The organism is Streptomyces sp. NBC_00996 (assembly GCF_045162675.1).
In the GTDB taxonomy this organism is placed as follows: domain Bacteria; phylum Actinomycetota; class Actinomycetes; order Streptomycetales; family Streptomycetaceae; genus Streptomyces.
Genome location: NZ_CP108723.1, coordinates 2922703 through 3151490, shown reverse-complemented (window position 1 = coordinate 3151490; position 228788 = coordinate 2922703). Strand labels below are relative to the sequence as shown.

The 228788-nt window shown below is 70.4% G+C and carries 203 protein-coding genes, 9 pseudogenes and 2 riboswitches (2 of these 214 only partly in view); of the genes and pseudogenes, 109 read left to right on the top strand and 103 right to left on the bottom strand.

Annotation, left to right across the window (positions count from 1 at the left end; all coding sequences use genetic code 11):
* From OG390_RS14840 to OG390_RS14815, 6 genes are all read right to left on the bottom strand, one after another.
* Positions 1–795, bottom strand: the 5' portion of a protein-coding gene (locus tag OG390_RS14840) for an MCE family protein (protein ID WP_406168158.1). Its footprint begins 450 nt before the window's first position; only the first 795 of its 1245 coding nucleotides appear in the window; it begins with the start codon at positions 793–795; its stop codon lies beyond the left edge, outside the window.
* 5 nt (positions 796–800) lie between these two features.
* Complete coding sequence (locus OG390_RS14835; protein WP_399078646.1) at positions 801–1604, bottom strand: MlaE family ABC transporter permease; 804 nt, start codon at positions 1602–1604, stop codon at positions 801–803.
* A 6-nt stretch (positions 1605–1610) separates the two neighbouring features.
* Positions 1611–2381: an MlaE family ABC transporter permease gene (locus tag OG390_RS14830; protein WP_406168157.1), complete on the bottom strand. Its 771-nt coding sequence runs from the start codon at positions 2379–2381 to the stop codon at positions 1611–1613.
* On the bottom strand, positions 2378–3322 hold the full coding sequence (locus tag OG390_RS14825) for an ABC transporter ATP-binding protein (protein ID WP_406168155.1): 945 nt from the start codon (positions 3320–3322) through the stop codon (positions 2378–2380). Before OG390_RS14825 ends, OG390_RS14830 begins: the two co-directional genes overlap by 4 nt.
* A 106-nt stretch (positions 3323–3428) precedes the next feature.
* Entirely contained in the window at positions 3429–4454 is a 1026-nt protein-coding gene (locus OG390_RS14820; RefSeq protein WP_406168153.1) for a sigma-70 family RNA polymerase sigma factor, read from the bottom strand.
* Between the two features lie 54 nt (positions 4455–4508).
* Positions 4509–5537 (bottom strand): lytic transglycosylase domain-containing protein, encoded by a 1029-nt coding sequence (locus tag OG390_RS14815; protein WP_406177669.1) that lies wholly within the window; start codon positions 5535–5537, stop codon positions 4509–4511.
* 304 nt (positions 5538–5841) lie between these two features.
* On the opposite strand from OG390_RS14815, the gene OG390_RS14810 reads away from it, so the two are divergent.
* Positions 5842–6543 carry an SDR family oxidoreductase gene (locus OG390_RS14810; protein ID WP_406168151.1) on the top strand — a complete coding sequence of 234 codons (702 nt, stop codon included), beginning with the start codon at positions 5842–5844 and terminating at the stop codon, positions 6541–6543.
* Between the two features lie 194 nt (positions 6544–6737).
* Here OG390_RS14810 and OG390_RS14805 read toward each other — a convergent pair whose 3' ends face one another.
* Together OG390_RS14805 and OG390_RS14800 are read right to left on the bottom strand one after the other, a co-directional pair.
* The gene (locus OG390_RS14805) at positions 6738–8132 is read right to left on the bottom strand and encodes a vWA domain-containing protein (protein WP_406177668.1); all 1395 of its coding nucleotides are present in this window, start codon (positions 8130–8132) and stop codon (positions 6738–6740) included.
* Positions 8133–8263: 131 nt separating this feature from the next.
* Positions 8264–9121: an AAA family ATPase gene (locus OG390_RS14800; RefSeq protein WP_399078703.1), complete on the bottom strand. Its 858-nt coding sequence runs from the start codon at positions 9119–9121 to the stop codon at positions 8264–8266.
* 249 nt (positions 9122–9370) lie between these two features.
* On the opposite strand from OG390_RS14800, the gene OG390_RS14795 reads away from it, so the two are divergent.
* A complete protein-coding gene (locus OG390_RS14795) occupies positions 9371–9940 on the top strand; it encodes a TetR/AcrR family transcriptional regulator (RefSeq protein ID WP_406168150.1) in 570 nt (189 codons plus the stop codon).
* Between the two features lie 31 nt (positions 9941–9971).
* Here the strand turns inward: OG390_RS14795 and OG390_RS14790 are convergent, their stop codons facing one another.
* The 3 genes from OG390_RS14790 to OG390_RS14780 all read right to left on the bottom strand — a co-directional run bounded on the left by OG390_RS14790 (position 9972) and on the right by OG390_RS14780 (position 12695).
* Complete coding sequence (locus OG390_RS14790) at positions 9972–11288, bottom strand: hypothetical protein (RefSeq protein ID WP_406177666.1); 1317 nt, start codon at positions 11286–11288, stop codon at positions 9972–9974.
* Between the two features lie 206 nt (positions 11289–11494).
* Positions 11495–11842: a MazG-like family protein gene (locus OG390_RS14785; RefSeq protein WP_406168148.1), complete on the bottom strand. Its 348-nt coding sequence runs from the start codon at positions 11840–11842 to the stop codon at positions 11495–11497.
* A 289-nt stretch (positions 11843–12131) separates the two neighbouring features.
* A complete protein-coding gene (locus OG390_RS14780) occupies positions 12132–12695 on the bottom strand; it encodes a DoxX family protein (RefSeq protein ID WP_406168146.1) in 564 nt (187 codons plus the stop codon).
* Positions 12696–12829: 134 nt separating this feature from the next.
* Here OG390_RS14780 and OG390_RS14775 point away from each other — a divergent pair, with 134 nt between their 5' ends.
* Together OG390_RS14775 and OG390_RS14770 are read left to right on the top strand one after the other, a co-directional pair.
* Complete coding sequence (locus OG390_RS14775) at positions 12830–13156, top strand: nuclear transport factor 2 family protein (protein ID WP_406168144.1); 327 nt, start codon at positions 12830–12832, stop codon at positions 13154–13156.
* A gap of 186 nt (positions 13157–13342) precedes the next feature.
* Positions 13343–14377: an aldo/keto reductase gene (locus OG390_RS14770; protein ID WP_406168143.1), complete on the top strand. Its 1035-nt coding sequence runs from the start codon at positions 13343–13345 to the stop codon at positions 14375–14377.
* A gap of 85 nt (positions 14378–14462) precedes the next feature.
* Here the strand turns inward: OG390_RS14770 and OG390_RS14765 are convergent, their stop codons facing one another.
* Together OG390_RS14765 and OG390_RS14760 are read right to left on the bottom strand one after the other, a co-directional pair.
* Positions 14463–15233, bottom strand: a complete 771-nt coding sequence (locus OG390_RS14765; RefSeq protein ID WP_406168141.1) for an ABC transporter ATP-binding protein — start codon at positions 15231–15233, stop codon at positions 14463–14465.
* A gap of 92 nt (positions 15234–15325) precedes the next feature.
* Entirely contained in the window at positions 15326–16801 is a 1476-nt protein-coding gene (locus tag OG390_RS14760; protein ID WP_406168139.1) for an ABC transporter permease, read from the bottom strand.
* Between the two features lie 338 nt (positions 16802–17139).
* Here OG390_RS14760 and OG390_RS14755 point away from each other — a divergent pair, with 338 nt between their 5' ends.
* Positions 17140–18315, top strand: coding sequence for a D-alanyl-D-alanine carboxypeptidase family protein (locus OG390_RS14755; RefSeq protein WP_406168137.1), 1176 nt, complete (start codon positions 17140–17142; stop codon positions 18313–18315).
* A gap of 316 nt (positions 18316–18631) precedes the next feature.
* Here OG390_RS14755 and OG390_RS14750 read toward each other — a convergent pair whose 3' ends face one another.
* Both OG390_RS14750 and OG390_RS14745 read right to left on the bottom strand, forming a co-directional pair.
* Positions 18632–19408, bottom strand: a complete 777-nt coding sequence (locus tag OG390_RS14750) for an SDR family oxidoreductase (protein WP_406168135.1) — start codon at positions 19406–19408, stop codon at positions 18632–18634.
* A gap of 58 nt (positions 19409–19466) precedes the next feature.
* Positions 19467–20492: a Gfo/Idh/MocA family protein gene (locus OG390_RS14745; protein WP_406168134.1), complete on the bottom strand. Its 1026-nt coding sequence runs from the start codon at positions 20490–20492 to the stop codon at positions 19467–19469.
* A 109-nt stretch (positions 20493–20601) separates the two neighbouring features.
* Here OG390_RS14745 and OG390_RS14740 point away from each other — a divergent pair, with 109 nt between their 5' ends.
* The 3 genes from OG390_RS14740 (at position 20602) to ddaH (ending at position 24234) form a co-directional block, all read left to right on the top strand.
* The gene (locus OG390_RS14740; RefSeq protein ID WP_406168132.1) at positions 20602–21960 is read left to right on the top strand and encodes a multidrug effflux MFS transporter; all 1359 of its coding nucleotides are present in this window, start codon (positions 20602–20604) and stop codon (positions 21958–21960) included.
* Positions 21915–23087 (top strand): serine hydrolase domain-containing protein, encoded by a 1173-nt coding sequence (locus tag OG390_RS14735; protein ID WP_406177664.1) that lies wholly within the window; start codon positions 21915–21917, stop codon positions 23085–23087. Before OG390_RS14740 ends, OG390_RS14735 begins: the two co-directional genes overlap by 46 nt.
* A gap of 325 nt (positions 23088–23412) precedes the next feature.
* Positions 23413–24234, top strand: coding sequence for a dimethylargininase (ddaH, locus tag OG390_RS14730; protein WP_406168131.1), 822 nt, complete (start codon positions 23413–23415; stop codon positions 24232–24234).
* Here ddaH and OG390_RS14725 read toward each other — a convergent pair.
* On the bottom strand, positions 24231–25223 hold the full coding sequence (locus OG390_RS14725; RefSeq protein ID WP_406168129.1) for a small ribosomal subunit Rsm22 family protein: 993 nt from the start codon (positions 25221–25223) through the stop codon (positions 24231–24233). The genes ddaH and OG390_RS14725 overlap by 4 nt on opposite strands.
* Before the next feature lie 254 nt (positions 25224–25477).
* Between OG390_RS14725 and OG390_RS14720 the strand changes: the two genes are divergently transcribed.
* Positions 25478–26104, top strand: coding sequence for a TetR/AcrR family transcriptional regulator (locus OG390_RS14720; RefSeq protein WP_406168127.1), 627 nt, complete (start codon positions 25478–25480; stop codon positions 26102–26104).
* On the opposite strand, the gene OG390_RS14715 is transcribed toward OG390_RS14720, so the two are convergent.
* The gene (locus OG390_RS14715; protein ID WP_406168125.1) at positions 26074–26934 is read right to left on the bottom strand and encodes a glycerophosphodiester phosphodiesterase; all 861 of its coding nucleotides are present in this window, start codon (positions 26932–26934) and stop codon (positions 26074–26076) included. The two genes, OG390_RS14720 and OG390_RS14715, sit on opposite strands and share 31 nt — an antisense overlap.
* 226 nt (positions 26935–27160) lie before the next feature.
* Between OG390_RS14715 and OG390_RS14710 the strand changes: the two genes are divergently transcribed.
* Positions 27161–27895: a bifunctional DNA primase/polymerase gene (locus tag OG390_RS14710; protein ID WP_406168124.1), complete on the top strand. Its 735-nt coding sequence runs from the start codon at positions 27161–27163 to the stop codon at positions 27893–27895.
* A gap of 119 nt (positions 27896–28014) precedes the next feature.
* Here OG390_RS14710 and OG390_RS14705 read toward each other — a convergent pair whose 3' ends face one another.
* From OG390_RS14705 to OG390_RS14685, 5 genes and pseudogenes are all read right to left on the bottom strand, one after another.
* Entirely contained in the window at positions 28015–29037 is a 1023-nt protein-coding gene (locus OG390_RS14705) for a hypothetical protein (RefSeq protein WP_406168122.1), read from the bottom strand.
* Positions 28994–29869: an iron uptake transporter permease EfeU gene (gene efeU, locus OG390_RS14700; protein ID WP_406168120.1), complete on the bottom strand. Its 876-nt coding sequence runs from the start codon at positions 29867–29869 to the stop codon at positions 28994–28996. Before efeU ends, OG390_RS14705 begins: the two co-directional genes overlap by 44 nt.
* A gap of 3 nt (positions 29870–29872) precedes the next feature.
* Positions 29873–31153, bottom strand: coding sequence for an iron uptake transporter deferrochelatase/peroxidase subunit (efeB, locus tag OG390_RS14695; RefSeq protein WP_406168118.1), 1281 nt, complete (start codon positions 31151–31153; stop codon positions 29873–29875).
* An 11-nt stretch (positions 31154–31164) separates the two neighbouring features.
* Positions 31165–32313 (bottom strand): iron uptake system protein EfeO, encoded by a 1149-nt coding sequence (gene efeO, locus OG390_RS14690; RefSeq protein WP_406168116.1) that lies wholly within the window; start codon positions 32311–32313, stop codon positions 31165–31167.
* Between the two features lie 192 nt (positions 32314–32505).
* Positions 32506–32963, bottom strand: a pseudogene (locus OG390_RS14685) (ATP-binding cassette domain-containing protein).
* A gap of 44 nt (positions 32964–33007) precedes the next feature.
* On the opposite strand from OG390_RS14685, the gene OG390_RS14680 reads away from it, so the two are divergent.
* Both OG390_RS14680 and OG390_RS14675 read left to right on the top strand, forming a co-directional pair.
* Positions 33008–33313 (top strand): hypothetical protein, encoded by a 306-nt coding sequence (locus OG390_RS14680; RefSeq protein WP_406168114.1) that lies wholly within the window; start codon positions 33008–33010, stop codon positions 33311–33313.
* The gene (locus OG390_RS14675; RefSeq protein WP_406168113.1) at positions 33306–33950 is read left to right on the top strand and encodes a PhzF family phenazine biosynthesis protein; all 645 of its coding nucleotides are present in this window, start codon (positions 33306–33308) and stop codon (positions 33948–33950) included. Before OG390_RS14680 ends, OG390_RS14675 begins: the two co-directional genes overlap by 8 nt.
* A gap of 107 nt (positions 33951–34057) precedes the next feature.
* On the opposite strand, the gene OG390_RS14670 is transcribed toward OG390_RS14675, so the two are convergent.
* Positions 34058–34744, bottom strand: a complete 687-nt coding sequence (locus OG390_RS14670; RefSeq protein WP_406168111.1) for a heme oxygenase (biliverdin-producing) — start codon at positions 34742–34744, stop codon at positions 34058–34060.
* A 187-nt stretch (positions 34745–34931) separates the two neighbouring features.
* Positions 34932–35789 (bottom strand): type I methionyl aminopeptidase, encoded by an 858-nt coding sequence (map, locus tag OG390_RS14665; RefSeq protein WP_406168109.1) that lies wholly within the window; start codon positions 35787–35789, stop codon positions 34932–34934.
* A gap of 58 nt (positions 35790–35847) precedes the next feature.
* Between map and OG390_RS14660 the strand changes: the two genes are divergently transcribed.
* Positions 35848–36084, top strand: a complete 237-nt coding sequence (locus tag OG390_RS14660; protein WP_399078585.1) for a hypothetical protein — start codon at positions 35848–35850, stop codon at positions 36082–36084.
* Between the two features lie 90 nt (positions 36085–36174).
* On the opposite strand, the pseudogene OG390_RS14655 reads toward OG390_RS14660, so the two are convergent.
* Together OG390_RS14655 and OG390_RS14650 are read right to left on the bottom strand one after the other, a co-directional pair.
* Positions 36175–36454, bottom strand: a pseudogene (locus OG390_RS14655) (MFS transporter); the annotation flags it as partial.
* A 662-nt stretch (positions 36455–37116) separates the two neighbouring features.
* Positions 37117–37731 carry a hypothetical protein gene (locus OG390_RS14650; protein ID WP_399078580.1) on the bottom strand — a complete coding sequence of 205 codons (615 nt, stop codon included), beginning with the start codon at positions 37729–37731 and terminating at the stop codon, positions 37117–37119.
* 105 nt (positions 37732–37836) lie between these two features.
* Between OG390_RS14650 and OG390_RS14645 the strand changes: the two genes are divergently transcribed.
* Genes OG390_RS14645 through OG390_RS14635 form a run of 3 tightly spaced genes read left to right on the top strand, consistent with a single transcriptional unit; the run spans position 37837 to position 39910 of the window.
* Positions 37837–38910, top strand: a complete 1074-nt coding sequence (locus tag OG390_RS14645) for an exo-alpha-sialidase (RefSeq protein ID WP_406168106.1) — start codon at positions 37837–37839, stop codon at positions 38908–38910.
* Positions 38911–38947: 37 nt separating this feature from the next.
* Entirely contained in the window at positions 38948–39652 is a 705-nt protein-coding gene (npdG, locus tag OG390_RS14640; protein ID WP_399078575.1) for an NADPH-dependent F420 reductase, read from the top strand.
* Between the two features lie 12 nt (positions 39653–39664).
* Positions 39665–39910 carry a hypothetical protein gene (locus OG390_RS14635; protein WP_406168104.1) on the top strand — a complete coding sequence of 82 codons (246 nt, stop codon included), beginning with the start codon at positions 39665–39667 and terminating at the stop codon, positions 39908–39910.
* Here OG390_RS14635 and OG390_RS14630 read toward each other — a convergent pair.
* On the bottom strand, positions 39900–40700 hold the full coding sequence (locus tag OG390_RS14630) for a site-2 protease family protein (RefSeq protein ID WP_406168102.1): 801 nt from the start codon (positions 40698–40700) through the stop codon (positions 39900–39902). The two genes, OG390_RS14635 and OG390_RS14630, sit on opposite strands and share 11 nt — an antisense overlap.
* A gap of 104 nt (positions 40701–40804) precedes the next feature.
* Between OG390_RS14630 and OG390_RS14625 the strand changes: the two genes are divergently transcribed.
* Together OG390_RS14625 and OG390_RS14620 are read left to right on the top strand one after the other, a co-directional pair.
* Complete coding sequence (locus OG390_RS14625) at positions 40805–41326, top strand: DUF6578 domain-containing protein (RefSeq protein WP_406168100.1); 522 nt, start codon at positions 40805–40807, stop codon at positions 41324–41326.
* A 19-nt stretch (positions 41327–41345) separates the two neighbouring features.
* Positions 41346–44864: an AfsR/SARP family transcriptional regulator gene (locus tag OG390_RS14620; RefSeq protein WP_406168098.1), complete on the top strand. Its 3519-nt coding sequence runs from the start codon at positions 41346–41348 to the stop codon at positions 44862–44864.
* Positions 44865–44908: 44 nt separating this feature from the next.
* Here OG390_RS14620 and OG390_RS14615 read toward each other — a convergent pair whose 3' ends face one another.
* The 3 genes from OG390_RS14615 to panB all read right to left on the bottom strand — a co-directional run bounded on the left by OG390_RS14615 (position 44909) and on the right by panB (position 48089).
* Complete coding sequence (locus OG390_RS14615) at positions 44909–45733, bottom strand: ABC transporter permease (RefSeq protein WP_406168096.1); 825 nt, start codon at positions 45731–45733, stop codon at positions 44909–44911.
* The gene (locus tag OG390_RS14610; protein WP_406168094.1) at positions 45730–46767 is read right to left on the bottom strand and encodes an ATP-binding cassette domain-containing protein; all 1038 of its coding nucleotides are present in this window, start codon (positions 46765–46767) and stop codon (positions 45730–45732) included. Before OG390_RS14610 ends, OG390_RS14615 begins: the two co-directional genes overlap by 4 nt.
* A 434-nt stretch (positions 46768–47201) precedes the next feature.
* Positions 47202–48089: a 3-methyl-2-oxobutanoate hydroxymethyltransferase gene (panB, locus tag OG390_RS14605; protein ID WP_406168092.1), complete on the bottom strand. Its 888-nt coding sequence runs from the start codon at positions 48087–48089 to the stop codon at positions 47202–47204.
* Between the two features lie 204 nt (positions 48090–48293).
* On the opposite strand from panB, the gene OG390_RS14600 reads away from it, so the two are divergent.
* The 7 genes from OG390_RS14600 (at position 48294) to OG390_RS14570 (ending at position 57612) form a co-directional block, all read left to right on the top strand.
* Positions 48294–49889 (top strand): MFS transporter, encoded by a 1596-nt coding sequence (locus OG390_RS14600; protein WP_406168090.1) that lies wholly within the window; start codon positions 48294–48296, stop codon positions 49887–49889.
* A gap of 94 nt (positions 49890–49983) precedes the next feature.
* Positions 49984–50604, top strand: a complete 621-nt coding sequence (locus OG390_RS14595) for a TetR/AcrR family transcriptional regulator (RefSeq protein ID WP_406168089.1) — start codon at positions 49984–49986, stop codon at positions 50602–50604.
* Between the two features lie 242 nt (positions 50605–50846).
* Positions 50847–51884 carry an endonuclease/exonuclease/phosphatase family protein gene (locus tag OG390_RS14590; protein WP_406168087.1) on the top strand — a complete coding sequence of 346 codons (1038 nt, stop codon included), beginning with the start codon at positions 50847–50849 and terminating at the stop codon, positions 51882–51884.
* A 204-nt stretch (positions 51885–52088) separates the two neighbouring features.
* The gene (locus tag OG390_RS14585; RefSeq protein WP_406168086.1) at positions 52089–53324 is read left to right on the top strand and encodes an MFS transporter; all 1236 of its coding nucleotides are present in this window, start codon (positions 52089–52091) and stop codon (positions 53322–53324) included.
* A 232-nt stretch (positions 53325–53556) separates the two neighbouring features.
* Positions 53557–54012 carry a hypothetical protein gene (locus OG390_RS14580; RefSeq protein WP_406168084.1) on the top strand — a complete coding sequence of 152 codons (456 nt, stop codon included), beginning with the start codon at positions 53557–53559 and terminating at the stop codon, positions 54010–54012.
* A gap of 144 nt (positions 54013–54156) precedes the next feature.
* Positions 54157–55749: a multicopper oxidase family protein gene (locus OG390_RS14575; protein ID WP_406177663.1), complete on the top strand. Its 1593-nt coding sequence runs from the start codon at positions 54157–54159 to the stop codon at positions 55747–55749.
* A 108-nt stretch (positions 55750–55857) separates the two neighbouring features.
* Positions 55858–57612, top strand: coding sequence for an NAD+ synthase (locus tag OG390_RS14570; protein WP_406168082.1), 1755 nt, complete (start codon positions 55858–55860; stop codon positions 57610–57612).
* Positions 57613–57847: 235 nt separating this feature from the next.
* Here OG390_RS14570 and OG390_RS14565 read toward each other — a convergent pair whose 3' ends face one another.
* A complete protein-coding gene (locus OG390_RS14565; RefSeq protein WP_406168081.1) occupies positions 57848–59788 on the bottom strand; it encodes a protease pro-enzyme activation domain-containing protein in 1941 nt (646 codons plus the stop codon).
* Positions 59789–60139: 351 nt separating this feature from the next.
* Between OG390_RS14565 and OG390_RS14560 the strand changes: the two genes are divergently transcribed.
* Positions 60140–60634, top strand: a complete 495-nt coding sequence (locus tag OG390_RS14560; protein WP_406168079.1) for a sigma-70 family RNA polymerase sigma factor — start codon at positions 60140–60142, stop codon at positions 60632–60634.
* The gene (locus tag OG390_RS14555; RefSeq protein ID WP_406168077.1) at positions 60631–61266 is read left to right on the top strand and encodes a hypothetical protein; all 636 of its coding nucleotides are present in this window, start codon (positions 60631–60633) and stop codon (positions 61264–61266) included. Before OG390_RS14560 ends, OG390_RS14555 begins: the two co-directional genes overlap by 4 nt.
* A gap of 308 nt (positions 61267–61574) precedes the next feature.
* On the opposite strand, the gene OG390_RS14550 is transcribed toward OG390_RS14555, so the two are convergent.
* Together OG390_RS14550 and OG390_RS14545 are read right to left on the bottom strand one after the other, a co-directional pair.
* Positions 61575–62198, bottom strand: coding sequence for a DUF305 domain-containing protein (locus OG390_RS14550; protein ID WP_406168075.1), 624 nt, complete (start codon positions 62196–62198; stop codon positions 61575–61577).
* On the bottom strand, positions 62195–62860 hold the full coding sequence (locus tag OG390_RS14545) for a DUF3105 domain-containing protein (RefSeq protein ID WP_406168073.1): 666 nt from the start codon (positions 62858–62860) through the stop codon (positions 62195–62197). Before OG390_RS14545 ends, OG390_RS14550 begins: the two co-directional genes overlap by 4 nt.
* Positions 62861–63035: 175 nt before the next feature.
* On the opposite strand from OG390_RS14545, the gene OG390_RS14540 reads away from it, so the two are divergent.
* Entirely contained in the window at positions 63036–63470 is a 435-nt protein-coding gene (locus OG390_RS14540; RefSeq protein ID WP_406168072.1) for an RrF2 family transcriptional regulator, read from the top strand.
* Between the two features lie 151 nt (positions 63471–63621).
* Here OG390_RS14540 and OG390_RS14535 read toward each other — a convergent pair whose 3' ends face one another.
* Entirely contained in the window at positions 63622–64809 is a 1188-nt protein-coding gene (locus OG390_RS14535; protein ID WP_406168070.1) for a globin domain-containing protein, read from the bottom strand.
* Between the two features lie 330 nt (positions 64810–65139).
* On the opposite strand from OG390_RS14535, the gene glnA (OG390_RS14530) reads away from it, so the two are divergent.
* Positions 65140–66501: a type I glutamate--ammonia ligase gene (gene glnA, locus OG390_RS14530; protein WP_399078532.1), complete on the top strand. Its 1362-nt coding sequence runs from the start codon at positions 65140–65142 to the stop codon at positions 66499–66501.
* Between the two features lie 76 nt (positions 66502–66577).
* On the opposite strand, the pseudogene OG390_RS14525 reads toward glnA (OG390_RS14530), so the two are convergent.
* Positions 66578–66916, bottom strand: a pseudogene (locus tag OG390_RS14525) (pyridoxamine 5'-phosphate oxidase family protein); the annotation flags it as partial.
* Between the two features lie 157 nt (positions 66917–67073).
* On the opposite strand from OG390_RS14525, the gene OG390_RS14520 reads away from it, so the two are divergent.
* Positions 67074–70070, top strand: a complete 2997-nt coding sequence (locus OG390_RS14520) for a bifunctional [glutamine synthetase] adenylyltransferase/[glutamine synthetase]-adenylyl-L-tyrosine phosphorylase (RefSeq protein WP_406168068.1) — start codon at positions 67074–67076, stop codon at positions 70068–70070.
* A 252-nt stretch (positions 70071–70322) separates the two neighbouring features.
* On the opposite strand, the gene OG390_RS14515 is transcribed toward OG390_RS14520, so the two are convergent.
* Both OG390_RS14515 and OG390_RS14510 read right to left on the bottom strand, forming a co-directional pair.
* Complete coding sequence (locus tag OG390_RS14515) at positions 70323–71336, bottom strand: phosphatase PAP2 family protein (protein ID WP_406168067.1); 1014 nt, start codon at positions 71334–71336, stop codon at positions 70323–70325.
* A 110-nt stretch (positions 71337–71446) separates the two neighbouring features.
* Positions 71447–72481 (bottom strand): LacI family DNA-binding transcriptional regulator, encoded by a 1035-nt coding sequence (locus tag OG390_RS14510; protein ID WP_406168065.1) that lies wholly within the window; start codon positions 72479–72481, stop codon positions 71447–71449.
* A gap of 467 nt (positions 72482–72948) precedes the next feature.
* On the opposite strand from OG390_RS14510, the gene OG390_RS14505 reads away from it, so the two are divergent.
* The 8 genes from OG390_RS14505 to OG390_RS14470 all read left to right on the top strand — a co-directional run bounded on the left by OG390_RS14505 (position 72949) and on the right by OG390_RS14470 (position 87442).
* Positions 72949–74223 (top strand): extracellular solute-binding protein, encoded by a 1275-nt coding sequence (locus tag OG390_RS14505; protein ID WP_406168063.1) that lies wholly within the window; start codon positions 72949–72951, stop codon positions 74221–74223.
* Positions 74224–74341: 118 nt separating this feature from the next.
* Positions 74342–75346: a carbohydrate ABC transporter permease gene (locus OG390_RS14500; protein WP_406168061.1), complete on the top strand. Its 1005-nt coding sequence runs from the start codon at positions 74342–74344 to the stop codon at positions 75344–75346.
* 13 nt (positions 75347–75359) lie between these two features.
* Positions 75360–76268: a sugar ABC transporter permease gene (locus OG390_RS14495; RefSeq protein WP_406168059.1), complete on the top strand. Its 909-nt coding sequence runs from the start codon at positions 75360–75362 to the stop codon at positions 76266–76268.
* A gap of 218 nt (positions 76269–76486) precedes the next feature.
* On the top strand, positions 76487–78169 hold the full coding sequence (locus OG390_RS14490) for a glycoside hydrolase family 13 protein (RefSeq protein ID WP_406168057.1): 1683 nt from the start codon (positions 76487–76489) through the stop codon (positions 78167–78169).
* A 253-nt stretch (positions 78170–78422) separates the two neighbouring features.
* A complete protein-coding gene (locus OG390_RS14485) occupies positions 78423–79805 on the top strand; it encodes an alpha-amylase family protein (protein WP_406168056.1) in 1383 nt (460 codons plus the stop codon).
* 144 nt (positions 79806–79949) lie between these two features.
* Positions 79950–85379 carry a pullulanase-type alpha-1,6-glucosidase gene (pulA, locus tag OG390_RS14480; protein WP_406177661.1) on the top strand — a complete coding sequence of 1810 codons (5430 nt, stop codon included), beginning with the start codon at positions 79950–79952 and terminating at the stop codon, positions 85377–85379.
* 76 nt (positions 85380–85455) lie between these two features.
* Positions 85456–87060 carry a SpoIIE family protein phosphatase gene (locus OG390_RS14475; RefSeq protein WP_406168054.1) on the top strand — a complete coding sequence of 535 codons (1605 nt, stop codon included), beginning with the start codon at positions 85456–85458 and terminating at the stop codon, positions 87058–87060.
* Positions 87061–87088: 28 nt separating this feature from the next.
* Positions 87089–87442 (top strand): 5-carboxymethyl-2-hydroxymuconate Delta-isomerase, encoded by a 354-nt coding sequence (locus OG390_RS14470; RefSeq protein ID WP_406168052.1) that lies wholly within the window; start codon positions 87089–87091, stop codon positions 87440–87442.
* Positions 87443–87664: 222 nt separating this feature from the next.
* Here the strand turns inward: OG390_RS14470 and OG390_RS14465 are convergent, their stop codons facing one another.
* From OG390_RS14465 to OG390_RS14455, 3 genes are read right to left on the bottom strand one after another with little or no spacing between them, the layout of a single operon-like run.
* Positions 87665–88366, bottom strand: a complete 702-nt coding sequence (locus OG390_RS14465) for a TetR/AcrR family transcriptional regulator (RefSeq protein ID WP_399078493.1) — start codon at positions 88364–88366, stop codon at positions 87665–87667.
* A 56-nt stretch (positions 88367–88422) separates the two neighbouring features.
* Positions 88423–89505, bottom strand: coding sequence for a PDR/VanB family oxidoreductase (locus OG390_RS14460; RefSeq protein WP_406168050.1), 1083 nt, complete (start codon positions 89503–89505; stop codon positions 88423–88425).
* Positions 89505–90410 carry a metal-dependent hydrolase gene (locus tag OG390_RS14455; RefSeq protein WP_406168048.1) on the bottom strand — a complete coding sequence of 302 codons (906 nt, stop codon included), beginning with the start codon at positions 90408–90410 and terminating at the stop codon, positions 89505–89507. The genes OG390_RS14460 and OG390_RS14455 overlap by 1 nt, the downstream gene beginning before the upstream one ends.
* A gap of 227 nt (positions 90411–90637) precedes the next feature.
* Between OG390_RS14455 and OG390_RS14450 the strand changes: the two genes are divergently transcribed.
* Positions 90638–90919, top strand: a complete 282-nt coding sequence (locus OG390_RS14450) for a hypothetical protein (protein ID WP_406168047.1) — start codon at positions 90638–90640, stop codon at positions 90917–90919.
* Between the two features lie 27 nt (positions 90920–90946).
* Here OG390_RS14450 and OG390_RS14445 read toward each other — a convergent pair whose 3' ends face one another.
* Positions 90947–92878: a hypothetical protein gene (locus tag OG390_RS14445; protein ID WP_406168045.1), complete on the bottom strand. Its 1932-nt coding sequence runs from the start codon at positions 92876–92878 to the stop codon at positions 90947–90949.
* A gap of 47 nt (positions 92879–92925) precedes the next feature.
* Positions 92926–93435, bottom strand: a complete 510-nt coding sequence (locus OG390_RS14440; protein WP_406168043.1) for a tetratricopeptide repeat protein — start codon at positions 93433–93435, stop codon at positions 92926–92928.
* A gap of 115 nt (positions 93436–93550) precedes the next feature.
* Here OG390_RS14440 and OG390_RS14435 point away from each other — a divergent pair, with 115 nt between their 5' ends.
* Complete coding sequence (locus tag OG390_RS14435) at positions 93551–93967, top strand: hypothetical protein (protein WP_406168042.1); 417 nt, start codon at positions 93551–93553, stop codon at positions 93965–93967.
* Positions 93968–94045: 78 nt separating this feature from the next.
* Here the strand turns inward: OG390_RS14435 and OG390_RS14430 are convergent, their stop codons facing one another.
* From OG390_RS14430 to OG390_RS14405, 6 genes are all read right to left on the bottom strand, one after another.
* Positions 94046–95587, bottom strand: a complete 1542-nt coding sequence (locus OG390_RS14430) for a DUF1996 domain-containing protein (protein WP_406168040.1) — start codon at positions 95585–95587, stop codon at positions 94046–94048.
* Between the two features lie 211 nt (positions 95588–95798).
* Positions 95799–96455, bottom strand: coding sequence for a LuxR C-terminal-related transcriptional regulator (locus tag OG390_RS14425; RefSeq protein ID WP_406168039.1), 657 nt, complete (start codon positions 96453–96455; stop codon positions 95799–95801).
* On the bottom strand, positions 96440–97711 hold the full coding sequence (locus tag OG390_RS14420) for a sensor histidine kinase (protein WP_406168037.1): 1272 nt from the start codon (positions 97709–97711) through the stop codon (positions 96440–96442). The genes OG390_RS14425 and OG390_RS14420 overlap by 16 nt, the downstream gene beginning before the upstream one ends.
* A 390-nt stretch (positions 97712–98101) precedes the next feature.
* The gene (glnII, locus tag OG390_RS14415; RefSeq protein ID WP_399078464.1) at positions 98102–99130 is read right to left on the bottom strand and encodes a glutamine synthetase; all 1029 of its coding nucleotides are present in this window, start codon (positions 99128–99130) and stop codon (positions 98102–98104) included.
* 444 nt (positions 99131–99574) lie between these two features.
* Complete coding sequence (locus OG390_RS14410) at positions 99575–100243, bottom strand: hypothetical protein (protein WP_406168035.1); 669 nt, start codon at positions 100241–100243, stop codon at positions 99575–99577.
* A gap of 371 nt (positions 100244–100614) precedes the next feature.
* Positions 100615–100974, bottom strand: coding sequence for an arsenate reductase family protein (locus tag OG390_RS14405; protein WP_399078460.1), 360 nt, complete (start codon positions 100972–100974; stop codon positions 100615–100617).
* Positions 100975–101138: 164 nt separating this feature from the next.
* On the opposite strand from OG390_RS14405, the gene OG390_RS14400 reads away from it, so the two are divergent.
* A complete protein-coding gene (locus OG390_RS14400) occupies positions 101139–101447 on the top strand; it encodes a hypothetical protein (protein WP_399078458.1) in 309 nt (102 codons plus the stop codon).
* Between the two features lie 129 nt (positions 101448–101576).
* Here OG390_RS14400 and OG390_RS14395 read toward each other — a convergent pair whose 3' ends face one another.
* Positions 101577–102812, bottom strand: coding sequence for a winged helix DNA-binding domain-containing protein (locus OG390_RS14395; RefSeq protein ID WP_406168032.1), 1236 nt, complete (start codon positions 102810–102812; stop codon positions 101577–101579).
* A gap of 145 nt (positions 102813–102957) precedes the next feature.
* On the opposite strand from OG390_RS14395, the gene OG390_RS14390 reads away from it, so the two are divergent.
* From OG390_RS14390 to OG390_RS14380, 3 genes and pseudogenes are all read left to right on the top strand, one after another.
* Positions 102958–103434: a hypothetical protein gene (locus tag OG390_RS14390; protein ID WP_406168030.1), complete on the top strand. Its 477-nt coding sequence runs from the start codon at positions 102958–102960 to the stop codon at positions 103432–103434.
* Between the two features lie 23 nt (positions 103435–103457).
* Positions 103458–104798, top strand: coding sequence for a DUF2252 domain-containing protein (locus tag OG390_RS14385; RefSeq protein ID WP_406177660.1), 1341 nt, complete (start codon positions 103458–103460; stop codon positions 104796–104798).
* Between the two features lie 61 nt (positions 104799–104859).
* Positions 104860–105021: pseudogene (locus OG390_RS14380) on the top strand (hypothetical protein); the annotation flags it as partial.
* Between the two features lie 145 nt (positions 105022–105166).
* On the opposite strand, the gene OG390_RS14375 reads toward OG390_RS14380, so the two are convergent.
* Positions 105167–106804 (bottom strand): alpha/beta fold hydrolase, encoded by a 1638-nt coding sequence (locus OG390_RS14375; RefSeq protein WP_406168028.1) that lies wholly within the window; start codon positions 106802–106804, stop codon positions 105167–105169.
* 363 nt (positions 106805–107167) lie between these two features.
* Between OG390_RS14375 and OG390_RS14370 the strand changes: the two genes are divergently transcribed.
* Positions 107168–107461: a hypothetical protein gene (locus OG390_RS14370; RefSeq protein WP_399078449.1), complete on the top strand. Its 294-nt coding sequence runs from the start codon at positions 107168–107170 to the stop codon at positions 107459–107461.
* 15 nt (positions 107462–107476) lie between these two features.
* Here the strand turns inward: OG390_RS14370 and OG390_RS14365 are convergent, their stop codons facing one another.
* From OG390_RS14365 to glnA (OG390_RS14350), 4 genes are all read right to left on the bottom strand, one after another.
* The gene (locus OG390_RS14365) at positions 107477–108064 is read right to left on the bottom strand and encodes a PspA-associated protein PspAB (RefSeq protein WP_399078447.1); all 588 of its coding nucleotides are present in this window, start codon (positions 108062–108064) and stop codon (positions 107477–107479) included.
* Between the two features lie 22 nt (positions 108065–108086).
* Positions 108087–109007 carry a zinc metalloprotease HtpX gene (gene htpX / locus OG390_RS14360; RefSeq protein WP_406177658.1) on the bottom strand — a complete coding sequence of 307 codons (921 nt, stop codon included), beginning with the start codon at positions 109005–109007 and terminating at the stop codon, positions 108087–108089.
* A 107-nt stretch (positions 109008–109114) separates the two neighbouring features.
* On the bottom strand, positions 109115–109678 hold the full coding sequence (locus OG390_RS14355) for a hypothetical protein (protein ID WP_406168026.1): 564 nt from the start codon (positions 109676–109678) through the stop codon (positions 109115–109117).
* 64 nt (positions 109679–109742) lie between these two features.
* Positions 109743–111152, bottom strand: coding sequence for a type I glutamate--ammonia ligase (gene glnA / locus OG390_RS14350; RefSeq protein WP_399078403.1), 1410 nt, complete (start codon positions 111150–111152; stop codon positions 109743–109745).
* A gap of 199 nt (positions 111153–111351) precedes the next feature.
* Here glnA (OG390_RS14350) and OG390_RS14345 point away from each other — a divergent pair, with 199 nt between their 5' ends.
* The gene (locus OG390_RS14345; RefSeq protein ID WP_406168024.1) at positions 111352–111819 is read left to right on the top strand and encodes an RDD family protein; all 468 of its coding nucleotides are present in this window, start codon (positions 111352–111354) and stop codon (positions 111817–111819) included.
* 67 nt (positions 111820–111886) lie between these two features.
* Here the strand turns inward: OG390_RS14345 and OG390_RS14340 are convergent, their stop codons facing one another.
* From OG390_RS14340 to lipB, 4 genes are all read right to left on the bottom strand, one after another.
* Entirely contained in the window at positions 111887–112588 is a 702-nt protein-coding gene (locus OG390_RS14340; protein WP_406168023.1) for a DUF4191 domain-containing protein, read from the bottom strand.
* Between the two features lie 81 nt (positions 112589–112669).
* Positions 112670–112867 carry a hypothetical protein gene (locus OG390_RS14335; RefSeq protein ID WP_054229278.1) on the bottom strand — a complete coding sequence of 66 codons (198 nt, stop codon included), beginning with the start codon at positions 112865–112867 and terminating at the stop codon, positions 112670–112672.
* Between the two features lie 325 nt (positions 112868–113192).
* A complete protein-coding gene (lipA, locus tag OG390_RS14330) occupies positions 113193–114158 on the bottom strand; it encodes a lipoyl synthase (RefSeq protein WP_399078397.1) in 966 nt (321 codons plus the stop codon).
* A gap of 127 nt (positions 114159–114285) precedes the next feature.
* Positions 114286–115083: a lipoyl(octanoyl) transferase LipB gene (lipB, locus tag OG390_RS14325; protein ID WP_406168021.1), complete on the bottom strand. Its 798-nt coding sequence runs from the start codon at positions 115081–115083 to the stop codon at positions 114286–114288.
* A 371-nt stretch (positions 115084–115454) separates the two neighbouring features.
* Here lipB and OG390_RS14320 point away from each other — a divergent pair, with 371 nt between their 5' ends.
* Positions 115455–116894 (top strand): regulator, encoded by a 1440-nt coding sequence (locus OG390_RS14320; RefSeq protein ID WP_406168019.1) that lies wholly within the window; start codon positions 115455–115457, stop codon positions 116892–116894.
* 12 nt (positions 116895–116906) lie between these two features.
* Here the strand turns inward: OG390_RS14320 and OG390_RS14315 are convergent, their stop codons facing one another.
* Both OG390_RS14315 and OG390_RS14310 read right to left on the bottom strand, forming a co-directional pair.
* Positions 116907–118298, bottom strand: coding sequence for an FAD-dependent oxidoreductase (locus OG390_RS14315; protein WP_406168017.1), 1392 nt, complete (start codon positions 118296–118298; stop codon positions 116907–116909).
* Positions 118299–118662: 364 nt separating this feature from the next.
* Positions 118663–119580, bottom strand: coding sequence for a TIGR01777 family oxidoreductase (locus OG390_RS14310; RefSeq protein WP_406168015.1), 918 nt, complete (start codon positions 119578–119580; stop codon positions 118663–118665).
* Between the two features lie 72 nt (positions 119581–119652).
* On the opposite strand from OG390_RS14310, the gene OG390_RS14305 reads away from it, so the two are divergent.
* On the top strand, positions 119653–120141 hold the full coding sequence (locus OG390_RS14305) for a GNAT family N-acetyltransferase (RefSeq protein WP_399078387.1): 489 nt from the start codon (positions 119653–119655) through the stop codon (positions 120139–120141).
* A 141-nt stretch (positions 120142–120282) separates the two neighbouring features.
* Here the strand turns inward: OG390_RS14305 and OG390_RS14300 are convergent, their stop codons facing one another.
* A complete protein-coding gene (locus OG390_RS14300) occupies positions 120283–120948 on the bottom strand; it encodes a TetR/AcrR family transcriptional regulator (protein ID WP_406168014.1) in 666 nt (221 codons plus the stop codon).
* Between the two features lie 233 nt (positions 120949–121181).
* Between OG390_RS14300 and OG390_RS14295 the strand changes: the two are divergent.
* Both OG390_RS14295 and OG390_RS14290 read left to right on the top strand, forming a co-directional pair.
* Positions 121182–121262 (top strand): annotated as a pseudogene (locus OG390_RS14295) (short-chain dehydrogenase); the annotation flags it as partial.
* A gap of 46 nt (positions 121263–121308) precedes the next feature.
* A pseudogene (locus OG390_RS14290) lies at positions 121309–121494 on the top strand (SDR family oxidoreductase); the annotation flags it as partial.
* Between the two features lie 9 nt (positions 121495–121503).
* On the opposite strand, the gene OG390_RS14285 reads toward OG390_RS14290, so the two are convergent.
* A complete protein-coding gene (locus tag OG390_RS14285; RefSeq protein ID WP_406168012.1) occupies positions 121504–122688 on the bottom strand; it encodes a MarP family serine protease in 1185 nt (394 codons plus the stop codon).
* 497 nt (positions 122689–123185) lie between these two features.
* Between OG390_RS14285 and OG390_RS14280 the strand changes: the two genes are divergently transcribed.
* Positions 123186–123944, top strand: coding sequence for a peptidoglycan recognition protein (locus OG390_RS14280; protein ID WP_406168010.1), 759 nt, complete (start codon positions 123186–123188; stop codon positions 123942–123944).
* Positions 123945–123970: 26 nt separating this feature from the next.
* Here the strand turns inward: OG390_RS14280 and OG390_RS14275 are convergent.
* Positions 123971–124186: pseudogene (locus tag OG390_RS14275) on the bottom strand (carboxymuconolactone decarboxylase family protein); the annotation flags it as partial.
* 235 nt (positions 124187–124421) lie between these two features.
* Between OG390_RS14275 and OG390_RS14270 the strand changes: the two are divergent.
* On the top strand, positions 124422–124652 hold the full coding sequence (locus tag OG390_RS14270) for a hypothetical protein (protein WP_406168008.1): 231 nt from the start codon (positions 124422–124424) through the stop codon (positions 124650–124652).
* Between the two features lie 45 nt (positions 124653–124697).
* Here the strand turns inward: OG390_RS14270 and OG390_RS14265 are convergent, their stop codons facing one another.
* From OG390_RS14265 to OG390_RS14250, 4 genes and pseudogenes are all read right to left on the bottom strand, one after another.
* Positions 124698–125216, bottom strand: coding sequence for a DUF4240 domain-containing protein (locus OG390_RS14265; protein WP_406177657.1), 519 nt, complete (start codon positions 125214–125216; stop codon positions 124698–124700).
* A gap of 114 nt (positions 125217–125330) precedes the next feature.
* Positions 125331–125683 (bottom strand): annotated as a pseudogene (locus OG390_RS14260) (WYL domain-containing protein); the annotation flags it as partial.
* Positions 125684–125855: 172 nt separating this feature from the next.
* Positions 125856–128558 carry a pyruvate dehydrogenase (acetyl-transferring), homodimeric type gene (aceE, locus tag OG390_RS14255; RefSeq protein WP_406168006.1) on the bottom strand — a complete coding sequence of 901 codons (2703 nt, stop codon included), beginning with the start codon at positions 128556–128558 and terminating at the stop codon, positions 125856–125858.
* A gap of 273 nt (positions 128559–128831) precedes the next feature.
* Positions 128832–129455, bottom strand: coding sequence for a GntR family transcriptional regulator (locus OG390_RS14250; RefSeq protein WP_399078367.1), 624 nt, complete (start codon positions 129453–129455; stop codon positions 128832–128834).
* Between the two features lie 332 nt (positions 129456–129787).
* Here OG390_RS14250 and OG390_RS14245 point away from each other — a divergent pair, with 332 nt between their 5' ends.
* A complete protein-coding gene (locus tag OG390_RS14245) occupies positions 129788–130486 on the top strand; it encodes a hypothetical protein (protein WP_406168004.1) in 699 nt (232 codons plus the stop codon).
* Between the two features lie 298 nt (positions 130487–130784).
* On the opposite strand, the gene sucB is transcribed toward OG390_RS14245, so the two are convergent.
* The 3 genes from sucB to OG390_RS14230 form a co-directional block, all read right to left on the bottom strand.
* Positions 130785–132578 carry a 2-oxoglutarate dehydrogenase, E2 component, dihydrolipoamide succinyltransferase gene (gene sucB, locus OG390_RS14240; RefSeq protein ID WP_406168002.1) on the bottom strand — a complete coding sequence of 598 codons (1794 nt, stop codon included), beginning with the start codon at positions 132576–132578 and terminating at the stop codon, positions 130785–130787.
* Between the two features lie 90 nt (positions 132579–132668).
* On the bottom strand, positions 132669–134057 hold the full coding sequence (gene lpdA / locus OG390_RS14235) for a dihydrolipoyl dehydrogenase (protein WP_406168001.1): 1389 nt from the start codon (positions 134055–134057) through the stop codon (positions 132669–132671).
* A 294-nt stretch (positions 134058–134351) separates the two neighbouring features.
* Positions 134352–135881, bottom strand: coding sequence for a leucyl aminopeptidase (locus tag OG390_RS14230; RefSeq protein ID WP_406167999.1), 1530 nt, complete (start codon positions 135879–135881; stop codon positions 134352–134354).
* A gap of 407 nt (positions 135882–136288) precedes the next feature.
* Here OG390_RS14230 and OG390_RS14225 point away from each other — a divergent pair, with 407 nt between their 5' ends.
* A complete protein-coding gene (locus OG390_RS14225; protein ID WP_406167997.1) occupies positions 136289–136798 on the top strand; it encodes a spherulation-specific family 4 protein in 510 nt (169 codons plus the stop codon).
* Positions 136798–137580, top strand: coding sequence for an endo alpha-1,4 polygalactosaminidase (locus OG390_RS14220; protein ID WP_406167995.1), 783 nt, complete (start codon positions 136798–136800; stop codon positions 137578–137580). Before OG390_RS14225 ends, OG390_RS14220 begins: the two co-directional genes overlap by 1 nt.
* Here the strand turns inward: OG390_RS14220 and OG390_RS14215 are convergent.
* Positions 137540–138154 (bottom strand): RDD family protein, encoded by a 615-nt coding sequence (locus OG390_RS14215; protein ID WP_406167993.1) that lies wholly within the window; start codon positions 138152–138154, stop codon positions 137540–137542. The two genes, OG390_RS14220 and OG390_RS14215, sit on opposite strands and share 41 nt — an antisense overlap.
* 98 nt (positions 138155–138252) lie before the next feature.
* The gene (locus tag OG390_RS14210) at positions 138253–139047 is read right to left on the bottom strand and encodes an adenosylcobinamide-GDP ribazoletransferase (protein ID WP_406167991.1); all 795 of its coding nucleotides are present in this window, start codon (positions 139045–139047) and stop codon (positions 138253–138255) included.
* 153 nt (positions 139048–139200) lie between these two features.
* On the opposite strand from OG390_RS14210, the gene OG390_RS14205 reads away from it, so the two are divergent.
* Positions 139201–139968 carry a hypothetical protein gene (locus OG390_RS14205; protein WP_406167990.1) on the top strand — a complete coding sequence of 256 codons (768 nt, stop codon included), beginning with the start codon at positions 139201–139203 and terminating at the stop codon, positions 139966–139968.
* Here OG390_RS14205 and OG390_RS14200 read toward each other — a convergent pair.
* The 3 genes from OG390_RS14200 to cobT all read right to left on the bottom strand — a co-directional run bounded on the left by OG390_RS14200 (position 139905) and on the right by cobT (position 144093).
* Positions 139905–140615 (bottom strand): hypothetical protein, encoded by a 711-nt coding sequence (locus tag OG390_RS14200; protein ID WP_406167988.1) that lies wholly within the window; start codon positions 140613–140615, stop codon positions 139905–139907. The genes OG390_RS14205 and OG390_RS14200 overlap by 64 nt on opposite strands.
* On the bottom strand, positions 140612–142408 hold the full coding sequence (locus tag OG390_RS14195; protein ID WP_406167986.1) for a phosphatidylglycerol lysyltransferase domain-containing protein: 1797 nt from the start codon (positions 142406–142408) through the stop codon (positions 140612–140614). The genes OG390_RS14200 and OG390_RS14195 overlap by 4 nt, the downstream gene beginning before the upstream one ends.
* Before the next feature lie 566 nt (positions 142409–142974).
* Positions 142975–144093 carry a nicotinate-nucleotide--dimethylbenzimidazole phosphoribosyltransferase gene (cobT, locus tag OG390_RS14190; protein ID WP_406167984.1) on the bottom strand — a complete coding sequence of 373 codons (1119 nt, stop codon included), beginning with the start codon at positions 144091–144093 and terminating at the stop codon, positions 142975–142977.
* A gap of 165 nt (positions 144094–144258) precedes the next feature.
* Between cobT and OG390_RS14185 the strand changes: the two genes are divergently transcribed.
* Positions 144259–145338 carry a class I SAM-dependent methyltransferase gene (locus tag OG390_RS14185; protein WP_406167982.1) on the top strand — a complete coding sequence of 360 codons (1080 nt, stop codon included), beginning with the start codon at positions 144259–144261 and terminating at the stop codon, positions 145336–145338.
* 26 nt (positions 145339–145364) lie between these two features.
* On the opposite strand, the gene OG390_RS14180 is transcribed toward OG390_RS14185, so the two are convergent.
* Positions 145365–146564, bottom strand: a complete 1200-nt coding sequence (locus tag OG390_RS14180) for a bifunctional adenosylcobinamide kinase/adenosylcobinamide-phosphate guanylyltransferase (RefSeq protein ID WP_406167980.1) — start codon at positions 146562–146564, stop codon at positions 145365–145367.
* 114 nt (positions 146565–146678) lie between these two features.
* Between OG390_RS14180 and OG390_RS14175 the strand changes: the two genes are divergently transcribed.
* Complete coding sequence (locus OG390_RS14175) at positions 146679–146891, top strand: hypothetical protein (protein ID WP_099500908.1); 213 nt, start codon at positions 146679–146681, stop codon at positions 146889–146891.
* Positions 146892–147148: 257 nt separating this feature from the next.
* On the opposite strand, the gene OG390_RS14170 is transcribed toward OG390_RS14175, so the two are convergent.
* The 3 genes from OG390_RS14170 to OG390_RS14160 all read right to left on the bottom strand — a co-directional run bounded on the left by OG390_RS14170 (position 147149) and on the right by OG390_RS14160 (position 149718).
* The gene (locus OG390_RS14170; protein ID WP_406167978.1) at positions 147149–148246 is read right to left on the bottom strand and encodes a S1C family serine protease; all 1098 of its coding nucleotides are present in this window, start codon (positions 148244–148246) and stop codon (positions 147149–147151) included.
* 60 nt (positions 148247–148306) lie between these two features.
* Entirely contained in the window at positions 148307–149008 is a 702-nt protein-coding gene (locus OG390_RS14165) for a class I SAM-dependent methyltransferase (protein WP_406167976.1), read from the bottom strand.
* An 83-nt stretch (positions 149009–149091) separates the two neighbouring features.
* Positions 149092–149718, bottom strand: coding sequence for a DUF3043 domain-containing protein (locus OG390_RS14160; protein ID WP_406177655.1), 627 nt, complete (start codon positions 149716–149718; stop codon positions 149092–149094).
* 267 nt (positions 149719–149985) lie between these two features.
* On the opposite strand from OG390_RS14160, the gene OG390_RS14155 reads away from it, so the two are divergent.
* The 5 genes and pseudogenes from OG390_RS14155 to OG390_RS14135 form a co-directional block, all read left to right on the top strand.
* Positions 149986–150780 (top strand): PspA/IM30 family protein, encoded by a 795-nt coding sequence (locus OG390_RS14155; RefSeq protein WP_406177653.1) that lies wholly within the window; start codon positions 149986–149988, stop codon positions 150778–150780.
* Positions 150781–150823: 43 nt separating this feature from the next.
* Positions 150824–151102 (top strand): hypothetical protein, encoded by a 279-nt coding sequence (locus OG390_RS14150; protein WP_406167974.1) that lies wholly within the window; start codon positions 150824–150826, stop codon positions 151100–151102.
* Positions 151103–151272: 170 nt separating this feature from the next.
* Positions 151273–152493: a sensor histidine kinase gene (locus tag OG390_RS14145; RefSeq protein ID WP_406167972.1), complete on the top strand. Its 1221-nt coding sequence runs from the start codon at positions 151273–151275 to the stop codon at positions 152491–152493.
* On the top strand, positions 152490–153173 hold the full coding sequence (locus OG390_RS14140) for a response regulator (protein ID WP_406167970.1): 684 nt from the start codon (positions 152490–152492) through the stop codon (positions 153171–153173). Before OG390_RS14145 ends, OG390_RS14140 begins: the two co-directional genes overlap by 4 nt.
* A 256-nt stretch (positions 153174–153429) precedes the next feature.
* Positions 153430–153831, top strand: a pseudogene (locus tag OG390_RS14135) (efflux RND transporter permease subunit); the annotation flags it as partial.
* 347 nt (positions 153832–154178) lie between these two features.
* Here OG390_RS14135 and nadA read toward each other — a convergent pair.
* On the bottom strand, positions 154179–155363 hold the full coding sequence (gene nadA / locus OG390_RS14130; RefSeq protein WP_399078319.1) for a quinolinate synthase NadA: 1185 nt from the start codon (positions 155361–155363) through the stop codon (positions 154179–154181).
* A gap of 346 nt (positions 155364–155709) precedes the next feature.
* Between nadA and OG390_RS14125 the strand changes: the two genes are divergently transcribed.
* A complete protein-coding gene (locus tag OG390_RS14125) occupies positions 155710–156066 on the top strand; it encodes an iron-sulfur cluster assembly accessory protein (RefSeq protein ID WP_028805207.1) in 357 nt (118 codons plus the stop codon).
* A gap of 135 nt (positions 156067–156201) precedes the next feature.
* Here the strand turns inward: OG390_RS14125 and OG390_RS14120 are convergent, their stop codons facing one another.
* Both OG390_RS14120 and OG390_RS14115 read right to left on the bottom strand, forming a co-directional pair.
* Positions 156202–157818 carry a hypothetical protein gene (locus OG390_RS14120; RefSeq protein WP_406167968.1) on the bottom strand — a complete coding sequence of 539 codons (1617 nt, stop codon included), beginning with the start codon at positions 157816–157818 and terminating at the stop codon, positions 156202–156204.
* A gap of 184 nt (positions 157819–158002) precedes the next feature.
* On the bottom strand, positions 158003–158212 hold the full coding sequence (locus OG390_RS14115; RefSeq protein WP_406167966.1) for a hypothetical protein: 210 nt from the start codon (positions 158210–158212) through the stop codon (positions 158003–158005).
* 134 nt (positions 158213–158346) lie between these two features.
* On the opposite strand from OG390_RS14115, the gene OG390_RS14110 reads away from it, so the two are divergent.
* Positions 158347–159321 (top strand): carbohydrate kinase family protein, encoded by a 975-nt coding sequence (locus tag OG390_RS14110; RefSeq protein WP_399078313.1) that lies wholly within the window; start codon positions 158347–158349, stop codon positions 159319–159321.
* 226 nt (positions 159322–159547) lie between these two features.
* Here OG390_RS14110 and OG390_RS14105 read toward each other — a convergent pair whose 3' ends face one another.
* Positions 159548–160930 carry a cysteine desulfurase/sulfurtransferase TusA family protein gene (locus tag OG390_RS14105; RefSeq protein WP_406167964.1) on the bottom strand — a complete coding sequence of 461 codons (1383 nt, stop codon included), beginning with the start codon at positions 160928–160930 and terminating at the stop codon, positions 159548–159550.
* A 336-nt stretch (positions 160931–161266) separates the two neighbouring features.
* Here OG390_RS14105 and coxB point away from each other — a divergent pair, with 336 nt between their 5' ends.
* The 4 genes from coxB to OG390_RS14085 all read left to right on the top strand — a co-directional run bounded on the left by coxB (position 161267) and on the right by OG390_RS14085 (position 165740).
* Positions 161267–162232, top strand: a complete 966-nt coding sequence (gene coxB, locus OG390_RS14100) for a cytochrome c oxidase subunit II (RefSeq protein ID WP_399078309.1) — start codon at positions 161267–161269, stop codon at positions 162230–162232.
* On the top strand, positions 162229–163959 hold the full coding sequence (gene ctaD / locus OG390_RS14095) for a cytochrome c oxidase subunit I (RefSeq protein ID WP_399078307.1): 1731 nt from the start codon (positions 162229–162231) through the stop codon (positions 163957–163959). The genes coxB and ctaD overlap by 4 nt, the downstream gene beginning before the upstream one ends.
* Complete coding sequence (locus tag OG390_RS14090; RefSeq protein WP_189190454.1) at positions 163956–164354, top strand: cytochrome c oxidase subunit 4; 399 nt, start codon at positions 163956–163958, stop codon at positions 164352–164354. The genes ctaD and OG390_RS14090 overlap by 4 nt, the downstream gene beginning before the upstream one ends.
* Positions 164355–164480: 126 nt before the next feature.
* Complete coding sequence (locus OG390_RS14085) at positions 164481–165740, top strand: Ig-like domain-containing protein (RefSeq protein WP_406167961.1); 1260 nt, start codon at positions 164481–164483, stop codon at positions 165738–165740.
* 98 nt (positions 165741–165838) lie between these two features.
* On the opposite strand, the gene OG390_RS14080 is transcribed toward OG390_RS14085, so the two are convergent.
* A complete protein-coding gene (locus tag OG390_RS14080) occupies positions 165839–166240 on the bottom strand; it encodes a hypothetical protein (RefSeq protein WP_399078302.1) in 402 nt (133 codons plus the stop codon).
* A 178-nt stretch (positions 166241–166418) separates the two neighbouring features.
* Here OG390_RS14080 and OG390_RS14075 point away from each other — a divergent pair, with 178 nt between their 5' ends.
* The 8 genes from OG390_RS14075 (at position 166419) to OG390_RS14040 (ending at position 174371) form a co-directional block, all read left to right on the top strand.
* Positions 166419–167039 (top strand): heme-copper oxidase subunit III, encoded by a 621-nt coding sequence (locus OG390_RS14075; protein ID WP_399078300.1) that lies wholly within the window; start codon positions 166419–166421, stop codon positions 167037–167039.
* A 64-nt stretch (positions 167040–167103) separates the two neighbouring features.
* Positions 167104–167913, top strand: a complete 810-nt coding sequence (locus tag OG390_RS14070; RefSeq protein ID WP_406167959.1) for a c-type cytochrome — start codon at positions 167104–167106, stop codon at positions 167911–167913.
* Positions 167910–168974 (top strand): Rieske 2Fe-2S domain-containing protein, encoded by a 1065-nt coding sequence (locus tag OG390_RS14065; RefSeq protein WP_406167957.1) that lies wholly within the window; start codon positions 167910–167912, stop codon positions 168972–168974. Before OG390_RS14070 ends, OG390_RS14065 begins: the two co-directional genes overlap by 4 nt.
* The gene (locus tag OG390_RS14060; RefSeq protein WP_406167955.1) at positions 168971–170608 is read left to right on the top strand and encodes a cytochrome bc complex cytochrome b subunit; all 1638 of its coding nucleotides are present in this window, start codon (positions 168971–168973) and stop codon (positions 170606–170608) included. Before OG390_RS14065 ends, OG390_RS14060 begins: the two co-directional genes overlap by 4 nt.
* Positions 170609–170748: 140 nt before the next feature.
* Positions 170749–171813, top strand: coding sequence for an anthranilate phosphoribosyltransferase (trpD, locus tag OG390_RS14055; RefSeq protein WP_406167953.1), 1065 nt, complete (start codon positions 170749–170751; stop codon positions 171811–171813).
* Between the two features lie 253 nt (positions 171814–172066).
* On the top strand, positions 172067–172423 hold the full coding sequence (locus OG390_RS14050) for a PRC-barrel domain-containing protein (protein WP_399078290.1): 357 nt from the start codon (positions 172067–172069) through the stop codon (positions 172421–172423).
* Between the two features lie 27 nt (positions 172424–172450).
* Positions 172451–172624: a hypothetical protein gene (locus OG390_RS14045; RefSeq protein WP_399078288.1), complete on the top strand. Its 174-nt coding sequence runs from the start codon at positions 172451–172453 to the stop codon at positions 172622–172624.
* A gap of 76 nt (positions 172625–172700) precedes the next feature.
* Positions 172701–172817, top strand: a riboswitch (SAM riboswitch).
* 192 nt (positions 172818–173009) lie between these two features.
* Complete coding sequence (locus OG390_RS14040) at positions 173010–174371, top strand: aminotransferase class V-fold PLP-dependent enzyme (protein WP_406167950.1); 1362 nt, start codon at positions 173010–173012, stop codon at positions 174369–174371.
* Positions 174372–174722: 351 nt separating this feature from the next.
* Here OG390_RS14040 and OG390_RS14035 read toward each other — a convergent pair whose 3' ends face one another.
* Positions 174723–175004 (bottom strand): Lrp/AsnC family transcriptional regulator, encoded by a 282-nt coding sequence (locus OG390_RS14035; RefSeq protein ID WP_399078284.1) that lies wholly within the window; start codon positions 175002–175004, stop codon positions 174723–174725.
* A gap of 41 nt (positions 175005–175045) precedes the next feature.
* Positions 175046–175822 carry a rhomboid family intramembrane serine protease gene (locus tag OG390_RS14030; protein ID WP_406167948.1) on the bottom strand — a complete coding sequence of 259 codons (777 nt, stop codon included), beginning with the start codon at positions 175820–175822 and terminating at the stop codon, positions 175046–175048.
* A gap of 154 nt (positions 175823–175976) precedes the next feature.
* On the opposite strand from OG390_RS14030, the gene OG390_RS14025 reads away from it, so the two are divergent.
* The 5 genes from OG390_RS14025 to OG390_RS14005 all read left to right on the top strand — a co-directional run bounded on the left by OG390_RS14025 (position 175977) and on the right by OG390_RS14005 (position 181443).
* Entirely contained in the window at positions 175977–176216 is a 240-nt protein-coding gene (locus OG390_RS14025) for a hypothetical protein (protein ID WP_037624014.1), read from the top strand.
* Between the two features lie 34 nt (positions 176217–176250).
* Positions 176251–177600, top strand: coding sequence for an NYN domain-containing protein (locus OG390_RS14020; protein WP_406167946.1), 1350 nt, complete (start codon positions 176251–176253; stop codon positions 177598–177600).
* Between the two features lie 305 nt (positions 177601–177905).
* On the top strand, positions 177906–178937 hold the full coding sequence (locus OG390_RS14015) for an NlpC/P60 family protein (protein ID WP_406167944.1): 1032 nt from the start codon (positions 177906–177908) through the stop codon (positions 178935–178937).
* A gap of 215 nt (positions 178938–179152) precedes the next feature.
* Complete coding sequence (locus tag OG390_RS14010; protein ID WP_406167942.1) at positions 179153–180175, top strand: NlpC/P60 family protein; 1023 nt, start codon at positions 179153–179155, stop codon at positions 180173–180175.
* 32 nt (positions 180176–180207) lie between these two features.
* Positions 180208–181443 carry a hypothetical protein gene (locus OG390_RS14005; protein ID WP_406167940.1) on the top strand — a complete coding sequence of 412 codons (1236 nt, stop codon included), beginning with the start codon at positions 180208–180210 and terminating at the stop codon, positions 181441–181443.
* A 103-nt stretch (positions 181444–181546) separates the two neighbouring features.
* Here the strand turns inward: OG390_RS14005 and OG390_RS14000 are convergent, their stop codons facing one another.
* Complete coding sequence (locus OG390_RS14000; protein WP_406167938.1) at positions 181547–182077, bottom strand: PadR family transcriptional regulator; 531 nt, start codon at positions 182075–182077, stop codon at positions 181547–181549.
* A gap of 148 nt (positions 182078–182225) precedes the next feature.
* Here OG390_RS14000 and OG390_RS13995 point away from each other — a divergent pair, with 148 nt between their 5' ends.
* Entirely contained in the window at positions 182226–183536 is a 1311-nt protein-coding gene (locus OG390_RS13995; RefSeq protein ID WP_406167936.1) for an MATE family efflux transporter, read from the top strand.
* Here the strand turns inward: OG390_RS13995 and OG390_RS13990 are convergent.
* Entirely contained in the window at positions 183497–184738 is a 1242-nt protein-coding gene (locus OG390_RS13990; RefSeq protein WP_406177651.1) for a glycosyltransferase 87 family protein, read from the bottom strand. The genes OG390_RS13995 and OG390_RS13990 overlap by 40 nt on opposite strands.
* Positions 184739–184882: 144 nt before the next feature.
* Between OG390_RS13990 and OG390_RS13985 the strand changes: the two genes are divergently transcribed.
* The gene (locus tag OG390_RS13985; RefSeq protein WP_406177650.1) at positions 184883–186025 is read left to right on the top strand and encodes a glycosyltransferase family 4 protein; all 1143 of its coding nucleotides are present in this window, start codon (positions 184883–184885) and stop codon (positions 186023–186025) included.
* Positions 186026–186190: 165 nt separating this feature from the next.
* Here the strand turns inward: OG390_RS13985 and OG390_RS13980 are convergent, their stop codons facing one another.
* Positions 186191–187987: an AMP-dependent synthetase/ligase gene (locus OG390_RS13980; RefSeq protein ID WP_406167934.1), complete on the bottom strand. Its 1797-nt coding sequence runs from the start codon at positions 187985–187987 to the stop codon at positions 186191–186193.
* 296 nt (positions 187988–188283) lie between these two features.
* Between OG390_RS13980 and OG390_RS13975 the strand changes: the two genes are divergently transcribed.
* The 6 genes from OG390_RS13975 (at position 188284) to OG390_RS13950 (ending at position 193972) form a co-directional block, all read left to right on the top strand.
* Entirely contained in the window at positions 188284–189081 is a 798-nt protein-coding gene (locus OG390_RS13975; RefSeq protein ID WP_406167933.1) for a metallophosphoesterase, read from the top strand.
* A gap of 216 nt (positions 189082–189297) precedes the next feature.
* On the top strand, positions 189298–189744 hold the full coding sequence (locus OG390_RS13970; RefSeq protein WP_406167931.1) for an SRPBCC family protein: 447 nt from the start codon (positions 189298–189300) through the stop codon (positions 189742–189744).
* 417 nt (positions 189745–190161) lie between these two features.
* Complete coding sequence (locus OG390_RS13965; protein WP_406167929.1) at positions 190162–191331, top strand: ArsA family ATPase; 1170 nt, start codon at positions 190162–190164, stop codon at positions 191329–191331.
* A 92-nt stretch (positions 191332–191423) separates the two neighbouring features.
* The gene (locus OG390_RS13960; RefSeq protein WP_406167927.1) at positions 191424–191909 is read left to right on the top strand and encodes a DUF5304 domain-containing protein; all 486 of its coding nucleotides are present in this window, start codon (positions 191424–191426) and stop codon (positions 191907–191909) included.
* Positions 191910–191963: 54 nt separating this feature from the next.
* Positions 191964–192917 (top strand): ROK family glucokinase, encoded by a 954-nt coding sequence (locus OG390_RS13955; RefSeq protein WP_399078251.1) that lies wholly within the window; start codon positions 191964–191966, stop codon positions 192915–192917.
* 290 nt (positions 192918–193207) lie between these two features.
* Positions 193208–193972, top strand: a complete 765-nt coding sequence (locus tag OG390_RS13950) for an endonuclease/exonuclease/phosphatase family protein (protein ID WP_399078249.1) — start codon at positions 193208–193210, stop codon at positions 193970–193972.
* Positions 193973–193979: 7 nt separating this feature from the next.
* Here OG390_RS13950 and OG390_RS13945 read toward each other — a convergent pair whose 3' ends face one another.
* Complete coding sequence (locus OG390_RS13945) at positions 193980–194615, bottom strand: hypothetical protein (protein ID WP_406167925.1); 636 nt, start codon at positions 194613–194615, stop codon at positions 193980–193982.
* The gene (locus tag OG390_RS13940; protein ID WP_406167923.1) at positions 194608–195417 is read right to left on the bottom strand and encodes an alpha/beta hydrolase; all 810 of its coding nucleotides are present in this window, start codon (positions 195415–195417) and stop codon (positions 194608–194610) included. The genes OG390_RS13945 and OG390_RS13940 overlap by 8 nt, the downstream gene beginning before the upstream one ends.
* A 171-nt stretch (positions 195418–195588) precedes the next feature.
* Between OG390_RS13940 and OG390_RS13935 the strand changes: the two genes are divergently transcribed.
* From OG390_RS13935 to OG390_RS13915, 5 genes are all read left to right on the top strand, one after another.
* Entirely contained in the window at positions 195589–196395 is an 807-nt protein-coding gene (locus tag OG390_RS13935) for a lysophospholipid acyltransferase family protein (protein ID WP_406167921.1), read from the top strand.
* A gap of 44 nt (positions 196396–196439) precedes the next feature.
* Positions 196440–197657, top strand: a complete 1218-nt coding sequence (gene macS, locus OG390_RS13930; protein ID WP_406167919.1) for a MacS family sensor histidine kinase — start codon at positions 196440–196442, stop codon at positions 197655–197657.
* A 75-nt stretch (positions 197658–197732) separates the two neighbouring features.
* Positions 197733–198434 (top strand): response regulator, encoded by a 702-nt coding sequence (locus tag OG390_RS13925; protein ID WP_406167918.1) that lies wholly within the window; start codon positions 197733–197735, stop codon positions 198432–198434.
* 143 nt (positions 198435–198577) lie between these two features.
* A complete protein-coding gene (locus OG390_RS13920; RefSeq protein WP_406167916.1) occupies positions 198578–199606 on the top strand; it encodes a 6-phosphofructokinase in 1029 nt (342 codons plus the stop codon).
* 71 nt (positions 199607–199677) lie between these two features.
* The gene (locus OG390_RS13915) at positions 199678–200673 is read left to right on the top strand and encodes a 2-hydroxyacid dehydrogenase (protein WP_406167914.1); all 996 of its coding nucleotides are present in this window, start codon (positions 199678–199680) and stop codon (positions 200671–200673) included.
* Here OG390_RS13915 and OG390_RS13910 read toward each other — a convergent pair.
* Together OG390_RS13910 and OG390_RS13905 are read right to left on the bottom strand one after the other, a co-directional pair.
* Positions 200625–202505 (bottom strand): anthranilate synthase family protein, encoded by a 1881-nt coding sequence (locus tag OG390_RS13910; RefSeq protein ID WP_406167913.1) that lies wholly within the window; start codon positions 202503–202505, stop codon positions 200625–200627. The genes OG390_RS13915 and OG390_RS13910 overlap by 49 nt on opposite strands.
* Before the next feature lie 94 nt (positions 202506–202599).
* On the bottom strand, positions 202600–202656 hold the full coding sequence (locus tag OG390_RS13905) for a trp operon leader peptide (protein WP_076973970.1): 57 nt from the start codon (positions 202654–202656) through the stop codon (positions 202600–202602).
* Positions 202657–202743: 87 nt separating this feature from the next.
* Here OG390_RS13905 and OG390_RS13900 point away from each other — a divergent pair, with 87 nt between their 5' ends.
* The 3 genes from OG390_RS13900 (at position 202744) to OG390_RS13890 (ending at position 205891) form a co-directional block, all read left to right on the top strand.
* Positions 202744–203985 (top strand): glycoside hydrolase domain-containing protein, encoded by a 1242-nt coding sequence (locus tag OG390_RS13900; protein ID WP_406167911.1) that lies wholly within the window; start codon positions 202744–202746, stop codon positions 203983–203985.
* 142 nt (positions 203986–204127) lie between these two features.
* Entirely contained in the window at positions 204128–205480 is a 1353-nt protein-coding gene (locus OG390_RS13895) for a class II 3-deoxy-7-phosphoheptulonate synthase (RefSeq protein ID WP_399078228.1), read from the top strand.
* Positions 205481–205639: 159 nt separating this feature from the next.
* On the top strand, positions 205640–205891 hold the full coding sequence (locus OG390_RS13890; protein ID WP_406167909.1) for a bacterioferritin-associated ferredoxin: 252 nt from the start codon (positions 205640–205642) through the stop codon (positions 205889–205891).
* Here OG390_RS13890 and bfr read toward each other — a convergent pair.
* The gene (gene bfr / locus OG390_RS13885) at positions 205888–206367 is read right to left on the bottom strand and encodes a bacterioferritin (RefSeq protein ID WP_406167907.1); all 480 of its coding nucleotides are present in this window, start codon (positions 206365–206367) and stop codon (positions 205888–205890) included. The genes OG390_RS13890 and bfr overlap by 4 nt on opposite strands.
* A gap of 155 nt (positions 206368–206522) precedes the next feature.
* Between bfr and OG390_RS13880 the strand changes: the two genes are divergently transcribed.
* Positions 206523–207155 (top strand): sulfite oxidase-like oxidoreductase, encoded by a 633-nt coding sequence (locus tag OG390_RS13880; protein ID WP_406167905.1) that lies wholly within the window; start codon positions 206523–206525, stop codon positions 207153–207155.
* 19 nt (positions 207156–207174) lie between these two features.
* Here the strand turns inward: OG390_RS13880 and OG390_RS13875 are convergent, their stop codons facing one another.
* Together OG390_RS13875 and OG390_RS13870 are read right to left on the bottom strand one after the other, a co-directional pair.
* Complete coding sequence (locus OG390_RS13875) at positions 207175–207696, bottom strand: DUF4396 domain-containing protein (RefSeq protein WP_406167903.1); 522 nt, start codon at positions 207694–207696, stop codon at positions 207175–207177.
* Positions 207697–207777: 81 nt separating this feature from the next.
* The gene (locus OG390_RS13870) at positions 207778–208659 is read right to left on the bottom strand and encodes a deoxyribonuclease IV (RefSeq protein ID WP_406167902.1); all 882 of its coding nucleotides are present in this window, start codon (positions 208657–208659) and stop codon (positions 207778–207780) included.
* 94 nt (positions 208660–208753) lie between these two features.
* Here OG390_RS13870 and OG390_RS13865 point away from each other — a divergent pair, with 94 nt between their 5' ends.
* From OG390_RS13865 to OG390_RS13850, 4 genes are all read left to right on the top strand, one after another.
* A complete protein-coding gene (locus OG390_RS13865; protein ID WP_406167900.1) occupies positions 208754–209074 on the top strand; it encodes a CU044_2847 family protein in 321 nt (106 codons plus the stop codon).
* Positions 209075–209237: 163 nt separating this feature from the next.
* The gene (locus OG390_RS13860; protein WP_406167898.1) at positions 209238–209408 is read left to right on the top strand and encodes a hypothetical protein; all 171 of its coding nucleotides are present in this window, start codon (positions 209238–209240) and stop codon (positions 209406–209408) included.
* Positions 209371–210573 carry an FxsB family cyclophane-forming radical SAM/SPASM peptide maturase gene (locus tag OG390_RS13855; RefSeq protein ID WP_406167896.1) on the top strand — a complete coding sequence of 401 codons (1203 nt, stop codon included), beginning with the start codon at positions 209371–209373 and terminating at the stop codon, positions 210571–210573. Before OG390_RS13860 ends, OG390_RS13855 begins: the two co-directional genes overlap by 38 nt.
* Entirely contained in the window at positions 210570–212489 is a 1920-nt protein-coding gene (locus OG390_RS13850) for an aKG-HExxH-type peptide beta-hydroxylase (RefSeq protein ID WP_406167894.1), read from the top strand. Before OG390_RS13855 ends, OG390_RS13850 begins: the two co-directional genes overlap by 4 nt.
* Here OG390_RS13850 and fxsT read toward each other — a convergent pair.
* The 7 genes from fxsT to thiO all read right to left on the bottom strand — a co-directional run bounded on the left by fxsT (position 212420) and on the right by thiO (position 224288).
* On the bottom strand, positions 212420–216835 hold the full coding sequence (gene fxsT, locus OG390_RS13845; protein ID WP_406167892.1) for an FxSxx-COOH system tetratricopeptide repeat protein: 4416 nt from the start codon (positions 216833–216835) through the stop codon (positions 212420–212422). The two genes, OG390_RS13850 and fxsT, sit on opposite strands and share 70 nt — an antisense overlap.
* The gene (locus tag OG390_RS13840; protein ID WP_406167890.1) at positions 216835–217851 is read right to left on the bottom strand and encodes an AAA family ATPase; all 1017 of its coding nucleotides are present in this window, start codon (positions 217849–217851) and stop codon (positions 216835–216837) included. The genes fxsT and OG390_RS13840 overlap by 1 nt, the downstream gene beginning before the upstream one ends.
* Before the next feature lie 6 nt (positions 217852–217857).
* Complete coding sequence (locus OG390_RS13835; RefSeq protein ID WP_406167888.1) at positions 217858–219774, bottom strand: hypothetical protein; 1917 nt, start codon at positions 219772–219774, stop codon at positions 217858–217860.
* A gap of 171 nt (positions 219775–219945) precedes the next feature.
* Positions 219946–221889, bottom strand: coding sequence for a Stk1 family PASTA domain-containing Ser/Thr kinase (gene pknB / locus OG390_RS13830; RefSeq protein ID WP_406167886.1), 1944 nt, complete (start codon positions 221887–221889; stop codon positions 219946–219948).
* A 237-nt stretch (positions 221890–222126) separates the two neighbouring features.
* Positions 222127–222921, bottom strand: coding sequence for a thiazole synthase (locus tag OG390_RS13825; protein WP_399078216.1), 795 nt, complete (start codon positions 222919–222921; stop codon positions 222127–222129).
* Between the two features lie 3 nt (positions 222922–222924).
* A complete protein-coding gene (gene thiS / locus OG390_RS13820; RefSeq protein WP_406167884.1) occupies positions 222925–223125 on the bottom strand; it encodes a sulfur carrier protein ThiS in 201 nt (66 codons plus the stop codon).
* Complete coding sequence (thiO, locus tag OG390_RS13815; RefSeq protein WP_406167882.1) at positions 223122–224288, bottom strand: glycine oxidase ThiO; 1167 nt, start codon at positions 224286–224288, stop codon at positions 223122–223124. The genes thiS and thiO overlap by 4 nt, the downstream gene beginning before the upstream one ends.
* Positions 224286–224399, bottom strand: a riboswitch (TPP riboswitch). Its footprint overlaps the gene before it by 3 nt.
* Positions 224400–224451: 52 nt before the next feature.
* On the opposite strand from thiO, the gene OG390_RS13810 reads away from it, so the two are divergent.
* The 6 genes from OG390_RS13810 to OG390_RS13785 form a co-directional block, all read left to right on the top strand.
* Complete coding sequence (locus OG390_RS13810) at positions 224452–224793, top strand: hypothetical protein (protein ID WP_406167880.1); 342 nt, start codon at positions 224452–224454, stop codon at positions 224791–224793.
* An 86-nt stretch (positions 224794–224879) separates the two neighbouring features.
* On the top strand, positions 224880–226109 hold the full coding sequence (locus OG390_RS13805; protein WP_406167878.1) for an NAD(P)/FAD-dependent oxidoreductase: 1230 nt from the start codon (positions 224880–224882) through the stop codon (positions 226107–226109).
* 216 nt (positions 226110–226325) lie between these two features.
* Positions 226326–226691 (top strand): Rv2175c family DNA-binding protein, encoded by a 366-nt coding sequence (locus OG390_RS13800; protein ID WP_028803215.1) that lies wholly within the window; start codon positions 226326–226328, stop codon positions 226689–226691.
* Between the two features lie 131 nt (positions 226692–226822).
* Positions 226823–227482 (top strand): thiamine phosphate synthase, encoded by a 660-nt coding sequence (thiE, locus tag OG390_RS13795; RefSeq protein WP_406167876.1) that lies wholly within the window; start codon positions 226823–226825, stop codon positions 227480–227482.
* A 137-nt stretch (positions 227483–227619) separates the two neighbouring features.
* Entirely contained in the window at positions 227620–228543 is a 924-nt protein-coding gene (metF, locus tag OG390_RS13790; RefSeq protein WP_406167874.1) for a methylenetetrahydrofolate reductase [NAD(P)H], read from the top strand.
* A gap of 56 nt (positions 228544–228599) precedes the next feature.
* Positions 228600–228788, top strand: partial view of a hypothetical protein gene (locus tag OG390_RS13785; protein WP_406167872.1) — the beginning only. It continues 783 nt past the right edge of the window; the window shows 189 of its 972 coding nt (coding positions 1–189); the start codon lies at positions 228600–228602; its stop codon lies off the right edge, out of view.

Sequence of the window (228788 nt, the reverse complement as noted above, 5' to 3'; positions counted from 1 at the left end):
CCGGTCGCCGTTCGCGTCGAGGAAGTCGTTGGCGGTGCCCGCGGCGGTGGCCGTCGTGGTGAGTGCCGACGCGAGCCGGTCCCGCTGCTCGACCAGGGTGCGGCTGGTGGTGACGGTGTTGCGCAGGATCTCCATCAGGTCGGGAGCCGCGTCGCCGTACACCTCGGCGACGTCGGCCAGCCGGGCGAAGTCCTCGGTGAGGGAGGGCAAGTGAGGATTGAGCCGGTGCAGATAGTCCTCCACGCGCGTGAGGTTGTCGCCGATCCGGTCGCCGCGCCCTTCGAGGGCGGTGGCGAACGCGGAGAGCGTGGCGTTGAGCTTGCCGGGCTGCACGGTCCGCAGCAGCGGCAGCAGGTCGTTCATCAGCTGCTGGAGTTCGATGCCGACGCGGGTGCGGTCCTGGGTGATGACGTCCCCGGCGCGGATGGGGCGAGCCGAGGAGTGCGCAGAGCGCGCGGGCGCGACCAGATCGACGTACTTCTCGCCGAACAGCGTCTTGGGCAGCAGACGCGCGTGCACATCGGACGGGATGGACGCGACGTACTCCGGCTTGAGCGCGATGTCGAGCGTCGCCTTCGTCCCGTCGGCGTGCACCGCGCGTACCTCGCCGACCAACAGCCCGCGCAGCTTGACGTCGGCGCGCGGATCGAGCTGGTTGCCGAGGCTGTCGGCCTCCAGCTCGATCCGTACGGCCGGGGTGAACACCTGCCGGTACACGGCGACGGACAGGGACAGCAGCAGCGCGAGCACGGCGAGGAACACAACGCCGTACAACCGCAGTCTCAGCACCCTCATACGGCTCACCCCGCAATCCGTACGGTCGTGTTGGCGCCCCAGATCGCGAGCGACAGGAAGAAGTCCAGGACGTTGATCGCGACGATCGAGGTGCGCACGGCGCGGCCCACGGCGACGCCGACACCCGCCGGGCCACCGCTCGCGTAGTAGCCGTAGAAGCAGTGCACCAGGATGATCAGGACGGCGAAGACGAGCACCTTCCCGAAGGACCAGAGCACGTCGACCGGCGGCAGGTACTGCTGGAAGTAGTGGTCGTAGGTGCCCGCCGACTGGCCGTAGTAGCCGGTGGTGATGGTGCGGGCGGCGAAGTACGAGGACAGCAGCCCGATCACGTACAGCGGGATCACGGCGACGAAACCGGCGATCATCCGGGTGGTCACCAGGAACGGCAGCGAAGGCACGCCCATGACTTCGAGGGCGTCGGTCTCCTCGCTGATCCGCATCGCGCCGAGCTGGGCCGTGAAGCCCGCGCCGACCGTTGCGGAGAGCGCGAGGCCCGCCACCAGCGGGGCTATCTCCCGGGTGTTGAAGTACGCCGAGAGGAACGCCACGAAGTTCGAGGTGCCGAGCTGGTTGAGCGCGGCGTACCCCTGCAGGCCCACCTCCGTGCCGGTGAAGAACGACAGGAAGGCGATGACGCCGACCGTGCCGCCCACGACGGCCAGGGCGCCGCGGCCGAAGCTCACCTCGGCGAGCAGCCGCAGGATCTCCTTCTTGTAGCGGCGTACGGTACGGCCGGTCCACGCCAACGAGCGGCCGTAGAAGGACAGTTGGCTGCCCAGTTCCTCCAGGCGATTCAGCAGCGCCATGATGACTCAGCCCCTCTGCGGAACGACTTGGAAGTACACGGCGGTCATCACGAAGTTCGTCACGAACAGCAACATGAAGGTGATCACCACCGACTGGTTCACGGCGTCGCCCACACCCTTCGGGCCGCCCTTCGCGGTCAGGCCCTTGTACGAGGCGACGATCGCGGCGATCGCGCCGAACACCAGCGCCTTCATCTCCGCCGCCCACAGATCGGAGAGCTGGGCGAGTGTGGTGAAGGAGGCGAGATAGGCGCCCGGTGTGCCGTTCTGCAGCACGACGTTGAAGAAGTAGCCGCCCGCGACGCCGACCACGGACACCAGGCCGTTGAGCAGCACCGCCACCACCATCGACGCCAGGACCCGCGGGACGACCAGCCGGTGGATGGGGTCGATGCCCAGCACCTGCATCGCGTCGATCTCCTCGCGGATCTTCCGCGCCCCGAGGTCCGCACAGATCGCCGTGCCGCCGGCGCCCGCGATCAGCAGCGCGGTGACGATCGGTGACGCCTCCCGCAGCACCGCGAGGACCGAGGCGGCCCCGGAGAAGGACTGGGCGCCGAGCTGCCGGGTCAGGCTGCCGATCTGCAGCGCGATGACCGCCCCGAAGGGGATGGACACCAGGGCCGTCGGCAGGATCGTGACGCTCGCGATGAACCAGGCCTGCTGGATGAACTCCCGTGCCTGGAACGGCCGCCGGGGCACGGTCCGGACGACGTCCAGCGCCATCGCGAAGAGATTCCCCGACTGCCTGAGCGCTCCGGTCGGTGACAGCCTCATGCGCCCGCCACCTCACTCCGGTGCAGCTCGGACTCGCGGCGCGCGATCGCCTCCCAGCGCGGCGGGCGGGTGATGGCGGGGCTCGGCAGCAGACGCGGTGTCATGTCGTTGCCGACATGGCGGGCCCGTCGGTCGATCTCGCCGAGCCGCGCCAGCTCCTGTTCGACCTGCGCGGCGTCCTTCTCCTCGGCCATGCCGATCGGCCCCTGCATCCGGCCGTTCAGGAATTGCCGTACGACGGGCTCGTCGCTGGTGAGCAGCTTCTCGCGGGGCCCGAACATGACCAGCTCGCGCCGGAACAACAGCCCGATGTTGTCCGGCACTTGGCGGGCCGAGGCGATGTCGTGCGTGACGATCAGGAAGGTCGCGTTGATCTGTGCGTTGAGGTCGACGATGAGTTGGTTGAGGTACGCGACGCGCACCGGGTCGAGGCCCGAGTCCGGTTCGTCGAAGAGGATGATCTCCGGATCGAGGACCAGCGCCCGCGCCAGCCCGGCCCGTTTGCGCATCCCGCCGGAGATCTCGCCGGGCAGCTTTCCCTCGGAACCGATCAGCCCGACCATGTCCATCTTCTCCAGCACGACGCGCCGGATCTGGCTCTCGGACTTGCGGGTGTGCTCGCGCAGCGGGAAGGCGATGTTGTCGTACAGGTTCATCGAGCCGAACAGCGCGCCGTCCTGGAAGAGCACGCCGAAGAGCTTCCGCACCTCGTACAAATCGTGCTCGCGCAGTTTCGTGACATCCCGGCCCGCTACCTTCACGGACCCCCGGTCCGGCTTCAGCAGTCCTACGAGCGTCTTGAGGAACACCGACTTGCCCGTGCCCGAGGGGCCGAGCATGACCGAGACCTCCCCGGCGGGCAGCGTCAGCGAGACGTCCTGCCAGATGACCTGGTGACCGAAGGACTTGGTCAGCCCTTCCACACAGATCTCGACACCCATCCGGTCCACCCTTCGCACCGTGGAGCAACTCCGACATCTGCTCTACGGGGAGGGGCGGGGCGTCCGTCGCGAGGGACGCGGATTTTTTTCGAGGGTTCTGAGGGCTCTACGGCAGTGCCGTCGGGGTCGGTACCTCGACCGGAGCCTCCGGTGCTGCCGGAAGCGTCGTCGGGACCGCGGACGCGGCCGGCAGATCAGGGAGAGCGGGCACGCTCGGCAGGTCGGACACCCCCGGGACCTCGGGAACGGACGGCACCGGCGACAGCGAGGCGTCCGGCAGGGGCGGCACCGACAGCGGCAGCAGCGACCGGTCGTGGCCACCGGGCGGCGCTGTCGGCGTCGCTCCGTGAGAGGTGGATGCGGGCGACAGATCACGGGCGTTCGGGGTGGCTGCCCGGCCGGCGCCGTCGGGCCGGACGGTCTCCGTGGTCTTCTGGGCCATACGGGACACGGACGGACGCGGAGTCGTGCCCTGCCCGTCCCCGTCGTGGACGTACGGCAGCACGAATCCCGCCACCACCAGCGTCGCGGCGGTCGAGGTCACCGCCACGGCCTGCGCGTGTCCGCCCGCGCGCGGCTTGACGCGCCCCCACAGGAACACGGCGAGGCCCAGCGTTCCGGCCAGCGAATTGCGCAGCGTGCGCCGGGCCCGGGCGAGCAGCGACTCGACGGTCCGGTAGCTCAGCCCCATGCGCACGGCGACCTGGCCGACGTCGAGGTCCTCGGACTTCAGCCGGAGCGCCTCGGCCTGGCGCGCGGGCAGTTCCCCGCTGCGTACGGCCAGCCACTTGGCCTCGGCCCGGTCGCACACCGCCTCCTCGACGGGCACCGGCCCCGGCGCGGTGAGCGTGGGGCTGCGGTGCACCTCGGCCTCACGGTTGACCTGGCGGTACCGGTCGACGCACAGCCGCATGGTCACGGTCGTCAGCCAGGCGCCGAGGCGCTCGTCGTCCAGGTCGGGGCGTTCCGCGGCGCGCAGCATCGCCTCGTGCACCGCGTCCTCGGCGTCCTCCGGGCTCATCGACCTGCGCCGGGCCACCTTGAGCAGTTGCTCGCGGTGGCTCCACATGCGCTCCCAACGGTCGTGGGCCGCCTGAATCTCCGCAGGCATGTCCGGCATGTCTGTCGCCATGAGGGCCCCTTTGCGCTCACCCGCCGGTCCTGTGCCGTCCGGCGGGTGGCGACATTACCGCCCAGTATCCGGGGTTGTGGAGGGGGAGGAGGCCATCGAGTCCACACCGTTGCTGGTCAGCGGGCCGTCGCTGGGCAGCAGGTCGCCGCCGGGCAGTTCGATGTCCGGGCCGGGCGTGGGGAGTTGGGGCTGCGGCGTCTGTGTGGCCCCGCCCGCCGCACGGGACCTGGTGGGGGTCGGCGAGGCAGGTGCGGACGGTGCCGGGGAGGGCGTAGCGCTCGGACGGGTGGACGGTTTCGGTGTGGCCGGCGGCTGTGACGGCTTCGGGTGCGCGGAGGACTTCGCGCGGTCGTCCGGCACCACCCGGTGCCCTTCCAGGTAGTACGCGTACCAGGCCCTGACCGTGCGCAGATACGCCTCCGAGTGGTTGTAGCCGAGGACCGCCCGGTCCAGCTCGGCCGGGTCGGAGAGGTCCCTCCCCCACTCTCGGCTTCGCTCGAGCGGGCGGTACCCCCATCCCGCGCACAGGTAGCGCCCGGCGGCGAGCGCCGCGTCGAAGACGTTGTCCGGGTCGGCGCGGCCGTCGCCGTTGCCGTCCGCGCCCCAGCGGGCCCAGGTCGACGGGATGAACTGCATCGGTCCGACCGCCCGGTCGTAGGCCGGGTCCCCGTCGTAAGCGCCGCCGTCGGTGTCCCGCACGAGGGCGAAGGCGCCGCCGTCCAGCCGCGGCCCGAGGATCGGCGCCACGGTCGTACCGTCCGCCGTCACCCGACCGCCCCGCGCCTGCCCGGACTCCACCTGGCCGATCGCGGCCAGCAACTGCCACCGCAGCCGGCAGCCGGGCGCGGTGCGGGCGAGCTCCGCCTCGGCGTGCCGGTAGGCGGCGAACACGCTCGCCGGCAGCGCGGCGCCGGTCACCGATGCCCCGCGCTCGCGTTCCCGGGTCCGCAGTGGCGGGAGGCCGGTGCGGTACGGGGTGTCGCCCGACACGCTCGGCCCGTGCTCGGCGGGCGCCTCCCGCTGAGGCACGGAGGCCCGTGCCGGGACCGCCCCCGGCGCCTGTGACCCGGTCAGCGCGGCCATCGCCGCCGCCGCGATCGCCGCACCCCGGACGCCTCTGACGCTGTGCCCTGCTCGCCCTGCCACGTTGCGCTCCCCTCCCTGTGGGCCGATGTCGTCTGCTCTACGGGGCGGGGCGGGGGGTCCGTCGCTCGCGGCGCGGCTATTTCGGGAAGGGGAGCGCACGCGTGTCCGCAAGGGGGCGCACGCGGGTCCGCGGGGGAGTCGGCCTTGCAGCGGGAAACCGATCGGTTTACTCTCGCAGGAGTAGGTAAACCGATCGGTTTCCTCATTCGTCATTCCTCATTCCTCGTTCCCGGGAGTACCCATGACATCCATCGAAGGCTCGGTCGCACTGGTCACCGGCGGCAGCCGCGGTATCGGCCGGGCGCTGGTGCAGTCCCTGTACGAGCGGGGTGCGAAGAAGGTGTACGCGACCGCGCGCGACGCCCGGACGGTCAAGCACCCCGACGCGGTACCGCTTGCGCTGGAAGTGAGTGATCCCGCGTCCGTCGCCGCGGCCGCCGAGCAGGCGCAGGACGTCACCGTCCTGATCAACAACGCCGGCGCGTCCGTGAACGCGAACTTCCTGGATTCGCCCGTCGAGGACGTCCGCCGCGAGTTCGAGACGAACTTCTACGGCCCGCTCCTCGTCACGCGCGCCTTCGTGCCGATCATCGAGCGCAACGGCGGCGGTCACATCCTCAACGTCCACTCGGTGCTCTCGTGGGTCGGCCTCCTGAATTCCTACAGTGCGTCCAAGGCCGCCCTCTGGTCGCAGACCAACTCCCTGCGGCTCGACCTGAAGCCGCGCGGCATCGAGGTCACCGGACTCCACGTCGGTTACGTCGACACGGACCTGGCCGCCCATGTCGATGCGCCGAAGTCCACCCCCGAGAGCGTGGCGGCCCAGGCGCTCGACGGCATCGAGTCCGGTGCCTTCGAGGTGCTGGCCGACGACCTCACCCGGCAGGTCAAGGCCCAGCTGTCGCAGGACATCGGCGTGATGTATCCGCAGCTGGTGGCGTAATCGGGCCGTGGGCCGGCGGCAGTCTGGCGGCAGGCCTGCAATTGCAGAGGGCGGCGGGCCTGCGATCGCAGACGGCCGGCAGGGCGGGTGATCTCAGGTCGGCGGCGGGCGGGTGATCTCAGGTCGGCGGCAGGGCGGGTGATCTCAGGTCGGCGGCAGGCGGGCGATCGCAGCCCGGCGGCAGGCGGGTGATGTCAGACCGGCAGCAGGCGGGCGATCAGCTCGCTGAGCTGCCGGGCGTTGCGGCACTCGTGCATCTCGACGAGTTCGGCGTAGGCGGGGGCGGCGGAATCGCCCGTGCCCCACTGGGGCCGCTGCTCGGGGTTCAACCAGTAGACGCGGCGGGCCCGTTCGGAAACGTGCCGTACGGCCGGGAGATTCGGGTCGCTCATGTTCGTACGGGCGTCGCCGAGGACGAACACGGTCGTACGCGGCCCGACCGCGTCGGCGTACCGCTCGTCGAACTCGCCGAACGCGACACCGTAGTCGCTGCTGCCGTGCCAGCCCGTCAGCGTGGCCTCCGCCTGGATGCGGGCGCCCAGCCCCTCCGGGTCGGCCCTGCCGTGCACCAGAAGCCCGGTCACCTCGTCGATGCGGTTGACGAAGGCGAACACCCGCACCTTGCTGAACTGGTCGTGCAGCGCCTGTACCAGCAGCATGGTGAAGTCCGAGAATCCGGACACCGAGCCCGACACATCGCACAGCAGCACCAGTTCGGGCCGGACGGGGCGGCGCCTGCGCAGCACGGGGCGCATCGGCACCCCGCCCGTCGACAGCGACCCGCGCAGGGTCCGCCGTAGGTCGATGGTGCCCCGGGCGGCTCGACGGCGGCGTGCGGCGAGCCGGGTGGCCAGCTTGCGCGCGAGCGGCTGAACCACCCTGCGCAGCTCGGCGAGTTGGGTCCGCCCCGCGAACAGGAAGTCGACCCGGTCGGCGGTCGGGGCCACCGCCCGCCGTGCGATCTCGTCCCGGCCGCGCCGCTCGGCGACCCGCCGCCGCGCCTCTGTGGCGACCTGCGCGCGGAAGGCCTCGATGCGCCGCCGGATCTCGTCCTCCAGCAGCCGGTCGGTGAACCCCGCTCCGCCGCGCTGTGCCCGGACGCTGTCGCGCACCCGCGCCATCAGCGTCTGCGGCCGCAGCCGGTCGAGCGTCTGGTACGACGACCAGCCGTCCGACCCCGGCGAGGAACCGTAGCCGCCGAACCCGTCCACCGCCTCGACCGCCAACTGTGCGATCGCCGCTCGGTCGTCGGCCGCGAGCGCGGCCGCGAGCCGGCTCCGCAGGTCCCCCCGGTCGGCGGGTGCCTCGCTGTCCGGCGGCGCCCCGACGCGGCGCGGAAAGTACACGTCGAAGACCGGATCGAACACCCGCCGTTGCCCCGGGTTGTGGAGCAGCGTGGCGGCGAGGCCTTCGCGCAGCCGTTCCCGGTCCGCGAGGCCGAGCGCCTCCAACGCCTGTGCGGCGTCCAGGGTTTCCCCGGTACCGATCCGCACCCCGTGCGAGCGCAGCGTCCCGACGAGACCCGTCAGCCGCTCCGCCACATCGGCCGCCCGGTCGGCTGCGCCCGCCGGTCCGACGGGACCCGTCAGCCGGTCCGCCACATCGGCCGCAGGGTCGGCTGCGCGCGCCGGTCCGACGGGATCCGTCAGCCGGTCCGCCACATCGGCCGCAGGGTCGGCTGCGCCCGCCGGCTGATCCGCCGCACCGGCCGACGGCGCGGTCACACGGCGTCCAGGTCGAGCTTGGCGGTCGCCTTGAGAACGTCGTCCTGGTGCTTGAGGAGCACGCCGAGGCTGTCGTGCACGACGCTCTCGTCGAGGGTGTCCGCGCCGAGCGCGAGCAGCGTGCGAGCCCAGTCGATCGTCTCGGCGACCGAGGGGACCTTCCGCAGATCCATCTCGCGCAGCGCGCCGACCACCCGCACCACGGACTCCGCCAACGCCACGTCGAGGCCCGGCACCTTCAGCCGTACGATGCGCCGCTCCAACTCCTCGTCCGGGAAGCCGATGTGGAGGAAAAGGCAGCGGCGGCGCAGCGCCTCGGACAGCTCGCGGCTCGCGTTCGAGGTGAGGACCACGAAGGGGCGACTGGTCGCGGTGATCGTGCCCAACTCGGGGACGGTGACCTGGAAGTCGCTGAGGACTTCGAGCAGCAGGCCCTCCACCTCGACGTCGGCCTTGTCGGTCTCGTCGATCAGCAACACCTTGGGCTCGTCGCCGCGGATCGCCGTCAAAAGCGGGCGCGCCAGCAGGAATTCCTCGCTGAAGATGTCGGTGCGCGCCTCGTCCCACGTCTCGTCGCGGCCCGCGCTGATGCGTAGCAGCTGCTTGGCGTGGTTCCACTCGTACAGCGCCCGGGACTCGTCGACGCCTTCGTAGCACTGCAGCCGGACCAGCCGTGCTCCGGCGACCTGCGCGACGGCCTTGGCGAGTTCCGTCTTGCCGACCCCGGCGGGGCCCTCCACCAGGAGCGGCTTGCCGAGCCGGTCGGCCAGGAAGACCGTCGTGGCGACGGCGGGAGACGCCAGATAGCCGGTCTCGGCGAGGCGTGCGGAGACATCGTCGACGGATGTGAACAGCAACGGGGCCTCCAGCTCGGCACGGGCGAGGTCGGCTCACTATCTAAGCGCTTGTTCACCACCCTGTCACGTGTGAGCGTGCTCGCACGGCGTCACGCGTGTGCGCGCTCGCAGAGGGGTGCGCGCGAGGGTGCCGGCGGAGGGTCGGGTCACGCGTGTGGGTGCTCGCAGAGCGCCAGGCGTGAAGGTGCTCGCGCAGCCGTATACCGATCGGTTTCCTCGCTCCCTCTTGCGAGGTAACCTCGCCCTATGGCCACTACAGACAAGGCGTCCCCGAGGGACCGGCTGCTGGACGCGGCGGCCGAGCTCTCCTACCGCGACGGCGTCTCCATCGGCATCGAGGCACTGTGCCGGTCGGCCGGTGTCTCGAAGAGGTCGATGTACCAGCTTTTCGCCGGCAAGGACGACCTCCTCGCGGCGAGCCTGGAGCGGCGCATTCCGCGGTACGTGGAGGAGCTCACGCCCGTTCCGGGGGAGGCCGTCACGCCGCGCGAGCGCATCCTGGGCGTCTTCGAGCGGCTGGAGAAGACAGCGGCGCTGCCCGAGTTCCGCGGCTGCCCCTTCCTCGCCGTACTGGTCGAGCTGAAGGACCCCGAGCACCCGGCGAGCGCGGTCGCCGGCGGCGCCAAGCAGCGTCTCAAAGAGGTGTTCCGGGTCGAGGCCGAGCGCGGTGGCGCGCGCGACCCCGAACTCCTCGCCCGGCAGTTGATGCTGGTCTTCGACGGTGCGAGCGCCCGCGCGGGCGCCAGGATCGAGACCCTCGACGGGCTGGCCACGACGACCGCCACGGTGCTGCTGGACGCCGCGGGCGTCGCGTAGCACCACCGCTGCCGCAGCCGCTACCGCTGCCTCAGCCGGTGACCGTGAACCACGTGGTCCGGGACTTCTTCCACTCCGGGTGAGTGAGGTCCTTGGCCTCCGTGCCGTCGCCGTACAGGTCGGCGGAGCCGTCGTCGGTGATCAGCTGGGCGCGGGCGCCCGGGACCGTCAGGTCGGGGACGTCGACGACGGACTCCCAGCCGCCGGGGTCCGAGGTGGGGAGGTCGAGGCGCTTGACCGGGGCATGGGCCGGGTTGCCGTCCCAGGAGTACAGGGCGTACGGGTCGGTGTTGTCGTCGGCGGCCCAGGAGCCGGCGACGATCAGGTACTGGTTCGAGGCGTTCTTGCGGATGTCGCGGACCGAGAGGCCGCCGAGGTCGAGCTCGATCGGGGTGCCGAAGGTGGCCGACGCGCCGCTGCCGACCATCTTGTCGATGTTCGTGACGGGGACGAGGAGCGCCTTGCCGCCCGCCACCGCCGGGGCGAGGGGCGCGCGGAAGCCGATGTACGCCGTGGTCGTCGAACCCGGGGCGAACTCCAGGCCCTCCACGTTGAAGCCGTCGATCTGCTTGGGCACCTGACCGTCGGCGGTGCCCGCCGCGAAGCCGTAGCGGTCGCCGTTCGCCTCGTCCCAGGCGACGAGGCCGTCGCGCAGCTTCGCGTAAGAGCCGCCGTACGAGAGGGTCGTGGCCGCGCCCGAACCGGTGACCTTGGTCGTGAAGACCGTGTTGCGGGCCGACTTGTACTCGCCGTCCTTGTTGTTGCCCAGCGAGCCCGTCCAGTAGATGGTGTCGCCGACGCGGGCGGCGCCCTCGATGTCGATCTCCTTCGAGACACCGATCTTGGAGCTGAAGTCCCAGGTCCTGACGGGCGCGCCCGATGTCGAACGGTCGTACAGGCGCAGCACGTTGGACTCGTCGTCCGCGACGACCGCGTACCCGCCGCCCACGTCGACGGCGGCGGAGGCGTCGCTGGAACCGGTGAAGTACCTGCTGTCCGCGCTCTGCTGGACGGTGGCCGACGCGGCGTAGTGCAGCGTCTTCGTGGCCGTCTGGCCGTCGACCCCCGTCACCTTCACGGTGAGGTCGGTGTAGCCCCGGCCGCGCGCGGCGACGGCGACCTTACGGGTGGCGCCGGTTCCGGTGACGGTGACGTCGCCGGTGGTCGCCACGGAGGTCTTGCTGCTCTTGGTCACCGAGACGGCGAGCGCACCCGCGTCGGCACCGCTCTGGGCGACCGTCACCTGCACGACCGGATCACCGCTCGCACCCACCGCGCCGGACAGGTACGCCGCCGACAACGAAAGGCTCGGTGTGCCGTAACTCGCCGCCCGCGCCTGGCTTCCCATCCCCACGACGGCGAGCGTAAGCACCCCGCTCACCACGGCAATCGCCCTGCGACCTGAGGGAAAAACGTAGTCCTGCACTGGGACCCTTTCGTCGACGTGATGCCGACGAGAAGGCTCAGCCGCCTCCGCCAACTCCATGCGGCGCGCGTAGGTCCGCGGGGTGAATACCTTCGGACACCGGCAGGTCGCCGGGTCGCAAGTGTGCTCTATGCTCCGGGAGTTGGTCCCTCCTCGATGGGCCCGAGCGATCGCTCCGTGACGCCCGCCAAGTGGGCGGTGAAGACCTCGCGCGCGTCCGGCGCCAGCGTGCGCAAGGCCACCAGCGCCGTGATCACGACGTCGCAGAGCTCCGACTGGACGTCGTCCCAGGTGTGGCTCGTGCCCTTGCGCGGGTTCTGGCTCGTCGCGCCGATCACCGCCTGGGCGACCTCGCCGACCTCCTCCGACAGCTTCAGCACGCGCAGGAGCAGGCCCTCCCGGCCGCCGTGCGCCCGATGGGCGTCCAGCCAGGCGTGCAGGCGGTCGATCGAGTCCCAGACGTCTTCATCAGCCATGGGGCCAGTGTCCCGGGGTCGGCTATGGGGCCAGTGTCCCGGGGTCGGCTATGGGGTCAGTGTCCCGGGGTCGGCTATGGGGTCAGTGTCCCGGGGTCGGCCATGGGGTCAGTGTCCCGGGGTCGGCCATGGGGTCAGTGTCCCGGGGTCGGCTATGGGGTCAGTGTCCCGGGGTCGGCCATGGGGTCAGTGTCCCCGAGTCGGCCATGGGGCCAGTGTCCCCGGAGTCAGCCATGGAGCCGGCCTCCCCAGAGGCGGCTCGCCCGACGCCTCCTCGTAGACCCGACGTCTACTCGTCGACGAACGCCTGCTCGTCGAACAGCGCTTCCTGCTCCCCCTCCGCCGCCTTCCGCACCCTCTTGTGCCGCGCTCCCACGACCAGCGCCGTGACCGCCGCCGTCACGCCCAGTGCCGTCGGCACCATCCAGCCGCGGTTCACCGTGTGGCCCAGCAGATGGTCGAGGGACAGCCGGCCGGGCCCCGTCACCGCGAGGCCCGCCGCCGTCAGACCCAGCGACGCCGCGTACTCGTAGCCGCCTTCCATCGCGAAGAACCCGCTCGGTGCGTGCACCGCCGCCGCGCCCGCCATCGCGCCGGCCGCCGCCGCACCGGCCGCGGGCGTCGCCAGGCCCAGCGCCAGCAGCGTGCCGCCGCCGGCCTCCGCGAGACCGGCCGCCGTCGCGCTCGCCTTCCCGGGCGTGTAGCCCATGGCCTCCATGGCCGCCCCGGTCGCTTCGAGGCCGCCCCCGCCGAACCAGCCGAGCAGTTTCTGCGCCCCGTGCGCGGCCAGCACTCCGCCCGTGCCCAGACGGAGCAGCAGCAGTCCCAGATCGGTTCGGTCGAAACAGGTCACGGTGACTCCCAGAGCAGACAGCGGGCAACGGTTCCCTCCTCGGGGCTCCACCGTCGCACCGATCGGACGAGCCCGACGCTCCCGGGCAGCCGTTCGGGTGGCGGGCGCGGGGGACCGGTGTGAGTCTGGCTGACATGACGATTCAGGTAGCGAAACTCAGCGACCCGGCCGTCCGGGCCTTCGTCACCGCGGTGAACGCCCACGACCGGGACGCCTTCGAGGCCGTCCTCGCCCCGGGCGCGACCATGTCCGACGACGGCTCCGACCGGGACCTCGCCGACTGGACCGACCGGGAGATCTTCTCCTCCCACGGCCACATGGACGTCGACAACGAGTCCAACGGAGGCCGCTCCCTCATCGCCCGCTACAACAACGACACCTGGGGCGAGATGAAGACGAGGTGGAGCTTCACCGTCGACGACGGCGGCAGGATCACCCGCTTCGAGACCGGCCAGGCCTGAGGACTTCGAGACCGGCCGGGCCTGAGGACTTCGAGACCGGCCGGGCCTGAGGACTTCGAGACCGGCCGGGCTTGACGGCTTTGAGACCGGCCGGGTTTGACGGCGTCGAGCGCGGCCGGGCTTGAGGAACCCTCCATCGCAAGGGGCTTGCCTTCGTGTGCGCTCCAACTCCTAGCGTCCAGTGGCATGGAGACCACTGAGCACGGGACGACTGAGCACGGGAGCAGTGAGCACACGACTGAGCACAGGACACTGGGACGCAGCGGTATCGAGGTGAGCCCTCTCGGCTTCGGCTGCTGGGCCATCGGCGGTGAGTGGTCGACGCCCGACGGGCAGCCGCTCGGCTGGGGCAAGGTCGACGACGAGGAGTCCGTACGGGCCCTTCGGCGCGCCCTCGACCTCGGTGTGACCTTCTTCGACACGGCGGACGCGTACGGCGCCGGGCACAGCGAGCGCGTTCTCGCGCGGGCGCTGGGCAAGCGGCGCTCCGACGTGGTCGTGGCCACCAAGTGGGGCAACGTGATCGACGAGGAGCGTCGGCTGCTCACCGGCAGCGACGACTCCCCGGCGTACGCCCGCCGTGCGCTGACCGCCTCACTGCGGCGCCTTGACACCGACCACGTCGACCTCTACCAGTTGCACCTGTCCGACGCGGACCCGGAGCGGGCCGCGCAACTCCGCGAGGCCTGCGAGGAGTTCGTACGGGAAGGGCTGATCCGCGCCTACGCGTGGAGCACCGACGACCCCGAGCGCGCGGCCGTCTTCGCGCGGGGCGCGCACTGTGCGGCCGTACAGCATCGGCTCAATGTGCTGCAGGACGCGCCCGAACTCCTCGCGCTCTGCGCCGAGTCGGACCTCGCGAGCGTCAACCGCAGTCCGCTGGCGATGGGGTTGCTGACCGGGAAGCACACCGCGGGGCAGGCCCTCGAAGCGGGGGACATCCGCAACACGCCGCCCGCCTGGCTGCCGGGCTTCACCGAGCAGGGCGGCGCCGACCCGCAGTGGCTCGCCCGGGTCGACGCCCTCAAGGAGATCCTCACCAGCGGCGGCCGTACCCTCGCGCAGGGCGCCCTCGCCTGGCTGTGGGCGCGCAGCCCGCACACCGTTCCCATCCCGGGGTTCCGCTCGGTCGCCCAGGCCGAGGAGAACGCGGGCGCGATCGCCAAGGGGCCGCTCACCGCCGGGCAGCTGGCCGAGGTCGACCGCGTACTCGGACGGTGAGCGGCGCCGCCCTGGAGGACGTCGTCCTCCAGGGCGTCCGCATCCCCCAGGACCGCGCACAGGCAGCCGTAGGACCACCGAACGGTCAGTAGCCCTGACCGCCGTAGGTCTGCTGCTGGGCGTACTCCTGCTGGGCCGGCTGCTGGACAATCGGCTGGGCCGCGGCGGCACGGCGCGCGCCGCCCTGTTCGGTCAGCGTGATCTGTCCCGCCTTGATGGTCGCCAGGCGCGGTGCGCGGCGGGCGATGGACGAGTCGTGGGTGACCATGATGAAGGTCAGCCCGTACTCGTGCCACAGGCCTTCGAGCAGCCCCATGATGTCGTCGCGGGTGCCCTCGTCGAGGTTGCCGGTCGGCTCGTCGGCGAGCAGTACCTTCGGCTTCTTGACCAGCGCGCGGGCGATGGCGACGCGCTGCTGCTGGCCGCCGGACAGCTCGCTGGGCGCGTGGCCCAGGCGGTCGCCGAGACCGACCGAAGTCAGCGCCTCGGCGGCCCGCTCGCGCCGCTCCTTGGGCTTCACGCCGAGCGGTACGAGGGCGGTCTCGACGTTCTCCTGCGCGGTCAGCGTCGGGATGAGGTTGAAGGCCTGGAAGATGATGCCGATCTTCTCGGCGCGCAGCCGGGTCAGCTTGGCCTCGCTGATGGAGGCGAGGTCCACGCCGTCCAGTTCGACGCTGCCGGAGGACGGGCGGTCGAGGCCGCCGATCATCTGGAGCAGGGTCGACTTGCCGCCGCCGGTGGGGCCCTGGATGACGAGCTGGTCGCCGTCCTCGATGGCGAGGTCGACGCCGCGCAGCGCCTCCACCGTCTCCTTGCCCCGTGTGTAGCGCTTGGTGACGCCGGTGAGCTTGTACATGAAGGTCTCCGAAGATGAAGGGGGCGGGGCGCCGCGGCCCGGGGGGGAACGGACGCGGCGCCCCGGCTCAGGGGGTATGGCCCGAGGGCGAGTTACGAGACGCTGCGCAGCGCGTCCGCCGGGCGCATCCGGGAGGCGCGCCAGCCGCCCATCGCACCGGCGATCAGGCCGCCCGCGATGGCCAGGCCCGCCGCGAGCGCGATGGTGGTCGGCGAGACCGGCGCGGACAGCGCGATCTCCATGGTGTTCTTGGCCGCCGAGGCCGCCTGGCCGGGGCCGCCGCCACCGGGGCCGCCGCCCATGCCGCCACCGCCGCCCATGCCCCCGGTGGAGCCGAGCTCCGCCGTCAGCTTCGGGCTGATCGCCGTGACCGCGTACGCCGCGCCGAGGCCCAGGGCGATGCCGAGCGCGCCGCCGAGCAGACCGTTCACGATGGACTCGCCGACGACCTGGCGGGTCACCTTGCGGGACGGCCAGCCGAGCGCCTTCAGGGTGCCGAACTCACGGACGCGACGGGAGACGGCGGATGAGGTGAGGAGCGCCGCCACCAGGAACGCGGCGACGAGGACCGCGATGGACAGCCACTTGCCGACGCTGGTGGCGAGGTTGGAGGCGGTGGACAGCGAGCCGGAGACGGTGTCCGCGAGATCGGCGGACGTGGTGACCGTGGTACCCGAGATGTTCTTCTGGATCGTCTTCTTGACGGTGTCGATCTGCTTCGAGTCGGTCGCCTTGACGTAGATCGTGGTGACCTTGTTCTTCGAGTCGCCGAGCGTCTGCGCCTGCTTCAGCGGCAGGTAGACGTCGGTGGTCGACTCGCTGCTGTCCGGCGTCGCGATACCGATGATCGTGTACTTGGTGCCGGAGATCTTGAAGGTCTTGCCGACCTTGTACTTGTTCTCCTTGGCGTACGACTTGCTGACCACCGCGACCTTCGCGTTGGTCTGCGCGGTCGTGAAGGTCTTGCCCGAGGTGATCTTCGAGGTGGCCAGCGGGCCGAGGTCCTGGTCGCTGACATCGACGCCCGCGACGGAGTACGAGTTCACGTCGAAGGAGGCGCCGCCGCCCTGCACCTGGGGCTGGCCCGTGCTGGTGCCGCCGCCGGGACCGCTCTGGCCGCCGCTCTGCTGCTGGGTGGAGGACTGCGCCTTGCCCTGCGTGAAGGAGCCGTTGACCTTGGTGACGTTCAGGCTCAGCGCGCCCACCGCGCTCGCCACGCCCTTCTGCGCGGCGACCTCGGTGACGAGCGAGGACTTCAGGGACTGACCACCCTGCGTCATCACGCGGTCGGAGCTCTGGGTCGTCTTGCTGTCGTTGGACTTGGCGTCGAAGTCGAACTTCGGTCTGCCCGAGGCGTTGCTCGAAGGCGCCGTCTGGGCCTTGGTGACCGTCATGTCGGTGCCGAGCCCGTACAGCGACTTCAGGACCTTGTCCTGTGCCTGCTGCATGCCGGCCGACACCGAGTTGACGGTGATGACCAGCGCGATACCGAGCGCCAGACCCATGGCGATCACCAGCGCCGCCTTCTTGCGCCGGCTCAGCTCACGCTTGAGATAGATGCCAAACATCCCGTTCCTCAAAGGTTCTTGGCGCCCGCTGTGGGCGCGGCCACAAGCTATGGAGGAACCTTTGAGCCGGGCTGAGCAAGAGATGTGTGAGGGCTGAGAAAGTAGCGCCCGGAATCAATATTCCGTAAGACAGCCGATTCCTAGGCTCTCTAGGGCGTACTGCCAGGAAACGCCTGTTGAGTGGCCCTTGGTGAAGACAGCGGGCTCGCCCGGTGCGCATCTCCCGGTGGGACGGTGGACGGTCGTACGGGGCGGGCCCGCGCCGTTTTGCCGCGCCTTTGTGAGTCCTTTATCACCCCGCTGTGCCACGCCGCGGAAGCACTTTGTACGGTCCCGGGATGCGTGTTTCTTCTCGGGTTTCCCGTCGTGCCGCTCTCGGCCTCGCCGCAGCCGTCCCGCTGGCCGCGGCCACTTCCACGGCCGCCCCATCCGCGTACGCCGCCACGACGATCGGCGGTGAACGGCTCGGACGCACCGGTATTCAGGTGCGTGGCGTCTCGGGGCTGCCCAAGAGGCTCACCGCCCGCGCCTGGGTCGTCGCGGACCACGACAGCGGCCAGGTGCTCGCCGCGTTCAACGCGCACCGGCGGCTGGCACCCGCGTCCACCCTGAAGATGCTGTTCGCGGACACCGTGCTGAAGAAGTTCGAGCGGACCGAGAAGCACAGGGTGACCGACGCCGACCTCGCGGGGATACCGGCGGGCTCCAGTCTTGTCGGCGTCAAGCCCGGCATCACGTACACCGTCGAGCAGTTGTGGCAGGGCGTCTTCCTGCGCTCGGGCAACGACGCGGTGCACGTGCTCAGCCACATGAACGGCGGCGTCGCCGTGACCGTCGCCGAGATGCAGGCCAAGGCCGCGGACCTGCAGGCCCTGGACACGCACGTGATCAGCCCCGACGGCTTCGACCACAAGGGGCAGCTGTCGTCCGCGTACGACCTGACGCTCTTCGCCCGTCACGGCCTCGGCGACGCCGACTTCCGCGCCTACTGCGCGACGAAGACCGCCGATTTCCCGGCCGGCGGCAAGAAGACCTTCCAGATCCAGAACACCGACCGCCTGCTCACGGGCGCGTGGGGCGTGGAGACGTACGACGGCCTGATCGGTGTGAAGAACGGCTACACCAGCAACGCCGGCAACACCTTCACCGGCGCGGCGACCCGCGACGGGCGGACCCTCCTCGTCACCGTGATGCACCCGAAGAGCGGCGGCAGCGGCGTCTACGAGGAGACGGCGCAGCTGCTCGACTGGGGTTTCAAGAACGCGGCGAACGCCGTGCCGGTCGGCACGCTGGTCGATCCGCTCAGCGAGGGCGGTGCGAGCGCGACGCCCACACAGAAGGCGGCGAAGGCGGCCGCGGGCGCACAGTCCGGGGCGTCGGGGGACGGCTCGTCGTGGGGGCCGCTCGGCGGGGCCGGGGGAGCCGTCGCGCTGCTCGCGGGCGGGGCCTTCGTGCTGCGCAACCGCCGACGCAAGGCGGCCGACGACGCCGCGGACGGCCGTCACCGGCGCTGAACCTCGCGGCGCCGCACATGTATGGGGGCAGCCGTTTCGCGGTCCGGTGCATACCTCGCGGTCCCGCGCGAGGTCCGCCCCCAACCGGTCCGCGGAACGGCTGCCACCTCCCCCCTCGGAGTGGGCCGATGGCCCTACCGAAGTCTTGTGCTCCAAGTGTGAAGCTCTGGTGGAGGAGATGTTGAGCATAAGCCCACTACCGGCCCATATGCTCCGGAGGTTCAGCTTCCGTTTGTGCAGGTTGAGTCGTTGACCAGTCGTTGACGAACCATTGAGGAGTGGTTGATCGGCTGTTCACGGCGCGGGCGCGATCGGTTCAGCCGCGCCCCACGTACGGCATCGTCGTCGCCAGCACCGTCGCGAACTGCACATTCGCCTCCAGGGGCAGCTCCGCCATGTGCCGGACCGTGCGCGCCACATGGGCCACATCCATCACCGGCTCGATCGCCAGTTCGCCGTTCGCCTGGAGCGTTCCGGTCCGCATCCGCTCGGTCATGTCGGAGGCCGCGTTGCCGATGTCGATCTGGCCGCAGGCGATCCGGTACGGGCGCCCGTCCAGGGACAGTGACTTGGTCAGACCCGTCAGCGCGTGCTTGGTCGCCGTGTACGCGATCGACTGCGGGCGGGGCGTGTGCGCCGAGATGGAACCGTTGTTGATGATCCGGCCGCCCTGCGGGTCCTGCTCCTTCATCTGCCGGTACGCCGCCTGCGCGCACAGGAACGCGCCGTTGAGGTTGGTGTCCACCACGTGCCGCCAGGCGTCGTACGGCAGCTCTTCGAGCGGGACCCCGCCCGGGCCGAACGTGCCGGCGTTGTTGAAGAGCAGGTCGAGCCGCCCGAAGCGGTCGCGCACGGCGCCGAAGAGGGCGGCCACGTCGTCGGGCCGCGAGACGTCGGTGCGTACGGCCACCGAGGGTCCCTCGGGGACAAGGGCCGCGGTCTCCTCCAGGGGCTCGGTCCGGCGTCCGGCCAGCGCCACCGACCAGCCGGTGCGCAGCAGTTCCATGGCTACCGCACGGCCGATGCCGGAGCCCGCTCCCGTCACCACCGCGATCTTCGTCTGCGGGGCGTTCATGGCATGCGTGGCATTCATGGGGCCGCAGCGTACGGGAGTGTCCGTGGTGCGGAAGGGAGGGTCCGCAGTGCGGAACTCAGGCCGTGTCGGCCTCGCCCGGACAGCCGACCTCGCCCGGATAACGGACGCCGATGCGGTCCCGTATCGCGTCGAGCGTCCGCATCACGGCGAGGCTGCCGTCGAGGGGGACGAGCGGGGACTCGGTCTCGCCGGCGCGCAGGGCGCGCATCGCCTCGGCGGCCTCGTGTCTGAGGCTGGTGCGCGGGCCGTCCGCCGGGTCGGCCGTGAACTTCTCCGGGGCGCGGCCGTCGCGGTGCAGCACGAGGCGGTCCGGGAAGAAGAAGCCCTCCGGGATGTCGATGCGGCCCTGGGAGCCGGTGACGGAGGCGGAGACAGCGGTGCCGCCGTTGATGGAGCAGTGTACCGAAGCGAGAGCGCCGCTCTCCCAGGAGAGCAGTGCTCCCGTCTGGAGATCAACGCCCTCGTCGGAGAGCACTGCTCTCGCGGTGATGTCCGAGGGCTCCCCGAGCAGCAGTTGCGCGAACGACACCGGGTAGACGCCCAGGTCGAGGAGCGCGCCGCCGCCCTGCGCGGGGTCGCGCAGCCGGTGCGACGGCGGGAACGGGCCGTTGATTCCGAAGTCGGCCTGCACGGTGCGGACTTCGCCGATCGCACCGTCGTCGACGAGCGTCTTGAGCCGCCGGACCAGTGGATTGCAGTACATCCACATGGCCTCCATCAGGAAGCGATCGTGCTCCTTCGCCAGGGCGACCAGTTCCTCGGCCTCGCGCGTGTTCAGCGTGAAGGCCTTCTCGCACAGCACATGGCGCCCGGCCTCCAGGCACATCCCGGCGGCGGCCCGGTGCGCCGCGTGCGGAGTGGCGACGTACACGATGTCGACGTCCGGGTCCTCGGCGAGCGACGCCCAGTCCCCGTACGCCTTCGGTATCCCGAACCGCTCCGCGAAGGCCTTGGCCGACGCGTCCGTCCGCGAGGCCACCGCCACGACCTCGGCGTCCGGCATGTCCACCAGATCCGCCGTGAACGCCGCGGCGATCCCCCCGGTCGCCAGAATCCCCCACCGCACGCGCTCGCCCGTCATCCCCGCCCCTTCGCCCTGTGATGCCGTGTGATGCCGTAGTGCCATGACCCCGAACACTGTGTTCGAACTGAGAGCATAGGTGGCGGATTACTCGGAGAGGGAGGGGCACATGCCCGAGCGTGGCCGCACCACGCGGGGAGAGCGGTTCGAGCGGGAGGAAGCCGGCCCGGAGGGGCACATAGCGAACACCGCGCTCGCCGGCGTATCGGAAGCGGCGCCCAAAGCGTCGGACACCGGCGCCCTCCGCCGCACCGGACTCCTCGTCACCCTGATCCTCGGCGGCCTCACCGCCACGCCCCCGCTGGCGATGGACATGTACCTCCCGTCGCTTCCGGAGGTCACCCGGTCGCTGCACGCCCCGGCCGCGACCGTGCAGCTCACGCTCACCGCCTGCCTCGCGGGCATGGCGCTCGGACAGCTCGTCGTCGGCCCGATGAGCGACAGATGGGGCCGCAAGCGCCCCCTCCTCGCCGGTCTCGTCGTCTACATCGTGGCCACCGCACTGTGCGCCCTCGCGCCGAACGTCGAACTCCTCGTCGCCTTCCGGCTCGCGCAGGGCCTTGCGGGCGCGGCCGGGATCGTGATCGCCCGGGCCGTCGTCCGCGATCTGTACGACGGTGTGGCGATGGCCCGGTTCTTCTCCACCCTCATGCTGATCTCCGGCGTCGCCCCGATCGTCGCGCCGCTCATCGGCGGCCAGATCCTGCGCTTCACCGACTGGCGGGGCGTGTTCGTGGTGCTCACGGCGGTCGGCATCGCGCTGACCGCCCTCGTCCGGTTCCGGCTCCCCGAGACTCTCGCACCGGCCGAACGGCACAGCGGTGGCGTCGGTGAGGCGCTGCGCGCCATGCGCGGACTGCTGGCCGACCGGATCTTCGCCGGATACATGCTCGCGGGCGGTTTCGCCTTCGCCGCACTGTTCGCGTACATCTCGGCGTCGCCGTTCGTCGTGCAGGAGATCTACGGCGCCTCCCCGCAGACGTTCAGCCTGCTCTTCGGCCTCAACTCCGTCGGTCTGGTGATCGTCGGCCAGATCAACGGCAAGGTCCTGGTCGGCCGGGTCAGCCTCGACAAGGCGCTCGCCGTCGGCCTCTCGCTCATCGCCCTCGCGGCGACCGCGCTGCTGCTGATGTCCACGGGCGCCTTCGGCGAGGTGGGGCTGGCTCCAGTGGCCGCCGCCCTGTTCGTGCTGATGTCCGCGATGGGCCTGGCCATGCCCAACACGCAGGCCCTCGCCCTCATGCGCGTCCGGCACGCCGCCGGCTCCGCGTCCGCCCTCCTCGGCACCTCCTCCTTCCTCATCGGCGCGATCGCCTCGCCCCTCGTCGGCATCTCCGGGGAGCACACCGCTGTCCCGATGACCGTCGTCCAACTGGCCGCAGTACTGGTGGCCATCGCCTGCTTCGTGGGACTCTGCCGCCCCTGGCAGACGGGACGTACATCGGACGGAAAGGCGGCGGGCAGCTGAGCGCACCGAGACTGCGCACCGACACACCCGAACGGGCCGGGCTCGACCCCGAAGAGCTGCGTCACCTCGTACGGGAGGTCCGCTCCCTGACGCGCGGACCGGACCCCTGGGCGGCCGGCGTGGTGGTGATCGCGGGGCGTGGACCGGTCGTCGCCGTCGAGCAGGCGGCGGGGTGGGCGGTGCGCTACGCGGCCTACGACGAGGCGACGGACACGGGGGTCGAGCTGCCGCCCGCGGCGCGGGTGCCCATGACCGTCCACACACCCTGCGACCTGGCCTCCCTCACCAAGCTGTTCACCGCGGTCGCCGCGGTGCAGCAGCTGGAGCGCGGCACGCTCGGCATCGATGCGCGGGTGGGCGCGTACCTCCCGGAGTTCCGCGCGGCTGCCGCCTACGACATCACCGTACGGCAGCTGCTCACCCACACCTCCGGGCTGCGCCCCGAACTCCCGCTGTACGACTGCCCGGACGACGCCGCACGCCTGGCACTGCTCCGCGCGGAGGCCCCCTCGTCCGAACCGGGCGAGTACCTGTACTCGGACGTGAACCTGCTCCTCCTCCAGCACGTCCTGGAGCGCATCACCGGGCGCACGCTCGACGTCATCGTCCGGGACTGCATCACCCGGCCGCTCGGCATGACGGCCACCGGCTTCGGACCGTGCCCGGGCGCGGCGGCCACGGAGGACCAGCGGCGGCCGTGGGCCAAGGCCGACCGGGGGATGCTGCGGGGTGTGGTGCACGACGAGAACGCGTGGGCGCTCGGTGGGGTGGCGGGCCATGCGGGCCTCTTCTCCACGGCCCACGACCTGGCGATCTTCTGCCGCACCCTGCTGGCCGGCGGCTCCTACGGCCCCGCCCGCATCCTCGGCCCCGACTTCGTCGAGCTGATGCTGACCCCGCCCGGCCTCGGCTTCGCCATCGACCAGCCCTGGTTCATGGGCGCCCTGGCGGGGCGCGGCGCGGCGGGGCACACGGGCTTCACGGGGACATCGCTGGTGCTCGACCCGGCGACGGACACCTTCCTGGTGCTGTTGGCCAACACGGTGCATCCGCGGCGCCGCCCGGCGGACAACGCGCCGCGCGCGGCGGCGGGGACGCGCCTGCGGCGGGCGGTACGGGGGGCTTGAGGGGTGGGTGTTTCGCCCCCTTTGCCCCTACCCGTCCCGTACCAGCCTTTCGGCTGCGGGTGGGTGGGGGCTGGTCGCGCAGTTCCCCGCGCTCCTAAATCCCGACCGGCCTTTCGGGTGCGGGTGGGTGGGGGTTGTTCGCGCAGTTCCCCGCGCTCCTAAAAGGGGCGCAGCCCCCAGGTACGGGACGGGCAGGGGCGGAGGGGGGCGAAGAAACCCCCCTGCCCGGACACAACCCATTCGCCTCCCGCCCGGCGGGCACCCCGCGGCGCACCATGGGCATCAACTGCATCAACTCCCCCTGCGGTTGAGTAAGGAGCCCTCCTTGCCCCCTCCCCGCCGCGCCACGCCCCGGCGCTATCTCATGTGCCCACCCGCGCACTTCGAGGTCACGTACGCCATCAACCCCTGGATGAACCCCGCCAAGCCGGTCGACGTGCCGCTCGCCGTCGCCCAGTGGGAAGGCCTCCGCGACCGTTACCGCTCGCTCGGCCACACGGTCGAGGAGCTCACCCCCCGCCCCGGCCTGCCGGACATGGTCTTCGCGGCGAACGGCGCGACCGTCGTGGACGGCCGGGTGCTCGGCGCCCGGTTCGCGTACCGCGAGCGCGAGCCGGAGGCGGCGGCCCATCTGGAGTGGTTCCGCGCGCGCGGCTTCGCGCAGGTACGGGAGCCGGTCCACGTCAACGAGGGAGAGGGCGACTTCACGGTCACCGCGTCGTACGTGCTCGCGGGCCGCGGCTTTCGCGCGAGCCCTCTCTCGCACGGCGAGGCCCAGGAGTTCTTCGGCCGCCCGGTGATCGGTCTGGATCTCGTCGACCCCCGCTACTACCACCTGGACACGGCCCTCGCCGTCCTGGACGACACGGCGGACGAGGTCATGTACTACCCGCCCGCGTTCTCCCCCGGCAGCCGAGAGGTGCTGCGCCGGCTGTTCCCCGAGGCTCTGATCGCCACCGGCCAGGATGCCGCCGTGTTCGGCCTCAACGCGGTCTCGGACGGCCTGCACGTGCTGCTTCCACAGGCCGCGACCGGCCTGTTCGACCCCCTCCGGGACCGCGGCTTCGAGCCCGTCGGCATCGACCTCAGCGAACTCCTCAAGGGCGGCGGCAGCGTGAAGTGCTGCACGCAGGAACTGCGGAACTAGTCTTCCGCGGCCGGCGGCCAGGCGTCGCCCCACTCCGCGTCACGGGCCGCTCGGTACAGCGGTCCGTGGCGCTTGGTCACGGTCTCCCGGCGCAGCGACGGCTCGGTCTCGCAGAGATCCAGGAGTACTTGGCCCTTGCGGATCTGCGGCTTGCGCACGACGCGGGAGGACGCCGGGGCCGACGGGAAGCGGGTGGCGGCGACGTAGCTGAACTTCTCGTCCTCGTACGGCAGGGAGCCACCCTTGACCTGGCGGTGCAGGGAGGACCGGGCCACCCGGGCGGAGAAGTGGCACCAGTCCTCGCCGGGGACGATGGGGCAGGCCGCGCTGTGCGGGCAGGGGGCGGCGACGTGGAACCCGGCACGGATGAGGCGGTCGCGGGCCTCGATGACTCGGGTATAGCCGTCGGGGGTACCCGGCTCGATGATGACGACGGCCTGGGCGGCGGCCGCGGCGGCGTCCACGACGCAGGCGCGGTCGGCGTCGGTGAGCTCGCCCAGGACGTAGGACACGGTGACGAGATCAGTGCTCTCGATGGTGAGCGCCGATCCGATGCGAGAGCGGTGCCATTCGGCGTTCTTCAACTCCGGGTTCGCGGCGGCGATTTCCCGGCCCAGCGTGAGCGCGGGCTCCGCCCAGTCCAGCACCGTCACCGGGCGGGCGCCCTCCCAGGTCGCGTTCACCGCCCAGGTCGCCGCGCCCGTGCCACCTCCGACGTCCACGTGGCTGCCCGGCGCCCATCCGGGTACCGCGTCCGCGAACGCCTCCAGGGCCGTGTGCACCGCCTCGAACGTGGCGGGCATGCGATAGGCGGCGTACGCGACCACGTCCGAGCGGTCGCGGAGGATCGGGGTGTGCGTCGGGGTGGTCCCCCGGTAGTTGGCGATCAGCCGCTCGACCGCCTGCGCGGCGGCCTTCGGCGGCAGCCCGTCGAGCAGCCCGGCGAGGGCGGTGCGCAGGGTGTCGGCGGGGGTCAGGGGGGCGTTCACCCGGTGATTCTACGGTTGGCCGGGGCGCGGCTCGCGGCGGTGTTTCGCCCCCTCCGCCCCTGCCCGTCCCGGCCGGCCTTTCGGCTGCGGGTGGGTGGGGGTTGTCCGCGCAGTTCCCCGCACCCCCAAGAGGGGCGCAGCCCCCAGGGACGGGACGGGCAGGGGCGGAGGGGCGAAAAACCCTTGCCCCAGCCCCGTCGCACCCCCCGCCGGAGGCGAGACGTACCGTATCGTCGCCCTGATAAGTTCCCCCCATGGCCGAAAAGCCCAAGCCCAAACCCACCCCCGACGCCACTCGCCGCAGCGAGAAGTCACGTCGCGCGATCTACGACGCGGCTCTCGCCCTCGTCGGCGAGGTCGGCTATCCCAAGACCACGATCGAGGGCATCGCGGCCCGTGCCGGAGTCGGCAAGCAGACGATCTACCGCTGGTGGTCGTCGAAGGCGGACGTGCTCCTCGACGCCTTCATGGACCTCGGTGAGCAGGCCGCGCGGGCGGCGGGGCAGGAGCCGTACGAGATCCCGGACACCGGGGATCTGGCCGCCGACCTCAAACTGGTCCTGCGCGCCACCGTGGACGAACTGCTGAACCCGAGGTTCGAGATCCCGGCGCGCGCCCTGACCGCCGAGGGCGTGGTCAACGAACGGCTCGGAGCGGTGTTCGTCAGCAACCTCCTCGAACCCCAGCTCCAGCTGTACGTGACGCGGTTGCGCTCGGCGCAGGGCAAGGGGGACGTACGCCGGGACATCGACCCCCGCATCGCCCTGGAACTGTTCGTCTCCCCGCTGGCCCAGCGCTGGCTCCAGCGCACCGGCCCGATTTCCTACGAATACACCGACACGCTCGTCGACTACGCGCTCTTCGGCCTCGCCCCGCGCTGAGTGGCCGAGGCTGCCGCAAACCGGCCCGGCGCGTCCGTGACGATGCCGTCGCAGCCCAGCCGGAGCGCCCGGTCGCGCTGGGCCGGAGTGATCACGGTGTGCGCCCACACACGCGGGACGCCGGAAGTCACGGCCCGTACGAGACCGACGTCACGCGCCTTGTAGTCGACGTCGAGGACGTCGACGAACGACCTCCAGCGCTCGGGGTGGTCGGTGCGCATCTGGGCCGCCGACCGCCACAGCTGGCTGAGCAGGCCCAGCCGGTGGGCGCGCCGGGCCACTTCCGGATCGTTGGAGTCCACGAACGCCGAGCGGGTCGGACCGCGGTCACGGATCATCGCGGCGAGTGTGCCCAGGCTCTCCGGGTCCTTCGCCTCCAGCGTCAGCACGATCCGCCCGCCGAAGCGGTCCAGCACCTCGGCGACGGTCGGCGGCCGCTCCGGGTGCCGGCTGCCGGGATGTGCGTTCCTGGGGCGCAGCCGCACGCTCCGCCACTGCCGCAGGCTCAGGTCCCGTACCGCTCCACGCGTGTAGGTCGTGCGGTCCAGGGCCGCGTCGTGCATGACCACCACGGTCCCGTCGCGCAGCGTGCGGGTGTCGAAGTCGAGCACCTGCGCCGTACCGCCCTGGTACGCGGCCGTCAGGCCCGACATGCTGTTCTCCAGCACTTCCCGGGCGCCGCCGCGGTGAACGACATAGGTCACGCGGGGGAGGGCGTCCACCGTCAGCGGCCCCGCGCCCCACTCCAGTGGAGACGGCAGGCCGCCGGGCCCGGTGAGGGCGAGCGAGGCGAGACCGGCGAGACCCAGGAACGCAGTCCGTGTGAGCATGGCGACCACGGTAGGGGGACGAATCCCGCAAAAATGTGGAATGACACCCGATCGGGGCCGGGGAGACGCGTCTCCCCGGCCACCCCGGATGTGGGCTCTGGCCACCCGGGGCGCAGGATGGTGGGACGATAGAGCTCGGTGATGTCCTGCAGATGGCCTTTTGAAGGCCTGTTGTCGGCACGCGGTGAAGGCCTGTTGTCGGCACGAACGGCTAGGCGAGGGGAAGATGAGCGCAGAGTTCGGCCGCCGTTCCGGCGCGCAGGGCAGGATCTTCCAGTGGCTGCGCGGACGCCGGCCGAAGGATCCTGTGGAGAGCGCTGACGGCGGGCGTGAGGCCCTGCTGCTCGCCGCGGCCGCCGCGGGGCTGCCGCTCGCACAGGCCGCGTACCCCTCCGGCTACCGGTGTTCCTGTGACCGCGTCGGCTGTCCCACTCCCGCGCGCCACCCCGTCTCCTTCGCCTGGCAGACGCAGTCCACGACCGACCGAGCGCAGATCGAGCGCTGGGCCCGGCATCAGCCGAAGGCCAACTTCATCACCGCGACCGGCATGGTGCACGACGTTCTCGACGTTCCGCTGGACGCGGGGCGCGAGGCGCTGGAACGGTTGCTCGCCTCCGGCATCGAGGTCGGGCCCGTCGCGGAGTCCGGCGGCGACCGGATGCTCTTCTTCACGGCCACGCGGGGTACGCCCGAGGACGAGGACGAGTGGTGGCCCTGCGAGCTGGACTGCCACCCCGAGACGATGGACGAGCATCCGGGACTGCGGTGGCACTGCCGTGGCTCGTACGTCCTTGTCCCGCCGGCGCGGTTGCCGGGTGACCTGACGGTGGAGTGGGTACGGGGGCCGGAGTACGCCCTGCCGGATCCGCTGACGCTGCTCGAGATCCTGACCGACGCGTGTGCCCGTTACGCGGGCGAGAACGAGTCGGACCAGCTGGCCGCCTGGCCCCACCGGGGCTGAACTCCGATCGCACCCGGCGCCGGTGGCTGTGCCCGGCCTTCCCCACGTTCTCGGCTTCGCCCGAACAGGGGAGACACCCAGCACCCTGCGCAACGACTGCCCACAGCCGTGAACAGCCGCTACTCGCCCTCCGCCCCCGTCAACCCCTCGATCCGCCCCAGGATCGCCACGCCCTTGCCGGCCGCGTTCCTCGGCGGGTCCAGGGCCGCCTGGTTGGAGATGAACTCCAGGGTGAGGGACTGCTTGATCTCGCCGGTCGTCAGGGCCTGGACGTCGGCGCTGGGGGTGGGGATCGCGCTGCCCGCCGCGGCGGTCTGCTTCTCGTAGCGGTGGGTGGTGAAGAAGACCAGGGCCCCGCCGTCCGTGGTGCGCAGGCCCACCGGGGCGTAGCCGCCCGAGCTCAGCGGCTCGTCGATGTACTGCCGGGCGAGGCCGGGCTTGCTGGCGAACTTCTTGCGCTGGGCCCGCCACTGCGAGGTGTGCGTGCCCGCGGCGAAGCCGTCGCCGCCGGCCTTCAGATACGTCGCATACGACTGACTCAGCTTCTCCGGCTCGATCGCCAGCGCCGCGTCGTCCGCCGTGACCGGCTCGGCCCAGCCGGCGTCGTCCTTCTTGAACGTCGGTACATCGGCGGCGGCGAGGACGGTCAGATACGAGACCTGCCACACGTCGTTCGCCCCGGAGCGGGTGAAGACGAGCAGCCAACGGCTGGTCGGCAGGCCCTTGTTGGCCGCGGTGTCGGCCACGAACCAGCGCGGCCAGCCCGCCTTCTCGGGTATCACGAACTTGGCATCGCTGAACGTCAGCGGCGAATGCGCCGGATTGCCGCCCGGGTTGTTCTTGTGCCCGGCCTTGAGCTTGGCGCCGTCGATGTCGGCGAGCGGCCCGGCCACCCGGTCCGCGTCCAGCGAACTGTCGTACTCCTTGTCCGCCTTGTTGTAGGCGGTGGTGAAGTCCTTGAGCGCGCGGGCGGCCTCGGCCCGGGTCGCCGCCGGTACGACCTCCCGCTCGCCGTGCACCACCACGCAACCGCTCGCCGTCAAGGACAGAACGGTCACCGCCCCCGTTGCCAGGGCGAATTGGTTCAGACGGTTCGGACTACGAAGCCTTCGAGGGCTGCGACCCGCGCGATCCCTGCTCATCAGGTACCTTCACCTTCCCCTTCCCGGAGGCGAACCCTACCGGGGCGAGGAAGATCGCGAGTGTCGGGACCAGGTACAGCGCCCACACCGTGACCTGGAGGACGGTCGGGTCCGGCTGGAAGTTGAAGACGCCCTTGAGCAGGGTGCCGTACCAGCTCGTCGGATCGATGGTGTTGCTGATGTCGAAGGCGAGGCTCGTCAGGCCCGGGATGAAGTCGGCCTCCTGCAGGTCGTGGACGCCGTAGGCGAGCACACCCGCGGCGACGACGACGAGCATGCCGCCGGTCCAGGTGAAGAACTTGGCGAGGTTGATCTTCAGCGCGCCCCGGTAGAAGAGCCAGCCGAGGAAGACCGCGGTGGCCAGGCCCAGGGCGACGCCGACCAGCGGGCGCGGCGTCCCGTCGCTGGCCGCGTGCACCGACGCCCACACGAACAGCGCCGTCTCCAGGCCCTCCCGGCCGACCGCCAGGAACGCGGTCGCCACCAGCGCGCCCGTGCCCATCGCCAGCGCCGCGTCCAGCTTGCCGTGCAGCTCGGACTTGAGGTGCCGGGCGGTGCGCCGCATCCAGAAGACCATCCACGTCACCAGGCCCACGGCGAGGATCGACAGCGAACCACCGAGCGCCTCCTGCGCCTGGAACGTCATCTCCTGAGAGCCGAATTCGAGCGCGCAGCCGAAGCCGAGCGCCAGCGCGACCGCCACGCCGATGCCGATCCAGATCGGCTTCAGGGCGTCCCGGCGGTCGGTCTTCACCAGGTAGGCGATCAGGATGCAGACGACGAGGCTGGCTTCCAGACCCTCGCGCAGGCCGATCAGATAGTTGCTGAACACGGGCTACGCCTCCTTGGAGAACAGCGCGCGGCCCCACCAGTCGTCCTTGTCGCGGACGCCGGGCGGAACGGCGAAGACCGCCGAACTCACATGCTGGATGTACTCGTTGAGCGCGTCGGAACGCGACAGGTTGCGCTGCAGCGGGATGAAGCCCTTGCGGACGTCACGCTGGTAGGCGAGGAAGAACAGGCCCGCCTCCAGCCGGCCGAGGCCGTCCGTGCCGTCCGTGAAGGAGTAGCCGCGGCGCAGGATGGTCACCCCGTTGTTGGAGTCGGGGTGCGCGAGCCGCACATGCGCGTCGGGCTTCATCGCCTTCAGGAACGGCTTGTCACGCTCCTTGGCCTTGCCGACCGGGGCGCCCTCGCCCTTGTCGCGGCCGAAGACGTCCTCCTGCTCCTGGAGCGAAGTCCGGTCCCAGGTCTCGATGTTCATGCGGATGCGTCGGGCCACGAGGTACGAGCCACCGGTCATCCAGCCGGGGCCGTCACCCTCGCCGGCCCACACGAACTTCTTCAGCCGGTCCGTCTCGGTGCCCGCGATGTTGCGGGTGCCGTCCTTGAAGCCCATCAGATTGCGCGGGGTCTGCGCGTCCGGCGTCGTCGACGAGGTCTTGCCGAAGCCGAGCTGCGACCAGCGGATGGCGACCTTGCCGAAGCCGATGCGGGCGAGGTTGCGGATCGCGTGCACCGCGACCTGCGGGTCGTCCGCGCACGCCTGGATGCACAGGTCGCCGTTGCTGCGGGCCTTCTCCAGGTTGTCGCCCGGGAACTTCGGCAGGTCGACCAGCGCCTCGGGACGCTGGTCCTGCAGCCCGAACTTGTCGAACAGGGAAGGCCCGAAGCCGATCGTCAGCGTCAGCCGTGACGGCTTGAGGCCCAGCGCCTCACCGGTGTCGTCCGGCGGCGCCTCGGCCAGACCGCCGTACGCGCCCTCGCCGACCGCGTGCCCGGCGGTGATCCGCCGCGCGGCCTCGGTCCAGTCCTTGAGCAGCTGGACGAACTCGGCGCGGTCGTCCGTCTTCACGTCGAACGCGGCGAAGTGCAGGCGGTCCTGCACGGCCGTGGCGATGCCCGCCTGGTGCGTGCCGTGGAAGGCGACCGCGGCGCCCGTCTCGGCGGCGGTCGGGTCGACGTCGTTGCCGGTGCGGGTCATCGCCACCGCGCCGCCGGCCGCGGCGGCACCGAGCGCGAGACCCGCGCCGCCCCAGCCGATCAGCGAACGCCGGGAGGGCGAAGAGCCGGTGGTGTCCTCGGTGGCTTCCGTGGTGTCCGTGGTGTCCGTCATGGTGGCGGCTCCTACTTCACTACGGCGGCGGCGAGCTTGGACAGGGGCTCGGCGAGCGCGTTGACCGCGTCCGAGAGCTCCTTGCGGTCGGCGTCGCCGACCTTGTCGTACGAGGTGAAGTCGTACGAGGTCTTGTCCGTGCGGTACTTGTCGAGCAACGTGTTCAGCGCGGTGAACTGCTTGTCGAGCTCCGTGGTCAGCGCCGCGTCGTTCTCCTTGGCGACCGGCTTCAGCAGCTCGTACGCCTCCTGCGCGCCCTCGACGTTGCCCTTGAAGTCGCTCAGGTCGGTGTGCGAGTACCGGTCCTCCTCGCCGGTGACCTTGCCGGTGGCGACCTCGTCGAGCAGCTCCTTGGCGCCGTTGGCCATGGAGGTCGGGGTGATCTCGGCCTTGCCGACCCGCTCCTGCCAGTCGGTGAGGTCCGTCACCAGCTGGTCGGCGAGCTCCTTCTCGCGGTCGCCGATCTTCTTGTCCTGCCAGAGGGCCTTCTCCAGCCGGTGCCAGCCGGTCCAGTCCGTGGCCGGATCCTGCCCGTCCTCCAGACCGTCCTCGCGCACGTCGACCTTCGGGTCGATGTCACCGAAGGACTCCGCGACGGGCTCGGTGCGCTCCCAGCCCAGGCGGGAGGTGGCGAACTCCTTCTTGGCGGCCTCGATGTCGCCGGCCTTGATGGCCTTGGCGAACGCCTCGGCCTTCGGCATCGTCTCGTCGGCCTGAGTCTGCGCGTACTCGCGGTAGGCGGCGACGGCCTTGTCCAGGCGCGGGTCGCGCTGGGCGACCTTGCCGCCGGTGACCGTGAGCTTCTGGCGGATGCCGTGGCCCTTCATGCCCGGGCGGCAGGCGATCTCGTACGAACCGGCCTTGACCTCGGCGGTCAGCGTGTACTTGGTGCCCGGGCCGATGTTCTCCTTCTCGGAGACGATCCGGTCGTCCGGGAAGACGATCTCGACCTCGGTGGCCTTCGAGCCCTTGTTCTCGATCTTCAGGGTGACCTGGCCGGCCGGGACCGACTTGGCGGAGGTGTCGCACTTGGAGTCGGCGGCGGTCACCTGGATCGCGTCGCCGCTCTTGGCGTCGCTCTTCTCGGTGCAGCCCGTGACGGCGGTCAGGGCGGCCGCGGTGGCGGCAGCGGTGACAACTGAGAGTCGGACGGCTCGCATTCAGGCTCCAAGAGAAGAATCGGACAATCCGCACGGCGGGGCCCGTGCCGGCTTGGTGAGGCTGACCTAACTTATCTGAGGCTTGCCTCACTGATACCCACCGGTTCGGTGATTCAGCTCTCACGGACGCTGTGCAGGAACGGCTTGATCACGGTGGCTCAAAGCAAACCCCAAGGAATGGCCAAGGGAAGGTCAAGGCTCGCGTTGCGGAGTGATCAGTGCCGCACCGGTCCTGGGGTGCGGGAACACCTCCACCGGCCGGCGATGGACGTCGCTCGGCAAGCCGCCGGTGCGGACCTCGGCCGGCGGGTCGTCGACCGCGACACGACCGGCGCACAGAGTCGCCACCCGGTGCGCGTATGCGCCCGCCGGCCTCAGATCGTGCAGCACCACGACCACGGCGTCCCCGGCATGCGCCCTTTCCCGGCACACCCGCAGTACCAACTTCTGGTGCCTCAGCTGAGTTCGGGCGCCGTCCAGTGCGCCGCAGGGTGCCCGTGGACGCGTACGACTCCCTCGGCGGCGCCGAGGCCTGCCGCCAGAGCGGCGAGCAGCGTCGACTTGTCCGCCCCGTTGGGTCCCACCAGCGCGAGCATCTCGCCCGCGCGGGCCCTGACGTCGACGCCGCGCAGCACCTCGCGGGCGCCCAGGCGGACATGGAGTCCTTCGGCCTCGGCGAGAACACGACCGGGCCGTGGCGTCGCTCGCGGAGGGCCGGGCGCCCGGGTGCGTGGTGCTGGCCCGGGCGCCGGACGAGGACGACTGGCGGCGCACGGCGGACGAGGTGACCGCGGGGCACGAGCAGCGGATGGAACGGCTGCGCGCCCGCTCCGGGAGTGGCGTGGAGCGGCAACGGGCTGTGCTGGAACGGGCGTACGGCGATGTGATGTCCACGCTGCCGTACGAGCACGGCCGCACCCGCTCCTGGCCCCTGCCCGGCGGTCCCGCGGCCTGGGACGCGCTCGCGGCGCGGGTGATGTTTGAATGCCGGAGTGACTGACTACGACGTGCTGCGGGTCTTCTGCGGACCCGGCGGCGGGTATGGCAATGAGCTCGGTGTCGTGCGCGAGGGTTCGGTGATGCCGGATCGCGAGGAACGGCAGGCGTTCGCCGCGAAGCTCGGGTTCAGCGAGACCGTGTTCGTGGACGACCCCGAGCGTGGGGTCATCGACATCTACACGCCGACGCTGCGGTTGCCGTTCGCCGGACACCCGTGCGTCGGGGTGGGGTGGCTGCTCGACGTGCCCGAACTGGTGACCCCCGCCGGGGTGGTGGGGGTACGGCTCGACGGGGAGTTCAGCTGGATCGAGGCGCGGGCGGAGTGGGCGCCGACGCGTACGTTGCGGCGGTACGGGTCCGCCGCCGAGGTCGACGCGCTGGCCGTCCCGGCGCCGGGTGAGTGGATCTACGCCTGGGCCTGGGAGGACGAGGCCGCGGGGCGGGTGCGGGCCCGTGCGTTTCCCGGGCGGGACGACGGGATCGAGGAGGACGAGGCGACGGGGGCGGCGGCGCTGCTGCTGACGGATCGGCTGGGCCGGGCGCTGAACATCGTGCAAGGCGTGGGCTCGCAGATCCTTACGGCGCCGCAGCCGGGAGGTTGGGTCGAGGTCGGGGGCCGAGTGCGACTGGAACGGTGAGGGTTTTCCACCCCCCGTTCTTTCAGGGGCGCGGGGAACTGCGGTACCAGCCCCCACCCGCCCGCGCCCGCAGTGCAACCCACGGCCTCGGCCGGAGCCCCTGGCGTTCACGCGCTGAGCGGGAACTCTTCGCCGAGCGCACGGAAGACCCCGGTGTTCAGGGCGAACGCCCGCTTGCACTCGGCGACGATGCGCTGCTTCTCCAGGTCGTCGGCGCGAATCCCGTCCAGCAGTTCGCGGTAACCGTGCTTGAACGCGGCCGGGTTGGTGATGTCCTCGAAGACGTAGAAGCGGACGCCGTCACCCTTGCGGGCGAAGCCCCAGGTCCGCTCGGCCCTGCCGCGGATGATCCGGCCTCCCGAGAGGTCGCCGAGGTAGCGGGTGTAGTGGTGGGCGACATAGCCGCCGGGCCACGTCCGGGCGCACTCGGTGACACGGGCCGAGTAGGCCCGGGTCGCGGGCAGGGCGGTGAGCGTCGCGCGCCAGCCGGGGCCCCGGAGATGGGCCAGATCGCGCTCCAGGGCGGCGCGGCGCAACAGCTCCGGCCGTACGAAGGGCCCGGCCACCGGATCGGCCGCCAAGCACTCGGCGTCCGCCTCCAACGCCTCGTACACGAACCACAGTTGCTCGGTATAGCGCGCGTACGCCTCGACGCCCAGCCGGCCGCCGAGCAGATCGCTCATGAACGTCGAGGTCTCCGCCTGCGTGTGCTGCTCGTGCGAGGCGGTGCGGATGAGTGTCGAGAAGGAGGAGCTCGACGTGTCTGTCGTGCTCGACGTGTCCGTCGCGGTCATGATGCCTCCGGAGCCGAAGAGCGAGGACGAAAGTCGCTTCGATCTTCTTTGGTTAGGCTTACCTAAGTCAATTGGTTCCCGACACTCTGTCGGTAAAACCGTACCTCGGTTTCCGATCAAGGCCACATGTGAAAGCCCGCCCTGTGGACAGGGCGGGCTTTCACGTGGACGAGGGCTCTGCGAGGGACTACGGCAAGGTCAGGATCTCCGCCCCGCTGTCCGTCACCACCAAGGTGTGCTCGAACTGGGCCGTACGCTTCCGGTCCTTCGTCACGACGGTCCAGCCGTCGTCCCACATGTCGTACTCGTGCGTGCCGAGCGTGAGCATGGGCTCGATCGTGAAGGTCATCCCGGGCTGGATGACGGTCGTCGCGTGCGGGCTGTCGTAGTGCGGAACGATCAGCCCGGAGTGGAAGGACGAGTTGATCCCGTGGCCGGTGAAGTCCCGCACCACCCCGTACCCGAACCGCTTCGCGTACGACTCGATGACGCGCCCGATGATGTTGATCTGGCGGCCGGGCTTGACCGCCTTGATGGCGCGGTCGAGGGACTCGCGGGTCCGCTCGACGAGCAGCCTGCTCTCCTCGGCGACGTCGCCGACCAGGTAAGTCGCGTTGTTGTCGCCGTGCACCCCGCCGATGTACGCGGTCACGTCCAGGTTGATGATGTCGCCGTCCCGCAGAACCGTGGAGTCGGGGATGCCGTGGCAGATGACCTCGTTGACGGAGGTGCACAGCGACTTGGGGAATCCGCGATAGCCGAGAGTCGAGGGGTAGGCGCCGTGGTCGCACATGTAGTCGTGCGCCACCCGGTCCAGCTCGTCCGTCGTGACACCCGGCGCGATGAGCTTTGCGGCCTCGGCCATCGCCTGCGCGGCGATCCGCCCGGCGATCCGCATCGCCTCGATCGTCTCGGGCGTCTGCACCTCCGGTCCGGTGTACGGCGTGGGGGCGGGCTTGCCCACGTACTCGGGACGCCGGATGTTTCCCGGGACGGGACGGGTGGGAGAGAGCTCCCCTGGTACGAGCAGCGACTGGCCAGACATGCCAGCGAGTCTAACCAGCGGGCATGGGGCACCATGTCCGTGGCGAAAGGAGCCGGTCATGGCCCTCTTCAAGAAGCGCACCGTCGGCAAACCCGGCGAGTGGTACTACTGCCTGGAGCACAAGAAGGTCGAGGAGGGCCCCGACTGCCCGGGCAAGGACCGCTTCGGGCCATACGCCTCCCGCCAGGAGGCGGAACACGCGATGGAGATCGCCCGCGAGCGGAACCTCGAGTGGGAGACCGACCCCAAGTGGCATGACGCGCCGGGGGCGACATCCGGCTCGGAGGACGACTGAGGCAGACGGATGCGTGGCGGGCGCTGATGACGGGTTGAGGCGGGGCGTCGTGATGCCTGCAACGGGCCGAGGCCCGGTCGTCCCGGTGCCGGCGACGGGCGTCGGCGAGCGCCCCGCCGTACAACCCGAACACCACCAGCGGCACCAGCTCCACCGCGCCGATCGCCCCCACCGTCACCGCCGACCCGGTCAGCACCTTCATCTGCACCGGCAGCGCGACGAACGTCAGAAAACTCCCGAAGTTCGTGATCAGCCCGGCCACCCAGAGCCGCCGAAAGTCGGCGGACGCCCGCCAGGGGGCGAGATCGGGGAGCAGCGCACGGAGCCGGGAAGAGGGGACGGGCGCGGGTGCGGGGGCGTCGTCGGTCACGACGGGTCATGCTCGGGGGAGGCCTGCTTTTCGGCGCGGAGGTGGCAGGGCCCGGCGCGGACGACGTACGCGTGCGTCGGCAGAGGCGCCTGTGACGTGTCCACCCAAGCCGCCCCTGGGCCGGTGTTCAGCCGGGGCGGTGTCCGGGCCGGCGTTTGGCTCGTCGGCCGAGGCTGCCCCTCGGCCGGCCGAGGGCTTGCCGGCCGAAGCCACCCATCGGCCGACCCATGAGCTGTCCGCCGAAGGCGGGAAGGCACCCGAGTCGGGTGGTCGGGCGGGAATCCGTCGCGAAGCGGCGAGGGTGTCCGCCGAAGGCGGGGGACGAGACCGAGTCGGGTGGTCGGGCGGGAATCCGTCGCGAAGCGGCGAGGGTGTCCGCCGAAGGCGGGGGACGAGGCCGAGTCGGGTGGTCGGGCGGGAATCCGTCGCGAAGCGGCGAGGGTGTCCGCCGAAGGCGGGGGACGAGACCGAGTCGGGTGGTCGGGCGGGAGTCCGTCGCGAAGCGGCGAGGGTGTCCGCCGAAGGCGGGGGACGAGACCGAGTCGGGTGGTCGGGCGGGAGTCCGTCGCGAAGCGGCGAGGGTGTCCGCCGAAGGCGGGGGACGAGACCGAGTCGGGTGGTCGGGCGGGAGTCCGTCGCGAAGCGGCGAACACGGCCGCCGGCTACCACCGAGCAGACGGCGGAGCCGTCAACTGATCCGCGAGCCGTGACAAGCGGTCACGGAACCGCCGCCGCCCCCGCGGCGAGGGCAGCGCGTTCTCCCCGGCCGCCGCACTGACAAGATGCTGCACGGTATCGAGATCGAGCTCGGGCTCGGCCGGTACCGCGAGCGACTCGTGGGCCAGAGCCGGCAGCTCACGGTCCCCCGCGGCATCCCCCGCGGACAGCGCCAGCACCGTCGCCCCGGCCCGCCGCGCGTCATGCACCCGCTCCAGCAGCGGCGCCCCGGGCGCGCCCGGCGACACCACAAGCAGCGTCTCTCCCCGCCGAGCCGCATCGATACGCCCCAGCCCCACCGCCAGGTGGGCCGGATCGGACTCCCGCGCCCCGTGCCGCACCAAAGTCGGCGACAGCTCCGGTGTCCCCGACCACGCCGCCTCGTCCACGAGATGCGCGGCGAGATGCCACGGTTCGTACTCCTCGGTGCCGACCAGCAGCAATCCGCCCCCGTACGACACCACGGACCCCCGCAGCGCCCCCGCGAACCGTCGCGTGGCCCCCAACCACTCGGTTCCGGCGAGCACTTCGCGCAACAACGCGACCCGTACGGCATCCATGCGCACGCATCTTGCCGCAACCGGCCACTCGTGACCCGGAGTTCACCACGAATTTGCCCGAGTTGGGCAGAGGCCCGCATCAACGGTCACATAAGGAGTCGGCCCATGACAGAAGCAAGCACCCCCTTCCGCGCCGGCCGCGAAGGTTACGCCGGCTTCCGGATCCCCGCGGTCGTCGACACGGCCACGGGCACGCTCCTCGCCTTCTGCGAAGGCAGGGTCGACTCCGCGCAGGACCACGGCAACATCGGCATCGTGCTGAAGCGGTCGTCGGACGGCGGCCGCACCTGGGGTCCGCTCCAGGCGGTCGCCAGGAACGGCGACAACCTCGCGGGCAACCCGGCGCCCGTCGTCCTCGACACCGGCCGCGTCCTCCTCGTACACGTCCGCAGCGCGGCGACCGCGAGCGAGGACGCCCTCCTGCGCGGCAAGGTGAAGGCTGCCGACGGGCGGCGTGTCTGGGTGCAGCACAGCGACGACGACGGGCTCACCTGGTCGAGCCCGAAGGAGATCACCGCACAGGTGAAGAAGGCGAGTTGGCGGTGGTACGCCACCACGCCCGGGCACGCCATCCAACTCACCACGGGCCGCGTCGTCGTCCCCGGCAACCACACGCTTCCGCCCACCGGCACGGACAACGGCACCGAAGCGAAGTACAACAGTGGCCACTGCCTGCTCAGTGACGACCGCGGCGAGACCTGGTACCTCGGCTACATCGACGAGAACACCAACGGCTACATCAACGTGAACGAGACGACCGCGGCCGAACTCCCCGACGGGCGTGTCTACTTCAACACCCGCAACGACTCCCCGTCCCCCGGCAACCGCGCCGACGCCCACTCCCGCGACGGCGGCAAGAGCCTGGAGAAGCCCTTCCGCCCGCAGGCAGGCCTTGTCACCCCCGTCGTCCAGGGCAGCCTCCTCCAGCTACGCGACCCCGACCTGCTCCTCTACTCAGGCCCCGCCGACCCCGCCTTCCGCGCCCTGATGACCGTGCGCGCCAGCACGGACGGCGGCACCACCTGGCGCCCCGCCGTCACACTGGACGGACTGCCCGCCGCGTACTCCGATCTCGTACGCGTCGACGCGACGACCGTCGGCCTCCTCTACGAGACGGGCGACTTCGGCGCGTACGAGACGATCACCTTCCGCCGCATCCCGGTGACCGCCCTCACCTGACGCCCACGGTCGCGATCCGCGCACGTAAAGTCGGGCCATGACCTCTACTGACAGTGCACAGAAGGCCCCCGCCAAGGACCCCTGGGACCTTCCCGAGGTGTCCGGGCTCGTCGTAGGCGTGCTCGGCGGCACCGGGCCCCAGGGCAAGGGACTGGCCTACCGGCTCGCCCGGGCCGGCCAGAAGGTGATCATCGGCTCGCGGGTCGCGGAGCGCGCGCAGGGCGCGGCCGAGGAACTCGGGCACGGCGTCGAGGGCGCCGACAACGCCGAGTGTGCGCGGCGCAGCGACATCGTGATCGTCGCCGTGCCGTGGGAGGGCCACGGCAAGACCCTCGAATCGCTGCGCGAGGAGCTGGCGGGCAAGCTCGTCGTCGACTGCGTCAACCCGCTCGGCTTCGACAAGAAGGGCGCGTACGCGCTGAAGCCGGAGGAGGGCAGCGCCGCCGAACAGGCTGCCGCCCTGCTGCCCGACTCACGCGTCACCGCCGCCTTCCACCATCTCTCGGCCGTCCTCCTCCAGGACCCGGAGATCGAGGAGATCGACACCGACGTGATGGTCCTCGGCGAGGAGCGCGCCGACGTCGAGATCGTGCAGGCCCTCGCCGGCCGCATCCCGGGCATGCGCGGCGTCTTCTCGGGCCGCCTGCGCAACGCCCACCAGGTCGAGTCCCTGGTCGCGAACCTGATCTCGGTGAACCGGCGCTACAAGGCTCACGCGGGTCTGCGGGTGACGGACGTATAGCGCCTCACGGGCATGGGGGACACTGGACGCGTAGCACTCGTCACTCGTCCGCATTGTCCGTCAGGAGCCACCCCCCCCATGCCCCGCCTCGCCCTCTATGCGCTCGCCGTCTGTGTCCTCTCCGTCGCCGCGGCCGTGGTCTCCTTCGTCCAGGGCAGCTGGCTGGGGATCGTGTGGGTGCTGCTGGCGGGCCTGTCGTCCAACATGACGTGGTACTACGTGCGGCGTGGCCGGGGCGGGTCGTCGGTCAGCGGCTGACGGTGCAGTACTCGTTGACACCGTCCCAGAAGCGGTACAGGTCCTGGCCGCAGTAGCGCTGGACGTCGTCGATTCCCAGGGCGCCCAGGATCGAGTAGATCGCGTCGAAGAACACGCTGTTCACCGACGGAATCCACAGAATCGCGAACACCGCCAGCAGCCCGAACGGTGCGAACGGCTCCACCTGGCGACGGATGTCGTACGACAGCCAGGGCTCGATCACGCCGTAGCCGTCCAGGCCCGGTACCGGCAGGAAGTTCAGGATCGCGGCCGTGACCTGGAGCAGCGCGAGGAACGCCAGCGCGTAGCGGAAGGCGTCCGGGACGCCGTCCAGGGCGTGCAGCCAGAACGGTGCGGTGCAGACGACGGCGAAGAGGACGTTGGTCAGCGGGCCGGCCGCCGAGATCAGGCTGTGCTTCCAGCGGCCCTGGATCCGGTTCCGCTCGATGAAGACCGCGCCGCCCGGCAGACCGATCCCGCCCATGATCACGAAGATCACCGGCAGCACGATGCTCAGCAGCGCGTGCGTGTACTTCAGCGGGTTGAGCGTCAGATAGCCCTTCGCGCCGATCGAGATGTCGCCGCTGTGCAGGGCGGTGCGCGCGTGCGCGTACTCGTGCAGACAGAGCGAGACGATCCACGCGGCCGTCACGAAGAGGAACACGGCCACGCCGGGCTGCTCGGCGAACCCGGTCCAGGCCGCCCAGCCGGTCACCGCCATGACGGCCACGATCCCGACGAAGACGGGACTGATCCTCCGGTCGCTGCTGCGGGTCGCGGCGGTGGTCATGGGACTCCCTGGACTGCTGCTCATGGGGTGGGACTGCCCGACCGTACCGGGCTCATGCGGAAAACGTCTCGCGATCGGCCGTTGGTTCCGGAGAGGGTGGGGACATGGGGCGATGGTGGGTCTTCTACGCGGACTGGCAGATGGAGTGCTGCGGCACACCGTTCTCGGTGGGGGACGAGGTGAGCTGGCCGCTGCTGCTCATGGACTCGGACGATGTGCTGGGCGGTGGCTGGTACGACGAGCTGAGCAAGCTGTCGAGCCTCGCCGAAGTGGTGCGCGACGAGGACGGGGGTGTGGTCACGACCCTGCGGACGGACGACGGGCTCACGGCCGCGCTGAACGAGGATCCCGTGGCCCGGTCCGACACGGACTCCGAGCAGTGGATCCGGACGGTCGGACTGCTCACCGTCCAACGGCATGGTGGTGAGTGGCCCGAGACGATGGGCACGGTCCGTTCGATCCATGTGGTGCACCAGGAGTTCGTGGAGACGTCCCCCGGCTCACACACCCTCGAACCGGTGCCCGCCTCGCGGCGCCTGCAGAGCGTGGACCGCTGTCCGAAGTGGTTCGGTGAGCGGCCGTCCGGCGTCCTGGCCGAACTGGACGTGCCGGACCCGCGCACCTGACACCACGCCACCGGAGACAATGGACCCCGTGCGCTACCGCATCCTCGGCACCACCCAGGCACTCCGCCCCGACGGCACGCCCGTCCCGGTCGGCGGGGCGCGGCTGCGTGCCCTGCTGACCGTGCTCGCGCTGCGGCCCGGACGGACCGTGCCTGCGGCTGTCCTGGTCGACGAGGTGTGGGACGGCGACCCGCCCGCGGACGCGCCCGGCGCGCTGCAGGCGCTGGTCGGGCGGCTGCGCAGGGCGCTCGGGCCCGACGCGGTGCACTCGGTGGACGGCGGCTACCGGCTCGCCACGGCGGCCGACGACGTCGACCTGCACCGTTTCGAGCGCCTCGCGGGCGAGGGCACGCGTGCCCTCGCCGACGGCGACCCGGCGAAGGCGGCCGCGGTCCTCGACGACGCCCTCGCCCTGTGGCACGGCCCGGCCCTCGCCGACCTCCCGGACCGCACCGCTGAGACGGCCCGCTGGGAGACCCGCCGCCTCGACGTACGCCGTGCCCGCCTCGCCGCGGCCCTCGCCCTGGGCCACGCCGAGGAGTCCCTGCCCGAGCTCACCGCCCTGTGCGATCTCCACCCCTTGGACGAGCCGCTGCACGCCCTGCGTCTGTGCGCCTTGCGCGACGCCGGGCGCCCCGCCGAGGCCCTCGCGGCCTACGAGTTCGTCCGCGCACTCCTGTCCGACCGTCTGGGCTCGGACCCGGGGCCCGAACTCCGGTCCCTGCACAGGGAGTTGCTCGCGCCGGACGAGAGTCCCGCCGCTGCGGGCCGTGATCGTGGCCCTGGCCGTGGGCCGTACGGGGACGGGAACACCGCCGAGCACCGCGCCGGTCCGGACGGTCCCGGCGCCCGGAACGCCGGAGCCGGAGTTCCGGCCCCCGGCCGAGGAGACGCGGTCCACGCCGTCGGCCGGGACGGAGCCGGCGGGCCGGCCGCCGCACAGCCCGGCGCCCCCGCCCCGGCCGCGGGTGCCCCTGCCTCGGCCCTCGGCTCCGCCGCCCTTTCCCGTACCCGCCCGGCGCCGCCGCCCGCAGGCAACCTCCGCGCCCGCCTCACCTCCTTCGTCGGCCGCGAGGCCGACATCGATGCCATCCGGGGTGATCTCGCGGCGGCCCGGCTCGTGACGCTGCTCGGGCCCGGTGGGGCCGGCAAGACACGGCTGTCGCAGGAGGCGGCGGAGGCCGTGGCGTACACGGCACGGGACGGGGTGTGGCTGGCCGAGCTAGCGCCGGTGGACGATCCGAAGGCCGTGCCCGAGGCCGTGCTCACGGCCGTCGGTGCGCGGGAGACCGTGCTGCGCGGTGCCGGTGCCGAGGAGATGCGGGTCGTGGCCGACCGGCACGACGATCCCCTCACCCGGCTCGCCGAGCACTGTGCCAAGCGGCGCATGCTGATCATCCTCGACAACTGCGAGCATGTCGTGGACGCCGCCGCCCACCTCGTCGAGGAGCTGCTGGAGCGGTGCCCGGGGCTGACCGTACTCGCCACCAGCCGTGAACCGCTCGGCGTGCCGGGGGAGTTGCTGCGCCCCGTGGAGCCGCTCCCGGAGCCCGTCGCACTGCGGCTGCTCGCCGACCGCGGGGCCGCGGCCCGGGCCGGCTTCCGGATCGACGCCGACGGCGAGACCGCGGCGGCGGCGGCCGAGATCTGCCGGCGCCTCGACGGGCTGCCGCTCGCCATCGAACTCGCCGCCGCCCGGCTGCGGATGCTCACCCCGCGCCAGATCGCCGACCGGCTCGACGACCGGTTCCGCCTGCTCACCTCCGGCAGCCGCACCGTCCTGCCGCGACAGCAGACCCTGCGCGCCGTCGTCGACTGGTCCTGGGACCTGCTCGACGAGGACGAACGGGACGTGCTGCGGCGGCTGTCCGTCTTCGCGGGCGGCTGCGGCCTCGCCGCCGCCGAGACGGTCTGCGGGCCCGCCGCTCTGGAAGCGCTCGGCTCGCTCGTCGACAAGTCCCTTGTCGTCGCGGCTCCTTCGGATGACGGAGAGATGCGCTACCGGCTCCTGGAGACCGTCGCCGAGTACGCCGGCGAACGCCTCGACGAGTCCGGCGACCGCCTCGCCGCCGAGCGCGCCCACCTCACGTACTACCGCGAACTCGCCCGCACCACCGACCCCGCACTGCGCGGCCCCGGCCAGGGCGCCGCGATCGCGCTCCTCGAACGCGAGTACGAGAATCTGCGCACCGCCCTGCGGCACGCCGTCGCCGAGGGCGACGAGCAGGAGGCGATCTGCCTCGTCCTCTCGCTGAGCTGGTACTGGCAGATCCGTGACCAGCGCATCGACGCCCGCACCTGGTCCCGCGAGGTCATGGCCCTTGGCCCCGACCCCTTCGCAGAGCCCCTGCGCCCGGCCCTCCCGCTGCACGAGAGCTGCACGGCCGCCCCGCCGCCGATGCGCCCGGACGTCCTCGAAGAGGCCCGGCGCGGCGTGCACCTCGTCCATCTCGCCTGCATGGACATGGACTTGGACGCCTGGCAGACCCCGGAGGCCAAGGAGAAGCTGCGCATCATCAGCGAGACCTACCGGCCGGGCCTCCCGCAGACCTGCCGCAGCCCCGGCAACCTCTGGTTCTACGCCGTCCTGCTCACCGGCGACATAGAGCGGGTGCGCGCGGTCATCGACGTGTCGGTCGACACCTGCCGCGAACTCGGCCTCGAGTGGGAACTCGCCGTCGCCCTCCAGATGCGCGCCAACATCCTCGCCAACCGCGCCGACATGGTCGGCGACGCGACCCGCGACGCCGACGAGGCCCTGGAGATGTTCGCCCGCATCGGCGACGCCTGGGGTGCCGCCGAGGCGCTGTCCGCGCGCGGCGAGGCCCATGAGCGCACGGGCGAGTACCGGGCCGCCGCCGCGGACTACTCGCAGGCGAACACGTATGCCGAGCAGCTGGGTGCTCGCGCCCAGACGGCTGTGCTCAACGTCCGACTCGCCAGCATGTACATCGAGTTGGGGGAGCCCGAGCGCGGCGAGCGGATGCTGCGCGACGTGCTCGCGGAGGGCCACGGAGCCCAGAACGAGGCCATGCCCGCGGCCCGGCTCTTCCTCGCGATGTGGCTCGGCCGCACCGATCGGTCGGTCGAGGCGCGCGAGCAGCTGCGGCTGCTGCGCGAGGACTTCGCGGCCAGCACCTTCGTGGTCTTCGACGGGTTCGTACTCGGTGTGGATGCCTGGCTGGACACGGTGGAGGGGCTGCACGCGAGCGCCCTGGACAAGGCACGCAAGGCCATGGCGCGGTCCATGGACCCGCTGGCGCAGATGATCGCGCCGCACATGACCTCCGCTCATCTGACCACCGCCGCCATCGCCCTCACCGGCCTGGACGGCGGCAGCCGCGTCCGCGAGGCGGCCCGGCTCCTCGGCGCCGCAGACCACTTGCTGCCGCCGGGCCACTTCTCCGGCCCGATGGAGGACGAGGTGCGCACCCGCGCCGAGGCGGGCGTGCGGGCCGAACTCGACGACGCGGCGTACGAGGCCGCGTACGCCGAGGGCGGCGGGCTCTCCGCGGAGGAGGCCGCCGCCCTCATCTGACGCGGACCGGGGCCATGGTCATGGCCGTCACTCGTGGCCGAACCTCAGCTCTTGGTACGGAACTTGTGGATCGCGATCGGTGCCATCACCAGCGTGAGGGCCGCCGTCCAGGCCAGGGTCATCCACAGGTGGTGCGCGACCGGGCCGCCCACCATCAGGCCGCGCACGGTGTCCGCGAGGTTGGACAGCGGGTTGTAGTCGGTGAAGGTCTGCAGCCAGCCGGGCATGGTCGCGGGCGGCGAGAAGATCGACGAACCGAACTGCAGGGGGAACAGCACCAGGAAGCCCATCGCCTGCACGGACTGGGCGTTCTTCATCGTCACACCGAGGACCAGGAAGATCCACATCAGGGCCGAGGCGAAGAGAGTGGCGAGCCCCACGGAGGCGAACAGGCCCGGCCAGTTCGTGATGTCGAAGCCCACCAGTACGCCCACGATCATGAGGATCGTCGTGGCGACGACCATCCGCATCAGCTCCACCACGATCTTGGCGAAGAGTACGGAGCCCTGGCCGATCGGCAGGGTGCGGAAGCGGTCCATCACCCCCTTGTGGAAGTCTTCGTTGAAGCCGGTACCGACGGCTGTCGCCATGTTCATGGTCGTCATCGCCATCAGACCGGGCACCACGTACTGCACGTACCGGTCCTGCCCGCCGCCCAGCGACTGCCCGATGGAGCCGCCGAAGACGTACACGAACAGCAGGGTGAAGACGATCGGCATCAGGACGGCGTCGAACATCGACTCCGGGTCCTGGCGGATCCACAGCAGGTTGCGGCGGACCAGGGCGCCGATGTGGCGCGCGTGTGCGCGGGGCGAGATATGGGAGTCGCTCTGGGCGGCGAGGGGGGCTTCGGCAACGGCGGTACTCATGCGGAGACCTCCTCGTAGGCGCGGGCGGGGGCGGCGTCCTGCGGGGCACCGGCCTTGTGGCCGGTGAGGGAGAGGAACACCTCGTCGAGGCTGGGCAGTTCGGTGCTGATGGAGCTGATCGTGATGCCGCGCGCGGTGACCGCGCCGACCACGGCGGTGAGCTGTTCGTCGCTGAGGATCGGGACCAGGACGGTGCCGGTCTCGGTGTCCACGGCCGAGGCCGCGAGACCGGTGAGGCCCAGCTCGTCGAGCATGCCCGCGAGCGGGCGCAGCTCCAGCGGGTCCACCGGGCGGATCCGCAGTGTGCGGCCGCCGACCCTCGCCTTCAGCTCGTCGATCCGGCCGCTGGCGATGACCTTGCCGCGGTCGATGACCGTCAGCTCGGAGGCCAGCTGTTCGGCCTCCTCCATGTACTGGGTGGTGAGCAGCACGGTGGCGCCGTCGGCGACCATGCGCTTGACCTCGTGCCACACCTCGTTGCGGGTGCGCGGGTCGAGGCCGGTCGTCGGCTCGTCCAGGTACAGCACGGCGGGCTGCCCGATCATGGAGGCGGCGAGGTCGAGACGGCGGCGCATACCGCCGGAGTACGTGGACGCCGGGCGCTTGGCGGCCTCGGTGAGCGAGAAGCGCTCCAGGAGTTCGTCGGCGCGGCGCCGGGCGTCCTTGCGGGGCAGGTCGAGCAGCCGCCCGATCATGTACAGGTTCTCCCAGCCGGGGAGTTTCTCGTCGACCGAGGCGTACTGGCCGGTGAGACCTATGACCCGACGCAGCTGGCGGGGCTGCTTCAGTACGTCGTAACCGGCGACCGTGGCGTGGCCGGCGTCGGGGGTGATGAGGGTGGACAGGCAGCGGACGAGGGTGGTCTTGCCGGCGCCGTTCGGACCCAGAACGCCGAGGACGGTGCCCTCGTGCACTTCCAGGTCCACGCCGTCCAGTGCCTTGGTCTCGCCGTAGTGCTTGACCAGCCCCCGTACGGTGACGGCGCTCTTGGCGCCGGCGCCCTCTTGTCGGGGGTTCTTGTCGATTCGCGTCATGGCCATCAAGGTGCCAGCCGCCACCTACAAACCGCCTACAGCCGACCGACAGCCGCCGATATATCGCCGACGGGCGTGCCGTCGGCGCTTGTCCGCCGGTGGGTGGGTCGGGGCCGTGCCGGTACATCCGCCCCGTCGCCGGTGGCAGATCGCTTCGGCTGCATGGTCCTGCCTGTTGGCAACCGCGTAAGCGACGGGGCATGTGATGTACCGGCACGGCCCCTTCCCTGCGTCGGTGACTGCGGGTGCTTTTCAGCCCGTCCGGCGTTTGAGGACGAGGCCGTTCAGGCCGAAGCGGGGGGTCTGGGGGCGGCAGCCCCCAGGTACGGGACGGGTGGGGCGGAGGGGGCGAAAGAGCCCTGACAGCGCCCCGGGGAAAAGGCGCAGCCCGCCGACGGGGGAAATCGGCGGGCTGCCCTTGGTGCCGCAGTGGCTCAGTGGACGGAGTGCTCCTCGAGGGGGAACGTCCCGCCGACGACGTCCTCGGCGAACGCCTTCGCCGCGTTGCCCATGACCTCACGCAGGTCGGCGTACTTCTTGACGAACTTCGGCACCCTGCCACCGGTGAGACCGAGCATGTCGGTCCAGACGAGGACCTGCGCATCGGTCTCGGGACCCGCGCCGATACCGACCGTCGGGATCTGCAGCGTGCGCGTGACCTCGGCGGCCAGCTCCGCCGGGACCAGCTCCAGGACGACGGCGAACGCACCCGCGTCCTGCACCGCCTTCGCGTCCCGCAGCAACTGATGCGCGGCCTCGTCGCCACGGCCCTGCACGCGGTAGCCCATGGCGTTCACGGACTGCGGGGTCAGGCCGATGTGCGCCATGACCGGGATGCCGGACTCGACGAGCAGTTCGATCTGGCGGTGCGAGCGCTCGCCGCCCTCCAGCTTCACCGCGCCGACCCCGGCCTCCTTGACGAGGCGGGTGGCCGAGCGCAGCGCCTGCACCGGGCCCTCCTGGTACGACCCGAAGGGCAGGTCGCCCACGATCAGGGCGCGGCTGGTGCCCCGCACAACCGCGGCGGACAGCATGGTCATCTCGTCCATGGTGACGGGCACGGTCGTCTCGTACCCCAGGTGGCAGTTGCCCGCCGAGTCGCCGACGAGCATGACCGGGATGCCGGCCGCGTCGAAGACGGACGCGGTCATCGCGTCGTACGCGGTGAGCATGGGCCACTTCTCGCCGCGCTCCTTGGCGGCGGTGATGTCGCGCACCGTGATGCGGCGGGTGCTCTTGCCCCCGTACAGCGCCTTGCTGCTGTCGGTGGACGGGCGCACACCCTGCACGGGCTGCTTCTGGGCAGCCGAAAGCTGCGTCATCGCAACGGCTCCTTCTGTCATCTCGAGGCGCCCTTACGGCGTCCCCGGACCAGGTCCATGGTGGCACCTCGTGCCACGCGCGGCTAGAGCGGGGCGAGCGATCTGCGTCTCGGCGCGCGGGGTTCCGTATCCCTTGGTAAGTTCTCCGTAAAGTATATTCGATACGAGACGGTTCCGTATCGAATCGCACCTAGTCTGGGCGCCATGACGACTTCCGCTCCTCCTGCCGATCGACGTGTGCCAGAGGCGGTGCATCGACGCCGCTGGGCGATCCTCGGCGCGCTGATGCTCAGCCTGCTGATCGTGGTGCTCGACAACTCCATCCTGAACGTTGCGATCAAGACCATCTCGACCCCGGCGCCCACCGGGCTCGGCGCCACCCAGAGCGAGCTGGAGTGGGCCATCAACGCCTACACGCTCGTCTTCGCCGGACTTCTCTTCACCGCGGGCCTGCTCGGCGACCGGCTCGGCCGCAAGAAGGTGCTGCTCGCCGGTCTCGCCGTCTTCGGCATCGGGTCTGCGTTGGCCGCGGAGTCCGGCTCGCCGGTCCAGCTCATCGTGTTCCGCGCGCTGATGGGCCTCGGCGCCGCCTTCGTGATGCCCGCGACGCTCGCCGTCCTGATGAACGTCTTCGAGCGCGACGAGCAGCCCAAGGCCATCGGCATCTGGGCCGGCGGCGTCGGCCTCGCCATCGCGATCGGCCCGATCACCGGCGGCGTCCTGCTCGACCACTTCTGGTGGGGCTCGGTCTTCCTCATCAACGTGCCGATCGTGCTGCTCGCGCTTGTCCTGATGTTCTGGCTGGTCCCGGACTCGCGTGACCCGAACCCCGGCCGCGTCGACGCGATCGGGGTCGTCCTGTCGGTCATCGGGCTCGTCCTGCTCGTCTACGGCATCATCAAGGGCGGCCAGCTCGCCGACTTCACCGATGCGACGGTCCTCGTGACCATCGCGGCCGGACTCGTCGTCCTCGCCGGCTTCGTCGTGTACGAGAAGCGCAGCGACCACCCGTCCATCGACGTCACGTACTTCAAGAACAAGGTCTTCTCCGCGGCGATCGCCGCCATCGCGCTCGTCTTCTTCGCGCTGATGGGTGTGACCTTCTTCTCCGTCTTCTACACGCAGAGCGTGCGAGGCTACTCGCCGCTGCAGACCGGCCTGTTGATGCTGCCGCTCGCCGCGGCCCAGATCATCTTCGCGCCGCGCGCCCGGCTGGTCGTCGACCGCTTCGGCAACCGGGCCACGTGTACGGCGGGGCTGCTGATCATCGCCGCGATGCTCGCCGCGTTCGCCGTCCTCGAGACGGACACACCGATCTGGCTCCTCGAGGTCATCTTCTTCCTCATGGGCACCGGTATGGCACACATCATGACCCCGACCAGTGTCGTGATAATGCAAGCCCTGCCGCGCGAGAAGGCGGGCTCCGCCTCCGCGCTCAGCAACACCTTCCGCCAGGTCGGCGGCGCCCTCGGCATCGCCGTCCTCGGCTCCGTCCTCTCCACGGCCTACCGCACCGGCATCGAGGACAAGCTCGGTGTCGTCCCGGTCGGCCTGCGCCACACCGCGGGCGAGTCCATCGAAGCCACCCTCGGCGTCGCCGCCAAGCTCGGCCCCCGGGGCAAGGCCCTCGTCGCCCCCGCCAACGACGCCTTCCTGCATGCCATGCACGTGACCGCCCTGTGCGGCGCGGGTGTCGCGATCGTCGGCGCGGTCATCGTGGCCGTGTTCCTGCCGGGCCGGACCCCGGAAGTCCAGAAGGGCGAGGAGGAAACCGAGTTGGTGCCGGCCGGGGAGCACTGACCGGCCGTACGGGACCGCGGGCACCTGGCACCGGGTGCCCGCGGGCGCCGCACCTGGGGAGAATGAACGCCGGTCAAGGGAAAAGGAGTTCGATGTGAGCCTCGCGCACAGCCGAGCCGGGCATGAGGGGCCCGCCAGGGGGCGCCCCCGCAGCGAGGCCGTGGAGCGCTCGATCATCGAGGGCGTCATGAAGCTCCTGGAGGACGGTGTACCGCTCGGGGACCTGTCCATCGAGCGCATCGCCCGCACCGCGGGTGTCGGCAAGGCGACCATCTACCGTCGCTGGAGCGGCAAGGAGGAGCTCTTCGTCGACGTGCTGCGCGCCGCCGAGCCCGAGGACCCCGAACTCCCCGGCACCTCGATGCGCGACGACCTCATCGTCCTGTTGGAGTCGCTGCGCCAACGCGGCCTGATCAACCGCTCGTCGGCGATGCTGCACAACGTGTACGCCCAGATGAAGAGCAGCCCCAGACTCTGGAACGCGTACCACGCGACCGTCGTCGACCCGCGGCGCAGACTGGGGTACGAAGTCCTGCGCCGCGGACAGCGAAACGGCGAACTCCGTGAGGACGTCGACGTCGAACTGGTCAACGACATCTTCGTCGGCCCCATGCTCGTCCGTGCCGTCCTGCGCCCGGAGAGCGAACTTCCCGAAGGCCTCTCGGAGCAGATCGTCGACACACTGCTGGAGGGACTGCGGCCGGCCAAGCCGTAGTCCCCCTGGTCCTGTTGGTCCTGTCTGTTCCTGACGGTTCGTTTCGCCGGCTTCTGACGGGGCGAATGTGCGCGTTTCGTCACAGAGGGCGCGCTCCATGCCCGTATTCGGAACTCCGAACACGAAGTTGTACGTCCCCTTGCCCGTACGGCCGTCACCGGACGGCGAGAACGACACCGATCATCCCCTAGGGTCGTAGCCGAGGGGCAGACGGTGCGCACGGCAGGTTGTGAGGCGACGGTATGGCGCAGGCGTATATGACGGAGACGGGCAGCGGCGGCCGGGAGCCGGACCGCAGAGGGTCCCGGCTTCGGCGCCTGCTCGACGGCTGGCGCGGTGACCGCGGTATCTGGCGTCGCGGTCTGATCCTCGCCGCGCTCGCGGTGATCCTCGCTCTGGTGATGCTGCTGCACGCGCAGATCCCGAACGCCATCGGCAACCTCGGCAGCCTCACGGAGACGTTCCTGCCCTGGCTGGGCCTGTTCGTCCCGATCCTGCTGATCCTCGCCTTCGTACGGAAGTCGGCCAGCGCCCTGATCGCGGTGCTGCTGCCCGCGATCGTCTGGCTGAACCTCTTCGGCGGGCTGCTCACCGACAAGACCGGCAGCGGCGGCGACCTCACCGTCGCCACGCACAATGTCAACGCCGAGAACCCGGACCCGTCGGGCACCGCCCGCGACGTGGCCGCGTCCGGCGCCGATGTGCTGGCCCTGGAGGAGCTGACGGCCTCGGCGGTCCCGGTGTACGAGAAGGCGCTCGCGTCGACGTACAAGTACCACTCGGTGCAGGGCACCGTCGGACTGTGGAGTAAGTACCCGCTGACCGGCGCCCGGCCCGTGGACATCAAACTGGGCTGGACGCGCGCGATGCGGGCAACGGTGACGACGCCGGCCGGGCAGGTCGCCATCTACGTCGCTCACCTGCCCTCGGTCCGCGTGAAGCTGGAGGCCGGGTTCACCGCCCGGCAGCGCGACAAGAGCGCCGACGCGCTGGGCGAGGCGATCGCCGATGAGCCGTTGAAGAAGGTCGTCCTGCTCGGTGACCTCAACGGCACGATGAACGACCGCGCGCTGAACGCCGTCACCGCGCAGATGCGCTCCACACAGGGCGCGGCGGGCAGCGGGTTCGGGTTCAGCTGGCCGGCGTCGTTCCCGATGGCCCGGATCGACCAGATCATGGTCAAGGGCATCGAGCCGGAGACCTCGTGGACCCTGCCCGAGACCGGCAGCGATCACCTTCCGATTGCCGCCCGCGTCAAGGTGGGCGCAACCGCGTCTTAACCTCCTGGAATACTGGGCCCGAGGGAGTTTGTTTCCCAGCTAAACTTATAGCTGAACCCACAGCTTGACCCCCCGCGTCCCGTGCACATCGGTGTGCACGGGCGCGCCCATGCGCGCGTACGTCGTCCCTGTGCCTGCGTACGCCCGTGGAAACCGCTCGTCCCCGCCCCGCCGCACGTTCTCCGCTCCTCTGAAAGGCCCCTCATGCCCCTGGCCCTGCTCGCCCTCGCCGTGGGCGCCTTCGGCATCGGCACCACCGAGTTCGTGATGATGGGCCTGCTGCCCGACGTCGCGGACGACCTGCACATATCCATCCCCGCCGCGGGCCACCTGGTCTCGGCCTACGCCCTGGGTGTCGTGATCGGCGCCCCGCTGCTCGCGGCCGCCACCGCCCGCATGTCGCGCCGCAAGGTCCTGATCGCCCTGATGGGCCTCTTCGTGGCGGGCAACGCGCTCTCCGCCTTCGCCCCCGACTACCGCTGGCTGCTGGCAGCCCGCTTCCTCAGCGGGCTGCCGCACGGCGCGTTCTTCGGCGTCGGCGCCGTCGTCGCCACGAACCTGGTCGCCCCCGAGCGCAAGGCGCGCTCCGTCTCGCTGATGTTCCTCGGGCTGACGGTGGCGAACGTCGCCGGTGTGCCGGTGGCGACGCTCATGGGCCAGCACCTGGGCTGGCGTGCCACGTTCCTGGGCGTGAGCGCGATCGGTGTCGCCGCCATCGCCTCGCTCGCGCTCCTGATCCCGCGTGATCACGGGCATGCCCCCACCGGGGGTCTGCGCGGCGAACTGGCCGCGCTGCGCTCCCTCCCGGTCTGGCTGGCCCTGGGTACGACGGTGGCGGGCTTCGGGGCGCTCTTCTCCGCGTACAGCTACATCACGCCGATGCTCATGGAGTCGGCCGGGTACGCCGACGGCAGCGTGACCTTGCTGCTGGCCCTCTTCGGCGTCGGTGCGACCGCGGGCAACCTGGTGGGCGGTCGCCTCGCGGACCACTCCCTGCGCGGCACCCTCTTCGGTGGCCTGGTGTCCCTCGTCGCGGTCCTCGCGCTCTTCCCGGTCCTCATGACCACGCAGTGGAGCGCGGCCGTCGCGGTCACCCTTCTCGGCGTGGCCGCCTTCATCACCGGCTCGCCGCTCCAGCTGATGGTCATGGAGAAGGCCTCCGCCGCACCGTCCCTCGCGTCCTCCGCCAACCAGGCGGCGTTCAACCTCGCGAACGCCGGTGGTGCGTGGATCGGGGGGCTCGCTCTGGCCGCGGGCTTCGGAGCGACGTCTCCGGCGGTCGCGGGGGCGGCCCTCGCGGTGCTCGGCCTTGCCGTGGCCGGCGCCGCCTACGCGGTCGACCGACGTCGGGCCGGCGTGGTCGCGGGAGCCTCCGCGGGGAGCTCGGGGCGGCTTGTCGCGGCGCATGTTCCGCCGCGTGCGGAGCGCGTCGATCACTGATGCGCCGGGCCGCGCCCCTGGAGGGGCGCGGGGAACGGCGCGACAAGCCCCCACCGTCCCGAGGTCAAAAGACGACCGAGGGGGGTCTGGGGGGCGCAGCCCCCAGGTACGGGAATGGGTAGGGGCGGCGGGGGCGAATACCCCCCCCGCGGTTACCCCTGACCCCGTCGCGCTACCCCGGACGGCCGGGCCCACTCCTCCGGTCGATACCCGGTGGGGGTAAGGTGCCCGCATGGTGACGAGAAGCCGAGCGCGCGAGGTGTTGCTCTTCGCCGCGCTGCTTCTCGGGATCGTGACGATGCACACGCTGGGGCATCCGTCAGGGCACGGCTCGGACCGGAGCTCCGGGTACTCGTCGTATCCCTCGGACGAGGGCTCCGGGGGCCACGGGCACTCCTCGTCCGCCATGTCGCACCCCCTGTCCTCCCCGCCGGGCCATGCGCAGGAGCACGCGACGGGCGCGTCGGTGACCGCCGACATGCCCCCCATGAACGGCATGGACCCCCTGTCCGTCTGCCTCGCCGTACTCGGCGGCGCCACCCTCCTCCTGCTGCTCGCGGCGGCGCTGGGCACCCCGTGGGCGAGCGGCGCCACGCAGCCCGCACGCGCAGGACTGCTGCGTGCCCTGTGGCCCCAACCGCCCCCGCAAAGAACCCTTCTCTCCCGTCTGTCGGTGCTGCGCGTTTAGGCCGGTGCACCGGCTGCTTCGGGCTGCCCGTTCGGAGGTGGGAACCTCCGGGCGTCGAGCGGTGTACCAGAAGCAGCGGACGCGCCCATCCGCACGCACATCACCACGACGAGGTGTTACTCAGTCATGCGCACCACCACACCCATGCGCACACACACGCGCCGCGCCATCCTCGGCGCTGCGGTCGCCGTCGCCGGGACGGGGATTCTGTCCGCCTGCTCCAGCGCCGGTCACACGGGTCACGGCGGAAGCGGATCCACCGGCGGTCCGAAGGGGTACGTCGACCCGGCGGGCCGCGAAGTCGCCGTCGCCGAGAAGAAGCGGGGCTCGGGCCCCGTCCGCAAGGTGCGGCTCACCGCCGCCGAGGCCGCCCTCGACCTGGGCGGTCGTACGGTCAAGTCCTGGGCGTACGGCGGCGACCTGCCCGGCGAGGCGGTCCGCGTCACCGCCGGGGACACCCTCGCCCTCACGCTCGCCAACCATCTCCCGGAGGCCACGTCCCTGCACTGGCACGGGATCGCCCTGCGCAACGACATGGACGGCGTACCCGACCTCACCCAGCGGGCCGTCCAGCCGGGCGCCGACTTCACCTACCGGTTCACGGTGCCGCACCCGGGCACGTACTGGTTCCATCCGCACTCCGGACCCCAGCAGGACCGCGGTCTGTACGCCCCGCTGATAGTGGAGGACCCCAAGGAGCCCCTGTCGTACGACAAGGAGTGGGTGGTCGTCCTCGACGACTGGGTCGACGGGGTGGACGGTTCCACCCCGGACGCCGTGCTCAAGCAGTTGAGCGGCGGCATGGGCATGGACATGGGTGAAGACGGGGGCATGGATCACTCCGGGCACGACATGTCCACCATGTCCATGCGAGGTCAGGAATCGTCCTCGCCCGGTCCCTCCCGTCTGCTCATGGGTTCCGAGAGCCGGCTGCTGGGCGGCGACGCCGGTGATGTCGCGTATCCGTACTACCTGGTCAACGGGCGTACGGCGAAGGCGCCTTCGGTCTTCCGGGCGCGCCCCGGGGACCGCGTCCGGATCCGGATCATCAACGCGGGCGGCGACACCGCCTTCCGCGTGGCCCTCGGCGGGCACGAGATGACGGTGACGCACACGGACGGCTTCCCGGTGCGGCCCGCAAGGACGGACGCGCTGCTGCTCGGCATGGGCGAGCGGTACGACGTCCTCGTCACCGTCAAGGACGGCGTCTTCCCGCTGACCGCGCTGGCCGAGGGCAAGAAGGCGTCGGCGCAGGCGCTGCTGCGGACGGGCGGAGGCGCGGCGCCCGCCGGGTCCGTGCGGCCGAAGGAACTCGACGGGCGGCTGCTGACGGCGGACAGGCTGCGGGCCGAAGCGTCCGTCGCGCTGGCCGAGAAGGAGCCGGACCGCACGGTGAAGCTGCAGCTCACGGGCGGGATGGAGAAGTACGACTGGGCCTTCGACAAGAAGCCCTACCGTGCAGGGGCGGATCAGCGGCATCCCGTCCGGGCCGGGGAGCGGGTGCGGCTCGTGTTCTCCAACTCCACGAGCATGTGGCACCCCGTCCATCTGCACGGGCACACCTTCGGCCTGGCCGATGTGGTGGGCGGCCCGCGCAAGGACACCGCGATCGTGCTGCCGAACGGGACGCTGACGGTGGACTTCGACGCCGACAATCCGGGCCTGTGGATGGTCCACTGCCACAACGTCTACCACTCGGAGGCGGGGATGATGACCGTGCTCGGTTACCGGAGCTGAGGCGCCGGATCCGGGCCGCCGGGCCCTGAGGGCGGGGCGTTTCCACGCCGGTCTCCGCGTGGGGCGCCCCACACCCCATTGTGTCGCTCTGACGATTACACTGGGCCCGTGCCTCAACTACGCCTCGCCCTGAATCAGATCGACTCGACCGTCGGCGATCTCGCCGGCAACGCCGAGGCGATCCTCCGTTGGACCCGGCACTCCGCCGAGCAGGGAGCGCATCTGGTGGCGTTCCCCGAGATGGTGCTGACCGGGTATCCCGTGGAGGACCTCGCCCTGCGGCCGTCCTTCGTCGAGGCCTCCCGTGCGGCGCTGCGCTCGGTGGCCACCCGGCTCGCCGACGAGGGCTTCGGGGAGCTGCCGGTGATCGTCGGCTACCTCGACCGTTCCGAGACCGCGCAGCCGAAGTACGGGCAGCCGGCCGGCGCCCCGCAGAACGCCGCCGCGGTGCTGTACGGAGGCCGGGTGGCGCTGACCTTCGCCAAGCACCACCTCCCCAACTACGGCGTGTTCGACGAGTTCCGGTACTTCGTGCCCGGCGACACCATGCCGGTCGTGCGGGTGCACGGGGTCGATGTCGCCCTCGCCATCTGCGAGGACCTCTGGCAGGACGGCGGGCGTGTGCCGGCCGCCCGTTCCGCCGGGGCCGGGCTGCTGCTGTCCATCAACGCCTCGCCGTACGAGCGCGACAAGGACGACACCCGCCTCGAACTGGTCCGCAAGCGGGCCCAGGAGGCCGGGTGCACCACCGCCTATCTCGCGATGATCGGCGGGCAGGACGAGCTGGTCTTCGACGGGGACTCGATCGTCGTCGACCGGGACGGTGAAGTCGTCGCGAGGGCGCCGCAGTTCGCCGAGGGATGCGTCGTACTGGACCTGGATCTGCCAGCTGCCGCCGCCTCACCGGTGGAGGGTGTGGTGGACGACGGGCTGCGGATCGAGCGGCTCGTGCTCTCCGAGGAACCCCTGCCCGCGTACGAGGCGGAGCTCGCCGGGGGGTACGCGGAGCGGCTGGACGCCGACGAGGAGGTCTACTCGGCGCTGGTGGTCGGGCTGCGGGCCTACGCGGCCAAGAACGGGTTCCGGTCGGTGCTGATCGGGCTGTCGGGCGGTATCGACTCGGCGTTGGTGGCCGCCCTCGCGTGTGACGCGCTGGGCGCGCAGAACGTGTACGGCGTTTCGATGCCGTCGAAGTACTCGTCCGACCACTCCAAGGGCGACGCGGCGGAGCTCGCGCGGCGGACGGGGCTGAACTTCCGGACCGTGCCGATCGAGCCGATGTTCGACGCGTATATGTCGTCGCTGGGGCTGACGGGGCTGGCCGAGGAGAACCTTCAGTCCCGGCTGCGGGGCACGACGCTGATGGCCATCTCCAACCAGGAGGGGCACATCGTGCTGGCGCCCGGCAACAAGTCGGAGCTGGCCGTGGGGTATTCGACGCTGTACGGCGACTCGGTGGGGGCGTACGGGCCCATCAAGGACGTGTACAAGACGTCGATCTTCCGGCTGGCGGAGTGGCGGAACCGGGCGGCGGTGGAGCGGGGGCAGACGCCGCCGATTCCGGAGAACTCGATCGTCAAGCCGCCGAGTGCGGAGTTGCGGCCCGATCAGGTCGACACGGACTCCCTCCCGGACTACCCCGTCCTGGACGCGATCCTCGAACGGTACGTCGACCGTGACGAGGGCGCGGACTCCATCGTCGCTGCCGGCTTCGAGCGGGAGCTCGTCGTGAAGACGCTTCGTATGGTCGACACGGCGGAGTACAAGCGGCGGCAGTACCCGCCGGGTACCAAGATCTCCGCGAAGGGCTTCGGCAAGGACCGACGCCTCCCCATCACCAACCGCTGGCGCGAACACGCGTAACGGGTTTTCGCCCCCGCGGTCCCTGCCCATTCCCGTCCCCTGGGGGCGGCACCCCCAGACCCCCGCCAAAAGATCGCGCAGTTCCCCGCGCCCCTTGTCAGGGGCGCGGGGAACTGCGCGAACGGGGTTCTGGGGCGGAGCCCCGGGTACGGGACGGGCAGGGGCGGAGGGGGCGAAAAACGTACGCCCGCCCCCCGATCAGCGAGGGGCGGGCGCAACGCGTCGTGATGCGTCGTCAGTGGCGACGGTAGGAGTCGACGTAGCCCGGGGCGGGGGAACCCACACCGGTGACGTCGTCGTAGCCCTTCACGGCCTGCAGGGAACTGTCCTTGCCGAGGCTGCGGACGGAGGTGATGACACCGTCAGCCGCGTCGTAGCCGTTCGCGAAGTCGACACGCGCCACGGCGAGCCCGGACTTCGTGGGGTTGTCCGTGACGTCGTGGTACGCCTTCGAGCCGTACTTGGCGTAGATGGCGGGGTTGGCGAAGCCGATCGCCTTGCCGCCGCGCGCCTCCTGGGCGAGAGCCTGCACGGCCGCGATCACCGGCGCGGCGAGCGAGGTGCCGCCGATCCGGTACTCGCTGTACTGCTCCGTCCCGTTCGGGAAGGTCTGCGTCTGGCCGACCTTGAAACCGGTGTTCGGGTCGGCGATCGCGGAGATGTCCGGGACGACGCGGTTGCCGGCGGCGTTGTTGGCCGTCGCGAGCGCGTTCGGGACGACGCCCTTCTGGTAGTAGGGCTCGGCGACCGTCTTGCTGGTGCCGCCGCCCGCACCCGAGGTGAACGCGCCGGGGAAGTTCGTCCAGCTCTTGCCGTCGTCGGACAGCACAGCCTTCTCGGTGCCCCAGCCGGTCTCGAACAGGTACTTGTCGCCCTTGCCGACCGCCAGCGACGTACCGCCGACCGCCGTCACCCACGCCGAGTTGGCCGGGGTGTCGACCTGCTTCGTGCCGGTGTTGGCGACCTCGTCGCCGTTGTCGCCGGAGGAGAAGTAGAAGCCGATGCCCTCGACCGCGCCGAACTGGAAGACCTGGTCGTAGGCGGCCGCGAGGTCCGGCGTCTGGTTGGCCTCGATGTCGCCCCACGAGTTGGAGACGATGTCGGCCAGGTGCCCGTCGACGATCTTGTTCAGCGAGTCGAGCAGATCGTCGTCGTAGCAGGAGGCGGCACCCACGTACGTGATGCTCGCGCCCGGCGCGACCGCGTGCACGGCCTCGACGTCGAGGGTCTCCTCGCCGTACCAGCCGGCCGCTCCGCACTCCTTGGTCTTCGTGTAATTCTTCGGAAGCACCTGGCGCAGCTGGCCGCTGGTGTACGCGGCGTCACCGTGCTTGCCCGAGTACGTCTGCGCGTCGAAGGCGATGGTCGGAGAGGCGTACGCGTCGGTGATGGCGACGCGCACGTTCTTGCCGGTGCGCGTGCCCGCGCCGTACGCGGCGCGCAGCTGCTTGCCCGTGTAGCCCTTGACCGCGTACGGGATCTTCGAGCCGTAGGCGTCCGGCAGGGTGCTCGCGATGTGCGAGCCGTAGTACGAGGAGAACGGCCCGGAGTTCTTGAACACCGCGTCCGGAGGCGGCAGCTGGTCGCTGTGCGTCGCCTTGTGCGGGGCGTTGTCCAGGCCGGTGACGGTCAGGACGGCGCCGTTCAGGGCGGCCGGCGCGGAGGCCGTCCTCGACGGCGCCCGGTAGGTCTTGTTGCCCTTGGCGTAGTTGTGCAGCTGGGTGCCGAACGCCTTCTCGGCGGCGGCGACATCACCGGTCACGGAGATGTAGTGCTGCGTGGTGCCGGTGACCTTCAGGCCGGCCGACTTCAGCCACGAGGTCACCGCGGCGACCTGGGCCTTCGTGGCGCCGAAACGCGCTTGCGTCTTCTTGGCGCTCAAATACTTGCCGTACGACGCCGAGTTCGGGTCGGACACGGCCTTGGCGTACGCCGCCAGACCGGAGGCGTCCCGGCCGGCGAAGTAGACCCGGGCGGAGACCTGGGAGTTGTCGGACGTGGCGCCCTTGTCGGCCTTGGCCGTGGCCCACGCGGGCTTGGTGCCCGTAAGGGTGTCCCGGCTCGGGCCGTCCGCGGCGTGGGCCGCGGGTATGCCGAGCGCCAGCGCGCCGGCGAGCAGCGGCAGTGTCGCTGCCATGCTCACCCCGGCGCGCGTTTTGGCGCGGTTGGATCTCATAGAACCCCCTGCGATGCGGTTCGTCGCATGTAGTGGCTGGTCGGCGATCCGCGTAGACCCCCGCGCCCTACCAGGGCACAGGGAATGGATCACAGATGGGGGCCACTCTTTCGATGAACCGTTCATGCCAGGGGAATGAAAAGGCCAAGGAAACCCCAAGTGGCAGTGATTGGGGTGCATTTGGGTCGGTATGGAGAGGGGGTACTGCCCGATCGAGGGTTTTCCCTTTTTCTTCTGTCAAGGGGTTCCCCTTTTCCGTAAACACATCGCGTCGTCCGGCAGCGCATGACGCGTCCGCAAGCGCGACGCGTTGTCTGTAAGCGCCTCGCGGCTCCACGGCGTTAAGGGGGTGTGAAGCAGTTGGAGTTCGAGGAGTTCTACCGGTGCGGCCGGGACGTCTGCCTGCGCGCGGTCCTCGCCGCGGTGGGCGACCGGCAGCTGGCCGAGGACCTCGTCGCCGAGGCGTTCGCCCGGGCCTGGGCCGCCTGGCCACGGGTGCGGCGGCATCCCGCCCCGCGCGCCTGGATCGTACGGACGGCGCTCAACACCCGGATCTCGTGGTGGCGGCGGCGTCGGTACGAGGTCGCGCTCGGCGACGGTCAGGACGCCGAGGCCGCGCAGCCCGGCGGATCGGGGCTCGACCCCGCGCTGCTGACCGTGCTGCGCCAACTGCCCCTGCGGCAGCGGGAGGTGATCGCCCTGCGGGTCTTCCTCGACCTCGACACCGCGACCACGGCGAAGACGCTCGGGATCGCCCCGGGAACCGTCACCGCCCATCTGTCGCGGGCCGTCGGGACGCTGCGCGGCCACCTTGTCACCCTCAACACCCCGGAGGCGGGATCGTGAACACCATCGATGACGACAGGGACGTACTGAACGCGCTGAGGAGCTCGCTCGACGACGTCACCCTGCCCGTGCCCCTCGAGCGGATCGTGGCGGAGGGCCGCGCGGTCCGGCGGCGGCGCAGGCGTGTGGCCGTGGCGGCCGTGGGCGTGGCGGCGGCCGCGGGACTCGCACTCGGCGTGCCGGGTTACGGCCACCCGTCGACGGCGCCGCCGTCCGGGGGCGCCGAGTCCGTCGCGTTCACCGTCGCCAAGCGGACGGACGGCACGGTCGCGGTGACCTGGACGAAGGAGCAGTACTTCAAGAACCCGGCGGGGCTGCAGAAGGCGCTGCGCGACGCGGGGTTCCCCGTCCTGGTGAAGACCGGGGTGTTCTGCAAGGGGCCGGACGACCACACGCAGGTGGACGAACACGGCTCGGGGGTGGGGGTCGAGGACGTCGTGAAGCGGGAACGGCGGGACGACGACACCGTCGTCTTCATCTACGACCCCGCGGCCATGCCCGCCCACACCCAGCTCTTCATCGGATACCTGGACCAGGCCCAGCTCGCCGTCACCGACGGCCGCCCGGGTTCGGTGGAACGCCTGGTGCCGACCGGCGTCCCTCTGAAGTGCGGTACGGACTGGCGCAGTTGACCATCAGGCGGCGGAAGGGCAGTTGACCACCAGGCGGAGGGGGGCGGACGGGTCCGGGGCGCTGCCCCGGACCCGTCCCATGCCCTGGTGCCGCGTCAGCCAGGGTTTGCCCGTCAAGGAGCGGCGTCCGGTGCGTGCTCTGGGGGTCCCCCCCGGCCGAAGGCTGGGGGAGTGCCGGCCGGAAGTCCTCGTACTGGACGTACTTGGGCTTTCGGCCGGTGCGGCGAGAGGGGGCACCTCCCACGCCCTTGAGGCAGTGGGGGAGCGTGCCGGGCGTCGCGACGGGGCGAACCTCGGCTGACGCGGCACTAGCCGCGAGCCTTCGCGCCCCGTTCCTTCAGCATGTCCGCCATCAGCTTGATCTCCGACTGCTGCGCGTCGACCATGCCCTGCGCGAGCTTCTTCTCCACGCCGACCTCGCACTTGGCGACGCAGCCCTCGGCCATGTGGATGCCGCCCTTGTGATGGTCGGTCATCAACTGCAGATAGAAGATCTCGGCCTGCTTGCCGCTCAGCGTGTTCAGCTTCTTCATCTCGGTGTTGGTGGCCATGCCCGGCATCAGCGCACCGTCCTTGCCGGAGGCCATGTCGCCCATGCCCATCCAGGTCATCGGCGCGTCCGAGGACACCTTGGGCAGCTCCCACAGGTCGAGCCAGCCGAGCAGCATGCCGCGCTGGTTGGCCTGGGTCTGCGCGATGTCGTACGCGAGACGCCGTACCTCGACGTCCTTGGTGCGGTCGCGCACGATGTACGACATCTCGACGGCCTGCTGGTGGTGGACCGCCATGTCCCGAGCGAAACCCGCGTCCGCGGAGCCGGCGGTGGGCGCCTTCATCCCGGAGCCGTCACCGTCGGCGACCGCGTAGGTGATCGCCCCGGCCGCGACGAGCGCGGCCGCCGCGGCCCCCGCGACCCACCCGACGTGCCTCACTGGGACAGACCGTTGGTGCAGGCGGCGCCCGGCTCGGGCGTCTGTTTGCCCTGCACGAACTCCGCGAAGAACTTGTCGACGTTCGGGTCGCTCGCGGCCGTCACCGTGCGCTGCTTGCCCCAGGCGCTGAGCATGATCGGGTCCTTCTGGTCCTCGACCGGGCTCATCAGGGTGTAGGGAGTCTTCTTGACCTTCGCCGCGAGCGCCTTCACGTCGGCGTCGGAGGCCTTGCTGTTGTACGTCACCCAGACCGCGCCGTGCTCCAGGGAGTGCACGGCGTTCATGTTGTTGATCGCCTTGGTGTAGATGTCGCCGTTGCAGTTCATCCACACCTGGTTGTGGTCACCGCCGACCGGGGGCTCCATCGGGTACTTCACGGTCTTGGTGACGTGGTTGCGCGACAGCGTGCCCTTCCAGGTCTTCACACCGTCCGCGCCCGTGACGAAGTGCCCCGACGACGCCTTGGAGTCGCTCGCCGTGTCGCTCTTGTCGGACTGCGACTTGACGAGGACGACGCCGCCGACGACGAGACCGGCGACCACGACCACGCTTGCGGCGATCGTGAGGATCCGGTTGCGACGCTCGCGGGACTGCTCGGTGCGGCGCATCTCATCTATGCGCACCTTGCGCGAGGTGCTGCTGCTGTTCTTGGCGGAACCCATGGCGAGTCCTTTGTGGGGAATGGGACGGTCGGGTCCGCTGATCGTAGTGGGGGAGGAGGGGACGCACGCACGAAGCCCTACAGGAATGACCGAAGAGGTGGCTTTCGTGCGGGCGGAAAGATCGCCTTCGTCCAGATAATTTGAATCGTGGATGCGCATTATTTACGCTCGCGGTATGCGGCTGTTGCGATCCACCGACCTGGCCCTGCGCGTCCTCATGCGGCTCGCCGTCGCAGGCGAGTCCACCCCCACGACCCGCGAGGTCGCGGCGGATATGGATGTGCCATACACGCATGCCGCGAAGGTCGTCGCCGAGCTCCAGCACCTCGGGCTGCTGGCGGCCCGCCGGGGCCGGGGTGGCGGCCTCGCGCTCACCGGCGAGGGGCGTACGGCATCGGTCGGCGCCGTCGTCCGAACCTTCGAGGGGGACGGGGACGTCGTCGAGTGCGAGGGCGCCACGCCCTGCCCGCTGCACTCCGCGTGCCGTCTGCGGGGTGCACTGAAGCGGGCCCAGGAGGCGTTCTTCGCCTCATTGGACCCGCTGACCGTCGCGGACATGGTCGCCGCGCCGACCGGACCGGTGCTGCTCGGGATCTCCAGGAGGCACTAGCTCTCCAGCTCGTCGCGGCTCTCCGGCTCTGCGGCCGCTCTTGCAGCAGCTTTGCGGCTTTGTGGCTTGCGGCAGCTCTGTGACTCTCCAGCTCTGTGACTCTCCAGCGCTGCGGTTGTCCAGCGCTGCGGCCATCCAGCGCTGCGGCTGTCTAGCGCTGCGCGAGCCAGAGGTCCGGCCCGAACGCCTCGTAGTGGATGTCGGCGGCCGCCACGCCCTTCCCGATGAGCTGCTCGCGTACCGCCCGCATGAACGGCAGCGGACCGCACAGGTACGCGCGCGTGCCTGACGGAATCGTCACTCCGGTGAGGTCGACCAGGCCCGTGCGGTCGGCCGGGTGCCCCGACTCGGGCTGCTCGTACCAGAAGTGGACGGCCGCGTCCGGCAGTTTGCCCGCGTAGGCCTCGTGGTCGGTGCGCAGGGCGTGCTCGGCAGGGGACCGGTCCGCGTGGACGACGGTGACCGGGGTGCCGTGTCCGGTGGCCGCGAGCTGCTCCAGCATCGCGATCATCGGGGTCACGCCGATCCCGGCGGAGGCGAGCAGGAGCGGCGCGTCGTCGGCGTCCAGGACCAGATCGCCGTACGGGTCGGAGAGCCACAGCCTGCTGCCCTCGCGCACGCGCGCGTGGAGGTGGTTCGACACCTCGCCGTCGGGCGTGGCGCCGCCGTGCACGCGCTTGACGCCGATCTGGCGCACGGGCGAGCCCGGAGCGCTGGAGAGGCTGTACTGGCGTATCTGACGGGCCCCGTCGGGAAGCTCGACCTGCACCGAGACGTACTGTCCCGCCCGGAAGTCCGGTACCGGGCCGTCGTCGGCCGGGCGCAGCCGGAAGGTCGCGACGTCCGCGGTCTCCTCGACGCGTTCGAGGACCTCCCACTCCCGCCACCCGCCGCCGCCCCGCTCCTCGGCCAGCCGCCGTTCGATGGCGATGAGGGCGTTGGCCATCAGCCAGTAGACCTCGTCCCAGGCGGCCGCGACCCCGGACGTGACCGCGTCGCCGAGCACCCCGGCGATGGCCGCGAAGAGGTGTTGGTGGACGACCTTGTACTGCTCGGGCTCGATGCCCAGGGAGGCGTGCTTGTGGGCGATGCGCTGAAGCATCGCGTCGGGGCGCTCGTCCGGGTGCTCCACGAGATACGTGGCGAAGGCGGCGATCGAACCCGCCAGGGCCTGGCGCTGGGTGCCGGCGGCTTGGTTGCCGCGGTTGAAGAGATCGCGCAGCAGCTCGGGGTGCGCGGCGAACAGTCCGTCGTAGAAGCGCTCGGTGATCTCTCCGATGGCGGCGCCGACGACGGGGAGGGTGGCGCGCACAGTGGCGGCGGACTGCTCGGACAGCATCAGGACTCCTCAGGGGCCGAGGCGGGAAGGGGCGGTTGCGGCCCCTTGTCTGCACGGCACGCTAGTAAAACTTGCATCTGAGATGCAAATTAAACCGCCTGGGTGTGAGGAAGGCCGCGGTCCGCCATTTCAGAGACGCGGCCGAGCAGGCAAGATGGGCGTCAGAGCAGGACACCTGCCGTACGCGAGGCGTTCAGGCCGTGGTCGCCCAGGCGATCAAGGTCCGCAACGCGCACGAAATGGTGTTGTGGTGGGATGCTCAGGTGCCCCGATCGTCTACGAGGCGTGGGAGCAGGCGGCCTGACCAGCAAGGATGGGTGGAAGCGGAAGATGGACAAGCAGCAGGAGTTCGTGCTCCGGACACTGGAGGAGCGGGACATCCGGTTCGTACGCCTGTGGTTCACGGACGTACTCGGCTTCCTCAAGTCGGTGGCCGTGGCCCCGGCGGAGCTTGAACAGGCCTTCGACGAGGGCATCGGCTTCGACGGCTCGGCCATCGAGGGCTTCGCCCGGGTGTACGAGTCCGACATGATCGCCAAGCCGGACCCGTCGACCTTCCAGGTACTGCCCTGGCGCGCCGAGGCTCCCGGCACGGCCCGCATGTTCTGCGACATTCTGATGCCGGACGGCTCCCCGTCCTTCGCGGACCCGCGCTACGTCCTCAAGCGCGCCCTGGCGAAGACCTCCGACCTGGGCTTCACCTTCTACACGCACCCGGAGATCGAGTTCTTCCTGCTCAAGGACCGTCCGCTGGACGGTTCGCGGCCCACCCCCGCCGACAACTCCGGTTACTTCGACCACACACCGCAGAACGTGGGCATGGACTTCCGCCGCCAGGCGATCACCATGCTGGAGTCGATGGGCATCTCGGTCGAGTTCTCCCACCACGAGGGCGCCCCCGGCCAGCAGGAGATCGACCTCCGCTACGCCGACGCGCTCTCCACGGCGGACAACATCATGACGTTCCGCCTGGTCATGAAGCAGGTGGCGCTGGAGCAGGGCGTCCAGGCGACGTTCATGCCCAAGCCCTTCTCCGAGCACCCGGGCAGCGGCATGCACACGCACCTCTCCCTTTTCGAGGGTGACCGCAACGCCTTCTACGAGTCCGGCTCGGAGTACCAGCTCTCCAAGGTCGGCCGCTCCTTCATCGCGGGCCTGCTGAAGCACGCGGCGGAGATCTCCGCCGTCACCAACCAGTGGGTCAACTCCTACAAGCGCATCTGGGGCGGCTCCGAGCGCACGGCCGGCGCCGGCGGCGAGGCCCCCTCGTACATCTGCTGGGGCCACAACAACCGCTCCGCCCTCGTCCGCGTCCCGATGTACAAGCCCGGCAAGACCGGCTCCGCACGCGTCGAGGTCCGCTCCATCGACTCGGGCGCGAACCCGTACCTGGCGTACGCGCTGCTGCTGGCCGCGGGCCTCAAGGGCATCGAGGAGGGCTACGAGCTCCCGCCGGGCGCCGACGACGACGTCTGGGCCCTCTCCGACGCCGAGCGCCGCGCCATGGGCATCGAGCCCCTCCCGCAGAACCTCGGCGAGGCCCTGGACCTGATGCAGCGCAGCGAACTGGTCGCCGAGACCCTCGGCGAGCACGTCTTCGACTTCTTCCTGCGCAACAAGAAGCAGGAGTGGGAGGAGTACCGCTCCGAGGTGACGGCGTTCGAGCTGCGCAAGAACCTGCCGGTGCTGTAGGCGCAGGTCAGAGCCACTTTCTCCCTGATCGACAAGCGGGGCCTGCGGTCGACGACCGCAGGCCCCGCGACTGTCCGCGCAGCCGCGCGTCGTCGGTCACGCGCACCGCCTCACCTTCGACGACCAGGTCGTAGCCCTCGGCCCAGGTGTTGGTCCCCGTGGTCAGCACGATATGCGGATTCCCGGCGAGATTGAGCGCCTTGCGCTCCCGCGCGCCGGTCGTGAAGTGCAGCGCCCCGTCCTGCCGGACGCCGAGCAGCGGCGTCACGTGCGGTCGTCCGTCCGGCCGCACCGTCGACAGCCAGTACAGCTCGGCCGCGGCCAGCCGGGCCAGGGCCTTCGGCCAGGGGGTCGCGGTCGCCCCGGGGCTGCCGTAGCGCGGGTCGAGATCCGTCTGCGGTGGGGTGCCGGACATGGTTCTCCTCCTCGATCGACATGGTCCCGCCGTAGGGGAGACCGCGCACACCGGCGGAAGTCATCGCTCCCGGGTACGGCCGCCCGCCCCGGCGCTTCTCTCAGGGACTGCGGTTACGCTCAAGTTCGTACGACCTTGATCCGACAGGAGGCCGAGGATGACGGCGCCGGGGCGCAGAAGCAGTACCTTTTCGCGGCTGCTGCGGCACGGTTTCACCGATCCCTCGGCCGCAGAGCGTCTCCTGGAGAGCGCCGAGCTGGAGCCCGTACGGTCCGATCCGGTGCTCCTGGAAGCGCTGGGCGCGACCGCCGATCCCGATCTGGCGCTGCACGGTCTCGTCCGGCTCGTCGAGGCGCAGGACGGGCACACGGCCCAGCGGGAACTGCTCGACACACTGATCGCGGCGAAGCCGCTGCGGGACCGGCTGCTGGGCGTTCTCGGGGCCTCCGCCGCGCTCGCCGACCATCTCGCCCGGCATCCGCGCGACTGGCACGCGCTCGTGACGTACGAGCCGCAGGACCTGCACCCCGGGCTGGCCGAGTTCGAGCGGGGGCTTGCCGAGGCGACCGATCCGGTCTCGCTGCGTGTCGCCTACCGGCGCTGCCTGTTGTCCATCGCCGCGCGCGACGTGTGCGGCACCACCGATCTCGCCCAGACCGCCGCCGAGCTCGCCGACCTCGCCACCGCGACCCTGCGCGCCGCACTCGCGATCGCCCGGACCGCCGGGCCCGACGACGCCGCGCTGTGCCGGCTCGCGGTCATCGCGATGGGCAAGTGCGGGGGCCACGAGCTCAATTACGTCTCCGACGTCGATGTGATCTTCGTGGGCGAGGCCGTCGACGGGGCCGATGAGCGCAAGGCCCTTCAGGCCGCGACCCGGCTGGCCTCTCACATGATGCGGATCTGCTCCGAGACGACCGTCGAGGGCAGCATCTGGCCGGTGGATGCCAACCTGCGCCCCGAGGGGCGCAATGGGCCACTGGTACGGACCCTCAGCAGTCATCTCGCCTACTACCAGCGGTGGGCCAAGACCTGGGAGTTCCAGGCGCTGCTCAAGGCCCGGCCCGTGGCCGGTGACATCGAGCTCGGCGAGGAGTATGTGGCCACGCTGGCGCCGCTGGTGTGGCATGCCGCCGAGCGCGACAACTTCGTCGCCGATGTACAGAAGATGCGCCGGCGCGTTGTCGAGAACATCCCCGCCACCCAGATCGAGCGTGAGCTGAAGCTCGGGCCGGGCGGGCTGAGAGATGTCGAATTCGCTCTGCAACTGCTCCAGTTGGTGCACGGACGGGCCGATACGTCGCTGCGGAGCGGAACCACGCTGGACGCGCTGAAGGCGCTGGCCGCGGGGGGTTATGTGGGGCGCGCCGATGCCGTCCAGCTCGATGACGCGTATCGGTTCCTGCGGTCCATGGAGCACCGGATCCAGCTGTACCGGTTGAGGCGTACGCATCTTGTGCCGGAGGGCGAAGCCGATCTGCGGCGTATTGGCCGGTCGCTGGGACTGCGGTCCGATCCTGTCGTCGAGCTGAACCGTGAGTGGAAGCGGCATGCGGCCGTGGTGCGGCGGCTGCACGAGAAGCTGTTCTACCGGCCGCTGCTTGATGCCGTGGCCCAACTCGCTCCCGGCGAGGCCCGGTTGAGTCCCGATGCGGCGCGGGAACGGCTCGTCGCGCTCGGGTACGCCGATCCGGCCGCCGCGCTGCGGCATCTGGAGGCCCTGGCGTCCGGTGTCACACGTAAGGCGGCGATTCAACGGACCTTGCTGCCCGTGTTGTTGGGGTGGTTCGCGGATTCCGCTGATCCCGATGCCGGGTTGCTGAATTTCCGGAAGGTGTCGGATGCACTGGGCAAGACCCCTTGGTATCTACGGCTGTTGAGGGATGAGGGCGCCGCGGCCGAGAACCTCGCGCGGGTGCTGTCGGCCGGGCGGCTCGCTCCTGACCTGCTGATGCGTGCGCCGGAAGCGGTGGCGCTGCTCGGGGACGGTGACGGGGCCGGGCTCGAACCGAGGTCCGGTGCCCATCTTGAGCAGGAGATCCTCGCGGCTGTGGGACGCGCGGCCGGGGGTGAGCAGGCGGTCACCGCGGCGCGTGGGGTGCGGCGGCGGGAGCTGTTCCGTACGGCCGCGGCGGACATTGTCGCCTCTTACGGCACCGAGGAGACGCCCGCTGTCGCCGACCAGGGCGCGTTGGTGGACCGGGTGGGGGGTGCCGTCTCCGATCTGACGGCGGCGACACTCGCGGGGACGCTGCGGGCTGTGGTGCGGGACGGGTGGGGGGAGACGCTGCCCACCCGGTTCGCCATCATCGGGATGGGGCGGTTCGGCGGGCACGAGCTCGGTTACGGGTCCGACGCGGATGTGCTGTTCGTGCATGAGCCCCGGGACGGGGTGGACGAGCAGGAGGCTTCACGGGCCGCGAACGCCGTGGTGTCCGAGATGCGGCGGCTGCTGCAGGTTCCCAGCGCGGATCCGCCGCTGCTGATGGACGCGGATCTGCGGCCCGAGGGGAAGTCCGGCCCGCTCGTGCGGACGCTGAAGTCCTATGAGGCGTACTACCGGCGTTGGTCGTTGGTGTGGGAGTCGCAGGCTCTGCTGCGGGCCGAAGTCGTGGCGGGGGACGCCGATCTGGGCCGCCGGTTCATCGAGTTGGTCGATCCGTTGCGGTATCCGTCGGAGGGGCTCGGCGATGAGGCCGTCCGGGAGATTCGGCGGCTGAAGGCGCGGATGGAGTCCGAGCGGTTGCCGCGGGGGGCCGATCCCACGCTGCACGCCAAGCTCGGGCGCGGCGGGCTGTCCGACGTGGAGTGGACCGTGCAGTTGCTGCAGCTGCGGCACGGGTGGGTGGAGCCGGGTCTGCGGACCACTCGGACGCGGGCCGCGCTTGCCGCCGCCTGTGCTGCGGAGCTCCTGTCCGGAGAGGACGCGGCGATACTGGACGAGGCGTGGGTGCTGGCCACGCGGGTGCGGAACGCGGTGATGCTGGTGCGGGGGCGTGCGGGGGACACCTTCCCGTCGGGCGGGCGTGAACTCGCCGCGGTGGGACGGTACTTGGGGTATGGGCCGGGGCATGTCGGGGACATGCTCGATGACTACCGGCGTACGACGCGGCGGGCTCGGGCCCTTGTCGAGGAACTGTTCTACGGGGCGTGAGCCCTCCTTCCGGGCCGCGGTTCGCCTGGGGGTCGGTGGGAGCACGGCCCCGACCGTGGGTGCGCGGGTGCGGGTGCTCGGGGGCCGCTGCCTCCAGCGCCTGGAGCACCGTGAGCCCGCCGCGCGCGGAGGCGACGCCCAACGGTCGACCGGCCGATCGCCCACTACGACGTGCGCGGTGTGCCGGCGACGGTACGGGAGCCGGCGAGGCCGATCGGACGGGGCGTGTCGCACCCGGGTAGTGGGCGGACCTCACGGCCTTCGGCCTGGATCCGGTGGAGGCGCCGGCGGACGGATTCCCGCCGCGGCGCCGCTCAGCCGCCACGGCGGTGTCCGGCCGTCTCCGGCAGTGTCTGGCGGTCTCTGGCGGTGTCCGGCGATGCGAACGGGCCGAAGCCCCCTGCTCAGGCTTTCACCGGCAGCAGTGGCGCCCCCCCGCGTCCCCGGCACCAGGCGCGGCAGCGCGTACGGCAGGGAGCCGTACCAGAGCCGCGCCACCAGGAAGCCGAAGGTCAGGCACAGCATGCCGCCCACCGCGTCGAGCCAGAAGTGGTTGGCGGTGGCGACGATCACGATCAGGGTGGTCGTCGGGTAGAGGATGCCCAGAATCCGGGCCCACGGTGCCGACGCCAGCGCGAAGATCGTCAGGCCGCACCACAGGGACCAGCCGATGTGCATCGAGGGCATCGCGGCGTACTGGTTCGACATGTGCTTCAGGTCGCCGGAGGCCATGGAGCCCCAGGTCTGGTGGACGAGGACCGTGTCGACGAAGTGGCCGCCGTTCATCAGGCGGGGCGGTGCCAGGGGAAAGAAGTAGTAGCCGACCAGGGCGACCGCCGTGGTGGCGAACAGGGCGAGCCGCGTGGCCGCGTAACGGCCGGGGTGGCTTCGGTACAGCCACACCAGGACGGCCAGCGTCACCACGAAGTGCAGCGTCGCGTAGTAGTAGTTCATCCCGATGATCAGCCATGTCAACGAATCGACGGCGTGGTTGACCGACTGCTCGACGGCGATCCCGAGATGGTGCTCCGTCTGCCAGATCCAGTCCGCGTTGCGCAGCGCCTCGTGCTTCTGCTCCGGCACGGCGTTGCGAATCAGCGAATACGTCCAATAACTCACCGCGATGAGCAGGATCTCGAACCAGAAGCGGGGGCGACGCGGGGCCCGCAAGCGACGCAGGTAGTCCTTCCCCGCCTTCTCCTCCGCGACGGGCTGTGGAGCGGCCTGCTCCTGGCCTTCCAGTGTCGTCACGGTCGTCTCACCCATAGGCACAGAGTCTGCCAGAAAAGCGTTCCCCGACAGATCATCCCTTGGTTGGGTCCTCGTCGCATTTCCTACACCGGGAGGAGTCCCATGAGTGCCGTACTTGCTCCTTCTCAGGGACGATTCCGGTCCCCAGGGGCAGAAGCGGTCGAACCACGCACCACGAGCTCCGGCATGAACACGAATTCACTGTGGGGTGCCGGGGTCCCGCCGATCTCCTCCAGCAACGTACGCACCGCCGCCTGTCCCATCGCCGGGACCGGCTTGCGGACGGTCGTGAGCGGCGGGTCGGTGAAGGCGATGAGCGGGGAATCGTCGAAGCCGACCACCGAGATGTCCTTCGGGACCTCCAGGCCGCGCTGGCGCGCCGCCCTTATCGCGCCGAGGGCCATCATGTCGCTGGCGCAGACGACCGCCGTGCAGCCACGGTCCATGAGGGCGGTCGCCGCCGCCTGACCGCCTTCCAGCGTGTACAGCGAGTGCTGGACCAGTCGCTCCTCGATGTCGGCGGGGCTCAGGCCCAGCTGCTCCTGCATCGTGCGCACAAAGCCCTCGATCTTGCGCTGCACGGGCACGAACCGCTTGGGACCCAGCGCGAGTCCGATGCGGGTGTGCCCGAGCGAGACGAGGTGGGTGACCGCGAGAGCCATCGCCGCACGGTCGTCGGGCGAGATGAACGGCGCCTGCACCTTGGGCGAGAAGCCGTCGACGAGGACGAAGGGGACCCCCTGGGCGCGCAGCTGGTCGTAGCGCTGCATGTCCGCCGAGGTGTCGGCGTGCAGGCCGGAGACGAAGATGATGCCCGCGACGCCGCGGTCCACCAGCATCTCCGTCAGCTCGTCCTCGGTGGAACCGCCCGGCGTCTGGGTCGCGAGGATCGGCGTATAGCCCTGCCGGGTCAGGGCCTGCCCGATCACCTGCGCCAGCGCAGGGAATATCGGGTTCTCCAGCTCCGGGGTTATCAGGCCCACCAGGCCCTCGCTGCGCTGCCGCAGACGGACGGGGCGCTCGTAGCCCAGTACGTCGAGCGCGGCCAGGACGGACTGGCGGGTGGTAGCGGCGACGCCCGGCTTCCCGTTCAGGACGCGGCTGACAGTCGCCTCACTGACCCCCGCCTGGGCTGCGATGTCGGCAAGCCGTGTGGTCACAGGATTGGACTGTACCGGCCGGCCTTCACCCTGCCCACCAACCGGACGCCGTGTGCGGACGGTTGATCGGCCCGCTCCGGGCTGCTGCGTCATCGCGCTCCCTCGTGTTCTGGTCGGCTCGGCGTCCCGTGCGTGCGCCGCGGGAAAGGGTGGCTCCTGCAAGCGCTGACGGGGGTGATGATTCCCGTACCCGTCGGCTGTGGCAAGAGCTTGCAGAGTCTTGCACAGGCGCCCCCATGTCTGCTGAGCGGGCTTTTGTCTGGGTCCCGCAGCCCGGAGCGACAGGTCACGGGCGGGTAACTCTCGGCAGTCCTTGCATTTTTTTGCTGCAAGGTCTTTCGCCACGCTTTCAACGCTGTTACGTTCACGTCGCCCGGCGGACGCAACGGCGCAGTCGGCAAGTCGGCAAGGGGAGCGGGCGGGACCGCTGCCCCCACCACTCGGGCTTTCACCCTCAAGGAGATCTCATGCGGCGTGGCATAGCGGCCACCGCGCTGGTGGCGTCCCTCGCCCTCGCGGCGACGGCCTGCGGCGGCAGTGACAGCGGCAGCGACAAGTCGGACGGCCCCCTCACCATCACCTGGTGGGACACCTCCAACGCCACCAATGAGGCGCCGACGTACAAGGCCCTGGCCAAGGAATTCGAAAAGGCCAACCCCAACATCAAGGTCAAGTACGTCAACGTCCCCTTCGACCAGGCACAGAACAAGTTCGACACGGCGGCCGGTTCCAAGGGCGCCCCGGACATCCTGCGTTCCGAGGTCGGCTGGACCCCGGCCTTCGCGAAGAAGGGCTACTTCCTGCCGCTCGACGGCACCGCGGCCCTCGCGGACCAGGCGAAGTTCCAGCCCAACCTGATCGAGCAGGCCAAGTTCGACGGCAAGACGTACGGTGTGCCGTTCGTCACCGACACCCTCGCGCTCGTCTACAACAAGGCGCTGTACAAGAAGGCCGGCATCAGCGAGGCCCCGAAGACCTGGGCCGACCTGAAGACCGCCGCCGCGACGATCAAGAAGAAGACGGGCGTCGACGGCTACTGGGGCTCGACCCAGGCCTACTACGCGCAGTCCTTCCTCTACGGCGAGGGCACCAACACCGTCGACGCGGACGCCAAGAAGATCACGGTGAACTCGGCCGAGGCGAAGAAGGCGTTCGGCACCTGGCAGGGTCTGTTCTCCGGCAAGGGTCTGCACAAGGCGGACACCACCGCCGACGCGTACGCCCACATCCAGGACGCCTTCGTCAACGGCAAGGTCGCCTCGATCATCCAGGGCCCGTGGGAGATCACCAACTTCTACAAGGGCTCGGCGTTCGCGGACAAGGCGAACCTCGGTATCGCCACCGTCCCGGCCGGCTCCACCGGCAAGGCGGGCGCCCCGACCGGCGGCCACAACCTCTCCGTGTACGCGGGTTCGGACAAGGCCCACCAGGAGGCCTCGCTGAAGTTCGTGAAGTTCATGACCTCCGCGAAGTCGCAGTCGACGATCGCGCTCAAGAACTCCACGCTGCCGACGCGTGACGACGCCTACACCGCCGAGGTCAAGGCCGACCCGGGCATCGCCGGCTACCAGGGCGTCCTCCCCGCCGCCCAGCCGCGCCCGGCGCTTCCCGAGTACGGCTCCCTGTGGGGCCCGCTCGACACCGAGCTGCCGAAGATCGCGGGTGGCAAGGAGTCCCTGGACAAGGGCCTGAGCAACGCGGAACTCGCGATCGCCAAGCTGGTCCCGGACTTCAGTAAGTGATCCCGCATGGCCGTCGGATCCGCCTGTAACTGGGGGACGGATCCGACGGCCATCGGCCTGTGCCAGCACCGACCCCGCCACTCCGTAGTGCCGTAGATCTTCCAGAAGGTGTCGAACCATGACAGTCGCCATCGATCGAGCGACCGGCAAGCGTCGTGATGACCGAGGCCCCCGCCCCGGTCGGCTGCAGCGCCTGAAGCACTCGTACCAGAAGTACTGGTACGCGTACGCGATGATCGCCCCGGTCGTCGTCGTACTCGGCGGGTTGGTGCTCTATCCGCTGGTGCGGGGCTTCTACCTGACGTTCACGGACGCCAACAGCCTCAACTCGGCCCGCACGATCGGCGTCAACCACATCGACGCCACCTACAAGTTCATCGGCCTCGACAACTACAAAGACATTCTGTGGGGCCCCACCTCGTACGACCGCTTCTGGTCGCACTTCATCTGGACGATCGTGTGGACGGCGCTCTGCGTCGCCCTGCACTACTGCATCGGCCTCGGTCTCGCGCTGCTGCTCAACCAGAAGCTGCGCGGGCGGACCTTCTACCGGCTGATCCTGGTGCTGCCGTGGGCCGTGCCGACCTTCGTCACCGTCTTCGGCTGGCGCTTCATGCTCGCCGACGGCGGCATCGTCAACTCCATGCTCGACGCGGTGCATCTGCCCTCGCCCCTGTGGCTGGAGGACACCTTCTGGCAGCGGTTCGCCGCGATCATGGTCAACACCTGGTGCGGTGTGCCGTTCATGATGGTCTCGCTGCTCGGCGGACTGCAGTCCATCGACACCACGCTGTACGAGGCCGCCGAGATGGACGGCGCGAGCGCCTGGCAGCAGTTCCGGTACGTCACCCTGCCGGGTCTGCGGTCCGTCAGCTCCACTGTCGTCCTCCTCGGCATCATCTGGACCTTCAACCAGTTCGCCGTCATCTTCCTGCTGTTCGGCAACACCGCCCCGGACGCGCAGATCCTCGTCACCTGGGCCTACTACCTGGGCTTCGGCCAACAGCCACGCGACTTCGCGCAGTCGGCGGCCTACGGCATTCTGCTGCTGGCCATCCTGATCGTCTTCACCTCCTTCTACCGCCGCTGGCTGAACCGCAATGAGCAGCAGCTCGCGATCTGAGGCAGGAGTCCCCATGAGCACGACCACCCTTCAGACGCCCCCGGCCGACCAGGTCCCCGCGGACGACGAGTCGCCCCGCAAGGCGCGCAGACGTGGTGACCGCGGCATCGCCGCGTCCCTGACTTCCCACGGCATCCTGATCGTCGCGAGCCTGATCGCGTTGTTCCCGGTCGCGTGGCTGTTCTTCCTGTCCCTCGGCCCGGACAAGGACGACTATCTGCACCCCGCGGGCATCTGGGACAAGATGACGTTCGACAACTACTCGTTCGTGTTGCAGCACACGAACTTCTTCGAGTGGATGAAGACTTCGCTCATCGTCTCGCTCGGCACCACGATCATCGGTGTGATGGTGGCCGCGACCACCGGCTACGCGGTGTCCCGCATGCGCTTCCCCGGCTACAAGAAGTTCATGTGGGTGCTCCTGGTCACCCAGATGTTCCCCATCGCCGTACTCATCGTGCCGATGTACCAGATCCTCTCGGACCTGCAGCTCATCGACAGCTATCTCGGCCTGATCCTCGTCTACTGCTCGACCGCCGTGCCGTACTGCGCCTGGCTGCTCAAGGGCTACTTCGACACCATCCCGTTCGAGATCGACGAGGCGGGACGTGTCGACGGGCTGTCCCCCTTCGGTACGTTCGCGCGACTGATCCTGCCGCTCGCCAAGCCCGGCCTGGCGGTTGCCGGTTTCTACAGCTTCATCACCGCGTTCGGCGAGGTCGCCTTCGCCTCGACGTTCATGCTGTCCGACACGAAGTACACCTTCGCCGTCGGACTGCAGAGCTTCGTCAGCGAGCACGACGCGCAGCGCAACCTGATGGCCGCCACCGCGGTTCTGGTGGCGATACCCGTCTCCGCGTTCTTCTACCTCGTCCAGAAGAACCTGGTGAGCGGCCTCACCGCGGGCGGCACGAAGGGCTGATCCGCCCCGCGTCATCCAAAGGCTCCCGCGCACTCGACGTGCGCGGGTGGCGGCCGCGGTGCCCATCCGACCCCGCCGGCATCGCGGCCGCCTCATCCCCTCGCCCCCCCAGACGCAGCCATGACCCGAATTCCTCCCCCACTCCCGGCTTCTCCCCCCAGTGCCCCAAGGCCTGGGGAGACCCCCGGAGCCGGGGACCCCATCGCATCAAGGACGCCATGAGCCAGCACTCCGCCGACCAGGCCCCGAACTCCGCTCTCGCCACTGTCGCCGGCCACCGCGACTGGTGGCGCGACGCGGTGATCTACCAGGTCTATCCGCGCAGCTTCGCCGACAGCAACGGCGACGGCATGGGCGACCTGGAGGGCGTACGTTCCCGACTCCCGTATCTGCGCGACCTCGGCGTGGACGCCGTGTGGCTCAGCCCCTTCTATGCCTCGCCGCAGGCCGACGCCGGCTACGACGTGGCGGACTACCGGGCCGTCGATCCCATGTTCGGCAACCTCATGGACGCCGACGCCCTCATCCGCGACGCCCACGAACTGGGTCTGCGGATCATCGTCGACCTGGTCCCCAACCACTCCTCCGACCAGCACGAGTGGTTCAAGCGGGCGCTGCGCGAAGGCCCCGGCTCGCCGGCGCGGGAGCGCTACTACTTCCGGCCCGGCAAGGGCACGAACGGCGAACTGCCGCCCAACGACTGGGAGTCCATCTTCGGTGGCCCGGCCTGGACGCGGGTGACCGAGCCGGACGGCACCCCCGGCGAGTGGTACCTGCACCTCTTCGCGCCCGAGCAGCCCGACTTCAACTGGGACCACCCGGCTGTGGGCGACGAGTTCCGCTCGATCCTGCGCTTCTGGCTGGACATGGGAGTCGACGGCTTCCGCATCGACGTGGCGCACGGCCTGGTGAAGGCGGACGGGCTGCCGGACCTGGGCGACCACGACCAGCTGAAGCTGCTGGGCAACGATGTCATGCCGTTCTTCGACCAGGACGGCGTGCACGCCGTCTACCGGCAGTGGCGCACGATCCTCGACGAGTACGCGGGTGAGCGGATCTTCGTCGCGGAGGCGTGGACGCCGACCATCGAGCGTACCGCCAACTACGTGCGCCCCGACGAGCTGCACCAGGCCTTCAACTTCCAGTACCTGGGCACCCACTGGGACGCCGACGAGCTGCGCTCCGTCATCGACCGCACCCTCGACGCGATGCGGCCGGTGGGCGCCCCCTCCACCTGGGTGCTGTCCAACCACGACGTGACCCGGCACGCCACGCGCTTCGCCAACGAGGCCGGGCTCGGCACCCAGATCCGCACCGCGGGCGACCGGGAGCTGGGCCTGCGCCGGGCCCGGGCGGCGACCCTGCTGATGCTGGCGCTGCCCGGCTCCGCCTACCTCTACCAGGGCGAGGAGCTCGGCCTGCCGGACGTCGTGGACCTGCCGGACGAGGTGCGTCAGGACCCCGCCTACTTCCGGGGCGCCGGTCAGGACGGGTTCCGTGACGGCTGCCGGGTGCCGATCCCGTGGACCCGCACCGGCTCCTCGTACGGCTTCGGCAGTGGCGGCAGCTGGCTGCCGCAGCCCGCCGAGTGGGCCGAGCTGAGCGTCGAGGCGCAGACCGGGACCGAGGGCTCGACCCTGGAGCTGTACCGCAGTGCGCTCGCCGTCCGGCGCGCCGAGGCAGACCTCGGCGCGGGCGACTCGGTCACCTGGCTGAAGGTGCCCGAGGGCGTACTCGCCTTCCGCCGCGGGGAGTTCGTCTGCACCGCGAACACCGGGGGCGAGGCGGTGACCGTCCCGGCGTACGGCCGCGTGCTCCTCGCCAGCGGCGAGGTGACCCTGTCGCAGGACGGCGAGGCGAAGCTGCCCGCGGACACGACCGTGTGGTGGACGACGGCCTGACGGGCCCTCAAGGGACTTTGCAGCAACTTTCTGTCAGTTTTCCAGTGGCTTGCCACCCGCTCCGGGTGGCAAGCCACTGTCGTCTCCCGTACAGGTCAGAAGGGACAACTCGCGCTGATGTGAAGGGGTTTCGTGCAACTGAAGAAGGCGTGTCCAGAGGGTTGACCGGTACATGTGGGGCTCGTAACTTCTGGATGGCTGAAAAGTTTCAGCCATCCTTCAGTAAGAACCTTCAACGGAGAAGGACCCCCACATGGCCAGCAGAACCCTCTCTGGCGCCCTCGCCATCGCGGCGGTCGCGTCGGTCGCACTCGCCGTCCCCGCAGGCACCGCACACGCGGCACCCCCCGGAACGAAGGACGTCACCGCCGTCCTGTTCGAGTGGAAGTTCGACTCGGTCGCCAAGGAATGCACCAACACGCTGGGCCCGGCCGGTTACGGCTACGTCCAGGTGTCCCCGCCCGCCGAGCACATACAGGGCTCGCAGTGGTGGACCTCGTACCAGCCCGTGAGCTACAAGATCGCCGGCCGGCTCGGTGACCGTACGGCCTTCCGGAATATGGTGAACACCTGCCACGCGGCCGGGGTGAAGGTCGTCGCCGACACGGTGATCAACCACATGTCGGCGGGCAGTGGCACCGGCACGGGTGGTTCCTCGTACACCAAGTACGACTACCCGGGCCTGTACTCGTCCTTCGACTTCGACGACTGCACCTCCCAGGTCACCAACTACCAGGATCGCTGGAACGTTCAGCACTGTGAACTGGTTGGCCTGGCGGACTTGGACACCGGCGAGGAGTACGTCCGCAAGACCATCGCCGGCTACATGAACGACCTGCTCGGCCTCGGCGTCGACGGCTTCCGCATCGACGCGGCCAAGCACATCCCCGCGACCGACCTCGCCAACATCAAGTCCCGGCTGAGCAATCCGTCCGCGTACTGGAAGCAGGAGGTCATCTACGGCTCGGGCGAGGCCGTCCAGCCGACCGAGTACACGGGCAACGGCGACGTCCAGGAGTTCCGCTACGCCGACGACCTCAAGCGGGTCTTTAACAACGAGAACCTCGCCTACCTGAAGAACTACGGCGAGGGCTGGGGCTACATGAGCAGCTCGGTCGCGGGTGTGTTCGTCGACAACCACGACACCGAGCGCAACGGCTCGACGCTCAACTACAAGGACGGCGCGAACTACACCCTCGCGAACGTCTTCATGCTCGCGTACCCGTACGGTGCGCCCGACATCAACTCCGGCTACGAGTGGTCCGACGCGGACGCGGGCCCGCCCAACGGCGGTACGGTCAACGCCTGTTGGCAGGACGGCTGGAAGTGCCAGCACGCCTGGCCGGAGATCAAGTCGATGGTCGCCTTCCGCAACGCCACCCGTGGCCAGTCCCTGACCAACTGGTGGGACAACGGCGCCGACGCCATCGCCTTCGGCCGCGGCAGCAAGGGCTTCGTGGCCATCAATCACGAGTCCTCCGCGCTGACCCGGACGTACACCACCTCGCTCGCCGCGGGCACGTACTGCAACGTCCAGAACAACACCAGCATCACGGTCAACAGCTCCGGCCAGTTCACGGCGACGCTGGGTTCCAACACCGCGCTGGCGATCTACTCAGGCAAGACCAGCTGCTGAAAGTCCTTGCCGCACATTGCAAGACTCTTGCTGTAAACCTTGCGTGAGCGATACGGTCACGCGGGCGTTCGGCATCGTGGCCGAAACGCAGCGCGGGGTCGGACCCGAATACGCCGTAATCGCTAGGAGTTCACACCTGTGGACCTGATACCGAGAGGGCCGGCGCGCCGCCGACTGAGGCTGCGCGCAGCCGTCCTCGCCGCCGCTCTGGCCGTATCGCTTGCGCAGCCCCTCGCCGCGCGGGCCGACACCCCGCCCGCACCTCCGTCCGACGCGAAGCTCGCCGCCGAGCCGTCGCGACACGACGACACCCGCGAGCAGTTCTACTTCGTGATGCCGGACCGCTTCGCCAACGGCGACACGTCCAACGACCAGGGCGGCCTGACCGGGTCCCGCCTGTCGACCGGTTACGACCCCACCGACAAGGGCTTCTACCAGGGCGGCGACCTCAAGGGCCTGACCAAGAGGCTCGACTACATCAAGGGCCTCGGCACCACCTCCATCTGGATGGCGCCGATCTTCAAGAACCAGCCCGTACAGGGCACCGGCAAGGACGCCTCGGCCGGCTACCACGGCTACTGGATCACCGACTTCACCCAGGTCGACCCGCACTTCGGCACCAACAAGGACTTGGAGACGCTGATCTCCAAGGCCCACGCCAAGGGCATGAAGGTCTTCTTCGACGTCATCACCAACCACACGGCCGATGTCGTCGACTACGAGGAGAAGTCCTACGACTACCTCTCCCAGGGTGCCTTCCCGTATCTGACCAAGGACGGTGTGCCCTTCGACGACGCCGACTACGCGGACGGCACCGCCGAGTTCCCGGCCGTCGACGCCGACTCCTTCCCGCGTACACCGACCGTGCCCGCCGCGAAGAAGAACGCCAAGGTCCCGTCGTGGCTGAACGACCCGACGATGTACCACAACCGCGGTGACTCCACCTTCGCCGGCGAGAGCTCCACGAACGGCGACTTCTCCGGCCTCGACGACCTGTGGACCGAGCGCCCCGAGGTCGTCAGAGGCATGGAGAAGATCTACGAGAAGTGGGTCCGGGACTTCGGTATCGACGGCTTCCGGATCGACACCGTGAAGCACGTGAACATGGAGTTCTGGACGCAGTGGGCCACCGCGCTCGACGCGTACGCCGCCCGGCACGGCCGGAAGAACTTCTTCATGTTCGGCGAGGTCTACTCCGCCGACACGTCGATCACCTCGCCGTACGTCACCCAGGGCCGCCTCGACGCCACGCTCGACTTCCCGTTCCAGGACGCGGCACGCTCGTACGCCTCCCAGGGCGGCAGTGCCCAGAAGCTCGCCTCGGTCTTCGGTGACGACTACAAGTACACGACGGACAAGGCCAACGCGTACGAGCAGGTCACCTTCCTCGGCAACCACGACATGGGCCGTATCGGGTACTTCCTCGACCAGGACAACCCGAAGGCGACCGACGCGCAGTTGCTGAAGAAGGACGAGCTCGCCAATGAGCTGATGTTCCTCAGCCGCGGCAACCCCGTCGTCTACTACGGCGACGAGCAGGGCTTCACCGGCTCCGGCGGCGACAAGGACGCCCGCCAGACGATGTTCGCCTCCAAGGTCGCCGACTACCTCGACGACGACGAGATCGGCACCACCCGCACGCACGCGAGCGACGCGTACGACACGAGTGCGCCGCTCTACCGGCAGATCGCCGCTCTCTCCAAGCTCCGCAAGGAGAACCCGGCCCTCGCGGACGGCGTCCAGACGGAGCGGTACGCCGCCGACGGCGCGGGCGTGTACGCCTTCTCGCGCACGGACGCGGGCACCGGCACCGAGTACGTGGTCGCGGTGAACAACGCCGACGAGGCGAAGACAGCGACGTTCGCGACCGGCTCGGCGACCATGACGTTCCGTGGGATCTACGGGACGTCGACCACCGTGACGAGTGACGCCGACAAGAAGGTGACGGTCACCGTCCCGGCCGGGTCGTCGATCGTCCTCAAGGCCGCGGGCAGGCCCGGCGCTCCCGCCGCGAAGCCGTCGCTGACTCTGAAGGCCCCGGCCGAGGGCGCCACCGGAACCGTCGAGCTGTCGGCCGGCGATGGGGGCACCTCCCGCTCGAGCGAAGCCGAGAGTGGGGGAGGCGGTCAGCTCAACCGCGTCGTCTTCGCCGCCCAGGTCGGCAACGGAAAGTGGCGGACCCTCGGCTCCGCCGACCACGCCCCGTACAAGGTCACCCAGGCCATCGGCAAGGACGTACCGGCCGGAACCGCCCTGCGCTACAAGGCGGTGGTGATCGACTCGGCCGGACGCACGGCGAGCGCGACAGCGACGTCGACGACCGGCACCCCGCCCGCCGAAGAGGTCCCGACGGCCTCCTCGCGCGACTACGCGATCGTCCACTACAAGCGCACCGACGGCGACTACACCGACTGGCGGCTCTACGCCTGGGGCGACCTCGCCGACGGCGAATCGACGACCTGGCCCGCGGGGCACGACTTCATCGGCCGCGACGCCTACGGTGCCTTCGCCTACGTGAAGGTGAAGCCGGGCGCCTCCAGTGTCGGCTTCCTCGTCATCGACAAGGACGGCAACAAGGACGTCGCCGCCGACCGCACGATCGACGTCACCAAGACCGGTGAGGTCTGGGTCGAGCAGGGCAAGGAGGCCGTACAGACCGAGCGGCCCGACTACCCGGCGCAGGACAAGACCAAGGCCGTCCTCCACTACCACCGCGCCGACGGCGACTACACCGGCTGGAGACTGCACGTCTGGACCGGTGCCGCGACGCCCACGGACTGGTCGAAGCCCCTGGAGCCGGTGAAGACCGACGCCTATGGCGCTGTCTTCGAGGTGCCGCTCGCGGAGGGTGCCACCAGCCTCAGCTACATCATCCACAAGGGCGACGAGAAGGACCTCTCCGCCGACCAGTCGCTCGACCTCTCGGCCGACGGCCACGAGGTGTGGCTGCTGAACGGCCAGGAGAAGTATCTGCTTCCGCAGCCCGTGGGCAGCGCGGCCGCGCTCGACCTGACCACCTCCAAGGCGGTCTGGATCGACCGGAACACGGTCGCCTGGAACGGCTCCGACGCGGCGGTCTCCACCCAGCTGCTCTACTCCCGCGACGGCTCGATCGTGGTCAAGGGCGGCGCGCTGACCAGCGACGACGAGCGCTGGCTCCGCCTGTCCAAGACCACCCTCACCGACGCCCAGAAGGCCAAGCTCCCGCACCTGAAGGACTACACCGCCTGGTCCGTCGACCCGCGCGACCGCGACCGGGTGCGCGAGGCGCTGAGCGGTCAGATCGTAGCGTCGCAACGGGCCGCCAACGGCGCGGTTCTGGCGGCGACGGGCGTCCAGATCGCCGGCGTACTGGATGACGTGTACGACGCGACCAAGGCACAGCTCGGTCCGGCCTTCCACCACGGCCGTCCCACGCTGTCCGTCTGGGCACCCACCGCGCAGTCGGTGAGCCTCGACCTCGACGGCTCCACGGTCGCGATGAAGCGGGACGCCACCACCGGCGTCTGGTCCGTCACCGGCGAGAAGCCCTGGACGAACAAGCCCTACCGGTATGTCGTGAAGGTGTGGGCGCCGACCGTCCAGAAGCTCGTCACCAACAAGGTCACCGACCCGTACTCGGTGGCCCTGACCGCCGACTCCAAGCGCAGCCTGGTCGTCGACCTCGACGCCAAGTCCCTCGCCCCGCACGGCTGGTCGAACCTGAAGAAGCCCAAGGCCGTGGCGCTGAAGGACGCCCAGATCCAGGAGCTGCACATCCGGGACTTCTCGGTGGCGGACAAGACCGTTCCCGCGAAGGACAAGGGCACGTACCTCGCCTTCACCGACAAGGACAGCGACGGCTCCCGTCACCTGAGGCAGCTGGCCGAGTCCGGTACGTCGTACGTGCACCTGCTGCCCGCGTTCGACATCGCGACGATCCCCGAGAAGAAGGCCGACCAGGCGGCCACCGACTGCGACCTGGCCTCGTACGCGGCCGACTCCGAGAAGCAGCAGGAGTGCGTGTCCAAGGTCGCCGCGAAGGACGCGTACAACTGGGGCTACGACCCGTACCACTACACGGTGCCGGAAGGCTCGTACGCGACCGACCCCGACGGCACCGAGCGCACGGTCGAGTTCCGCAAGATGGTCACCTCGCTGAACGAGGACGGTCTGCGGGTCGTCATGGACGTGGTCTACAACCACACCGCGGCGAGCGGCCAGGCCGACACGAGTGTGCTCGACAAGGTGGTGCCCGGCTACTATCAGCGCCTTCTCGCCGACGGCAGTGTGGCCACCTCGACCTGCTGTGCCAACACCGCGACCGAGAACGCCATGATGGGCAAACTCGTCGTGGACTCGATCGTCACCTGGGCCAAGGAGTACAAGGTCGACGGCTTCCGCTTCGACCTCATGGGCCACCACCCCAAGGCCAACATCCTGGCGGTCAGGAAGGCCCTCGACGCGCTCACCCTCGCCAAGGACGGCGTCGACGGCAAGAAGATCATTCTGTACGGCGAGGGCTGGAACTTCGGCGAGGTCGCCGACGACGCCCGCTTCGTGCAGGCCACCCAGAAGAACATGGCGGGAACCGGGATCGCGACCTTCTCCGACCGGGCGCGTGACGCCGTACGCGGTGGCAGTCCGTTCGACGGCGACCCGGGCATCCAGGGCTTCGCCTCCGGTCTCTACACCGACCCCAACTCCTCGACCGCCAACGGAACGTCGGCGGAGCAGGAGGCGAGGCTCCTGCACTACCAGGACCTCATCAAGGTCGGCCTGACCGGCAACCTAGCGAAGTACCGCTTCACCGACTCCGACGGCAAGGAGGTCAAGGGCTCCGAGGTCGACTACAACGGCCAGCCCGCCGGCTACGCGGACGCGCCCGGTGACGCGCTCGCCTACGCCGACGCGCACGACAACGAGTCGTTGTACGACGCGCTCACCTACAAGCTGCCCGCCACCACGAGCGCGGACGACCGGGCCCGTATGCAGGTTCTCGCCATGGCGACGGCCACTCTCTCGCAGGGCCCGTCCCTGTCTCAGGCCGGCTCCGACCTGCTGCGCTCCAAGTCGCTCGACCGCAACTCGTTCGACAGCGGCGACTGGTTCAACGCCATCCACTGGAACTGCCAGGAGGGCAACGGCTTCGGGGCCGGGCTGCCGATGGCGGCCGACAACGCCTCCAAGTGGCCCTACGCAACACCGCTGTTGACGTCGGTCAAGGTGGGATGCGACCAGATCGAGGGTGCCTCGGCCGCCTACCGGGATCTGCTGAAGATCCGTTCGACCGAGAACGTCTTCGGACTCGGCACGGCCGACCAGGTGCAGTCGAAGCTGTCCTTCCCGCTGTCCGGCAAGGACGAGACGCCCGGGGTGATCACGATGCGGCTCGGCGACCTGCTCGTCGTCTTCAACGCGACGCCCGAGAAGCAGGAGCAGACGATCGGTGCCCTGGCCGGGACGGCGTACGCGCTGCACCCGGTGCAGGCATCGGGCGCGGACTCTACCGTCAAGTCCTCGTCCTACGCGGAGAAATCCGGCACCTTCGCCGTTCCGGGTCGTACGGTCGCGGTTTTCACCCGGACCTCGTGACAGCGCACTAGCTTGGCGGGGGCAGGCCCGGACATCCCGGACTGCTCCCACCACCCGTGCCCCGAGGGGCTGTTGCATGGACGGCATCGACACCGAGTCCACCGTCATGGTGGTCGACGACACGGCGGCCAACCGCTATGCGCTGGGCGCATTGCTCAGCCGCGCCGGGCACAGCGTCATTCCCGTGGCCAACGCGGGTGAGGCGCTCATCGAACTCGACCTGAGGCTGCGCGCGGGCGACTTGCCCGACCTGGCGCTGGTGGACGTCGGGCTCCCGGACATGAACGGCTTCGAGCTGTGCCGCAGACTCAAGGCGCAGCCGCCCACGGCCGCCCTGCCCGTGGTGCACTTCTCCGCCGTGTCCGCGAGTCCCGCCGACCGCTGCCGGGGTCTGGACGCGGGCGGCGAGGCGTACTTGGCGGTGCCCGCGGAACCCGAGGAGATCCAGGCGGTCGTCCGGGCCGCGGTGCGCGGAGCCAGGATGCGCACGGGCGCCGAGACGCTGGTACGACGGCTGACACTGCTGTCGGAGACGATCGCGGCCGTGCAGACGGCGCGCTGCCTGCGGGAACTCGCCGACGCCGCGGCCGAGGGCACCGCCCGGCTCACCGGCTCGCCCGCCGCCGTGTTCGTCCTGGCCGAGGACGGCGAGCTCTACCGCGGAATGTCCCGGAGCAGGGCGCGGGCGGCGCTGCCGGACCACGGCGCGCACGAGGCCGTGGCCCGGCTGATCCGGCACGCGGCCGGGCACACCGGAGTGCGCCGTACCGTCGTCCCCGCCCCGCTGTGGCCCGGGGGCTTCTTCCGTCCCGGCGTGTCCGAGGACGCGCGTCTCGTGCTGGCCCGGACCCAGGACGGCAGGACACCGGTGTGCCTCGCCACGCCCGCGGGCGCCGATCGCGACACGGCGCCGGAGGCCGACACCCTGGTGGCCCGGCTCGCCCGCGCCACCGCACTGGCGGCTGAGCCGCTGCTGATGTACCAGGCGGAGCGCCATGTCGCGCTGACCCTCCAACACAGCTTCCTGCCACAGGAGTTGCCCGCGCTGCCGGGCGCCGAGGTCGTGGTTCGCTATGTGCCCGCCTCCCGGCAGACCGAGATCGGCGGCGACTTCTACGCGGCCCTGCGCACCTCGGCCGGAGTACTCGCCGCCGTCGGCGACGTCGTCGGACACTCGCTGGAGGCGGCCACCGTGATGGTCGAGATCCGGCACGCGCTGCGCGCCTACTGCGTCGAGGAATGCGACCCCGGGGTGCTGGCCCGGCGGCTCGACCGGATGCTGCAGCACTATCACCCCGACGTCACTGCCACCGTCTGTCTGGTCCTGGTCGACCCGGCGAGCGGGCGGGCCCGGATCGCCAACGCGGGCCACCTCCCGCCGCTGATCGTCGGCAACGACGGCACCGCCGACTACGTCGAGGTCCACGGCCCGCTGCTCGGCCTAGGCCTGGACCGCCCGCCGCCCACCGAAGTCGCCCTGACGCCCGCGGACCGGCTCCTCATGGTCACCGACGGCCTCATCGAGACCCGCGGCACGGACCTGGAGGTCTCCCTGGAGCAGCTTCGCACCGCCGGGGCCGCCGCCCCGTCCGGCACGGCCGCCCTCTGCGACACCCTGCTGGACTGCTTCGGCCGGGACAGGGAGGACGACATCGCGCTGCTGGCGCTGCGGCTAGGGTGATCGGGAGACCCCGAGAACAGGAGTTCCCATGCCGCAGATCACCGTCGAGTTCTCCTCGGCGCTCGACCACGTCGACTGGCGCGGCTTCGCGCGCGAGCTGCACCCCGTGGTCGTGGAGACCGCGGCCGCGCGGCTCGAGGCGTGCAAGACGCGGACCCTGCGCACCGAGGACGACGTGGTGGGAGCGGAGGCGGACGGGCAGGCGATCGTCCACGTCACGATCGCCCTGCTCGCCGGCCGCACCGACGAGACCAAGGCGCGGCTCGCCGAGTCCGCGCTGGAGCTGCTGCGCAAGCACATCGCGCCCACCGACGGGCTCTCGCTGCACGTGTCCGCAGAGGTCCGCGATCTCGATCCGTCGTACCGCAAGTTCGAGGAGTAGCCCTCAGAGCCTGTGGCACATCCCCGGCCGGGCGCCCGCCGTCCGGCACGCATTCCCCCAGAGGGGGCACCCCCAGCCGCGTTGCCGAAACGTCCTGGTGGCTCTTTCCTCACGCTCGGCTGCGCTCGCGCGGGGACCCCCATCGAGGACGCTCCGGCGCCTTGCGCTCGCACGCGCCGGACGACGTGCGCCGTGATCCGGCCGGGGATGTGACACAGGTTCTTATGCGGCCGGTGGCGAGGCCAGTGCGACCAGCCGGACGACGAGGTCGCTGAACGGCCCGTCGCCCGGCTCGTCCTTGAGCCCCTGGCGCAGCACCTGGCTCATCTCCTCGTCGTACGCGGCGCTCACCGCCGCCAGCGCCGCGAAGTCGTGCACGAGCTGCACCTCCAGCTCGCCGCGTGGAATCCGCCGCCCGTCCAGCCAGATCAGCGCCGTCGACTCGACGAGCGAGATCCAGGAGCGGATCACCAGCTCCAGACGGGCGGGCGGGTTCTCGACCTGCAGATGCGAGAGCATCTGGACGTACGCGGCCTGCCGTACGCCGTCGACCAGCGCGTTGGTGGTGGACGAGCCCACCGCGGGGCCGCCCCGCATCAGCGCGGCGAAACCGGGCCCGTGGTCGTCCACGAAGTCGAAGAACCGGTGCATGACCCGCAGCAGCCGCGCCCCCAGCGGGCCTTCCCGGGGCTCCACGAACCGGCCCGCGAGGTCGTCCGACGCGCGCTGCAACGCCGCCTCGTACAGGCTGAGTTTGCCGGGAAAGTAGTGGTAGACCAACGGCCGCGAGATGCCCGCGGCCGAGGCTATTTCGTCGATGGAGACCTCGTCGGGCGAGCGTCGGCTGAACAGTTCGAGGGCGACGCCGATCAACTGCTGCCGCCGCTCGTCGACACCCATCCTGCGGCGTACCCCGGTTGTCATACGAACACCTTACCGATCGGATCCGGCCCGGAACGGACCGGTCCGGCCACGGTCGTTCACATGTCCAACACAATTCTCTCACCACGTGCCCGCGAAACACAGATCAGCATCGAGTCGGCACGCTCCGCATCCTCCCCCACTGCCTCAAGGGCGTGGGACGTGCCCCCAAGTTCGTCCCGGTGCTCGACCTCCCCGTCCAGCACCCGCTGCCGGCAGGTTCCGCAGAATCCCTGCTCGCAGGAGTAGGCGGTGCCCGGCAACTCCGCGCGGACGGCGGCGAGCACGGTGGAGTCGGCCGGCACGGTCACCGTGCGCCCGCTGCGGCGCAGTTCGACCTCGAACGCGACGTTGCCCTCGCTCGACGCAGGGGGCGAAAAACGCTCCATGTGGAGTGCCGCCGACTCCGGGAGGCGGGCCTCGACCGCCTCCATCAGCCCTTGCGGACCACAGCAGTAGACCGCAGCGCCCTCGGGAACGTCCGTCAACAGCGCGTCGAGGTCGGGCCTTCCGTCCTCGTCCTCGGCGACGACGGTGACCCTGCCGCCCGGAAGCTTCTCGATCTCCTCCTGGAACGGCATCGAGTCCCGCGTGCGCCCGCCGTACAACAGCCGCCAGTCGGCGCCGTTCAGCTGGGCGGCCCGCAGCATCGGCAGGACCGGCGTGATCCCGATGCCGCCGGCCACGAAGACGTACGCGGGGGCGTCCACCAGGGCGAACCGATTGCGCGGCCCGCGCACCTCGATCTCCATGCCCTCCCGGAGCTGCTCGTGGACCTCGCGCGAGCCGCCCCGCCCGTCCTCGACCAGCCGGGTCGCGACGGTGTACGACGACCTGTCCTCCGGGTCACCGCACAGCGAGTACTGCCGTACGAGCCCCGACGGCAGCACCAGATCCAGATGCGCGCCCGGCTCCCAGCCCGGCAGGTCCCGTCCCTCCACGCGCAGTTGCACGACCCCGGCGGCGACCCGCTCGTGCCGGGTGACCAGCAGGCGCAGTGCCCGCGAGCGCGGCCGGCCGGAGACGGGGTTCTCCAGGGCGGGCAGCGGCCACAGCGGCGAGGCCTCGATCCGGCGGCGCATGGCGCGCCTGACGAGCAGGGCCGCACCTGCGACGGTGACGACGGTCCGCAGCCGGGGCATCAGGCCACCCTCCGGTCCGCCGCCGTCGCCGCGGGCGAGGAGGCGAGATAGGCGACGGCCTGCTCGGTCGATCCCTCCTGGGACGGGTGATAGGCGCGGCTGAGATAGCGGGGGATCGACTTGAGTATGTCCCCGGTCGACGGCAGCACGCCCTGCTTCCCACTGACGTAGAAGTCCTTGAAGCTCGCCCTGCCCGCCACCGGCGTCGGGTCGTTCTCCATGAAGAACCGCGCCCCGCGCTGCCACAGGAAGACCAGCGCCGTGAAGGCGGTCGCCCAGGTCCGCGCGCGCCGCCGGTAGCTTCCGTCGACGTGCACGAACAGCTCGAACGCCACGGACCGGTGCTCGACCTCCTCCGCGCCGTGCCAGCGCAGCAGGTCCAGCATGGTCGGGTCGGCGCCTCGCCGGTCCAACTCCTCTGCGTTCAGTATCCAGTTGCCGAGGAATGCGGTGTGGTGCTCGATGGCCGCGATGATGGCGACCCGCTCCATCAGCCACCACTTGCGGGCCTTGCCCGGCGGCAGCGTGCGGTCGCCGAGCAGCTTCTCGAAGAGCCAGTCGACCTGGGCGGTGTACGGCGTCGGGTCCAGGCCGAGTTCCTTGAGGTGGGGGAGTACCTCGTCGTGCGCCTGCGCGTGCATGGCCTCCTGGCCGATGAACCCGATGACGTCCTCGCGCAGCCGGTCGTCCCGGATGTAGGGCAGCACCTGCTTGTACACATGCACGAACCAGCGCTCACCGGCCGGCAGCAGCAGATGCAGCACATTGATGGTGTGCGTGGCGAAGGGATCCCCCGGTACCCAGTGCAGCGGCGTGTCCTCCCAGGAGAACGACACCTTCCGCGCCTTGAGTGCCACCCGCTCGGACTCGACCGGCCGGGGCTGCCGGGTCTGCTTGTTAGACATGCTGTCAATGTACTGACGGGTAAGTCCGCCGGGAACCCTCTTGCAGCGGCTGAGCGGCCTCGGGGAAGTGAGGCACGCCCCACGCCGCCCGGCACGGCACCTCGCCGCACTGCCACATCACCCAAGGACATCCAGGACGAGGGCGACGCGGCAGCACGCCGATGCACCGCACCGGACGACGCGGAAACGCACCCCACTTCCCCGAGGCCGCTTGGTGCGAAGACGCCGTGACGGGCGCACGGCTCCGCGGGGCCGCCGCGGCGGTCGCGGAGGGTGGGTTCGGAGCCGGCGCCAAGGTCACCGACGTCAACGGCGACGGGCGCGGTGACGCCATGATCGGGGTCTACGCCATCGACGAGGCGGGGGTGAGCAACCACACCGGCGGCCTGTGGACGCTCCCGGGCAGCGCCACGGGCACCACGGCCACCGGTTCCAAGGCGTTCACCGCGACCGGTCTCGGTCTGCCGGCCGATGGCTTCCTGTACATAGGCCAGTCCTTCAACCACTGACAGGCCGACGGGCCCGAGGGGACGCGCCTACCGCAGCGCGCCGATCGACCTGCCGTCGCTCAGCGTCCCCTTGAGGTCCGCCTGTGCCCCCTGCTTGGCCCGCACGGCCAGCAGGTTGCCCTGGGACGCCCCGCGCGCCCCGCCCGTCGCCCGGATCGCGTCGGTGTCCCGGCTGCCCGCAGCCAGCAGGTACCAGGACCCCGCCGCCGACTTCCACAGCACCCCGGCCAGTACGTGGGGGTCGCGCGCGCCGCACGCCGGGGAGTTCTCGGCCTTCGCGGCGACCGCCCCGTACGCGCTGCCCGGGGTGTGGAACTGGGCGAGCACCCGTGTGCCGCCGCCCCGCCAGGTGTCGGCCCGGGTGCAGACCCACTCCGCGCTGCCGCTCGCTTCGGGCAGCGGCTGCTGCGCGTACTGCCAGGCGTTCACGGACCGCACGCCCTGTGAGCGTACGGAGGCGAGGGAGCAGGCGAAGGGCGACCAGTTGCGCAGGGCCTCGGCGCCGGACGCCTCGTGGGATGCCGAAGGGCGGCCGGCGGTGAGGTGGGCCGGGGTCAGTTCGCCGAGGTCGGTCATCAGGTGGGTGCCCGAGTCGTCCTTCAGCTGGAGCACGTTCCACGAGGCGCAGGAACCGGTGCGCTGGGCCGGGCTGGCCAGCGGGGAGGTCACGCCGTCGGCCGAGAGGGTGAGGTCCATCGCTCCGGAGGACGGCTTCAGCAGATCCCGCTCCGCGGCCTTGGTCACCCATGGGGCCGTGAGATAGCGGACGTTGCTGTCGGCCCGGTCCAGCACCACCGCGTCCGCCTCGGCCCCGGTCGCCCCGTCGACGCGCGCGAAGTCGAGGGCGGCCCCGCTCGTGCCGTCCTTCGGCTCGGCGTAGCGCGCGATGCGCAGACCGTCGTAGAGGAGCACCACACGCGCCTGGTCCACGTCGCCCGCGTACAGCAGCTGCGGCGGTCCGGGCGGGGCGCCGGAGGGGGTGCCGGGCGTCGCCGAGACCTGAACGGCCTCGCCGGGCCGGGCCCATACGGCGAGGGCGCGGCGCAGCAGGGGGGTGTCCTCGACGAGGTTCCCGCGGGCCGGCCACACGGAGAAGTCGGTGCGCGCGGACGACTCCCATGCCGTGGCGGCCACCCTGGTCAACTGCGCGGGGTTCAGAGCGGCTTCAGCCGCCGGGTTCTGCGCGTACGAGGGAGCCGCGGCGCCGTCCGGGCCCCACCCGTCGCCGGGCAGGCCGAGCAGCGCGCCGCATACGGCCACGGCCGCGGTGGCGGCGAGCGCGGCCTTCATGTGCTGCCTGCGCCGCATCAGGTCGGTGGGCCGGGCGTGCAGGGAACAGGGGTCGAACTCGGGGGAGTCGAGGAGGGAGTCCCGGGCCTCCACGCCACCCGCCTCGGCGAGCGCGGCACGCGGGTCCTCGGCCCCCGCCGCCGTCAGCACCTTCTGCACGTCCGTGTCGGACAGTTTCTCCAGACCGCGCAGCACATACGCGGCGCGGGCGGGCGCGGAGAGCGCGGACAGCCGCTGGTCCAGGGCGAGTTCGTCGGCACCCCCGGAGCGCGGGAAGAGCCTGAGACCCCACACCTGAGGCAGCAGCGGCGGCAGCTGGGACCGCTTGGGCCACGCCCGCCGCTTCAGCGGCAGGCCCGCCTCCAGGGCCGTACGCACCACTTGGAGACGTACGAAGGTGTAGCCCGGGTCGCCGTCGCGGCCGCCGCCCGACTGCTGGGCCGGGATGACCGACGCGTCACCCGACGTACGGCCCCGGGGCAGCGCGCGCTGGGTGAGGGCGTGTGCGGTCAGCACCCTGCGGTTGCGGCCGAGGCTCGGCGGCAGCACCAGATAGGCGAGCCGGACGAGCCGCGGATAATGCTCGACGAGCGCGGCCTCGGCCTGCTCGACGTCGACGACGGGTCCTGAGGAGGGTGCGGGGCGCGGGGCTAGATCCTGTGACGGCACGTTCAGCAAAACGAGCGAATCGGTGGATGGTCACCTGCCCCCGGGAGTTACTCCTCGGGCTCGACGAGGAGGCGCGCGTAGTTCGCCATCGAACGCTGGTAGCGCGGCAGATGGGGCGCGAGGGCGCCGAGGACGAGCGAGAGGCCCTCGCGGTCGCGGCCCAGGCTGGACAGACACAGGGCGAGACAGGCGCGTACAGCGTCGTCCAACTCGTCCGACGGCGCGTCGAGTTCGGGGGTGAGGAGCTTGACCCCCTCGTCCGCCTGTCCGATGTTCCGCAGCGAGCTGGAGAGCTGGATCTTGGCGCGCCGACCCTTGTAACCGTTGAGGCCGCGTGCGAGCGCCTCTCGGTACAGGGGCGCGGCCTTGTCCGAATGGCCCGTCGAGTCCCAGGCGCAGGCCTGCTCGAACGGTCCGAGAGGGCTGTCGGCGGGCAGTTCGGCCACCAGTGCGTCGATCACCGCCCGGAAATCCGCCGCGTCCGCTGCATCTGTCTCATCGGAGCCGTCGAACGGGGCCCAGGCGGCGGTCACACGATCTTCCCAGTCTTGGTTCACGGGTCATACCCTCGCACACCCGTACGCGCACCCACACTGGATTTGAGCGCCTCGCGCCCCACGGCCGTATCGAAGGCGACTGGCCTCGGAGCCAGGAAAGCGACCGGAGGAACAGATGAGGCTGACCCGACCGATGCTCGCCGTGGCCGGCGCCGCGGCCGTCCTGGCGCTGGAGGGCTGCGGAACCGGAAACAGTGACGCGACTGCCAAGGTGCCGACCACCGCCACCGGCAGCCTGGAGAGCCTGGCCGCCAAGGTGAAGTGCAAGCCCGACATGCAGACCGACGCCGACGAGCTGCGCCAGGCCATCTGCAACACCTCCGACGGCAAGTTCGTGCTCGCCGCCTTCGCCACCGACCGCGGCCAGCGCGAGTGGATCAACGACGCGAAGGACTACGGCGGTTTCTACCTAGTCGGCCGCAAGTGGGTCGCTGTCGGTGACGACAAGGTGGTCAAGGCGCTGCAGGGCACGCTGGGCGGCGAGCAGGAGATCGGGACCGACCACAGCGCGCACAGCGGCCACACCGGCTGAGCGCCACGTACACACACCGAAGGCCGGTGGCGGGAGATCCCGTCACCGGCCTTCTCAGTGGGCTGCTTGCTCAGTGTGTCACCGGCACCGCTGCCCGCGGTTGATGCAGTTGGCGATCTTGTTCGCCAGGCGGCCGGTCGTGATGCTGATGAAGTCGTCGTGGTCGGTGGCCGCCTTGTGGAGCTGCTCCGGGAAACCGTCGACCGCGTACGGATTCTTCAGCTGACCGTTCTCGATGGTCGGCGCCGGAACGTCGTACACCAGGCGCATCGTCAGCTGCGGGATCGCCTTGAAGCCGTTCTGGCAGTTGCCGTTGGCATCGGCGAAGGCCACGTGCGTGCGGTGGTTGGCGCTGTCGATGTTCTGTCCGTCCCAGCAGCTTTGGAAGGCGAACGTACGGACCACCTTGCTGCCCTGCGGACAGATCGGGTACTGCTCCGTCAGCTGGACCTTGTTCTCGAAGCCGGTGCAGCTCCAGTGCGCGTTGGCGTTCGCCAGACCGTTGGTGGTGGTCTTGGCGTCACCCGTGATGATGCGCAGGAACTGCGGCATCGCGACGACCTTGCTGGTCCGGCTGCCGACGTACTTGATCTGGGCCTGCTGGGCGGTCAGGATCTTGCCGACGTTGCCCTCCTTGCCGCCGCCGTCCTGGTTCTGGTCGAACTCCTGCGTGCCGTCCTGCAGGCGGAGCACCGGCCAGTAGTAGGCCGACAGGTCGTTCTTGTTCTGGCAGCTGGAGCCGCCCTGAAGGAAGTTGTCGTTGTTGGACAACGCGTTGATCTTCTGGTTGCCGACGTAGTCGTGCGTGTGGTGCGCGCCGTTGGTCACGCCGGGCGCCACGATCACATTGTCGGTGTTGAAGACCTTGTTGGCGTTCACACCACAATTGGTGGTGAAGGTGCCGGTGGAGGCGTTGCCGGTCTTGCGCGCCTTCGCCTTGACGTTCGGCTGGACCTTCGTGATGTCCACGAAGTCGGCGGCGACGGGGCCGTTTCCGGCCTGACCGCCATTGCCGGCCTGCTGACCGCCGTTGTCACCTTGCTGGCCGCCGTCACCGCCCTGCTGACCGCCATCGCCGGCCGACGCGCTGGGGGACGCGGTCGCACCGCCATTGTTGTTCCAGCCGTCGCCCGTGTTGTTCTGGCCCTGGTCGGCGGTGGTCCCGGTACAGGTGGCGAGACCGTCCAGCGAGTCCGGTGCGGTGCCGCCGACCCGGGTGATCTCCAGCTGGATCCGGTCGATGATCGCCGCGCGCCGGTCCTTGAGCGGTCCGAGTACGGAGTTCTGGACGAAACTGGTGTCCCTGGCCTGCGCGTCCCGCGTGGTGGCCAGGCGCTGGTACGCGTCGGTGATCTGCTGGTCGAGCGTGGCGAGCTCGCCGTCGACCTCCGTGCGGGCCTTGTCCGGCACGTCGGAGAGTTTCTGCCCGACATCGGGGCAGCTGATCGTGGCGACCTGGGCGGAGGCGGCCTTCGTGGTGTTGGGAGAATTGTTCTCCTCGTGCGCCGAGGCGTAGAAATTCGCCCAGATCAGCCCGCCCCCGCCGATCGCGAGAGCTGCCGACGCTGCAACCGCGCGAACGGCCAGCGGCGAACGGCGTTTTCGTATGTTGCGTCCCATGGAACTCCTCTGACTTCCTTGCGGGGCATCGAGGCGCCCGACAGGAGTGAAGCGGCGCCATTCCATACGCACGGGGCGCGTGAGGTGTTCAGAAACCTCAGAAAATCTTAGAAGTTCGTGAGGTCAATTCCGCCACAATGGACCCAGAAGCCCGCGTTTCTCCGGGAGTTGATCTTCCCATTCAGGTTTGGCGGTGCTTTTTGACTGATATTCAGCGGGCGCCCTGATCCAAATAAGCGAGCACCGCGAGGACGCGTCGGTTGTCGTCGTCCGAGACCTCCAGGCCCAGCTTGGCGAAGATGTTGGAGGTGTGCTTCGCGATCGCCCGCTCCGTGACCACGAGTTGGGCGGCGATCGCCGCGTTCGACCGCCCCTGCGCCATCAGTTCGAGCACCTCCAGCTCGCGCGGGGTGAGCCGCCCGAGCGGCTGGTCGACGGTGGAGCGTCGCGACAGCAGCTGCTGGATGACCTGGGGGTCCATCGCCGTACCGCCCGCCGCGACCCGCCGTACGGCATCGATGAACTGCTCCGCTTCGAACACCCGGTCCTTGAGCAGATAACCGACCCCGCCCGTGCCGTCGGCCAGCAGCTCCCGCGCGTACAACTGCTCCACGTGCTGCGACAGCACGAGCACCGGCAGCCCGGGCCGGTTGCGCCGGGCCCGAAGCGCGCACTGCAGTCCCTCGTCCGTGTGCGAGGGCGGCAGCCGTACGTCGACCACAGCCACGTCCGGCTCCAACTCGGCGAGTGCGCGGCTGAGTTCGGGCCCGCTCTCGACGGCCGCGGCGATCTCGAAGTCGTACGCCTGGAGCATCCGGACCAGTCCGTCGCGCAGCAGGAACAGGTCTTCGGCTAGGACAACGCGCAAGGGATCTCCATGGTGACCATGGTGGGACCGTCCGCGGGGCTGCTGACGGCCAGGACGCCGTCGAATGTACCGAGTCGCCGCTCGACTCCGGCCAGGCCCGTGCCCGCCCCGATCCGCGCGCCGCCCTTGCCGTTGTCGGTGACCGCGATGCGCAGCATGCCGTCCGCGTGGTGGACATCGACCCAGATACGGTCGGCGTCGGAGTGCTTGACCGCGTTGGTGAGCACCTCGCTGACGGCGAAGTACGCGGCCGACTCGACTGTTGCCTCGGCTCGGCCGGGGAGGCTGACGTCCACCTCGGTCGCGAGGGGCAGCCGCAGTGCCAACGCCCGTACGGCATCGCCGAGTCCGCGCTCGGCGAGTACGGGTGGATGGATGCCCCGGACGAGATCGCGCAGTTCGGTCAGCGCGTCGGCGGAGGACTGCCGGGCCTGCGCGAGCAGTTCCTTCGCCTTCGGCGGGTCCTTCTCGATCAACGCCTCGACGGTCCCCAGATCCATGCCCATCGCGACGAGCCGCGCCTGCGCGCCGTCGTGCAAGTCCCGCTCGATGCGCCGCAGTTCGGCCGCCGAGGTGTCGACGGCGTCGCGCCGCGTCTCGGTCAACACGCGTACCCGCTCGGCGAGTTCGCCCTGCCCGGCGGCGAGCACCGAGCGGGTGAGCTGGAAGTGGAGGCGCAGGAGGGGCGGGGAGAAGTGGTAGGCACCGACGAGGAGTACGGCGGCGAGGACGGCCGCGAGGAGGGCGGACCCCTGCCCCGAGATCGGGACGAAGCCGTACCACCACCCGACATGCGTGCCGTCGGTGAAGACCCGCCACAGCCCCAGGGCGAGCGCGAATCCCTCCACCGGGTAGAAGACCAGCGCGGCGGGCAGCACCGCGGTGACGAAACCGGCGGTCATGTCGACCAGCAGCCAGCCCAGGTCCCGCCAGGTGGCGGGGTCCGAGAGCATCCCGAAACACCGCGTCCAGGGGTTGGCCCCCTCGGGGATGGGGCGGTACACGGCCGGAATCCGCACCCCGCACCACCGCGCGGCGACGACCCGCCGCGCGTTCGCGAAGGCCCGCACGCCCTTCAGCACCCAGGGGGTCGTGACGATTCCCGGGCCGAGCGGCACGAGGACGATCGACACAACGGCCGGCACGAACAGGGTGATCGACCCGGCCAGCCCCAGCACGGCGACCCCGAGCCCCCGCAGCCCGGCCACGACGGCCTCCCGGCCTCGCCCCCGGACCCCGCCTCTCTCCGTCTCCATACCCCTCAGTCTCACCGACCCGCCTGCCCGGGTCACTGGGCTGGGCACCCCGGCGGAAGGTGGTGCCAACAACACCGTTCCTGGGAACTGAGCGGGAGTGAGTCCTGTTGCCAGGACTGCTGCCGCTCAGCCGAACACCCCGAACGGTTTTGGGTGATCCGGTCGCCCGCTTTCGCTCCACTGCCGGGCGGCACGTATCTGGTACGTGGTCCGGGAACGTGGGGGCGGGGTTCCTCACGCCTGCGGGTTTCCGGTCGGGCCCGGACGCTCCGATGCCCGTAACGATCGCTCTGGTCGTTGCGGGGCGGTGGTGTCCGTCGCCGGCCCCACTGACAACGCGAGAGGGCGCCCACCGCGACGGTGGACGCCCTCTCACTCAGGCAGGACGGATCAGACCTGGCCGGCCTTCTCCAGGGCGGAGCAGCAGGTGTCGACGAGCAGACGCGTCACCACGTACGGGTCGACGTTGGCGTTGGGGCGGCGGTCCTCGATGTAGCCCTTGCCGTCCTTCTCGACCTGCCACGGGATGCGGACCGAGGCACCGCGGTTGGAGACGCCGTAGCTGTACTCGTTCCACGGGGCGGTCTCGTGCAGGCCCGTCAGGCGGTCGTCGATGCCGGCGCCGTAGTTCTTGACGTGGTCCATCGGCTTCGAGCCCTCGCCCAGCGACTCGCACGCGGTGATGATCGCGTCGTAGCCCTCGCGCATCGCCTTGGTGGAGAAGTTGGTGTGCGCGCCCGCGCCGTTCCAGTCGCCCTTCACCGGCTTCGGGTCCAGCGTCGCGGAGACGCCGAAGTCCTCGGCGGTGCGGTAGAGCAGCCAGCGGGCGACCCACAGCTGGTCCGAGACCTCCAGCGGCGCCAGCGGGCCGACCTGGAACTCCCACTGACCGGGCATGACCTCGGCGTTGATGCCGGAGATGCCGAGCCCCGCCTTGAGGCAGTTGTCCAGGTGCGCCTCGACGACGTCACGGCCGAAGATCTCGTCCGCGCCGACACCGCAGTAGTAGCCGCCCTGCGCGGCCGGGAAGCCCCCCTCGGGGAAGCCGAGCGGGCGCGAACCCTTGAAGAAGGTGTACTCCTGCTCGATGCCGAAGATCGACTCCTGCGCGGCGAACTTCTCCGCGACCTCGGCAAGTGCGGCACGGGTGTTGGACTCGTGCGGCGTCATGTCGATGTTGAGGACCTCGCACATGACGAGGATGTCGTCGCCGCCGCGGATCGGGTCCGGGAAGCTGGCCACGGGCTTGAGTACGCGGTCCGAGGCGTGCCCCTCGGCCTGGTTCGTGGAGGAGCCGTCGAAGCCCCAGATCGGCAGCTCGGCACCCTTGGCGTCGTCGCCCAGTATCTTCGTCTTGGAACGGAGCTTGGCCGTCGGCTCGGTGCCGTCGATCCAGATGTACTCAGCCTTGAAGCTCACGGGCCACATCCTTCGGGGTGGGTCTTGAGTCGCACTTGCGGGTGCTGCGGGTGCTGCGGGTGCTGCGGGTGCTGCGGGTGCTGCGGGTGCTGCGGGTGCTGCGGGTGCTGCGGCGCTGCGGCGCTGCGGCACTGGGGCGCCGCTGGGGATGCCCGGCAGCCTGTCAACAGGCGATTTCCCGATCATTGCCCGAATGTGAACCCAGTGTTACCTGGGCTGTGTGTGCACGTTCTCACTCGACCCCTTGCGACGGGAGCGGCAGCGCGGGAGTGTTCGCGACCGCGATCGGCGGGCCGGCCGATCCCGTCGGTCCCGTTGCTTTTGTCGAGCGACGGCTCGTATGCGATGAGAGTGAGCGCGATATGGGCGTGTCCTCACGCGTCGGCCCTGTTGCTCCCGGCGGAGAGCAACAGGGCCGACGACGGGTGTCCGGATTGCCGGATGTCACCCCACCTTCTCGATACGGGCCTTGCGGATCAGGAACTTGCCGGGCTCCCGGACCTGTTCGAACGCCGCGTTGTTCAGCAGGACGCAGCTGCCGGACACCGAGGTGACCTCCACGGTCGTGGACTTGTTGTTGTCCAGGTTCGTGACCTTGAGCTTCGTCCCGGCCGGGAACTGGTTGCTGGACGCCGCCGGGGCGCCGCCCTCGCCGGAGAGCGTCACGGTCGAGCCGGCACAGACCTGCTCACCGGCGGCGGCGCCACCGGCGTTGTCCGCGGGTGCGCTCTGCGCGGGCGCGGACTGCTCCGGAGCCGACGCTGCCGGAGCCGACTGCGCGGGCTGCGTGCCGGCCTGGGAGTCCTGAGCCGACTCCCCGACCGTGCAGCCCGATGCTTCCTGCTGGACCTTGATCTGCGCGATGACGGCCTCGCGGTTGGCGATCCGGGCCGCCGACTGAGCGTCGGGCTTGGCCCGTTGGCCGTCGATGAATTTCTGGTTGTTGCCGAGCGCGGTGGCAAGGCCCTTGCAGACCGTCGAGGTCTGCGCGTTCTGCACCGACGCCGCGTTCGAGGTGGCGGCCAGGGCGAAGGCCCCGCCTCCGGCCACGGCCGCGGCGCTGACCAGCAGTGCGAGCTTCTTCTTGGTGCTGAGAGTTCTCCTACGCGACATGCACGCCTCCTGGGTGAGGGGGAGTGGTACGTCGCTATGTACGAGATACCGAACGGGGTTACTCAATAGTCACAGGAGTCACTGAAGTGGCTTAGGTCACAAGAGAGTTGCCGACATCGGTGGGGAACTCCGGGACGTCCCGTGTGCCTGGTGCCGCGTCGGCCAGGGCTTGCCCGTTGAGGCGCGGCGTCCGGTGCGTGCTCTGGGGGTCCCCAGGGCCGAGGGCTGGGGGGAGTGCCGGCCGGAAGTCCTCGTACTGGATGTACTTGGGCTTTCGGCCGGTGCGGCGAGTGGGGGCACCTCCCACGCCCTTGAGGCAGTGGGGGAGCGTGCCGGGCGTCGCGACGGGGCGAACCTCGGCCGACGCGGCACTAGCGGGACAAGGCATCCCGTACCGCCTCATCCGTGCGCGCCACGACCGCCGTTCCGTCCTCCGCGGTGATGATCGGCCGCTGGATCAGCTTGGGGTGCTCGGACAGCGCCGTGATCCACCGGTCCCGCGAACCGGCGTCCCGGGCCCACTCCTTGAGCCCCAGCTCCTTGGCGACGGCCTCCTCGGTGCGGGTGATGTCCCACGGTTCCAGTCCGAGGCGATCGAGTACGCCACGGATCTCGTCCTCGGTCGGTACGTCCTCCAGGTATCGGCGCACCGTGTAGTCGGCGCCCTCCGCGTCGAGCAGGCTCAGGGCGCTGCGGCACTTCGAACAGGCGGGGTTGATCCAGATCTCCATGCCGCACACGTTACGTCGGACACCCTCTTCCGCTGGTGTCACGGCGCCCCCAAAGCCCTTGTGGCCAGCGGCTTTTGTCAGTGGTCGGCGGTAGAATAGAAGCAGTGTTCGAGGGTGCCGCCGGGGGGTCCGGACGGTTCCCTGACCGCGACAGGAGGATGCCTGTGCCCGCTGCCGCACTGAAGCCGCTGCCCACTCAGTCCACGTCCAAGAGGGCGGTCCTGCTGGACCTGCCGTACGACCCCGTGGAGAAGCGCCCGCTGCCGCCGGGGCGTCCCCGCGAGTGGTATGTCACGCACAATCGCCGGCTCAAGGCGATGCGCCTTGCGATCGCTCTGCTCGACTCCGGTGTCTACATGCCGAACCAGGCCCGCAACGAGAAGATACGCAGCACCGCGGAACTCATCGGCATCCACCCGCCGTCGGACACCACCTGCCACATGGTCCGCGCGCTGATGAGGTACTCGCGCTGAGCCGGGTGGGGCTTGTAGGGCAGTTCCCCGCGCCCCTTTCAGGGGCGCGGGGAACTGCGCAGTCTTTTGGCGGGGGTCTGGGGGCGCAGCCCCCAGGTACGGGACGGGAAGGGGCGGAGGGGGCGAAACTCACCCCGACGACAGCTCCCGCTCCAGTGGTGTCCGGAAGCGTGGGGTCACCCGGGTCGTCCCCAGCCACGCCTGCAGACGCGCCGCCTCCGCGGAGATGGCATCGCGAGCATCCCGCCCGAGCCCCTCCGGGTCCAGCGACCGCCACACCACCTCACCGTCGGCCCGCTGAGCCCAGCCACCGATCACCCGCCCGTCCCACCACACCGTCGGCCCGACATTCCCGCTGCCGTCGAAAAGGGCGGGACGCAGCGACGGCGCGAGGTACCAGTCCCGCTCCTGCCACCCCATGGCCGTCGGATCGAGCCCGGGCAGCAGCGCCGCCCAGGGGGAGGAAGGGGCGGCGACGGGTTCGAGATCGCCCTCTGTCACGTATCCGGTAACGCCGTCGTCGAGCGACACGGCCACCGCCCCGGCAGCAGCCAGCGCCCGCCGAACCTCCGTCACTTTCCACCCCGTCCACCACTTCAGATCCGCCTCGCCGGCAGGCCCGCACACCGCGAGCCAACGCCGCAGCAGCTCGCACTGCGCCTCGGCGGCGGGCAACTCCGGATGCGGCGGGGCAACCGCCCAGCGGAACTGGCTGGACGTCCACGATCCCATCGGCCGCCCCCGCACCACCCGGCCCTCGACGCCGAGGACCCGCATCAGGCGGGAGGACACCGTGTGCGGACTCTCGTAGCTCTTGCCCGCGCCGTAGGTGAACTGTTCCTTCAACCGCGGTTCGTCCCGGGTGAGTTCGTTCACCGTGGCCGGCCCGCGCCGGGCCAGCGCGGCGAGCGCGGACGCCTCGACCTCCGCCAGCCACTCCTCGGTCAGCCGCCCGTCGCTGCCGGTGGTCATGTCCTTGATCAGCCCGGCCCGGGCCTTCGCGGCGATGGCGAGCCCGGTCGAGGCGTGCACCACGGCGGCCAGCTCGGTGGGGAACACGAACACGGTGTGCCGCATGCCGTGCATCCGCACGAGGGTCCGGTCCTCGTACAGCGCCCGGTCGACCTCCGCCACCGTCTTCCCGGCATCCGCCAGCCGCGCGCCCACCGCCAGGTACACCGTCGCCGGATCGGTGCCGTGCAGCGCGACCAGCGACTCCGCGACCTCCTCGGGACGCGCCGCCCGCGCGGCGCCCGCGAGCCGCTGCCGGAGCGCGAGCCGGGCCCGCCGTTCCGCCACCCCGATGTGCCGCAGCTTCCCGTCCACTCCGCCTCCAGCCCATCCCGCGATGTCCCGTGCCCTCATCCTCTCGAACATGCGACCAGCAGCGGGCGCGACTCACCCGTTCGCCGTACCCGGCATGCGTAGGCCCTGCTCACAGCCTTGACTGAGACCACCGCGGCGAGCGGGTTCCGGAAGAGAACGCACGAGGAGCACGTCGGGAGATTCCATGCAGAGGCACGGCATACGAGGACTGATCCTGGCGGCGGCCGCGGCGACGGCCCTCGCCGCTTCCCTGACCGGCTGCTCGGACGACAACACCCCCGCGAGCACCGTCTCCAAGGCCGCGTCCGCCGCGTCCGCGGCCGGCGAGGCGCTGGCCTCCGCGACCGCCGAGGCCGGCCGGAAACTCGGCGAGGTCAAGAACGGTGTGAACGCCAAGGGCGATGTGAGGGTCGACAGCCACGTGACCACTGACTCCGGCGGGCGCGCCACCGCCAAGGTGACCGTCACCAACTCCGCCTCCTCGCAGAAGTCGTACGCCGTCCAGGTCAACTTCCGCGACACGAGCGGCAACCTCCTCGACGCGGTCGTCGTCACGGTGAGCGACGTCGCCGCGGGTGCCTCCAAGGACGCCACCGCCCGCAGCAACCGCACCCTCTCCGGCGACGTCACCGCCGACGTCGCCCGAGCTGTGCGGCACTGACGGCCGTGGTCCAGAACGGCGCCGTGGTCACCCCGGCGGACCGCGCCGCCCAGGGAAAGGCGGCCCGCAAACGCGCTCCCCGGTCCTCGCACGCCGGCTGGATCCCGGCCGCCGGGCGCCCCGATCCCGTCGCCGTACTCGAACGGCAGGGCAGGGACCGGCTCCAGGAGCTGCTGCCGATCCGGTACGGGCGGATGACGGCGTCGCCGTTCGCGTTCCTGCGCGGCGCCGCCGCCGTCATGGCCGCCGACCTGGCGGCCCAGCCGCACACCGGACTCATGGTGCAGTTGTGCGGCGACGCGCACCTGCTGAACTTCGGCCTGTACGCCTCCCCCGAACGCACCCTGCTCTTCGACCTCAACGACTTCGACGAGACGTTTCCCGGGCCCTTCGAGTGGGACGTCAAACGGCTCGCGGCCAGCGTCGCGGTCGCGGCCCGCGAGAACGGGTACCCCGAGGGACAGGTCCGTCGCGCCGCCCAGGCCGCCGCGGGTGGATACCGCACGGGCATCCGGCAGCTCGCCGCGCACGGTGAGCTGGCCGTCTGGTACGAGCGCATCGACGCCGACCAGCTGCTCCCGCTCGTCCGCTCCGCCCGCCGCCGCAAGCAGGTCGAGTCGACCCTCTCCCGCGCCCGCCGACGCACCAGCCTGCACGCGCTCGGCAAACTCACCCGGACCGTTGACGGACGCCCCCGCATAGTCCACGACCCGCCTCTGCTGGAACCGGCCGGAGCCCCCGACATGTCCTCGCTCCGCAAGTCCTTCAGCGACTACCGCTCGACGCTCTCCGAGGAGCGCCGCCTGCTCCTCGACCGCTACCGCTTCGTCGACGCCGCCCGCAAGGTCGTCGGCGTGGGCAGCGTCGGCACCCGCTGCTTCATCGTGCTGCTCGCCGGGCGGGACGCGGAGGACCCGCTGTTCCTGCAGATCAAGGAGGCCGGACAGTCCATACTCGAAGAGCATCTGCCCAACGGCCCCTACGCCCATCCGGGGCATCGCGTCGTCGCCGGTCAGCGGCTGCTGCAGGCGACGAGCGACATCTTCCTCGGCTGGATGACCGGGCCGCAGGGACGGGCGTTCTACTGGCGCCAGCTGCGCGACATGAAGGGCTCCGCGGACGTCGCGGGCATGAGCCCCCGCCGGCTCCAGAACTACGCCGGCCTGTGCGGCAACGCGCTGGCCCGCGCTCACGCCCGTTCCGGCGACCGCATGGCGATCGCCGGATACCTCGGCGGCGCCGACACCTTCGACCGCGCCGTCGCGGACTTCGCGCTGCGCTACGCGGACCAGAACCTCGCCGACCACGCGGCACTGGGCGCGGCCGTGGTGGCGGGAGTGGTCCAGGCGGCGCCGGGCGTCTGACCGCGGCCTCCGCGTACCCGGACAGCCGCCGTCAGCCGTACCGCGGTCAACCGCTGTCAGCCATATCCGTACAGCCGCCGTCGGCCGTACCCGTACGGCTCCCGTCGGCCGTACCCGTACGGCCGCCGTCGGCCGTACCCGTACGGCTCCCGTCGGCCGTACCCGTACGGCTCCCGTCGGCCGTACCCGTACGGCTCCCGTCGGCCGTACCCGTACGGCTCCCGTCGGCCGTACCCGTACGGCTCCCGTCGGCCGTACCCGTACGGCTCCCGTCGGCCGTACCCGTACGGCTCCCGTCAGCCGTACCCGTACGGCTCCCGTCAGCCGTACCCGTACGGCTCCCGTCGGCCGTACCCGTACGGCTCCCGTCAGCCGTACTGCTCCAGCAGTCCCGCCACATACGCGCCGAGCCGTCCGCCCAGCACCTCCGGCGTCAGATCCATGCGCCCCAGCTCGCGCCAGGGTACGGCGACCTTCTCGGCGTCGGGGGAGTAGGCCAGCGCGTCCAGGAGCCGCCAGTACAAGTGGTCGGCGCCGTCGGCCAGTCGGCGCCCGCCGTGTGCCTCGTACCGCTCGCGGAAGCCCAGCCCGTACGCCTCCCCGTACAGCAGGGCGAGGGCCGTGGAGCAGTGGGCGACGTCGAGGTCGGCCGGGCCCCGGGAGGTCTCCACCCAGTCGACGACCCCGCTGAGTTGCAGGGTGTGGCCCGCACCGGTGAACAGCACATTCCCGGGGTGGAAGTCCCGGTGCAGGAAACACCCTTCGTACGAGGGCGGCTCGCGCCGGATCACGTCGACGGCCCGGTCCCACGGCGCACCCGCGGGCGTACGGACGCGGTCGGGTGACGTCCACGGCTGGTAGGGGCGCGGACGCTTCGCGGGAACCACCCCGTGAATGCGGACGAGTTGACGTGCCAGCAGGTCGAGGCGCCGCTCCAGATCCTCCTCGTCGAGCCGGACCGTGCCCGGCAGCGAGGACATCAACAGCGTGGGGTGGTCGCAGTGTTCCGCGGTGGCGTCGACGGCGTACAGCGCGGGCGCGGGCACGCCGTCGTGGGCGGCGAGCAGGGTGAGGACGGACGCCTCGCGGGTCAGCAGCCCCGGTGCGTGCCGCCGGTAGAAGGGCTTGACGAAGGACCGCTGGACCAGGCCGGTGCCGTCGTCGAGGGTGAGCCGGCGCATCTGGGAGCTCCAGCCGCCGCGCAGAGGCGTGGACTTCCGCACGCTCCTGCCGTCCGGAAGCCGCTTGGCCACCCAGGCCCGGGTCGCCGTCCATCCCTGGTCGCCGAGCCCGGCGAGGACGAGGTCCACGAACCGCTGCCGGTCCTCGGCGTGGTCACGGAACCACAGGCCCAGCATGTGCTCGGCGTCGGGCAGTTCGAACCGTGTGAACTGGGCGTCGGTGGCCAGCGCGTCCGTCACGGCCTCGGTCACCGCCGGCGGGATCACCGTGTCCGTGCCCGGCACGGCGAGCACCGCGCGCCCCGCGTACGCCCGCAGGATGTCGAGCGCCGGGGCACGGCGCCAGTTGTCCGGCGTACGGATGATCTCGCTGAAGCGGCTGTCGCCGTCCCCGAACGGAACCGGCCACGCCGCTGCGCCGTACACCGCGGGTGCGCACAGCCCGAGTGCCGCCACCCGCTCCCCGTAGTGCGCCGCGAGATCGGCCACCGTCTGGCCGCTCATGCTGAACCCGACCAGGATCAGTGGACCGTTCGCCCGAACCGTCGCGTCGATGACCGCGACGGCCTGCTCGAAACGCCGCTGAAGGCTCAACTCCCGCAACTCGCCCGTACTTTCGCCGTGCCCGGAGAAGTCGAAGGCGAGACCTCGGCAGCCGCGCGCGACGAACTCCTCCAGCAGTGGGAGCAGCCGCTCCTTGCTTCCGTTGCCCGCGCCGTGCAGCAGAACGGCGGTGGCCGGCTCTCGATCGCCGTCGCTGTCGCCACCGCCGCGTACGCAGCTCAGTCGTTCACCGTCGTGGTCGTACGTGAAGGGAGAAAGCACCCCGTCATTTACTCATGCCGCCGTCTTCGCCTGCCCGGCTACTCGTGCCGCCGTCTTCGCCTGCCCGGCTACTCGTGCCGCCGTCTTCGCCTGCCCGGCTACTCGTGCCGCCGTCTTCGCCTGCCCGGCCGCCTGCTCGACCGTCCTACCGGGTCGCCGGAAAAGGAGATGCACGCGCAGTGACCACATCCCTACGCTGGACATGCGTTACGGAGCCGCCCACCACCGCTTTCCGCCGGACAGGCATCACTCGGCGGAGTCAGGGCTACTCTCTACGCACCGACTGGCGGCCGCCCACCCCCAGCGCCCCGTCGGACACATCGGACACCACCCAGTCATCACCCACGCCCACGGAGGCCCGTCATGGGCACCATCGTCATCTCCGGGACCGTTGTCCTGGTCGTCTTAGGATTCGACAATCACATCTGGTGGCTCGCCGCGGTCGGCGTGCTTTTCATGTACATGCAGTACGGACGGGGCTCGTCCTCGGCGTCCTCGTCGAGCGGCGGATCCGCTTCGGGACCCCCGTCGCCGGCCACGCCCGCGTCGTACAAGGCATACCGCGACCGCCGTGACCGGCAGGCGAAGTGGGAGCGCCGCTACCGCCGCGAGCGCCCCCTGGAGTCCCGCCGCCAGGCACGCGAACAGGGCAAGTAACCTCCGGTCGCCGGCTCACAGACCGGGCGCACCCCAGATCGGGAACCAGCGGCCGAGGTCCTGCTCGATCCGCAGATCGTCGGTGAGCGCCGCCTTGATCTGCAACTCCAGCGCGTTGTCGCGTCGCTGGCCGTCACCGGCCAGTGGCGCGAAGGGATAGAAGGTCCCGCGCTTGTACAGATAGACGAGCCCGAGCCGCCGCTGCCGCTCGGTGTCCTCGAAGGCGGCGACGGAACAGAGCAGCTGCGGCCCGAAACCGCTGCCCTCCAGCGCGCTGTTCACCGCGTGCAGATCGCTCACCAGGGCGGGCAGATCCTCGGGCTCCCGCCGCGAGACCAGCCACGAGTACCCGTACTCGTCCCGGGTGAGCTCCACCGGCGGCCCACGCCGCTCGGCGTCCGCGTCGAGCAGCGCCTGCACCTCCTGGTGCGCCTCGGCGAAGGCCGCGCCCTCGACGGACGCGAAGCACACCGCACCCGTCCCGGTGGGTGTGAACCCGGCGGCCGCCTGTAGGGTCACCGCCGCCGACGGCAGTCCGAAGAGCTGGTCGAGATCGGGCGCGACGGCCTTGGTGCGGCCGAGCAGGATGTCCAGGAACCCCATGCAGATGGCCTTTCCGGGGGAGTCAGACGGCGTTTCCGGGGGTCGCCGCCTCACCCAACTCGGCGGAGATGCGGGCCAGTTGTTCGAGCCGCTGCTCCAGGCTCGGGTGGGTGGAGAACAGCTTGGAGATGCCCGGCTCGGCACCGAAGGCGGGCGTGAAGTAGAAGGCGTTGAACGCCTGCGCCGTCCGCAGGTCCTTGGTCGGAATCCGCCCGATGTCCCCGGTGACCTTGGTCAGCGCGGACGCCAGTGCCGAGGGCCGCCCGGTGAGCAGCGCCGCGGCCCGGTCGGCGGCCAGCTCCCGATACCGGGACAGCGCCCGGATGAGCACGAAACTGATCGCGTACACGGCCGCGGAGACACTCATGACGGCCACGAACACGATGGCCGTGTTCTGATCCCTCCGACCCCCGCCGAAGAGCTGCGAGTAGAAGGCGAACCGCACGATCAGCCCGGCGAGCACCCCGAGGAACGACGCCACGGTGATCACGGCGACATCCTTGTGCGCCACATGCGACAGCTCGTGCGCCAGCACACCTTCGAGCTCATCGGGCTGGAGCCGCCGCAGCAGCCCGGTCGTCACGCACAGCACGGCATGATCGGCATTGCGCCCGGTCGCGAACGCGTTCGGCATGTCCAGGTCGGACACGGCCACCAGCGGCTTGGGCATGTCAGCGACCGCGCACAGTCGATCGACGACCCCGTGGAGCTGTGGATACTCCTCCCGCTCCACGATCCGCCCGTGCATCGCATACAGCGCGATCCGGTCCGAGAACCAGTACTGCGCGCCGAGCACTCCGGCCGCGACCACGACGACCAGCACCCAGGACTTCAGCAGCACGATCAGCGCGGCGACGAACGCCACGTACAGCAATCCGAGCAGAAACAACGTGACCGTCATCCGCACGGTCAGCTGCCGATCACTCCGGAACCGGCTCTGCATCATGCATCACCCCGCACTCAGGCACTCGTCCCGCCTTCCATTGTGCGCCCGCGATGTCCAATGAACAGGGCCCGAAAGGCTCCACGGCAGGCAAAGAACGGCCGGTGTCAGGACCTGGGCGGGACCGCCTTGAAGTTCTCGCCGCCGTACAGGGACTCGTAGGTGACCTCGACCACCAGTCGTCGGGCGACGAGATCCCAGAACCAGTCGTGCTCGTCCTCGCTGAAATGCTCCAGGTAGAACAAGAACGTGGACTGCCCTGCGAGGACGACCGCACCCGCTCGCAGGGTGTACGTCTTGGGCCACACCGGCAGGGGTGCGGTGATGCGGTCAATGGTCTGGATGTTCCACTGCCCGATCTCCACACCGTCCAGCCGCACCACCGTGTTCGTCACTATGGCCGGCCCGAGGCCCGCGTTCACGACTCGGAGGCCTGCCTTGTGGTCGTCGTACTTCTTGGTGTGGCGCAGCTGGAGCAGGGGTCTGACGGATTGGCGGTTGTGTACCCGGGTGGCTCTGGTCTGTGCGTAACTGGTCCAGAGTGAGCCGAGCGCTATCGCTGTCGCCGCTATGGCCGTGACCGTGTCCGAATTCACCGGCTGCCCCCCCACGATGCCCTTGAGGTCATAGTCCTTCCCGATGGCCGCGGGCGTCAGTCGTGACCCGGACAACACATCGGCCGCGCCCCTCCCGGAGGAAGGACGCGGCCGACGTCGTACGGCTGCTGCGACGTTCTTACACGTCGTAGTAGAGCTCGAACTCGTGCGGGTGCGGGCGCAGCTGCAGCGGGGCGATCTCGTTGGTGCGCTTGTAGTCGATCCACGTCTCGATCAGGTCGGACGTGAAGACGTCGCCCGCGAGGAGGAACTCGTGGTCGGCCTCGAGGCGGTCGAGGACGGCCGGGAGCGAGGTCGGGACCTGTGCGACGCCCGCGTGCTCCTCGGGAGCCAGCTCGTAGAGGTCCTTGTCGATCGGCTCGGCCGGCTCGATCTTGTTCTTGATGCCGTCGAGGCCGGCGAGCAGCAGTGCCGAGAAGGCCAGGTACGGGTTGCCGGAGGAGTCGGGCGCGCGGAACTCGACGCGCTTGGCCTTCGGGTTCGAGCCGGTGATCGGGATACGCATGGCCGCGGAGCGGTTGCGCTGCGAGTACACCAGGTTGACCGGGGCCTCGAAGCCGGGGACCAGGCGGTGGTACGAGTTCACCGTCGGGTTCGTGAAGGCGAGCAGCGAGGGGGCGTGCTTGAGGATGCCGCCGATGTAGAAGCGGGCGGTGTCCGACAGGCCCGCGTAGCCGGCCTCGTCGTAGAACAGCGGATCGCCGTTGCTCCACAGCGACTGGTGGACGTGCATGCCCGAGCCGTTGTCACCGAAGATCGGCTTCGGCATGAAGGTCGCGGTCTTGCCGTTGCGCCAGGCGACGTTCTTCACGATGTACTTGAAGAGCTGGAGGTCGTCGGCCGCGGCGAGCAGCGTGTTGAACTTGTAGTTGATCTCGGCCTGGCCGGCGGTGCCCACCTCGTGGTGCTGGCGCTCGACCTGGAGGCCGGAGGCGGCCAGCTCCAGGGAGATCTCGGCACGGAGGTCGGCGAAGTGGTCGACCGGCGGAGTCGGGAAGTAGCCGCCCTTGTAGCGGACCTTGTAACCACGGTTGTCCTCGAGGGCACCGGTGTTCCAGGCGCCGGCCTCGGAATCGATGTGGTAGAAGGCTTCGTTCGACTTGGTGTCGAAGCGCACGCTGTCGAAGACGTAGAACTCGGCCTCGGGGCCGAAGTACGCGGTGTCGGCGATACCGGTCGACGCGAGGTAGGCCTCGGCCTTCTTCGCCACGTTGCGCGGGTCACGGGAGTACTGCTCGCCCGTGATCGGGTCGTGGATGAAGAAGTTGATGTTGACCGTCTTGTCGCGGCGGAAGGGGTCGACGCGCGCGGTGGACAGGTCGGCGCGGAGCGCCATGTCGGACTCGTGGATGGCCTGGAAGCCGCGGATCGAGGAGCCGTCGAAGGCCAGCTCCTCGGCCGGGTCGAAGGCCTCCGCCGGAATCGTGAAGTGCTGCATCACACCCGGCAGGTCGCAGAAGCGGACGTCGACGAACTTGACGTCCTCGTCCGCGATGAACTTCTTGGCCTCGTCGGCGTTCTGGAACATCCAGCTCCTCCTACTCCCGCCCACAGTGGACCGGGGTGGTAGTTCGTTCGTGCGGCCAGTGCGGTGGCACACGCTGGAGCCGACCATAGGGACGGGGGATTTCTCAAGCGTGACCCATTTGTTTCGCCCAAGTTAACCGACCCGGGTCGGTCCGGCCCCTCCTGTCCGCATGCCAAAACGGGCGCAGTACCGTGGGCGGGTGGACAACAGGCAAGCAATCGGATCGTGGCTCTCCGGACCCCGCGCGGCCGCGGAGGAAGCCGGTGTCGACTTCGGATACCGGGGCGAACAGCTCGGTCTGCCGGAGCAGGGACCGGGCTCGATCGCCCGCCCGGGGCGCCGGCTCGGCGCCCTCGCCGTCGACTGGGGCCTGTGCCTGTTGATCGCATACGGGCTGCTCACGGACAGCTATACCCGGGCGGCCCAGGTCTGGGCGCCGCTCATCCTCTTCGTGCTGATCATCCTCACGGTCGGCTCGCTCGGCTTCACCCCCGGGAAGCGGCTCTTCGGCCTGAAGGTGGTGTCCCTGGACACCGGCCGGGTCAACCCGCTGCGCACCCTGCTGCGCACGGTCCTGCTCTTCCTCGCCCTCCCGGCCTTGATCTGGGACCGCGACGGCCGCGGCCTGCACGACCGTGTAGCGGGCACGGTCGAGGTCCGTATGTAGAGAGTGTCTGTACGACGAAGGGGGCGCCCGGAGAGATCCGGGCGCCCCCTTTCGCGTAGGAGGGATGTCAGCGGGCCTTCGGACCGCCGCGCGGCATCCGCATGCCCTTCGGCATCGGACCCTTGGGAAGCGGCATGTTGCTCATCAGGTCGCCCATCGCCCGCAGCCGGTCGTTGGTCGCGGTGACCTGCGGGCCGGTGAGGACACGCGGCAGCTTCAGCATCGTCGTGCGGAGCTTCTTGAGCTCCACCTGGCCCTCGCCGGTGCCCACGAGAATGTCGTGCACCGGAACGTCCGCGACGATCCGCGCCATCTTCTTCTTCTCGGCGGCCAGCAGGCTCTTCACCCGGTTCGGGTTGCCCTCGGCGACCAGCACGATGCCGGCCTTGCCGACGGCCCGGTGCACCACGTCCTGGCTTCGGTTCATCGCCACCGCGGGGGTCGTGGTCCAGCCTCGGCCGACGTTGTCGAGAACGGCCGCGGCAGCGCCCGGCTGTCCCTCCATCTGCCCGAAGGCGGCGCGCTCGGCCCTGCGCCCGAAGACGATCGCCGTCGCGAGGAAGGCGAGCAGGAGGCCGAGAATGCCGAGATAGACCGGGTGGCCGATCAAGAAGCCGATCGCGAGGAAGACACCGAGGGTGAGAATTCCGACAGCCGCGAGTACAAGACCGATCTTGGAGTCGGCCTTGCGGGTCATCTTGTAAGTCAGGGCGATCTGCTTGAGTCGCCCGGGTTCAGCAGCGTCCGCTGCGGTTTCCTTCCTCGCCATGTCACGAAGTCTACGTGGCCCGGGAGGCGCCGACGACGGCAGTACTGGGGGAGCGGCCCGCGGTACCGGGGGGAGCGGCGCTCACGAACGCGTCGCGACCGATTCCAGCACGCGCTGCGCCTCGACCCTGTCCTTGGCACGGCGGCGGTCCTCCAGGACGGAGGTCCAGGCATTGCGGCGGGCGGTGCGCTGGCCGCTGCTCATGAGCAGCGACTCGACGGCACGGAGTGCATCGGTGAACGACGGGATGGCGGTAGCGCGTACGGGCGCGGCCTGCATGATGGAGGTCCCCCCTCGGGATCGGCGGCTCGGGATGGGGCTGTACGTGGAGTAAGACCAGGGTCACTGATTGGTGTTACCAGGGCGTGACCGACCGGTCAAACACCAATGAAACCTTGATGCGGCGGAGGCGCACGTCGATGTGCTCCAAACGGCGTCCCCATCTGCGGGGACGCTGGGACCGCGTCGAACGAGCCGAAGTGAGGAGGGAGTTGCTTGTGCGCCGATTCACACGAAAGCGGTGGCACTCAGTGCCACCGCTTTCGTTGTCCGGCGTGTCGGACCGCCTCGGTCCTGCGACGCCTGGGACCGGTCGTACGCCGTCTCAGACGGCCTGCGAGGCGACGTATGCGCCCCGCTTCTCGACGGCCATCTGGTAGAGCCGCCCGGCGCGGTACGAGGAGCGGACCAGCGGGCCCGACATGACGCCGGAGAAGCCGATCTCCTCGGCCTCCTCCTTCAGCTCCACGAACTCGTGCGGCTTGACCCAGCGCTCCACGGGGTGGTGGCGCACGGAGGGACGCAGGTACTGGGTGATCGTGATGAGCTCGCAGCCCGCCTCGTGCAGCTGCTGGAGCGCCTCGCTGATCTCCTCGCGGGTCTCGCCCATGCCGAGGATCAGGTTCGACTTCGTGACCAGACCGTAGTCCCGGGCCTCGGTGATGACCTTGAGCGAGCGCTCGTAGCGGAAGCCGGGGCGGATGCGCTTGAAGATCCGCGGGACCGTCTCGACGTTGTGCGCGAAGACCTCGGGGCGCGAGGAGAAGACCTCGGCGAGCTGGTCGGGCTCCGCGTTGAAGTCCGGCGCGAGCAGCTCGACCTTGGTGCGGCCCGCCTCGCGGCCCGCCGTCTGGGCGTGGATCTGGCGGACCGTCTCCGCGTACAGCCAGGCGCCGCCATCCTCCAGGTCGTCGCGGGCGACGCCGGTGATGGTGGCGTAGTTGAGGTCCATGGTGACCACGGACTCGCCCACACGCCGCGGCTCGTCACGGTCGAGTGCCTCGGGCTTGCCGGTGTCGATCTGGCAGAAGTCGCAGCGCCTCGTGCACTGGTCGCCGCCGATCAGGAACGTGGCCTCGCGGTCTTCCCAGCACTCGTAGATGTTGGGACAGCCCGCCTCCTGGCAGACCGTGTGCAGACCCTCGCTCTTCACGAGGCTCTGCATCTTCGTGTACTCGGGGCCCATTTTCGCCCGGGTCTTGATCCACTCGGGCTTGCGCTCGATGGGGGTCTGGCTGTTCCGGACCTCCAGGCGCAGCATCTTGCGTCCGTCGGGTGCGACTGCGGACACATCGGCTCCCTGTAACTTCGATTCTTCGGCGTACACCAGGGTACGCCCGTGCGGTACTCGGTCCCCGGGGTGGGCAACCTTGGGGAGCGGGGGTGCATTCCCACGGTTTCTGCGCGGGAGCGGAAACCTACGCCGAGGCTCGTTCCACCACCCGTGGCCTCGGATCCGCGTTCTCCAGAACATCGCGAAGATGCCGCTCGGCCACCGGCAGGACGTCCGCGATCGTCACGTCGCGGCCCACCTCGTTGGCGATCGACGTGACACCCGCGTCGCGGATACCGCACGGGATGATGCGGTCGAACCAGGCGTTGTCCGGGTTCACGTTCAGTGCGAAGCCGTGCATCGTGACGCCCTTGGCGACACGAATGCCGATCGCGGCGATCTTGCGGTCCTCGCGCCGCTGACCCGCGTTGGACGGGGCATACTCCGGACCGTTGAGCCGTGGGTCGAACTCCTCGTCCTGGAGACGGAGGTCGAAGTCGAGGGACAGACCCCCCAGCGACGGCCGCTGCTCGACCGGGTCGCCGAGCACCCAGACGCCGCTGCGGCCCTCGACACGGGTGGTCTCCAGGCCGAACTCCGCACACGTACGGATAAGTGCCTCCTCCAGGCGGCGTACATGTGCTACCACGTCCACCGGGCGGGGCAGCTTCTGGATCGGGTAGCCCACCAGCTGGCCCGGGCCGTGCCAGGTGATCTTGCCGCCGCGGTCCACGTCGATGACGGGCGTGCCGTCGAGGGGCCGCTCGTTGTCCGCCGTGCGCCGGCCCGCCGTATAGACCGGCGGGTGCTCAAGGAGCAGACAGGTGTCGGGAACCTCGTCCAGGAAACGGGCGGCATGCACACGACGCTGCTCGTCCCACGCCTCCTGGTAGTCGACGGCCTCGGCACCGAATCCCATGCGGACGAACCGCAACTCACTCACGGCAAGCGCCTCCCTAGAAGCTTCGTCGAGCACACGGCAGTGCCCGTGCGGGGCACGCGAAAGAAGCTTTCGCCCTGGTACCTGGGGACCCTTCGTCAGGTACGTAGCGCGCCCACGCCACTGTACGTCCGGCCGATGACCGTCAGCTCTGGGGCCAATCCTCACACGATCGGATGAATGAAGGTCGAAGTGTGCGATGAGGTGCTTACGCTCCGCTACATTCGCGCCGTTCACGAGGCCATAAGGGCTGCTCACAGGCAATCCGGGCACCGAGCGGCTTCGGGGAGGTGCACGTCGCCCCACGAAGCGGGACGCACTCACACCTCCCCGAGGCCGCTCGGGGACCCGAAAGGCAGGAGACCGCACCGCAGATGACGGAACGACCCGCGCAGCGCACCCCCAACCGCCAGCTCGCCGCGCTCATCGCAGAAGCGGGGTTCTCCAACGCAGGTCTCGCCCGTCGCGTGGACCAGCTCGGCCTCGAACACGGACTCGACCTGAGATACGACAAGACATCGGTGACGCGGTGGCTGCGCGGGCAGCAGCCACGCGGGACCACGCCCGCGCTCATCGCCGAGGTGTTCACCCGACGCCTCGGCCGCCGGCTCAGCGCGCAGGACCTGGGGCTCGACGCGTGCGCCCCGGTGTACGCCGGTCTGGAGTTCGCCGCCACGCCCGAAGAGGCCGTCGACATCGTCAGCGGGCTGTGGCGCAAGGACTCCGGCAGCCACGCCGAACTGCGCAAGATCGCCTTCACCCCTGCGGGGCTCGTCGTCCCGAGCCGGGACTGGCTGATCGGGCGGGCCGACGACCGGGTCGGCCGCGGCGACCCGGGGTCCTCGCGCATCCCCGCGCAGGGACGCCCCGCCGTGCCCCGGCAGCGCAGCCAGACCGAGCGCGGCCCCGGCCAGAAGGTCACCGGCGGCGACATCGCCGCGCTGCGCTCGGTCGGCGAACTCTTCCGCGCCCTCGACCACGCCTACGGCGGCGGCCACGCCCGCCAGGCCCTGGTCCGCTATCTGGAGCACGAGGCCGAGCCGATGCTGCGCGGAGCGTACGGGGAGCAGACCGGGCGGCGCCTGTTCGCCGCCGCCGCCGACCTCACCCGGCTCGCCGGCTGGACCTCGTACGACATCGCCGCGCACGGACTCGCGCAGCGGTACTTCGTCCAGGCGCTGCGGCTCTCGCAGGCGGCCGGGGACCGGGCATACGGCGCCTATGTGCTGGTGACGATGAGCCGCCAGGCCGTCTACCTGGGCCACGGACGCGAGGCCGTGCAGCTGGCGCGGGTCGCCCAGCAGGGCGTCGGATCGGCGGCGCCGCCCGTGGTGCAGGCGTTGCTGCACTCCGTCGAGGCACGCGGGCACGGGGTGCTGGGAGAAGTGCGGGCCTGCACGGCATCCCTCGTCCGCGCCGAACGCGCGCTGGAGGCTTCCCGGTCCGGCGACGAAGTCCCCTACTGGGCGCGGTTCTTCGACGAGGCGCAGCTCGCCGACGAGTTCGGGCACTGCCACCGGGACCTGTCGCAGTTCCGGGCCGCGGCGCAGCACGCCGAGCGCTCGCTGCAACTGCGGGCGCCCGGCTACGCGCGCAGCCGGCTGTTCTGCCGCATGGTGCTCGCCTCGGCACGGCTCGGGCTCGGGGAGCTCGACCAGGCCTGCCAGTTGGCGGCGGAGGCCGCCGGACAGGCGGTGGAGATGCGGTCGGTGCGGGCCATCGAGTACGTACGGGACTTCGAGCGCCGTCTGGAGCCCTACAAGGACGCGGCGCCCGTTCGCGGATACCGGGACAAGGTGACGGCGCTGGCCTGAGGCCGGGGCGGCTCAGGCCGCGGCGGGCTCCAAGGGTTCCTCCAACGGGGTCGGCCGGGCGCCCAAGTCCATGAGCAGGGCATGGGCGGCCCGGCGGGCCGAATGGAGCGCCCCCTGGAGGGTGCTGGTGTCCCGGTGGTCGCCGCACACGTACAGGCCCGCCAGCAGCCGTACCGGGCGGCGCAGGTCGTGCGGCGGCGGCATCGCCGGGACCGCCTCCGGCTCGTGGTGGACGGCGAGGAGTTCCCAGCGGGCGGTCGACGTCCCGTAGAGGCGGGCCAGTTGGGCGCGGACCGTCGCGTCCAGGTGGGCCGCGGCCGGTGGCATGCCCAGCACGGTCGAGGAGATGAGGACGCGGCCCGCGGGGGCCCGCGTGGGGTCGACCTGGCTGATGACCGCGGTGTGCGACACCGGGCCGCTCCGGTCGGCGTCCAGGAGCAGGGCCGGGTCGGTGAGCGGGGGCTCGTCCGTGGTGTGGTGCAGGACCGTCACCGGGTGGAAGGCGGGAACGCGCAGCCCCGGCAACAGCTCGGCGGCGGCGCGGGCTCCGGTCGCGAGGAGGATGGCACGACAGGTGAGTTCGCCGTGGTCCTTCGTCGTCACGGCGGTCGTGGAGACCGCGGTGACCTGGACGCCCGTATGGACCGTGCCCGACGGCAGTTCCGCCGCGAGAAGCTCGGGGAGGGTGTCCGCACCGCTCTCCGGCAGACACAGGCGGCCCGTCGCGAAGGAGTGCAGCGCGAGGTCCGCGCAACGGCTCGACGTCTGCAGCGTCGGATCGCACAGCAGCGCGGCGAGCAGGGGGCGCAGGAAACCGTCGACCGTGCGGGCCGGGAGGCCTCGAGTGGTCAACGCCTGCGCTGCGGTGCGGTCCGGGTGTGCGAGGAGGCGGTCCGGTGGCGTGGTGGCGAGGCGGGCCAAGGAGGTGGCGAGACGCGACTGGTCGAGCGGGCCGCCGAGGGGGCCGGGGCGTGGCGTTCCACGCTGGGGGCGGGCCAGCGGAAGGCGGGGGGCGCTCGCGAGGGCGCGCGCGGTGGTGAGTGCGCCCCTTGCGCTCCGGGCGGTGGTGGGGGCGGCGGCGCGGTGGTGGTGCCCGTCGCTGTGGAGCAGGACGCCGGGGGAGAACGTGCGCAGCGTCAGGGCGTTCAGAACCGGGGTGCGGCGCAGTTCGGGATACGAGGTGGACAGGAGCCGCCCCACTCGGTCCAGCCGGAAGCCGTCGACCTTCTCCGTGGACATGCGGCCGCCGACGTTCGGGGCGGCTTCCAGGACGGTGGTGGTGAGACCCGCCCTGGTCAGATGCAGGGCGGCCGTGAGGCCGGCTACTCCGGCTCCCACGATGACGACGTCCACGTCTTCCGCGATCTCCGCGATGTCCGCGGCTTGGCGTGCGGGCTCTAGCACGTGCCCCTCCTCGAGGTTGCGCGGCCGGTGGGGACGTCATGCCCCCAACAAGCGTCTGGGATACCCGAGTTCGGGGTCGAGGGTGTGGGAGCTCGGCGGCGGAGGGAAGTCGCGTGGCGGGCGTGCACGGGCGCATGGGGGGTGCATGTACTTGTCCGGCGGGGGGTTGGGGATGGGTTTTTCGCCCCCTCCGCCGCTGCCCATTCCCGTACCAGTCTTTCGGCTGCGGACCGGTGGGGGCTTGTCGCGCGGTTCCCCGCGCCCCTGAAAGGGGCGCGGGGAACCGCGCGGTCTTTGGGCGGGGGTCTGGGGGCGCAGCCCCCAGGTACGGGACGGGCAGGGGCGGAGGGGGCGAAGGAACCTCTCAGCCCAAGGCCGCCCGCAACGCCCCCTCGATCGACGGGAACGCGAAGGTGAAGCCCGACTCCAGGAGACGGGTGGGCAGGACGCGCTGGCTGCCGAGGATGTCGCCGGCCATGTCGCCGAGGGCGAGGCGGAGAAGCGGGGCCGGCGTGGCGAAGACGGTGGGGCGGTGGAGGACGCGCCCCATCGCATCGGTGATCTCACGGTTGGTCAGGGGATCGGGGGCCGTCACGTTCACCGGGCCCGACAACGTCTCCGTGTCGATGACGTGCCGAATCGCGGCCACTTCGTCATGGAGGGAAACGAAGCTCCAGTACTGGCGACCGTCCCCCATCCGCCCGCCGACTCCCGCCTTGAAGAGCGGAAAGAGCTTCCCCCAGGCCCCACCCTTGCCGGCGACCACCAGCCCCGTACGGGCGAAGACGGTGCGAATGCCCGCCTCCTGGGCCGCACCCGTGGCCTTCTCCCACTCCACACACAAGGAGGGCAGGAACCCGTCCCCGGGCGGGGCGGACTCGTCCACCGCCCGCTCACCCGTATCGCCGTAGAAGCCGATCGCACTCCCGTTCACGAACACCCGCGGCGGCTCGTCCAGCGACGCCACCGCCGCGGCGAGCGTCGCCGTCCCCAGCACCCGGCTGTCCCGGATCGTCCGCTTGTACGCCTCCGTCCAGCGCCGCGAAGCAACTCCCGCCCCCGCGAGATTGACCACCGCGGCGCAACCGACGAGCCCCGCCGCGTCGATCCGCTGCGCCTCCGGATCCCACTGGACCTCGTTCTTCGTGCGGGGCGCACGGCGCACGAGACGGACCACCTCGTGGCCGTCCGAGCCCAGAGAGCGCGCCAGCGCCGAGCCGATCATGCCGGACGCACCGGCGATCGCGATGCGGGAACCGGGGGGAAGGGATGAGTCGCTCATGGGTCCATCCTGCCCGGGCGGCCGGGAAATTCGCGGGACGGGTACCCGTACGGCCGCCGTACAGTGATCCGCATGCCAGCTCCGTACATACGCACCGCCACCCTCGACGACGAGGACGCGCTCGGCCGGCTCGACCGCGACACCTGGTCCCCGCTGCACGCCGTCATGCCACGCCCCCGGCCGCCGTACGAGCCCTTCTACAGCGATCGGTTCGGCCCGCGGGACCATCTCGTCGCCGAGATCGACAACACGGTGGTCGGCTACATCCGGTTGGGATTCCCGACCCCCCTCGCCTCCAACGCCCATGTGCGCCAGATCCAGGGACTCGCCGTCGCCGACGAGGCGCGCGGCGCCGGGGTCGGACGCGCGCTGCTGCGTGCCGTACAGGACGAGGCCCGCCGACAGGGCGCCCGGCGCATCACGCTGCGCGTCCTCGGGCACAACACCCCGGCACGCAAGCTGTACGAGTCCGAGGGGTTCGTGGTGGAGGGGATCCTGCCCGAGGAGTTCCTGCTCGAGGGCGAGTACGTGGATGACGTACTCATGGGGCACTCGCTCTGATCAGCCCGCACGTCGTGGAACCGATCGATCCGCGCGTGCTGTGCGGGCGTCTGTCGCGGAGCTCGGTCAGCCCTCGCCGTTGGAGAGCAACGGGTCCATTCCGTTCGCGCGTGCTGTGCGGGCGTCTGTCGCGGAGCCCGGTCAGCCATCGCCGTTGGAGAGCAACGGGTCCATTCCGCCCATGAGCTGACGCAGGCAGCGGACCGCCAGCTCGGCGGGCGAGCCCGGGCCCTCGACGGCCGCGTCCGTCTCCGCCCAGGTCTCCAGGGCGACCCGGATCGCGTCCGTGGCCGCCGCCGCGGCCAGGCGCGCCCGCAAAGGGTCCGCGTCGGCGCCGGCCAGCCGGGCGACCACCGGGATCAGGCGCTCCTCCGACTCCTGGTTCACCCGGTACCAGACGGCCCGCAGCGCCGGATCGTCCTGAGCCGCCCGCAGCAGCGCGCGGGTCTGGTGCAGGCCCTCAGCCGCGTGCTCGTCCGGGGCGGACAGCGCCTCCTCGATCGCCTTCTCCAGCGCCTGGGGCCAATCTGCGCCCGGCTCCGTCGCCGCGAGCAGGGCGCGCCAGCGGTCGCCCCCGGCGGCGAGCAGCGGGCCCACGGCGTCCTGCTTGTTGCGGAAGTAGCGGTAGAAGGTGCGCAGCGCGACCCCGGCGCGGCGGGCGATGTCCTCCGCCGTGGTGCCGTCCGGTCCGTACTCCGTGAAGAGTTCCGCGGCGGCGCGCGCGATGTCGAGCTGGGTCGCCGCCTTGCGACGCTCGGTCAGGGAGAGGGCGGGGGGTTCGGGCGCGCGGGACGGCTGGCGGGTCACGGGAGAAAGCGTACGCCCGAGAAGTATGCGGGGGCATGTTTCGCCATAATGGCAAAATGTGTCACATCGGCGTACGGCGTAGGCGCATCGAGCAGGTCGCCGTCGAGAGAAACCCGCGCCGACCGCTCAGAGAGCCGGTGAGGCGCCGGGCGTGCGCCGGAACGACGCGCGAGTGCGCCGCAACGCCGCCGTGAGAGCGCCGGTACGGCGCCGGGAAGACTGGGAGACCCACCGTGAACCGCTATGCAGGACGTCGCGTGCTCGTCACCGGAGGCGGCTCCGGAATCGGCCAGGACACCGTGGAGCGCATACTGGCGGAGGGCGGCCGTGTCGTCGCCGCCGATGTCAGCGAGGCCGGTGCAGAGCCTCGGGCCGGGGCTGCCGGAGGACACCGACTAAAGCCTGTTCGGCAAGCCGGCGCCGGCGCTCGGGGAGGGCTTCGCGGGCCCCGAGGCCGTCGCCGGCGTCGTCGCGATGCTCGCCTCGGAGGACGGCCGGTTCATCACCGGCACCGAGGTCCGTGTCGACGGCGGCACCCACTTCTGAGCCAGGGGCTCAGGAGGTGACGAGGTCGCCCGTGTCGACCGGTGCGGTGGCGTTCGCAGCCCGCCGGGCGTCGCCCGCGACCTCGTCCGCCGTCAGGACGTAACCCGTCTCGTCGTCCGAGGTCGAGCGGGCGAAGACGACGCCGTACACCTTGCCGTCGGTGGTGAGGAGGGGGCCGCCCGAGTTGCCGGGGCGGACGGTGGAGCGGATCGAGTAGATCTCGCGGGTCACGGTGTCCGTGTTGTAGATGTTCTGGCCGGTCGCGTCGATGCGGCTCGCGACGGTGGCTGCCTGGAGGTCGAGGCCACCGTCCTGCGGGTATCCGGCCACGACCGCCGAGTCGCCGCGCGAGGCGCTGTCGTCGAAGCCGAGGACGGGCGCCCGCAGACCCGGGACGTACAGGACCGCGACGTCCTTCTGCGCGTCGAAGAGCACGACCCTGGCCTCGTACGAGCGGCCCACGCCGCCCACGCGTACGGTCGGCCGGTCGATGCCCGCCACGACGTGGGCGTTGGTCATCACGTGCTCGGACGTGTAGACAAAACCGCTGCCCTCACGTCCCTGGTTGCCCGAGACGCCCTCGACCTTCACCGTGCTCAGCTTGGCGGCGTTCGTCGCGCTCGCCGTGACACTGTCCCCGGAGGGCTTCGCGACGCCCGCCGTCGGCTCGTTCTCGAACGGGTTGAAGACCTGAGGGAAACCCGCCTCCGTGAGCGCGGAGGTCGCGCGGGAGAACCAGGTGGGTGTGGTCTCCGGCATCGCGTTCTGCACGGCGCCCAGCAGCGCGGAGCTGCGGATCGACTGCGTCACCACGGTCGACGACGACGCGCCCAGGACGCTGGCGGCCACCCAGGCCACCAGCAGCACGGCCACCGTGTTCGCCGCGGCCCCGCCGATTCCGTCGGCCACCCGCAGCGGCCCCCGGTCCAGCTCGCGGCGCAGCTTCAGAGCCAGCCGTCCCGCCAGCTCGTGGCCCACCACCGCGGGCACCAGCACCGTGAGTACGGCCGTCACCGTCGCCGCCGTGGTCCCCGCCGTGACCAGGTCCATCATCCACGGCAGCACCCATACGCCGATGACGGCGCCGCCCACGAAACCCGCCAGCGAGACACAGCCGGCGACCAGGCCGCGGCGGTAGCCCGACGCCGCGTAGACCAGGATCACCAGCATCAGCAGGAGGTCGAGCACGTCCACGGAGCCGCCTTTCTCTCGGGCCCCTTAGTACGCGCGGGGCGGGCCCAGTGATCAGGCACGCGCGCGTGGCTCCGCGAAAACGGCCACACGTGCGTGGACCTGTAGAAACGTCCCGGACCCGGACGATGGTTCCACCGGGTGGCACAGCACACATCGCGGAGGGAGCGGATCCGGGCCAGGGTGGGTCCATGCGTGTCTTCCGGAAGACGCGGGGGGCACAAAGCCGGGGTGCGGGACGAGTGTCGCGAGGGGCGCGACGCGGGCTCCGGGTGCGTGATTTTCGTGAGGCTCGTGGGCTTCGTGGGGCTTGGGTGCCGTGGGGTGTACGGCGGTCGCGGACGGGGCGGCCGCGGGTTTCGTGGCAGGCGCGGGTGCCGTGGTCCTGGCGAACCGTGCGAGGGACGCGCGCGTCGTGGCCTGCGCGGCTGTCACGGGAGGCGCGGGCGATCCTGTCGGGGCGGGCCCTGCGATCGGCACGGTTCCCGTGGGGCGAGCGGATGCCGCGGGCGGTCCGTGTGGCGCTGGGCTGCGTGCCCGGGCTCGTCGCCGCGCTCGCACTGGTGATGTGCGCGGTCGGAGTGGACCGTACGGTGGCCCGACCCGACCGGCCGCCGGTCGCCGCGCGGCCCGCCGCGGCCGCACACCCGGCGGCCCGGCCGGCCATAGTGCCGCGGACGCGATGGCTTGACGCCGCGAGCGCGCACGCGCAGCCGCCGCCTCGCTACGACGACCGGGTCGTCGCGATCTTCGTCCACCACACCGACTCGCCCAACGGGTACGACTGTGCCGACACGCCCCGCATCATCCGCTACCTCTATGCCGGCCAGACCGATGCCCGGAACTGGGACGACATCGGCTACAACTTCCTCGTCGACCACTGCGGGACGATCTACGAGGGCCGCGCCGGCGGCGTCGACCGGCCCGTCACCGGGGCGCACGCGCAGGGCTTCAACCATCGGACCGCCGGGGTCGCGGCGATCGGGACGTTCACGGCGGGGACGCCGGTGCCGCGGGCGATGACCGAGGCGATCGCTGCGCTTGCGGCGTGGAAGCTCGGGTTGTCCGGGGTCGATCCGCGGGCGACGGTGCGGTTGGTGTCCAGCAACAGTCTCAGTCGCTTCCATGCGGGGGCCGATGCCGTGTTGCCCACCGTGACGGGCCACAACGAGGCGTTCATGACCAGCTGCCCCGGTGCGGCGCTGGCGGCCCGCCTCCCCGAGATACGGGACCGGGCGGCCCGCCTGCAGGGCCGGTGAGTTTCTTCGCCCCCGCCGCCCCTGCAGGGCCGGAGCTCCCCGATCACCGCGAGCTGCTCCGGCGACACCCCGGCGGCCAGGGTGATCGGCGTGTGCTGCGCGCTCTCGTAACGGCAGCGCGTCCGCGCGGCCACCGCCTTGATGACCAACTCCCTGATGGCGGTGGGGAGCTGAGTCTGTCCGAGTACGGCGAAGCCGAGGTCGACGACCGGGCCGGTCAGGTCCGGGGCGTGGGAGAGCATCCGGAAGGCGTTCAGGGCCACAGGCAGCCGCGCCACGGCGTCCGCGGGCCGGTCGGGGCAGGGGATACGGGCCACGGGAACCTCACAGGGTCGGGATCCCCGACCCCAGGCCCTGTCGTCCCCCGCCTGCCTCGCGACGCCGGCGGGCAGCCACAGCCGCACCGCAGGTGGCTCACAGACTCCCCAGAGCCGTGCGTCCTACGGTCGGCGTACGCACCGACCGGAGGTGGGGATCATGAGGAGCAGTCGGATGGAAACCACGGAGAAGACGGCCGGTCGGGCACAGACCGCGCGCAGCCCCTGGACGGTTCTCTGCGCGGTGGCGACGGTCGTCCTGGGCCCGGCGGCGGTCACGGCATCCGCCTTGGACCAGGCCAACGCGGCACCGCTGTACCACTCCGTGCGGGCCGACCGGACGCAGGCGTACATCCCCGCGGACGTCGGCCGCCGACGCCCAGCGGCATGAACCCTGGCATGAGCCGTGGCGCGGATCGGCAACTCCGCTGCCGCATCAGCCCTTGAACCGCTCCCACAGCTTGGGGTAGCGCTCCGCGACGACCGACTCGTTCTCGAGGTCGAGCGCCGTGCCCTGGGGCTCCGCGGTCGCCGGCGGGATGCCCAGGTCGGGGGCGACGACGCCGGTGAGCTGCTCGTACGCCTCGTCCGCCGCGTACCCCAGCTCCTCGCCGTCGCCGTCGATCTCCTCGTCGAAGTCCTCCAGGAGGTCGGCGAGCGAGTCCGGGTCGTGCACAGCGCCTTCGAAGACCTCCCGGCCCTGGCCGATCAGCCAGCACCGGAAGAAGTCGAACGCGTCGTCGCTGGCGCCGTCGAGCAGCACCCAGGCCGCGCCCCACAGATCCCAGCGGTACGCGCGGTTGTAGCGGGCCTCGAAGTGCCGGGCGAAGTCGAGGACCGCGTCCGGGTCCAGCTGGACGAGCCGCTCGACGAGCAGGTCGGCCTGTTCCTCGGGGTCGCCCTCGGCGGCCTCGCGGGTCGTGTCCACCAGCTCCCAGAACTCCGTCTCGTCCATCACGGGTCAAGCATCGGGCCTGGACGGGAGGGACGCACGTGGAGTGGCGCAGATTGTTATGCGTGCACATGCCGAAGGTAAAACCACCGGGTTCGTACGCATTCAAGGGTGCGGTCACTCGGCCCCGACGCCACGGTCACCCAAGTTCAAGCGCACCGTCACCGCGTACAGCGTCGCCAGCCGGACCGCGTCCCGCGCGAAGCGGCCGCGGAGCGTCTCCGGGGCGAGTACCTCCACCTCCGGACCGAGCGCCGTGAGCTGCGTTTGGGGACCTCCTCGGACTCGACGGGAAGCGTGACGGTCACCAAGCCCCTACGGTCGGGGGCACCGGGCGCGTCCAGGGCCTCCCGCGCGGACGTCGGATCAACGATGTCCGGCAGCCGTCGCCCGCCGTGGGGGCACAGCCGTACGGCGACCTCCGCCCGCAGGATGGACCGCGCGAACTGCTCGGCCTGCTCTGCCCAGAAACGGGCCGAGCCTCTCCGCACAAGAGCTGGCGGGCAGCGCGCATGGGTTCGTGATGCAGGGCACCACTGACAACGAAGAGACGTGCGAACGACGGCGAAGGGGCGCGCAACACGGCGGAGGGGCACGGCGACTGCCGTGCCCCTCCGAACCGAACGTCAGCTCACCGAGCTCCTACAGCCCGTAGCGCTCCCGCGCTTCCTTCACCGCCGACGCCTGGACCTCACCGCGGCGGGCGAGCTGCGCCAGCGCCGCGACGACGATCGACTGGGCATCCACGCCGAAGTGACGACGGGCCGCCTCGCGGGTGTCGGACAGACCGAAGCCGTCGGCACCGAGCGAGGAGTAGTCCTGCTCGACCCACTGCGCGATCTGGTCCGGGACCTGGCGCATGTAGTCGGAGACCGCGAGGACCGGGCCCTCGGCGCCGTGCAGCGCCTGGCGGACGAACGGCACCCGCTCCTCGCCACGCAGCAGGGCCGCGTCGGCCTCCAGCGCGTCGCGCCGCAGCTCGGTCCAGGAGGTCGCGGACCACACGTCGGCGGCCACGCCCCACTCCTCGGCGAGCAGCTTCTGTGCCGCGAGGGTCCAGTGGATCGCCGTACCGGAGCCGATGAGCTGGATGCGCGCGGCGTTGGCCACGGGCGAAAGCCCCGCCGACTCGGCCGTGTTGAAGCGGTACAGGCCCTTGACGATGCCCTGGTCGATACCGAGGCCGGCCGGCTTGGCGGGCTGCGGCATCGGCTCGTTGTAGACCGTCAGGTAGTAGAAGACGTTCGGGTCCTCGCCCGGGGCCGCCTCGCCGTACATACGGCGCAGACCGTCCTTGACGATCGTCGCGATCTCGTACGCGAACGCCGGGTCGTAGGACAGTGCGGCCGGGTTGGTCGCGGCGATGACCGGGGAGTGGCCGTCGGCGTGCTGGAGGCCCTCGCCCGTCAGCGTCGTACGACCGGCGGTGGCGCCGACCAGGAAGCCGCGGCCGAGCTGGTCGCCGAGCTGCCACATCTGGTCGGCCGTGCGCTGCCAGCCGAACATCGAGTAGAAGATGTAGAACGGGATCATCGCTTCGCCGTGCGTGGCGTACGCGGTGGACGCGGCGATGAAGTCGGCCATGGAGCCGGCCTCGGTGATCCCCTCGTTGAGGATCTGGCCGTCCTTGGCCTCCTTGTAGTACATCAGCTGGTCGCGGTCGACCGGCTCGTACGTCTGGCCCTTGGGCGAGTAGATGCCGAGGGAGGGGAAGAGGCTCTCCATGCCGAAGGTGCGCGCCTCGTCGGGGACGATCGGCACCCAGCGCCTGCCGGTCTGCTTGTCGCGGACCAGGTCCTTCACCAGGCGGACGAAGGCCATCGTCGTCGCCACGTTCTGTGAGCCGGAGCCCTTGTCGAACGACGCGAACGTCTTGTCGGCCGGGGCGGGCAGCGGAGCGAGGGCGTGCGTACGGCGGGCCGGAGCCGGGCCGCCGAGGGCCGCGCGGCGCTCCTGGAGGTAACGGACCTCGGGGGCGTCGGCACCCGGGTGGCCGTAAGGAACGACACCGTCGGCGAACCGGCTGTCGGAGATGGGCAGTTCGAGCAGGTCACGCATCTGCTTGAACTCGTCCACCGTCAGCTTCTTCATCTGGTGGTTGGCGTTCTTGGACGCGAAGCCCTGGCCGAGTGTGAAGCCCTTGACCGTCTGGGCCAGGATGACCGTCGGCGCGCCCTTGTGCTCGACGGCCGCCTTGTAGGCCGCGTACACCTTGCGGGACTCGTGACCACCGCGGGAGAGGTGGAAGCACTCGAGGATCTTGTCGTCGCTGAGCAGCTTCGCCATCTCGACGAGCGCCGGGTCGGCGCCGAAGAAGTCCTGGCGGATGTAGGCCGCGTCACGGGTCTGGTACGTCTGTACCTGCGCGTCGGGTACCTGGCGCAGGCGGCGTACGAGCGCGCCGGTGGTGTCGAGCTGGAACAGCTCGTCCCAGGCCGAGCCCCACAGCGACTTGATGACGTTCCAGCCGGCGCCGCGGAACTGGGCCTCCAGCTCCTGCACGATCTTGAAGTTGGCGCGGACCGGGCCGTCGAGGCGCTGCAGGTTGCAGTTGATGACGAAGGTCAGGTTGTCCAGACCCTCACGCGAGGCGAGCGCGAGTGCCGCCGTCGACTCCGGCTCGTCCATCTCGCCGTCACCGAGGAAGGCCCAGACGTGCGACTGCGAGACGTCCTTGATGCCGCGGTTGGTGAGGTAGCGGTTGAAGCGTGCCTGGTAGATGGCCGACAGCGGGCCGAGGCCCATCGAGACGGTCGGGAACTCCCACAGCCAGGGGAGGCGGCGCGGGTGCGGGTACGACGGCAGACCGTTGCCGCCGGACTCCTGGCGGAAGTGGTCGAGGTGCTGCTCGCTGAGCCGGCCGTCGAGGAAGGCGCGGGCGTAGATGCCGGGGGAGGCGTGGCCCTGGATGTAGAGCTGGTCGCCGGACCCGTCGGCCTCCTTGCCCTTGAAGAAGTGGTTGAAGCCGGTCTCGTAGAGCCAGGCGGCGGAGGCGAAGGTGGCGATGTGGCCGCCGACGCCGTATTTGCTGCCGCGGGTCACCATCGCGGCCGCGTTCCAGCGGTTCCACGCGGTGATCTTCCGCTCCATCTCCTCGTCGCCGTCCACGACGGGCTCAGCGGCGGTGGGGATGGTGTTGACGTAGTCCGTCTCGAGCAGCTTGGGCAGCGCGATGCCGTTGCCCTCGGCGCGCTCCAGCGTGCGGCGCATCAGGTACGCGGCACGGTGCGGCCCGGCCGCCTTGGTAACGGCGTCCAGGGAGGCCTGCCATTCGGCGGTCTCCTCGGGGTCGCGGTCCGGGAGCTGATCGAGCTCGCTCGGCTGGATTGCGGTGGGGTCGGTCATTGCGCCGCCTTCCGGATGCGGAGGGGGGTTCCCTCATCGGTAAGGGGTTTTCGGGGGTGCCCTTGGTCTTTGGCAGGACAGGGCGGCGGGCTCTGGTGGAAGCCCGTCGTGACTCTAACTCCCTGATCGATGATCGATCAAAGGGTTACGGGGCAAAACCTCTTCAGATCGAGAAAGTCGGCACCCGGTGCCTTGAACGCAGGCACCGGGTGCCTTGAAATCGAAGGTTTGTGCAGGTGAGAGCACGCTTGAGCGCGTGACTGCTCCCCTGTGTCAGGGGCGCGGGGCGCATCCGAGCACATGCGCCTTCACCAGGTCGGCGATCAGCGGGTCCCGCCGCCTGAACGCGTCCACGAGGGCCTGGTGCTCCTCCGCGTACGACTGCTGCACGGTCCCGAGCCACCGGATGGAGAGGGCGGTGAACACCTCGATGCCCAGGCCCTCCCATGTGTGCAGCAGCACCGAGTTCCCGGCGGCCCGCACCAGCTCGCGGTGGAAGGCCACGGTGTGCCGCACCTGACCGGTCCCGTCCGCCAGCCGGTCGGCCTCGTACAGGGCCGCGACGTGCGGCTCCAGGGCCGAGCAGTCCTGGGCGAGCCGTTCGGCCGCCAGCTCCGCCGCGATGGCCTCCAGACCGGCTCGTACGGGGTAGCTCTCCTCCAGGTCGGCGGCGGTCAGATTGCGCACCCGTACGCCCTTGTTCGGCGCCGACTCGATCAGCCTCAGCGACTCCAGCTCGCGCAGCGCCTCGCGCACCGGGGTCTGGCTGACCTCCAGCTCCGTGGCGATCCGCCGCTCCACGATCCGCTCGCCCGGCTTCCAGCGCCCGCTGACGATCCCCTCCACGATGTGCTCGCGGATCTGTTCGCGCAGCGAGTGGACGACGGGCGCGGTCATGAGAGCTCCTTCGGCGGGGGCTTGAATCCAATGCTGCGGCCCGAAGGGCCTCGTTGAGGAGTGGTGGTCGGGCGACGGGCGGGACCCAGGGCGTTTGACGTTTAGACAATAAGGCCGCGCCCCCGCCGGTGAGAGGCGCACGGGGGCGCTTTCATGCAGGTGAGACGAGACTTACACGCTGTCAGAGTGCCGGGGGCTGTAAAGACCCGTACCGGGCGGGGCCCGGATGCGTCACGTCCGTGTCACCCCGAGAACCCGCGCGGCCCGCACGATGTGTGGGTCGGCACAGGGGTTCCCGGGAGGGGCGCCCCCGTGACGGCCAGGGGGACGGCATGAGCGGACGGGGACGCAAGCGAGGGGTGCGCTGGGCGATGGCGGCTGTCGTGGCAGGAGCGGTCGTGGGCATGACCGGCTGCGGGCCGACGGACGTGGGAGCGGCGGCGCAGCCGAGCGACGGGCAGTCCACCGGCACCTCGGGCGCCGTGGGTCCGGGCGGTACGGGGCCGGCCGGGCAGCCCGCCGGTCCCGGCGGCGCCTGCGTCTTCGTCAAGCCGGACGGTGCCCAGAAGTTCGGCCACACCGGCTGGGGCTTCCGCATCACGGGCACCGACCGCTGGGAGTACGGCGCCGTCGAGAACCCGACCAACGCGCTCTACACCCCGCCCGGCGGCTACATCGGCGCCTGGCACGCCGAGGGCACGTACGCCCGGATGCTCAGCGAGATGTCCCGCGACGCCGACTACCCCGGCAAGCCGACCCACCCGTACAGCCGTTACCGCTGCACGTCCTCGTCGGCCGGCGACGTCGCCTCGGCCCGCGCCATGATCCGTACGGTCGAGAGCCGCGGCTTCCTCGTCGGTATCGACCCGAAGACCGGCGACCTCGGCTCCCGCGACTGCCTCGACGCCACGTACGACGTTCTCAAGGCGTACCGCACACGGCACTTGACGCCCGCGTACCGGACGGAGATCCCGAACGTGTGGGTGGAGACGCTGGTGCTGTGGACGGACAAGACGCTGAAGCCGCACTGAGCGGTCTCGGGGAAGTGCAGGCACGCCCCCACGCCGCCCGGCACGCTCCCCCACTGCCTCAAGGGCGTGGGAGGTGCCCCCACTCGCCGCACCGGCCGAAGGCCCGAGTAGCTTCTTCCCCACTCTCGGCTTCGCTCGAGCGGGGGGACCCCATCGAGAGCCTTCGTCCGGCACGCCGAGAGCACGCACCGAACGACGCGGGAACGCACCCGCACTTCCGAGACCGCTTGGAAACGCGATGCCCCCGCCCGGAAGGTCCCGGACAGGGGCGTCGCACAAGCGATGACGCGATGAAGGACTACAGGCCGAGCTCGACCTCGAACTCGCCCGCCTCCAGGATCGCCTTGACCGCCGTCAGGTAGCGGGCGGCGTCGGCGCCGTCCACCAGGCGGTGGTCGTAGGAGAGCGTCAGGTACGTCATGTCGCGGACGCCGATGACGGTGCCCTCCTCCGTCTCGATGACGGCCGGACGCTTGACCGTGGCGCCGATGCCCAGGATCGCGACCTGGTTCGGCGGCACGATGATCGTGTCGAAGAGCGCGCCGCGCGAGCCGGTGTTGGAGATCGTGAAGGTCGCGCCGGACAGCTCGTCCGGGGTGATCTTGTTGGCGCGGACCTTGCCCGCCAGGTCGGCCGTGGCCTTGGAGATGCCGGCGATGTTCAGGTCGCCCGCACCCTTGATGACCGGGGTCATCAGGCCCTTCTCCGAGTCCACCGCGATACCGATGTTCTCGGTGTCGAAGTAGCTGATCGTGCCCTCGGCCTCGTTGATCCGGGCGTTGATGACCGGGTGGGCCTTCAGCGCCTGGGCCGCCGCCTTCACGAAGAACGGCATCGGGGAGAGCTTGACGCCCTCGCGCGCGGCGAAGGAGTCCTTGGCCTGGGCGCGCAGGCGCATCAGGCGGGTGACGTCCACCTCGACGACCGAGGAGAGCTGAGCCTGCTCGTGCAGGGCCTTGACCATGTTGTCGCCGATGACCTTGCGGATGCGCGGCATCTTGACGGTCTGGCCGCGGAGGGGAGAGACCTCCAGGGCCGGCGCCTTCTTGGCGGCGGCCGGGGCGGCAGCGGCAGCCGGCGCCGGAGCGGCGGCAGCGGCCTTCGCGGCCTCGGCGGCGGCGAGGACGTCCTGCTTGCGGATACGGCCGCCGACGCCGGTGCCCTTGACGGCAGCCAGGTCGACGCCGTTCTCGGCGGCGAGCTTGCGCACCAGCGGGGTCACGTACGCGCCCTCGTCGGTGGCCTGCGCGGCCGGAGCCGGAGCGGGGGTGACCGGGGCGGGCGCGGCGACCGGCGCGGGAGCCGGAACGGCGGGCGCGACCGGGGCCGGAGCCGCGGGCTGGACCGGAGCCGGGGCGGCAGCGGCGGGGGCGGCCGGAGCCGCGGGAGCCGGAGCCGGGGCGGCGGGGGCGGCCGGAGCCGCAGCCGGGGCAGCCGGAGCCGCGGGGGCGGCGGCCGGAGCGGCGCCGGGCGCGCCGATGACGGCCAGCTTGGCGCCGACCTCGGCGGTCTCGTCCTCGCCGACCACGATCTCCAGCAGTACGCCGGCGACCGGCGCGGGGATCTCGGTGTCGACCTTGTCCGTGGAGACCTCGAGCAGCGGCTCGTCCTCCGCGACCTCCTCGCCGACCTCCTTCAGCCAGCGGGTGACGGTGCCCTCGGTGACCGACTCGCCCAGTGCGGGCAGCACGACGTCGGTACCGGTGGCGCCACCGGCCGGAGCGGCGGGGGCCGGAGCGGCGGCGGGGGCCGGGGCGGCCGGAGCCGCGGGGGCCTCGGCGACCGGGGCGGGGGCCGGGGCAGCCGCGGGGGCGGGCTCGGCGGCCGGAGCCGGGGCGGCAGCGGGGGCACCGGTGCCGTCGTCGATGACGGCCAGCTCGGCGCCGACCTCGACCGTCTCGTCCTCGGCGACCTTGATGGAGGAGAGCACACCGGCGACGGGGGAGGGGATCTCGGTGTCGACCTTGTCGGTCGACACCTCGAGCAGCGGCTCGTCGGCCTCGACGCGCTCGCCCTCGGCCTTCAGCCAGCGGGTGACAGTGCCCTCGGTGACGCTCTCACCGAGCGCCGGAAGGGTTACGGAAACCGGCATGGTTTCTGTTGCTCCTTACGAATGGTGCGGAAGTCTGTGGTCGTCGTCGCGCCCTGCTCGACGCGGTGACTGGGGACAGCCGGTGGCTGATCAGTCGTGCGAGTGCAGCGGCTTGCCCGCGAGGGCCAGGTGGGCCTCGCCGAGCGCCTCGTTCTGCGTCGGGTGGGCGTGGATGAGCTGGGCGACCTCGGCGGGCAGCGCTTCCCAGTTGTAGATCAGCTGGGCCTCGCCGACCTGCTCGCCCATGCGGTCGCCGACCATGTGGACGCCGACCACGGCACCGTCCTTCACCTGGACGAGCTTGATCTCGCCCGCGGTGTTGAGGATCTTGCTCTTGCCGTTGCCCGCGAGGTTGTACTTCAGAGCGACGACCTTGTCCGCGCCGTAGATCTCCTTGGCCTTGGCCTCGGTGATGCCCACGGAGGCGACCTCGGGGTGGCAGTACGTCACCCGCGGCACACCGTCGTAGTCGATCGGAACGGTCTTGAGACCGGCCAGACGCTCCGCCACCAGGATGCCCTCGGCGAAGCCGACGTGCGCGAGCTGGAGCGTCGGGACCAGGTCACCGACGGCGGAGACGGTCGGGACGTTCGTCCGCATGTACTCGTCGACCAGGACGTAGCCGCGGTCCATCGCGACGCCCTGCTCCTCGTAGCCGAGACCGGCGGAGACCGGGCCGCGGCCGACGGCGACGAGCAGCACCTCGGCCTCGAACTCCTTGCCGTCGGCGAGGGTGACCTTGACACCGCTTTGGGTGTACTCGGCCTTCGAGAAGAAGGTGCCCAGGTTGAACTTGATGCCGCGCTTGCGGAACGCGCGCTCAAGAAGCTTGGAGGAGTTCTCGTCCTCGACCGGGACGAGGTGCTTGAGGCCCTCGATCACCGTCACGTCGGTGCCGAAGGACTTCCACGCCGAGGCGAACTCGACGCCGATGACGCCGCCGCCGAGCACGATCGCGGACTGCGGGACGCGGTCCAGGACCAGCGCGTGGTCCGAGGAGATGATGCGGTTGCCGTCGATCTCCAGGCCCGGCAGCGACTTCGGCACGGAGCCGGTCGCGAGGAGCACGTGGCGGCCCTGGACGCGCCGGCCGTTCACGTCGACGGAGGTGGGGGAGGACAGACGGCCCTCGCCCTCGATGTACGTCACCTTGCGGGACGCGATGAGACCCTGCAGACCCTTGTACAGGCCGGAGATGACGCCGTCCTTGTACTTGTGGACGGCCGGTACGTCGATGCCCTCGAAGGTGGCCTTGACGCCGAACTGCTCGCTCTCGCGGGCCTGATCGGCGACCTCGCCCGCGTGCAGCAGGGCCTTGGTGGGGATGCACCCACGGTGCAGGCAGGTACCGCCGACCTTGTCCTTCTCGATCAGGGCGACGTCCAGGCCCAGCTGCGCTCCGCGCAGCGCCGCGGCGTAACCGCCGCTACCACCGCCGAGGATCACTAGGTCGAAAACGGTGCTGGCGTCGTTCGCCACGTCACGTCCTCCATGCATGTGCGCCACGCCGGTCTCCAGTGACCGGTCGGCGGCTGGTGTCCGGCCGCTCTTCTTCGGCCCTGTGGTGGGGGCCCTGTCCTGCCGAGAACCCATCTTCGCACTTGTCGACGGCGTTCGAGACGCCGGGCCGGTGTGTGAGACGTCTGATCCATCACGTCGAAGGGGTGCGGATGTGGGGGAACCTGTGGATTTCGTCGAGGGCGGAACCCTCGTACGGCCATGGGAGCGGCCCCGGGTCACCAGGACCCGGGGCCGCTCGCACGGGCCGGGGACTCAGCCCAGGTCGCCCGCCGCCGTCAGTTCGGCGAGGCGGACCAGGGTGCGGACCGCGGAACCGGTGCCGCCCTTGGGCGTGTAGCCGAACGGGCCGGACTCGTTGAACGCCGGGCCTGCGATGTCGAGGTGGGCCCAGGTGATCCCCTCGCCCACGAACTCGCGCAGGAACAGACCGGCGACCAGGCCGCCGCCCATCCGCTCTCCCATGTTGGCGATGTCGGCGGTGGGGGAGTCCATGCCCTTGCGCAGGTGCTCGGGCAGCGGCATCGGCCAGGACTCCTCGCCGACCTCCTCCGCGGCCTCGACGATCGAGGCGCGGAACGCGTCGTCGTTGGCCATCACGCCGAAGGTGCGGTTGCCGAGCGCCAGCACCATCGCGCCGGTCAGCGTCGCCACGTCGATGATCGCGTCCGGCTTCTCCTCCGACGCCTTCCACAGCGCGTCGGCTAGGACCAGGCGGCCCTCGGCGTCCGTGTTGAGGACCTCGACGGTCTTGCCGCTGTACATGCGCAGCACGTCACCGGGACGGGTGGCGGAGCCGGACGGCATGTTCTCGGCGAGCGCGAGCCAGCCGGTGACGTTGACGTCCAGGCCGAGGCGCGCGGCGGCGACCACGGCGGCGAAGACCGCCGCCGCGCCGCTCATGTCGCACTTCATCGTCTCGTTGTGCCCGGCGGGCTTGAGGGAGATGCCGCCCGAGTCGTACGTGATGCCCTTGCCGACGAAGGCGAGGTGCTTGGTCGCCTTGGAGGAGGTGTACGACAGCTTGACCAGGCGGGGAGCGGCGGCCGAGCCCGCGCCGACGCCGAGGATGCCGCCGTAGCCGCCCTTCGCCAGGGCCTTCTCGTCGAGCACCTGCACCTTGATGCCGTGCTCCTTGCCGGCGGCGGTGGCCACGGCGGCGAAGGACTCCGGGTTGAGGTCGTTCGGCGGGGTGTTGATGAGGTCGCGGGCGCGGTTGAGCTCCTCGGTCACGGCGAGGGCGCGCGCGATGGCCGCCTTGTACGCCGCGTCGCGGGGCTTGCCGCCGAGCAGCGCGACCTCGCCGAGCGGGGCCTTGCCGTTCTTGGCGGCCTCCCCCGACCTGCCGGTCTCCTTGTAGGCGTCGAAGGCATACGCACCCAGGCGGGCGCCCTCGGCGACGGTACCGGCGTCGGCGGCGTCCGCGATCGGCAGGGCGAAGGCGGCCTTCTTGGCACCGGCGAGCGCGCGGGCGGCGACACCGGCCGCGCGGCGCAGCGCCTCGGCGCCGAAGGTGTCGTCCTTCTCCGGGACCGCTCCCAGGCCGACGGCCACGACGACGGGTGCCTTGAAACCGGAGGGCGCGGGCAGCTTCGTCACCTCGCCCTCGGCCCCGGTGGCGCCGAGGGTCTCCAGGATTCCGGCGAGAGAGCCGTCGTACGCGTTGTCCACGGCCTCGGCGCCCGGTGCGACGACCGGGCCCTTGGGGCCCTTCGCGACACCGACGACGATCGCGTCGGCCCGCAGACCGGACGCTGCGGCGGTGCTGAGAGTGAGAGCAGTCACGGTGGTGAAATCTCGCTTCCGTTGAAGTTGCTGTGGCCGAGTGGGGTGGGTCGACCGGGCCCGACGGCTGACCCTAGATCCTGCCTGCGGGGGCGGTCCCTACCGGGGTAGCGGCCTCAGGGAAGTGCGGGTGCGCTCCCGCGTCGTTCGGTGCGTGCTCTCGGCGTCCCGGACGAAGGTTGTCGTAGCGGAGCTACTTGGGCCTTTGGCCGGTGCGGCGAGAGTGCGTGCCGGGCTGCGTGGGGGCGTGCCTGCACCTCCCTGAGGTCGCTTAGGTAAGTACCCGGGACGAGCCTACGCTCGGGGCTGGGTTTCGCTCATTCCTGCGGGTGTTCACCGCCCGGTGGCGTGGTGTCCACTTCCCACCCTTCACTCCCGGTGACCTGGGTCATACTCATCGTCTTCCGGTGAGCGCGCCCCTCACCGCGTTGCGTCATTTCCCCGGATCCTTCTCGGTTCGACCAAAAGGGGATCTTCGAGGAGGAGGCCGCAGGCCGGTCGCCGACGTCGTACGCGACCTGTCCCGGTATCGCGCCCGGTACCGGACCGACGGCGCGTTCCTCGGCCAAGTCGCCTCGTCCGCCGCCGAGTTCGTCTACTACCGGCGGCTCGCCGCGGCCGCCTGGGGCCTGGGCCGCGGCACCCTCGCCCTCAACCACGGGACGGTGCCGCATCCCTCGTACGCCCGCATCGCCGACGTACTGGTGACGTTCGAGGGCACATGGGAGACGTACCGCACGAGCCCCCTCCCGCCGTGGACGGGGACCGGAGCGCGGCCGTGCCACCTCGTGTACGGCGTGCCGGCCGGTGTCGACCCGGCGGCGGTACGGGAGCGGGGCGCCGACCTGCACTGTGCGGTGCCGGGCGTCGGCGATCATCCTTGGGGTACGTTGCCGCACACGCTGGAGCCCGCCTGATGAAACGCGTTCTGTTCCTCCTGGGGTTGCTGGTGCTGCTCGCGGGCTGCACGAGCGTCTCCGAGGACAACGGGAAGCCGGCCGCGCGCTGGCAGCCCCGCCCGGGCGTGGCCTGGCAGTGGCAGCTCAGCGGACGCCTGGACAAGAACGTCGACGTGCCCGTCTACGACATCGACGGCTTCGACCACTCCGGGGCGACGGTTGCCGATCTGCACCGCCGTGGCCGCAAGGTCATCTGCTACGTCTCCACCGGCGCCTGGGAGGAGTTCCGGCCGGACGCGGCGAAGTTCCCCAAGTCGGTGCTGGGGCGCGGCAACGGCTGGAAGGGCGAGCGCTGGCTCGACCTCCGCCGTACCGACGTGCTGGAGCCCCTCATGGCGGCCCGTATCGACATGTGCCGCGAGAAGGGCTTCGACGCGGTGGAGCCCGACAACATGGACGGCTACCTCAACCGCACCGGCTTCCCCCTGAAGGCCGCCGACCAGCTCCGCTACAACCGGCTCATCGCGAAGCTGGCCCACGACCGCGGTCTCGCCGTCGGGCTGAAGAACGACCTCGACCAAATCCCCCAGCTGGTGGGGGACTTCGACTTCGCGGTCAATGAACAGTGCGCCCAGTACAAGGAGTGCGGACGGCTCAAGCCGTTCATCGCCGCGCACAAGGCCGTCTTCCACGTCGAGTACGAGCTCCGGACCAGCGCCTTCTGCCCCGAGGCCGGTCGGTTGAAGCTGAGCTCGATGCTCAAAAAGTACGAGCTGGGGGCGTGGCGCCGGGCATGCTGAGCCCGAGGCCGGTGACCGCCGTGCCGGCCAGCCGGTCGGCCAGGGAGCGGCGGCTCGGGGAGAGCACGGGCAGGGCGTTGAGGAAGAAGATCACGACGGCGACGGCCCACACCAGCACCGAGAGCGCGAACTCGCCCTCCACCAGCAGGATGCAGGCCAGCGCGTACACGGCGACATCGGCCGTCGTCGTCACCGCCGCCCGCAGCGCCGCCCGGCGCGGGGGGCTCGGCGTGACCTTGAGGCCGAGCAGCGCCTTGCCGATCGTGCATCCGGTGAGGGCGAGCGCCGCCCACTGGTAGAGGAAGGTGGCCACCACAAGGAGCCCGAAGGCCTGCTCGACGTCCCGGACCACCTTGTGCCAGAGGGAGAGCTCGAACCCCTCGGAGGCGTCGAGGACATCGCCCCGCGAGGTGAGGATGTCCCAGCCGCCCCGCGTGGCGAGGTCGGGGACATCCGTCACGAGAGCGGATATCCGGTGGAAGGTGAGCACGGCGAGCGCGGACGCCGCCGCGAGCACCAGTGCGAAGTCGATGAACCAGGCCAGGAACCGCCGAAGTTTCGGCAGTTTCAGCATGTTCGGCACAGACGTCCCCCGATCACGATCCTTTGTCTGTTCGGCGGATCAGATTAGTGGGGGTGGAGGGGCGCGCGTGCCGTTCTCCGGTGATCGTTTCAGCCCAGTGACAGAACGACCAGCGCCGTCGTTGCCGCCGTCTCGGCGAGGCCGCCGAACACATCGCCCGTGATGCCGCCGAAGCGGCGTGTGCAGTGGCGCAGCAGCAGTTCGGCGGCGGCGCAGGCGGCGAGCACCGCCACCGCACCGCGCACGAGGTCGTACGTCCCGACCAGCGCGCCCGCGCCCACCGCCGCGCCGACGACGGCCACCGTCGCCAGCAGCGCGCCGCGCACCGGGACCGTGCCCGCGACCGTGGCGCCCAGGCCCTCGGGGCGGGCCGGGGGCACCCCGGTGCGGGCGGCCAGCGTGAGGGCGAGGCGGGCCGCGGTCGCCGATACGACGGCGGCGAGCGCGCCCCGGGCCCACGAGGTGTCGTACGCCTGGAAGAGCGCGGCCACCTGGGCGAGCAGCACGAACAGCAGGGTGATCACGCCGAACGGGCCGATGTCCGACTGCTTCATGATCCGCAGCGCGTCCTCGGCGGGCTTGCCGCTGCCGAGCCCGTCCGCGGTGTCGGCGAGCCCGTCCAGATGCAGGCCCCGGGTGAGCGCGGCCGGTACGGCGGCCGAGGCCACGGCGGCCAGCAGCGGGCCCGCGCCCATCGCGAGCAGCGCCACGCCCAGGAGCGCCGCGCCCGCCCCGACCACCAGCCCGGCCACGGGCGCGCACAGCATTCCGCCGCGCGCGGCATCGCGGTCCCAGCGGGTCACCTCGACGGGCAGCACGGTGAGGGTGCCGAAAGCGAAGCGGAGGCTGTCGGGCAGGGGGGTCTTGGACGCCGTCTTGGACACCGGCGCAGGGTACCCGGATGCCCGCAGGGCGCAGACAGCGGCTGTGGATGCTGCGTTCTCCCGGGGACAACCCCCGGACCCCCGGCCGGAAAAGCACGTGGGCCGGACGCGACCGGCGCGAACATCGCTCGACCGTCTGGATAAAGTTCGCATATGGGTCATTGGTTGTACCGGAACATCATCGAACCGGGAAAGCTGCCGCTGTTGCTGGCGCTCGCCTCCTTCGTGCTGACCTTCGTGATCACCCGTGTCATCGTCCGGCTGATCCGCGCGGGCAAGGGCCCCTTCGGCAATGTGAAGGCCGGTGGCCTGCACATCCACCACGTCGTGCCCGGTGTCCTGCTGATGGTCGTCGGCGGCTTCGGCGCGGTGGCCAGCAGCCGGTACGGGTTCGGCGCGTACCTGAGCGCCGTGCTGTTCGGGATCGGCGCGGGCCTGGTGCTCGACGAGTTCGCGTTGGTCCTGCACCTCGACGACGTCTACTGGACCGAGGCCGGCCGCCAGAGCGTGGAGGTCGTGGTCGTCACGGCGGCTCTCGTCGGCCTCGTCCTCGGCGGCTTCGCGCCGTTCGGCGTCAACGACCTCACCGATCAGGAACTGCAGGACCGCGGAGGCGTGATCCTGACCGTGGCGTTGAACTTCCTCTTCGCGCTGCTCGCCCTCAGCAAGGGCAAGACGCGCACCGCCGTCTTCGGCGTGATCGTCCCCTTCGTCGCCCTGGTCGGCGCGGTCCGGCTGGCCAGGCCCGGCTCCCCGTGGGCCAAACGCCTCTATAGCCGAAGGCCGCGCGCCCGGGCCAAGGCGCGACTGCGCGCCTACCGCCACGACCGGCGCTGGGCGGGCCCCAGCCGCAGGTTTCAGGACTGGATCGGCGGCAAACCCGACGACGAGATCGCCCGGTCCGTGTCCGGACACCGGTGACGCTCGTGGCGTAACGCGGAAATCCCGCACACCACCAGCACGGCGGCGATGGCCGCGAGGTGTTCCTTGCCCGCCAGGTTCTCCTTGAGGAGCACCTCGACCACCATGGCCCCGATGACCACACCCGCCGTGATGTGCGCGCGATAGCGCCAGCCGAGGAACACGGCCAGGCCCACCACGGCCGCCGACGGGCCGGTGTCGACGACCTGCGCGTCCGACCCGGGCAGCCCCAGCGGGCTGTGCGGGCCGAGGGCGATGCCGACGCGCGCGTAGAGCGTCCCGGCCAGCGTGGCGACGTACGCGATGACGAGCGTGCGCCACCAGCCGAGACAGATCTCGGCGATGCCGAACACGACGAGGATCTGCGCGAGCGCACCCCACACCGGGAGGTCCAGGGCCGGCACGAACAAGGAGAGCGGGGTGCGCAGGAGGGCCACCCAGAGCGGCTCCTCGGCTCGCACGGAGCCGATGTTCTGGACGAACTGAAAGCCCCACGACTGGTTCTGCACGAACTGGAGGACGGCCGTCAGGCATACCGCGCCGATGGTCATGGGGATCGCCCGCAGACGCCTTTCGGCGAGCGCGCCGCGAACAGTGACGTACAGCAGTCCCCATTCGGCGCGGGCCCAGCGGGCGAGCGTGTTCATCTGTGCGACTCCAGGTGCTTTCGGTGCAGCCACTTCGGCAGTCCCGGTGCCTCCAGGAACCCCTCGGCGCGCGCGGACGCGACACCGATGCGCAGCAGGTCCGCGCTCTTCTCGAAGAGCAGGAACCGCGGCTCCCAGATGGGCCGGTACTTTGCGTTGGCGCGGTACAGCGACTCGATCTGCCACCAGCGCGAGAAGAAGCTGAGCAGTGAGCGCCACAGTCGCAGGACCGGTCCCGCGCCGAGGCGTGCGCCACGTTCAAAGACCGAACGGAACATGGCGAAGTTGAGCGAGACCTGAGTGATCTTGATCTCTTGGGCCCGGCGCAGGAGTTCGATCACCATGAACTCCATCAGCCCGTTCTCGGAGTCGCGGTCGCGCCGCATGAGGTCCAGGGAGAGCCCGTGCGGCCCCCACGGCACGAACGACAGCACCGCCTTCAACTCACCCTGGGCGTCGGTGCATTCGAGCATCACGCACTGCCCGTCGTCCGGGTCGCCGAGCCGTCCGAGCGCCATGCTGAACCCACGCTCGGTCGCCCCGTCCCGCCAGTCGTCGGCGCGCCGCAGGAGATACGCCATCTCGTCGGCTGCGATGTCCTCGTGGCGCCGGATGCGCACCCGGTAGCCCGCCCGCTTGACCCGGTTGTAGGCCTGCCGGACGGTGCGCATGGCCCGCCCTTCGAGGGTGAACTCGGCGGTTTCCACGATGGCTTCGTCGCCGAGTTCGAGGGCGTCGAGGCCGTGCCGGGAGTAGATGGTGCCCGCCTCCTCGCTCGCGCCCATCACCGCCGGGATCCAGCCGTGCGCGCGGGCCTCGGCGAGCCAGGGCTCGATGGCGCCGGGCCATGCCTCCGGGTCGCCGATCGGGTCGCCGGAGGCCAGCGAGACGCCGCCGACGACGCGGTACGCCACCGCGGCCTTGCCGGTCGGCGACCAGATCACGCTCTTCTCGCGCCGCAGGGCGAAGTAGCCGAGCGAGTCACGGTCGCCGTTCTTCTCCAGCAGCGCGCGCAGCAGCTTCTCGTCGTCCTCGGTGAGCGGGTCGACGGCGCGGCGGGAGCGGAAGGCGGCGTAGAAGACGGCGAGGACCAGCAGGGTGCTGAACACGTTGATGGCGACGTTGACCCAGTTGGGCGTCGCGATCCCGGGGAAGTGGGAGTCGTCGGCGGCGACCGAGACGAGCCGCAGGGTGCCGTAGCGCCAGCGGTCGAGGAAGGTCGAACGGTGCGCGTCATGGGCCTGGTTGGTCACCGTGACCAGCAGCGTGGCGAGCAGCGAGGTGACCAGCAGCCCACCGACCGCGACGGCCGCGGCGAGCTTGGGGTTCGACCGGTCGCCCTTCGCGTAGAACTCCCGGCGGCCGACGGCGAGAGAGGCGACGAACGCGGCGGTCAGGACGAGAGAGATCCAGTTCTGCGCGTACTGGCGGATCTCCGGGAACACCATCGCCACGGCGAACAGCAGCAGGAACAGCCCGCTGAGGACGAAGTTGAGGATCCAGGCGGCTCGTTTGCGCCGCCGCATGGTGATGGCGAGGAACATCGTGAACACACCGGACGCGAAGCCCGCTGTCAGCAGGTACGGCGTGAAGTAGTTCTCCGTGTTGTGCCGGCGCACGTCCTGCCCGAGCGAGACCCACACGGCGCTCAGGAAGTTGATGAACGTGACGGCACGCAGATACCAGACGGTGAAGGCGGCGGCGCGCCGTGAGGCAGCGGTGGACCGCCGGTCCCCGTCCCCCTGGCGGGCCGACGCCCGCTCCCGCTCGGCGGCAATTCGGGCATCTCCCATAAAGGGCGATGATATGGGGCGGGGTGGTGTGTGCGGGGGAGGGGTGCGGCGGGTGGTACGTCAGCGCTGCGGCTGGGCTCTGTGGCGGGCTCTTCGCCGCTCCGCGGCATCTTCTTCGGTGCTCCGCGCCGGGTGCTTCCCGCACACCCGCGGGTCTCGGTCGGCGGTCGAGGTGGCCCCGGAACGGTTGCGGTCACGCGGCTCCGCGTCGGGATCTTCGGTGCTCCGCGCCGGGTGCTTCCCGCACACCCGCGGGTCTCGGTCGGCGGTCGAGGTGGCCCCGGATCGGTTGTGGTCACGCGGCTCCGCGCCGGGTGGTTCCCGCCCGCCTGTCGGTCTCGGTCGGCGGTCGAGGTGGCCCCGGAACGGTTGTGGTCACGCGGCTCCGCGCCGGGTGCTTCCCGCCCGCCTGCCCGTCTCGGTCGGCGGCCGAGGCGGCCCTCGACTTGTCCGTCGGTGCCGGTCGCCGTCGCAGCCACCTCTGCTTCCGGCAAGGAAAATCCGCCGCCACGGCGCACAGCCGCGGCGGCGGATTTCGGTGCTGGTGCCGAACGGCCGTATCGCGATTACTCGTCGGCGTCCTCGTCCGCGTTCTCGTCCGCCTCGGAGGCCTCGTTCGCGGGCTTCGTCTCGGGGGAAGGAGCCGCTTCCGGCAGGTCGGCTGCCAAGGCGGCCGCGGCCTGGACCAGGGGCAGTGCCAGCAGCGCGCCCGCGCCCTCGCCGACGGTCACCCCGTGGTCGAGCAGGGGCTCCAGGGCCATCCGGTCCAGCGCCTTCGCCTGGGCCGGCTCGCCGCTGTTCTGGCCGGCCAGCCACCAGTCCGGCGCGCGAAAGGCGACCCGCTGCCCGACCAGGGCGCACGCGGCGGAGACGACCCCGTCGAGGATCACCGGCATCTTGCGCACCGCACTCTGCAAGAGGAACCCGGTCATCGCCGCGAGGTCCGCCCCGCCGACCGTCGCGAGCAGCTGCAGCTGATCCCCGAGCACGGGCCGGGCCCGCCGCAGGGCATCGCGCACGGCGGCGCACTTGCGCATCCACGCGAGGTCGTCGATGGCCCGCCCGCCCCGCCCGGTCACGACCGACGCGTCGGTCCCGCACAGCGCGGCGACCAGCACGGCGGCCGCCGTGGTCCCGCCGACACTGATGTCGCCGAGCACCACCAGATCCGTACCGGAGTCCGCCTCTTCGTCCGCGACCGCGACACCCGCGCGGAACGCGGCCTCCGCCTCCTCGAGAGTCAGCGCGTCCTCGACGTCGATACGACCCGAACCGCGCCGCACCCGACGCCGTGCGACCTCGCCGGGCAGCCCGTCCGGCTCGCAGTCCAGCGCCATGTCGACGACGCGCACCGGCACGCCGAGCCGCCGGGCGAGGATCGCGGCCGGGCTGGCGCCCTCCAGGACCGCCCGCACCAACTGGTCGGCGCTGCCGACGGGCCGCGCCGACACGCCGAGTTCGGCGACCCCGTGGTCGCCCGCGAACAGCACCACACGCGGGTGCTCGATCGGCCGCACCGGCACCGCGGACTGCGCCGCCGCCAGCCACTCACCCAGGTCGTCGAGGCGGCCCAGTGACCCGGGCGGCACGATCTGGCGCTCCCGGCGCGCCTCGGCGTCCCGGCGCACCCCTCCGTCGGGGCGCTCGATCAGATCGGTGAAGTCGTCGAGATTAAGCGAGCTCATTCGCCGAACAGTACCGGCAGCGATCGAACACGTCCGCGCCACGTCGTTGCGCCCCGGATCCCGTTCCGCTACGTACGGTTTGTGTCGGATTGTCGCATGACCCGGTAGTCCCCGCCCAGGTCCTCCGGCCGCCCCCCGACGGCCCCGCGTCCCCCAGGAGCGCCCATGCCCCGCACGCCGCAGTCGATCGCCGAACGCCGCGCCGCCTACGCCGCCGAACTCGCCCAGGGCACCGGACGGTTCCACGAACCACGCCGGGACGACTGCCCCTGGTGCGGCTCGAGGCGGCTGCGCACCCGGCTGCGTACGTCGGATCTGGTGCAGCGCAAGCCCGGCACGTTCGTCGTCGACGAGTGCGGGGACTGCGCCCACGCCTTCCAGAACCCCCGGCTCACGGCAGAGGGGTTGGCCTTCTACCACCGGGACCTGCGAGACCTCAGGGATCTGCGGGAAGACGCCATCGAAGGCCTCGCCGTGCGGCTCCTCGGCGCCCGGGGCAGCCGCGGACGCCATCGCGCCGCCGCTCGCGCGATGCTGCCGTACACCGAGCCGGAGAGCTGGCTCGACGTCGGCACCGGGCACGGGCACTTCCCTGCCGTCGCCAAGGAGGTCCACCCGTACACGGCCTTCGACGGGCTCGACGCCACGCGGCGGGTCGCGAAGGCGCGGGCGGCCGGGCGCGTCGAGGAGGCGCACCGGGGGCGGCTCACCGACTCCCGGATCGCCGAGCGGCTGCGCTCCCGCTACGACGTCGTCAGCATGTTCCACCACTTGGAGCACACCCGCGACCCGCGCGAGGAACTGCGCGCCGCCATGGTGGTGCTGCGGCCCGGCGGGCACCTGCTCGTCGAAGTCCCGGACCCCGACTGCGCGTTCGGCGCGCTGCTGGGCAAGTGGTGGGTGTCGTACGGCCAGCCGCGTCACCTCCATCTGATGCCGCTGCCCAACCTGCTCGGCGAACTGGAGGCCCTCGGCTGCGCGATCGTCGCGACGGACCGTCGCGAACCGCACATCCCGTACGATCTCGCCGGCGCCCTCGCGCTGGCTCTCGGCCACGCCCTGCCCGACCTCGACGCGCCCTGGCGGCCCGCACCGCCGACCCCGCTCCAGCGCACGCTGCACACGGCCCTGACCCGGGCGTCCAACCCCCTCCTGGCCACGACGTCAGTCCTGGACCACGCCCTCGCCCCGTTGTTCCGCCGCACCCGCTTCTCCAACGCGTACCGCATCATCGCGCGGCGGTGAGCCTTCGACCCGCTCCACGGCCCCCCTCAACCCCGCAAGGGCAGCGCCTGTCCCGCCACCACCAACAACACGTGCTCGCACTCCGCCGCGAACCCCGCGTTCAGCCGCCCGAGTTCGTCGCGGTAGCGCCGCCCCGACGCGGTGGCGGGGACGATGCCGGAGCCGACCTCGTTGGAGACGGCGACGACGGTGCGGCGAGTGTTGCGGACGGCGGTGGTGAGTTCCTCGACACGGGCGCGCAGCGCGCGTTCGCCGCCGCCCGCCCACTCCGCGTCGTCCCAGGCGTTCACGGAGTCCATCGTGTCCGTCAGCCAGAGGGACAGGCAGTCGATGAGCAGGGGAGGGCCGGACTCCGCCAGGAGGGGGACGAGGTCGCAGGTCTCGGTGGTGCGCCAGGAGCCGGGGCGCCGCTCACGATGCGCGCTGACCCGCGACGCCCACTCGGTGTCCCCGTTCCGGGAGCCGCCCGTCGCGACGTACAGCACATCGGGGAAGGCCTCCAGACGTCGCTCCGCCTCCACCGACTTGCCCGATCGCGCACCGCCGAGCACGAGCGTGCGACGCGGCACGTCCGGTACGTCCTCGTAGACGCCCACGTCCAGCGTGGTCCCGTCCGGCACCGCCCGCGCGCCCGCCGCCGCGAGCCGTCGCCGCAGTTCGGGCCCCGGCGGCACGTCGTGGTCGAGGTGCACCGCGATCACGTCCGTCGTCGGCCCGACCGCGCCGACCGCCCGCAGCTTCGCCAGGCCATCGGGGCGCCCCACCACATCGGCGAGCACCATGGCGTACGTGTCACCGTTCGTTTCGAGCCCGGCGGGCGCCGCGCCCGGCGGCAGATAGAGCAGCCGTTGACCGTCCGGCCCGGTCACCGCGTACCCCGTGCCGGGCGCGTCCATCGGCACCGCTCGCACCCGGTGCCCGGTGAGCAGCGCCAACTCACGCCCGTCGGGCACCCGCCCGGGCTGCGGCAGCCCGGCCGGCACCTCCACCGCGGGCCCGTCGTGCGGATGCGAGAGCAGCACCTGCCGTACGCCGCCCAGCGAGTGCCCGGCGCGGGCGGCCGCGAACGCCGCGCCGGGCGTGAGGTCGAGCAGCAGGGTGCCGTCCACGAGCAGCGCGGTGGCCGCCCGCGCGTTCTCGCCGAGCGAGGTCGCGCAGGCCGCGCAGGGACAGTCGGGGCGGGGCAGGCCCTCGGGTGTGCCGGTGCCGAGCAGAGTCAGTTCCACGAGGTTGATTTTTACGTGTCGCCGCAGGTCTTGCGCGCCCGGCTAGGCTTCGGACGTGGAGCCGGATCTTGTCCGGCTTCAGCTGTGCAGTGTGCTCACACCCTGGAGGCGTACATGGCGGCATGGACGTGGCGGTTCGAGAAGTCCGACGGGACAGAGGTCCAACCCGCGGTGCAGCCCGAGGAGTTCACCACGCAGGGGGACGCCGAGTCCTGGATCGGCGAGGTGTGGAAGGACCTTCTCGAAGGCGGCGCGGACCAGGTGTTCCTCTTCGAGGACAGCACGCAGATCTACGGGCCGATGAGCCTGCACGCCGAACCGGAGTAGGCCGGTCGGGGTTGCCGGGGCCGGACCCCGGCAACCCGCCCACCGTGGTCGCCCGCCCACCGTGGCAACCCGCCCGCCGCGGTCGCCCGCCCACCGTGGCAACCTGCCCGCCGCGGTCGCCCGCCCACCGTGGCAACCTGCCCGCCGCGGTCGCCCGCCCACCGTGGCAACCCGCCCGCCGCGGTCGCCCGCCCACCGTGGCAACCCGCCCGCCGCGGTCGCCCGCCCACCCGCGGTCGCCCGCCGCCCGCCCGACGTCAGATCTCCCCCAACGTCACCACGACCGTGGTCTCGCTTCCGCCCCGCAAGAACGTCACCTTGGTCTTGTCGCCCGGCTTTTGGGCCGCGAGGGCCTCGGAGAGCGAGATGATCGTGGTGATGTCGCTGTCACCGACCTTGATGATGACGTCACCGGGCCGGATGCCCGCCGTGTCGGCCGCGCCGCCGCTCTTCACCGCGACCACGGCGACGCCCGCGGGCCGGTAGTTGTCGTCGACGACCGTACGGCCCGTGATGTCGAGTGCGGCCCGTCCCGAGTCGGTGACCTTGCCGTCCTTGATGATCTGGTCGGTGATCGTCTTCACCATCGACGCCGGGATCGCGAAGCCGATGCCGGGCGCCGCGCTGCCGCCGAGATTGGGGTCGCTCGCGGCGAGCGTGGGGATGCCGATGACCTGGGCGTCGAGATTGACCAGCGCGCCACCGCTGTTGCCGGGGTTGATCGCCGCCGAGGTCTGCACCATGTTCCCGATGGTGGCCCCCGTGCCCCCGTCGGTGGTGCCCTCGCTGACGGTGCGTCCGGTCGCCGAGACGATGCCCTGGGTCACGCTGGACGCGAGCCCGAGCGGTGACCCCATCGCCAGCACGATCTGGCCGACCTCGACCTTCGCGGTGTCCCCGATGGCCGCCGCCTTCAGCCCTTCGGGGATCTTGTCCAGCTTGATGACGGCGAGATCCTGCTCCGGGTACGCGTAGACGAGCGTCGCCGTCAGCGTGTCCTCGTTGTTGGCCGTCGTGACCCGGAACTGCTTCTCGTTCCCGACCACGTGCGCGTTGGTGACGATGTGCCCCTTGTCGTCGTACACCACGCCCGACCCGAGATCGTGGCTCGCCTGGATCTGCACCACCGACGGCAGGACTTCCTTGATCACCTTCAGATAGGCGTCCTGGAGGTCATTGGCCACCTGGGGGACAGCGGCCTGCGTCGTCGTCGCACCGTCCTTCCTGGACGACGAGGAGTCGTCGGTGCAGCCGGAGAGAAGGGCGGCCGAACAGGCGAGTACGGTCAGGGACGCAAGGAGCCGGAGGGTGCGGGTACGAGCGTGGGGCAGGGCAGGCGTACGGGAAGCGTCCATGCCCGAAGTGTCCCTTTCCGGGGGACGGCCCGACCTGCGATGCGCGCCCGAACGGGTCGCTCAGCCACGCACCCCGCACAGGTGCAGCAACGCCGCCACCTGGCGATAAGGATCCGTCCGCCCGGCCCGCTCCTCGGCGGCCAGCAGACTCTCCGCATCCGGCGGAACCGGCGCCGCGTCCGGCGCGGTGTCCGTGAAGACCCGCACCCCGTACCAGGCGTGCAACGGCGCGCCGATCCCCGCGAGCGTGGACGTCAGCGTGGCGAGCCGATCGGCGCGGACGTCGAGGCCGAGCCGGTTCGTGTACGCGGTCGTGTCGAACGAGGCGAGCGTCGCCGCCCAGTCGCCGGACAGCCCGGGCCGCATGGCCAGCGCGTCGGCGTTGCGCACGAGCAGCGAGAGCAGCCCGCCGGGGGCCAGCATCCGTGCCAGACCGGCCAGCAGCGCGTCCGGCTCCTCGACGTACATCAGTACGCCGTGGCACAGCACCACGTCGAAGCTGCCCGGGAGGAAGTGGACGCCGGTTTCCCGGCCGTCGCCCTCGATCAGCCGTACGCGTCCCCGGATGCCCTCGGGCTCGGCGGCCAGCGCCTCCCGGGCCACCGCGAGTATCTTCGCGTCCTGCTCCAGGCCGGTCACCTGATGCCCGGCCCGGGCAAGGCGCAGCGCCTGCGTGCCCTGGCCCATCCCGACATCGAGGATCCGCAGCCGCAGGCCCACCGGGAACCGCCCGGCTATCTGCTCGTCGAGCTGCCGGGCCACCAGCTCCTGTCGTACGACATCACGCAGGCCGCCCAGCTTGTTCAGCCAGGCATCCGCCGCGCCCCCGGAGAAAGACGTCGTGCTCAGGGCCGCTCTCCGCGCTTGACCTGCGCCTTGGGAAGCCGGAGTCGACGCATCTGGAGCGTGCGCATCAGCGCGTAGGCGACCGCGCCCTTCTTGGGCTGGTCGGGGAAGCGCGCGTTCAGCTGCTTCTTGAGGCGGATCGCGATACCGATCGAGTCGACCACGATCATCACGATCACCACGAGCCACAGCAGCAGCGCGATGTTCTGCAGCGAGCCCACGCGGACCATGCTCAGCACGAGGATGACCACGGCCAGCGGCAGGAAGAACTCGGCGATGCAGAACCGCGAGTCCACGAAGTCGCGCGCGAACTTCCGCACCGGCCCCTTGTCACGGGCGGGCAGATAGCGCTCGTCACCACTGGCCAGCGCCTGACGCTGCCGCTCCATCGCGGCACGGCGATCGTCGCGCTGCCGCTTGGCCGCCTCTTTGCGCGTCGTCGGCGTATTGGCGACGCTGCGACGCTGGGTCTGGGCCTCACTGCGCTTGGGCGTGGGGCGGCCCTTGGGGGCCTGCGGGTCACGGGTCTGCTTGGAGAAGTTCACCGGCGCCTTGTCGGCGGGGGCCTTCTCTTCCTTGGCACGGCTACGGAACACAAAACCCAAGGGTACGGGGTTCGGGGGCATGGACGTCATGCGAGCGGGGAACGATCCGGCAACACCGGACGTCTGTAGTGGGACAGAGGGGACGTTGTGCACGGCATTGCCGGGTGGCGGGGCCGGAGGACCCCGAGGTCCACCTACTCCCTACGCCGGAGCGGTGCCGTGAGCAGTCGTCCTTGGGGATGAGCGCATCCGTCCCCGAACAGTGCGGTAATGGATGCAGGGCCCGTACTGTGGGTTCTGTTGCAGTACCTGGAGCTGGAGTCCGTCAGAAGGGGGCGCGCGAAGCCCATGAGCGGTGTCATGAAGCGTATGGGGATGATCTTCCGCGCGAAGGCGAACAAGGCCCTTGACCGGGCCGAGGACCCGCGCGAAACCCTCGATTACTCGTACCAGAAGCAGCTGGAGCTGCTGCAGAAGGTGCGCCGCGGTGTCGCGGATGTGGCGACCAGCCGCAAGCGCCTCGAACTGCAGTTGAACCAGCTCCAGAGCCAGTCCTCCAAGCTGGAGGACCAGGGCCGCAAGGCGCTCGCGCTCGGCCGCGAGGACCTGGCCCGTGAGGCGCTGTCGCGCCGGGCCGCCCTCCAGCAGCAGGTCACCGACCTGGAGACGCAGCACCAGACTCTCCAGGGCGAGGAGGAGAAGCTCACCCTCGCGGCCCAGCGTCTGCAGGCCAAGGTCGACGCCTTCCGTACCAAGAAGGAGACGATCAAGGCGACGTACACGGCGGCCCAGGCGCAGACCCGTATCGGCGAGGCGTTCTCCGGCATCTCCGAGGAGATGGGCGACGTCGGCCTTGCCATCCAGCGCGCCGAGGACAAGACCGCGCAGCTCCAGGCGCGCGCCGGCGCCATCGACGAGCTGCTCGCCTCCGGGGCCCTCGACGACCAGTCCGGTATGGCCAAGGACGACATCCAGGCCGAGCTGGACCGGCTCTCCGGTGGTACGGATGTAGAGCTGGAGCTGCAGCGCATGAAGGCGGAGCTGGCCGGTGGATCCTCGCCGCAGCAGGCGATCGAGGGCGGTACGGGGCAGTCGCAGTCCCCGTCGCAGCCGCAGGACACTCCGCGCTTCGACAAGCAGTGAGTGAGTGACCGACTGATCGGGGCCCACGCCTGAGGAGGGCGACATGATCGTACGGATCATGGGGGAGGGGCAGGTGAGGCTGGACGACGGCCACCTCACCGAACTGAACAAACTGGACGACGAGCTGCTCTCCGAGATGGAGAGCGGCGACGAGCCCGGCTTCCGTCGCACGCTGAGCGCGCTCCTGGAATCGGTACGCCGCCTCGGCGCTCCGCTTCCCGACGACGCGCTGGAACCCTCGGAACTGATCCTTCCGTCCCCGGACGCGACCCTCGAAGAGGTCCGCGAAATGCTGAGCGACGAGGGCCTGATCCCCGGCTGACGGGTCCCCCGCGCCCCTTGGGGGCGCGGGGGACTGCGCAATCTTTTGGGGGGTCTGGGGGCGCAGCCCCAGGGACGGGAATGGGCAGGGGCGGAGGGGGCGGCATCACGCTCCGTGGTCCCCGGTAGCACCCGTTCCACGCCCCGCACGGTCCCCGTACCGTAAACGGAGTGAGCACCCTAGAGCGCACGAGGGACTGGCTGCGCGTCCACCCCCTCGCCCTGGACGCCGCCCTGGCCACAGGCGTCCTCACCAGCATGGTCGCCGGCTCCTTCGTCGACCCGCACGGCGAGAACGGCGCGACCTGGGGCGCCCGCACCCCGAACGCCCTCAGCATCGCCCTGATGGTGCTCGGCGCCGCGGCGCTGGTCTTCCGCCGCCGCGCCCCGATGACGGTCCTCGCGGCCACGGGCGCCGTCTCCCTGGTGGAGCTGGCCACCGGCGACCCCAGGGCCCCGGTGGCGATGTCCGTCGTCGTCGCCCTCTACACCGTCGCGTCGGCCACCGACCGCCCCACGACCTGGCGCGTCGGACTGGTCACGATGACCGTCCTGACGGCGGTCGCGATGCTCGCGGGACCGATGCCCTGGTACGCCCAGGAGAACCTCGGCATCTTCGCCTGGACCGGCATGGCCGCCGCCGCGGGCGACGCCGTACGCAGCCGGCGCGCCTTCGTGCACGCCATCCGCGAGCGCGCCGAACGCGCCGAACGCACCCGTGAGGAGGAGGCCCGCCGCCGCGTCGCCGAGGAGCGGCTGCGGATCGCCCGCGATCTGCACGACGTCGTCGCCCATCACATCGCCCTGGTGAACGTGCAGGCGGGCGTCGCCGCCCATGTCATGGACAAGCGGCCGGACCAGGCCAAGGAAGCCCTCGCGCACGTCCGCGAGGCCAGTCGCTCCGCCCTCAACGAACTCCGCGCCACCGTGGGCCTGCTGCGCCAGTCCGGCGACCCCGAGGCCCCCACCGAACCCGCCCCCGGCCTCGCCAGGCTCGACGAACTCGCCGACACCTTCCGCAACGCCGGCCTCCCTGTCGAAGTCGCCCGCTGCGACCACGGCACGACCCTCCCCGCCGCCGTCGACCTCGCCGCGTACCGCGTCATACAGGAAGCCCTCACCAATGTGCAGAAGCACGCGGGAGCGGAGGCGAAGGCCGAGGTCAGCGTCGTACGCGTAGGACCGAATGTGGAGGTCACGGTCCTCGACAACGGGCCCGGGCAGGACGACGGGCCACAAGAGGGTGGCGGGCACGGGCTGCTCGGCATGCGGGAGCGGGTCACCGCGTTCGGCGGCAGCTGCACGGCCGGTCCCCGATACGGAGGCGGCTTCCGGGTCCATGCGATCCTTCCGGTCAAGAACCGCACGCCTGCCCTGGGGGACTCCGTATGACCATCCGTGTCCTGCTCGCCGACGACCAGGCGCTGCTGCGCAGCGCCTTCCGGGTGCTCGTCGACTCGGAGCCCGACATGGAGGTCGTCGGCGAGGCCTCCGACGGCGCGGAGGCGGTGCGGCTGACGCGCGAAGAGCGCGCCGACGTCGTGCTCATGGACATCCGGATGCCGGGGACCGACGGTCTCGCCGCCACACGGCTGATCACCGCCGACCCGGGGCTCGCGCACGTACGGGTGGTCATGCTGACGACCTTCGAGGTCGACGAGTACGTGGTGCAGTCGCTGCGGGCCGGTGCCTCCGGGTTCCTCGGGAAGGGCGCCGAGCCGGAGGAGCTGTTGAACGCGATCCGGATCGCCGCCGGTGGCGAGGCGCTGCTGTCACCGGCGGCCACCAAAGGGCTGATCGCCAAGTTCCTCGCGCAGGGCGACGGTTCGGAGGAGGAGCGGGATCCGGCCCGCGCCGAGCGGCTCGACGCGCTCACGGGGCGCGAGCGCGAAGTGCTCGTCCAGGTCGCGGGCGGACACTCCAACGACGAGATCGCCGAGCGCCTCGAAGTCAGCCCGCTGACGGTGAAGACGCACGTCAACCGGGCCATGGCGAAACTCGGCGCGCGCGACCGGGCGCAACTGGTCGTCATCGCGTACGAGTCCGGACTGGTCCGTCCGAGGGCGGACTGAGCTCCACCTGGGCGTACTGCGCCTGGAGTGGGAGCCGTATAAGGAAATGGACCCAGGGGCGACGGATCGGGCCCTTTCCATGGCTCAGGGTGTGACGTGGGGCGCTCAGGTGTGCTCGCCCTCTTGCTCCACGTTCCGCTCAAGCCACAGAAGAGAGACCCGCCACCCAATGTCCTGGCTGTCCAGATTCAGCCTCGCGCAACGGGCCCTCATAGGGTTGATCTCGATCATCGCGCTCGCCTTCGGAGCGATCGCGATGCTCATCGGCATCGTGGTGACGAACGCGATCGTGCTGATCGACCTGATCAACCAGTACCGACGACAGGGCTACGGCACGGTCGAGGCGGTCATCGAGGGCGGCCGCCACCGGCTGCGCCCGATCCTCATGACGGCCCTGGCGACCATCTTCGCCCTGCTCCCCATGGCGTTGGGTGTCACCGGGAGGGCGGCTTCATCGCCCAGCCGCTGGCCGTGGTCGTCATCGGCGGCCTGATCACGTCGACCCTGCTGACGCTGCTGCTGGTCCCGACGCTGTACACGGTGATCGAACTCCGCAAGGAGCGCCGGGCGAAGAAGAAGGGCGGCGAAGCGGGCGGCGAAGGCGGGGCTCCCGTCTTCGCCGACGCAGGAGGAGGAACCGGAACCGGCGGGGGTCTAGGCAGCGGATCGGACGCGCGCCGGCCGCTTCGCGCCGGCCGCTTCGCGCCGGCCCGTTGCCACCCACCCCCGCCCGATGGACTCAGGCCCGTGCCACAAACACTGAGGCCGTGCCCGCACGATCGTGCGGGCACGGCCTCGGCGTTGCTGGGGGCCAAGGGCCACGCAGTGTCCCGGAGTTCTCTGAAGGGCGGGTGGGTGCGGACAAGCCCGGCCGCGCAGCGGCCGGGGGCCCCGCACCCGCGCACGACCGAAGCCGCCCTGCGGCGTGGGCGCCAAGGCGTACACAGGCGATGGGGTGCCCCTCGGCAAGAGGGGCACCCCATCGGCGCACGCACAGCGCGAGCGTTACGGCAGTGCCAGCATCCGCTCCAGCGCCAGCTTGGCGAACTGCTCCGTCTCTCGGTCCACCTCGATGCGGTTGACCAGGTTGCCCTCGGCGAGCGATTCCAGGGTCCACACCAGGTGCGGCAGGTCGATGCGGTTCATCGTCGAGCAGAAGCACACCGTCTTGTCGAGGAAGACGATCTCCTTGTCCTCGGGCGCGAAACGGTTCGCGAGCCGTCGTACGAGATTCAGCTCCGTGCCGATCGCCCACTTCGAGCCGGCCGGAGCCGCCTCCAGGGCCTTGATGATGTACTCCGTGGACCCCACGTAGTCCGCCGCCGCGACGACCTCGTGCTTGCACTCGGGGTGGACGAGGACGTTCACACCGGGGATCCGCTCGCGGACGTCGTTCACCGAGTCCAGCGAGAAACGGCCGTGGACCGAGCAGTGACCCCGCCACAGGATCATCTTCGCGTCCCGCAGCTGCTCCGCCGTCAGCCCGCCGTTCGGCTTGTGCGGGTTGTAGACGACGCAGTCGTCGAGGGACATGCCCATGTCGCGGACCGCCGTGTTGCGACCCAGGTGCTGGTCGGGCAGGAAGAGCACCTTCGAGCCCTGCTCGAAGGCCCACTCAAGAGCCCGCTGGGCGTTCGACGACGTGCAGATCGTGCCCCCGTGCTTGCCCGTGAACGCCTTGATGTCCGCGGACGAGTTCATGTACGAGACAGGCACGACCTGCTCGGCCACCCCGGCCTCGGTGAGCACGTCCCAGCACTCGGCGACCTGCTCGGCGGTGGCCATGTCGGCCATCGAGCAGCCCGCGGCCAGGTCCGGCAGCACGACCTTCTGGTCGTCGCTCGTCAGGATGTCCGCCGACTCCGCCATGAAGTGCACACCGCAGAACACGATGTACTCGGCCTCCGGGCGCGCGGCCGCGTCCCGGGCCAGCTTGAAGGAGTCGCCCGTGACGTCCGCGAACTGGATGACCTCGTCGCGCTGGTAGTGGTGGCCGAGCACGAAGACCTTGTCCCCGAGCTTCTCCTTGGCCGCGCGGGCGCGCTCCACCAGGTCCGGGTCGGACGGAGAGGGCAGGTCGCCGGGGCACTCGACGCCCCGCTCGCTCCTCGGGTCGGCCTCGCGGCCGAGCAGCAGCAGGGCGAGGGGCGTCGGCTGTACGTCGAGCTCCTGGGTCTGGGCGGTGGTCACGACACGCACCCTTTCTGTTCTGCGGCTCGCCGGGCTCGTAGGGAGCGGGCCCGGCGGAACGATGCCTTTTCGTCGAATTGACGCTATCTATCATAACCGCTTCACGTCACGTTGACGATGTCCATAGCGTCGATGTGACGTGAATCCCGGTCGCCGCTACGGCAGGTGACATCAGGTGTCGGCCGGGTTGTCCGTGGGCTTGTCCACAGGTCGGTGTTCGCGTCCGGGCGCATGTGCGAGCATGAAGTGAGAAGGCAAAGACAAGCGCTCGGCCCGGAATGAATCCGCGGCCCCGCCGGTTGCAACCGTCGGCAAGCAGTCTCCGTACAACCCGGGAGAGAAGCAGATGTCCGTATCGGACGAGACCACCACCGTGAGCGACGGCATCATCCTGTCCGACGCCGCCGCGGCCAAGGTCAAGGCCCTGCTCGACCAGGAAGGCCGCGACGATCTGGCACTGCGCGTCGCCGTTCAGCCCGGCGGCTGCTCCGGCCTGCGCTACCAGCTCTTCTTCGACGAGCGCTCCCTCGACGGCGATGTCGTCAAGGACTTCGGTGGCGTCAAGGTCGTCACCGACCGTATGAGCGCCCCGTACCTGGGCGGCGCGTCCATCGACTTCGTGGACACCATCGAGAAGCAGGGCTTCACGATCGACAACCCGAACGCGACGGGCTCCTGCGCCTGCGGCGACTCCTTCAGCTAAGCCCCCGGCTCACCGTCGCCGAGCCCGCGGCGCACGGCTGAGCACGCCCGGCTGCACGCATACGGCTGAACGCGTACGAAGGCGGCGTCCCCCTCCGACAGGGACGCCGCCTTCGCGTATCCGGAGCGCCGGCCGCTACTGGGGCTGCGTCGCCTTCTGGGCCGCCGACGGCGACTGCACCGAGGCGCCGGGCACCTTCCCCTCGGGGATCTCCTTGCCGTCCGATCCCACGACCTTGCGGTCGCCGAGCGGCTTGTCCAGATGGACGGTCTTCTCGTAGATCTTGGCGATCAGGATGCAGATCTTTTCCGGCCAGGGCTTCTCGGTCACCGTGACGGTCACCTTGTCCGAGCTCTCGCTCGCCGAGGCCGAGTAGTCCGCGCACACCCCGCCCGTGAAACCGACCGTCAGGTCCTGCCCGTCGACGGTGTAGCCCTGCACCTTGACGTCGCGCGAGGTCGGCGCCGCGGTCGGCTCGTCGCCCGGCGCGGTCGGCGTGGGGCTCGGCTGCCCGGGGGCCGTCGGTGCGGTCAGATACCGCGGGTCGACAGCCGGATGCGTCACCGTGAAGCTGTCGTCCGCCCCCTGCGTCCGCACCTCGAACAGCCAGGACGGCACCAGCGTCTGCCGCCCGTGCGCGTAGTGCGTCGCCAGCCCGAAGGTGGCCTTCTCGACGGTCACTGCCTGAGGAGCCGGTGTCACCGTCGAGTGCTCGCACGGCATCTCGTCGCGGTCCTTCAGCGGTACGGGGCTGGCACAGCCGCCGATGCCCTTGCGTCCACCGCCCGACGCGGAGGCCGACCCATTCATCAGGTCCAGCGTCTTGCGCGCACTGATGACGGGGTATGTGTCCCCCTTAACCGGCGCCTTCAACTGGCCGCTGCCGCTGAAGACCTTGCCCTCGGAGTCGACCTGGAGACCGGTGGTCCAGCCGTAGGTCGGAAGCCCGCCGACCACCGCGTCCGCGTTCACCACGCGTACCCGGTCGTCGTTCATGAGCTGGCTCGCGTCCAGCTTCGCGTCGTCCTGGCCGACCGCCTTCAGTATGGGAGCGGCCGCCTTCTTGGCCTCCTCCTCGCTCACCGCCCCGGGGCGCAGTCCCGCCAGGCCGCCGGACCCGACGGGGACGCAGCGCTTGCCCTTGGGGCAGTTGTCGGTCCCCGGCAGATACGAGCTGAAGGTCCAGATGCCGGGCGCGTTCACGCTCACCCGCAGATTCGGTTCCGAACCGTCCTTCGTGGAACCGACGATCCAGCCGTCCCCGACCAGCCTCGGCGTGCCCGCCAGGCCGAGGGCCTTCGCCAGTCGGGCCACCTCGGCCTTCGTCACCTCGCCCTTCGCCCAGTACACGGGCGCCGAGTCCGGGCCGCCCGGCAGCTTGCCGTCCGCGTGGTAGGTCGCGCCGTACGGGTTGGGCTCGCCGGGCGCGATGCCGTTCGTGCCGCCCGTGGCGCTCGTGGTGCCCTCGGAGTAGCCGTCGAGGGCGAGCGGCGGGGGAGTGCCGTCGCCGCCGGGGGCCCCCGAGCCGCTGCGGCCGTTCCCGCCGGACGCCGTGGCCGCGAAGTACGCCCCGCCGCCCCCGACCAGCAGGACCGCGGCCGCGACCGAGGCGACGATCGCCGGGGAATGCCGACGGCGCGGTGCGGTCGGCTCGGCGCCCTCGGAGGGACCCTCGCCCGGACCCTCGGCAGAACCCACGGCGGCACCCTCGACGGGCTCGCTCGCGTCGTTGTCGGGTCGCTCGGTGCTCACCGCATCGCTCCTTCGGCTTCACTGCTGTCCCATGACCCGGCCCTGTCACACAGGGGCGCTGAGGGTCGTATACCGCATCCCCTTTACGGGGGACAGCGATGGGACGCAGCGGGGGAGCGCGCGGTTCCCTGCGAGCGCTCGCCGAATTCCCCCGTTCGGCGCCGCCCGATCGGCCGTACGCGGATCAGTCGCCGTAGTCGGACATCGCGTCCAGCAGCCGTGCGGAAGTCGGCGGCACGGTCACCCCGTGGATGCGTGCCGGAGACACCGGGAGGGAAGTGACCTTGGCGGGAGCCGACCAGTGCCGGGCCATCCGGGCGCAGTCGCCGCGGAGCGACGCCAGATCGCCTTCGAGGTCGAGCGGAGCGGAGCCGTGGACCTTGAGGTTCGTCATACCGGAACCGTATGCACCGTTGCCCTTACGAAGAAAGATCTACTATCGGGTAGTTTTGCCCGCTTCAGCAGGCCCGTGCGGACCGGGTAGCGTGAACTGTCAATCCTCTCCCCTCGCAGGAGCGTGTCCTAGCCGTGCGTATCGCAGTCACCGGCTCCATCGCCACCGACCACCTCATGACCTTCCCCGGCCGTTTCGCCGACCAGCTGGTCGCGGATCAGCTGCACACGGTCTCCCTCTCCTTCCTGGTCGACAACCTCGACGTGCGCCGGGGCGGGGTCGGCGCGAACATCGCCTTCGGCATGGGCCAGCTCGGCACCCGGCCGATCCTGGTCGGGGCGGCGGGTTCCGACTTCGACGACTACCGCGCGTGGCTGGACCGCCACGGCGTCGACACGGACTCGGTCCGCATCTCCGAGGTGCTGCACACCGCGCGCTTCGTGTGCACCACCGACGCCGACCACAACCAGATCGGCTCGTTCTACACGGGCGCGATGAGCGAGGCCCGTCTCATCGAGCTGAAGGCCGTCGCCGACCGGGTCGGCGGCCTCGACCTGGTCCTGATCGGCGCGGACGACCCCGAGGCGATGCTCCGCCACACCGAGGAGTGCCGCTCCCGCACGATTCCCTTCGCCGCCGACTTCTCGCAGCAGATCGCCCGGATGAACGGCGACGAGATCCGGATACTGCTGGACGGAGCGACGTACCTCTTCTCGAACGAGTACGAGAAGGGGCTCATCGAGTCCAAGACCGGCTGGACGGACGAGGAGATCCTGGGCAAGGTCGGGCACCGTGTGACGACCCTCGGCGCGCAGGGCGTGCGCATCGAACAGGCGGGCGAGGAGCCCATCGAGGTCGGCTGCCCGGAGGAGGAGCGCAAGGCCGACCCCACGGGCGTCGGCGACGCGTTCCGCGCGGGCTTCCTCTCCGGCCTCGCCTGGGGCGTCCCGCTGGAGCGCGCCGCCCAGGTCGGCTGCATGCTCGCCACGCTGGTCATCGAGACGGTCGGCACCCAGGAGTACCAGCTCCGCCGCGCCCACTTCATGGACCGCTTCACCAAGGCGTACGGCCATGACGCCGCCGCCGAGGTCCAGGCTCACCTGGCCTGATCCACTGGCACACCCGCGAGTGAAGGGGCGCCTCGGCACCCCTTCACTCGCGGGTGTGCCCAAGGCCTGCCTTTCGGATCACGCCCGGGCCGCGGCAGCAGTTGTGAGGCGCCGCAGCCCGAAGCCGGCGTGATCAATACACTGAGGCCGGCCGCCGCTCCACGTAACACCTTGGCCGGCCGCCGCACCACGTAACACCTTGGCCGGCCGCCGCACCACTTATCACCTAGGCCAACCGCCGCACCACGTAGGCCGTCCCCTTCTCCGCCGGCTCCTCACCCATGTACTTCTGCCCCCGCATCTCGCACCACGCCGGGATGTCGAGCCGGGCCGCCTCGTCGTCGGAGAGGACGCGTACGGTCCCGCCCACCGGCACATCCCCGATGACCTTCGCCAGCTCGATCACCGGGATCGGGCACCGCTTGCCCAGCGCGTCCACGACGAGGGTGTCGGCGGCCGCGGACGTCGTCGTCGGTGTCGCCGGGGCCCCCAGCTTCTCGCGGACCGCCAGGACGGCACCGGGCAGGACCGACAGGAAGCGGTCGACGTCCTCTTCCGCCGTGCCCGGCGGCAGCGACACACGGACGTTGCCCTCGCTCAGGACACCCATGGCCTTCAGTACATGGCTGGGCGTCAGCGTGCTGCTGGTGCAGGACGAACCGGAGGAGACCGAGAAGCCGGCGCGGTCGAGTTCGTGGAGCAGTGTCTCTCCATCGACATAGAGACAGGAGAAGGTGACGATCCCCGGCAGCCGGTGGACCGCGTCGCCGACCACCTCCACGTCCGGGACCAGTTCGGGGACTCGCCCGCGGATCCGCTCCGTCAGTTCCCGCAGCCGCCCGGCCTGAGCGGCCGCCTCGGCGCGTACGGCGCGCAGCGAGGCCGCCGCTGCCACCACGGCGGGGATGTTCTCGAACCCGGCCGCCCTTCCCGACTCCCGCTCGTCCGGGGGGCCTTGAGGCGAGAACCGGGTCCCCTTCCGTACGGCGAGCAGTCCGACGCCCGAGGGCCCACCCCATTTATGGGCACTTGCCGTCAACAAGGACCAGTCGCCCTCGACGCGCGCCCAGCCCAGCGACTGCGCCGCGTCGACCAGCAGCGGCACCCCCACCGCCCGGCAGGCCTCGGCCACCGCGGCCACCGGCTGCTCCGTACCCACCTCGTGGTTGGCGGACTGCAGGCAGGCGAGAGCGGTGTCGGGGCGCAGGGCGTGCGCGTACGCGGACGGGGACACCCGGCCCGCACGGTCGACCGGGATCCCGGTCACCGAACCCCCCGCCGCCTCGTGAACGTCTGCCGAATGGAGCACCGACGAGTGTTCGACCGCTGACACGATCAGGTGGCGTCCGACGCGGCGGCGGCCGGCCAGCGCGCCCTCGATCCCGGTGTGCACCGCCCGCGTACCGGAGGAGGTGAAGACCAGCTCGTCCGGGCGGCAGCCCACCGCCTCGGCCGCCGCCTCACGCGCCGCGTCGAGCAGCAGCCGCGCTCGCCGTCCCTCCCGGTACAGGCGGGCGGGATCGGCCCACCCCTCGTCGAGCGAGGCCTGCAGGGCCTGCCGGGCGACGGGGTGGAGGGGAGCAGCGGAAGCAGCATCGAAGTAGGCCACACCTCAACGCTAAGTCCTCCGGCAAGGAGAGCTCCCCCGAGGGGCGCGGGGAGCGGCGCGATCAGCCACAGGCGGCCCGCGGTCGCCGACGGGCCTGGTCGACCGGGCTGCGAGGCGTCCGAACCCCCCGTCAGAAAGCCCCCCGGAGCCGGGCATCCCACCCCTTCGGGGTGACCCGCGGCGCGTTGGGCACCCTCCCCGCGCGACCCCAAATAGCGTCCAGTAGGGTTTGGTCCGCATAAACATCCAAACCCCTGCCCGTGTGCCAGGGCGGCGAGCGACCAGCGAGAAGGCCGTAGCCAACCAGCGCGGGCGAGACTCTCGGGAAGGCGCTACGTGAGTCCCAACGGCTCCGACCGCTCGCCGCGGCGCCCGATGCGGCGGAAGCTGCTGCAGGCAATGACTGCGGGCCTGGTCCTGGCGACAGCCACCGGTTGCTCGTACAACTGGGAAGACTTCCCCCGCCTTGGTATGCCCACCCCGGCCACGGAAGAGGCTCCGCGGATCCTCTCCCTGTGGCAGGGGTCCTGGGCGGCGGCGCTCGCCGTAGGCGTGCTGGTGTGGGGCCTGATCCTGTGGAGCGCCATGTTCCACCGGCGCAGCCGCACCAAGGTCGAAGTTCCTCCGCAGACCCGGTACAACATGCCCATCGAGGCGCTGTACACCGTGGTCCCGCTCATCATCGTCTCGGTGCTGTTCTACTTCACCGCCCGCGACGAGTCGAAGCTCCTCAGCCTCTCCCCGAAGCCCGACGTCACGGTCAACGTGGTCGGTTTCCAGTGGAGCTGGGGCTTCAACTACATCGCGGACGTTCCCGGTTCCACCGGGAACGCGAAGACCGACAAGAACCTGGCAGCCATTCCGGACCGGTTCAAGGCGGACTTCCCGGCGAACGCCGGCGGTGTCTACGACGTCGGCACGCCCGGCACGCGGAACCCGCAGACCAACAACCCCGGCCCGACCCTCTGGCTCCCCAAGGGCAAGACGGTCCGCTTCGTTCTCACTTCGCGTGACGTCATCCACTCCTTCTGGGTGGTGCCGTTCCTCATGAAGCAGGACGTCATCCCGGGCCACACCAACTCCTTCCAGGTGACCCCCAACAAGGAGGGCACCTTCCTGGGCAAGTGCGCCGAACTCTGCGGCGTCGACCACTCCCGGATGCTCTTCAACGTGAAGGTCGTCTCCCCTGAGCGCTACGAGGCCCACCTCAAGGAGCTCGCGGCGAAGGGTCAGACCGGTTACGTCCCGGCCGGCATTGAGCAGACGGGCCACGAGAAGAACCGGGAGACGAACAACCTGTGAGCATCCTCAACGAACCCCAGGGTGCCGCCGAAGACTCGTACGAGAACGAGCTGCCGGTACGGCGCAAGCAGCCCGGCAACGTCGTGATCAAGTGGCTCACCACCACTGACCACAAGACGATCGGCACGCTGTATCTGGTCACGTCGTTCGCGTTCTTCTGCATCGGCGGCGTCATGGCGCTGCTCATGCGCGCCGAGCTCGCCCGGCCTGGTCTGCAGATCATGTCGAACGAGCAGTTCAACCAGGCGTTCACGATGCACGGCACGATCATGCTGCTGATGTTCGCGACGCCGCTGTTCGCCGGTTTCGCGAACTGGATCATGCCGCTGCAGATCGGCGCGCCCGACGTGGCGTTCCCGCGGCTGAACATGTTCGCCTACTGGCTCTACCTGTTCGGCTCGCTCATCGCGGTCGGTGGCTTCCTCACCCCGCAGGGCGCGGCCGACTTCGGCTGGTTCGCCTACAGCCCGCTGTCGGACGCGGTCCGCTCGCCGGGCATCGGCGCCGACATGTGGATCATGGGTCTGGCCTTCTCCGGCTTCGGCACGATCCTCGGCTCGGTCAACTTCATCACCACGATCATCTGCATGCGTGCTCCCGGCATGACGATGTTCCGCATGCCGATCTTCGTGTGGAACGTGCTGCTGACCGGTGTGCTGGTCCTGCTGGCCTTCCCGGTCCTCGCCGCCGCGCTGTTCGCCCTGGAGGCGGACCGCAAGTTCGGTGCCCACGTCTTCGACGCGGCAAATGGCGGAGCCTTGCTCTGGCAACACCTCTTCTGGTTCTTCGGCCATCCAGAGGTGTACATCATCGCTCTACCATTCTTCGGAATCATTTCCGAAGTGATCCCAGTGTTCTCACGCAAGCCGATGTTCGGCTACATGGGCCTCATCGCCGCCACCATCTCCATCGCCGGTCTGTCCGTGACCGTGTGGGCCCACCACATGTACGTCACCGGTGGTGTGTTGCTGCCGTTCTTCTCCTTCATGACGTTCCTCATCGCCGTGCCAACGGGCGTGAAGTTCTTCAACTGGATCGGAACGATGTGGAAGGGGTCCTTGAGTTTCGAGACCCCGATGCTCTGGGCCACCGGCTTCCTGATCACCTTCACGTTCGGTGGTCTGACCGGTGTCATCCTGGCCTCGCCGCCGATGGACTTCCACGTCTCGGACTCGTACTTCGTGGTGGCGCACTTCCACTACGTGGTCTTCGGCACCGTGGTGTTCGCGATGTTCTCCGGCTTCCACTTCTGGTGGCCGAAGATGACGGGCAAGATGCTCGACGAGCGTCTCGGCAAGATCACCTTCTGGACGCTGTTCGTGGGCTTCCACGGCACGTTCCTCGTGCAGCACTGGCTGGGCGCGGAGGGCATGCCGCGTCGGTACGCGGACTATCTCGCGGCCGACGGCTTCACCGCGCTGAACACGATCTCGACGATCAGCTCGTTCCTGCTCGGCCTGTCGATCCTGCCGTTCCTCTACAACGTGTGGAAGACGGCCAAGTACGGCAAGCCGGTCGGCGTCGACGACCCGTGGGGCTACGGCCGTTCGCTGGAGTGGGCCACCTCGTGCCCGCCGCCGCGGCACAACTTCCTCACCCTGCCGCGGATTCGCAGTGAATCCCCGGCGTTCGACCTGCACCACCCGGAGATCGCCGCTCTCGACCAGCTCGAGAACGCCGGTCACGGGACGTCGGCTCTGTCTGGTGGCAAGGAGGCCGGCAAGTGAAGGTCCAAGGCAAGATGTTCATCTGGCTGGCCGTCTTCATCCTCGTCATGGCGATCGTCTATGGCGTGTGGTCGAAGGAGCCGGCCGGTACCACGGCGCTCTTCCTGGCCTTCGGCCTGAGCATGATGATCGGCTACTACCTGGCCTTCACGGCCCGGCGGGTCGACGCGCTGGCGCAGGACAACAAGGACGCGGACGTCGCGGACGAGGCCGGCGAGGTGGGCTTCTTCAGCCCGCACAGCTGGCAGCCGCTCGCGCTCGGCGTCGGCGGCGCGCTCGCCTTCCTGGGTGTCGTCTTCGGCTGGTGGCTGCTCTACTTCTCGGCCCCGATCATCCTGATCGGCCTGTGGGGCTGGGTCTTCGAGTACTACCACGGTGAGAACCGCACGCAGTAGCACGCGCCACCCGAGAGCCCGGACACTCCGCCAGGAGTGTCCGGGCTCCGTCGTCAGCCGCACGCCATGTACCCCACACGGGTCACTCGCCGTGCTGTAGTTGACGGTCGTTCTTAGCGTGGGACCATGAACCACTCACCGCGCATCCGCACGGTCGTCAGCTGCACCACGCTGGTGGTCGCCCTCGGCGTGGGCGTCATCGCCTGCAGCGCCGACGACCACCCGCTCTCGGCGAAGCCGTACGACGCGGCGGGACAGATCTCCTTCAACGGCAGCAGCGGCAACAAGAAGGTCGACCCCGACAAGCCTTTGGAAATCATCGCCCTGACCGAAGACGGGCGTATCACCGACGTCACGGTCACGGACGCCTCGGGCCGCTACGTCGTGGGCGAACTCGCCGCCGACGGCAGCCGCTGGCACAGCACCTCTCCGCTGGCCGCAGGGGCCCACTACACGGTGCGCGTGAGCACCGAGGACGGAAGTGGCGCCCCCGGCCGCAAGGTCCTCGACTTCGAGACCACCACACCCAAGACGAAGAAGCAGCTGGACGTGAAGTTCGGGCCCGAGGCGGGCAAGTACGGCGTCGGCCAGCCCGTCACCGCCGAACTCAGTGTCCCCGTGAAGGACAAGGCCGCCCGCACGATCGTCGAACGCGCCCTCAGGGTCGACTCGGTGCCCGCCGCGGAGGGCGCCTGGCACTGGGTGGACGACAAGACGCTGCACTACCGCCCCAAGGACTACTGGCCCACGAACGCCACCATCCAGGCGCACAGCAACCTCGCGGGCATCAAGATCGCCGACCACCTCTGGGGCGGCAACGCCAAGTCACTGCAGCTCACCACGGGCGATCGCCTCATCGCCGTCACGGATGCCTCCGCGCACTCCATGACGGTCTACCGCAACGGCCAGGTGATCAAGACGATCCCCGTCACCACCGGCAAGCCCGGCTACGAGACCCGCAACGGCGTCAAGGTCATCCTGGAGAAGCAGTACTTCGTACGGATGCGCGGGACCACCGTCGGCATCGCCGAGGGCAGCGCTGACTCCTACGACCTGCCCGTGTACTACGCGACCCGTGTCACCTGGAGCGGCGAGTACGTGCACGCGGCGCCCTGGTCCGTGGGCGAACAGGGGTATGCCAACGTCAGCCACGGCTGCACCGGGATGAGTACCGCCAACGCCGAGTGGTTCTTCAACAACGTGCGCCAGGGCGACATCGTGAAGGTCCAGAACTCCAACGGCGCCACGATGGCCCCGTTCGACAACGGCTTCGGCGACTGGAACCTCAACTGGAAGACCTGGCGCCAGGGCAGCGCCCTGGTGGGCGGGACTCCCGACGGCCCGGCCCCGCAGGACAGGGCCAGACTGCGTCCCGAGTCAGTGTGAGGCAGGCACGCGCCACCGCGCCCCGTCAGGGGCGCGGTGCACTGCGCGACAAGCCACCGACGGCCGGCAGTCGCCCGAGCACCCGACGATCCGAGCTCTCAGGCGCCGAGAAGAGCCTTGCGCCGCAGCAGAGAGGCCAGAGCGGCGGCGAACTCGACAGGGTCCACCGGAAGCGTCACCGCCGCATCCGCGCGGCTCCACGTGGCCAGCCAGGCGTCCTGGGGCCGACCGATGAGCACCAGCACGGGCGGGCAGTTGAAGATCTCGTCCTTGATCTGCCGGCACACCCCCATGCCGCCCATGGGCACTGCCTCGCCGTCCAGCACACAGACGTCGATCCCGCCCTTGTCCAGCTCCTTGATGACGGCGCCGGGAGTCGCGCACTCGATGAACTCGACGGAGGGAACGTCCGGAGCGGGCCTGCGCCCGGTCGCCAGCCGCACCTGTTCGCGGGTGTTGGAGTCGTCGCTGTAGACGAGCACCGTGGCGGTCGGCTGCATTGTTCCTCCGCGTCTTTGGTCGGGAACCACTGGTACCGATGGCGCGGATGCTACTCCCTTGAACACCTCGTCAACACCGGTTCGGACAGGCCTTCGATGGGCCATACGGGCTGGACACACCCCGTCAACACTCCGAACGGCACCCCCCGGGGTGAGGGCGGGATAAGCGACCGACATAATGTCGGTCGTGGCGACAGCAACGACAGTAGAAACCGGGCACGCGCACCCGTCGGTCAATCGGCCGAACCTCACCAGCGTCGGAACCATCATCTGGTTGAGTTCCGAGCTGATGTTCTTCGCGGCCCTCTTCGCGATGTACTTCACTCTGCGATCGGTGACCGGGCCGGATCACTGGAAGGAAATGGCGTCCAGCCTGAACCTTCCGTTCTCGGCGACGAACACCACGATCCTGGTGCTCTCCTCCCTGACCTGCCAGCTCGGCGTCTTCGCCGCCGAGCGCGGGGATGTGAAGAAGCTCCGGATGTGGTTCATCGTCACCTTCATCATGGGTGCGATCTTCATCGGCGGTCAGGTCTTCGAGTACACCGAACTGGTCAAGAAGGACGGGCTCTCGCTCTCCTCCGACCCGTACGGCTCGGTGTTCTACCTGACCACCGGCTTCCACGGACTGCATGTGACGGGCGGCCTCATCGCCTTCCTGTTCGTCCTCGGCCGCACCTACGCGGCCCGGAGGTTCACCCATGAGCAGGCGACCGCCGCCATCGTCGTGTCCTACTACTGGCACTTCGTCGATGTGGTCTGGATCGGCCTCTTCGCCACGATCTACCTGATCAAGTAATCGGGCGCACCGCCCGAAACATCCAGAAGCACCGACGCAGAAGATCCTGACACCGGGGTAATCCGTGAAAAAGCTCTCCGCACGACGACGCCATCCGCTGGCGGCGGTCGTCGTCCTACTCCTCGCGCTGGCGGCCACCGGGGGGCTGTACGCCGCGTTCGCACCCGCGAGCAAGGCGCAGGCCGACGAAACCGCCCAGTCCCTCGCCATCGACGAGGGCCAGAAGCTCTACGCCGTCGGCTGCGCCAGCTGCCACGGCACCGGCGGTCAGGGCACCACTGACGGTCCGAGCCTCGTGGGCGTCGGCGCCGCCGCGGTCGACTTCCAGGTCGGCACCGGCCGAATGCCGGCTCAGCAGCCGGGCGTGCAGATCCCGAAGAAGAAGGTCATCTACTCGCAGGCCGAGATCGACCAGCTCGCGACGTACATCGCCTCGCTCGGCGCCGGTCCCACGATCCCGACGAAGAGCCAGGTCAGCCCCGAGGGCGCGGACATCGCCAAGGGTGGCGAACTCTTCCGCACCAACTGCGCGCAGTGCCACAACTTCACCGGCAAGGGCGGTGCGTTGACGCACGGCAAGTTCGCGCCGAGCCTGGAGGGTGTCGACCCGAAGCACATCTACGAGGCCATGCAGACCGGCCCGCAGAACATGCCGTCCTTCCCCGACACCACGCTGTCGTCGAAGAACAAGCAGGACATCATCGCGTACCTCGACGCGGTCAACGGTGACGACACCGAGAGCCCCGGCGGCCTCGAACTGGGCGGCCTCGGGCCGGTCAGTGAAGGCCTGTTCGGCTGGATCTTCGGTCTCGGCACCCTGGTCGCCGTCGCCGTCTGGGTCGCCGCTCGGACCGCAAAGGCCAAGAAGTCATGAGTAGCCAAGAGATTCCAGAAGAGAACGTGCCCGCTGAGCGGGCCACCGACGAGCACGGTCACGCGGTAGCCGTCGCGGACGAGACGAACCCGTTCGCGGACCCGGGGCTGCCGCCCCACGAGCACCGTGTCCAGGACATCGACGAGCGGGCCGCCAAGCGGTCCGAGCGCATGGTCGCCATGCTGTTCACGCTGTCGATGCTGGCCACCGTCGCCTTCATCGCCTCGTATGTGGCGATCCCCAACGACAAGTCGATCTACGTCTTCCCGATCGGGCACATCAGCGCGCTGAACTTCGCGCTGGGTCTGACCCTCGGTGTGGCGCTGTTCTCGATCGGCGCGGGCGCGGTCCACTGGGCCCGCACCCTGATGTCCGACATGGAGATCGCCGACGAGCGTCACCCGATCGAGGCGGAGCCCGAGGTCAAGGCCAAGGTGCTGGCCGACTTCAAGCAGGGCGCCAAGGAGTCCGCGCTCGGCCGCCGCAAGCTGATCCGCAACACGATGTTCGGCGCGCTGGCCCTGTTCCCGCTCTCCGGCGTCATGCTGCTGCGCGACCTCGGTCCGCTGCCCGGCACGAAGCTGCGGCACACGCTCTGGTCCAAGGGCAAGCTGCTCGTCAACATGAACACCAACGAGCCGCTGCGTCCCTCGGACGTCGCCGTCGGGTCGCTCACCTTCGTCAAGCCCGAAGGCCTGGAGGAGCACGACGAGGACTTCCAGCAGGAGATCGCCAAGGCGGCCCTGATGATCGTCCGGCTGCAGCCGGACAACATCAAGGACAAGCAGGAACTCGAGTGGTCCTACGAGGGGATCGTGGCCTACTCGAAGATCTGCACCCACGTCGGTTGCCCGATCTCCCTGTACGAGCAGCAGACGCACCACGTCCTCTGCCCGTGCCACCAGTCCACCTTCGACCTCTCCGACGGTGCCCGAGTCATCTTCGGCCCGGCCGGTCACGCCCTGCCGCAGCTGCGCATCGGTGTGAACGACGAGGGCTACCTCGAGGCGCTCGGCGACTTCGAAGAGCCCGTCGGTCCTGCATTCTGGGAGCGCGGATGAGCACTGCGACCACCTCCGACTCGCGCTCGCGCGAGAAGGCACCCGCCGGTGAGCGGGTAGCCGACTGGGCCGACGGCCGCCTCGGGATCTACTCCCTGGCCAAGGCCAACATGCGCAAGATCTTCCCCGACCACTGGTCGTTCATGTTGGGTGAGGTCTGCCTCTACAGCTTCATCATCATCATCCTCACGGGTGTGTACCTGACGCTGTTCTTCCACCCGTCGATGAACGAGGTGGAGTACCACGGCAGCTACGTCCCCTTGCAGGGACAGCTGATGTCCGAGGCGTTCAACTCGACCATGCACATCTCCTTCGATGTGCGCGGTGGTCTGCTGATCCGGCAGATCCACCACTGGGCGGCGCTGATCTTCCTCGCCGGCATGTTCGTGCACATGATGCGTGTGTTCTTCACGGGTGCGTTCCGCAAGCCCCGTGAGGTCAACTGGGTGTTCGGCTTCCTGCTGTTCGTCCTGGGCATGTTCACCGGCTTCACCGGTTACTCGCTCCCGGACGACCTGCTCTCCGGCACCGGTGTCCGCTTCATGGAGGGCGCGGTCCTGTCCGTGCCGATCGTGGGCACGTACCTGTCGTTCTTCCTCTTCGGCGGCCAGTTCCCGGGCGGCGACTTCGTGGCCCGCTTCTACTCGGTGCACGTGCTGCTGCTGCCGGGCATCATGCTCGGCCTGGTGGTCGGCCACCTGATCCTGGTCTTCTACCACAAGCACACGCAGTTCGCGGGCCCGGGAAAGACGAACAACAACGTCGTCGGCATGCCGCTGCTGCCGGTCTACATGGCCAAGGCCGGAGGCTTCTTCTTCCTGGTCTTCGGTGTCATCGCGGCCATCGCGGCGATCGCTTCGATCAACCCGATCTGGTCCATGGGCCCCTACCGTCCGGACCAGGTCTCCACGGGCGCCCAGCCCGACTGGTACATGGGCTTCTCCGAGGGCCTGATCCGTGTCATGCCGGGCTGGGAGATCAACCTCTGGGGCCACACACTCGTCCTGGGCGTGTTCATCCCGCTGATGATCTTCCCGCTGGTCCTGGTCGCGATCGCGGTCTACCCGTTCATCGAGTCCTGGGTCACCGGCGACAAGCGCGAGCACCACATCCTGGACCGCCCGCGCAACGTCCCGACCCGGACCGCGTTCGGTGCCGCCTGGATCAGCTGGTACTTCGTCCTGCTCGTCGGTGGTGGCAACGACCTCTGGGCCACGCACTTCCACCTGGCGATCAACTCGATCACCTGGTTCGTCCGGATCGCGTTCTTCGTCGTGCCGGTGCTCACGTTCATCGCCACCAAGCGGATCTGCCTCGGTCTCCAGCGCCGTGACCGGGACAAGGTGCTGCACGGCCGCGAGTCGGGCATCATCAAGCGCCTGCCGCACGGTGAGTTCATCGAGGTGCACGAGCCGCTCAGCCAGGACGCGCTGCACACCCTCACCGCGCACGAGCAGTACAAGCCGGCCGAGATCGGCCCGACGGTCGACGAGAACGGTGTCGAGCGCAGGGTGCCGGGCACGCAGCGGCTGCGCGCCAAGCTCAGCAAGGGCTACTACGGGGAGGACAACCAGATCCCCAAGCCCACGGTCGAGGAGTACAAGGAGATCACGAGCGGTCACGGCCACCACTGATCTGCTGACCGATCCTTATTGATCGCCACGGGAAGAGCCCTCGTCCACTGCCTGGACGGGGGCTCTTTGCCGTGCTCCGGGCTGGATAGGGTGTTCCCATCTACAGGAGTCCCTTTCCGGGACGGACCCAGGAGCGGCTTATGAGCGCTGTGAACCCCGCTGGAGGCGACATCGCGGCGGGCCGTTCCTGGCCCGTGGTCCTGAACGGCCTCCTCGACGGACGTGACCAGAGCGCGGACGACACCGCCTGGGCGATGGACCGCATCCTGCGCGGCGAGGCGACCGACGCGCAGATCGCCGGTTTCGTGGTGGCGCTGCGGGCCAAGGGCGAGACCGTCGAGGAGATCACCGGACTCGTCCGGACGATGTACGAGCACGCGAACGTGATCGAGGTGCCGGGGTCGACCGTCGACATCGTCGGTACGGGCGGCGACGGCGCGAAGACCGTCAACATCTCCACCATGTCGGCGATCGTGGTCGCCGGGACCGGCGCCAAGGTCGTCAAGCACGGCAACCGGGCAGCGTCCTCGGCGTCCGGCTCCTCGGACGTCCTGGAGAAGCTCGGCGTCAACCTCGAGCTGCCACTGAAGCGGGTCGTCGAGGTGGCCGAGGAGGCCGGGATCACCTTCTGCTTCGCGGTGAAGTTCCATCCGGCGCTGCGTCATGTGGCGGCAGCGCGTGGGCAGTTGGGGATCCGGACGACGTTCAACGTGCTCGGTCCGCTGACGAACCCCGCGCGGGTGAAGGCGCAGGCGGTGGGCGTCGCGGATCCCCGCATGGCGCCCATCGTGGCGGGTGTCTTCGCCGAGCGCGGCAACTCCTCGCTGGTCTTCCGCGGCGACGACGGCCTCGACGAGCTGACGACCACATCGACCTCCAGGGTCTGGGTCGTCCGCGACGGCAAGGTCACCGAGGAGCGTTTCGACCCGCGCGACGTGGGCATCGACCTCGTCCCGGTGGAGGCCCTGCGCGGCGCCGACGCGTCGTACAACGCGGACGTCGCCCGTCGCCTGCTGAACGGCGAGACCGGGCCCGTACGGGACGCGGTACTGCTCAACGCGGCGGCAGCCCTGGTGGCCCTGGAGCCGGCCGAGACACCGTTGGCCGAGCAGCTGCGTGCCGGGATGGCCAAGGCGGCGGAGTCGATCGACTCGGGCGCGGCGAAGCGGACGCTGGAGAGGTGGGTGGCCGCCAGCAACGCCTGAGACCTGCCGCCCCCGCGCGAGCACGGTCGAGCGTGGGGGCGGGGGCGCCGAGCCCCGCGCCCGCGGCATGATCCGCCGGACGGGACCCGGCTCGGAGCGCCCGGCTCCGGGTACCCGCAGGGGGCCCGGGCGGAGCGCTCCGGGCCGCCGGACGCGGTGGCGGCCGGAGTAAAGTGAAGACGTGGCAGCTCTCCCGCGGAGACGCCGCTTCCGTGTGGAGTCCTCCGGGGGCACGGGCCGCGAGGAGCGAGGCATGATTCACTCAGCCGATATCCGCGAGTGGCGCAACCGCGACGTGGTCGATCCCGGGGGTCGCAAGATCGGCGCTCTGGAAGCGGTCTACGTGGACACCGCCACCGACGCGCCTGCCATGGCCTCCGTCCGCACCGGATTGCCGACCCGGCACAGGCTCGTCTTCGTCCCCCTCGACGAGGCGACCCTGGGGCCCGGCTATGTGAAAGTCGCCCACTCGAGAGGGCAGGTGAAGAAGGCACCGTCCATCGGCATGGACGACATCCTGCCGGTCGAGCGGGAACACGAGATCTTCGAACACTACGACCAGACCTACGAGTCCGGTGCCGAGCACGGGCGCCGTCTCGCGCGCGGCTGACCGGCCCGTCGGAGGATGTGGTCACCCATGGCGCTCTTCCTCTTCCTGATCCTCGTGGCGGTCATCCTCGGGCTCATCGGTGCGACGGTGGAGGGGCTGTTCTACCTCCTGATCATCGGCGCGCTGGTGCTGGTGGCCGACCTGGTGCTGTTCGGCATGCGCTGGTCCCGGCGCTCGCACCGGCATCATTTCGTGCGCTGATCCCGACGGCAGGGCGCGTCCCGTCATCCGGACAGGAGTTGCGGGGCCGTGATCAGCTCGCGTAGGTTCCTGTCCAGGTCATGAGTGACAGTCATGAGGCCCCGGCCGACTGTCCGGCAACCCTCCGTCCGTGGCGGGGTGCCCCGGGTGAAGACCAGGTCGTAGGCAGCGAGGTCTACGGCAAGCGCGGACCCCTCGCCCTCTTTTGAGTGGATACAGCCCAGGGGTCCTGGTCGTTCGAGGGAGCCTTCTGTGAGCAAGCGAATGCGATAGGGCGTAGAGCCCCGCCTCCGCATACCCCCTTTTTCACCCCTTCCCGCGCTGAGCCGTACCCCCGTGTACCCGCTCGCGTGGTGATTCCCCGCGCCTCTCACAGGAGCTCGCCATGTCTGTCTCCACCACTGCCGCCGACCAGACCGTTTGTTCCCCGCTGCCCGTTCTGGGGCGAGATGTCACCGTCCCGCTCGTCACCGGTGGCGAGGTCACCTACGCCGCCCTCGACTACGCCGCCAGCGCCCCGGCCCTGCAGCGGGTGTGGGACGACGTCGCCGCCTACGCCCCGTACTACGGCAGCGTCCACCGCGGCGCCGGCTACCTCTCGCAGCTGTCCACCGACCTCTTCGAGAACGCCCGCAGGACTGTCGCCGAGTTCCTCGACTGCCGGGACGGCGACCAGGTCGTCTTCACCCGCTCCACCACCGACTCGCTCAACCTGCTCGCCGCCACTCTTCCGGCCGACTGCCAGGTCTTCGTCTTCGAGACCGAGCACCACGCCTCGCTGCTGCCCTGGCGGGGCGCCCGGGTGACGTACCTGAACGCCCCGCGCACGCCCGGTGAGGCCGTCGAGACCCTGGAGCGCGCGCTCGCCGACCGGGATCCGTACGGTCCGGCGCTGGTCTGTGTCACCGGCGCGTCCAACGTCACCGGCGAACTGTGGCCGGTGCGTGAACTCGCCGCGGCCGCCCACGCGCACGGCGCGCGCATCGTCCTCGACGCCGCGCAGCTTGCCCCGCACCACCCGGTGTCCGTCCGTGACCTGGGCGTCGACTGGGTCGCCTTCTCCGGTCACAAGCTGTACGCGCCCTTCGGGTCCGGCGTCCTGGCCGGCCGCTCCGACTGGCTGCGCGAGGCCGAGCCCTACCTGGCCGGCGGTGGTGCCAGCCGCAAGGTCACCCGGCGCGAGGACGGGGGAGTGGACGTGGAGTGGCACGAGAGCGCCGCCCGCCACGAGGCCGGGTCTCCGAACGTCATCGGCGCCTACTCGATCGCCTCGGCCTGCAAGGCGCTGACCGAGGCCGGGTTCGACACGCTGGTCGCCCGTGAGCGGCACCTGGTCGACACGGTCCGCGCGGGGCTCGCCGAGGTGCCCGAGGTGCGTGTCCTCTCCCTCTTCGGCGACGACGCCCCGCGCGTCGGCGTGATCTCCTTCGTCGTCGAGGGATGGAACAGCTCGCACTTCGCCGCCGCGCTCTCCGCCGAGTACGGCATCGGCGTGCGCGACGGTCTCTTCTGCGCCCACCCGCTGGTGCGCACGCTCCTCGGCAGTGATCCGCAGGCCCAGGGCGAATGCGGTGCGCCCGAGGCCGCGCCCGGCGAGAAGTCCCTGAACGCCATCCGGGTGAGCTTCGGGGCGGGCACGCCCGACGAGCACGTGGAGCGCTTCGTGCGCGCCGTGAAGGAACTGGTGCGGGACGGTGCGCAGTGGCAGTACCGCACGGAGGACGGCCGCTGTGTCCCGGCGGTCTGAGGGCTTCTGGCGCAGTTCCCCGCACCCTCTTTTCAGGGGCGCGGGGAACTGCGCGATCTTTTAGTGGGGGTCTGGGGGCGCGGCCCCCAGGTACGGGACGGGCAGGGGCGGCGGGGGCGAAAGAACTAGTGCCCCGGCAGGCAGCGTTTGCCCGTCAAGGAGCGGCGTCCGGTGCGTGCTCTGGGGGTCCCCCCGGCCGAGGGCTGGGGGGAGTGCCGGCCGGAAGTCCTCGTTCTGGATGTACTTGGGCTTTCGGCCGGTGCGGCGAGTGGGGGGGCACCTCCCACGCCCTTGAGGCAGTGGGGGAGCGTGCGGGGCGTCGCGACGGGGCGAACGTTGCCTGCTGGGGCACTAGCCGTCCAGGCCGATGGCGAACGCCGCCTCCAGGTCGTGCTGCGAGTACGTACGGAACGCCACGTGCGTGTCCGTCGCCTCGACGCCCGGGATCTTGCTGATGCGGCCGGGGATGACGTCCGCCAGGTCCTCGTGCTGCTTCACCCGGACCATGGCGATCAAGTCGTACGTACCGGTGACGGAGAAGACCTCGCTGACACTGTCCAGCGCGGCGATCGACTCGGCGATCTCGGGGATCCGGTCCACGCTGGTCTTGATGAGGACGATCGCGGTGATCACGGCTGGTTCTCTCCCTCGGGGCCGCTGCTGAGGCTCTCACCCTACTCGCGGTCCAGCCGGGCCGGTTGTTCCGCCGGGGCCCCGGCCCGAGGCGCATCCGCTGTCGGAGGCTGCGCCCCCGGGGAAGGTGCGGTGGTCGTACGGCCGAATCGGATCCACGCGTAGACGAACCCCAGCGAGAAGCCCACCAGATGGGCCAGATAGGCCACCCCGGGGCCCGATGAGTCGCGGCCGGCCGCGAGCCACTGCAGGCTGACCCAGAACGGCAGCACCACCCAGGCGGGAAAACGCAGCGGCAGGAAGAAGAGGAACGGGAAGAGACTGGTCACTCGGGCCTTGGGGAACAGGTACAGGAACGCGCCGAGGATCGCGGAGATCGCTCCGGAAGCGCCGACCAGGGACTGCTGCGACTCGGCGTTGGCGGCCGCGTAGCCGAGCAGGGCGAGATAGCCGCAGCCCACGTAGAAGAGGGCGAACTGCACGTGGCCCATGCGTTCCTCGGCCATCGCCCCGAAGACGTAGAAGAAGAGCATGTTGCCCAGGAGGTGGAGCCAGCTGCCGTGGATGAACAGGGCGGTGGCCGGGGTGAGCGCCTCGCGGGGCGCACCGGCGAAGAGTTCGGTGGGCAGCACGCCCCAGCTCCGGAAGTAGGCCCGCTGGGCGACCAGCAGTTCGTCCCCGGTTCCGTACGCCGGATTGAGGCCCGCCGCCGGGCCGATCACGAAGATCAGGCAGCACAGGGCGATCAGGCCGTAGGTCACCGGCGCCGAGTGTCCTCGAATCGCTCTGCCGACCGTCGTACTCCAGTTGCTGATCATGGTGCAGAGCATGGCGTAACGGGAGCCACGCGGACAGATCGCCTCGCCGCCGTGGACAGCCGAGCGTCGGGTACCCGCCAGGCCGTAGGGTTACGAGCCACATGCACCAGGGAGACTGGCGCTGGACGGACACTAGAAGGAAAGCGACTGCCACATGACGGTTCCCCTGCCGGACGCCAAGACTCGCTGGCGCTGCACGCTCTGCGGCAACCTCACGCGTTTCGACGTGACCCGCTCGTCGAAGGTCGTCGAGTATGTGCACCTCGACCTGGCCGGTGAGCCGAAGGTCGAGGAGCGCGAGGTGGTCAGTGAGACCATCGAGTCGGTCCGCTGCCGCTGGTGCAACGCGGTGGATCAGGTGGAACTCGTGGACAGGCCGGGTGCCGGCTCCTGAGGGAGCGGGCCCCGCACAGGTATTGGGGTGACGGATGGTGGAGACCACAGGCGGGGAGCCGGACGACGGCACCGCTGAGGTGCTCGATCGTCCGCTGCCCGATGGTGTGCGCAGAAGAGTCGTACAAATTGTTTCAGACGGGTTCGGCGGGTTGACCGTTGCCGAACTTCCTGTCCAATTGCGGCAGTACGCCCGGTTCGCCCCCAATCGCCGGGCCAAGTTCGCCGGTAACGCCATGGCCGCGGCCCTGGAGACCGACCCGCTGTTCAGACAGCGCATCGCCGAGAAGCTGAGAGAGGCTCAGCCGGAGCTCGCCGGCGCCCTCGACTCGGGCGCGCCGCCCCCGGCCGCGGATCCGCTGGACGTGGCCGCCGCGGCCTATGTGCTGCGCCCCGCGGGCTGGGTGAAGCTGGTGACCGCCGCGGGCGAGGAGGCCCTGCGGGCGGACGCCGAGCGGGCCGGTGAGGAGAGCCGGGCCGAGCTGGAGCGGCTGCGCGAGGAACTCGCGGAGGCCCGCGGCCAGACGAAGGCCGAGACCGAACGGCTGCGCACGGAGCTGGAATCGGCGAAGAAGGAAGCGGAATCGCTGCACCGCAAACTGCGCGGCGCCCTCAGTGACGTCAAGCGCGGCGAGGCGGCGCTGCGCAAGCTCCAGGCCGAGATGGACGTCGTACGGGCGGAGGGGCAGGTCCAGGTGTCCGCCGCCGAAAGCGAGACCCGGCGGCTCAAGGCGCGGCTGGGCGAGGCCGAGGCGGCCCTGGAGGCGACCCGGCGGGCGGCGCGCGAGGGGCGCAGCGTCGAGGACATGCGGGTGCGGCTGCTGCTCGACACCGTGCTGGAGGCCACTCAGGGGCTGCGGCGCGAACTCGCCCTGCCGCCCGTGTCGGTGCGGCCCGCAGAGACGGTCGATGCGGTCGAACCGGGACGGATGACACCAAAAGACATCGCCGCCCGCGCCCTGTCCGAAAATGATCCGGCGATCCTCGACCAACTGCTCGCGCTGCCGCAGGCGCATCTGGTGGTCGACGGCTACAACGTGACCAAGACCGGCTATCCGCAGATGCCGCTGGAGAAGCAGCGCCTGAGGCTGCTCGGGCAGCTCTCGCAGCTCGCCGCGCAGACCGGTGCCGAGGTGACGTGTGTCTTCGACGGGGCCGAGCTGGCCGCTCCCGTGCTCCTCGCGCCGCCGCGCGGGGTGCGGGTGCTGTTCTCCAAGCCCGGCGTCACCGCTGACGAGTTGATCCGTCAGCTGGTTCGGGCCGAGCCGCCGGGGCGGCCGGTCATCGTGGTATCCACCGACCGTGAGGTGGCCGACGGGATCGCCAAGGCGGGTGCGCGGCCGGTGGCCTCGGCGGTGCTCCTCAAGCGCTTTTCGCGCGGTTGACGATCTGGGGTGTACGCCTCATAGGCAACGTAAGTCCCATGTGTAACCTCCGGGCGAGATGCCCGAATTGGCGAAACCTTCACGCAACGTAGTGTCAGACGCGCATTACTGCATGTGAGTTGTCGGCAAAGAATGCGCTCGGTGACCGAAATTTTTCCGATGAGGATTTGAACTGATCACAGGAAGGTCACTAGGGTCAGGCCTCGAACCTCCGCTCGGGTGATCGCTCATTGGGAGCGACGGCGGAGGGGCACCGCCCGTCGGCGCATTCGGCAGGCGGCTGGAGGAAGAAGGAGCTCGCCTTCGTGGCGTCCCACCGTCGACCCAAGCAGCCGAGCCGCACCCGTGTGACCGTGCTCACCACCGCCGCCGCCGCTGCCGTGGCCCTCAGCGCGAACGTCGCCAACGCCGCGCCGAGCGAGAAGCCGAGCAAGGACGAGGTCAAGGCCAAGGTCGACAAGCTCTACGAGGAGGCCGAGAAGGCCACCGAGAAGCTCGACGGGGCCAAGGAGAAGCAGGCGAAGCTCCAGAAGGAGATCAGCGCCCTCCAGGACAACGTCGCCCGCGGTCAGGAAGAGCTCAACACTCTGCGCGATGGCCTCGGTTCGATGGCCAGCGCCCAGTACCGCACCGGAGGCATCGACCCCTCGGTGGCTCTCTTCCTCTCTTCCGACCCGGACAGCTATCTCGACAAGGCGTCCACGATGGACCAGCTGAGCGCTCAGCAGGTCGAGTCGCTCAAGAAGGTCCAGGAGAAGCAGCGTTCGCTCGCCCAGCAGCGCAAGGAAGCCTCCGACAAGCTCAAGGACCTCGCCGACACCCGGGCGGAGCTGGCCAAGAAGAAGAAGGAAGTCCAGGCCAAGCTCGGCTCGGCCCAGAAACTCCTCAACACCCTGACGGCCAAGGAGAAGGCGGCTCTCGCAGCCGCCGAGCAGGAGCGTGCCACCCGGGCCAGCGAGCGCGTCGATCTCGGCAACAGCAAGGGATCCGGGCGCGCCGGGGCGGCGTTCTCCGCCGCGCAGAGCAAGATGGGCTCGCCGTACGTGTACGGCGCCTCCGGCCCCAGCTCCTTCGACTGCTCGGGCCTCACCTCATGGGCCTACGCCCAGGCGGGCGTCTCCATACCGCGCACCTCGGAGGCTCAGGCCAACGCCGGTACGCGCATCTACTCGCAGAGCGGTCTGCAGGTCGGCGACCTCGTCATCTTCTACGGCGACTTCCACCACGTCGGCCTGTACGCGGGCAACGGCCAGGTGCTGCACGCCCCGCACACCGGCGCGGTCGTCCGCTACGAGTCCATCGGCAACATGCCCTTCCAGTTCGGCGTCCGGGTCTGACGCCCGCCCGCTGAGCGGACCCTCGCCGCACCGCCCAAACGGGCGAATTGCGCCGGCTCCCGCTGACCCCACGCCCCGTCGGTGACCTGCGTCTCCGGCGGGGCGTCACGTTGTGCGCCCTCAGACGGCTTTGCCGGTGTGTAGTCGCACGGCTACTGTCTGGCGCGATTCCCCCAATTCCGGGGGACCGTCAGCGGAAGGGAGAGCGGCTACCCGTGGGGTCCCATCGCCGCCTTGCACCGTCCGGTTTCGACCGGGGCTTCGGCGCCACCGGTTTCGCCGTCTGCGTGATGTCCGCCGCGGCAGCGGCACTCGGCGCCCCACCGGCCGCCGCAGCACCGCAGGACGACACCCGGGCCGAGGTGGACCGCCTGTACGCACAGGCGGAGAAGGCCACCGAGGCGTACAACAAGGCCGACGAGCGCGCCGACTCGCTGCGCAAGGAAATCGGCACGGCGCAGGACGAGATCGCCCGGCAGCAGGAACGCATCAACACCATGCGGGACGCGCTCGGCTCGCTCGCCGGAGCCCAGTACCGCTCCGGCGGCATCGCCCCCTCCCTCGCGCTGCTGTTCGCCGACGACCCGGGCGACTACCTCGACAGGGCCGCCGCCCTGGACCGCATCACCGCGCACCAGGCCGGTGAACTCACGGACCTCCAGCTCGCCATGCGCGACCTCGCCCAAAAGCACGAGGAGGCCACCGGCAAACTCGCGGAGCTGGAGCGCAGCCGCAAGGCCGTCGCCCAGAACAAGCGGACCGTCGAGCGGAAACTGGCCAAGGCCCGGCAGCTGCTCAACTCGCTGCCGGACGCCGTGCGCGCCGCCTACGACCGGACGTCGCGTTCCACCCGCGCCGACATGCCCGACCTCGGAGGCGCCGTCCCCTCCTCGGGCCGTGCGGCCGCCGCCGTCGCCGCGGCCCGCTCGGCGCTCGGCCGACCGTACGTGTGGGGTGCCAACGGGCCGGGCGGTTTCGACTGTTCGGGCCTCATGCAGTGGTCGTACGCGCAGGCCGGAATCGGTCTGCCGCGCACCTCGCAGGACCAGCGGTACGCCGGACACCAGGTACCGCTCTCCCAGGCGCAGCCCGGCGACCTGGTCACCTACCGCTCGGACGCGAGCCACATCGCGATGTACATGGGCAACGGCCAGGTGATCCACGCGCCCTATCCGGGCGCCCCGGTGCGCTACGACCCGGTGGGGATGATGCCGATCTCGTCCGTGACGCGGGTCTGACCCCTGGGCGAAGCGGCCGTACGATCGGGAACGTGGCTGGTCGAAGGCGTGCGTCGCGAGCGGGGCTCTCCCTGGTGCTGCTGCTCGCCGTGCTCGTGGGCTGCGGTGGCCGGGCGTCGTCGGACACCGTGACGGCCGAGGTGCAGCGGGTGCTCGACAAGCGGGCTGCGGCGGTCCTCGACCGGGACGAGTCGGCGTACCGGGCCACCGGGCAACCGGCCACCACCGACGCCGCGTTCGGGAATCTGCGCGATCTCCCGCTGGCGTCCTGGTCGTACCACCTCACCTCCCTGCATCGCTCGGGCGACCGGGCCACGGCCGACGCGGAGCTGCACTACCGCGTCAAGGGCTACGACACCGCGCCCGTCACCGCGGCCCGCGCCCTTCGCCTGACCCGCAGCGCCGGAACCTGGCACGTCGCCTCCGACGAGCCCGCCGAGAAGGCCGGCGAGCAGCTGTGGGAGCAGGGAGCCGTCAAGGTCGTACGGGGTGAGCACAGCCTGGTCCTCGGGGTCGGGCAGACCGGCGAGCGCCTGCGCACGTACGCGGATCTCGCGGACCGCGCCGTGCCCGCCGCGTCGGAGGCGTGGGGCACGGACTGGTCGGGGCATGTCGTCGTGGTCGTACCGAAGTCGCTGGAGGGGATGGCGGGGTTGCTCGGGGCTCCGGCGTCCGGCTACCGGGGGATCGCGGCGGTCACCACCGGCGAGGTGAGCGAAGCGAATAGGGGGTCCCCCCGGCCGGAGGCTGGGGGAGGCCCGTCCCGGGCACCCGCGGACCGGATCATCGTCAACCCCGACGCGTACGGCGTCCTCGGCGACTTCGGCAAGCAGGTCGTGCTCACCCACGAGACGACGCATGTCGCCACCCGCGCCCACACCACGGCCGCCACGCCTTTGTGGCTCTCCGAGGGCTATGCGGACTGGGTCGGCTACCGAGGCAGCGGGCGGACGGCCGCGCAGGTCGCGCCGGAGCTGGAGCGCGCCGTCATGGAGGGCCATGTCCCGGCCGCGCTGCCGGAGGACAAGGACTTCGGCTTCACCGGGGACGCGGCGCGGCTGGCGCAGGCGTACGAGGGCGGCTGGATGGCGTGCCGGCTGATCGCCGACCGCTGGGGCGAGGTCCGGCTGAACGACTTCTACCGGGCGGTGGGCGACCACCAGAAGCGGGCCGGGGCGGTCGAGGGCGCGCTGCGGGACGTGCTGCACACGACGCCGGAGAAGTTCACCGCGCAGTGGCGGGACCATCTCAGGGCTCAACTCGGCTGAATCTGCGGTGCAGGGCTCAATTCGTATGATGCTGTGGCCTGAGGGGCAATGCGGATGACGCTGCGTTGCAGAGCCCAACTCTGCTGATCCCTCGGTCCCGTGGTCAACTCCGCTGATCGAGCCGGCTGATCGCTTCCGCGAGCCACTTCCGCTCCGCCTCGCCCGTCGCCCGCGCGACCTGCAGCATGCCCTGCCGGAAGAGGTCGTCCGTCTCTTCCGCCCGTACGGGCTTGCCGTCCCGGTAGAAGAAGCTCGCGGGCGTCTCCAGGAACTCCTGGCGACGGCGCAGTACCGCGGCCTGCTCCCGGGGGTCGGGGAGATGGCGCAGGAACGCCAGCAGCGTGTTGAAGCGCACGTGGTCGGTGATCTCGGCCTGCTTGGGGTGGCGCAGCCGCTCCAGGAGCTCCTCGCGGCCCTTGTCGGTGAGCGACAGGATGCGGCGCGGGGCCGCGCTGCTGCCCGGCTCGGTGTGCTGGTCCAGCTTGCCCGCGGCGGCCAGGCGGGTGATCGCGGGATAGAGGGCGCCGTCGCTGACCGGCCGGACATGGCCGCTGAGGGCCTTGATGCGCTCCTTCAACTCGTAGCCGTGCAGGGGCTCTTCGAAGAGGAAACCGAGGATCGACAGCTCCAGCATGCGGCGGCTCCGTGGTGGTTGCGGGTCCCTTGGTCGCATGGTACCTCTTATCGAGCTACCTCGAATCGAGATAGCTCGCATCGAGGTAATCCGTATCGAGGCAGCCCGCATCGAGGCAGTCATGAAACTCGCGCCGAGGGAGTCATGCGTGAACGCCCACCGAAAGCAGCTCATATCTCTCGCCCACCCCGTCTACTTGTCCCTGCTCGCCTCCGTCGCCGCCGGGATCATCAACACCGTCTGGGTCTCCCGGCTCGGCGGAGCCGCCGTGGCCGCCGTCGCCGTCGCGACCAACACCGAGAACGTGCTCCTCGGCGTCGCCCTGGTCTTCGCCTCCGGGGCAACCGTCCTGATCTCGCACGCCAGGGGCGCACGGGATCCCAGGGCGGTCCGGGCGGCCGTACGCGGAGGATGGGCGCTGTGCGCCACGGTCACGCCGGTGGTCGCGGTGGGCGGGTATCTGCTGCGGGAGCCGCTGGCCCGGCTCGTGCTGGGCGGCGACGGGCGCGCCCTGACGCTCGCCGTCGCCTACTTCGCGATCTCCCTGCCGGGCATCGCCGTCTTCTTCGCGCAGAACCTCGTCGACGGGATCCTGAAGGGCACCGGTGACACCCGCACACCGATGCGCCTCGCCCTGCTGGCCAACGGCCTGATCCTCGGGCTCGACCCACCGCTCATCCACGCGTACGGCGTCGAGGGCGCCGCGGCCTCCACGGTGCTGTGCCGCTGTGTGGCCCTGGCCATGGGTCTGCGCGCGCTGCGCGGGAACGCGCTGCTGCGACACGCGGCGGCCGTCCCTCCCTCGGAGGCCGCCGGAGCGGCGCTGCGCCGGACCCTCTGGACCGGTCTGCCGATGTCCGCGGACTTCACCGTGCGGCAGGGCGGGGCGCTGGTCCTGGTCGCGATCGTGGCCCGGCTCGGGGTGACGGCCGTGGCCGCGTACTCCATCGCGTACAAGGTCATGTACGTCGCGACCATGGCGTTCTACTCGGTGCGGCAGGCCGCCTCGATCCACACAGCGCACACGCGGGGCGCCGGCGGGGACGAACGGGGCGCCATCGGGCGGCAGGCCGTACTCGTCTCCGGGACGGTCGGCGTGCTGGCCGCATCAGTGCTCGCTTTCCTCGCCCCCTGGATCATGCGCGCCTTCGGCGCCGGACCCGGGGTCGCGCACGAGGGCGTGCTGTTCCTGCGCAGCGTCGGGCCCTATCTGCTCCTGATGGCCTGCTTCATCGCGCTCGGCGGCGTCGTCGAGGGGAGCGGGGGAGCGTCGCTGCTGCTCCGGGTGACCGTGGTCGGTACGGCGGTGCAGCTCCCGCTGGCCCTTGCCCTGTCGCGGCTCGGGCTGCCCGGGATATGCCTCGCGCTGGCGCTGTCCATGACGGTGCAGTGCGCCGTGCTCCTCATGTGGGCCAGGCGTCACGAGGACGTCAGGCGCTCCTTCGTGTCCGCGGCCTGAGAGGGGAGTGCCGCGGCCGGTTCGGAGATCGTGTCCCGCCACAGCTGCAGGGCGGCGAGCAGCGTGGCGATCACCAGCAGCCCGTTGCGGGCGAAGAGGAGAGTGACGCCGAGGGAGTCGCTGGAGACGACGTGCGAGAACCAGATCGGGAACTCCAGGACGGTCACGAAGCACGCGGCCAGCACCACAACGACGGGCAGGGTCATCCGGCTGCCGCGGAAGCACAGGCAGACCGCCGCGAGCCCGACCAGCCAGACCATGTACTGCGGGCTGATGACCCGGCTGGTGGTCGTGAACATCAGCACGCCCACGAACGCGGCGTCGGCGAGTGTGTGCGACAGGAACCGCTTGGCGCACAGCCGCCACAACATCAGCCAGCCGAGGGCGACCGCGGTGAGCACCAGGGCCACCGTGCTCACCACGTCGACATACGGCCCGAGGAACTCCACGGAGCCGTAATTGAGCAGCACCTGACCGTTCCAGCCGTGCTGCCGGGCCACGTGGAAGACGAGGGAGCCGAGCGACTCCACCTCGGTGCCACGGTTGCGCTGGAAGGTCAGGAAGGAGAAGGCGCCGGGCATCGCCAAGGCGAACAGCACGGCGATCCCCCCGGCGGTCACCGCCGCCGCGGCCCACGCGCGGCGCCGGACGGCCCCGACGAGCAGCAGCACCGGCCACACCTTCAGCATCGCGCCGAAGCCCACCAGCGCACCCATCACCCGCGGACGGCGGGCCCCCGCGAGCAGCGCCGCGACCGCTACGGCCGTCACCATCACGTCGTAGCGGGCGTACACGGTCGGCCCGAGCAGCGGTACGCCGATCACCCACACCCAGGCGCCGCGCATCGTCTTTCCGGGGCGCAGGCCCGCGTATTGGAGCAGCCCGAGCACCACGAAGTCGGCGAGGAAGGCCAGCAGGTAGAAGGCATGTGCGTAGTCGAGGAAGGGCAGCAGGGCGGGGGAGAGGATCGGGAGCGCGGCGGCCGGCGGATACTGCCAGGTGACGTCGTCGAGCGGGAAGGTGCCGTGCCGCAGGACCTCGTACCAGCCCTGGTAGATCACGGAGACGTCGCTCGTGACGTCCGGGCCGGGGAAGACGTGGACCTTGTACACGAAGAGCAGCAGCACCAGTCTGGTCAGGCCCCAGGTTCCGATGAGCGCGAGCAGCCCGAACGGGAACCTCGCCCCCCTTGCCCCCGTCATGCCCACCTGGCCCTTGTCCGTCCCGGATTCATGTGCTTCGCTGCCATGTTTCTGCGGAGTCATGATGGCGCGCCGCCCTGTGCGCGAGCCATCAAGCGCGGCCGTGCGGACCTGTGAGTATAGGTTTCGATAGTGTCGAACACGATGCACAAGACCCTGATCGTGACCAACGACTTCCCGCCCCGCCCCGGCGGCATCCAGGCGTTCCTGCACAACATGGCGCTGCGCCTGGACCCCGAACAGCTCGTCGTCCACGCTTCCACGTGGAAGCGTGGCCGTGAGGGCGCCGAGGCGACCGCGGCCTTCGACGCCGAGCAGCCCTTCACCGTCGTACGGGACCGCACGACGATGCTGCTGCCGACCCCGGGCGCCACCCGGCGTGCCGTGGGGCTGCTGCGCGAACACGGCTGTACGTCGGTGTGGTTCGGGGCGGCGGCACCGCTCGGCCTGATGGCGCCCGCGCTGCGCCGGGCGGGCGCTCGGCGGCTCGTGGCGACCACGCACGGCCATGAGGCCGGCTGGGCGCAGCTCCCGGCCGCGCGCGGGCTGCTGCGCCGCATCGGCCAGTCCACGGACACGATCACCTACCTCGGTGAGTACACGCGCTCGCGGATCGCCTCCGCGCTGACCCCCGAGGCCGCGTCCCGCATGGTCCAGCTGCCGCCCGGCGTCGACGAGCAGACCTTCCACCCCGGCTCCGGCGGCGAGGTGATCCGCGCCCGCCTCGGCCTGACGGACCGCCCCGTGGTGGTCTGCGTCTCCCGCCTGGTCCCGCGCAAGGGACAGGACACCTTGATCCTCGCCATGCCGCGCATCCTGGCCAAGGAGCCTGACGCGGTGCTGCTGATCGTCGGTGGCGGACCGTACGAGAGATACCTGCGCAAGCTCGCGTACGACACCGGGGTCGTCCAGTCCGTCCGTTTCACCGGAGCGGTGCCCTGGTCGGAGCTGCCCGCGCACTACGGCGCCGGAGACGTCTTCGCCATGCCCTGCCGGACGCGCCGGGGCGGCCTCGACGTGGAGGGGCTCGGCATCGTGTATCTGGAGGCGTCCGCCACCGGGCTGCCCGTCGTCGCCGGCGATTCGGGCGGCGCGCCGGACGCCGTCCTCGACGGTGAGACCGGCTGGGTCGTACGCGGCGGATCGCCCGACGAGTCGGCCGAGCGCATCATCACCCTTCTCGGCGACTCGGAGCTGCGTCGCCGGATGGGGGTGCGGGGGCGCGAGTGGGTCGAGGAGAAGTGGCGCTGGGACCTGCTGGCGGAGCGGTTGAAGGAGTTGCTGTAACGCCTGGTGGGGTGCAGCTTCCGGGCTTTCGACGGGTTGTCATCGGCCGACAACGCAATTCCCCGCGCCCGTCAGGGGCGCGGGGAACTGCGCGAGCAACCACGCACGGCCGGGAGGGCGCGGGAACACCCTCGCCCCCACGGCGGGAGCGCGGCCGCTGGGACATCAGCCCCGATAGATCGCCTCGATCTCGTCGGCGTAGTCCTTGGCCACCACATTGCGCTTGAGCTTCAGCGACGGCGTGAGGTGCCCCGACTCCTCGGTGAACTGGGACGCGAGGATGCGGAACTTGCGCACCGACTCCGCCTTGGACACCGCCGCGTTGCCGTCGTCGATCGCGTCCTGGATCGCGGCGACCAGATCCGCGTCCTCGCGCAGCGACACCGCGGTCGAGCCGGCCGGCTTCCCGTGCTCCTCGGCCCAGCGGCCCAGGAACTCCTCGTCGACGGTGACCAGCGCGCCGACGAACGGGCGCCCGTCGCCGACCACCATGCACTCCGCGACGAGCGCGTGCGCGCGGATGCGGTCCTCGATCACGGCCGGGGCGACGTTCTTGCCGCCCGCGGTGACGATGATCTCCTTCTTGCGGCCGGTGATGCGGAGGTAGCCGTCCTCGTCGAGGGTGCCGATGTCACCGGTGTGGAACCAGCCGTCGGCGAGGGCCTCGGCGGTCGCGGCCTCGTTGTTCCAGTACCCCTGGAACAGGTGCTCGCCGTGCAGCAGCACCTCGCCGTCGTCCGCGATGCGGATCACGGAACCGGGCAGCGGCTGGCCGACCGTGCCGATCTTCGTACGGTCCCAGGGGTTGAAGGCGGTGGCCGCGCAGGACTCCGTCAGGCCGTAGCCCTCCAGGACGGTGAAGCCGATGCCACGGAAGAAGTGGCCGAGCCGCTCGCCGAGCGGGGCGCCGCCGGAGATCGCGTACTCGCCGCGACCGCCCAGTACCGCGCGCAGTTTGCTGTAGACGAGCTTGTCGAAGGTCTTGTACTTGATCTTCAGACCGAGCGACGGGCCGGAGGGGGTGTCCAGGGCGCGGCTGTACGCGATCGCCGTGTCCGCCGCCTTGTCGAAGATCTTGCCCTTGCCGTCCGCCTGCGCCTTGGCGCGCGCCGAGTTGTAGACCTTCTCGAAGACGCGCGGCACGCCGAGGATCAGCGTCGGCCGGAACGCGGCCAGCTCGTCGGTGAGGTTCTTGATGTCCGGGACACAACCGAGCTTGATCGGCGCCATCATCGGCGCGACCTGCACGAGGCGCCCGAAGACGTGCGCGAGCGGCAGGAAGAGCAGGACGGAACACTCGCCCGTGCGGAAGAGCGGGCGCAGCCGCTCCACGATGTTGCCGCACTCCGCGAAGAAGGCGCGGTGGGTGAGGACACAGCCCTTGGGCCGGCCGGTCGTGCCGCTCGTGTAGACGATGGTCGCCGGGTCGTCGGCCTTGGCGAGCGAGCTGCGCTCCTCGACGGTGGCGTCGCTGACGTCCTTGCCGAGGCGTCCCAGCTCCTCCACGCCGCCGGCCTCGATCTGCCAGACGTGCTTGAGGGCGGGCAGCCGGTCGCGCACCGACTCCACGGTGGCCGTGTGCGTGTCCAGCTCGACGATGCAGGCGGTCGCGCCCGAGTCGCCGAGGATCCACTGCACCTGCTCGGGCGAGCTGGTCTCGTACACCGGCACGGTGATCGCGCCCGCGCTCCAGATCGCGAAGTCGAGCAGCGTCCACTCGTAGCGGGTACGGGACATCAGACCCACCCGGTCGCCCGGCTGGACGCCGGAGGCGATCAGGCCCTTGGCCGCGTCCCGCACCTCGGCGAGGAAGGTGGTGGCGGTGACATCCGTCCAAGTGCCCCCCACCTTGCGGGCGATGACGGCTACGTCGGGATGCTGCGCGGCGTTTCTACGGACGATGTCGGTCAGATTGCCGTCCGCAGGGACCTCGTACAAAGCCGGAAGGCTGAACTCGCGCAAGACTGCTGCTCCTCATAGGGCGCCGGCGCCACGACTTTGTGTGATGCGACGGTGCGGTCCAAGGCTCGGGCAGGTACTCAAGAGATCACTTGTTGAAATCCTGAGTACGACTGGACTGCCCGGACGTTACCCACCGGTACGGCTGTTTCGATAGGGGGTCCCGGCGAGATGTTCCCTGCGTCACACAGGTTGGCGTTCCTTCGCGCACAGTAGTCCACCCTTTTACTGACTGGCCAGTAACCGCAGGTCCGCCCGCCTCTGTTCACGTTTGCCCCACAGGCCTACGCTTGATCGCCATGGCACCCACACCGGTCGGTAACCCGAGGACGCGCATTCATGTGGTCAGTGACGTGCACGGCAACGCCCGGGACCTGGCCAGAGCCGGCGACGGCGCGGACGCCCTGATCTGCCTCGGTGACCTGGTCCTCTTCCTCGACTATGCCGACCACTCGCGCGGCATCTTCCCCGACCTGTTCGGCGAGGAGAACGCGGACCGCATCGTCGAGCTGCGCACCGCCCGCCGCTTCGCGGAAGCGCGCGAGTTCGGAGCCCGGCTCTGGTCCGGCATCGGCACGGACCGGGCCGCGACCATCGAGAAGGCGGTGCGCAAGCAGTACGCCGAGATGTTCGCCGCGTTCCCGACACCGACGTACGCGACCTACGGCAATGTCGACATGCCGACCCTGTGGCGCGAGTACGCCGGCCCCGGCACGACCGTGCTCGACGGCGAGCGCGTGGAGATCGGCGGCTGGGTCTTCGGCTTCGTGGGCGGCGGCCTAAGGACCCCCATGCGGACGCCGTACGAGATCGGTGACGAGGAGTACGCGGCCAAGATCGAGGCGGTCGGCGAGGTCGACGTGCTGTGCACGCACATCCCGCCGGAGGTGCCGGAGCTGATGTACGACACGGTGGCGCGTCGCTTCGAGCGCGGGTCCCGCGCCCTTCTGGACGCGATCCGGCGCACGCGCCCCCGGTACTCGCTCTTCGGCCATGTCCACCAGCCGTTGGCGCACAGGATGCGGATCGGGGCGACGGAGTGTGTGAACGTGGGGCACTTCGCCGGGTCGGGAAGACCGTGGGCGCTGGAGTGGTGACGGTTCCGGCTCGTGTCCGGCCTGGACGTCAAGTCGGTTCCGGCTCGTGTCCGGCCTGGACGTCAAGTCGGTTCCGGCTCGTGTCCGGCCCGGACGTCAAGTCGGTCCCGAGCCGGACGCGGTGACGGCACCGCGTCCGGTGCGCGGTAGCCTTCACGCTGCACACACGTGCGCACCACCCTCCCTCACCGGACCGCATCTGGAGGAGCCACGGCGATGGCGGAACACACCAGCTCGAGCATCACGATCGAGGCGGCACCGGCTGACGTCATGGCGGTGATCGCGGACTTCGCCCGCTACCCGGACTGGACCGGCGAGGTGAAGGAGGCGGAGGTACTCGCCACCGACGGGCAGGGCCGCGCCGAGCAGGTGCGCCTCGTCATGGACGCCGGCGCCATCAAGGACGACCAGACCCTCGGCTACACCTGGGCCGGCGACCACGAGGTCTCCTGGACCCTGGTCAAGTCCCAGATGCTCCGCTCCCTGGACGGCTCGTACATCCTGAAGCCCGCGGGCGCCGGCGCCACCGAGGTCACCTACCAGCTGACCGTCGACGTCAAGATCCCCATGCTCGGCATGATCAAGCGCAAGGCCGAGAAGGTCATCATCGACCGGGCACTGGCGGGCCTGAAGAAGCGCGTGGAGTCGGGAGAGGCTTCCTAGAACCTGTGCCACATCCCCGGACGGGTGCCCGCGGCACGCACTCCCCCAGAGGGGGCACCCCCAGCCGCGTTGTCGAAGCGCCCCAGTAGCTCCTCCCCCGCGCTCGGCTGCGCTCGCGCGGGGGGACCCTCATCGAGGACGCTCCGGCACCTTGCGCTCGCACGCACCGGACGACATGCGCTGATCCGGCCGGGGATGTGACACAGGCTCTTGGCCCGTCCGGCGTCGAAGGACGAGGCCGTTGGGCCGATACGGGGCTGGGGGCGGAGCCCCTGGGGACGACGGGGGTCCCCCTGCTCGAGCGAGGCCGAGAGCTTGGCGGAGGGCAGGGGCAGGCGGGGCGAAACACGCCTGTCCGCGGCACTGCACCCCTGCCCCGCCAAGGCGCCTCGCCCGCCACAGGTAGCGTTCACCCCCATGCGCACCATCCTGATCACAGGCCAAGGCGGCACCGGCCGTACGACGGTCGCCGCGGCCACCGCGCTGAAGGCGGCCCGCGAGGGCACCCGAACCCTGGTGCTCGGCGCCGACCGCACGGACACCCTCGGTGCCGCCCTCGGCGTGCCCACGGGCGCGACCCCCGTGGAGGCGGCGCCAGGCCTCACCGCCTGGCGCCCCGACGCGGCGGCCCGCTTCCGTGAGGATCTCACCGCCTTCCAACAGCGCGCGCAGACCGCCTTGGACCTGCTCGGCGCCTCCCGCCTGGACGCCGAGGAGGTCACCCCCCTGCCCGGCGCCGAGGAACTCGCTCTGCTCCGCGCTCTGCGCGACGCGGCGATGTCGGAGCGGTACGACCTCCTGGTCGTGGACCTCCCCCCGGCCCCCCAGGCCCTTGCCCTCCTCGCCCTCCCCGAGGAACTCCGCCGCTACCTTCGCCGCCTGCTTCCGCCGGAGCGCCAGGCGGCCCGCGCCCTGCGCCCCGTGCTCGGCCGGCTCGCGGGTGTCCCGATGCCCGCGGAGTGGCTGTACGAGACGGCGGCCCGCTGGGACATCGAGCTGGCCGCGGTGGAGGCGGTGGTCGAGGACCGCGCCACGACCGTACGACTGGTCGCCGAGCCGGGCCCGGCCGGCACCGACGCGGTACGCACCGCCACCACCGGCCTCGCCCTGCGCGCCCTGTCCGTCGACGCCCTGGTCGCGAGCCGCGTCCTGCCGGGCGCCACGAACGACACCTGGCTGGCGGCCCTCGCCGCCCAGCAGCGCAAGGCACTGGACGAGTGGCAGGAGACGTACGCACTCCACGAGGTCCCGCACCTCGGCCACGACCCGCGCGGTCTCCACGATCTCGCCGCGCTCCCCGTGCCCGGGGTCAACCAGGCGCAGCCCCCGGTCGAGTGGCCCGTCGTCGACCAGCTGGCCGACGACGGCGTACTCGTGTGGCACATCCCGCTGCCCGGCGCGATACGCGAGGAACTGGACCTCATCCGGCGCGGCGACGAACTCGTGGTCACGGCGGGGCAGTTCCGCCGCATCGTTCCGCTCCCGTCGGCCCTGCGCCGCTGCACCGTGGCCGGCGCCGCGCTGCGCGAGGGCGAGCTCCGGGTCCGCTTCGCGCCGGATCCGGATCTGTGGCCCCGTACAAGATGACCGGGCTGCCCCCTCTACAGGGGCGGACACGGTGAACGGTGTACCCCCGTTCGGGTAACGTCGAAGGCACGAACCGTAGGCAGGAGTCCGCCATGAGCGAAGAGCGCCCCACATCCGACGCCGCTCAGGAGGAAGCGGGCGACGAGGTGCGTGCCGAAGAGGCGCGTGCGACCGACGCCGACGCCTGGGCGAAGGCCTGTGCCGAGGACCTCGCGGCGGAGAAGGCCCGCCGCCGCGCCGAGTACGGCACACCGCCGGGCTCGGCCGCCGAGGAACTGCGCAAGCTCGTCGACGCCGTCGCCGACAAGCTGTCCGGGCTGAACTCGCCGCTCTTCGGCGCGGTCGCCTCCGGCACGGCCCAGCAAATGGTCAACCAGGTCGTGCAGCAGGCCAAGGCCGCCGTGGAGCCGGTGATCGAGCGCAACCCCGATGTGTTCGACCACCTCGCGGCCGCCGGCTCCGAGCTGCTCGCCGCCTATCGCTCGGCCGTCGAGGCGCAGGAGCGACGCTGGACGAGCCGGGACAGCGGCCCCCGCGGCGAGGGGACCGGTCCAGGGGAACACATCGACTTGGACTGAGGGCCCCTCGGGTACGGTTGGCCGTAGCGGGGCTCGACCGAAACTGAGGGATTCATGGGACTCACCATCGGCGTCGATATCGGCGGCACGAAGATCGCGGCCGGTGTGGTCGACGAGGAAGGCAACATCCTCTCGACGCACAAGGTGCCGACCCCCACCACGCCGCAGGCCATCGTGGACGCAATCGCTGCTGCTGTCGAGGGTGCGCGCGCAGGCCACGACATCGTCGGCGTGGGCATCGGTGCAGCCGGATACGTGAACCGCCAGCGCTCGACGGTCTACTTCGCGCCGAACATCGACTGGCGACAGGAGCCGCTCAAGGCCGAGGTCGAGGCGCGTGTGGGGCTGCCGGTCGTCGTCGAGAACGACGCGAACGCGGCGGCGTGGGGCGAGTACAAGTTCGGCGCGGGCAAGGGCCACCGGAACGTCATCTGCATCACCCTGGGCACGGGCCTCGGCGGCGGCATCATCATCGGCAACAAGCTGCGTCGCGGGCACTTCGGCGTGGCCGCCGAGTTCGGCCACATCCGCATGGTGCCGGACGGGCTGCTGTGCGGCTGCGGCTCGCAGGGCTGCTGGGAGCAGTACGCCTCCGGGCGCGCCCTCGTCCGCTACGCCAAGCAGCGCGCCAACGCGACCCCGGAGAGCGCGGAGATCCTGCTCGCGCTGGGCAATGGCACCCCCGACGGCATCGAAGGCAAGCACATCTCGGTCGCCGCGCGCCAGGGCGACCCGGTGGCGGTGGACTCCTATCGTGAGCTCGCCCGCTGGGCCGGCGCCGGCCTCGCCGACCTGGCCTCGCTCTTCGACCCGTCCGCCTTCATCGTCGGCGGCGGCCTCTCCGACGAGGGCGAGCTGGTCCTCGACCCGATCCGTAAGTCGTACAAGCGCTGGCTGGTGGGCGGCAACTGGCGCCCGGTGGCCGACGTCATCGCGGCCCAGCTGGGCAACAAAGCAGGCCTGGTCGGCGCCGCCGACCTGGCCCGGGAGCCCGACCCGATCATGTGACCTGCCGGTAGGGGGCACGGCACCCGGCACGGCGGCGCCCGCCGTGCCGGGTGCCGTGTCTTGCCGGGCGGGTTTCCGCCGGTGAGCGGTGCCTGCCGTTCGTCGTGGGTCGGGGCCGTGCCGGTACATCCGCCCGTATCCGACCGGATCGGCCGACGCTTCTCAGGGAGCCGTCTGCCGGGAATCCGTCCGGATACGGGCATCGATGTACCGGCACGGCCCCTTCCGTGCGGGGGGCGGCTGCGGGTCGTCCCGTGTGCGGTCCTTCCGGCTGTCGTATCTTGATCGCCATGCCGACGAGCCCCTCAGCCAGTCCGCTGCCCAACTCCCGTACCGAAGCCGACGGTTCGGCCGTCATTCGCGTGCTCAGTTACAACATTCGGTCGATGCGCGATGACACCGCCGCGCTCGCGCGGGTGATCAGTGCCTGCGCACCCGACCTGGTCCTCATCCAGGAAGCTCCGCGCTTCTTCCGCTGGCGCAAGAAATTGGCCCGGCTCGCGGCGGCGTCCGGTCAGATGATCCTCTCCGGCGGTGCCCCGGCGTCCGGACCCGCGCTCCTGTGCTCCCTCCGGGCGACCGTCGAGCGCACCGAGGATGTACTGCTCCCCCTCACGCCCGGTCTGCACCGCCGTGGCTTCGCCACCGCCGTCGTACGGTTCGGCGGCGCCCGGCTCGGCGTCCTGAGCTGCCATCTCTCGCTCCAGAAGGACGAGCGGTACGAGCAGGGCGGCATGCTCCTCGACCGCCTCGCAGGCCTCGACACCCCACACGCCGTCGCGGGCGGTGACCTCAACGAACGCCCGGACGGTCCCACCTTCAAACGCCTGGCCGGCGCCCTTCAGGACGCCTGGGCGGCCCGCCCCTGGGATGGCGAGCAGACTTCCACCTCCACCGATCCCCACCAGCGCATCGACGCGATCTTCGCCACGGAGGGCGTGGAGGTCCTGGGCTGTGGGGTCCCGCTGGGTCTCCCCGGCGTGACGGAGGCAGACCTGAGGGCGGCCACGGACCACCTGCCCGTACTGGCCGCCCTCAGAGTGCCCGCGTCCTGAGGCGGGATCAGACCACCGCACCCCGTCCGGGATCGTCGTCCTCCTCGTCGTCGGTCTTCATGCGCATCACCAGGGTGGCGAAGCCGCCGAGGAAGCCGCCGATGCCGAGAGTGGTGAGCCACCAGGTCATGTCCCAGCCGAGGAGTACGGCCAGCAGGAGCACGATGGGGCCGCCGATGACCCCGAGCCAGGCGAACTTGGCGGTGGTGTCGGCGGTGGGCAGCGGGGGCGGCTCGGGCGGTACGAAGTGGCCCTCGTCGTCCTCGTCGAAGTCGTCGTCGGCGGGCTCGGGCGCCTTGTAGTCGCGCGGGCCGCCGACACCGGGTGCGAAGGCGACCGAGCTGCCGAGGGGCTGGGCCGCGGAGGGCTTGTCCCCGGACCCGGACCCGGATCCGGATCCGGTGTCGGACTCTGTGCCGCTCGTGTCGCCGTCGTTCGTCTCCGGGTCCAGGAGCGCCAGGTCCTCGACCGACTTGAACGGTTTCGCGCCGGGCGGGTCCGGCGGCTCCTCGCCGTACCCGGCGACGATCGCCTGCCACACGGCGTCCTCGTCGAAGGGCACGCTCTGCTCCTCACCGAGAGGCCCGTCGAGGGGCACGCCCTTCTCCTCGGAATCGCCGCGTTCCGCGTCGTGCTCAGCCACCGGTGGCCGTCCCTTCCTGCTGACCCACCTGACCCGCGTCGGACTCCTTGCCGACACTGGGCGCGAGCCGGGCGATGAACGCGTAGCTCTCCTCGAAGATCCGGTCCGCGTCGTGGTCCAACGTCGCGACGTGGTAGCTCTGTTCCAGCAGGATCTCCGTCACGTCCGTGGACGACACCCGGCCGAGGATGCGCGCCGAGTCGGCGGGGGACACGACGTGGTCCTGGGGGCTGTGCAGCAGCACTATCGGCTGGGTGACCTGCGGCAGCTCGCTGTCGACGATCTGGCAGAAATTCCGCATCGAGTGCGCGGCGTGCAGCGGCACCCGGTCGTACCCGAGTTCCTGCGAGCCCTCCTTGGCGATGTCGCTCAGGATGCCCTTCACGGACCGAACGAAGTGCCGGAGCACGGGGAGGGCGTGCGCCGACAGCCCGTGCACCCTGTTCAGCGGGTTGACGACCACGATGCCGCTGATCTCGTCACCGTGCTTGGCCGCGAGGCGCAGCGTCAGCGCGGCGCCCAAGGAGAGGCCGAAGACGAACACCCGAGCACACCGGTCCCGCAGCGCGCGCAGCTCCCGGTCCACCTCCGCGTACCAGTCCTGCCAGCCGGTGAGCTGCATGTCCTCCCAGCGCGTCCCGTGCCCCGGCAACAGCGGCAGCGTGACGGTCAGGCCGCGCTCGGCCAGATACTCCGCCCAGGGCCGCAGCGACTGCGGGCACCCGGTGAAGCCGTGGCAGAGAAGGACGCCGACCTCTCCGCCCTCGCGGCGGAACGGCTCGGCTCCAGGAAGGACCGGCACCTTCGGTCTCCTGTCATAGAGGCGGGCGAAACGGAACCCCCCGAGGCTTCGAGGCGTACTTCACCGTACGCGACCGCACTGACACCGACCAGGGTCGTCGGGTCCTTTGACAGTGCTCCGGGTTAAGGTCTGACCGACGACACAGGAGGCACTCGGTTGATCTACGGCGCAATGAAGTTTTCCATCGGAGGGCCACTGAAGCTCGCCTTCAGACCCTGGGTGGAAGGCCTCGAGAACATTCCCGCCGAGGGCCCCGCCATCCTGGCGAGCAATCACCTGTCGTTCTCGGACTCGTTCTTTCTGCCCGCGGTCCTCGACCGCAAGGTGACCTTCATCGCGAAGGCCGAGTACTTCACGACGCCCGGCATCAAGGGCCGGATGACCGCCGCCTTCTTCAAGGGCGTCGGCCAGCTCCCCGTGGACCGCTCCGGCGCGCGCGGCGCGGGCGAGGCGGCCGTCAAGAGTGGTGTCGACGTCATCGAGCGCGGTGAGCTGTTCGGCATCTACCCGGAGGGCACGCGCTCGCCCGATGGCCGCCTCTACCGCGGAAAGCCCGGCGGTCTCGCGCGCGTGGCGCTCGCCACCGGCGCGCCCGTCATCCCGGTCGCGATGATCGACACCGAGAAGATCCAGCCGCCGGGCAAGGTGATGCCCAAGCTGATGCGCCCGGGCATCCGCATCGGCAAGCCGCTGGACTTCAGCCGGTACAGCGGTATGGAGCACGACCGTTTCGTGCTCCGCGCGGTGACCGACGAGGTCATGTACGAAATCATGAAGCTCTCCGGCCAGGAGTACGTCGACATGTACGCGACGGCCGCCAAGCGGCAGATCGCGGAGGCGGCGAAGGCCGAGAAGGACGCCGAGAAGGCGGCGAAGGCCGCCCTCGCGCAAGCCGAGAAGCAAGCGGCCAAGGAACAGGCCGAGAAGCAGGCCGCCAGGGAAGCGGAGCGGGCGGACAGGGAACGGTCCGGCTCCTAGACGCGTCCGTCAGGACGTGCGGGAGTGGGGGTGGGGTGGGGGAGATGGCCAAGCGCGAGCGTGTGATGAGGATGTCGGTCGAGCAGCCGCTGTGGCGTGCGCTCGCCGCCTACCGCGTCCTGACCATGCTGTATGCGATCGGTCTCTTCGCCACCGCGTACGACAAGTTCGCCCGCCCCTGGGTGGCCATCGCGTTCTACGCGCTGTTGTTCGTGTGGACGCTCGCGACCCTCCCCAGGGTCGCGAACGCGGCGAGTTGCACCAAGCGGTTCCTCACCGCCGACCTCACCATCGCGCTCGCCGGCATCCTGCTCACCCGGGTCGCCGACGCCTCCTCGCGGATCGAAGCCGGCGGCCCGACCCTGCCGTCGATATGGACCGCGGGATCCGTCCTGGCCTTCGCGATCAAGGGCGGATGGCGCTGGGCGGCCTTCGCCTCCACGCTGGTCGCGGCCGTCAACATCGTCGAGCGTGGCGCCCCGACCCGCGACACCGTCCACAACGTGATTCTGGTCTGGGTCGCCTCCATCGCCATCGGATACGTCGTCGAGGTCGCCCGCGCCTCCGAGCGCACCCTCGCTCGCGCCCTGGAGATCGAGGCCGCCACCCGCGAACGGGAGCGGCTGGCCCGCGACATCCACGACGGCGTCCTCCAGGTCCTCGCCATGGTGCAGCGGCGCGCTTCCGCGCTCGGCGGCGAGGCCGCGGAGCTGGGCCGGATGGCCGGCGAGCAGGAGGTGGCGCTGCGCACGCTGGTCTCGGGCGGCCTGGTGCCCGTCTCCCGGGTCTCGGAGGACGCCGCGCTCGGTGCCGTCGTACGAGCCGTCGACGAACCGGACGACGAAGAGGGCCCCCTCGACCTGCGCTCACTGCTCGCCCCGTACGCCACCGCACGCGTGACCCTCTCCGAGCCCGGCGCGCCCGTGCCGCTCGCCCCTGCCGCCGCCAAGGAGCTGGCCGCCGCTGTCGGTGCCGCCCTGGACAATGTCCGCAAGCACGCCGGGGCGGACGCCAGGGCCTGGATCCTGGTCGAGGACGAACCGGACGCCGTGATCGTGACCGTTCGCGACGACGGCCCCGGCATCCCGGAGGGCCGGCTCACCCAGGCCGAGGGCGAGGGGCGGCTCGGGGTCGCCCTGTCGATCCGGGGCCGGCTGCGCGACCTGGGCGGCACGGCCGAGCTGATCTCGGTCCCGGGCCAGGGCACGGAAGTCGAGCTGAAGGTACCGAAGGTTTCACGGGGGAAGGCGGAACGACGATGACGCAGACGGCGGGACGGCGATGACGGCGATGACGGGGACGACGCCGGCGGCGACGACGAAGACGACGGAGCAGCGATGACGGGGACGGCGGAGACCAAGGACGTGCGGCGGCAGGGCCCGATCAAGGTGATGGTGGTCGACGACCACCCCATGTGGCGCGACGCCGTCGCCCGCGACCTGGCCGAGGCCGGCTTCGACGTGGTCGCCACCGCGGGCGACGGTGAGCAGGCCGTGCGCCGCGCCCAGGCCGCCGCGCCCGACGTCCTCGTGCTCGACCTGAACCTGCCGGCCAAGCCCGGCGTCCAGGTCTGCAAGGAACTGGTCGGCGCCAACCCGGCGCTGCGCGTCCTCGTGCTGTCGGCCAGCGGCGAGCACGCCGACGTCCTGGAGGCGGTGAAGTCCGGCGCCACCGGCTATCTGCTCAAGTCGGCGTCCACGGACGAGCTGATCGACGCGGTGCGTCGTACGGCGGTCGGCGACCCGGTGTTCACCCCGGGCCTCGCGGGTCTGGTTCTCGGCGAGTACCGCCGGCTGGCCTCCGAACCGGCCCCCGCTGCGGGGGTGGACGAGCCCAAGGTCCCGCAACTCACCGATCGCGAGACCGAGGTGCTCCGGCTGGTCGCCAAGGGTCTGAGCTACAAGCAGATAGCCGAGCGCCTCGTCATCTCCCACCGCACGGTCCAGAACCATGTGCAGAACACCCTGGGCAAGCTGCAGCTCCACAACCGCGTGGAGCTGGTGCGGTACGCCATAGAACGCGGCCTTGACGAGGCGTAAACCTGACGCACCCGCACCTTCGAGTGAAGGCGAGTGATCAACACCCGCACAATTCACCAGAATTGACCTTCCGTACCATGCCGAAGTGACCTGCATCACTATTAGCGTGAGTCCAACAGGCAACCGTGGCGAAGGGACTTTCCATGCGGGTCGGAGTACTGACCGGAGGCGGCGACTGCCCCGGGCTCAACGCCGTCATCCGGGGCATTGTCCGCAAGGGCGTGCAGGAGTACGGCTATGACTTCGTCGGCTTCCGGGACGGCTGGCGCGGACCACTGGAAGGCGACATCGTTCGGCTCGACATCCCTGCCGTGCGCGGCATCCTGCCGCGCGGCGGCACCATTCTCGGCTCCTCGCGCACCAATCCGCTCAAGCAGGAGAACGGCATTCGCCGGATCAAGGAGACCCTCGCCAAGCAGGAGGTGGACGCGCTCATCGCGATCGGCGGCGAGGACACGCTCGGTGTCGCCGCCCGCCTCACCGACGAGTACGGCATCCCCGTCGTCGGCGTACCGAAGACCATCGACAACGACCTGTCCGCCACCGACTACACCTTCGGTTTCGACACCGCCGTCGGCATCGCGACCGAGGCGATCGACCGCCTGCACACCACCGCCGAGTCGCACATGCGCGTCCTCGTCTGCGAGGTGATGGGCCGGCACGCGGGCTGGATCGCCATTCACTCGGGTCTGGCCGGCGGCGCCAACGTCATCCTCATCCCCGAGCAGCGCTTCGACGTCGACCGGGTGTGCGCCTGGGTGACCTCACGGTTCAAGGCCTCGTACGCGCCGATCGTGGTCGTCGCCGAGGGAGCGATGCCCAAGGACGGCGACATGGTCCTCAAGGACGAGTCCCTCGACTCCTTCGGGCATGTCCGCCTCTCCGGGGTCGGCGAGTGGCTGGCCAAGGAGATCGAGAAGCGCACGGGCAAGGAGGCCCGCACCACGGTCCTCGGGCACATCCAGCGCGGCGGCACCCCCAGTGCCTTCGACCGCTGGCTCGCCACCCGCTTCGGGCTGCACGCCATCGACGCCGTCCACGACGGCGACTTCGGCAAGATGGTCGCCCTGCGCGGCACGGACATCGTCCGCGTCCCGATCGCGGAGGCCACGGCCAAGCTGAAGACGGTCGACCCGAAGCTCTACGAGGAGGTCGGGGTCTTCTTCGGCTGACCGCACCGGCCCGGCGCACCGGGGTTGTGGGCCGTATATTCGGCCCATGACCCCGCAGATCGGGAGGAAGCATGGAGATCCTCGCCTTCGGCGTCCAGGCCGACGAGAAGCCCCTGCTCGAGAAGTCCTTCGCGGGCCACCACGAGGTCCACTGTCTCGACGTCTTCCTGAACGAGGACACCGCTCTGATCGCGGCCGGCCACGAGGCCATCTCCACCAGCGTCAACTGCGGCCTCGGCCACCGCGTCCTGCAGACCCTGGCCGTCGGCGGCACGCAGCTGGTCGCCCAGCGCTCCACCGGCTTCAACAACATCGACCTCGAGGTCGCCGAGCGCCTCGGCATGACGGTCGCCCGGGTCTCGTACTACTCGCCGTACTCCGTCGCCGAGTTCGCCTGGACCCTCGGCATGGCCGTCAACCGCCGTATCGTGCGCGCGGCCACCCGCACCCGCGACTTCGACTTCCGCCTCGACGGCCTGATGGGCCGCGACATGCACGGTCGCACCGCGGGTGTCCTAGGCACCGGCAAGATCGGCGAGGCGTTCACCCGGATCGCCCACGGCTTCGGCATGCGCCTGCTGGGCTGGGACGTCGCCGAGAACCCGGCCTGCGTCGAACTCGGCATGAAGTACGTCCCCAAGGACCAGCTCCTCGCCGAGTCCGACCTGATCAGCCTGCACGTCCCGCTGATGCCGCAGACCCAGCGCCTGATCGACGCCGCCGCACTGCGCGCGATGAAGGACGACGCGATCCTGGTGAACTCCAGCCGCGGCGGCCTGATCGACACCAAGGCCCTCGTCGCCGAGCTGCGCGAGGGCCGCTTCACGGGCGTCGGTCTCGACGTGTACGAGGCGGAGGCGGGCCTCTTCTTCCTCGACAAGTCCCTGGAGGCCATCGAGGACGACACCCTGGCCCGCCTCGTCACCTTCCCGAACGTCCTGGTCACGTTCCACCAGGCCTACTACACCGAGGACGCCGTCGGCCAGATCGTCGACGCCACGGTCAAGAACGTGCTCGACTACACGGCGGGCCGCCGCTCGGACAACGTGCTGGTGCCCCGCAGCTGACCGATCAACTCGCTGACGACAGCCGCGCCGTTCAGCGTCAGCACCGACTCCGGGTGGAACTGGACCCCAGCGAACCCGGGACCGCGCATCGCGTGCACCTCGCCGCTGTCGCTGCGGCTGACCTCGACACCGTGCGCGGACAACTCCCCGAGAGTCTCCTCGTCGCAGCGCGCCACGAAGCTGTTGTAGAAGCCGACGGTCTCCATCCGCCCGAAAAGGTCGATCCCGGTCTGCGCGCCCTGGTACGGGACTTCCTTGCGGACGATCTCCAGCCCCAGCTCGGCCGCGATCAGCTCATGGCCGAGGCAGACGCCGAGCACGCCGTGGCGGTGACCGCGGATCACCTCGGCGGTGAGCTTCCGAAGGAACCGCATCTTCGGATCGGTCACGTCCGAAGGGTCACCGGGTCCGGGCCCCAGCACGACCGGCCCCTCGTGCGCGAGAACCGCCTCCCGAAGCCCCGGCTCGTCGTAGCGCCGAACCGTCACCTCCAGCCCACTCGACCGCAGCACATGCGCGAGCATCGCCGTGAAGGTGTCCTCGCCGTCCACGACCAGGGCATGTCCCCGCAGCGAGTCGGCCCGCTCCTGCATACGCAGCCAGAACGGCGCGAGCGAGGCCCGCCGTCCGTCGAGCGCCGCCTGCACACGCGGGTCGTCGCCCAGCTTCGGCCGTACACGCTCCTCGCGGGGCCTGGTCTCCACGACTCCCAGCGCCGCCAGCACCCCCGCCGCCTTCGCATGGGTCTCGGCGACCTCGCTCGCCGGATCCGATCCCCGTACGAGCGTGGCGCCCACCGGCACCCGCAGCCGCCCGTCCGCGTCGATGTCGGCGGTGCGGATGAGAATGGGGGAGTCGAGCGTCTGCGCCCCACCCGCATCCCGTCCCACGAGGGCCAGCGCACCCGCGTAGTAGCCCCGCCCACCGATCTCGTGCCGCTCGATCACCCGGCACGCGTTCTGCACCGGCGACCCGGTGACGGTCGCCGCGAACATGGTCTCCTTCAGCACCTCGCGCACATCCAGTGAGGAGCGCCCACGCAACTCGTACTCGGTGTGCGCGAGATGGGCCATCTCCTTCAGCCGCGGACCGATGACCACCCCGCCCATGTCGCCGACCGTGCACATCATCTTGAGCTCCTCGTCGACCACCATCGACAGCTCCTCGATCTCCTTTCCGTCGGCAAGGAAGGCGAGCAGATCTTCGGGGGTCGGGCCCGTTGCCGGGTAGCGGTACGTGCCGCTGATCGGGTTCATCACGACGGTTCCGCCGGACATCCGGACGTGCACCTCGGGACTCGCGCCGACCAGCGTCCGGTCTCCGGTGTGCACGACGAACGTCCAGTACGCGCCCCGCTCTCCGACGAGGAGCCGGCGGAACAGGGCGAGGGCGTCGGCCCGCCCGAACCCCGGGATCTCTCCCTCGTACGTACGCCGGATCACGAAGTTCGCGCCCTCGCCCCGCCCGATCTCCTCGCGCAGCACCCGCCCGACGATTCCGGCGTACTCCTCATCGGCGACGTCGAAGCCCCCGCCGTCGACGCGCACCTCGTGCGACGGCAGCTGGGACAGTGCCTGCTTCAGGGGCAGTTCGTACGTCTCCTCGGGGGTGAGCACCGCGAGGGGCGTGCCGTCGTCACGGACGTCGAAGCCGCGCTCCCGGATCTGGCGATAGGGGATGAGCGCGAGGCCCTCGTCGGGGATGTCGGCGAGGCGCTCGTGAGGGGTGACCGGGCCGAGCAGCACCTCGACCACGTCATGGTCGTGGCCGGGGGTGCGGCGGCGCAGCAGGGCGAACGGACGGGGATCGTCCAGGAGGTCGAGCAGGTTCATCGGTCCTGTTCCTTCTCACTCGGAGAGGAACGGGCTCCGGAAACACCGAAGGCCGCCCCTCGGGCGGCCTTCGCGAAGTCTTGCGTACGCGCAGTCAGTGGGCCGCCGGATGAGCGGTCCACCACCAGTTCTGGATCGAGTGCGCGAACATGCGCCGCACCTTACCCGACGTCGGGGGCCGGGCAACAGCGTGAACCATTCCCGCGCCGCGTTCCTACCGATCGGTCACCGGCCATGGATGGCATGGCCAGGAAACCCGACCGAGGAGAGAGCCATCCACGCAGCACGTTCACCCCAGTTCCGCCGAGGCGGCGCCCGTACGCTCACGGTGCTCGCCGCGGCCGCGGTCCTCGCCGCCGGCGCGCTCGGCCCCGCCGACGCCATCGAGTCCGACGACACCATCACGGTCGCGTACCGCGGCCACGAGTTCACCGTCCCCGCCTCCTGGCAGGTCGTGGACCTGGACAAAGATCCCGATGCCTGCGTCCGGTTCGACCGGCACGCCCTGTATCTCGGCACGCCCGGCGACCAGCAGAACTGCCCGGCGGGAGCCACCGGACGCACCGAGGCGCTCCTCATCCAGCCCGGCTCCGGCGGCGGCACCACCGTCACCGAGAACCGCACAGCGGGGACGTACCGGGTCACCGCCGACGGGATCATCGTGACCGCCACGTACGGGGAGGACCGTACGAAGATCCAGGACATCCTGGGCAAGGCGGGTCTGCCCGTCGCCGCCGCGCAGAAAGGGCCGACCGCCGGGGCGCCCGAGGCGGCAGCCCTCCCCGCCGACGCGACCTCCTTCCGGGGCGAGGGCTTCGACGCCTGCACCGCGCCCGGTCAGTCGGCGATGGACGCCTGGCGGGACGACTCCGACTACGGAGCCGTCGGCGTCTACATCGGCGGGATCAACCGCGCCTGCGCCCAGACCCATCTCACCGCCGGCTGGCTGCGGACGCAGTACGCGAACGGCTGGCGGTTCTTCCCGCTGTACGTCGGTCGGCAGCCCACCTCCGACGGAGGCAGCTGCGGGGGCGGCTGCGCGGCGATCACCGACCCCGTGCCGGAGGGCACCGAGGCCGCCGACGACGCGGCCAAGCAGGCGGCCGCGCTGGGCTTCGGCAAGGGCACGGTGATCTACGACGACCTGGAGAACTACACCCCCGGAGGCTCCTTGACCAGCCAGGTGCTGGCCTACCTCGACGCCTACACGAAGCGGCTGCACAAGCTCGGCTACCGCTCCGGCGCGTACGGCAACACCTCGTCCCTGGTCACCGACCTGGTGGCCAACAAGAGCCGTGTCACCCTGCCCGACGTGATCCACTTCGCCCGCTGGGACGGCCGGTCGACGACCGCCGACTCGTCCATCCCCGCGAGCCAGTGGGCGAAGCACCAGCGGATCCACCAGTACCTGGGCGACAGGACCGAGACCCACGGCGACGTGACGATCTCCATCGACCGCGACCGGCTCGACGTGGACTAGCCCTGGACTAGCCCGATCCCCGCTCCGGGCGGCCGCGAAGACCTGTCGCACGGCCGCCCGGAGCGCCCCCGATCGAGCGCGCGGCGTCTCAATTGATGAGCACGTGAAGGGACGCCCGACACGACCCCGTAATGTTGTGGAGGTGACCGTGAACGCTAAGTCCAGCGCGAGCGCTGGCAACACCTGGCGAAACCTGCCCGCGGCGCAGCAGCCCGAGTACCCCGATGCCGAGGCTCTGCGCGATGTGATCGCGGACCTCGAGTCGTATCCGCCGCTCGTCTTCGCGGGCGAGTGCGACCAGCTGCGTGCCCGGATGGGAGCCGTCGCCAAGGGCGAGGCGTTCCTCCTCCAGGGTGGCGACTGCGCCGAGGCCTTCGACGCCGTGTCCGCCGACCACATCCGTAACAAGCTCAAGACCCTGCTCCAGATGGGCGCCGTGCTCACGTACGCCGCCTCGGTGCCGGTCGTGAAGGTCGGCCGTATCGCCGGCCAGTACTCCAAGCCGCGCTCCAAGCCGACCGAGACCCGCGACGGCGTGACCCTGCCGACCTACCGCGGCGACTCCGTCAACGGCTTCGACTTCACCGAAGGGGCCCGCATCCCGGACCCCGAGCGCCTGAAGCGGATGTACAACGCGTCCGCCTCCACGCTCAACCTGGTGCGCGCCTTCACCACCGGCGGCTACGCCGACCTGCGCCAGGTGCACGCCTGGAACCAGGACTTCGTGAAGTCGTCCCCCTCCGGCCAGCGCTACGAGCAGCTGGCGCGCGAGATCGACAACGCGATGAACTTCATGCGGGCCTGCGGGACCGACCCGGAGGAGTTCAAGACCGTCGAGTTCTACTCCTCCCACGAGGCGCTGCTCCTCGACTACGAGTCCGCGCTGACCAGGGTCGACTCGCGTACGGGCCATCTGTACGACGTCTCGGGCCACATGGTGTGGATCGGTGAGCGCACCCGTCAGCTGGACGGCGCGCACATCGAGTTCGCCTCGAAGATCCGCAACCCGATCGGGATCAAGCTGGGCCCGACGACCACGGCCGAGGACGCGCTGCAGTACATCGACCGCCTCGACCCGGAGCGCGAGCCGGGCCGCCTCACCTTCATCGTGCGGATGGGCGCGGACAAGGTCCGCGACAAGCTGCCCGAGCTGGTCGAGAAGGTCACCGCCTCCGGTGCGACCGTGGCCTGGGTGACCGACCCGATGCACGGCAACACCTTCGAGGCGGCCTCGGGCCACAAGACCCGCCGCTTCGACGACGTGCTCGACGAGGTCAAGGGCTTCTTCGAGGTCCACAAGGGTCTGGGCACGCACCCGGGCGGCATCCATGTCGAGCTCACCGGTGACGACGTGACCGAGTGCGTGGGCGGCGGCGACGAGATCTTCGTCGACGATCTGCACCAGCGCTACGAGACGGCATGCGACCCGCGCCTGAACCGCAGCCAGTCCCTCGACCTGGCGTTCCTGGTCGCCGAGATGTACCGGGACCAGTAGCGGATCACCAGCCGTTTCGGCTGTTACGGCATGTGAAGTGGGGCGCGGATCACATACGATCCGCGCCCCCTCGCACTTTTGCGGTTCCTGAGAGACGGGTAAGGTTAGGTTAGCCTCACCGATCATGGGGATGGCACGACCTGGAAATCCCGTCGGGAGGTGGACCGCGTGTACGTCTGCAACTGCTTCGGCGTCACCGAGGCGCAGGTGAAGAAGCACGCGGGGGACGGTGCCTGCACCCCCCGCCAGATAGCGTCGGCGTGCAAGGCGGGCACGGACTGCGGGTCGTGCGTCCGCCGGATTCAGGCTCTGCTGGGCCGGGGCGCGTGCCCGCGCCGTGAGCCGGCTGATGAGGGCAGGCCGGTGCTCTCCGAGGTCCGGGTGTCCGCGTCTCTGGATGAAGCCGCCTAGCTCTCCGGTTGCTCGATCACCTGCGCGATGTACAGCGCCTCGCCGAGCTTCTCGATCAGCTCCAGCTGCGTGTCCAGATAGTCGATGTGGTGCTCCTCGTCCGCGAGGATCGACTCGAAGATGTTCGCGGACGTGATGTCGCCCTTCGTGCGCATCACCTCGATTCCGCGCTTGAGGCGGTCGATCGCCTCGACCTCCACCTGTCGGTCGGCCTGGAACATCTCGGTGACGGTCTGCCCCACCCGGACATGGAACAGCCGCTGGTAGTTCGGCAGGCCCTCCAGGAAGAGGATCCGGTCGGTGAGCACCTCCGCGTGCTTCATCTCGTCGAACGACTCGTGGCGGGTGTATTTCGCGAGCTTCGTCCAGCCGAAGTTCTCCTGCATCTTCGCGTGCAGGAAGTACTGGTTGATCGCCGTCAGCTCGCCGGTCAGCTGCTCGTTGAGGAATTCGATGACCTCGGGGTCGCCCTGCATCGCAGAGGCTCCTTCCAAGCGGGGGACTGGGCAGATTGCGCCGCATCTTTGCACCGGCACAGAAGGTCGTCCAGTAAGTACACGCTTAGTGGGAGTTGCCCGATTCCGACCAGGGCTGGTCATGTGCACTGTCCCGGGTCTGTCAGGATGGAGTCATGGGTCAGCCGGTGGAGCGTGAATCTGGAGAAGTGGCGCAGTCGGAGCTTCCGCCGGGGCAGCGACTTCAGCGAGGCTGGCCGGTCACGCACTACGGGCCCGTGCCCAAGTTCCGCCCCGAACGCTGGGAGTTCAGGGTCTTCGGTGCCACCGCCGACGGGGAGAAGCACTGCTGGACACATGAGGAGTTCACGGCCCTGCCGTATGCCTCCGTCGTGGCCGATCTGCACTGTGTCACGAAGTTCAGCATGCTCGGGGCCGAATGGGGTGGCATCCCCGCTCGTACGATCCTGGAGATCGCCCCGCCCGCGCCCACCGTCACCCATGTCATGGTCTGGGCCGAGTACGGATTCAGCTCCAACCTCCGTCTGTCGGACTTCGCCTCGGACCGCACCATCTTCGCGACGCACAAGGACGGTGAGCTGCTGACGGCGGAGCACGGCTTCCCGCTCCGCCTCATCGTGCCGCACCTCTACGCCTGGAAGGGCCCCAAGTGGGTCCGTGGCGTCGAGTACATGACGGCCGATCGCCGCGGTTTCTGGGAGGAGCGGGGCTACCACAACGTCGGCGACCCCTGGCGCGAGCAGCGCTACTCCTACCAGGAGGAGCCCGGGGACGGCCCCGAGCTCTGACTCCTGCTACGGCCGCCGGTCAGTGGTGGTACTGGTGCACCACCGCGTGTCCCTTGCCGCGGCCGATCATCCACTTGTTGACGGGCGTCGTGACCACGAAGGCGATGGCCAGTGAGATGGCCAGCGCGCCCCAGAACAGCAGGTCGGCCAACTGCGCGTCCATCGCGTCCGGCCACAGAGCGATCACGCCGTTGTCGATCAGCTCCATCACCGCGATGGACAGAGTGTCCGCGGCGAGCGCGACCCGGAACGCCGTCCCGAAGTCGACGCCGGCCTTGAGCACTCCGTGCAGCGTGAGCGAGTAGCCGAAGACGAACGCGAGCACGATCGCCAGGACCATCGTCGGCACGTTGCCCCAGCCGAACGCGGTGCCGATCACCATGCCCAGCGCCTCGCCGATGGCGCAGCCGGTGAGGCAGTGCAGAGTGGCCTGGGCCGCCATGGACCAGGTGACCTTGCCGCCCGTGTCATGGGTGTGTGCACGTACCTCGTGATGCGTGTGCGCGTCGTGCTCGTGATGCGTGTGCGTGTCGTGCTCCATGCGGACCCCCACGCCGGATAGCGGTTCCTGTCTCGTACAAGACAGGAACCGTATACCCCCTAGGGGTATTCCTCAACGGGGTCAGCCGTCGCGCAGTTTCTTCAGGCGCTCGACATCCGCCGCGTGCCCCTCCTTGCCGCCGGGCGTCTCGATGATCAGGGGTACGCCCTCGGTGGCGGGGTGGGTCATCAGCGCACGGAACGGGTCCTCGCCGATGTGGCCGGAGCCGATGTTCTCGTGGCGGTCCTTGTGGGCGCCGACCACATCCTTGGAATCATTGGCATGGATCAGCTTGAGCCGGCCCTCGCCGACCGTGTCCACCAGCAGGTCGAGGGTCTGATGCATCCCGCTCGGCCCGGTGAGGTCGTGGCCGGCCGCGAAGATGTGGCACGTGTCGAGGCAGACGCCCAGCTTGGGGTGGGCGTCGAGGGTCTCGAAGTACGGCCCGAAGTCCCAGGTCCGGGAGCACAGGGAGGCGCCTTGGCCGGCCGTCGACTCCAGCAGGAGGTACGGGTCGGCGTCATGGGTCAGCTCGTCCAGCAGCGGCAGCATGTACTCACGCACCTGCTTGAGGGCGACGGACCGCTCCCGGCCGCCCGTGGCGCTTCCCGTGTGCACGACCACACCCAGGGCGCCGATCTCCCGCCCGCGCCGCAGCGAGTGCCGCAGTGACTCCACCGACTTCTCGACCGTCGCCTCGGTGTGCGAGCCAAAGTTGATCAGATACGGGGCATGGACGTACGCGGGGATCGCCCCGGCGGCGCAGGCCGCGCGGAACTCCTCGTCCTGCTTCGGGTTTCCGGCGGGCGTCGCCCAGCCGCGCGGGTTGGCGACGAAGACCTGGACGGTCTCGGCCCGGAGATCGCGGGCGTAGGAGAGGCCGACGGAATGGAGACCGCCGGCCACCGGGACATGGCCGCCGACGGGGTTGCGGGAGGGGAAGGGGAAAGGTGTTGTGCTCATGTTCCGACCAGCATGCCAGGACGGGTGCGAGAGGCCTCCATCGCGGGTACGACAGCACCAGCGCACCGGCGCGTACAGCCCAGGGGAGGCGTGCATGGGGGATGTGGTCAGCTTCGCGTTGCCGGACGGCGGCTCGGTCCTCGTCGAACCCGTCGACGAGGACGTCTACGGTCTGGAAGAGATCTCGGTCAGCGGGGGCACGGTGATCCGGCGGGCCCAGGAAGGTCTCGGCGACGCGCTGGACGGCATTCGGCGGATGGCCGCCGAGGCGCACGCCCGCATCACCTCGCTCGACGTCGCTCCGAAACGTCTGGAATTGGAATTCGGGGTCAAGCTGAGCGGGGAGACGGGCGCGGTGCTCGCGAAAGCGGCCGGTGAGGCGCACCTGGTCGTACGAGCTGTGTGGGAACACTAGTCGGGCCCGACGTGGCCGGCGGACGACGGTGTCCGGATCTGTCCCTGCGCGCCGCAGGCGTCCTCCCGCACTTGGGGGGATCCGCCTACCATGCCCTTGCGGCCGGTGCGCCGCAGGGCGGGGCCGGGTGCCGCATGTCCCGGAGGGTGAGAGGGGCACAGGCATGGATGAGACGACGGGGGTCGAGTGCGGATTGCCGGACGTTGCCGGATTCACCATCGACCAATTGCGCGCCGTACCGGGGTCGGTGCTCGCCCAGGCCCTGGAGCGGCTGCAGGCGGAGGCCGCGGAGTCCGATGAGGACGAATACACCAGCTGGCAGGCGAGCGCCTGAACCACAGGCGGTCGATGTCGCGGCACTCCTCGACGAGGGCTGGCGGCCGGCCCCATTACGGCAGTTCGTCCTCAAGATACGCAGCAGGTGCAATCTCGCCTGCGACTACTGCATCATCTACGAACACGCCGACCAGACCTGGCGCCGTCAGCCGCATGCCATGGGCCCGGGAACGCTGCGGCAGACGGCGCGTCGCATCGCGGAGCACGCAGCGAGTCACAGCCTCCCACTGGTCCGGATCGTCCTGCACGGCGGCGAGCCGCTGCTCGCGGGCCCCGAAGGCATCGCCCGTCTCACCCGCACGGTGCGCGGCATCGTCCAGGAGGCGGGTGCCGAGACCGAGTTCACGGTCCAGACCAACGGAACCCTGCTCGACACCCGCATGCTGGACACACTCGCCGAACACCGCGTACGAGTCGGGGTGAGCCTCGACGGGGACCGGCGGGCGCACGACGCACATCGCCGCACGCCGTCGGGCCGTGGCTCGTACGACCAGGTCATGGCAGGCCTGTGGCGGTTGTCCGGGGAGTTCCGCGAGCTGTACGCGGGTCTGCTGTGTACCATCGACCCGGCGGGCGACCCGGTCGCCGTCTATGAGTCGCTGCTGCCGACCCGGCCTCCTGTGATCGACTTCCTGCTGCCGCACGCGCATTGGGGCACGCGGCCATCCGCACCACCCGGCGCGTACGGAAGATGGCTGGCGGCGGTCTTCGACCGCTGGGTCGCGGCGCCGCACAAGGAGACTTCGGTGCGGATGCTCGACGAGCTGCTGCACACGACGCTCGGCGGCCGCAGCCGCCTGGACTGGGTGGGGATCACCCGTACCGTCTCCGTCTTCGTCGAGGCCGACGGCGCCATCCACCAGAACGACACGCTGCGCACAGGCCACGATGGTGCCTCCGCCAGCGGCCTCGACGTCTTCCGGAACTCCTTCGACGAGGTGCTGCTGCATCCGGGCTTCGCCGCTCGGCAATCCGGTGAGCGTGCCCTCGCCGAAGAGTGCCTGCGCTGCCCGGAGCTTTCCGTGTGCGGTGGAGGCGAGTTCGGCCACCGCTACCGGCCGGGCGCGGGCTATCGCTGGCCGACCGTCTACTGCGCGGACCTGTTGCTGCTCATCGGCCACATCAGGCGATGGCTCGCCCGTTCCGCGGAGCCTGTCCGGTGATCGAGCCGCACGTCATCCCGGACGCCGTTTTCGACTCACTGGCCGGCGGCGAGGGCGGGCCGGAGGCGGTGTTGCTGCTCCGTCGTGTCAGGCGCAGCCGCAACCTCCTGCTGTTGCGGCACATATTGGACGGACCGTGCGGCCCGACCGCCCGAGAGGCCGCGGAACTGCTGGCCCGCGTCGAACGCACTGCCCCCACGGCGGTCGAGTCGGTTGTCGACGGGCCCTCGTTCGGGACTTGGGCGAGCCGCGCCGCACGCGACTGTCCGGAGCATCGGCGGGGCGAGGGCTGCACGGCACGGGATCTCGCGGCGCTCGCTGTCGTGGCAGCCGTACGGGCAAGTGTCGCGACGGAGATTTCCGTGCCCGTATATGAGGGGATGCTGCGACTACCGGGGCTGGGGACGGCCGTGCAGACGGGGAACGAGGACGCGGCCCTTGTTGTCACCGGGGCCGATCCCGGTACGACAGCCGGGGCGGCGGGCTGTGCCGGACCGTCCGGTCCGGGGATGGCGGCTCGACGGGCGCGGCGCCAGAGCGATGCGGCGGCCGCGGCGCGAGGCGAGTACGTCGTGGAGATCCGAGTCCCCGGGCGGGTACTGAGGCTGCCCCGCGACCCGTCCCGGGAGAGCCGTGACTGGCTGCCCGTCGCCGTGCTCCAGGCCGAGCACAAGGGGCTGACCCTGAGCCTCCCGCTGGAGACCGCGGACCGGCAGTTGCCTGCGCTCGACACCGCCCGTGCCGGGCCGGCCGCATGGCAGGGACTGCTACAGCCGACGTGGGAACTGCTTGTCGAGAGCCACCCGCGGCGCGCCGCGGAACTCGCGGCAGGACTCAGCGGGATCGTGCCCATACCGGCTCCGGCCCGGGGCGTCACCTCCGCGACGTCACGGCAGGCCTTCGGCACCGTGCTCGCCTCCTGGCCTGCCGAGCCCGAGCGCCTCGCACTGACCCTGCTCCACGAGTTCCAGCACAGCAAGCTGAGTGCCCTCATGGACTTGGTGACGCTGTACGAACCGGGCGGTCGGCCGTGGCTGTACGCACCTTGGAGGCCCGACCCGAGACCGCCGGGCGGACTTCTGCAGGGGATCTACGCCCACCTCGGAGACCTCGCCTTCTGGCGTGATCGCAGCGGCAAGCGGCGCGGCCCGGAACAGGCCGACGCGGCATGGTGGTTCGCGCGTATCAGGGCGCACACCGAGCGCGGCCTGGAGGAGGCGCTCGAGCATGTGCGCCTCAGCCGTCTCGGCGAGCGCTTCCTCGAGTGTGCTGCCGAGGCGGTCGACAGCGCGGGCTCCGTGGGAGACGACGGGGACGAGAGGCTGTCACGGGCGGTGGCCAGGGTGGCGACCGGAGGCGAGGCCGCCTGGCGGCTGCGCTGGGCGGTGGTCGGTGCGGCGGACGTGCGGCGCCTGGCCGATCTCTGGCGTGCTGCCCGGCCGGCCGGCCGGCTGCCCGAGGACGAGGTGGGAGCGGCTGCCGGGCCCGTGGAAGGGCCGGGCCCCGAGCTCGGCCAGTGGGCGGCCCGGCAACGCGGAGCCGAACGTGCCGGGTCGATGCGGGCGGCCGCCGATGCGGTTGTCGCACGGCCGCACCGCGTCGAACGGTGGGCGGAGCTCGCCGCATCGGCCGCCGAGGAGGGCATGACCGGCACCGATGTCCTGCGCCACCGCACCGAACTCGTCAAGGCCGTGTTCCTGGAGCTGGCCGGAGAGCCGGGCACGCCCAGCCGGGACCCCGCCCCCGACCCACTGGCCCTGGCGGCCTGGTTGGCGGTCGAGCCGCCGGGGCGAGGCCGGTTCGAGGTGTCCGAGCAACCACAGGGCGCTCGGCACGCCGGTCTTGTTCAGAACACCGGAGTCTCGATGTCGCAGAACGCCCGCTCGCCCCTCGCGAACACCTCGGCGACGGGGTAGTTCCGCCCCAGAGTTCGGCCGAACCGTTTGAGTACGTCCTCCAGCAGCGAGGCGGCCTCCTCCTCCCGGCCCAGTGACCGCAGGTCGTGCGCGAGGTTCCCGCCGCACACCAGCGTGACCGGGTGATCGGAACCGAGGGTGGCGCGCAGGGCGTCCAGATGACGACCATTGGCCTGTGCGGCCTCGTCGAAACGGCCCGCCTCGTGCAGGTCGTTGGCAAGGTTGACCCCGCAGCGCAGCGTGCAGTTGTGCTCGGGGCCGAAGCGGTCGCTCAGTTTCTCGTAGGCCGAGAGGTTGAGTGACAGCGCCCGCTCGTGCTCGCCCAGCGCACTGAGCATCAGCGCGTGGTTCGTCTCGGTCATCGGAACATACGGATGAGTTGCTCCGAAGAGCTGTTCGTAGCCCGCCACCGTCTGGGCGGCCAGTTTCTCGGCATCCTCCAGTTCGCCGCGCAGCAGCAGGTCGATGGCGAAATTACCCACCGCGGCAAGCGTGTTGAGGTCCCCCTCGCCGTACTTGGCCCGATAGCGCTCCACGGTACGGGCGGACCGCTCGTGTGCCTCGTCGTAGGCGCCCACCGCCCTCAGAGAAACCGCGAGGTTCTTGGCCACATCCAGTGTGTAGGGATGCTCGCGGCCCTGACGGTCGCGGAGCTTCGGATACAGCGCCCGCAGCGATTCGGTGGATCCCCGGTAGTCGCCCAGCTCCCGTTGGTCGCGAGCGTAGTTCGCTGCCACCACCAGCGTGATGGGGTCATCGGGACCGAAGGTGCGCGACCGCCGCTCATACGTGTCCGCGTCCAGCGCGAGGGCCTCCGCGAAACGGCCGAGCAGCCGGAGGTTCAGGGCGTGATTGGCGGCCGACATCAGCGCGAGCGGATAGTCGCGTCCAAAGGTCCGGGTCAGCCGCTCCAGAGTGTCGCCGTCCCGCCGGGCCGCCTGTTCGAAGTCACCGAGCACGCGCAGGTCGCCGCCGCTGCTGTTGGCGATCGCCAGCGTCTCCTCGTGGTCCTCGCCGAGTACGCGGCGGGCCCGCTCCAGAAGGTCCGCGTTGAGATCCCGGGCCTCCTCGAAGCGGCCGAAGTTGCGGATCAGAGTGGCGTACGAACGGGTGATCCGAACCGTCTGCGGGTGGTCGTCGCCGAGGCGTTGCTGCCATTCCTTGCGAGCGAATTCGGCCAGTTCCGTGCCGCCGGTGTAGTCGCCGTGCAGATAGAGGTAGCGGACCTCGTTGATGACCAGGTCCCGTACCTCCCGCTCATCGCACTCGACGGACCGGGTCGGCCGGATGTGCGGCCGCAGTTCCGCATAGCGACGCCAGTTCTCGTTGTCCTCCGGTTCCTGCGGGTCCGCGGCGGCCAGCAGGACGTGGGTGAGGTGGTAGGTGTCCTCCTGTTCCTGCGGGGTCATCTGGTTGAAGAGCACGGCCTGTACGAGCCGGTGCATCTGGAGGCTGTTGCTGCGATGGTCGATCCTGGCGAGCGCGAGCCGGCCGACCTCCCGCGTGGCCAGCCCCAGCTCGACGGGGTCGCGCAAGGCCTCGGCGAGCGGGGAGGGCAGGGGAGCGAACGCGGCACTGCGCAGCAGCGCCCAGCTGATCGGCTCCGGCGCCATGCAGGAGCACAGGCGCAGGAGCTGGACAGCGGCGGGGCTGCGCTGGGCCAACCGTTCCATCGACAGATTCCAGGTCGCCACCACCGAGTGCGGATACCCGGACGGCACAGAGGTGTCCAGCAGCCGCCCCGCGTGTTCGTGCAGTAGCTCCAGGTACTCGTCGACCGACATCGCGGTCTCCGCGTGCCAGGCGCCGGCCTGCTCCACGGCGAGCGGAAGGTCGCCGAGCGCGTCGGCGAGCCGGGAGGCGTCCTCCGTCGGCATTCCGGGCACCCGGCGCTGCAGGAAGCTGATCGACTCGTCGCGGGAGAAGACGTCCACGGAAATGGGATGGGCATGTCCTGCCCAGCTCTGGTTGCGTGAAGTGACCAGGATGTGACCCTCGCCGGAGGGGAAGTACTCCTCCAGATCCTCGGGCCGGTCAGCGTTGTCGAACACCAGGAGCCACCGACGGTAGGGAGAGCCTCGGCGGAGTGCGTCGAGGACGAGTGGAAGCGCCTCGTCACCGCTCGGCCCGGCCTCCAGGCCGAGATGCGGTGCGAGTGCGGCGATGGACGAGCGCACCAGCGAGGGATCCTCGGAGTTGATCCACCAGATGAGCTGGTACTGGGACTGATACCGATAGATGTACTCGACAGCCAGTTGTGTCTTGCCGACGCCGCCGAGGCCGAAGAACGCCTGCGGCACGATTGCCGCGCGCCGATCGGCCAGACGGGCGTGGAGCTGGGTGATGAGCTCGTCCCGGCCGGTGAAATTGTGATTCCTCGGTGGAATGCGCCGACCCCAGACCAGGGGGATGTTCTCCTCGAAACGCATGGGGCGCGTGATTGTCTGGAGAGGGCCGCCGGAAGTCGCCGAAGGGCTCGGAGGGCCGTCGACTTCGGCCAGGCGGGGGGCGGACTCGGCCACGGGTGAATCCCTTTCCGCTGATCGTCCGGACGGCTCCCCCGTCGGCGCGGGACCTTCTGCCGTGTGAGCGTCGGGTTCGGCCAGGTTGAAACGGTCGGCTTCCGCGTCGACTGCGGTCTGGATTGATGTGGTGTCGGTCACAACGTAATCGTATGGCGACCGTACGTCACCATTTCCGTAGGGCTGTGAGAGACCGGAGATGAGGCCGCGCAGTCTTCTGGCCCGGGCCGTGAACCCGCCGCCCAACGCGTCGGCGACCGCTGCGTCGACCTTGGCGAAGGGCAGGCTCTCCGAGCTGATCCGGGACGGCAGCTCGGACGACGGGTCGGCCAGGGCGGCGTCGAACCGGTAAGGCGCCGAAGAGTGTTCGGCTAAGTAGTCCGACACCGCCGTCAGGACACGGCGGCTCTCTTGTTGGTGGAGCGACCCGAGCAGCAGCGCGCGGACGGGCTCGGCGAAATCGAATTCGGTCTGTTCGGACGGCTGGGGTTGGTCGGCGCGCACCGGGTGCAGGAGCCCGGACAGGAATACCTCCGCCAGATGCGAGGCGGTCGTGCGCGGTGCCATGACCTGCTGGACGAGTCGCATCACCGGAAGGAACAGCGGCGCGGCGGACAGATAACCGGCCAGTTCGAAGGCCTGTGGGGAGGCGGCGGCCCTGAATGCGAGGACCCTGTCCAGTGGCGACAGCCGCGCTTCGTCCGTTCCCGGCTCGTGCGCGGGAGGAGCCGGCGTGGGGCGGGCGTCCGCGAGTGGGCACACGGCATATCCGTGGAAGGGTGAGGACTCCGGACGAGCGACCATGCGGGCCCACATGTGCAGCGCTGAAGGGGCGAGTTCGACGACGGGTACCAGCGGGCCCGACTGGCCCGTGTCGGAGTGCAGGTCACTGTTGGGTACGCCGGGGCGCGATGCCTTCAGGGTCACCGGAACGGGACGTAGCGCAGTGCGATGCCACAGCCGCCGGTCGAGTGGCTGGACCACGGCGGTGGGGCGGCTGCGGGCCCACTGGGTCAGCAACCGCTCCACCGCTCCGGAGCGCCAGCCGCTGTTGATCCCGTCGCTGAGAACGAGCAGCGCACTGCGCGGCGAACGGTAGACGTGCCGCCCGGGCACGCCGACGCGGTTCGCCCCGTCCGCGGGCCACGGTGGCGGGGTGCCGCGTAGCGTCACCGAGCCGTCCGGCAGGTGCTGGAGCCAACGCACCGTGATGGACCGGAACGCCCCCACGCGCCGCAGCACCGTGCGCAACTCGCTCACCGTGCCGTCCCACAGCACCATCGACTCGCCGGTGTCCACCACCAGATCGAGGTCGAGCCAGGGCTCGTCCTCCGGGACCAGCACCGGCTCCCAGACATCGGTCTGTGCGGCCCGGTCCGCCGTGGACTCCTCGTCCAATCGATGCCGGACGGCGGACGCGGCACGGCGACGCAGCGGACGCAGAGCCCTGCCAAGCTCGACCGCCTTGGGTAGGGGCCGTACCCCTGGGGAGCGCACCGGCAGCCCCGGAAGGGGGCTGCCCACCTGATCGGCCGGGACGGGCAAGCTCTGAACGTGCAGCTGAGGCTCATGGGCGGACAGGCCGGGCGATGCGGTGTTGCCGGGGCCCGAGGGCGCCTCCGGCTCGGCGGAGCGACTGCGAGGGCCGCGCGGAGCACCGGGCTCCAGGGGGCCGGTGATCCCGGGGAGCGGGTGCGGGCGGGCGGTGGACGGGAACCCGTGCGCCGAGCCTTCCTGCGCAGGGACGAGCCGCGCCGCGAGCCAGAGGACTTCGGCGATCTCTCGCGCATCCGGAGTGGAACGCTCCGGCGGTTCGAAGGGCATCAGGGCCCCGTCTCCAGGTGCCGCCACACCGTTCGGAGCAGATCCTGCCACTGTTCGGGCTCCTCGTCCGCGCCCGCGCGGGCCAGCTGTATTGCGCTCAACAGCTGGTCGACGGCGACGTTCCCTCCGTTCTGCTCCACGAGGAACGCCTCCACCAGCGGCCGCGCCTGCTCCAACGCCTCGGCGCCGAGGTGCGCGGCCACGATCGCCGCCAGCCGCTCGGGTCCCGGCGGCTCGATGTCGTACCGGAGACAGCGCCGGGCGAACGCGGCGGGAAACTCGCGCTCCTCGTTCGACGTGATCACCACGAACGGGAACGCCCAGCAGGCCACCTGACCGTCCGTGACGAGCTCCTGCCCGCCATCGGCCGTCTGCACCTGCACACTGCGCTGTTCGGGAGGCAGTCGCAGCAGCTCCTGTATGGGGAAGCGCCCCTCTTCGAAGACGGTCAGCAAGTCGTTGGGCAGGTCGATGTCGCTCTTGTCCAACTCGTCGATGAGCAGGACACGGGGGCGACGCCGCGGTAGCAGAGCCGTACCCAGCGGGCCGAGCCGCAGAAAGCGGCCGATGTCGCCAGTGCCGCTGCCCGTCTCGAGACCTGTCCGCTGAAGGTTGGCCTCGTGCAGTCGGCCGATGGCGTCGTAGGCGTAGAGGCCGTCCCGCAGCGTGGTCCGGGACGTCACCGGCCAGTGAAGTACGGGCCCCAACCCGAGTTCGTAGGCGATGGCGTGTGCGAGCGTCGACTTGCCGGTGCCCGGGCGCCCGGTGAGCAGCAGCGGACGACGCAGCAGCAGGGCCGCGTTGACCACGTCGACCAACTCGCGATCCGCCTGGAAGACCCGGCCTCGCTCGGCGTCGGCCGGCCCCGGCGTGGCAGCGCTGTCCTGGGGCGGCATCCCCTGCTGGAGAGGGCGCCAGCTCGGCGGGTCGGGCAGGCGCTCGATGGCATTGTGCGGAATGCCGTCACCGCGGTAGACCCACCACGCGGGTGTCTGAGGGATTCCGGTCTCGGTCACGGCTGGTCAACCTCCGAGGGCGGGAGCGGGTGGGGCCAGCGGGGTGCGAGGAGGCAGCCGGTCGAACGGGTCCCAGAAAAGGCCCAGGCGCAGACCGGCACCGACAGGGGGCCGGGAGGCGCCGGGGCCGGGCGACCGCTCGCCACGACGGACCCTGCGCACCACCTCGGGGAGCGCTCGGGCGCTCTCGCCCGTCAGTCGCGGCAGCAGTCCGTCGATGACACGCTGTCCGTCCTCCTCGTCGTGAGCCCAGACGAGCGCGGGGATCCCCGCGTCGAGTGCCGCGTCGAACTCGGCGTCGAGGACTCGCTTCCTGGGCACTTTCGGGGGGAACCCGAGGATGAGCGCAACCGGACCGTCCTCGGCGTACAGCGCGGCGAACAGGGCCTCGTAATACGTTCTGTCCTGGCTCCGGGCAGGAATCACATCCACCACGCCCTCTCCCGAGAGTGCGGTCAGTGCATTCATCCTGTCCCACTTCTGGGACCAGTTATGCCCCCAGTCGACCCATTCCGACGCGTTCTGGCGCTCAAGGCTGCGTATGGCCACCGGATGCACCACCCCCAAGCGCACCTCCGCGCCGCTGGGAGTCGCGATCGGCAGGCCGTCGACAGGCCGCGCGAGAAGTTCGCGGGGCAGTACGAACTCCACGAACAGGTCGGGTGAGTCGATCGCGCGTTCCCGTCGCATGCGGGTGATCTCATCGACCACCAACTCCTCCACCCGCCCGAGCCGCATCGCCTCCGTGTACTGACGGACCGCTTCTCGCGGAGCCCCCTCGTGTTGCCGGAAGACATCGAGCAGGTAGTGCCGGCTCGGCGTCGCGGGGGTCACCTGAAACGTCGCGTACGTCCATCGGGCCGCCCGGGCCGGGCGCAGGCGGCGTTCGAGCAGAGGCGTCGGATCGACCACTGGGGTGCAGTGGCCTGCCCGGCCGCGCACCCAGCGAGCCAGTTCCTGTCCACGCGTTCCGGGGACGCGCCGGGACAGCAGGGCGACAAAGGCGAGAAGCGGCGGAACGAGGCGCCCGGCCTGGGAGATGTGCTGCAGATCGTGCACGATGCCGAGGACGTCCTCGGGGGCGCCCTGCCAGGGGCGACGCACCGGCCCGAGCGCCTCGTCGCGCAGTGCGACCAGACCGGGGAGCGAGACCTTGCCGTCCAGGAGCAGCCGGTAGAGGTCGTCCATGGCCTCCGGATCGAGCGGGTCCTCTTCCAGGTGAGGAGGGAACTTGGGTAAGAGCTGGGGCGGCAGCCGTTCCTCGGAAAGAGCCAGAGCGGCACGCAAGGGCGGCCAGGACTGGGCCAGTTGAGCCATCGGGATCATCCAGGTCACGCCGGCCTCGGGCGACTTGTCGCGGAGTACGGCAAGCCCTGCCACACGCTCCGTCGCCGTGTCCTTCACGCCGCAGCCGCTGTAGCCCTTGGCCACCTTGCGGCCGGTGTCCGGAGCGTCGTTCAGCTGGATCAGGGCGGACTCCAGGCCCCCGCGCCCGGCCATCACGCAGTCCGCCCACACGCCGTGGGGCTGGCCCTGCGGGTAGCCGTACACCTGCATGGGGCGCTTGGCGGTGTAGGCGCCGCTGGAGAGGTGCGTGTGGGACGTCGGGAACTGGCCATTGGCCCGGGCCAGATCGCCGTGCAGGGTGAGAACCGAGAAGTCCTCGTGATGGCTGCCGCCGGAGTAACTGTGTCCGCCTCCGGGGGAGCCCTTCAGCTCGAGTCCACTGCTCAGGATGATCGTGACCGTGGCGTCGGGCTCGTCCTCAAGCCGCCTGCCCAGGGCGGTGGTCACCACATGGGCGCAGGTCAGTACATATCGGGGCGGCACGAGGACGCCGCCGCCCACCGGCTTTCCGGTGGGCCCGATGATGCTCACCTGCCAGTTGTCGGTGGCGGTCAACTCCACGACCGGTTCCACCACCACGCCTCTCCCCCCGATGTCCCGCTGCCCGGACATGGTCCTGCAAAGCCGCCATAGTAGCGGTAGGACATGGCTCGAGCGGAGGGGGTAACGGGCAGGAATCCGGGCCTGGTTGACCCTTCTTCGAGCCAGCTCCGCCCTGCCTTCGGGCACCACTGCTCAGCTGGGCCGTCAGCGGATCTCGATGGTGATCGTCGACCCCTTGGGCGCCGTCTCGCCGCCCTCCACCGACTGGCCCTTGACGTGGTCCCCGAAGAGCCCGAGCAGGCCGCGGTCCTCGTTGACCTTGAACCCGGCGTTCTCCAGCGCCTTCCTCGCGTCGTCCACGGTGTCGCCCACGACATCCGGGACCTCGACCATCTCGGGGCCCTTGGAGATGGTCAGCGTCACCGTGTCGCCGGCGGCGGCCTCGCGACCCGGCGCCGGCGACTGCTCGGCGATCTGGCCCTTGTCGAACTCCGAATTGACCCGCTCCGAGGAGATCTTCACCTTCAGACCCGAGTCCTCGAGCTCCGCCGTGGCGTCCTCCACCGACGAGCCGGTGACCTCGGGCACCTCCACCGGGCTGCCCTTGCTGACGACGAGCGCGATGGCCGAACCCGCGTGGCGCTTGGTCCCCGCTTGCGGGTCCGTACTGATCACAAAGCCCTTGGTCACGTCCTCGTTGAACTCCCGGGTGACCATGCCCGCGGCGAGGCCATCGCTCTTCAGCACATCCTTCGCCTTGAACAGGGCCAGGCCCTTCAGGTCGGGCACCTTCACCGTCTCCGGGCCGTCGGAGATGGTCAGCGTCACCGCGTCGTTGTCACGGATCCGGGCGCCGACCTCGGGGTCGGTGCTGATGACGGTGCCGCGCTTCACGGTGTCGCTGTACTGATGCTTGACCTGACCGACGTCGAGCCCGGCCTGCGTCAACCGGTCCTTGGCCTCGGCCTGGGTCTTCGCGAGGATCGGCGGGACCTTGGTGAACTGGCCGGAGTTGATGTACCAGACGCCGGCACCGAGGCCCAGCACCAGCACGACGGCGGCGACGATCGCCAGCATCGTGCGCCGGGGTCGCGTGGCACGCCGGGACGGAGCGGGCGGGCCGGACTCGAACCGACTGGTCTGCTCGAACCGGCTGGTCCGGTTGAGGGCGGCGTCCTCGTCGTCCTCGTTCACGGGCAGCGGTCGCGGCACGGACAGCGAGCGCGGGATCACACTCGTACGGTCCTCGGCATTGTCGTGGCCCAGGGCGAGGGCCCCCGGCGGGACGGCGTCCAGTTGCTCGGCGGTGAGCTCGGCGCGCGCCTCCAGCACCAGACCGAGAAGCGCCACCGCGTCGTGCGGGCGCACCTCGGGATTACGGGCGGTCGCCGTGGTGACCAGCTCGTCGAGCTCGTAGGGCAGCCCCGGCACCGCGGCCGACGGCGGCGGCACGTCCGCGTGCAGATGCTGGTAGAGCACCTGGGCGGGGGAGTCCCCGGAGTACGGCTTGTCGCCGGTGAGCATTTCGTAGAGGACGACCCCGCACGCGTAGACGTCGACGCGGGTGTCGGCGGTGCCGTGCTCGATCTGCTCGGGGGCGAGATACGAGACGGTGCCGAGGACGGTCCCCGTCGTGTTCGTCACGGTGTCCACGGCCCGTACGAGACCGAAGTCCGCCACCTTGACCCGGCCGTCGTCCCCTATGAGGACGTTCTCCGGCTTCATGTCGCGGTGCACGAACCCGGCGCGGTGCGCGGCGCCGAGGGCGGCGAGCACCGGCTCCAGGATGCCGAGCGCGGCCCGCGGCTGCAGGGCGCCGCGGTCGCGCAGTACGTCGCGCAGGGTGCACCCGGCGATGTACTCCATGGCCAGATAGACGTACGACCGGTCCGCCCCCTGGTCGAAGACCTGCACCACATTGGGGTGTGCGAGCCGGGCCACCGACTTGGCCTCGCGGATGAAACGCTCGACGAACGAGCCGTCGGCGGCCAGCGTCGGGTGCATCACCTTGAGCGCGAGCACGCGGTCGAGGCGAGTGTCCAGGGCCCTGTAGACCGTGGCCATCCCGCCGACCGCGATCCGTGCGTCAACGCGATAGCGGCCGTCGAGCACCTGCCCGACAAGCGGGTCCTGAAGGGTCGTATCCACGCAGGTGAGTGTACGAGCCGCCACTGTCACGCCGCCCCGTTCAGCCGATACCGGAGCGCGACTGCAGCCGACCTGTGACGCACATCGCACGCATGCACGGATGCCGAGGAGAGGCCCGCTGCCGCGGACTCGGCCGCAGACGACCAAGGGCGAGATCGCCCCGCGGGAGACCCGCACTTCCCAGCCGACGGGAAACGAGGGTGCGTGGGTGGGAGGAGTACCCGACGCGGCGGGCACTCAGAAGGCGGGCCTCTCCGGATCCAAGCTGGCCAGGCCCTCCGCAGGAGACGACGCCTCGGCGAAGTGCCGCCGAGGAATCCGCCCCGCACGGCGGGCGAGCCGCCCCGCGTCCACCGCGTGCTTCATGGCCTCCGCCATCAGGACAGGCTCCTGCGCCCGCGTCACCGCCGAGGCAAGCATCACACCCGCACACCCCAGCTCCATCGCGAGCGCCGCATCGGACGCCGTGCCGGCCCCCGCGTCCAGAATCACCGGCACGCGCGCGTGCTCCACGATCAACTGGAAGTTGTGTGGGTTCCGGATCCCCAGCCCGGACCCGATGGGCGAGCCGAGCGGCATGATCGCGGCGCAGCCCACGTCCTCCAGCTTCCGCGCCAGGACGGGATCGTCGTTCGTGTACGGCAACACGATGAACCCCTCGTCGACGAGCGTCTCCGCGGCGTCGAGCAGCTCGATCGGGTCGGGCAGCAGCGTGCGCTCGTCGGCGATGACCTCGAGCTTGACCAGGTCCGTGCCCAGGGCTTCACGCGCGAGACGAGCGGTCAGCACGGCCTCGCCCGCGGTGAAACAGCCCGCCGTGTTCGGCAGCACGCGGATGCCGAGCTTGTCGAGCACGGACAGAACCGAGCCGTGCACGGACGCGTCCACGCGCCGCATCGCGACCGTCGTCAGCTCCGTTCCGGAGGCCACCAGCGCGCGCTCCAGCACATCGAGGCTGGGCGCACCGCCCGTGCCCATGATCAGCCGGGACGAGAAGGACGTACCAGCGAGGACAAACGGATCGTCGGCCATGGGTCAGCCTCCCTGCACGGCGGTGAGGACTTCGACGCGGTCTCCCTCGGACAGGGCGGTGGACGACCACTGCGCGCGCGGGACGACGGTTTCGTTGAGCGCGGCGGCCACGCCGGACGGAGCGGCGGTGAGGGTTGCGACGAGCGTGTCGAGAGCGGTCCCCGTGGCGATCCGCTGCCGCTCTCCGTTGACGAAGATGTTCATGCGGGCTGCTCCGTGAGGGCGGCGGCGCCGAAGCGCCGGGGGGTGAAGGGGCGGGCCACGTCGGGGAGTTCACCGGTGGTCAGGACGTGCGCCATCGCGTCACCGGTGACGGGCGTGAGGAGCACACCGTTGCGGTAGTGCCCGGTGGCGAGGAGGAGGCCGTCCAGCACGGTCGGTCCGAGGAGCGGAGCGTTGTCGGGGGAGCCGGGGCGCAGCCCCGCCCGGGTCTCCGTGAGCGGCAGCTCGGTGATCCCCGGCACCAGCTCATGGGCGTCGCGCAGCAGCTCGTACACGCCGCCCGCGGTCACCGTCGTGTCCCAGCCCAGCTCCTCGCTGGTCGCGCCCACGACGAGCTCGCCGTTCTCGCGCGGCACCAGATAGACCTGGCTTCCGCGCACGACGGCGCGGACGGTTCGGCTCAGGAAGGGCGCGTACCGGTTCGGCACGGTCAGCCGCAGTACCTGCCCCTTCACCGGCCGCACGGGCGGCAGTACGTCGTCGGGGACGCCCGCCAGACGACCGCTGAGGCTGCCTCCGGCGAGCACGACCTGACCGGCGGCCGGCTCGGTGCCGTCCGTGGTGACGACTCCGGCGGCCCGGCCCCCTACGACGCTCAGCCGCTCCGCCCAGGTCCGGTGGAACACCACCCCGGCCCGCTCGCACGCAGTGACCAGGGCCTTGGCGAGCCGGCGCGGATCGATCTGATGGTCGCCGTCGACCCTCAGACCACCGCGTACGCCGGGTGCGAGCATCGGCTCCAGACGGCGGCACTCGCGCCCGCTCAGCCACTCCGAGTCGAGCCCCGACTGCCGTTGCAGGGTGTGCAGTTCCCGCAGATGCGCGCGGTCGTCGGCGTCCAGCGCGACGGCCAGCGTGCCGCACTGGCGGTAGCCGAGGTCCTGGCCCGTCGCCTCGGCGAGCTCGGCGGCGAAGTCCGGATAGCGGCGCGCTGAGGCGAGGTTGAGGCCCAGCAGGGTCTGCTCGCCGTAGTGCAGTTCGGTGACGGCGGCGAGCATCCCGGCCGCGACCTGGGCCGCTCCGCCGCCCGGTTCGGGATCCACCACGGCGGTCGTGAACCCGCGTTGCGCGGCCCGCCAGGCCGTCACCAGCCCGATGATTCCGCCCCCGATGACGAGGACGTCTGACGTACGCGTAGGCGACATGGGCGTCCAGCCCCTCCCTTCGCCGGCATGACCCGGATCAGGTTCGTACGGTCGGAGGCCGTCCCAGCCTCCCTCTCAGCCCGGTGCGTCCGGGCTCCCGCGAGTGCTTTACGTTGGCCACCCTAGCCCGCCGCCACCTGTCTCAGTAAGGGAGCCTCCGCCCATGCCCCGCTCGCTCGACGGCCTCGTCCTCGCCCCGGTCGCCGACCAGGCGCCAGGTCAGGTGGGTACCCGCACCCGGTTCACGTACCACGAGAAGGACGGCGAGATCTGGGCCGAGTACGCGGGTGGCGATGTCGTACGCGGGCATCTCGTGGGTACCCGTGAGAGGGACCGCCTCGACTTCCGGTATGTGCAGCTGAAGCGCGACGGCGGCACCTCGTCGGGGCACTGCGTGTCCCGCGTGGTCGAGCTGCCCGACGGGCGGGTACGCCTGGAGGAGACCTGGGAATGGGAGTCGCAGACGGGCAGCGGGACGAGCGTGGTGGAAGAAGTGGACGAGTGAGCGTGGGAGGAGTGGACGTGCACTGTGCAACAGGTCACTGAGCACGTCCCCTGACTGACAAATTGTCAATTGTCTATGGTGATCAGGTGAGCGAGCAGACGCAGGCGCAAGGGCGTACGGCACGGCGAGTCGTCGTCGTGGGCGCGGGCATGGCCGGTGTGCAGACCGCGGTCGCCCTGCGCGAACAGGGCTTCACCGGCAGTGTGACGCTGATCGGCGCGGAGCCCCATCAGCCGTACGACCGGCCACCGCTGTCCAAGGCCGTCCTGCTCGGCAAGGCCGAGGGCTCCGCCTTCGATGTCGACTTCGAGGCACTGGACATCGAACTGCAGCTCGGACGCGAGGCGCTCGGCCTGCGCCCCGAGGACCATGAGCTGGACACTGCCACCGGGCCCGTGCCCTACGACGTCCTGGTCGTCGCGACCGGCGCGGAACCGATTCAGCTGCCGGGCGCGGAGGGAGTGCCCGGGGTCCATCTGCTGCGCACCCTGGACGACGCCGAGCGGCTGCGTCCCGTCCTCGCGCAGCAGCACGACATCGTGGTCGTCGGGGCCGGCTGGATCGGCGCCGAGTTCGCCACGGCGGCGCGCGAGGCGGGGTGCGCGGTGACGGTCGTCGAGGCCGCCGACCGGCCGCTCGCCGGCGCGCTGCCCGCCGAGGTGGCGGCGCCGATGGCGGCCTGGTACGCGAGCAGCGGGGCGTCGCTGCGTACGCACGCGCGCGTGGAGCGCATCGAGCCCGGCGTGGTGGTGCTGGACGACGGTTCCCGCGTTCCCGCGGGCGCCGTGGTCGTCGGCATCGGCGCGCGCCCCGCGACCGCCTGGCTGGCCGGCTCCGGCATCGCGCTCGGCGCCCACCGCGAGGTGGTGGCCGACGACCACCTGCGCACCTCCGTACCGGACGTCTACGCGGTCGGTGACTGCGCCTCCTTCCCGTCGGGAAGGTATGAGAACCGCCTGCTGGTCCACCACTGGGACAACGCCCTCCAGGGTCCGCGCACGGTCGCCGCGAACATCATCGGCGAGGCTCCCGCCGCGTACGACCCCGTCCCGTACTTCTGGTCCGAGCAGTTCGGCCGTTTCGTCCAGTACGTGGGCCACCACGCCCCCGCCGACACGACCCTCTGGCGCGGTGACCCCTCCGCGCCCGCCTGGACGGTCTGCTGGCTCCGCGACACCCGCCTGGTCGCCCTCCTGGCGGTGGGCCGACCGAGGGATCTGGCCCAGGGCCGCCGGCTCATCGAGGCGGGCACCCCGATGAACCCGGAACTTCTGGTGGACCCGTCGAAACCGCTGAAGGCGGCGACGGCGGCGTAGCCGACACCTCTTCAGCCGCCGGAGGAACCCCCGATTCGGCGGAGCCGGAGATCGTTTCGGCGCGATCGCTGGACGGCGGGACGCCCCGACCGCGGATTCCGGCGGTGTTTCCGGCAGTGCCGAGCGGCCGAAACCCACCCGATCGCAGGAGCGCGGGACCCCGGCCCGGGCGGGACTCGGGTACCGAGTGTCAGTCCGGGATGGCAGGCTTGTCCCGTGACCGAGATTGACGCAAAGATCGATGCTCTCGTCCCCGCCTGGCTCACCCTCCCCGACATCGCCGAACAGCTCGGCGTCGAGGTGACCCGCGTCCGGCAGTTGGTCAAGGAGGGCCAGCTGATCGCCGTACGCCGTGGTGAGAACCGCGCGCTGCACGTCCCCGCCGCCTTCATCGACGGGGACAAGGTCGTCAAGGGCCTGTCCGGCACCCTGACGCTCCTGCGGGACGACGGCTTCACCGACGAAGAGATGCTCGAGTGGCTCTTCACCCCCGACCCGACCCTGCCCGGCACACCCGCGCAGGCTCTCAGCGAGAATCGCGGCACGGAGGTGAAGCGCCGCGCCCAGGCGCTCGCCGTCTGACCTGACAACCGTCCGGCGTACGGACCACGGCGGTCACCGGCCGAAAAGCCACCGGACCACCGTGGTCCGTACGCGCCGAAAGGCCACGCGGCCGCCGTGGTCCGTACGCACCGACAACGGGGAATACACGCATGCCCGAGAACGCCGCCACCACCGCACGCGCCCAGCTCGCCGACGCCCGTGTCTACCTGTGCACGGACGCCCGCAAGCGCCAGGGCGACCTCGCCGAGTTCCTGGACGCCGTCCTGGAGGGCGGGGTCGACATCGTGCAGCTGCGCGACAAGGGCATGGAGGCGGCCGAGGAGCTGGAACACCTCCAGGTCTTCGCGGACGCCTGTGCACGCCACGGCAGGCTCCTCGCGGTCAACGACCGGGCGGACGTCGCCCACGCGATCGACGCCGACGTACTGCATCTGGGCCAGGGCGACCTCCCGGTCCCCGCGGCCCGCGCCGTCCTCGGCGACGACGTCCTGATCGGCCGCTCCACCCACGCCGAGTCCGAGGCCGCGGCCGCCGCCGTCCAGGAGGGCGTTGACTACTTCTGCACCGGCCCCTGCTGGCCCACCCCCACCAAGCCGGGCCGCCACGCACCCGGGCTCGACCTGGTCCGATACACGGCCTCGCTGGGCACCGACCGTCCTTGGTTCGCCATCGGCGGTATCGACCTCGGCAGCCTCGACGAGGTGCTGGAGGCGGGTGCCCGGCGTGTCGTCGTCGTACGGGCGATCACCGAGGCGGACGACCCGGGCGCGGCGGCGGCAGAGTTCGCGAAGCGGCTTCGTCACGCATAGTCATCCGGTGGTCGTGCGGAGCAACCGTCCCGCTCCGCCGTCCGATAAATGTCCGAGGGGTGGACAAGAAGTCGACAAAGCGGACAAATCTCATCGGTTCGGTTGGGGGACCGGCGCCCCCTGGCTAACCTGCGGGTATGGCCCTCGGATCTGCTTCCACCAGGACTGATCGCGCACGCACCGTGCGCGACATGCTCGCGACCGGCAAGAAGACGTACTCGTTCGAGTTCTCCGCGCCGAAGACCCCCAAGGGCGAGCGGAACCTGTGGAACGCCCTTCGCCGGGTCGAGGCCGTCGCTCCCGATTTCGTCTCCGTGACCTATGGGGCCGGCGGCTCCACGCGTGCGGGCACGGTCAAGGAGACCCAGCAGATCGTCGTCGACACGACGCTCACCCCGGTCGCCCACCTGACCGCGGTCAACCACTCCATCGCCGAATTGCGCAACATCATCGGCCAGTACGCGGACGCCGGTATCCGCAACATGCTCGCGGTCCGCGGCGATCCGCCCGGCGACCCCATGGGCGAGTGGGTCCCGCACCCGCGGGGCCTGACCTACGCGGCCGAACTCGTCCGACTCATCAAGGAGTCGGGCGACTTCTGCGTCGGCGTCGCGGCTTTCCCGGAGATGCACCCGCGGTCCGCCGAATGGGACCTCGACGTCGCGCACTTCGTCGACAAGTGCCGTGCCGGCGCCGACTACGCGATCACGCAGATGTTCTTCCACCCGGAGTCGTATCTGCGCCTGCGCGACCGCGTCGCGTCGGCCGGCTGCGAAACCCCGGTGATCCCCGAGGTCATGCCGGTGACGAGCGTGAAGATGCTGGAGCGGCTCCCGAAGCTCAGCAACGCTTCGTTCCCGGACGCCCTGAAACAACGGATCCTCACAGCCAAAGACGATCCGGCGGCTGTACGCTCCATTGGCATTGAGTTCGCGACGGAGTTCTGCGCGAGGCTGCTGGCCGAGGGAGTCCCCGGATTGCACTTCATTACGCTGAACAACTCCACGGCAACGCTGGAAATCTACGAGAATCTGGGCCTACACCACCCACAGCAGGCCTAGACCGGTCGCACCCGCGTACGACAGACTGCGTAGCGGCCACTGGGAGAGGGGCGTACATGGGCTGGACGGTCCTCTATATCGCGTTCGGCATTGTCGCGCTGTGGCTGCTCGGCGAGGTGCTGCTGCAGTACAAGGCGCGGCTGCGCTACCGGCTGCTCGCCTTCGTCGGCTTCCTCGGTGTGGTCCTCGGGGTGCTGATGCCCTCCGTGGTCGTCATCGGCCTGGGCGCGGCCGCCTTCGCGATC

Bases quoted from the DNA above. Each gene is read 5' to 3' on its own strand.
- OG390_RS14600 (WP_406168090.1), top strand. From the start codon at position 48,294: ATGACGACTTCCGCTCCTCCTGCCGATCGACGTGTGCCAGAGGCGGTG.
- OG390_RS14755 (WP_406168137.1), top strand. From the start codon at position 17,140: ATGCGTGTTTCTTCTCGGGTTTCCCGTCGTGCCGCTCTCGGCCTCGCC.
- OG390_RS14625 (WP_406168100.1), top strand. From the start codon at position 40,805: ATGGGGCGATGGTGGGTCTTCTACGCGGACTGGCAGATGGAGTGCTGC.
- OG390_RS14500 (WP_406168061.1), top strand. From the start codon at position 74,342: ATGACAGTCGCCATCGATCGAGCGACCGGCAAGCGTCGTGATGACCGA.
- OG390_RS14245 (WP_406168004.1), top strand. From the start codon at position 129,788: ATGAGCGGACGGGGACGCAAGCGAGGGGTGCGCTGGGCGATGGCGGCT.
- OG390_RS13920 (WP_406167916.1), top strand. From the start codon at position 198,578: ATGCGGGTCGGAGTACTGACCGGAGGCGGCGACTGCCCCGGGCTCAAC.
- OG390_RS14335 (WP_054229278.1), bottom strand. From the start codon at position 112,867: ATGCAGGCCGCGCCCGTACGCGCTACCGCCATCCCGTCGTTCACCGAT.
- OG390_RS14810 (WP_406168151.1), top strand. From the start codon at position 5,842: ATGACATCCATCGAAGGCTCGGTCGCACTGGTCACCGGCGGCAGCCGC.
- OG390_RS14040 (WP_406167950.1), top strand. From the start codon at position 173,010: ATGTCTGTCTCCACCACTGCCGCCGACCAGACCGTTTGTTCCCCGCTG.
- glnA (WP_399078403.1), bottom strand. From the start codon at position 111,152: ATGTTCCAGAACGCCGACGAGGCCAAGAAGTTCATCGCGGACGAGGAC.
- OG390_RS13955 (WP_399078251.1), top strand. From the start codon at position 191,964: ATGGGACTCACCATCGGCGTCGATATCGGCGGCACGAAGATCGCGGCC.
- OG390_RS14060 (WP_406167955.1), top strand. From the start codon at position 168,971: ATGAGCACTGCGACCACCTCCGACTCGCGCTCGCGCGAGAAGGCACCC.
- OG390_RS14020 (WP_406167946.1), top strand. From the start codon at position 176,251: ATGGTGGAGACCACAGGCGGGGAGCCGGACGACGGCACCGCTGAGGTG.
- OG390_RS13900 (WP_406167911.1), top strand. From the start codon at position 202,744: ATGGCATGGCCAGGAAACCCGACCGAGGAGAGAGCCATCCACGCAGCA.
- OG390_RS14430 (WP_406168040.1), bottom strand. From the start codon at position 95,587: ATGGGACGCAACATACGAAAACGCCGTTCGCCGCTGGCCGTTCGCGCG.
- OG390_RS14420 (WP_406168037.1), bottom strand. From the start codon at position 97,711: ATGGAGACGGAGAGAGGCGGGGTCCGGGGGCGAGGCCGGGAGGCCGTC.
- OG390_RS14370 (WP_399078449.1), top strand. From the start codon at position 107,168: ATGGGCACCATCGTCATCTCCGGGACCGTTGTCCTGGTCGTCTTAGGA.
- OG390_RS14080 (WP_399078302.1), bottom strand. From the start codon at position 166,240: ATGCAGCCGACCGCCACGGTGCTCGTCTACAGCGACGACTCCAACACC.
- OG390_RS14630 (WP_406168102.1), bottom strand. From the start codon at position 40,700: ATGACCACCGCCGCGACCCGCAGCAGCGACCGGAGGATCAGTCCCGTC.
- OG390_RS14410 (WP_406168035.1), bottom strand. From the start codon at position 100,243: ATGTCGCGTAGGAGAACTCTCAGCACCAAGAAGAAGCTCGCACTGCTG.
- fxsT (WP_406167892.1), bottom strand. From the start codon at position 216,835: ATGCCCTTCGAACCGCCGGAGCGTTCCACTCCGGATGCGCGAGAGATC.
- OG390_RS14465 (WP_399078493.1), bottom strand. From the start codon at position 88,366: ATGACAACCGGGGTACGCCGCAGGATGGGTGTCGACGAGCGGCGGCAG.
- OG390_RS14645 (WP_406168106.1), top strand. From the start codon at position 37,837: ATGACAGAAGCAAGCACCCCCTTCCGCGCCGGCCGCGAAGGTTACGCC.
- OG390_RS14610 (WP_406168094.1), bottom strand. From the start codon at position 46,767: ATGACGCGAATCGACAAGAACCCCCGACAAGAGGGCGCCGGCGCCAAG.
- OG390_RS14305 (WP_399078387.1), top strand. From the start codon at position 119,653: ATGCCAGCTCCGTACATACGCACCGCCACCCTCGACGACGAGGACGCG.
- OG390_RS13915 (WP_406167914.1), top strand. From the start codon at position 199,678: ATGGAGATCCTCGCCTTCGGCGTCCAGGCCGACGAGAAGCCCCTGCTC.
- OG390_RS13970 (WP_406167931.1), top strand. From the start codon at position 189,298: ATGGCGGAACACACCAGCTCGAGCATCACGATCGAGGCGGCACCGGCT.
- OG390_RS14320 (WP_406168019.1), top strand. From the start codon at position 115,455: ATGACGGAACGACCCGCGCAGCGCACCCCCAACCGCCAGCTCGCCGCG.
- OG390_RS14785 (WP_406168148.1), bottom strand. From the start codon at position 11,842: ATGGCTGATGAAGACGTCTGGGACTCGATCGACCGCCTGCACGCCTGG.
- OG390_RS14435 (WP_406168042.1), top strand. From the start codon at position 93,551: ATGAGGCTGACCCGACCGATGCTCGCCGTGGCCGGCGCCGCGGCCGTC.
- OG390_RS14765 (WP_406168141.1), bottom strand. From the start codon at position 15,233: ATGTACAAGCTCACCGGCGTCACCAAGCGCTACACACGGGGCAAGGAG.
- glnA (WP_399078532.1), top strand. From the start codon at position 65,140: ATGGACAAGCAGCAGGAGTTCGTGCTCCGGACACTGGAGGAGCGGGAC.
- OG390_RS14025 (WP_037624014.1), top strand. From the start codon at position 175,977: ATGACGGTTCCCCTGCCGGACGCCAAGACTCGCTGGCGCTGCACGCTC.
- OG390_RS14205 (WP_406167990.1), top strand. From the start codon at position 139,201: ATGGGTCATTGGTTGTACCGGAACATCATCGAACCGGGAAAGCTGCCG.
- efeB (WP_406168118.1), bottom strand. From the start codon at position 31,153: ATGACGGACACCACGGACACCACGGAAGCCACCGAGGACACCACCGGC.
- OG390_RS13810 (WP_406167880.1), top strand. From the start codon at position 224,452: ATGCCCCGCTCGCTCGACGGCCTCGTCCTCGCCCCGGTCGCCGACCAG.
- panB (WP_406168092.1), bottom strand. From the start codon at position 48,089: ATGACGCAGCTTTCGGCTGCCCAGAAGCAGCCCGTGCAGGGTGTGCGC.
- OG390_RS13985 (WP_406177650.1), top strand. From the start codon at position 184,883: ATGCACAAGACCCTGATCGTGACCAACGACTTCCCGCCCCGCCCCGGC.
- OG390_RS14050 (WP_399078290.1), top strand. From the start codon at position 172,067: ATGATTCACTCAGCCGATATCCGCGAGTGGCGCAACCGCGACGTGGTC.
- OG390_RS13950 (WP_399078249.1), top strand. From the start codon at position 193,208: ATGCCGACGAGCCCCTCAGCCAGTCCGCTGCCCAACTCCCGTACCGAA.
- OG390_RS14220 (WP_406167995.1), top strand. From the start codon at position 136,798: ATGAAACGCGTTCTGTTCCTCCTGGGGTTGCTGGTGCTGCTCGCGGGC.
- OG390_RS14565 (WP_406168081.1), bottom strand. From the start codon at position 59,788: ATGAGATCCAACCGCGCCAAAACGCGCGCCGGGGTGAGCATGGCAGCG.
- thiS (WP_406167884.1), bottom strand. From the start codon at position 223,125: ATGAACATCTTCGTCAACGGAGAGCGGCAGCGGATCGCCACGGGGACC.
- OG390_RS14770 (WP_406168143.1), top strand. From the start codon at position 13,343: ATGGAGACCACTGAGCACGGGACGACTGAGCACGGGAGCAGTGAGCAC.
- OG390_RS14620 (WP_406168098.1), top strand. From the start codon at position 41,346: ATGGACCCCGTGCGCTACCGCATCCTCGGCACCACCCAGGCACTCCGC.
- OG390_RS14740 (WP_406168132.1), top strand. From the start codon at position 20,602: ATGCCCGAGCGTGGCCGCACCACGCGGGGAGAGCGGTTCGAGCGGGAG.
- OG390_RS14150 (WP_406167974.1), top strand. From the start codon at position 150,824: ATGATCGTACGGATCATGGGGGAGGGGCAGGTGAGGCTGGACGACGGC.
- OG390_RS14045 (WP_399078288.1), top strand. From the start codon at position 172,451: ATGGCGCTCTTCCTCTTCCTGATCCTCGTGGCGGTCATCCTCGGGCTC.
- OG390_RS14215 (WP_406167993.1), bottom strand. From the start codon at position 138,154: ATGCTGAAACTGCCGAAACTTCGGCGGTTCCTGGCCTGGTTCATCGAC.
- OG390_RS13925 (WP_406167918.1), top strand. From the start codon at position 197,733: ATGACGGGGACGGCGGAGACCAAGGACGTGCGGCGGCAGGGCCCGATC.
- OG390_RS13975 (WP_406167933.1), top strand. From the start codon at position 188,284: ATGGCACCCACACCGGTCGGTAACCCGAGGACGCGCATTCATGTGGTC.
- OG390_RS14540 (WP_406168072.1), top strand. From the start codon at position 63,036: ATGCGGCTGTTGCGATCCACCGACCTGGCCCTGCGCGTCCTCATGCGG.
- OG390_RS14670 (WP_406168111.1), bottom strand. From the start codon at position 34,744: ATGACCGCGACGGACACGTCGAGCACGACAGACACGTCGAGCTCCTCC.
- OG390_RS14815 (WP_406177669.1), bottom strand. From the start codon at position 5,537: ATGGCCGCGCTGACCGGGTCACAGGCGCCGGGGGCGGTCCCGGCACGG.
- OG390_RS14155 (WP_406177653.1), top strand. From the start codon at position 149,986: ATGAGCGGTGTCATGAAGCGTATGGGGATGATCTTCCGCGCGAAGGCG.
- OG390_RS14545 (WP_406168073.1), bottom strand. From the start codon at position 62,860: ATGGGTTCCGCCAAGAACAGCAGCAGCACCTCGCGCAAGGTGCGCATA.
- map (WP_406168109.1), bottom strand. From the start codon at position 35,789: ATGTCTGGCCAGTCGCTGCTCGTACCAGGGGAGCTCTCTCCCACCCGT.
- OG390_RS14250 (WP_399078367.1), bottom strand. From the start codon at position 129,455: ATGACCGCGCCCGTCGTCCACTCGCTGCGCGAACAGATCCGCGAGCAC.
- OG390_RS14140 (WP_406167970.1), top strand. From the start codon at position 152,490: ATGACCATCCGTGTCCTGCTCGCCGACGACCAGGCGCTGCTGCGCAGC.
- OG390_RS14705 (WP_406168122.1), bottom strand. From the start codon at position 29,037: ATGAGCAGGGATCGCGCGGGTCGCAGCCCTCGAAGGCTTCGTAGTCCG.
- OG390_RS14515 (WP_406168067.1), bottom strand. From the start codon at position 71,336: ATGGGTGAGACGACCGTGACGACACTGGAAGGCCAGGAGCAGGCCGCT.
- OG390_RS14505 (WP_406168063.1), top strand. From the start codon at position 72,949: ATGCGGCGTGGCATAGCGGCCACCGCGCTGGTGGCGTCCCTCGCCCTC.
- OG390_RS14590 (WP_406168087.1), top strand. From the start codon at position 50,847: ATGGCGCAGGCGTATATGACGGAGACGGGCAGCGGCGGCCGGGAGCCG.
- OG390_RS13880 (WP_406167905.1), top strand. From the start codon at position 206,523: ATGGGTCAGCCGGTGGAGCGTGAATCTGGAGAAGTGGCGCAGTCGGAG.
- OG390_RS14170 (WP_406167978.1), bottom strand. From the start codon at position 148,246: ATGGACGCTTCCCGTACGCCTGCCCTGCCCCACGCTCGTACCCGCACC.
- OG390_RS14310 (WP_406168015.1), bottom strand. From the start codon at position 119,580: ATGAGCGACTCATCCCTTCCCCCCGGTTCCCGCATCGCGATCGCCGGT.
- OG390_RS14835 (WP_399078646.1), bottom strand. From the start codon at position 1,604: ATGGCGCTGCTGAATCGCCTGGAGGAACTGGGCAGCCAACTGTCCTTC.
- htpX (WP_406177658.1), bottom strand. From the start codon at position 109,007: ATGCAGAGCCGGTTCCGGAGTGATCGGCAGCTGACCGTGCGGATGACG.
- OG390_RS14490 (WP_406168057.1), top strand. From the start codon at position 76,487: ATGAGCCAGCACTCCGCCGACCAGGCCCCGAACTCCGCTCTCGCCACT.
- OG390_RS14200 (WP_406167988.1), bottom strand. From the start codon at position 140,615: ATGAACACGCTCGCCCGCTGGGCCCGCGCCGAATGGGGACTGCTGTAC.
- OG390_RS14535 (WP_406168070.1), bottom strand. From the start codon at position 64,809: ATGCTGTCCGAGCAGTCCGCCGCCACTGTGCGCGCCACCCTCCCCGTC.
- OG390_RS14715 (WP_406168125.1), bottom strand. From the start codon at position 26,934: ATGCTCACACGGACTGCGTTCCTGGGTCTCGCCGGTCTCGCCTCGCTC.
- OG390_RS14065 (WP_406167957.1), top strand. From the start codon at position 167,910: ATGAGTAGCCAAGAGATTCCAGAAGAGAACGTGCCCGCTGAGCGGGCC.
- OG390_RS14635 (WP_406168104.1), top strand. From the start codon at position 39,665: ATGGGGGACACTGGACGCGTAGCACTCGTCACTCGTCCGCATTGTCCG.
- OG390_RS14775 (WP_406168144.1), top strand. From the start codon at position 12,830: ATGACGATTCAGGTAGCGAAACTCAGCGACCCGGCCGTCCGGGCCTTC.
- OG390_RS14125 (WP_028805207.1), top strand. From the start codon at position 155,710: ATGTCCGTATCGGACGAGACCACCACCGTGAGCGACGGCATCATCCTG.
- OG390_RS14575 (WP_406177663.1), top strand. From the start codon at position 54,157: ATGCGCACACACACGCGCCGCGCCATCCTCGGCGCTGCGGTCGCCGTC.
- OG390_RS13910 (WP_406167913.1), bottom strand. From the start codon at position 202,505: ATGAACCTGCTCGACCTCCTGGACGATCCCCGTCCGTTCGCCCTGCTG.
- aceE (WP_406168006.1), bottom strand. From the start codon at position 128,558: ATGACCGACCCCACCGCAATCCAGCCGAGCGAGCTCGATCAGCTCCCG.
- OG390_RS14470 (WP_406168052.1), top strand. From the start codon at position 87,089: ATGCCGCAGATCACCGTCGAGTTCTCCTCGGCGCTCGACCACGTCGAC.
- OG390_RS14485 (WP_406168056.1), top strand. From the start codon at position 78,423: ATGGCCAGCAGAACCCTCTCTGGCGCCCTCGCCATCGCGGCGGTCGCG.
- metF (WP_406167874.1), top strand. From the start codon at position 227,620: ATGGCCCTCGGATCTGCTTCCACCAGGACTGATCGCGCACGCACCGTG.
- OG390_RS14750 (WP_406168135.1), bottom strand. From the start codon at position 19,408: ATGAATGCCACGCATGCCATGAACGCCCCGCAGACGAAGATCGCGGTG.
- OG390_RS14195 (WP_406167986.1), bottom strand. From the start codon at position 142,408: ATGGGAGATGCCCGAATTGCCGCCGAGCGGGAGCGGGCGTCGGCCCGC.
- efeO (WP_406168116.1), bottom strand. From the start codon at position 32,313: ATGCGAGCCGTCCGACTCTCAGTTGTCACCGCTGCCGCCACCGCGGCC.
- OG390_RS14455 (WP_406168048.1), bottom strand. From the start codon at position 90,410: ATGTCTAACAAGCAGACCCGGCAGCCCCGGCCGGTCGAGTCCGAGCGG.
- OG390_RS14475 (WP_406168054.1), top strand. From the start codon at position 85,456: ATGGACGGCATCGACACCGAGTCCACCGTCATGGTGGTCGACGACACG.
- OG390_RS14660 (WP_399078585.1), top strand. From the start codon at position 35,848: ATGGCCCTCTTCAAGAAGCGCACCGTCGGCAAACCCGGCGAGTGGTAC.
- OG390_RS14580 (WP_406168084.1), top strand. From the start codon at position 53,557: ATGGTGACGAGAAGCCGAGCGCGCGAGGTGTTGCTCTTCGCCGCGCTG.
- OG390_RS14795 (WP_406168150.1), top strand. From the start codon at position 9,371: ATGGCCACTACAGACAAGGCGTCCCCGAGGGACCGGCTGCTGGACGCG.
- cobT (WP_406167984.1), bottom strand. From the start codon at position 144,093: ATGAGCTCGCTTAATCTCGACGACTTCACCGATCTGATCGAGCGCCCC.
- bfr (WP_406167907.1), bottom strand. From the start codon at position 206,367: ATGCAGGGCGACCCCGAGGTCATCGAATTCCTCAACGAGCAGCTGACC.
- OG390_RS14460 (WP_406168050.1), bottom strand. From the start codon at position 89,505: ATGCCCCGGCTGCGGACCGTCGTCACCGTCGCAGGTGCGGCCCTGCTC.
- OG390_RS14280 (WP_406168010.1), top strand. From the start codon at position 123,186: ATGCCGCGGGCGGTCCGTGTGGCGCTGGGCTGCGTGCCCGGGCTCGTC.
- OG390_RS14075 (WP_399078300.1), top strand. From the start codon at position 166,419: ATGTCGGTCGTGGCGACAGCAACGACAGTAGAAACCGGGCACGCGCAC.
- OG390_RS14790 (WP_406177666.1), bottom strand. From the start codon at position 11,288: ATGGGAAGCCAGGCGCGGGCGGCGAGTTACGGCACACCGAGCCTTTCG.
- OG390_RS13935 (WP_406167921.1), top strand. From the start codon at position 195,589: ATGAAGTTTTCCATCGGAGGGCCACTGAAGCTCGCCTTCAGACCCTGG.
- OG390_RS14000 (WP_406167938.1), bottom strand. From the start codon at position 182,077: ATGCTGGAGCTGTCGATCCTCGGTTTCCTCTTCGAAGAGCCCCTGCAC.
- OG390_RS14030 (WP_406167948.1), bottom strand. From the start codon at position 175,822: ATGATCAGCAACTGGAGTACGACGGTCGGCAGAGCGATTCGAGGACAC.
- OG390_RS14585 (WP_406168086.1), top strand. From the start codon at position 52,089: ATGCCCCTGGCCCTGCTCGCCCTCGCCGTGGGCGCCTTCGGCATCGGC.
- OG390_RS14825 (WP_406168155.1), bottom strand. From the start codon at position 3,322: ATGGGTGTCGAGATCTGTGTGGAAGGGCTGACCAAGTCCTTCGGTCAC.
- OG390_RS13870 (WP_406167902.1), bottom strand. From the start codon at position 208,659: ATGAGCACAACACCTTTCCCCTTCCCCTCCCGCAACCCCGTCGGCGGC.
- sucB (WP_406168002.1), bottom strand. From the start codon at position 132,578: ATGCCGGTTTCCGTAACCCTTCCGGCGCTCGGTGAGAGCGTCACCGAG.
- trpD (WP_406167953.1), top strand. From the start codon at position 170,749: ATGAGCGCTGTGAACCCCGCTGGAGGCGACATCGCGGCGGGCCGTTCC.
- OG390_RS13960 (WP_406167927.1), top strand. From the start codon at position 191,424: ATGAGCGAAGAGCGCCCCACATCCGACGCCGCTCAGGAGGAAGCGGGC.
- OG390_RS14520 (WP_406168068.1), top strand. From the start codon at position 67,074: ATGACGGCGCCGGGGCGCAGAAGCAGTACCTTTTCGCGGCTGCTGCGG.
- OG390_RS13965 (WP_406167929.1), top strand. From the start codon at position 190,162: ATGCGCACCATCCTGATCACAGGCCAAGGCGGCACCGGCCGTACGACG.
- OG390_RS14085 (WP_406167961.1), top strand. From the start codon at position 164,481: ATGAACCACTCACCGCGCATCCGCACGGTCGTCAGCTGCACCACGCTG.
- OG390_RS14175 (WP_099500908.1), top strand. From the start codon at position 146,679: ATGGCGGCATGGACGTGGCGGTTCGAGAAGTCCGACGGGACAGAGGTC.
- npdG (WP_399078575.1), top strand. From the start codon at position 38,948: ATGACCTCTACTGACAGTGCACAGAAGGCCCCCGCCAAGGACCCCTGG.
- OG390_RS14160 (WP_406177655.1), bottom strand. From the start codon at position 149,718: ATGCCCCCGAACCCCGTACCCTTGGGTTTTGTGTTCCGTAGCCGTGCC.
- OG390_RS14830 (WP_406168157.1), bottom strand. From the start codon at position 2,381: ATGAGGCTGTCACCGACCGGAGCGCTCAGGCAGTCGGGGAATCTCTTC.
- OG390_RS14745 (WP_406168134.1), bottom strand. From the start codon at position 20,492: ATGACGGGCGAGCGCGTGCGGTGGGGGATTCTGGCGACCGGGGGGATC.
- OG390_RS13865 (WP_406167900.1), top strand. From the start codon at position 208,754: ATGGGGGATGTGGTCAGCTTCGCGTTGCCGGACGGCGGCTCGGTCCTC.
- OG390_RS14340 (WP_406168023.1), bottom strand. From the start codon at position 112,588: ATGGCGAGGAAGGAAACCGCAGCGGACGCTGCTGAACCCGGGCGACTC.
- OG390_RS14185 (WP_406167982.1), top strand. From the start codon at position 144,259: ATGCCCCGCACGCCGCAGTCGATCGCCGAACGCCGCGCCGCCTACGCC.
- OG390_RS13860 (WP_406167898.1), top strand. From the start codon at position 209,238: ATGGATGAGACGACGGGGGTCGAGTGCGGATTGCCGGACGTTGCCGGA.
- OG390_RS14820 (WP_406168153.1), bottom strand. From the start codon at position 4,454: ATGGCGACAGACATGCCGGACATGCCTGCGGAGATTCAGGCGGCCCAC.
- OG390_RS14650 (WP_399078580.1), bottom strand. From the start codon at position 37,731: ATGGATGCCGTACGGGTCGCGTTGTTGCGCGAAGTGCTCGCCGGAACC.
- OG390_RS14395 (WP_406168032.1), bottom strand. From the start codon at position 102,812: ATGAGGGCACGGGACATCGCGGGATGGGCTGGAGGCGGAGTGGACGGG.
- OG390_RS14495 (WP_406168059.1), top strand. From the start codon at position 75,360: ATGAGCACGACCACCCTTCAGACGCCCCCGGCCGACCAGGTCCCCGCG.
- OG390_RS14405 (WP_399078460.1), bottom strand. From the start codon at position 100,974: ATGGAGATCTGGATCAACCCCGCCTGTTCGAAGTGCCGCAGCGCCCTG.
- OG390_RS14270 (WP_406168008.1), top strand. From the start codon at position 124,422: ATGAGGAGCAGTCGGATGGAAACCACGGAGAAGACGGCCGGTCGGGCA.
- thiE (WP_406167876.1), top strand. From the start codon at position 226,823: ATGCCCGAGAACGCCGCCACCACCGCACGCGCCCAGCTCGCCGACGCC.
- OG390_RS13825 (WP_399078216.1), bottom strand. From the start codon at position 222,921: ATGGCCGACGATCCGTTTGTCCTCGCTGGTACGTCCTTCTCGTCCCGG.
- OG390_RS14760 (WP_406168139.1), bottom strand. From the start codon at position 16,801: ATGTTTGGCATCTATCTCAAGCGTGAGCTGAGCCGGCGCAAGAAGGCG.
- OG390_RS14365 (WP_399078447.1), bottom strand. From the start codon at position 108,064: ATGGGGTTCCTGGACATCCTGCTCGGCCGCACCAAGGCCGTCGCGCCC.
- OG390_RS14390 (WP_406168030.1), top strand. From the start codon at position 102,958: ATGCAGAGGCACGGCATACGAGGACTGATCCTGGCGGCGGCCGCGGCG.
- OG390_RS14615 (WP_406168096.1), bottom strand. From the start codon at position 45,733: ATGAGTACCGCCGTTGCCGAAGCCCCCCTCGCCGCCCAGAGCGACTCC.
- thiO (WP_406167882.1), bottom strand. From the start codon at position 224,288: ATGTCGCCTACGCGTACGTCAGACGTCCTCGTCATCGGGGGCGGAATC.
- macS (WP_406167919.1), top strand. From the start codon at position 196,440: ATGGCCAAGCGCGAGCGTGTGATGAGGATGTCGGTCGAGCAGCCGCTG.
- OG390_RS13855 (WP_406167896.1), top strand. From the start codon at position 209,371: ATGAGGACGAATACACCAGCTGGCAGGCGAGCGCCTGAACCACAGGCG.
- OG390_RS13875 (WP_406167903.1), bottom strand. From the start codon at position 207,696: ATGGAGCACGACACGCACACGCATCACGAGCACGACGCGCACACGCAT.
- OG390_RS14720 (WP_406168127.1), top strand. From the start codon at position 25,478: ATGGCCGAAAAGCCCAAGCCCAAACCCACCCCCGACGCCACTCGCCGC.
- OG390_RS14710 (WP_406168124.1), top strand. From the start codon at position 27,161: ATGAGCGCAGAGTTCGGCCGCCGTTCCGGCGCGCAGGGCAGGATCTTC.
- OG390_RS13990 (WP_406177651.1), bottom strand. From the start codon at position 184,738: ATGACGGGGGCAAGGGGGGCGAGGTTCCCGTTCGGGCTGCTCGCGCTC.
- OG390_RS14115 (WP_406167966.1), bottom strand. From the start codon at position 158,212: ATGACGAACCTCAAGGTCCACGGCTCCGCTCCGCTCGACCTCGAAGGC.
- OG390_RS14265 (WP_406177657.1), bottom strand. From the start codon at position 125,216: ATGGACGAGACGGAGTTCTGGGAGCTGGTGGACACGACCCGCGAGGCC.